Origin of the sequence: Streptomyces sp. NPDC052396 (assembly GCF_044593195.1) — a bacterium.
In the GTDB taxonomy this organism is placed as follows: Bacteria; Actinomycetota; Actinomycetes; order Streptomycetales; family Streptomycetaceae; genus Streptomyces.
Map to the genome: position 1 here is coordinate 276019 of NZ_JBIUAW010000006.1, position 220173 is coordinate 496191.

Annotated in this window: 232 protein-coding genes and 1 tRNA gene (2 of these 233 cut by a window edge); 139 read left to right on the forward strand and 94 right to left on the reverse strand. The window is 70.1% G+C overall.

What is annotated here, in order from left to right; all coding sequences use genetic code 11:
• The 3 genes in view from ACIHFE_RS17840 to ACIHFE_RS17850 are tightly spaced (at most 34 nt apart) and all read right to left on the reverse strand, a layout consistent with a single transcriptional unit that may run on beyond the window.
• A protein-coding gene (locus tag ACIHFE_RS17840) for a VOC family protein (protein ID WP_400107514.1) crosses the window boundary here: on the reverse strand, window positions 1-305 show its 5' portion. The gene continues 106 nt to the left of window position 1, outside the view; only the first 305 of its 411 coding nucleotides appear in the window; the start codon lies at window positions 303-305; its stop codon lies off the left edge, out of view.
• A gap of 34 nt (window positions 306-339) precedes the next feature.
• A complete protein-coding gene (locus ACIHFE_RS17845) occupies window positions 340-756 on the reverse strand; it encodes a helix-turn-helix domain-containing protein (RefSeq protein ID WP_400107516.1) in 417 nt (138 codons plus the stop codon).
• Window positions 757-768: 12 nt separating this feature from the next.
• A complete protein-coding gene (locus tag ACIHFE_RS17850; RefSeq protein ID WP_400107518.1) occupies window positions 769-1581 on the reverse strand; it encodes an NAD(P)H-binding protein in 813 nt (270 codons plus the stop codon).
• Window positions 1582-1757: 176 nt separating this feature from the next.
• On the opposite strand from ACIHFE_RS17850, the gene ACIHFE_RS17855 reads away from it, so the two are divergent.
• Together ACIHFE_RS17855 and ACIHFE_RS17860 are read left to right on the forward strand one after the other, a co-directional pair.
• Window positions 1758-2501, forward strand: a complete 744-nt coding sequence (locus ACIHFE_RS17855) for an ABC transporter ATP-binding protein (protein ID WP_400107520.1) — start codon at window positions 1758-1760, stop codon at window positions 2499-2501.
• Window positions 2495-5050, forward strand: coding sequence for an FtsX-like permease family protein (locus ACIHFE_RS17860; RefSeq protein WP_400107522.1), 2556 nt, complete (start codon window positions 2495-2497; stop codon window positions 5048-5050). The genes ACIHFE_RS17855 and ACIHFE_RS17860 overlap by 7 nt, the downstream gene beginning before the upstream one ends.
• Before the next feature lie 40 nt (window positions 5051-5090).
• On the opposite strand, the gene ACIHFE_RS17865 is transcribed toward ACIHFE_RS17860, so the two are convergent.
• Window positions 5091-6293 (reverse strand): MFS transporter, encoded by a 1203-nt coding sequence (locus ACIHFE_RS17865; RefSeq protein WP_400107524.1) that lies wholly within the window; start codon window positions 6291-6293, stop codon window positions 5091-5093.
• 231 nt (window positions 6294-6524) lie between these two features.
• On the opposite strand from ACIHFE_RS17865, the gene ACIHFE_RS17870 reads away from it, so the two are divergent.
• The 6 genes from ACIHFE_RS17870 (at window position 6525) to ACIHFE_RS17895 (ending at window position 13939) form a co-directional block, all read left to right on the forward strand.
• A complete protein-coding gene (locus ACIHFE_RS17870) occupies window positions 6525-8030 on the forward strand; it encodes an aldehyde dehydrogenase family protein (protein WP_400107526.1) in 1506 nt (501 codons plus the stop codon).
• An 85-nt stretch (window positions 8031-8115) separates the two neighbouring features.
• Window positions 8116-9690 carry a GMC family oxidoreductase gene (locus ACIHFE_RS17875; RefSeq protein ID WP_400107528.1) on the forward strand — a complete coding sequence of 525 codons (1575 nt, stop codon included), beginning with the start codon at window positions 8116-8118 and terminating at the stop codon, window positions 9688-9690.
• Window positions 9687-10745, forward strand: coding sequence for a glycine betaine/L-proline ABC transporter ATP-binding protein (locus ACIHFE_RS17880; protein WP_400107530.1), 1059 nt, complete (start codon window positions 9687-9689; stop codon window positions 10743-10745). The genes ACIHFE_RS17875 and ACIHFE_RS17880 overlap by 4 nt, the downstream gene beginning before the upstream one ends.
• Window positions 10742-12703 (forward strand): ABC transporter permease subunit, encoded by a 1962-nt coding sequence (locus ACIHFE_RS17885; RefSeq protein ID WP_400107532.1) that lies wholly within the window; start codon window positions 10742-10744, stop codon window positions 12701-12703. The genes ACIHFE_RS17880 and ACIHFE_RS17885 overlap by 4 nt, the downstream gene beginning before the upstream one ends.
• Window positions 12696-13661, forward strand: a complete 966-nt coding sequence (locus tag ACIHFE_RS17890; protein WP_400107534.1) for an ABC transporter substrate-binding protein — start codon at window positions 12696-12698, stop codon at window positions 13659-13661. The genes ACIHFE_RS17885 and ACIHFE_RS17890 overlap by 8 nt, the downstream gene beginning before the upstream one ends.
• Window positions 13652-13939 (forward strand): hypothetical protein, encoded by a 288-nt coding sequence (locus ACIHFE_RS17895; RefSeq protein ID WP_400107536.1) that lies wholly within the window; start codon window positions 13652-13654, stop codon window positions 13937-13939. Before ACIHFE_RS17890 ends, ACIHFE_RS17895 begins: the two co-directional genes overlap by 10 nt.
• 106 nt (window positions 13940-14045) lie before the next feature.
• On the opposite strand, the gene ACIHFE_RS17900 is transcribed toward ACIHFE_RS17895, so the two are convergent.
• Genes ACIHFE_RS17900 through ACIHFE_RS17915 form a run of 4 tightly spaced genes read right to left on the reverse strand, consistent with a single transcriptional unit; the run spans window position 14046 to window position 16632 of the window.
• On the reverse strand, window positions 14046-14948 hold the full coding sequence (locus tag ACIHFE_RS17900) for an aminoglycoside phosphotransferase family protein (RefSeq protein WP_400107538.1): 903 nt from the start codon (window positions 14946-14948) through the stop codon (window positions 14046-14048).
• Window positions 14949-14957: 9 nt separating this feature from the next.
• A complete protein-coding gene (locus tag ACIHFE_RS17905; RefSeq protein ID WP_400107540.1) occupies window positions 14958-15686 on the reverse strand; it encodes an isocitrate lyase/phosphoenolpyruvate mutase family protein in 729 nt (242 codons plus the stop codon).
• Complete coding sequence (locus ACIHFE_RS17910; RefSeq protein WP_400107541.1) at window positions 15683-16123, reverse strand: carboxymuconolactone decarboxylase family protein; 441 nt, start codon at window positions 16121-16123, stop codon at window positions 15683-15685. Before ACIHFE_RS17910 ends, ACIHFE_RS17905 begins: the two co-directional genes overlap by 4 nt.
• Before the next feature lie 32 nt (window positions 16124-16155).
• A complete protein-coding gene (locus ACIHFE_RS17915; protein WP_400107543.1) occupies window positions 16156-16632 on the reverse strand; it encodes a carboxymuconolactone decarboxylase family protein in 477 nt (158 codons plus the stop codon).
• 47 nt (window positions 16633-16679) lie between these two features.
• Here ACIHFE_RS17915 and ACIHFE_RS17920 point away from each other — a divergent pair, with 47 nt between their 5' ends.
• A complete protein-coding gene (locus tag ACIHFE_RS17920) occupies window positions 16680-18140 on the forward strand; it encodes a PLP-dependent aminotransferase family protein (RefSeq protein WP_400107545.1) in 1461 nt (486 codons plus the stop codon).
• 158 nt (window positions 18141-18298) lie between these two features.
• Here ACIHFE_RS17920 and ACIHFE_RS17925 read toward each other — a convergent pair whose 3' ends face one another.
• Window positions 18299-19153, reverse strand: coding sequence for a hypothetical protein (locus tag ACIHFE_RS17925; protein ID WP_400108025.1), 855 nt, complete (start codon window positions 19151-19153; stop codon window positions 18299-18301).
• Between the two features lie 45 nt (window positions 19154-19198).
• Complete coding sequence (locus tag ACIHFE_RS17930; RefSeq protein WP_400107547.1) at window positions 19199-19990, reverse strand: SAM-dependent methyltransferase; 792 nt, start codon at window positions 19988-19990, stop codon at window positions 19199-19201.
• Window positions 19991-20103: 113 nt separating this feature from the next.
• Here ACIHFE_RS17930 and ACIHFE_RS17935 point away from each other — a divergent pair, with 113 nt between their 5' ends.
• On the forward strand, window positions 20104-21144 hold the full coding sequence (locus ACIHFE_RS17935) for an Lrp/AsnC family transcriptional regulator (protein WP_400107549.1): 1041 nt from the start codon (window positions 20104-20106) through the stop codon (window positions 21142-21144).
• Here the strand turns inward: ACIHFE_RS17935 and rocD are convergent.
• On the reverse strand, window positions 21086-22306 hold the full coding sequence (gene rocD, locus ACIHFE_RS17940) for an ornithine--oxo-acid transaminase (protein ID WP_400107551.1): 1221 nt from the start codon (window positions 22304-22306) through the stop codon (window positions 21086-21088). The genes ACIHFE_RS17935 and rocD overlap by 59 nt on opposite strands.
• Window positions 22307-22421: 115 nt before the next feature.
• Here rocD and trpS point away from each other — a divergent pair, with 115 nt between their 5' ends.
• From trpS to ACIHFE_RS17955, 3 genes are all read left to right on the forward strand, one after another.
• A complete protein-coding gene (trpS, locus tag ACIHFE_RS17945; RefSeq protein WP_400107553.1) occupies window positions 22422-23435 on the forward strand; it encodes a tryptophan--tRNA ligase in 1014 nt (337 codons plus the stop codon).
• Window positions 23436-23535: 100 nt separating this feature from the next.
• The gene (locus ACIHFE_RS17950) at window positions 23536-24126 is read left to right on the forward strand and encodes a 2'-5' RNA ligase family protein (RefSeq protein WP_400107555.1); all 591 of its coding nucleotides are present in this window, start codon (window positions 23536-23538) and stop codon (window positions 24124-24126) included.
• 32 nt (window positions 24127-24158) lie between these two features.
• Complete coding sequence (locus ACIHFE_RS17955) at window positions 24159-25046, forward strand: YihY/virulence factor BrkB family protein (RefSeq protein ID WP_400107557.1); 888 nt, start codon at window positions 24159-24161, stop codon at window positions 25044-25046.
• Here the strand turns inward: ACIHFE_RS17955 and ACIHFE_RS17960 are convergent.
• On the reverse strand, window positions 25043-26314 hold the full coding sequence (locus ACIHFE_RS17960; RefSeq protein ID WP_400107559.1) for a D-alanyl-D-alanine carboxypeptidase family protein: 1272 nt from the start codon (window positions 26312-26314) through the stop codon (window positions 25043-25045). The genes ACIHFE_RS17955 and ACIHFE_RS17960 overlap by 4 nt on opposite strands.
• 239 nt (window positions 26315-26553) lie before the next feature.
• Between ACIHFE_RS17960 and ACIHFE_RS17965 the strand changes: the two genes are divergently transcribed.
• The 42 genes from ACIHFE_RS17965 (at window position 26554) to ACIHFE_RS18170 (ending at window position 62894) form a co-directional block, all read left to right on the forward strand.
• Window positions 26554-28377 carry a recombinase family protein gene (locus ACIHFE_RS17965; protein ID WP_400107561.1) on the forward strand — a complete coding sequence of 608 codons (1824 nt, stop codon included), beginning with the start codon at window positions 26554-26556 and terminating at the stop codon, window positions 28375-28377.
• Window positions 28378-28528: 151 nt separating this feature from the next.
• Window positions 28529-28867 (forward strand): hypothetical protein, encoded by a 339-nt coding sequence (locus tag ACIHFE_RS17970; protein ID WP_400107563.1) that lies wholly within the window; start codon window positions 28529-28531, stop codon window positions 28865-28867.
• Between the two features lie 485 nt (window positions 28868-29352).
• Window positions 29353-29432, forward strand: a tRNA-Leu gene (locus tag ACIHFE_RS17975).
• A gap of 40 nt (window positions 29433-29472) precedes the next feature.
• A complete protein-coding gene (locus ACIHFE_RS17980) occupies window positions 29473-29883 on the forward strand; it encodes a hypothetical protein (RefSeq protein ID WP_400107565.1) in 411 nt (136 codons plus the stop codon).
• Between the two features lie 210 nt (window positions 29884-30093).
• Window positions 30094-30297 carry an HNH endonuclease gene (locus ACIHFE_RS17985; protein ID WP_400107567.1) on the forward strand — a complete coding sequence of 68 codons (204 nt, stop codon included), beginning with the start codon at window positions 30094-30096 and terminating at the stop codon, window positions 30295-30297.
• Window positions 30298-30442: 145 nt separating this feature from the next.
• The gene (locus ACIHFE_RS17990; protein ID WP_400107569.1) at window positions 30443-30706 is read left to right on the forward strand and encodes an HNH endonuclease signature motif containing protein; all 264 of its coding nucleotides are present in this window, start codon (window positions 30443-30445) and stop codon (window positions 30704-30706) included.
• A gap of 100 nt (window positions 30707-30806) precedes the next feature.
• The gene (locus tag ACIHFE_RS17995) at window positions 30807-31757 is read left to right on the forward strand and encodes a class I SAM-dependent methyltransferase (RefSeq protein ID WP_400107571.1); all 951 of its coding nucleotides are present in this window, start codon (window positions 30807-30809) and stop codon (window positions 31755-31757) included.
• A 15-nt stretch (window positions 31758-31772) separates the two neighbouring features.
• Window positions 31773-32246 (forward strand): hypothetical protein, encoded by a 474-nt coding sequence (locus ACIHFE_RS18000; protein WP_400107573.1) that lies wholly within the window; start codon window positions 31773-31775, stop codon window positions 32244-32246.
• A gap of 277 nt (window positions 32247-32523) precedes the next feature.
• The gene (locus ACIHFE_RS18005) at window positions 32524-33864 is read left to right on the forward strand and encodes a terminase (RefSeq protein WP_400107575.1); all 1341 of its coding nucleotides are present in this window, start codon (window positions 32524-32526) and stop codon (window positions 33862-33864) included.
• A gap of 79 nt (window positions 33865-33943) precedes the next feature.
• Window positions 33944-35332, forward strand: coding sequence for a phage portal protein (locus tag ACIHFE_RS18010; RefSeq protein ID WP_400107577.1), 1389 nt, complete (start codon window positions 33944-33946; stop codon window positions 35330-35332).
• Window positions 35333-35408: 76 nt separating this feature from the next.
• Window positions 35409-36098, forward strand: a complete 690-nt coding sequence (locus tag ACIHFE_RS18015) for a hypothetical protein (protein ID WP_400107579.1) — start codon at window positions 35409-35411, stop codon at window positions 36096-36098.
• Between the two features lie 48 nt (window positions 36099-36146).
• Window positions 36147-36650 carry a hypothetical protein gene (locus ACIHFE_RS18020; RefSeq protein WP_400107581.1) on the forward strand — a complete coding sequence of 168 codons (504 nt, stop codon included), beginning with the start codon at window positions 36147-36149 and terminating at the stop codon, window positions 36648-36650.
• A 20-nt stretch (window positions 36651-36670) separates the two neighbouring features.
• The gene (locus tag ACIHFE_RS18025) at window positions 36671-37648 is read left to right on the forward strand and encodes a P22 phage major capsid protein family protein (protein WP_400107583.1); all 978 of its coding nucleotides are present in this window, start codon (window positions 36671-36673) and stop codon (window positions 37646-37648) included.
• A gap of 3 nt (window positions 37649-37651) precedes the next feature.
• Window positions 37652-38086, forward strand: coding sequence for a hypothetical protein (locus tag ACIHFE_RS18030; RefSeq protein ID WP_400107585.1), 435 nt, complete (start codon window positions 37652-37654; stop codon window positions 38084-38086).
• Between the two features lies 1 nt (window position 38087).
• The gene (locus ACIHFE_RS18035; RefSeq protein WP_400107587.1) at window positions 38088-38462 is read left to right on the forward strand and encodes a hypothetical protein; all 375 of its coding nucleotides are present in this window, start codon (window positions 38088-38090) and stop codon (window positions 38460-38462) included.
• Window positions 38434-38772 carry a hypothetical protein gene (locus ACIHFE_RS18040; RefSeq protein WP_400107589.1) on the forward strand — a complete coding sequence of 113 codons (339 nt, stop codon included), beginning with the start codon at window positions 38434-38436 and terminating at the stop codon, window positions 38770-38772. Before ACIHFE_RS18035 ends, ACIHFE_RS18040 begins: the two co-directional genes overlap by 29 nt.
• Window position 38773: 1 nt before the next feature.
• A complete protein-coding gene (locus ACIHFE_RS18045; protein ID WP_400107590.1) occupies window positions 38774-39172 on the forward strand; it encodes a hypothetical protein in 399 nt (132 codons plus the stop codon).
• Window positions 39162-39761 (forward strand): hypothetical protein, encoded by a 600-nt coding sequence (locus tag ACIHFE_RS18050; protein WP_400107592.1) that lies wholly within the window; start codon window positions 39162-39164, stop codon window positions 39759-39761. Before ACIHFE_RS18045 ends, ACIHFE_RS18050 begins: the two co-directional genes overlap by 11 nt.
• A gap of 134 nt (window positions 39762-39895) precedes the next feature.
• On the forward strand, window positions 39896-40195 hold the full coding sequence (locus tag ACIHFE_RS18055) for a hypothetical protein (RefSeq protein WP_392758498.1): 300 nt from the start codon (window positions 39896-39898) through the stop codon (window positions 40193-40195).
• 137 nt (window positions 40196-40332) lie between these two features.
• On the forward strand, window positions 40333-40611 hold the full coding sequence (locus ACIHFE_RS18060; protein ID WP_400107594.1) for a hypothetical protein: 279 nt from the start codon (window positions 40333-40335) through the stop codon (window positions 40609-40611).
• A 19-nt stretch (window positions 40612-40630) separates the two neighbouring features.
• Complete coding sequence (locus tag ACIHFE_RS18065) at window positions 40631-43267, forward strand: phage tail tape measure protein (protein ID WP_400107596.1); 2637 nt, start codon at window positions 40631-40633, stop codon at window positions 43265-43267.
• Window positions 43268-43410: 143 nt separating this feature from the next.
• Window positions 43411-44145: a hypothetical protein gene (locus tag ACIHFE_RS18070; protein WP_400107597.1), complete on the forward strand. Its 735-nt coding sequence runs from the start codon at window positions 43411-43413 to the stop codon at window positions 44143-44145.
• Between the two features lie 34 nt (window positions 44146-44179).
• A complete protein-coding gene (locus ACIHFE_RS18075) occupies window positions 44180-45223 on the forward strand; it encodes a hypothetical protein (RefSeq protein ID WP_400107599.1) in 1044 nt (347 codons plus the stop codon).
• Entirely contained in the window at window positions 45210-46001 is a 792-nt protein-coding gene (locus tag ACIHFE_RS18080) for a hypothetical protein (protein WP_400107601.1), read from the forward strand. Before ACIHFE_RS18075 ends, ACIHFE_RS18080 begins: the two co-directional genes overlap by 14 nt.
• A gap of 8 nt (window positions 46002-46009) precedes the next feature.
• The gene (locus tag ACIHFE_RS18085) at window positions 46010-46294 is read left to right on the forward strand and encodes a hypothetical protein (RefSeq protein WP_400107603.1); all 285 of its coding nucleotides are present in this window, start codon (window positions 46010-46012) and stop codon (window positions 46292-46294) included.
• 60 nt (window positions 46295-46354) lie between these two features.
• Window positions 46355-47680, forward strand: coding sequence for a hypothetical protein (locus ACIHFE_RS18090; protein ID WP_400107605.1), 1326 nt, complete (start codon window positions 46355-46357; stop codon window positions 47678-47680).
• Window positions 47681-47752: 72 nt separating this feature from the next.
• Complete coding sequence (locus ACIHFE_RS18095; RefSeq protein ID WP_400107607.1) at window positions 47753-48556, forward strand: peptidoglycan-binding protein; 804 nt, start codon at window positions 47753-47755, stop codon at window positions 48554-48556.
• Window positions 48557-48661: 105 nt separating this feature from the next.
• Window positions 48662-48874 (forward strand): hypothetical protein, encoded by a 213-nt coding sequence (locus ACIHFE_RS18100; RefSeq protein WP_400107609.1) that lies wholly within the window; start codon window positions 48662-48664, stop codon window positions 48872-48874.
• Between the two features lie 51 nt (window positions 48875-48925).
• Window positions 48926-49489: a hypothetical protein gene (locus ACIHFE_RS18105; protein WP_400107611.1), complete on the forward strand. Its 564-nt coding sequence runs from the start codon at window positions 48926-48928 to the stop codon at window positions 49487-49489.
• A 180-nt stretch (window positions 49490-49669) separates the two neighbouring features.
• Window positions 49670-51748 carry a hypothetical protein gene (locus ACIHFE_RS18110; protein WP_400107613.1) on the forward strand — a complete coding sequence of 693 codons (2079 nt, stop codon included), beginning with the start codon at window positions 49670-49672 and terminating at the stop codon, window positions 51746-51748.
• 254 nt (window positions 51749-52002) lie between these two features.
• A complete protein-coding gene (locus ACIHFE_RS18115) occupies window positions 52003-52842 on the forward strand; it encodes a hypothetical protein (protein WP_400107615.1) in 840 nt (279 codons plus the stop codon).
• Between the two features lie 136 nt (window positions 52843-52978).
• Window positions 52979-53695: a hypothetical protein gene (locus ACIHFE_RS18120; protein ID WP_400107617.1), complete on the forward strand. Its 717-nt coding sequence runs from the start codon at window positions 52979-52981 to the stop codon at window positions 53693-53695.
• 2 nt (window positions 53696-53697) lie between these two features.
• The gene (locus ACIHFE_RS18125; protein WP_400107619.1) at window positions 53698-53880 is read left to right on the forward strand and encodes a hypothetical protein; all 183 of its coding nucleotides are present in this window, start codon (window positions 53698-53700) and stop codon (window positions 53878-53880) included.
• Between the two features lie 7 nt (window positions 53881-53887).
• Entirely contained in the window at window positions 53888-54148 is a 261-nt protein-coding gene (locus ACIHFE_RS18130) for a hypothetical protein (RefSeq protein WP_400107621.1), read from the forward strand.
• A 474-nt stretch (window positions 54149-54622) separates the two neighbouring features.
• Window positions 54623-55090 carry a hypothetical protein gene (locus tag ACIHFE_RS18135; RefSeq protein WP_400107623.1) on the forward strand — a complete coding sequence of 156 codons (468 nt, stop codon included), beginning with the start codon at window positions 54623-54625 and terminating at the stop codon, window positions 55088-55090.
• A gap of 135 nt (window positions 55091-55225) precedes the next feature.
• Window positions 55226-57658 (forward strand): phage/plasmid primase, P4 family, encoded by a 2433-nt coding sequence (locus ACIHFE_RS18140; protein WP_400107624.1) that lies wholly within the window; start codon window positions 55226-55228, stop codon window positions 57656-57658.
• Between the two features lie 72 nt (window positions 57659-57730).
• Window positions 57731-59587, forward strand: a complete 1857-nt coding sequence (locus ACIHFE_RS18145) for a DNA polymerase (RefSeq protein ID WP_400107626.1) — start codon at window positions 57731-57733, stop codon at window positions 59585-59587.
• Window positions 59588-59970: 383 nt separating this feature from the next.
• On the forward strand, window positions 59971-60774 hold the full coding sequence (locus ACIHFE_RS18150; protein WP_400107628.1) for a sigma factor: 804 nt from the start codon (window positions 59971-59973) through the stop codon (window positions 60772-60774).
• A gap of 99 nt (window positions 60775-60873) precedes the next feature.
• Window positions 60874-61071 carry a hypothetical protein gene (locus ACIHFE_RS18155; RefSeq protein WP_400107630.1) on the forward strand — a complete coding sequence of 66 codons (198 nt, stop codon included), beginning with the start codon at window positions 60874-60876 and terminating at the stop codon, window positions 61069-61071.
• 113 nt (window positions 61072-61184) lie between these two features.
• On the forward strand, window positions 61185-61706 hold the full coding sequence (locus ACIHFE_RS18160) for a hypothetical protein (RefSeq protein ID WP_400107632.1): 522 nt from the start codon (window positions 61185-61187) through the stop codon (window positions 61704-61706).
• Between the two features lie 489 nt (window positions 61707-62195).
• On the forward strand, window positions 62196-62333 hold the full coding sequence (locus tag ACIHFE_RS18165) for a hypothetical protein (protein WP_400107634.1): 138 nt from the start codon (window positions 62196-62198) through the stop codon (window positions 62331-62333).
• A gap of 129 nt (window positions 62334-62462) precedes the next feature.
• Window positions 62463-62894 carry a hypothetical protein gene (locus ACIHFE_RS18170; protein ID WP_400107635.1) on the forward strand — a complete coding sequence of 144 codons (432 nt, stop codon included), beginning with the start codon at window positions 62463-62465 and terminating at the stop codon, window positions 62892-62894.
• 170 nt (window positions 62895-63064) lie between these two features.
• On the opposite strand, the gene ACIHFE_RS18175 is transcribed toward ACIHFE_RS18170, so the two are convergent.
• Both ACIHFE_RS18175 and ACIHFE_RS18180 read right to left on the reverse strand, forming a co-directional pair.
• Window positions 63065-63274, reverse strand: coding sequence for a DUF397 domain-containing protein (locus ACIHFE_RS18175; protein ID WP_400107637.1), 210 nt, complete (start codon window positions 63272-63274; stop codon window positions 63065-63067).
• Window positions 63261-64154, reverse strand: coding sequence for a helix-turn-helix domain-containing protein (locus ACIHFE_RS18180; RefSeq protein WP_400107639.1), 894 nt, complete (start codon window positions 64152-64154; stop codon window positions 63261-63263). The genes ACIHFE_RS18175 and ACIHFE_RS18180 overlap by 14 nt, the downstream gene beginning before the upstream one ends.
• A 237-nt stretch (window positions 64155-64391) precedes the next feature.
• On the opposite strand from ACIHFE_RS18180, the gene ACIHFE_RS18185 reads away from it, so the two are divergent.
• The 6 genes from ACIHFE_RS18185 (at window position 64392) to ACIHFE_RS18210 (ending at window position 67126) form a co-directional block, all read left to right on the forward strand.
• Complete coding sequence (locus ACIHFE_RS18185; protein ID WP_400107641.1) at window positions 64392-64646, forward strand: hypothetical protein; 255 nt, start codon at window positions 64392-64394, stop codon at window positions 64644-64646.
• On the forward strand, window positions 64639-64899 hold the full coding sequence (locus tag ACIHFE_RS18190; protein ID WP_400107643.1) for a hypothetical protein: 261 nt from the start codon (window positions 64639-64641) through the stop codon (window positions 64897-64899). The genes ACIHFE_RS18185 and ACIHFE_RS18190 overlap by 8 nt, the downstream gene beginning before the upstream one ends.
• Window positions 64899-65204: a hypothetical protein gene (locus ACIHFE_RS18195; protein ID WP_400107645.1), complete on the forward strand. Its 306-nt coding sequence runs from the start codon at window positions 64899-64901 to the stop codon at window positions 65202-65204. The genes ACIHFE_RS18190 and ACIHFE_RS18195 overlap by 1 nt, the downstream gene beginning before the upstream one ends.
• On the forward strand, window positions 65201-65353 hold the full coding sequence (locus ACIHFE_RS18200) for a hypothetical protein (RefSeq protein ID WP_400107647.1): 153 nt from the start codon (window positions 65201-65203) through the stop codon (window positions 65351-65353). The genes ACIHFE_RS18195 and ACIHFE_RS18200 overlap by 4 nt, the downstream gene beginning before the upstream one ends.
• Window positions 65354-65654: 301 nt before the next feature.
• Window positions 65655-66629, forward strand: a complete 975-nt coding sequence (locus tag ACIHFE_RS18205; RefSeq protein ID WP_400107649.1) for a radical SAM/SPASM domain-containing protein — start codon at window positions 65655-65657, stop codon at window positions 66627-66629.
• Between the two features lie 137 nt (window positions 66630-66766).
• On the forward strand, window positions 66767-67126 hold the full coding sequence (locus tag ACIHFE_RS18210) for a hypothetical protein (protein ID WP_400107651.1): 360 nt from the start codon (window positions 66767-66769) through the stop codon (window positions 67124-67126).
• 61 nt (window positions 67127-67187) lie between these two features.
• On the opposite strand, the gene ACIHFE_RS18215 is transcribed toward ACIHFE_RS18210, so the two are convergent.
• Window positions 67188-67430, reverse strand: a complete 243-nt coding sequence (locus tag ACIHFE_RS18215; RefSeq protein ID WP_400107652.1) for an SCO4848 family membrane protein — start codon at window positions 67428-67430, stop codon at window positions 67188-67190.
• Window positions 67431-67472: 42 nt separating this feature from the next.
• On the opposite strand from ACIHFE_RS18215, the gene ACIHFE_RS18220 reads away from it, so the two are divergent.
• On the forward strand, window positions 67473-67712 hold the full coding sequence (locus tag ACIHFE_RS18220) for an SCO4848 family membrane protein (RefSeq protein ID WP_400107654.1): 240 nt from the start codon (window positions 67473-67475) through the stop codon (window positions 67710-67712).
• Between the two features lie 188 nt (window positions 67713-67900).
• Window positions 67901-69418, forward strand: a complete 1518-nt coding sequence (locus ACIHFE_RS18225; protein ID WP_400108027.1) for an ABC transporter substrate-binding protein — start codon at window positions 67901-67903, stop codon at window positions 69416-69418.
• 113 nt (window positions 69419-69531) lie between these two features.
• Here the strand turns inward: ACIHFE_RS18225 and ACIHFE_RS18230 are convergent, their stop codons facing one another.
• Window positions 69532-70119, reverse strand: a complete 588-nt coding sequence (locus ACIHFE_RS18230) for a dihydrofolate reductase family protein (protein ID WP_400108029.1) — start codon at window positions 70117-70119, stop codon at window positions 69532-69534.
• 98 nt (window positions 70120-70217) lie between these two features.
• On the opposite strand from ACIHFE_RS18230, the gene ACIHFE_RS18235 reads away from it, so the two are divergent.
• Entirely contained in the window at window positions 70218-70799 is a 582-nt protein-coding gene (locus tag ACIHFE_RS18235) for a TetR/AcrR family transcriptional regulator (RefSeq protein WP_400107656.1), read from the forward strand.
• Between the two features lie 162 nt (window positions 70800-70961).
• Here ACIHFE_RS18235 and ACIHFE_RS18240 read toward each other — a convergent pair whose 3' ends face one another.
• On the reverse strand, window positions 70962-71741 hold the full coding sequence (locus tag ACIHFE_RS18240; RefSeq protein ID WP_400107658.1) for an alpha/beta fold hydrolase: 780 nt from the start codon (window positions 71739-71741) through the stop codon (window positions 70962-70964).
• 60 nt (window positions 71742-71801) lie between these two features.
• Between ACIHFE_RS18240 and ACIHFE_RS18245 the strand changes: the two genes are divergently transcribed.
• A complete protein-coding gene (locus ACIHFE_RS18245; protein WP_400107660.1) occupies window positions 71802-72197 on the forward strand; it encodes a MerR family transcriptional regulator in 396 nt (131 codons plus the stop codon).
• Here the strand turns inward: ACIHFE_RS18245 and ACIHFE_RS18250 are convergent.
• A complete protein-coding gene (locus ACIHFE_RS18250; protein ID WP_400107662.1) occupies window positions 72192-72971 on the reverse strand; it encodes an alpha/beta fold hydrolase in 780 nt (259 codons plus the stop codon). The two genes, ACIHFE_RS18245 and ACIHFE_RS18250, sit on opposite strands and share 6 nt — an antisense overlap.
• Window positions 72972-73418: 447 nt before the next feature.
• Here ACIHFE_RS18250 and ACIHFE_RS18255 point away from each other — a divergent pair, with 447 nt between their 5' ends.
• The 4 genes from ACIHFE_RS18255 to ACIHFE_RS18270 all read left to right on the forward strand — a co-directional run bounded on the left by ACIHFE_RS18255 (window position 73419) and on the right by ACIHFE_RS18270 (window position 75545).
• The gene (locus tag ACIHFE_RS18255) at window positions 73419-73664 is read left to right on the forward strand and encodes a hypothetical protein (RefSeq protein ID WP_400107664.1); all 246 of its coding nucleotides are present in this window, start codon (window positions 73419-73421) and stop codon (window positions 73662-73664) included.
• Window positions 73633-74157, forward strand: coding sequence for a DUF6879 family protein (locus ACIHFE_RS18260; protein ID WP_400107666.1), 525 nt, complete (start codon window positions 73633-73635; stop codon window positions 74155-74157). Before ACIHFE_RS18255 ends, ACIHFE_RS18260 begins: the two co-directional genes overlap by 32 nt.
• Window positions 74158-74183: 26 nt before the next feature.
• Window positions 74184-75035: a helix-turn-helix domain-containing protein gene (locus tag ACIHFE_RS18265; RefSeq protein WP_400107668.1), complete on the forward strand. Its 852-nt coding sequence runs from the start codon at window positions 74184-74186 to the stop codon at window positions 75033-75035.
• Window positions 75036-75110: 75 nt separating this feature from the next.
• On the forward strand, window positions 75111-75545 hold the full coding sequence (locus ACIHFE_RS18270) for a hypothetical protein (protein WP_400107670.1): 435 nt from the start codon (window positions 75111-75113) through the stop codon (window positions 75543-75545).
• A 192-nt stretch (window positions 75546-75737) separates the two neighbouring features.
• Here the strand turns inward: ACIHFE_RS18270 and ACIHFE_RS18275 are convergent, their stop codons facing one another.
• Both ACIHFE_RS18275 and ACIHFE_RS18280 read right to left on the reverse strand, forming a co-directional pair.
• Window positions 75738-75947, reverse strand: coding sequence for a DUF397 domain-containing protein (locus tag ACIHFE_RS18275; protein ID WP_400107672.1), 210 nt, complete (start codon window positions 75945-75947; stop codon window positions 75738-75740).
• Window positions 75935-76762, reverse strand: a complete 828-nt coding sequence (locus tag ACIHFE_RS18280) for a helix-turn-helix domain-containing protein (protein ID WP_400107674.1) — start codon at window positions 76760-76762, stop codon at window positions 75935-75937. Before ACIHFE_RS18280 ends, ACIHFE_RS18275 begins: the two co-directional genes overlap by 13 nt.
• A gap of 113 nt (window positions 76763-76875) precedes the next feature.
• On the opposite strand from ACIHFE_RS18280, the gene ACIHFE_RS18285 reads away from it, so the two are divergent.
• From ACIHFE_RS18285 to ACIHFE_RS18295, 3 genes are all read left to right on the forward strand, one after another.
• Window positions 76876-77163, forward strand: a complete 288-nt coding sequence (locus ACIHFE_RS18285) for a hypothetical protein (RefSeq protein ID WP_400107676.1) — start codon at window positions 76876-76878, stop codon at window positions 77161-77163.
• Window positions 77160-77303, forward strand: coding sequence for a hypothetical protein (locus ACIHFE_RS18290; protein WP_400107678.1), 144 nt, complete (start codon window positions 77160-77162; stop codon window positions 77301-77303). The genes ACIHFE_RS18285 and ACIHFE_RS18290 overlap by 4 nt, the downstream gene beginning before the upstream one ends.
• Before the next feature lie 324 nt (window positions 77304-77627).
• Complete coding sequence (locus ACIHFE_RS18295; protein ID WP_400107680.1) at window positions 77628-79196, forward strand: protein kinase; 1569 nt, start codon at window positions 77628-77630, stop codon at window positions 79194-79196.
• A gap of 191 nt (window positions 79197-79387) precedes the next feature.
• Here the strand turns inward: ACIHFE_RS18295 and ACIHFE_RS18300 are convergent, their stop codons facing one another.
• The 3 genes from ACIHFE_RS18300 to ACIHFE_RS18310 form a co-directional block, all read right to left on the reverse strand.
• Window positions 79388-79588, reverse strand: a complete 201-nt coding sequence (locus tag ACIHFE_RS18300) for a DUF4287 domain-containing protein (RefSeq protein WP_400107682.1) — start codon at window positions 79586-79588, stop codon at window positions 79388-79390.
• Window positions 79585-80112: a GNAT family N-acetyltransferase gene (locus tag ACIHFE_RS18305; protein ID WP_400107684.1), complete on the reverse strand. Its 528-nt coding sequence runs from the start codon at window positions 80110-80112 to the stop codon at window positions 79585-79587. Before ACIHFE_RS18305 ends, ACIHFE_RS18300 begins: the two co-directional genes overlap by 4 nt.
• A gap of 91 nt (window positions 80113-80203) precedes the next feature.
• Window positions 80204-80380 carry a hypothetical protein gene (locus ACIHFE_RS18310; RefSeq protein WP_400107686.1) on the reverse strand — a complete coding sequence of 59 codons (177 nt, stop codon included), beginning with the start codon at window positions 80378-80380 and terminating at the stop codon, window positions 80204-80206.
• 208 nt (window positions 80381-80588) lie between these two features.
• Here ACIHFE_RS18310 and ACIHFE_RS18315 point away from each other — a divergent pair, with 208 nt between their 5' ends.
• The gene (locus ACIHFE_RS18315; RefSeq protein WP_400107688.1) at window positions 80589-80984 is read left to right on the forward strand and encodes a hypothetical protein; all 396 of its coding nucleotides are present in this window, start codon (window positions 80589-80591) and stop codon (window positions 80982-80984) included.
• 68 nt (window positions 80985-81052) lie between these two features.
• On the opposite strand, the gene ACIHFE_RS18320 is transcribed toward ACIHFE_RS18315, so the two are convergent.
• From ACIHFE_RS18320 to sdhC, 4 genes are read right to left on the reverse strand one after another with little or no spacing between them, the layout of a single operon-like run.
• On the reverse strand, window positions 81053-81811 hold the full coding sequence (locus tag ACIHFE_RS18320) for a succinate dehydrogenase iron-sulfur subunit (protein WP_400107690.1): 759 nt from the start codon (window positions 81809-81811) through the stop codon (window positions 81053-81055).
• Window positions 81811-83565 (reverse strand): succinate dehydrogenase flavoprotein subunit, encoded by a 1755-nt coding sequence (gene sdhA, locus ACIHFE_RS18325; protein ID WP_400107692.1) that lies wholly within the window; start codon window positions 83563-83565, stop codon window positions 81811-81813. The genes ACIHFE_RS18320 and sdhA overlap by 1 nt, the downstream gene beginning before the upstream one ends.
• 19 nt (window positions 83566-83584) lie before the next feature.
• On the reverse strand, window positions 83585-84055 hold the full coding sequence (locus tag ACIHFE_RS18330; RefSeq protein WP_400107694.1) for a succinate dehydrogenase hydrophobic membrane anchor subunit: 471 nt from the start codon (window positions 84053-84055) through the stop codon (window positions 83585-83587).
• Window positions 84056-84063: 8 nt separating this feature from the next.
• Window positions 84064-84444, reverse strand: a complete 381-nt coding sequence (gene sdhC / locus ACIHFE_RS18335; protein WP_400107696.1) for a succinate dehydrogenase, cytochrome b556 subunit — start codon at window positions 84442-84444, stop codon at window positions 84064-84066.
• Window positions 84445-84726: 282 nt separating this feature from the next.
• Between sdhC and ACIHFE_RS18340 the strand changes: the two genes are divergently transcribed.
• The 9 genes from ACIHFE_RS18340 to ACIHFE_RS18380 all read left to right on the forward strand — a co-directional run bounded on the left by ACIHFE_RS18340 (window position 84727) and on the right by ACIHFE_RS18380 (window position 94499).
• Window positions 84727-86349: a glycoside hydrolase family 20 protein gene (locus tag ACIHFE_RS18340; RefSeq protein WP_400107698.1), complete on the forward strand. Its 1623-nt coding sequence runs from the start codon at window positions 84727-84729 to the stop codon at window positions 86347-86349.
• 202 nt (window positions 86350-86551) lie between these two features.
• Window positions 86552-88609 carry a glycosyltransferase gene (locus tag ACIHFE_RS18345; protein ID WP_400107700.1) on the forward strand — a complete coding sequence of 686 codons (2058 nt, stop codon included), beginning with the start codon at window positions 86552-86554 and terminating at the stop codon, window positions 88607-88609.
• A 232-nt stretch (window positions 88610-88841) separates the two neighbouring features.
• Window positions 88842-89885 carry a DUF4328 domain-containing protein gene (locus tag ACIHFE_RS18350; RefSeq protein WP_400107702.1) on the forward strand — a complete coding sequence of 348 codons (1044 nt, stop codon included), beginning with the start codon at window positions 88842-88844 and terminating at the stop codon, window positions 89883-89885.
• A 34-nt stretch (window positions 89886-89919) separates the two neighbouring features.
• Window positions 89920-90582: an RNA polymerase sigma factor gene (locus ACIHFE_RS18355; protein WP_400108030.1), complete on the forward strand. Its 663-nt coding sequence runs from the start codon at window positions 89920-89922 to the stop codon at window positions 90580-90582.
• Window positions 90582-91487 (forward strand): hypothetical protein, encoded by a 906-nt coding sequence (locus ACIHFE_RS18360; RefSeq protein ID WP_400107704.1) that lies wholly within the window; start codon window positions 90582-90584, stop codon window positions 91485-91487. The genes ACIHFE_RS18355 and ACIHFE_RS18360 overlap by 1 nt, the downstream gene beginning before the upstream one ends.
• Before the next feature lie 24 nt (window positions 91488-91511).
• Entirely contained in the window at window positions 91512-91715 is a 204-nt protein-coding gene (locus tag ACIHFE_RS18365) for a hypothetical protein (RefSeq protein WP_400107706.1), read from the forward strand.
• Between the two features lie 208 nt (window positions 91716-91923).
• A complete protein-coding gene (locus tag ACIHFE_RS18370; RefSeq protein ID WP_400107708.1) occupies window positions 91924-93534 on the forward strand; it encodes a methylmalonyl-CoA mutase in 1611 nt (536 codons plus the stop codon).
• A gap of 85 nt (window positions 93535-93619) precedes the next feature.
• Window positions 93620-93841, forward strand: a complete 222-nt coding sequence (locus ACIHFE_RS18375) for a hypothetical protein (RefSeq protein ID WP_400107710.1) — start codon at window positions 93620-93622, stop codon at window positions 93839-93841.
• 103 nt (window positions 93842-93944) lie between these two features.
• A complete protein-coding gene (locus ACIHFE_RS18380) occupies window positions 93945-94499 on the forward strand; it encodes a hypothetical protein (RefSeq protein ID WP_400107712.1) in 555 nt (184 codons plus the stop codon).
• 22 nt (window positions 94500-94521) lie between these two features.
• Here the strand turns inward: ACIHFE_RS18380 and ACIHFE_RS18385 are convergent, their stop codons facing one another.
• Together ACIHFE_RS18385 and ACIHFE_RS18390 are read right to left on the reverse strand one after the other, a co-directional pair.
• Window positions 94522-95979 carry an alpha/beta hydrolase gene (locus tag ACIHFE_RS18385; protein ID WP_400107714.1) on the reverse strand — a complete coding sequence of 486 codons (1458 nt, stop codon included), beginning with the start codon at window positions 95977-95979 and terminating at the stop codon, window positions 94522-94524.
• A gap of 124 nt (window positions 95980-96103) precedes the next feature.
• A complete protein-coding gene (locus tag ACIHFE_RS18390) occupies window positions 96104-97339 on the reverse strand; it encodes a DUF1266 domain-containing protein (RefSeq protein ID WP_400107716.1) in 1236 nt (411 codons plus the stop codon).
• A gap of 71 nt (window positions 97340-97410) precedes the next feature.
• Between ACIHFE_RS18390 and ACIHFE_RS18395 the strand changes: the two genes are divergently transcribed.
• Complete coding sequence (locus ACIHFE_RS18395; RefSeq protein ID WP_400107718.1) at window positions 97411-98829, forward strand: amidase; 1419 nt, start codon at window positions 97411-97413, stop codon at window positions 98827-98829.
• Between the two features lie 27 nt (window positions 98830-98856).
• On the opposite strand, the gene ACIHFE_RS18400 is transcribed toward ACIHFE_RS18395, so the two are convergent.
• Window positions 98857-99558: a FadR/GntR family transcriptional regulator gene (locus ACIHFE_RS18400; protein ID WP_400107720.1), complete on the reverse strand. Its 702-nt coding sequence runs from the start codon at window positions 99556-99558 to the stop codon at window positions 98857-98859.
• Window positions 99559-99703: 145 nt separating this feature from the next.
• On the opposite strand from ACIHFE_RS18400, the gene ACIHFE_RS18405 reads away from it, so the two are divergent.
• The gene (locus tag ACIHFE_RS18405) at window positions 99704-100207 is read left to right on the forward strand and encodes a gluconokinase (RefSeq protein WP_400107722.1); all 504 of its coding nucleotides are present in this window, start codon (window positions 99704-99706) and stop codon (window positions 100205-100207) included.
• 40 nt (window positions 100208-100247) lie between these two features.
• Complete coding sequence (locus ACIHFE_RS18410) at window positions 100248-101645, forward strand: gluconate:H+ symporter (RefSeq protein WP_400107724.1); 1398 nt, start codon at window positions 100248-100250, stop codon at window positions 101643-101645.
• A 96-nt stretch (window positions 101646-101741) separates the two neighbouring features.
• Here the strand turns inward: ACIHFE_RS18410 and ACIHFE_RS18415 are convergent, their stop codons facing one another.
• Window positions 101742-103229, reverse strand: a complete 1488-nt coding sequence (locus ACIHFE_RS18415) for an FAD-dependent monooxygenase (RefSeq protein WP_400107726.1) — start codon at window positions 103227-103229, stop codon at window positions 101742-101744.
• A 74-nt stretch (window positions 103230-103303) separates the two neighbouring features.
• Here ACIHFE_RS18415 and ACIHFE_RS18420 point away from each other — a divergent pair, with 74 nt between their 5' ends.
• Window positions 103304-103951 carry a TetR/AcrR family transcriptional regulator C-terminal domain-containing protein gene (locus tag ACIHFE_RS18420; protein WP_400107728.1) on the forward strand — a complete coding sequence of 216 codons (648 nt, stop codon included), beginning with the start codon at window positions 103304-103306 and terminating at the stop codon, window positions 103949-103951.
• A gap of 27 nt (window positions 103952-103978) precedes the next feature.
• Here the strand turns inward: ACIHFE_RS18420 and ACIHFE_RS18425 are convergent, their stop codons facing one another.
• From ACIHFE_RS18425 to ACIHFE_RS18435, 3 genes are read right to left on the reverse strand one after another with little or no spacing between them, the layout of a single operon-like run.
• Entirely contained in the window at window positions 103979-105118 is a 1140-nt protein-coding gene (locus ACIHFE_RS18425; protein WP_400107730.1) for an acyltransferase family protein, read from the reverse strand.
• The gene (locus tag ACIHFE_RS18430; RefSeq protein ID WP_400107732.1) at window positions 105115-106464 is read right to left on the reverse strand and encodes a polysialyltransferase family glycosyltransferase; all 1350 of its coding nucleotides are present in this window, start codon (window positions 106462-106464) and stop codon (window positions 105115-105117) included. Before ACIHFE_RS18430 ends, ACIHFE_RS18425 begins: the two co-directional genes overlap by 4 nt.
• Complete coding sequence (locus ACIHFE_RS18435) at window positions 106461-107438, reverse strand: glycosyltransferase family 2 protein (RefSeq protein ID WP_400107734.1); 978 nt, start codon at window positions 107436-107438, stop codon at window positions 106461-106463. The genes ACIHFE_RS18430 and ACIHFE_RS18435 overlap by 4 nt, the downstream gene beginning before the upstream one ends.
• 181 nt (window positions 107439-107619) lie before the next feature.
• Here ACIHFE_RS18435 and ACIHFE_RS18440 point away from each other — a divergent pair, with 181 nt between their 5' ends.
• The 11 genes from ACIHFE_RS18440 to ACIHFE_RS18490 all read left to right on the forward strand — a co-directional run bounded on the left by ACIHFE_RS18440 (window position 107620) and on the right by ACIHFE_RS18490 (window position 120826).
• Entirely contained in the window at window positions 107620-108960 is a 1341-nt protein-coding gene (locus tag ACIHFE_RS18440) for a DUF6716 putative glycosyltransferase (protein ID WP_400107736.1), read from the forward strand.
• Window positions 108957-110210, forward strand: coding sequence for a cytidylyltransferase domain-containing protein (locus ACIHFE_RS18445; RefSeq protein WP_400107738.1), 1254 nt, complete (start codon window positions 108957-108959; stop codon window positions 110208-110210). The genes ACIHFE_RS18440 and ACIHFE_RS18445 overlap by 4 nt, the downstream gene beginning before the upstream one ends.
• Before the next feature lie 59 nt (window positions 110211-110269).
• Window positions 110270-111199, forward strand: coding sequence for an N-acetylneuraminate synthase family protein (locus ACIHFE_RS18450; protein ID WP_400107740.1), 930 nt, complete (start codon window positions 110270-110272; stop codon window positions 111197-111199).
• A gap of 13 nt (window positions 111200-111212) precedes the next feature.
• Window positions 111213-112349, forward strand: a complete 1137-nt coding sequence (locus ACIHFE_RS18455; RefSeq protein WP_400107741.1) for a hypothetical protein — start codon at window positions 111213-111215, stop codon at window positions 112347-112349.
• A 120-nt stretch (window positions 112350-112469) separates the two neighbouring features.
• Window positions 112470-113726, forward strand: coding sequence for an amidohydrolase (locus ACIHFE_RS18460; RefSeq protein ID WP_400107743.1), 1257 nt, complete (start codon window positions 112470-112472; stop codon window positions 113724-113726).
• Between the two features lie 138 nt (window positions 113727-113864).
• Window positions 113865-114902 (forward strand): BMP family protein, encoded by a 1038-nt coding sequence (locus ACIHFE_RS18465; RefSeq protein ID WP_400107745.1) that lies wholly within the window; start codon window positions 113865-113867, stop codon window positions 114900-114902.
• A gap of 188 nt (window positions 114903-115090) precedes the next feature.
• Window positions 115091-116665: an ABC transporter ATP-binding protein gene (locus tag ACIHFE_RS18470; RefSeq protein ID WP_400108032.1), complete on the forward strand. Its 1575-nt coding sequence runs from the start codon at window positions 115091-115093 to the stop codon at window positions 116663-116665.
• Complete coding sequence (locus ACIHFE_RS18475; RefSeq protein ID WP_400107747.1) at window positions 116662-117768, forward strand: ABC transporter permease; 1107 nt, start codon at window positions 116662-116664, stop codon at window positions 117766-117768. Before ACIHFE_RS18470 ends, ACIHFE_RS18475 begins: the two co-directional genes overlap by 4 nt.
• Window positions 117765-119054: an ABC transporter permease gene (locus tag ACIHFE_RS18480; RefSeq protein WP_400107749.1), complete on the forward strand. Its 1290-nt coding sequence runs from the start codon at window positions 117765-117767 to the stop codon at window positions 119052-119054. Before ACIHFE_RS18475 ends, ACIHFE_RS18480 begins: the two co-directional genes overlap by 4 nt.
• Complete coding sequence (locus tag ACIHFE_RS18485) at window positions 119051-119446, forward strand: cytidine deaminase (RefSeq protein WP_400107751.1); 396 nt, start codon at window positions 119051-119053, stop codon at window positions 119444-119446. The genes ACIHFE_RS18480 and ACIHFE_RS18485 overlap by 4 nt, the downstream gene beginning before the upstream one ends.
• Before the next feature lie 96 nt (window positions 119447-119542).
• Complete coding sequence (locus ACIHFE_RS18490) at window positions 119543-120826, forward strand: thymidine phosphorylase (protein ID WP_400107753.1); 1284 nt, start codon at window positions 119543-119545, stop codon at window positions 120824-120826.
• A gap of 90 nt (window positions 120827-120916) precedes the next feature.
• Here ACIHFE_RS18490 and ACIHFE_RS18495 read toward each other — a convergent pair whose 3' ends face one another.
• The gene (locus ACIHFE_RS18495) at window positions 120917-121324 is read right to left on the reverse strand and encodes a hypothetical protein (RefSeq protein WP_400107755.1); all 408 of its coding nucleotides are present in this window, start codon (window positions 121322-121324) and stop codon (window positions 120917-120919) included.
• A 99-nt stretch (window positions 121325-121423) separates the two neighbouring features.
• On the opposite strand from ACIHFE_RS18495, the gene ACIHFE_RS18500 reads away from it, so the two are divergent.
• Entirely contained in the window at window positions 121424-121636 is a 213-nt protein-coding gene (locus tag ACIHFE_RS18500) for a type II toxin-antitoxin system HicB family antitoxin (RefSeq protein ID WP_400107757.1), read from the forward strand.
• On the forward strand, window positions 121633-121854 hold the full coding sequence (locus ACIHFE_RS18505) for a type II toxin-antitoxin system HicA family toxin (RefSeq protein WP_400107759.1): 222 nt from the start codon (window positions 121633-121635) through the stop codon (window positions 121852-121854). The genes ACIHFE_RS18500 and ACIHFE_RS18505 overlap by 4 nt, the downstream gene beginning before the upstream one ends.
• A gap of 320 nt (window positions 121855-122174) precedes the next feature.
• Here the strand turns inward: ACIHFE_RS18505 and ACIHFE_RS18510 are convergent, their stop codons facing one another.
• Complete coding sequence (locus ACIHFE_RS18510) at window positions 122175-122390, reverse strand: DUF397 domain-containing protein (protein ID WP_400107761.1); 216 nt, start codon at window positions 122388-122390, stop codon at window positions 122175-122177.
• The gene (locus ACIHFE_RS18515) at window positions 122363-123184 is read right to left on the reverse strand and encodes a Scr1 family TA system antitoxin-like transcriptional regulator (protein WP_400107763.1); all 822 of its coding nucleotides are present in this window, start codon (window positions 123182-123184) and stop codon (window positions 122363-122365) included. Before ACIHFE_RS18515 ends, ACIHFE_RS18510 begins: the two co-directional genes overlap by 28 nt.
• A gap of 508 nt (window positions 123185-123692) precedes the next feature.
• Between ACIHFE_RS18515 and ACIHFE_RS18520 the strand changes: the two genes are divergently transcribed.
• On the forward strand, window positions 123693-123965 hold the full coding sequence (locus ACIHFE_RS18520) for a hypothetical protein (RefSeq protein ID WP_400107765.1): 273 nt from the start codon (window positions 123693-123695) through the stop codon (window positions 123963-123965).
• A 230-nt stretch (window positions 123966-124195) separates the two neighbouring features.
• On the opposite strand, the gene ACIHFE_RS18525 is transcribed toward ACIHFE_RS18520, so the two are convergent.
• Window positions 124196-125488, reverse strand: a complete 1293-nt coding sequence (locus ACIHFE_RS18525) for an MFS transporter (RefSeq protein WP_400107767.1) — start codon at window positions 125486-125488, stop codon at window positions 124196-124198.
• Window positions 125489-125626: 138 nt separating this feature from the next.
• Here ACIHFE_RS18525 and ACIHFE_RS18530 point away from each other — a divergent pair, with 138 nt between their 5' ends.
• Window positions 125627-126589 carry a LysR substrate-binding domain-containing protein gene (locus tag ACIHFE_RS18530; RefSeq protein ID WP_400108034.1) on the forward strand — a complete coding sequence of 321 codons (963 nt, stop codon included), beginning with the start codon at window positions 125627-125629 and terminating at the stop codon, window positions 126587-126589.
• A 24-nt stretch (window positions 126590-126613) separates the two neighbouring features.
• On the opposite strand, the gene ACIHFE_RS18535 is transcribed toward ACIHFE_RS18530, so the two are convergent.
• Window positions 126614-127381: an alpha/beta hydrolase family protein gene (locus ACIHFE_RS18535; protein WP_400107769.1), complete on the reverse strand. Its 768-nt coding sequence runs from the start codon at window positions 127379-127381 to the stop codon at window positions 126614-126616.
• A 104-nt stretch (window positions 127382-127485) separates the two neighbouring features.
• Between ACIHFE_RS18535 and ACIHFE_RS18540 the strand changes: the two genes are divergently transcribed.
• Together ACIHFE_RS18540 and ACIHFE_RS18545 are read left to right on the forward strand one after the other, a co-directional pair.
• A complete protein-coding gene (locus ACIHFE_RS18540; protein ID WP_400107771.1) occupies window positions 127486-128652 on the forward strand; it encodes an adenosine deaminase in 1167 nt (388 codons plus the stop codon).
• A 149-nt stretch (window positions 128653-128801) separates the two neighbouring features.
• Complete coding sequence (locus tag ACIHFE_RS18545) at window positions 128802-129332, forward strand: hypothetical protein (RefSeq protein WP_400107773.1); 531 nt, start codon at window positions 128802-128804, stop codon at window positions 129330-129332.
• 29 nt (window positions 129333-129361) lie between these two features.
• On the opposite strand, the gene ACIHFE_RS18550 is transcribed toward ACIHFE_RS18545, so the two are convergent.
• From ACIHFE_RS18550 to afsQ1, 4 genes are all read right to left on the reverse strand, one after another.
• On the reverse strand, window positions 129362-129922 hold the full coding sequence (locus ACIHFE_RS18550; protein WP_400107775.1) for a VanZ family protein: 561 nt from the start codon (window positions 129920-129922) through the stop codon (window positions 129362-129364).
• A 65-nt stretch (window positions 129923-129987) separates the two neighbouring features.
• The gene (locus ACIHFE_RS18555; protein ID WP_400107777.1) at window positions 129988-130590 is read right to left on the reverse strand and encodes a hypothetical protein; all 603 of its coding nucleotides are present in this window, start codon (window positions 130588-130590) and stop codon (window positions 129988-129990) included.
• Window positions 130587-132116 carry an ATP-binding protein gene (locus ACIHFE_RS18560; RefSeq protein WP_400108036.1) on the reverse strand — a complete coding sequence of 510 codons (1530 nt, stop codon included), beginning with the start codon at window positions 132114-132116 and terminating at the stop codon, window positions 130587-130589. The genes ACIHFE_RS18555 and ACIHFE_RS18560 overlap by 4 nt, the downstream gene beginning before the upstream one ends.
• A 78-nt stretch (window positions 132117-132194) precedes the next feature.
• Entirely contained in the window at window positions 132195-132872 is a 678-nt protein-coding gene (gene afsQ1, locus ACIHFE_RS18565; protein ID WP_400108038.1) for a two-component system response regulator AfsQ1, read from the reverse strand.
• A gap of 194 nt (window positions 132873-133066) precedes the next feature.
• On the opposite strand from afsQ1, the gene ACIHFE_RS18570 reads away from it, so the two are divergent.
• A complete protein-coding gene (locus ACIHFE_RS18570; RefSeq protein WP_400107779.1) occupies window positions 133067-133804 on the forward strand; it encodes a SigE family RNA polymerase sigma factor in 738 nt (245 codons plus the stop codon).
• A 132-nt stretch (window positions 133805-133936) separates the two neighbouring features.
• Here the strand turns inward: ACIHFE_RS18570 and ACIHFE_RS18575 are convergent, their stop codons facing one another.
• Window positions 133937-134638 (reverse strand): ATP-binding protein, encoded by a 702-nt coding sequence (locus ACIHFE_RS18575; protein WP_400107781.1) that lies wholly within the window; start codon window positions 134636-134638, stop codon window positions 133937-133939.
• Between the two features lie 117 nt (window positions 134639-134755).
• On the opposite strand from ACIHFE_RS18575, the gene ACIHFE_RS18580 reads away from it, so the two are divergent.
• Window positions 134756-135169 carry a hypothetical protein gene (locus tag ACIHFE_RS18580; RefSeq protein ID WP_400107783.1) on the forward strand — a complete coding sequence of 138 codons (414 nt, stop codon included), beginning with the start codon at window positions 134756-134758 and terminating at the stop codon, window positions 135167-135169.
• A 55-nt stretch (window positions 135170-135224) separates the two neighbouring features.
• On the opposite strand, the gene ACIHFE_RS18585 is transcribed toward ACIHFE_RS18580, so the two are convergent.
• Genes ACIHFE_RS18585 through deoC form a run of 3 tightly spaced genes read right to left on the reverse strand, consistent with a single transcriptional unit; the run spans window position 135225 to window position 138464 of the window.
• Window positions 135225-136109, reverse strand: coding sequence for an aldehyde dehydrogenase family protein (locus ACIHFE_RS18585; RefSeq protein ID WP_400107785.1), 885 nt, complete (start codon window positions 136107-136109; stop codon window positions 135225-135227).
• Window positions 136102-137532, reverse strand: coding sequence for an aldehyde dehydrogenase family protein (locus ACIHFE_RS18590; protein WP_400107787.1), 1431 nt, complete (start codon window positions 137530-137532; stop codon window positions 136102-136104). The genes ACIHFE_RS18585 and ACIHFE_RS18590 overlap by 8 nt, the downstream gene beginning before the upstream one ends.
• 2 nt (window positions 137533-137534) lie before the next feature.
• Entirely contained in the window at window positions 137535-138464 is a 930-nt protein-coding gene (deoC, locus tag ACIHFE_RS18595; RefSeq protein ID WP_400108040.1) for a deoxyribose-phosphate aldolase, read from the reverse strand.
• Between the two features lie 221 nt (window positions 138465-138685).
• Between deoC and ACIHFE_RS18600 the strand changes: the two genes are divergently transcribed.
• Complete coding sequence (locus tag ACIHFE_RS18600; RefSeq protein ID WP_400107789.1) at window positions 138686-139294, forward strand: PH domain-containing protein; 609 nt, start codon at window positions 138686-138688, stop codon at window positions 139292-139294.
• A gap of 249 nt (window positions 139295-139543) precedes the next feature.
• Here ACIHFE_RS18600 and ACIHFE_RS18605 read toward each other — a convergent pair whose 3' ends face one another.
• The 3 genes from ACIHFE_RS18605 to ACIHFE_RS18615 form a co-directional block, all read right to left on the reverse strand.
• Window positions 139544-141232 carry a phospho-sugar mutase gene (locus ACIHFE_RS18605; RefSeq protein ID WP_400107791.1) on the reverse strand — a complete coding sequence of 563 codons (1689 nt, stop codon included), beginning with the start codon at window positions 141230-141232 and terminating at the stop codon, window positions 139544-139546.
• A 111-nt stretch (window positions 141233-141343) separates the two neighbouring features.
• On the reverse strand, window positions 141344-142165 hold the full coding sequence (locus ACIHFE_RS18610) for a purine-nucleoside phosphorylase (RefSeq protein WP_400107793.1): 822 nt from the start codon (window positions 142163-142165) through the stop codon (window positions 141344-141346).
• A 128-nt stretch (window positions 142166-142293) separates the two neighbouring features.
• Window positions 142294-142731, reverse strand: coding sequence for a gamma-glutamylcyclotransferase (locus ACIHFE_RS18615; RefSeq protein ID WP_400107794.1), 438 nt, complete (start codon window positions 142729-142731; stop codon window positions 142294-142296).
• Window positions 142732-142826: 95 nt separating this feature from the next.
• Here ACIHFE_RS18615 and ACIHFE_RS18620 point away from each other — a divergent pair, with 95 nt between their 5' ends.
• Together ACIHFE_RS18620 and ACIHFE_RS18625 are read left to right on the forward strand one after the other, a co-directional pair.
• Window positions 142827-144260, forward strand: a complete 1434-nt coding sequence (locus ACIHFE_RS18620) for an NAD(P)H-quinone dehydrogenase (protein WP_400107796.1) — start codon at window positions 142827-142829, stop codon at window positions 144258-144260.
• Window positions 144261-144366: 106 nt separating this feature from the next.
• On the forward strand, window positions 144367-145407 hold the full coding sequence (locus ACIHFE_RS18625) for a DeoR/GlpR family DNA-binding transcription regulator (protein ID WP_400107798.1): 1041 nt from the start codon (window positions 144367-144369) through the stop codon (window positions 145405-145407).
• 192 nt (window positions 145408-145599) lie between these two features.
• On the opposite strand, the gene ACIHFE_RS18630 is transcribed toward ACIHFE_RS18625, so the two are convergent.
• From ACIHFE_RS18630 to ACIHFE_RS18640, 3 genes are all read right to left on the reverse strand, one after another.
• Window positions 145600-146145 carry a TetR/AcrR family transcriptional regulator gene (locus ACIHFE_RS18630; protein ID WP_400107800.1) on the reverse strand — a complete coding sequence of 182 codons (546 nt, stop codon included), beginning with the start codon at window positions 146143-146145 and terminating at the stop codon, window positions 145600-145602.
• A gap of 151 nt (window positions 146146-146296) precedes the next feature.
• A complete protein-coding gene (locus tag ACIHFE_RS18635) occupies window positions 146297-148051 on the reverse strand; it encodes an acetyl/propionyl/methylcrotonyl-CoA carboxylase subunit alpha (protein WP_400107802.1) in 1755 nt (584 codons plus the stop codon).
• Window positions 148052-148384: 333 nt separating this feature from the next.
• A complete protein-coding gene (locus ACIHFE_RS18640) occupies window positions 148385-149140 on the reverse strand; it encodes an IclR family transcriptional regulator (RefSeq protein ID WP_400107804.1) in 756 nt (251 codons plus the stop codon).
• Between the two features lie 157 nt (window positions 149141-149297).
• Here ACIHFE_RS18640 and ACIHFE_RS18645 point away from each other — a divergent pair, with 157 nt between their 5' ends.
• Window positions 149298-149624: a hypothetical protein gene (locus tag ACIHFE_RS18645; protein ID WP_400107806.1), complete on the forward strand. Its 327-nt coding sequence runs from the start codon at window positions 149298-149300 to the stop codon at window positions 149622-149624.
• Between the two features lie 13 nt (window positions 149625-149637).
• On the opposite strand, the gene ACIHFE_RS18650 is transcribed toward ACIHFE_RS18645, so the two are convergent.
• The 4 genes from ACIHFE_RS18650 to ACIHFE_RS18665 all read right to left on the reverse strand — a co-directional run bounded on the left by ACIHFE_RS18650 (window position 149638) and on the right by ACIHFE_RS18665 (window position 153785).
• Window positions 149638-150240: a Maf family protein gene (locus ACIHFE_RS18650; RefSeq protein WP_400107808.1), complete on the reverse strand. Its 603-nt coding sequence runs from the start codon at window positions 150238-150240 to the stop codon at window positions 149638-149640.
• 23 nt (window positions 150241-150263) lie between these two features.
• Window positions 150264-151727 (reverse strand): peptidoglycan D,D-transpeptidase FtsI family protein, encoded by a 1464-nt coding sequence (locus ACIHFE_RS18655; RefSeq protein ID WP_400107811.1) that lies wholly within the window; start codon window positions 151725-151727, stop codon window positions 150264-150266.
• A gap of 225 nt (window positions 151728-151952) precedes the next feature.
• Window positions 151953-152159: an acyl-CoA carboxylase subunit epsilon gene (locus tag ACIHFE_RS18660; protein ID WP_400107813.1), complete on the reverse strand. Its 207-nt coding sequence runs from the start codon at window positions 152157-152159 to the stop codon at window positions 151953-151955.
• Between the two features lie 27 nt (window positions 152160-152186).
• On the reverse strand, window positions 152187-153785 hold the full coding sequence (locus ACIHFE_RS18665; protein WP_400107815.1) for an acyl-CoA carboxylase subunit beta: 1599 nt from the start codon (window positions 153783-153785) through the stop codon (window positions 152187-152189).
• A gap of 144 nt (window positions 153786-153929) precedes the next feature.
• Between ACIHFE_RS18665 and ACIHFE_RS18670 the strand changes: the two genes are divergently transcribed.
• The 5 genes from ACIHFE_RS18670 to hutH all read left to right on the forward strand — a co-directional run bounded on the left by ACIHFE_RS18670 (window position 153930) and on the right by hutH (window position 160015).
• On the forward strand, window positions 153930-154829 hold the full coding sequence (locus ACIHFE_RS18670) for a biotin--[acetyl-CoA-carboxylase] ligase (RefSeq protein WP_400107817.1): 900 nt from the start codon (window positions 153930-153932) through the stop codon (window positions 154827-154829).
• 139 nt (window positions 154830-154968) lie between these two features.
• Window positions 154969-156072 carry an adenylate/guanylate cyclase domain-containing protein gene (locus ACIHFE_RS18675; RefSeq protein WP_400108042.1) on the forward strand — a complete coding sequence of 368 codons (1104 nt, stop codon included), beginning with the start codon at window positions 154969-154971 and terminating at the stop codon, window positions 156070-156072.
• 83 nt (window positions 156073-156155) lie between these two features.
• The gene (locus ACIHFE_RS18680) at window positions 156156-156950 is read left to right on the forward strand and encodes an enoyl-CoA hydratase/isomerase family protein (protein WP_400107819.1); all 795 of its coding nucleotides are present in this window, start codon (window positions 156156-156158) and stop codon (window positions 156948-156950) included.
• A gap of 175 nt (window positions 156951-157125) precedes the next feature.
• Window positions 157126-158214: a diguanylate cyclase domain-containing protein gene (locus ACIHFE_RS18685; RefSeq protein WP_400108044.1), complete on the forward strand. Its 1089-nt coding sequence runs from the start codon at window positions 157126-157128 to the stop codon at window positions 158212-158214.
• A gap of 259 nt (window positions 158215-158473) precedes the next feature.
• The gene (gene hutH / locus ACIHFE_RS18690; RefSeq protein ID WP_400107821.1) at window positions 158474-160015 is read left to right on the forward strand and encodes a histidine ammonia-lyase; all 1542 of its coding nucleotides are present in this window, start codon (window positions 158474-158476) and stop codon (window positions 160013-160015) included.
• A 31-nt stretch (window positions 160016-160046) separates the two neighbouring features.
• Here the strand turns inward: hutH and ACIHFE_RS18695 are convergent, their stop codons facing one another.
• Window positions 160047-160379 (reverse strand): hypothetical protein, encoded by a 333-nt coding sequence (locus ACIHFE_RS18695; RefSeq protein ID WP_400107823.1) that lies wholly within the window; start codon window positions 160377-160379, stop codon window positions 160047-160049.
• A 296-nt stretch (window positions 160380-160675) separates the two neighbouring features.
• Between ACIHFE_RS18695 and ACIHFE_RS18700 the strand changes: the two genes are divergently transcribed.
• Window positions 160676-161941 (forward strand): Ig-like domain-containing protein, encoded by a 1266-nt coding sequence (locus ACIHFE_RS18700; RefSeq protein ID WP_400107825.1) that lies wholly within the window; start codon window positions 160676-160678, stop codon window positions 161939-161941.
• Between the two features lie 57 nt (window positions 161942-161998).
• Here the strand turns inward: ACIHFE_RS18700 and ACIHFE_RS18705 are convergent, their stop codons facing one another.
• Window positions 161999-162583, reverse strand: a complete 585-nt coding sequence (locus ACIHFE_RS18705; RefSeq protein ID WP_400107826.1) for a GNAT family N-acetyltransferase — start codon at window positions 162581-162583, stop codon at window positions 161999-162001.
• A 130-nt stretch (window positions 162584-162713) separates the two neighbouring features.
• Between ACIHFE_RS18705 and ACIHFE_RS18710 the strand changes: the two genes are divergently transcribed.
• A complete protein-coding gene (locus ACIHFE_RS18710; RefSeq protein WP_400107828.1) occupies window positions 162714-163943 on the forward strand; it encodes a DUF2786 domain-containing protein in 1230 nt (409 codons plus the stop codon).
• Window positions 163944-163949: 6 nt separating this feature from the next.
• On the opposite strand, the gene ACIHFE_RS18715 is transcribed toward ACIHFE_RS18710, so the two are convergent.
• The 5 genes from ACIHFE_RS18715 to ACIHFE_RS18735 form a co-directional block, all read right to left on the reverse strand.
• Complete coding sequence (locus ACIHFE_RS18715) at window positions 163950-164795, reverse strand: hypothetical protein (protein WP_400107830.1); 846 nt, start codon at window positions 164793-164795, stop codon at window positions 163950-163952.
• Between the two features lie 121 nt (window positions 164796-164916).
• Window positions 164917-165342 carry an acyl-CoA thioesterase gene (locus ACIHFE_RS18720; protein ID WP_400107832.1) on the reverse strand — a complete coding sequence of 142 codons (426 nt, stop codon included), beginning with the start codon at window positions 165340-165342 and terminating at the stop codon, window positions 164917-164919.
• A 46-nt stretch (window positions 165343-165388) separates the two neighbouring features.
• Complete coding sequence (locus ACIHFE_RS18725; protein ID WP_400107834.1) at window positions 165389-165715, reverse strand: cupin domain-containing protein; 327 nt, start codon at window positions 165713-165715, stop codon at window positions 165389-165391.
• Window positions 165716-165849: 134 nt separating this feature from the next.
• Window positions 165850-166440: a helix-turn-helix domain-containing protein gene (locus tag ACIHFE_RS18730; RefSeq protein ID WP_400107835.1), complete on the reverse strand. Its 591-nt coding sequence runs from the start codon at window positions 166438-166440 to the stop codon at window positions 165850-165852.
• 251 nt (window positions 166441-166691) lie between these two features.
• Window positions 166692-167624, reverse strand: coding sequence for an NADP-dependent oxidoreductase (locus ACIHFE_RS18735; protein WP_400108047.1), 933 nt, complete (start codon window positions 167622-167624; stop codon window positions 166692-166694).
• A gap of 89 nt (window positions 167625-167713) precedes the next feature.
• On the opposite strand from ACIHFE_RS18735, the gene ACIHFE_RS18740 reads away from it, so the two are divergent.
• Entirely contained in the window at window positions 167714-168712 is a 999-nt protein-coding gene (locus ACIHFE_RS18740) for a GlxA family transcriptional regulator (protein WP_400108049.1), read from the forward strand.
• Between the two features lie 227 nt (window positions 168713-168939).
• Here the strand turns inward: ACIHFE_RS18740 and ACIHFE_RS18745 are convergent, their stop codons facing one another.
• Window positions 168940-169374 (reverse strand): RICIN domain-containing protein, encoded by a 435-nt coding sequence (locus ACIHFE_RS18745; protein ID WP_400107838.1) that lies wholly within the window; start codon window positions 169372-169374, stop codon window positions 168940-168942.
• Window positions 169375-169810: 436 nt separating this feature from the next.
• Window positions 169811-170140 carry an ArsR/SmtB family transcription factor gene (locus tag ACIHFE_RS18750; protein ID WP_400107840.1) on the reverse strand — a complete coding sequence of 110 codons (330 nt, stop codon included), beginning with the start codon at window positions 170138-170140 and terminating at the stop codon, window positions 169811-169813.
• A 22-nt stretch (window positions 170141-170162) separates the two neighbouring features.
• Here ACIHFE_RS18750 and ACIHFE_RS18755 point away from each other — a divergent pair, with 22 nt between their 5' ends.
• A complete protein-coding gene (locus ACIHFE_RS18755) occupies window positions 170163-170519 on the forward strand; it encodes a nuclear transport factor 2 family protein (RefSeq protein WP_400107842.1) in 357 nt (118 codons plus the stop codon).
• A 322-nt stretch (window positions 170520-170841) separates the two neighbouring features.
• Window positions 170842-171039, forward strand: coding sequence for a 4-oxalocrotonate tautomerase family protein (locus ACIHFE_RS18760; protein WP_400107844.1), 198 nt, complete (start codon window positions 170842-170844; stop codon window positions 171037-171039).
• Window positions 171040-171116: 77 nt separating this feature from the next.
• Here the strand turns inward: ACIHFE_RS18760 and ACIHFE_RS18765 are convergent, their stop codons facing one another.
• The 3 genes from ACIHFE_RS18765 to ACIHFE_RS18775 form a co-directional block, all read right to left on the reverse strand.
• Window positions 171117-171464 carry a hypothetical protein gene (locus ACIHFE_RS18765; RefSeq protein WP_400108051.1) on the reverse strand — a complete coding sequence of 116 codons (348 nt, stop codon included), beginning with the start codon at window positions 171462-171464 and terminating at the stop codon, window positions 171117-171119.
• Complete coding sequence (locus ACIHFE_RS18770; protein WP_400107846.1) at window positions 171416-172450, reverse strand: DUF6461 domain-containing protein; 1035 nt, start codon at window positions 172448-172450, stop codon at window positions 171416-171418. The genes ACIHFE_RS18765 and ACIHFE_RS18770 overlap by 49 nt, the downstream gene beginning before the upstream one ends.
• Before the next feature lie 426 nt (window positions 172451-172876).
• Window positions 172877-173059, reverse strand: coding sequence for a hypothetical protein (locus ACIHFE_RS18775; RefSeq protein ID WP_400107848.1), 183 nt, complete (start codon window positions 173057-173059; stop codon window positions 172877-172879).
• A gap of 618 nt (window positions 173060-173677) precedes the next feature.
• Here ACIHFE_RS18775 and ACIHFE_RS18780 point away from each other — a divergent pair.
• From ACIHFE_RS18780 to ACIHFE_RS18800, 5 genes are all read left to right on the forward strand, one after another.
• On the forward strand, window positions 173678-174055 hold the full coding sequence (locus ACIHFE_RS18780) for a hypothetical protein (protein WP_400107850.1): 378 nt from the start codon (window positions 173678-173680) through the stop codon (window positions 174053-174055).
• Between the two features lie 40 nt (window positions 174056-174095).
• Complete coding sequence (locus tag ACIHFE_RS18785; protein ID WP_400107852.1) at window positions 174096-175421, forward strand: hypothetical protein; 1326 nt, start codon at window positions 174096-174098, stop codon at window positions 175419-175421.
• Between the two features lie 31 nt (window positions 175422-175452).
• Complete coding sequence (locus tag ACIHFE_RS18790) at window positions 175453-175950, forward strand: hypothetical protein (RefSeq protein ID WP_400107854.1); 498 nt, start codon at window positions 175453-175455, stop codon at window positions 175948-175950.
• Window positions 175951-175968: 18 nt separating this feature from the next.
• Window positions 175969-176481: a hypothetical protein gene (locus ACIHFE_RS18795; RefSeq protein WP_400107856.1), complete on the forward strand. Its 513-nt coding sequence runs from the start codon at window positions 175969-175971 to the stop codon at window positions 176479-176481.
• 332 nt (window positions 176482-176813) lie between these two features.
• Window positions 176814-178259, forward strand: coding sequence for a recombinase family protein (locus ACIHFE_RS18800; RefSeq protein ID WP_400107857.1), 1446 nt, complete (start codon window positions 176814-176816; stop codon window positions 178257-178259).
• A gap of 161 nt (window positions 178260-178420) precedes the next feature.
• Here the strand turns inward: ACIHFE_RS18800 and ACIHFE_RS18805 are convergent, their stop codons facing one another.
• The 5 genes from ACIHFE_RS18805 to ACIHFE_RS18825 form a co-directional block, all read right to left on the reverse strand.
• The gene (locus ACIHFE_RS18805; protein WP_400107859.1) at window positions 178421-179800 is read right to left on the reverse strand and encodes a replication initiator; all 1380 of its coding nucleotides are present in this window, start codon (window positions 179798-179800) and stop codon (window positions 178421-178423) included.
• A 308-nt stretch (window positions 179801-180108) separates the two neighbouring features.
• A complete protein-coding gene (locus ACIHFE_RS18810; protein WP_400107861.1) occupies window positions 180109-180306 on the reverse strand; it encodes a hypothetical protein in 198 nt (65 codons plus the stop codon).
• On the reverse strand, window positions 180300-181607 hold the full coding sequence (locus ACIHFE_RS18815; RefSeq protein WP_400107863.1) for an FtsK/SpoIIIE domain-containing protein: 1308 nt from the start codon (window positions 181605-181607) through the stop codon (window positions 180300-180302). The genes ACIHFE_RS18810 and ACIHFE_RS18815 overlap by 7 nt, the downstream gene beginning before the upstream one ends.
• Window positions 181607-181969, reverse strand: a complete 363-nt coding sequence (locus tag ACIHFE_RS18820) for a hypothetical protein (protein WP_400107864.1) — start codon at window positions 181967-181969, stop codon at window positions 181607-181609. The genes ACIHFE_RS18815 and ACIHFE_RS18820 overlap by 1 nt, the downstream gene beginning before the upstream one ends.
• Window positions 181970-182000: 31 nt before the next feature.
• A complete protein-coding gene (locus ACIHFE_RS18825; RefSeq protein ID WP_400107866.1) occupies window positions 182001-182213 on the reverse strand; it encodes a hypothetical protein in 213 nt (70 codons plus the stop codon).
• 139 nt (window positions 182214-182352) lie between these two features.
• Between ACIHFE_RS18825 and ACIHFE_RS18830 the strand changes: the two genes are divergently transcribed.
• Complete coding sequence (locus ACIHFE_RS18830) at window positions 182353-183114, forward strand: GntR family transcriptional regulator (RefSeq protein WP_400108053.1); 762 nt, start codon at window positions 182353-182355, stop codon at window positions 183112-183114.
• 1028 nt (window positions 183115-184142) lie between these two features.
• Here ACIHFE_RS18830 and ACIHFE_RS18835 read toward each other — a convergent pair.
• Entirely contained in the window at window positions 184143-184418 is a 276-nt protein-coding gene (locus ACIHFE_RS18835; RefSeq protein WP_400107868.1) for a hypothetical protein, read from the reverse strand.
• A 1120-nt stretch (window positions 184419-185538) separates the two neighbouring features.
• Entirely contained in the window at window positions 185539-186024 is a 486-nt protein-coding gene (locus ACIHFE_RS18840) for an ATP-binding protein (protein WP_400107870.1), read from the reverse strand.
• A gap of 271 nt (window positions 186025-186295) precedes the next feature.
• On the opposite strand from ACIHFE_RS18840, the gene ACIHFE_RS18845 reads away from it, so the two are divergent.
• Window positions 186296-187663, forward strand: coding sequence for a sporulation protein (locus tag ACIHFE_RS18845; RefSeq protein WP_400107872.1), 1368 nt, complete (start codon window positions 186296-186298; stop codon window positions 187661-187663).
• A 3-nt stretch (window positions 187664-187666) separates the two neighbouring features.
• On the opposite strand, the gene ACIHFE_RS18850 is transcribed toward ACIHFE_RS18845, so the two are convergent.
• The 3 genes from ACIHFE_RS18850 to ACIHFE_RS18860 form a co-directional block, all read right to left on the reverse strand.
• Window positions 187667-188587: a phosphotransferase enzyme family protein gene (locus ACIHFE_RS18850; protein ID WP_400107874.1), complete on the reverse strand. Its 921-nt coding sequence runs from the start codon at window positions 188585-188587 to the stop codon at window positions 187667-187669.
• Window positions 188588-188741: 154 nt separating this feature from the next.
• Complete coding sequence (gene msrA / locus ACIHFE_RS18855) at window positions 188742-189434, reverse strand: peptide-methionine (S)-S-oxide reductase MsrA (protein ID WP_400107876.1); 693 nt, start codon at window positions 189432-189434, stop codon at window positions 188742-188744.
• A 95-nt stretch (window positions 189435-189529) separates the two neighbouring features.
• Window positions 189530-190609 carry a hypothetical protein gene (locus ACIHFE_RS18860; protein ID WP_400107878.1) on the reverse strand — a complete coding sequence of 360 codons (1080 nt, stop codon included), beginning with the start codon at window positions 190607-190609 and terminating at the stop codon, window positions 189530-189532.
• A 190-nt stretch (window positions 190610-190799) separates the two neighbouring features.
• Between ACIHFE_RS18860 and ACIHFE_RS18865 the strand changes: the two genes are divergently transcribed.
• On the forward strand, window positions 190800-191945 hold the full coding sequence (locus tag ACIHFE_RS18865; protein WP_400107880.1) for a cystathionine gamma-synthase: 1146 nt from the start codon (window positions 190800-190802) through the stop codon (window positions 191943-191945).
• Window positions 191946-191966: 21 nt separating this feature from the next.
• Here the strand turns inward: ACIHFE_RS18865 and ACIHFE_RS18870 are convergent, their stop codons facing one another.
• The 3 genes from ACIHFE_RS18870 to ACIHFE_RS18880 are packed head-to-tail and all read right to left on the reverse strand — an operon-like array spanning window position 191967 to window position 193188.
• Entirely contained in the window at window positions 191967-192218 is a 252-nt protein-coding gene (locus ACIHFE_RS18870) for a hypothetical protein (RefSeq protein ID WP_400107882.1), read from the reverse strand.
• Window positions 192215-192655 (reverse strand): sigma factor-like helix-turn-helix DNA-binding protein, encoded by a 441-nt coding sequence (locus ACIHFE_RS18875; RefSeq protein ID WP_400107884.1) that lies wholly within the window; start codon window positions 192653-192655, stop codon window positions 192215-192217. The genes ACIHFE_RS18870 and ACIHFE_RS18875 overlap by 4 nt, the downstream gene beginning before the upstream one ends.
• Window positions 192656-192687: 32 nt before the next feature.
• Window positions 192688-193188 (reverse strand): MarR family winged helix-turn-helix transcriptional regulator, encoded by a 501-nt coding sequence (locus ACIHFE_RS18880; RefSeq protein WP_400107886.1) that lies wholly within the window; start codon window positions 193186-193188, stop codon window positions 192688-192690.
• 152 nt (window positions 193189-193340) lie between these two features.
• Here ACIHFE_RS18880 and ilvA point away from each other — a divergent pair, with 152 nt between their 5' ends.
• The 3 genes from ilvA to ACIHFE_RS18895 all read left to right on the forward strand — a co-directional run bounded on the left by ilvA (window position 193341) and on the right by ACIHFE_RS18895 (window position 196528).
• Entirely contained in the window at window positions 193341-194594 is a 1254-nt protein-coding gene (ilvA, locus tag ACIHFE_RS18885) for a threonine ammonia-lyase (protein ID WP_400107888.1), read from the forward strand.
• A gap of 78 nt (window positions 194595-194672) precedes the next feature.
• A complete protein-coding gene (locus ACIHFE_RS18890; RefSeq protein WP_400107890.1) occupies window positions 194673-195689 on the forward strand; it encodes an ATP-binding cassette domain-containing protein in 1017 nt (338 codons plus the stop codon).
• Window positions 195686-196528 carry an ABC transporter permease gene (locus ACIHFE_RS18895; RefSeq protein ID WP_400107892.1) on the forward strand — a complete coding sequence of 281 codons (843 nt, stop codon included), beginning with the start codon at window positions 195686-195688 and terminating at the stop codon, window positions 196526-196528. The genes ACIHFE_RS18890 and ACIHFE_RS18895 overlap by 4 nt, the downstream gene beginning before the upstream one ends.
• A gap of 73 nt (window positions 196529-196601) precedes the next feature.
• On the opposite strand, the gene greA is transcribed toward ACIHFE_RS18895, so the two are convergent.
• The gene (greA, locus tag ACIHFE_RS18900; RefSeq protein WP_400107895.1) at window positions 196602-197099 is read right to left on the reverse strand and encodes a transcription elongation factor GreA; all 498 of its coding nucleotides are present in this window, start codon (window positions 197097-197099) and stop codon (window positions 196602-196604) included.
• A 184-nt stretch (window positions 197100-197283) separates the two neighbouring features.
• A complete protein-coding gene (locus tag ACIHFE_RS18905; RefSeq protein WP_400107897.1) occupies window positions 197284-197694 on the reverse strand; it encodes a DUF4307 domain-containing protein in 411 nt (136 codons plus the stop codon).
• Between the two features lie 103 nt (window positions 197695-197797).
• On the opposite strand from ACIHFE_RS18905, the gene mca reads away from it, so the two are divergent.
• Window positions 197798-198667, forward strand: coding sequence for a mycothiol conjugate amidase Mca (gene mca, locus ACIHFE_RS18910; protein WP_400107899.1), 870 nt, complete (start codon window positions 197798-197800; stop codon window positions 198665-198667).
• 7 nt (window positions 198668-198674) lie between these two features.
• Window positions 198675-198908, forward strand: coding sequence for a hypothetical protein (locus ACIHFE_RS18915; RefSeq protein ID WP_400108055.1), 234 nt, complete (start codon window positions 198675-198677; stop codon window positions 198906-198908).
• A gap of 28 nt (window positions 198909-198936) precedes the next feature.
• Here the strand turns inward: ACIHFE_RS18915 and ACIHFE_RS18920 are convergent, their stop codons facing one another.
• Entirely contained in the window at window positions 198937-202209 is a 3273-nt protein-coding gene (locus tag ACIHFE_RS18920) for a tetratricopeptide repeat protein (RefSeq protein WP_400107901.1), read from the reverse strand.
• Between the two features lie 116 nt (window positions 202210-202325).
• Between ACIHFE_RS18920 and ACIHFE_RS18925 the strand changes: the two genes are divergently transcribed.
• The 3 genes from ACIHFE_RS18925 (at window position 202326) to ACIHFE_RS18935 (ending at window position 205909) form a co-directional block, all read left to right on the forward strand.
• Window positions 202326-204362, forward strand: coding sequence for a thioredoxin domain-containing protein (locus ACIHFE_RS18925; protein WP_400107903.1), 2037 nt, complete (start codon window positions 202326-202328; stop codon window positions 204360-204362).
• Between the two features lie 87 nt (window positions 204363-204449).
• On the forward strand, window positions 204450-205460 hold the full coding sequence (locus tag ACIHFE_RS18930) for an MDR family NADP-dependent oxidoreductase (RefSeq protein WP_400107905.1): 1011 nt from the start codon (window positions 204450-204452) through the stop codon (window positions 205458-205460).
• Window positions 205461-205507: 47 nt separating this feature from the next.
• The gene (locus ACIHFE_RS18935) at window positions 205508-205909 is read left to right on the forward strand and encodes a MerR family transcriptional regulator (protein WP_400107907.1); all 402 of its coding nucleotides are present in this window, start codon (window positions 205508-205510) and stop codon (window positions 205907-205909) included.
• Between the two features lie 17 nt (window positions 205910-205926).
• Here ACIHFE_RS18935 and ACIHFE_RS18940 read toward each other — a convergent pair whose 3' ends face one another.
• The 3 genes from ACIHFE_RS18940 to ACIHFE_RS18950 all read right to left on the reverse strand — a co-directional run bounded on the left by ACIHFE_RS18940 (window position 205927) and on the right by ACIHFE_RS18950 (window position 209197).
• The gene (locus ACIHFE_RS18940) at window positions 205927-206550 is read right to left on the reverse strand and encodes a TetR/AcrR family transcriptional regulator (protein WP_400107909.1); all 624 of its coding nucleotides are present in this window, start codon (window positions 206548-206550) and stop codon (window positions 205927-205929) included.
• Between the two features lie 10 nt (window positions 206551-206560).
• Window positions 206561-208099 (reverse strand): DHA2 family efflux MFS transporter permease subunit, encoded by a 1539-nt coding sequence (locus ACIHFE_RS18945; protein ID WP_400107911.1) that lies wholly within the window; start codon window positions 208097-208099, stop codon window positions 206561-206563.
• 393 nt (window positions 208100-208492) lie between these two features.
• Entirely contained in the window at window positions 208493-209197 is a 705-nt protein-coding gene (locus ACIHFE_RS18950; protein ID WP_400107913.1) for a hemolysin III family protein, read from the reverse strand.
• A 276-nt stretch (window positions 209198-209473) separates the two neighbouring features.
• Here ACIHFE_RS18950 and ACIHFE_RS18955 point away from each other — a divergent pair, with 276 nt between their 5' ends.
• Complete coding sequence (locus ACIHFE_RS18955) at window positions 209474-211294, forward strand: phosphoenolpyruvate carboxykinase (GTP) (RefSeq protein WP_400107915.1); 1821 nt, start codon at window positions 209474-209476, stop codon at window positions 211292-211294.
• A 22-nt stretch (window positions 211295-211316) separates the two neighbouring features.
• On the opposite strand, the gene ACIHFE_RS18960 is transcribed toward ACIHFE_RS18955, so the two are convergent.
• From ACIHFE_RS18960 to ACIHFE_RS18980, 5 genes are all read right to left on the reverse strand, one after another.
• Entirely contained in the window at window positions 211317-211721 is a 405-nt protein-coding gene (locus tag ACIHFE_RS18960) for a hypothetical protein (RefSeq protein WP_400107917.1), read from the reverse strand.
• 48 nt (window positions 211722-211769) lie between these two features.
• Window positions 211770-212984 (reverse strand): pyridoxal phosphate-dependent aminotransferase, encoded by a 1215-nt coding sequence (locus ACIHFE_RS18965; RefSeq protein ID WP_400107919.1) that lies wholly within the window; start codon window positions 212982-212984, stop codon window positions 211770-211772.
• 76 nt (window positions 212985-213060) lie between these two features.
• Entirely contained in the window at window positions 213061-214659 is a 1599-nt protein-coding gene (locus tag ACIHFE_RS18970) for an amidohydrolase family protein (protein WP_400107920.1), read from the reverse strand.
• A 43-nt stretch (window positions 214660-214702) separates the two neighbouring features.
• The gene (locus tag ACIHFE_RS18975) at window positions 214703-214921 is read right to left on the reverse strand and encodes a hypothetical protein (protein ID WP_400107922.1); all 219 of its coding nucleotides are present in this window, start codon (window positions 214919-214921) and stop codon (window positions 214703-214705) included.
• 30 nt (window positions 214922-214951) lie between these two features.
• Window positions 214952-216238: an amino acid deaminase gene (locus ACIHFE_RS18980; protein ID WP_400107924.1), complete on the reverse strand. Its 1287-nt coding sequence runs from the start codon at window positions 216236-216238 to the stop codon at window positions 214952-214954.
• Window positions 216239-216526: 288 nt separating this feature from the next.
• Between ACIHFE_RS18980 and ACIHFE_RS18985 the strand changes: the two genes are divergently transcribed.
• Window positions 216527-217399, forward strand: a complete 873-nt coding sequence (locus ACIHFE_RS18985; protein WP_400107926.1) for a trypsin-like serine peptidase — start codon at window positions 216527-216529, stop codon at window positions 217397-217399.
• Window positions 217400-217447: 48 nt separating this feature from the next.
• On the opposite strand, the gene ACIHFE_RS18990 is transcribed toward ACIHFE_RS18985, so the two are convergent.
• Window positions 217448-219160 carry a chitinase gene (locus ACIHFE_RS18990; protein WP_400107928.1) on the reverse strand — a complete coding sequence of 571 codons (1713 nt, stop codon included), beginning with the start codon at window positions 219158-219160 and terminating at the stop codon, window positions 217448-217450.
• 221 nt (window positions 219161-219381) lie between these two features.
• Between ACIHFE_RS18990 and ACIHFE_RS18995 the strand changes: the two genes are divergently transcribed.
• Both ACIHFE_RS18995 and ACIHFE_RS19000 read left to right on the forward strand, forming a co-directional pair.
• A complete protein-coding gene (locus ACIHFE_RS18995; RefSeq protein WP_400107930.1) occupies window positions 219382-219672 on the forward strand; it encodes a pilus assembly protein in 291 nt (96 codons plus the stop codon).
• 179 nt (window positions 219673-219851) lie between these two features.
• A protein-coding gene (locus ACIHFE_RS19000) for a hypothetical protein (protein WP_400107932.1) crosses the window boundary here: on the forward strand, window positions 219852-220173 show its 5' end (the start). 548 nt of this gene lie beyond the right edge of the window; the window shows 322 of its 870 coding nt (coding positions 1-322); the start codon lies at window positions 219852-219854; its stop codon lies beyond the right edge, outside the window.

Sequence of the window (220173 nt, forward strand, 5' to 3'; positions counted from 1 at the left end):
TGGGCCAGCAGCGTCTCGTAGGTCTTGCGGCAGTCGTCGGTGTTGAGGATGAGCCAGCCGCCCATGGCGCCCTTGGTCACCAACTCGCGTACCTGCTCGGCCGTTTCCTCCGACATCGCCGGAGCGCCCGGCTTCTCCAGCAGGATCTGGCGCTCCGGGTGGCCGGGGACGCAGACGGTCAGCCAGCGCATAAAGCCCAGGTTGACATCGGCGGCGACCTCCAGGCCGAGCTTGCCGACATAGAAGTCGAGGGCCTCGTCCTGGTCGAGGACGTATATCTGGGACTGGGTGATGGCGTTGAACATGGGGACAACGCTAGTGGCCGGGGCGGCGGAAAACTTATCCAGAACTGCTCGACCCGGTCTGGCCACTGGGCCGGGTCCACGCCATGGCGAAGCAGGCCGGTACTGCGATGGCCGCCGTCTCCTTGCGGTACGTCCGCGGCGACCGGCCGACGATCTCGCGGAAGGTGCGGCTGAAGGTGCCCGGGCTGCCGAAGCCGACCTCGAAGCAGATGTCGGTGATGCTGCGGTCGGTCTCCCGCAGCAGGAACATCGCCCGCTCCACCCGGCGCCGTTGCAGATAACGGTGCGGCGTCTCACCGAAGGTGGCCCGGAAGACACGGATGAAATGCGCCTCGGAGACAAGGGCGATCCGGGCCAGCGCCGGGACGTCCAGGGGCTGCGCATAGGCGCGGTCCATCGCGTCCCGGGCCCGCAGCATGCGGCGGTTGGTCTCTTCCACGGCGCGGCTCACGGTGTCATCCCATCATGACGACCAGACGCCCGCCGCCGCGGCCTCCTTGGCGAAGTCCGCGAAGTCTCGTGGCGGGCGGCCCAGTGCACGGCTCACTCCGTCCACAAGCTGTGCGTTACGGCCGTCGGTGATCAGGGTGAGCAGGTCGGCGAATTCCAGGGGGAGTTGGTTCTCGGCGAGGAAGGCGCGGAAGGCATCGTCCGGGATGGGGAGATAACGGATGTCGCGATCGGTGGCCTTGGACAGTTCGGCCGTCACCTCATGGAAGCTCAGCAGGCGGGGGCCGGAGAGCTCATAGATCTCGCCGGTGTGACGGTCGTCGGTGAGGGCGGCCACCGCCACATCCGCGATGTCGTCGGTGTCCACAAAGGGTTCCACGGCGTCACCGGTGGACAGGGCCAGCTCTCCGGCGCGTATCGCGTCCAGGAAGAAGCCCTCGCTGAAGTTCTGGTTGAACCAGCTGGCCCGCAGCACCGTCCAGTCCGCGCCGGACGCCTGGAGGGCGCGTTCGGCGGCCTGGGCGCCCTCCTCGCCGCGCCCGGAGAGCAGGACCAGGCGTCGGGCGCCGGAGGCGACGGCGGCCTCGGCGAAGGCCGCGATGGTCTCCCGGGCGCCGGGAAAGCCCAGGTCGGGCTGGTAGGCGACATAGACGGCACGGACGCCGTCCAGGGCGGCCGGCCAGCCGGCCGGGGACTGCCAGTCGAAGGCGGGGGTGGCGGCACGCGAACCGATGCGGACGGCCAGACCACGGGCGGCCAGCCGCCGGGCCACCTTCCGGCCGGTCTTGCCGGTGCCGCCGAGGACGAGGATGGGGTGTGGAGTCATGACTCAAGCCAAGCGCAGGGGAGTTGGATGGACCATGGCCGTCGCGCTCCTTCGCATAAGCGAGCGTCTCGGGTCCAGGCCGGCGCACCGCGCTCCGGGGGGTGTAGCCAGCTATACCTTCAAGACTGCATCGCCTGTCATTGAGCCACCCCCGCCCGGACTGATGTGCTGTGATCATGAACGTCGCGGACTTTGCTGTGGAACTCCGATCGGTTCGCCGGACCTACCGGCGTGGGCCCGAACCGGTCATCGGCCTGGACGAGGTGAGTGTCGGGTTCCCCTTCGGTACCTTCACCGCCGTCATGGGCCCCTCCGGTTCCGGCAAGTCGACCCTGCTGCGGTCCGCCGCCGGCCTGGAGCCGATCGACCAGGGTGAGGTGAGGGTCGACGGCACCGTCCTGGGCGGCCTGCGCGACAACGAGCTGACGGTGCTGCGCCGGGAGAGGATCGGCTTTGTCTTCCAGTCCTTCAACCTGCTCCCCGCCCTGACCGCGGCGCAGAATGTGGCACTTCCGGCCAAGCTGGCGGGCCGTCACCCCGCGGCGTCCGAGGTGAGCGCCGCCCTGGCCGCGGTCGGCCTCGCCGGCCGGGCCGGACACCGGCCGGGCGAGCTCTCCGGCGGTCAGCAGCAGCGCGTCGCCATCGCCCGTGCGCTGATCACCCGCCCGGCGGTGCTGCTGGCCGACGAACCGACCGGCGCGCTGGACACCAAGAGCGGGCGCGAGGTCCTCGCCCTGCTGCGCACCATGGCCGACGACCCCAGCCGGGCCGTGGTCATGGTCACCCACGACCCGGTCGCCGCCTCCTATGCCGACCGCGTGATCTTCCTCCGGGACGGCAGGCAGGCCGGCTCGCTGAAGCGGCCCACCGCCGAGCAGATCGCCGCCCGGATGACCGCGCTGGAGGCCGTGGCATGCTGAGCCTCGCCCTCGCCGGCATCAGGCTGCGCCGGGCCTCGTTCGTCGGCAGTTTTATCGCGCTGGCCTGCGGCGTCGCCCTGATGGCCACCTCCATCCTGGTCATCGGTGCCACCTCCGGCGTGCCCGATCAGGGCCGCCAGCGCTTCTCGCGGGCCCCGGTCCTGGTGACCGCGAACCGGACCATCGACGCCAACGCCGCCGGCGGCGGCACCGGGCCGACCCCGGTCGCCATCCAGCAGGGCCTGCCGGCCGCGCTGATCGCCGCCGTGGCCAGGACCGGCCGGACGGTCGAGGACCGCACCTTCTACGCCCAGCTCGCGGACGGCCCGAGTGAGCAGGTCGGACGCGCCTGGTCCAGCGCGGCCCTGGGCGGATACCGGCTGGCCGCCGGCTCGGCGCCGTCCGCCGACGACCAGATCGTCATCGGCGGGGGCCGCCCGGACCAGATCGGTCAGCGGGTCCGGTTCGTCACCGCCGACGGCCCGCACACCGCGACGGTCTCCGGCGTCACCGAGGCGGCGCCGTTCGAGCACGCCGTCTTCTTCACCGACGCACAGGCCGCCCGGTACTGCCCCGCCGTCGGCGTGCTGGCCGCCTTCGGCCCCGCCGACTCGGTGCGCCGGGCCGTGGACGCCGCCGGCGGCGCGCGAGTCGCCCGGGTGCTCACCGGCTCCGGGCGCAGCCAGGCGGACCCGCACTACGCCGAGGTCAGCAGCCGGCTGAACGATGTGCAGACCCCGCTCGGCCTCGCCGCCGCGGTCTCCGGCGGCACCGCCGTATTCGTGGTGGCCGGCACCTTCGCGCTGTCGATCGCCCAGCGCCGCCGCGAACTCGCGCTGCTGCGGCTGATCGGCGCCACCCGCAAGCAGCTGCGCACCCTGGTCAACCGGGAGGCCCTGGTGGTCGGCGTACTGGCCTCCGTCACCGGGTGCGTGCTCGGCGCGGCCGGGGCGCCGCTGGCCGGCCGGTGGCTGATCAACCACCACATGGTCCCGGCCGGCTTCACCGTCCCGGTCTCCTGGTGGGGGCTGCTTGCCGCGGCCCTGATCGGGCTGCTGACCGCGATGAGCGGCGTGGTGCTCTCCTCGCTGAAGGCCGGCCTGATCAACCCGGTTGAGGCACTGATGGAGGCGGACGCCGAACGGCGCTCGCGGGGCGCGCTGGCCTTCCGCTGGCTGAGCGGCCTGCTGGTGCTCGGCGGCGGGATCGCGGCCCTGGTGATCACGGCCCGGAACTGGCCGGACGCCGCGGCCAACGCCGCGGACTCGCTCGGTCTGCTGCTGGCCGTCGTCGCCGGCTGTGTGCTGCTGGCGGGCGTGCTGGCCGGCCCGGTGATCCGGACGCTGACGGCGCTGCCCGCCCTCTCGGCCCGGCTGCGCGGGCGCCCGGCCGGGGACGGGGGCGGCATCGTCTGGGCCACCGCCCGGCAGAGCTCGCTGACCGCCTTCCGGCGCACCGCCGCCACCACCACGCCGGTGGTGCTGGTCATCGCCTTCGCCGGCTGCCTGCTCGGCAGCATCGACACCATCAACCGCTCGCAGGTCACCGAGGTCCGCAACCAGCTGTCCGCCGCCGACTTCGTGGTCACGCCGGCCGGCACGCCCGGGCTGAGCCGGGCCGTGGTGGACCGTGTCCGCGCCGTACCCGGTGCGCGGGCCCTGGTGATCACCCCGACCTCCGTGATGGCCGACCAGGACGGCGAGGCCGTGCCTTTCCGCGCCGCGACGGCGGACGCCACCGCGCTGGCCGCGGTCGACCGCCTGCCGGTCGTCGCGGGCTCGCTCACCGGCCTCGGCCCCGACTCGATCGTGCTCAGCCGCACCTGGCCCGGCTCGCCCCGGGCCGGGCAGCGGGTGCCGGTCCGGCTGGCCGACGGCACCCCCCGCACCCTGCGGGTCGCCGCCGTCCTCGGCACCGGCGCCGAAGCCACCCAGGCCTGGGTGACCGGACCCAACGCCGTCACCGGCGGCGTCGGCGGCCCGGCCCTGGCGAGCCAGATCCACCTGCGGCTGCTGCCCGGCGCCGACCGGCAGCAGACCGCCACCGCCCTGCGGACGGCCGTGCACGGGCTGGGTGCCCGGCTCGCCACCCCCGAGGAGATCTGGTCGACGGCCACCGACAGCAATGAGAAGGCGTCCTGGGACGCTCTGCTGATGATCCTCGGCCTGGCGATCTGCTACGCGGCCATCGCCCTGGCCAACTCGCTGGTCATGACGGTCACCGACCGCAAGCGGGAGCTGGCCCTGCTGCGCCTGGCCGGCGCCACCAAGGCCCAGGTGCTGCGCACCGTCGCTGTAGAGACGCTGATGTGTGTGGCGGCCGGCACCGTCCTCGGCGTGCTCGGCACGGCCATCAGCATCGGCGGCTCCTGGGCGGCCCTGACCCACCTGGTCGGCCCGACGCCCGCGGTCGTGCCCTGGGAGGTGATGGGCGTGCTCGCCGCCTGCTGCGCGGCCATCGCGCTCACCGCGGCCGTGCTGCCGGCCGCGCTCGCCCTGCGCGGCCGGGACGGCCGGAACATCCTGAGCGGGGCCGCCGGCGCGGCCTGACCGTCGAACGCGACCCCAAGTGCCGGTGATTCCACGGGAGTCACCGGCACTTCGCCTGCCCCGTGGGGCGGCGGGCCAGGGCAGCGGCCGGTACGGCGGCGAGTGCGGTCATCCCGCCCACTGCCATCACCGCCGATGGGGACAGCCGGTCCACGACCACACCACCGGCCAGCGCGCCCAGCGACATGGTGGCCTGGAAGGAGGCCGTGAACAGGACCGAGGCCGTCTCCGGGGCGTCCGGGGCCGCCGCCCGGGCGAAGCAGGTCTGGGAGGCGACCGGTACGCCGCCGTAGGCGAACCCCCAGAGGGCCAGGGACACCAGCGCCCCCGGGGTCCGCCGGCCGAGCAGCGGGAGGGACAGGGCCGACAGGGCGATCAGGGCGCCCGCCAGCGCCAGCACGGTGCGTGGGTGGCAGCGGGACAGTGCTGAACTCGCGGCGAAATTACCGGCGATGCCCGCCGCGCCGTAGACCAGGAGGACAGCGGTCACGGCCTCGGGGGAGAGCCTGGGCACCTGCTCCAGGAAGGGCGTCACATAGGTGTACGCGCCGAAGTGGGCGAGCACCACCAGGAGGGTCAGTGCGAGTGCCCACCGGGTGCCACCGCCCCGGCAGCCGTCGCGCAGCGAGCTCAGCCGGGTGACCCGCACCGGCGGCAGCGGCGGCAGGACCAGGACGGCCGCGATGAGTACGGCGGTGGTGAGAACTCCCATGGCCGCGAAGGCGGTTCGCCAGCCGGCCACATGGCCGACAAAGGTGCCCAGCGGTACGCCGAGCACGGAGCCCAGCGGAACGGCGGAGAACATCAAGGCCGTTGCCCGGCCGGCCGATCCGGCGGGCACCAGTCGTTCGGCCAGGCCGGCGGCGATGGACCAGAAACCGCCGATGGTGATGCCCAGGAGCGCCCGGGAAACCAGCACCACCCGGTAGTCGGGTGCGGCCGCGGCGAGAAAGTCGCCGATGGCCAGCAGAAGGATGAAGGCACACAGCATCCGACGGCGGTCGACCCGGGCGGTGACCACGGTCACCATGGGCGCGGCGACCGCGGCGAGGATGCCGGGCATGGTCATCGTCAGGCCCGCCATTCCGTCCGAGACGGTGAAGTCGGCGCCGATCGAGGTGAGCAGGCCGATCGGCAGGATTTCGACGGTGACGATGGAGAAGAGCCCGGTGGTCACGGTGAGGACGGCCGGCAGGCCGGTCAGCCGGGTCCGGGCGGGCGGGGCGGCGCCGGTGATGGGCATGGATTCCCTTCCGGGGTGGGGGGGCGGGGGCGCGCACCAGTCCAGCAAGGAGCCTCGGTCCCGGTCTGGCGGGAAAGCGACGGAGCGGTGGCCCGTCCACACCCGCTTCAAGTGATTCAGCTCACGCTTTGCGAGAAAAAGGGCATACGTTCCGCGGTTCGGGTTAGGCGCCGCCCGTTGTCGACCCTCGTTTGTCGGCGACGGCACAGCTCACGACCGGAGGACAGAGGAATGACACGCCACGTCGAGACGATCCATGTCGACGGTGTCTGGCGCGCCGCCGCGGCCGGTACGCGGCGGGAGGTGCTGGACCCCGCCGACGGCACGACCCTCGCCGTGGTCTCCGAAGGCGGCGCCGAGGACACGGACGCGGCGGTCGCCGCCGCGCGGCGGGCCTTTGATCACGGGCCCTGGCCGCACACTCCGGTCGCCGAACGCGCCGCCCTGCTGCGCCGGGTGGCGGAGCTGCTGCAGCGCGACCGGGAGACCATCGCGCTCACCGAGAGCCAGGACACCGGAAAGACCCTGGAGGAAGGGCGGGTTGACGTCGACGATGTCACCAACGCCTTCCGGTACTTCGCCGACCTGGTGGTCAACGAGGGCGGCGGCCGCGTGGTGGACGCCGGCAGCGCTCAGGTGCACAGCGTGGTGGTGCATGAGCCGGTGGGCGTCTGCGCCCTGATCACCCCCTGGAACTACCCGCTGCTCCAGGCCAGTTGGAAGATCGCCCCGGCGCTGGCGGCCGGCAACACCTTTGTGGTCAAGCCCAGTGAGATCACCCCGCTGTCCACCGCCCATCTGATCCGGCTGCTGGTGGAGGCCGGACTCCCGGCCGGTGTGGCCAATATCGTCACCGGCGCCGGCGACCCGGTGGGCGCCCGGCTCGCCGAGCACCCCCAGGTCGACCTGGTCTCCTTCACCGGCGGACTGGCCAGCGGCACCCGGGTGATGCAGGCCGCCGCCCCCTCGGTGAAGAAGGTGGCCCTGGAACTCGGCGGCAAGAACCCCAATGTGGTCTTCGCCGACGCCTGCGCCACCGACGAGGACTTCGACACCGCCGTGGACCAGGCGCTCAACGCCGCCTTCATCCACAGCGGCCAGGTCTGCTCGGCCGGCTCCCGCCTGATCATCGAGGCATCGGTACGTGAGCGCTTTGTCGCCGAACTCGCCCGCCGCGCCCAGAAGATCCGGCTGGGCCGGGGCACCGCCAAGGACGTGGAGTGCGGGCCGCTGGTATCGGCCGCCCAACTGGCCAAGGTGGAGGGGTATGTCGCCGCCGCCCTGCGCGAGGGCGCCGTACTGCGCTGCGGCGGCGCCCGCCCCGAACCGGCCGAGGACCGGCCCGCCACCGGCTACTTCTACGAGCCCACCGTGCTGGACCGCTGCAACCGCGGCATGAAGGTGATCCGCGAGGAGACCTTCGGCCCCATCCTCACCGTGGAGACCTTCCGCACCGAGGACGAGGCCATCGCCCTCGCCAATGACACCGAGTACGGGCTGGCGGGCGCCGTCTGGACCAAGGACGCGGGCCGCGCCCGCCGGGTCGCCGGGCGGCTGCGCCACGGCACGGTGTGGATCAACGACTACCACCCCTACCTGCCCCAGGCGGAGTGGGGCGGCTTCGGCAAGTCCGGCATCGGACGTGAGCTGGGCCCCTCCGGTCTCGCCGAGTACCGGGAGGCCAAGCACATCTACCAGAACCTCGCACCCCGCCCGGTGCGCTGGTTCGCCGGCTGAGCAACCGGGCGCGCAGCCAGGCCAGTTACCACGTCCGACCGACTTCAGGAGTACCCCCATGCCCCCCGCAGTGGAGAAGCCCGCAATGGAGCCCGCAGTGGAGCCCGCAGTGGAGAAGATCGAGGCCGACTATGTCGTGGTCGGCGGTGGCACCGCGGGATCGGTGATCGCCTCCCGGCTCGCCGAGGACCCGGGGACCACCGTTGTGGTCATCGAGGGCGGCCCCTCCGACATCGACCGCCCCGATGTACTGACGCTGCGCCGCTGGCTCGGCCTGCTCGGCGGCGACCTGGACTATGACTACCCCACCACGCCCCAGCCGCGAGGCAATTCGCATATCCGGCACAGCCGGGCCCGGGTGCTCGGCGGGTGCTCCTCGCACAACACCCTGATCTCCTTCAAGCCGCTGCCCGGCGACTGGGACGAGTGGGCGACCGCGGGCGCCGAGGGCTGGGACGCCGCATCCATGGACCCCTACTTCGACCGGCTGCGCAACAACATCGTCCCGGTGGACGAGAAGGACCGCAACGCCATCGCCCGCGACTTTGTGGCGGCCGCGCAGCGGGCCGCCGATGTGCCCCGGGTGGAGGGCTTCAACAAGAGGCCCTTCCATGAGGGCGCCGGCTTCTTCGACCTGGCCTACCACCCGGAGAACAACAAGCGCTCCTCCGCCTCCGTCGCCTACCTCCACCCGCATATCGAGGCCGGTGACCGCCCCAACCTCCGCATCCTGCTGGAGACCTGGGTGCACCGGCTGGAACTGGACGGCGACCGGGCGACGGGGGTGCGCGCCCGCACCCAGGACGGCACCGAGCTGCTGGTCCGGGCGCGCCGCGAAGTGGTGCTCTGCGCGGGCGCGGTGGACACCCCCCGGCTGCTGCTGCACTCCGGCATCGGCCCCAAGGGCGACCTGGCGGCGCTGGGCATCGAGGTGGTGCACGACCTGCCGGGTGTCGGCGAGAACCTGCTGGACCATCCGGAGTCGGTGATCGTCTGGGAGACCGACGGCCCCATTCCGGAGAACTCCGCGATGGACTCCGACGCCGGCCTGTTCGTCCAGCGCGACCCGGCCGCCAACGGTCCGGACCTGATGTTCCACTTCTACCAGATCCCCTTCACCGACAACCCGGAGCGGCTGGGCTATCAACGGCCCGCGCACGGGGTGTCGATGACCCCCAACATCCCCAAGCCGCACAGCCGTGGCCGGCTCTTCCTCACCAGCGCCGACCCCGCCGTCAAACCCGCCCTGGACTTCCGGTACTTCACCGACGAGGACGACTACGACGCCCGGACCCTGGTCGACGGAATCCGCCTGGCCCGGGAGATAGCCGCCACCGAGCCGCTGGCCGGCTGGCTCAAGCGCGAGGTGTGCCCCGGCCCGGAGATCACCGGCGACGAGGAGCTCAGCGAGTACGCGCGCAAGGTGGCGCACACCGTCTACCACCCGGCCGGAACCTGCCGGATGGGCGCCGCGGACGATGAACTGGCGGTGGTCGACCCGCAGTTGCGGGTACGCGGACTGAAGGGACTGCGGATAGCCGACGCCTCGGTGTTCCCGACCATGCCCGCGGTCAACCCGATGATCGGAGTGCTGATGGTGGGAGAGAAGTGTGCCGAGCTGCTTGTCCAGGGTCCCCAGGCGGGAGGTGACGGCCGGTGAACGGAAACCAGCCCGTCTTCGCCGTCCGCAACCTCTGGAAGGTCTTCGGCCCCAAGGCCGGGCGTGTCCCCGGCGGTGAACTGGCCGACCTCGACCCGGAGGAGCTCCGCCGCCGCACCGGCTGCACCGCCGCCGTCCGCGACATCTCCTTCGATGTCCGCCCCGGCGAGGTCTTTGTCGTCATGGGCCTGTCCGGCTCCGGCAAGTCCACCCTGGTGCGCTGCCTCACCCGGCTGATAGAGCCCACCAGCGGCACCATCGCCATCGACGGCGAGGATGTGTGCGCCATGGACAAGAACGCGCTGCGCGAACTGCGCCGGCACCGCGCGGCCATGGTCTTCCAGCACTTCGGGCTGCTGCCGCACCGCACCGTACTGGACAATGTGGCCTACGGCCTGGAGATCCAGGGCATGGCCAAGGCCGAACGCCGCGCCAAGGCCGCCGAGATGGTGGAGAAGGTGGGCCTGGCCGGCCTGGAACTGCGCCGCCCCACCCAGCTCTCCGGCGGCCAGCAGCAGCGGGTCGGCCTGGCCCGGGCACTGGCCGCCGACCCCGAAGTGCTGCTGTTCGACGAGCCGTTCAGCGCCCTGGACCCGCTGATCCGCCGCGATATGCAGGACGAGGTGGTCCGGCTGCACCGGGACGAGGGCCGCACCATGGTCTTCATCACCCATGACCTCTCCGAGGCGCTGCGCGTCGGCGACCGCATCGCGCTGCTGCGCGACGGCCGCCTGGTGCAGTGCGGCACCCCGGAGGAGATCGTCGGCTCCCCGGCCGACGACTATGTCCGCGACTTCGTCCGGGACGTCCCCCGCGAGCAGGTGATCACCGTGCGCCGGGCCATGCGCCCGGTCGCCCTCGGCGAGGCGGACAGCGGCCCCGCGGTCAGCCCCGGCACCACCGTCGCCGACGCCATCGACCTGGTCGCCCGGGACGGCGGCTCGGCCCGGGTGGTGGACAAGGGGCGCTGTGTGGGGGTGGTCGACTCCGCCTGCCTGCTCCGTGTGGTCGCGGGCCTGGACGGCCGGAACCGGATCGAGAAAGCCGCGGCATGAGCATCACCAGTACCACCACCCGTACCACCACTCCGGTGTCCGATCTCCCCGCCGCCGCGGGCCGGCTGCTGCGCCGGCCCGGCGCCCGCAAGGTGCTGGCCCTGCTGGTGGCCGGGGCGCTGCTCGGCCCGGTCGCCAACGCCCTCTGGGGCAGCGGCAGCTGGCCCCATGAGCTGACCGTCTCGCTGACCGGCCCGCTGGGCCGGGCCAATGACTGGATCGTCAACAACCGCGACAGCCACTGGGTCTTCCTGTACTTCTTCGGGTACATCAGCCAGGCCATCATCGGCTCGGTCCGGGCCGTCTACCTGCTGCTGCTGGCCCTCGGCTGGGCCGGGGTCACCGCGGCCGCCGGGCTGATCGCCTGGCGCGCCGCCGGGACCCGGGCCGCCGTCACGGCAGTGCTCTCCTTCGCGGTGTGCGGCCTGCTGGGCATGTGGGTGCCGACCATGCGGACGCTGGCCCTGATGGTCGTCGCGGTCGCCGCGTCCATCGCGGTGGGCGCGCTGCTGGGCCTGGCCGCCGGGCTCTCCGAGCGGGTGTTCCGCCTGCTGCGGCCCGTCCTGGACACCATGCAGGCGCTGCCCGCCTTCGCCTATCTGCTGCCCGTGGTGCTGGTCTTCGGCATCGGCGTGGCCCCCGCGGTGCTGGCCACCGTGGTCTATGCCGCCCCGCCGATGGCCCGGCTCACCGCGCTCGGCCTGCGCTCCACGGACCGGGGCGTGCTGGAGGCGGTGGAATCCCTGGGCGCCACCGGTTGGCAGCGCCTGCGCACCGCCCGACTCCCGCTGGCCCGGCGGCAGTTGCTGCTGGGCGTCAACCAGACCATCATGATGGCCCTGTCCATGGCCGTGATCGCCTCCGTGATCGGCGCCGACGGCCTGGGCGACCGGGTCTACCAGGCCCTGTCCACGGTGGACGTGGGCGCGGCCCTCGCGGCCGGCGTCCCGATCGTGCTGCTGGCGATCACCCTGGACCGGATGACGGCGGGCCGCGCCGCCGCGGACGCCCGCCGCGCACCGGGCCGCACCCGGACCGCGGCGGTGTGGGCCACCGGCCTGCTCGCCGTGGCGGCGGCCGCCGTCGCCGGAACCCAGTCCTGGCCCGACGGCTGGACCGTCACCATCGCCGCCCCGGTCAACCGGGCCAAGGACTGGATGGTCGACCACCTCTACAGCGGCATCCCCGGCATCGGCGGCACCGCCGACTGGGCCGCCCACTACACCGGCTGGGTGCTGGACCCGCTCCGGGACGGCCTCCAGGCCCTCCCCTGGTGGGCCGCCCTCCTCCTGGTCGCCCTGCTCGCCTGGCCCATCGGCACCTGGCGCACCACCCTCACCGCCGTGCTCTCACTCGCCGCCATCGGTGTGCTGGGCCGCTGGGACGCCGCCATGGACACCCTCTCCCAGGTGCTGGCCGCCGTGGCCGTCACCCTCCTGATCGGCTTCGCGGCCGCCATCGCGGTGGCCCGCAGCACCCGCGTCGAGCGGCTGCTGCGCCCCGTCCTGGACGTCTTCCAGACCATGCCGCAGTTTGTCTATCTGATCCCGGTGGTCGCCCTGTTCGGTGTGGGCCGCGCCCCGGCCGCCGCCGCGGCCGTGGTCTATGCCTTGCCCGCCGTGATCCGCATCGCGGGCCAGGGCCTGCGCCGCGCCGACCCCTCCGCCATGGAGTCCGCCCGCTCCCTGGGCGCCACCAGCGGCCAGCAACTGCTGCATGTCCAATTCCCCCTGGCCCGCGCCGAGTTGCTGCTGGCCGTCAACCAGGCCGTGGTCCTCGTCCTGTCCGTCGTCATCATCGGCGGCCTGGTCGGCGGCGGTGCCCTCGGCTACGACGTGGTCTTCGGCCTCGCCCAGGGCGACCTGGCCACCGGGCTGGTCGCGGGCGTCTCCATCGCCTGCCTGGGACTGATGCTGGACCGGGTCACCCAGCCGACGAAGGGAGCGCGCGATGCGTAGCCGCACTCTGCTCACCGCCGCCGCCGCGTTCGGCCTGCTGGCCGTCACCGGCTGCGGTGCCGCCGACATGACCAAGCAGGGCTCGCCCTACGCCAACGCGGCGGGCGCCAAGAGCGTCACCCTGTCCGTACAGTCCTGGGTGGGCGCCCGTGCCAACGAGGCGGTGGCGCAATACCTGCTGGAGCACGAACTGGGCTACCGGGTGGACACCGTCCAGGTGGACGAGGTCCCCGCCTGGGACGCACTCAGCCAGGGCCGGGTGGACGCCATCCTGGAGGACTGGGGCCACCCCGACCAGGAGAAGCGCTATGTGACCGACAAGAAGACGGTGGTGGACGGCGGACAGCTGGGCGTCACCGGCCATATCGGCTGGTGGGTGCCCAAGTACTTCGCCGACGCCCACCCCGATGTCACCGACTGGAAGAACCTCGACAAGTACGCGGACCAGCTGCGCACCCCCGAGAGCGGCGGCAAGGGCCAGCTGCTGGACGGCTCGCCGTCCTATGTCACCCACGACAAGGCCCTGGTGAACAACCTCAAGCTGAACTACCAGGTGGTGTTCGCCGGTTCGGAGGCGGCGCAGATCACCCAGCTCAAGCAGTTCGCCAAGGAGAAGCGGCCGTTCCTGACCTACTGGTACGAGCCGCAGTGGCTGTTCAACGAAGTGCCCATGACCGAGGTCAGGCTGCCGCCCTACAACGCGGCCTGCGACGCCAAGGGCACCAAGGATCCGGCGTCGGTGGACTGCGCGTACCCCACCACCCCCCTGAAGAAGTTCCTCAACGCCGACTTCGCCCGCAAGGGCGGGGCGGCGGCCCGGTTCCTGAAGAAGTTCCACTGGACCAAGCAGGACCAGAACGAGGTCTCCCAGCTGATGGCCGAGGACAAGCTGTCCGCGGAGGAGGCGGCCAAGCGGTGGGTTCACACACATCCGGAGGAGTGGAAGACATGGTTGTGACGACGCCCGGTCGTCAGGACGCGAGTGATCCCTACGACCGCGTCGGCACCGAGGTGGTGCACGACATCTTCACCGAAACGGCGACCCGCCTGGCCGGCCAGTACCTGGCCCTGGCGGACGCCTCCCCCGACGACTCCGAGGGCGACCGCCTGCGCGAGCGCGCCATGCGGCTGCTCACCCTCAAGCGGGCCGTTCCGGCGGACGACCGCGCCCAGTTGACCGCGTATATCCGGCTGTGGCGGGGGGAGTTGGAGGCGTTGAAGGGGGTGGCGCGGTAGGCGGTGCCCGACGGGACGCGGCTCCTGATGAGCAGGCCCGCGAGGCTGCCATCGACCTGGCGGACATCGCCATCGCATTGCGGGCCAAGGCCGACCCCGGCCCGCCCTACGCCAGCAACCCCGCCATCGTCTCGTAAGCCGCCACCATCCACTCCGGCTCGCCGTTGTCCCGTCCCCAGTGCGCGGCCATGGTGGCGCGGAACTGGGCCCAGCGCACGGCTCGTTCGGGGGCGCAGTCGGCCGCTTCGGCGAAGATGGTCAGACGGCGCAGCAGGGCGGTGCGTACATCGGTGGCGGTGAGCAGGTCGTGGGCGCGGCTGCGCAGGGTGGTGTAGGCGTCATAAGCCGGGTCGCCGGCCCAGCCCTTGGGGTCGACGGCCAGCCAGGGTTCGCGGTCGGCCCGCAGGACGTTGTTGGCGTGCAGGTCGCCGTGGAGCAGGGTGTCCGGCTGGTCGGGGCCCAGTTCGCGGAGGGTGGCCAGGGCCGCGTCCAGGGTGCGGGCGGGCAGCGGGTGGCCCAGCCGGGCGGCGTCCTTGGGGAGTTGTTCCTGCCACTCGGGGATGCGGTCGCGCAGGCGCGGCAGGGCGGGCGGCGCGGGGACGGCCAGGCGCCGGGCCAGCTGCCCGGCGACGGCCATCGCCTCGTCGGCGGAGGGGAGTTGGGCGAGGGTGGACTCGCCCGCCCGCTCCAGGAGCATGGCGAACCGGGGGTCGTCCCGTTCCAGGAGCCGTACCGCGCCCCGCCCCCGCCAGGCCGCGAAGGCGTCCGGCTCATGGACGTTCCCATGGTGCGGGAAGGAGATCTTGAGCATGGCCGGGGTGCCGTCGGCCCGGTGGACCGGGAGGACCAGGCCCACCATGCCGTGCACCACGGGATCGGTGGTGCGCACGCACTGCCAGCGGTGCAGCAGTTCGTCCGCCAGGTCCGGCAGCGAGGCGAGCCAGGCGCGTCCCGGCTCGCCCTCGCGGTCGATGGTGTGCTGGGCAAATCCCTCTGGTATCAGGAGCATTGGGGGAACCTAGCAGCAGGCGGCGCGCAGCTCCCGGGCGCTGTCCGCGAGGGCCGTCATGGCCTTGCGGTGCAGGCCGCCGCCGAAGGTGATCCGGGCGGCGCCCAGTTCGCCCAGCTCCCGGGGGGTGGGGCCGGTGGGCAGGGCGATGGCGTTGACCGGCAGGGTGACCGCCGTGGCGAACTCGGCCAGCTGCCCGGGGGAGGCGAGGATCGGGTAGAGGCAGTCGGCGCCGGCCTCCGTATAGCGGCGGGCCCGGTCCAGGGCCTGGTCCAGGCCGGTGACACCGCGCAGATAGGTGTCCACCCGGGCGTTGATGAACAGGGCGTCGCCCGCCTCGGCCCGTACCACCGCCAGATAGTCGGCCTGCTCCCCGGGGTCCCTGAGCTGCCCGGTGGCGGGGTCGCTGTCCTCCAGGTTGCAGCCGGCCGCGCCGGCCTCCAGCAGCCGTACCACCAGTTCCGCGGGCGGCAGGCCATAGCCGGCCTCCACATCCGCGGTGACCGGCACCTCGACGGCGCGGGTGATCCGGGCGAGGGCGGCGAACATCTCGGCGGGCGGCGCCTGGCCGTCCGCGTACCCCAGCGCCGCCGAGACCCCCGCGCTAGGCGTGGCCAGGGCCGGGAAGCCGGCCTCGGCGAAGACCCGGGCGCTGGCCGCGTCCCAGGGCCCGGGCAGCACCAGCGGATCACCGGCGGCCCGGCCGTGGTGCAGGGCGCGCAGCGTGGCGGCGGTCACCGGAAGTTGCCCGGGGAAGTGCGGAAGGCGACGTTGTAGCGGTTCCAGAAGTTGATGACGCCGATCAGCGAGACCAGGTGGGACAGCTGGGTGGTGTCGAAGTGCTCGGCGGCGCGGTCATAGACCTCGTCCGGGACAAAGCCGTCGGTGAGGACGGTGACCGCCTCGGTGAGGGCGAGCGCGGCCCGTTCCCGCTCGGTGTAGAGGCCGGTGGCCTCCTCCCAGGCGGCCAGCAGATGAATGCGCTCCGCGCGTTCGCCGCCCGCCAGCGCGTCCTTGACATGCATGTCGATACAGAAGGCGCAGTGGTTGACCTGCGAGGCGCGGATCAGGACCAGTTCGACCAGGGTGGGGTCGAGGCCCTTCTTGGCGGCGCCGGTCGCGGCATGGATCGCCTGGTAGACCTCGGCGGGCAGCTTGCCCTGACGGGACGACATGACGGAGTTCTCGCTTTCCTCGGCGTAGGAGGTCAGTGCTTGACGGGGGCGGCCCGGTAGGTGCCGGGGGTCATCCGGGTGGTGACACCGATCCGGTTCCAGGCGTTGATGGCGACGATCACGCCGATGACATGGGCCAGTTCGGTCTCGTCGAAGTGCTCGGCGGCGCGGTCGTAGACCTCGTCCGGGACAAAGCCGTCGGTGAGGACGGTGACCGCCTCGGTGAGGGCGAGCGCGGCCCGTTCCCGCTCGGTGTAGTAACCGGCCGCCTCCTCCCAGGCGTTGAGCAGATGGATCCGCTCCGGGCGCTCACCGTCCGCCAGCGCGTCGGTGGTGTGCATATCGATGCAGAAGGCGCAGTGGTTGAGCTGGGAGGCACGGATCTTGATCAGCTCGATCAGGGTGGGGTCCAGGTCCTTCTTGGCGGCGGTCTCGACGCCGGCCAGCGCCCGGTAGACCTCGGGTGCGAGCCGCGAGAAGTGCATCCGCGGGCTGGGTGCGTTCGTCATGGCAGCGACGCTACGCCCCGGAAGGCCCATGGGTATGGTCCATTCCCATGAGGAATTCCTGGGCCATTTCGGAGGCCGTGGCGGATGTGGCGGGCGTCGACCTGCATCTGGACCTGTCCGGTCCGGGCGGGGTACGGGCCGCGCTGATCCGCGCGCTGCGGGAGGCGGTGCGCTCCGGGCGGCTGGTGGCCGGCACTCGGCTGCCGTCCTCCCGCTCGCTCGCCACCGACCTGGGGCTGGCCCGCAACACCGTCGCCGACGCCTATGGCGAGCTGGTCGCGGAGGGCTGGCTGACCGCCCGGCAGGGCTCCGGCACCCGGGTCGCCCCGCGCCCGGCACCCCGTCCGGCGGCCCGGCGGGCCCGTCCGGTGCCGGCCGTCGCCCGTCCCGCGTACGACCTGCGGCCCGGCTCCCCGGATGTGTCCGCCTTCCCGCGCACGGCCTGGCTGGCGGCCGCGCGCCGGGCGCTGAGCGCCGCCCCGCACACCGCCTTCGGCTATGGCGACGGCCGGGGACGCCCGGAGCTGCGCGCTGCCCTGGCCGACTACCTGGCACGGGCCCGCGGGGTGCGCACCGACCCGGAGCGGATCGTGGTCTGTGCCGGGTTTATGCAGGGACTGGCCCTGCTGGGGCGGGTACTGCGGCGGCGCGGGATAGCGGCGGCCGGCATCGAGCGCTACGGGCTGTGGTACCACCACCAGGCCCTGGAGCGGGCGGGTCTGCGGCTGTCCCCGCTGCCGCTGGACGAACACGGCGCACAGGTAGCGGAGTTGGACGACCGTACGGACCTGCGGGCGGTGCTGCTCAGCCCCGCCCACCAGTTCCCGACCGGGGTGCCGCTGCACCCGGGCCGGCGGGCGGCGGTGGTGCGGTGGGCGTCCCGGGTGGACGGACTGATCCTGGAGGACGACTACGACGGGGAGTTCCGCTACGACCGCCAGCCGGTCGGCGCCCTGCAGGGCCTGGCGCCGGAGCAGGTCGTCTACTGCGGTACGGCCAGCAAGTCCCTGGCCCCCGGGCTGCGGCTGGGGTGGCTGGTGCTGCCGGAGCATCTGGTGGACGAGGTACTGGCGGTCAAGAGCACGGGGGAGTGGGGGAACAGCGCACTGGACCAGCTGACCCTGGCGGAGTTCATCAACTCCGGTGCGTACGACCGCCATGTGCGGTCGATGCGGCTGCGCTACCGCCGCCGGCGGGACGAACTGGTGGCGGCACTGGCCGGGCGGGCCCCGCATATCGGGGTGACCGGCATCGCGGCCGGGCTGCATGTGGTGCTCCGGCTGCCGCCCGGGACGGAACAGGACGTACTGCGGGCGGCGGCGTGGGACGGCCTGGCAATGGACGGGCTGAGCCGGTTCCGCTACAGCGAGGGGGAGGACGAGGCGGAGGACCGGGGGGAGCGCGCCTTCGACGGGCTGATCGTGGCCTATGGCACGCCGCCGGACCATGCGTTCCCGGGGGCGCTGGAGGCATTGCTGCGGGTGTTGCCGGGGCCCGCCGGGGGGTGAGCGAGGAGTCGGGCCGCGTTTCCTGCGCGGACCTAGGTGTCTGATGGCCCTTGACCAACCGCCCCGGACGCAGCGCCTCGGCGCCTTCCGGGGCGCCCCGGAAGGGGCGCGGGGAACTGCGCGACCAGCCACAAACGGCCCGCACCTGAAGACGCACCTCAGCGAGGCCCGCCCCCCGAACCCTCAACTCCGCCGGAGGCGTTCGCCTCTCCGAAGCGGGCCAGGGCCAGCGCCCCCAGGACCGCGAGGACAAACCCGGCGATGGCCAGCGGAGCCAGGCCGGGCCGGGTGCGGTCGTCCAGCCAGGCGACCCCCACCAGCGCCGGCCCCACCGTCTCCCCGATCACCATCCCGGCCGTGGCGGCCGTCACCGATCCGCGCTGCAACGCCGAGGTGAGCAGCAGGAACGCCGCGCCGCCGCCCAGCAGGAGGGCATAGAGGGCCGGGTTGGTGAGCAGGCCGGCCGGGGAGAGGTCATCGATCAGGCGGACGGCGACCTCCACCACCCCGAAGCCCAGGCCCGCGCCCAGGCCCAGCACCGCGGCCCGGGCCCGTCCGGGCAGGCGGCCGCCCAGGGCGCCGATGGCCAGGACCCCGGCGGCCACCGCCAGCACCCCCAGGCGCAGGCCGGTGGAGCCGGTGCGGTGGCCCTCGGCGCCGGCGGCCAGGCCCAGCATGGCCAGGCCGCCGCAGACCACGGCCACGGCCGCCCACTCCACCCCGCTCAGCCGCACCTTCAGCACCTCGGCGGCCACCACCGCGGTCACCGCCAGGCTGGCGGCGAGCGCGGCACCCACCGCGTAGATCGGCAGGGTGCGCAGGGCCACCAGCTCCAGCAGGAAGCCCAGACCGTCCAGGCCCAGTCCGGCCAGATAGCGCCACTGTCGCGCCGCCCGTACCAGCAGCACCGGGTCGACGCCGGAGCCGCTGCCGGGGGCGGCGGCCCGGGCCGCCACGGCCTGGAGGACGGAGGCGGTGCCGAAGCAGACCGCGGAGCCGAGGGCGCAGAGCATGCCGAGGATCACAGGGGCGACTGTAGGCCCGGCGCGGTCCGGTTCTCAGCGGAACGCGTGCACCAGATGACCGCCCGGCCTGGGCTCGTCCGGCCAGCGGCCCAGGCTCCGGCCGAACTCGGCGAAGTCGGTCAGCTCCACCTCCCAGCCGCGCTCGGTGAGCAGCGGCCGCGGATCGTCCGTCCCGTAGTGCCAGGCGGCTCCCCGCGCCGCCATCCCGTCCAGCATCGGGCGGGACGCGGGGTCGGCCAGCAGGCTCGCGGAGACAAAGTCGGTGAGCAGGTGGCTGCCCGGGGCCGAGAGCTCGGCGATCCGGTCGAACAGCCGGAGGACATCGGGTTCCTGGAGGTACTGGGTGAGGCCCTCGACCAGCCAGCAGGTGGGCTCCTCCGGCGAGAAGCCGGCCGCGGCCAGCGCGGCCGGCCAGTCGGCGGCCAGGTCCGCGGGGACGGTGACCCGCCGGCAGGTGGCGGCCGGCGCCTGGGCCAGCAGGGAGTTCTTCAGCTCCAGCAGCTCCGGCCGGTCCGCCTCGTAGCAGGTGCTGCCGGCGGGGAAGGGCAGCCGGTGGGCGCGGGTGTCCATGCCCGCGGCCGGCAGCACCAGTTGCCGGGGTCCGTCCCCGGCGCCGGTGATCCGGGCGAGCCGCTCGTCGAAGTAGCGGGTGCGCACCGCGATGGCGGGCTGCTCGCCGAAGGCTTCGGCCTGCGCCCGGCCGGCCTCCCCGGCCAGCAGCCCGGCCAGCGGGTCGTCGAAGAGCCGGTCGGGCCGCCGGGATTCGCGGTCGCGCAGGGCGGCGGTCAGCAAGGCGGTGCCGGCCACCGGGTCGAGTCCGGACATCGGTGTTCCTTTCGTTTGGTGAAGGTGCGGACGCCAGGCTGCCCCAACTCGGCCCGAGCCGAAGGGAATCCCCGGCCTGCCGCGCGAATGCGACACTCGGATACCGTTGGGCGGTGGAATCAGTCGTACTCGACGCGCTGGACAGGCAGTTGATACATGCCCTGCAACTGGACGGCCGGGCCTCGTTCAGCCGGATCGCCGCCGTGCTCGGCAGCTCCGACCGCACGGTGGCCCGCCGCTACCAACGGCTGCGCGGCGCCGGGGTGTTGCGGGTGGTGGGGCTGCCGGACGCGCGCCGGGTGGGCATGGTGGAGTGGTTCGTCCGCATCCAGTGCGCGCCACAGGCGGCCATGCCGGTGGCCGCGGCGCTGGTGCGGCGGGCGGACACCGCATGGGTGGGGCTGTCCTCCGGCGGCACCGAGATCACCTGTGTGATCCAGGCCCGCGAGGGCTCGCTCAACGGCAGCCTGCTGCTGCCGAAACTGCCCCGGACCGCTTCGCTGACCTCGGTGACCGCCCAGTGCGAGCTGCGCAAGGTGGCCGGGGCGGCGGGCTGGTCCGGCCGTACCTCGGCGCTGGAGCCGGAGCAGGCGGCGGCGCTGGCCCGGCCGGTGGACCCGTCCCGCACCGTGCGGCTCACCGAGGGGGACGAGCGGCTGTTCGGGGTGCTGGCCGGGGACGGCCGGGCCGTGGTGCCCGATCTGGCCGCCGCCACCGGCTGGTCGCAGTCCTCGGTCCGGCGCCGGCTGGAGGAGCTGCGGCGGGCGGGGGCGCTGTACTTCGACATCGAGATCGACCCGGCGCTCTACGGCCGGGGCTTCGGGGCGATGCTCTGGCTCACCGTGCTGCCCGCCGAGCTGGACCGGGTGACCAAGGCCCTGGCCGCCCACCCCGAGGTGGCCTATGCGGCCGTCACCACCGGCCGGAGCAATGTGGTGGCCGTGGTCGCCTGCCGGGACGCCGATGACCTCTACGGCTATCTGGCCACCCGGATCGGCGCCCTGCCCGGCGTCCTGGGCGCCGAGACCACCCCGGTCACCCGGTACATCAAGCAGGCGGGCACGGTACTGGTGCCCGCCCGCCGGCCCGGCGGACTCAGCCGGTCAGCACCGCCCGCAGCTGGTCCAGCCCCCAGTCCAGGTCCTCCTTGCTGATCACCAGCGGGGGAGCGATCCGGATGGTGGAGCCATGGGTGTCCTTGACCAGGACGCCGCGGTCCATCAGCCGCTCGGAGATCTCCCGGCCGGTGCCCAGGGACGGGGCGATGTCCACCCCCGCCCACAGGCCGCGGCCGCGCACCGCCTCCACCGCGCCCGCGGTGGCCAGCTGGCCCAGTTCGCGGTGCAGGTGTTCGCCCAGCTCGGTGGCGCGCTCCTGGAACTCGCCGGTCCGCAGAAGGGCGAGCACCTCCAGGGCCACCGCGCAGGCCAGCGGGTTGCCGCCGAAGGTCGAGCCATGCTCGCCGGGGCGGAACACGCCCAGCACCTCGCGGGAGGCGACCACCGCGGACACCGGCACCACCCCGCCGCCCAGCGCCTTGCCCAGGACATACACATCCGGCTCCACGCCCTCGTGCTCACAGGCGAAGGTCTTCCCGGTGCGCCCCAGGCCGGACTGGATCTCATCCGCGATGAACAGCACGTTCCGCTCGGCGGTCAGCCGCCGCACCCCCGCCAGATAGCCGGGCGGCGGCACCAGCACCCCCGCCTCGCCCTGGATCGGCTCCAGCAGCACGGCCACCGTGTGCTCGTCGACCGCCGCCGCCAGGGCGGCCAGGTCGCCATAGGGAACGATCTCGAAGCCGGGGGTGTAGGGGCCGTAGTCGGCCCGGGCCTCCGGATCCGTGGAGAAGCTGATGATGGTGGTGGTGCGGCCATGGAAGTTGTCGCCGGCGACGATGATCTTCGCCTTGCCGTCCGGTACGCCCTTGACCCGGTAGCCCCACTTGCGCGCGGTCTTCACCGCCGTTTCCACGGCCTCCGCGCCGGTGTTCATCGGCAGCACCATCTCCTTGCCGCAGAGCGCGGCCAGTTCACTGCAGAACTGGGCGAAACGGTCGTGGTGGAAGGCGCGCGAGGTGAGCGTGACCCGGTCCAGCTGGGCCTTGGCGGCGTTGATCAAACGGGAGTTGCCATGGCCGAAGTTGAGCGCCGAGTACCCGGCGAGCATGTCGAGGTAGCGGCGCCCCTCGACATCGGTCATCCACGCCCCCTGGGCGCTGGCCACCACCACCGGCAGCGGATGGTAGTTGTGCGCACTATGAGCCTCGGCGGCGGCGATGCTGCGTTCCGTGGACGCGGGTGGCTTAGCGGTCAACGTGCTCTCCGTTCAAGGTCGGCGCATGCTGTCTGACGCCTTTCTAACACCGGGAACCGGCCACGTGACCGGGCCGTCGGCAAGGAAGCGCCGCCGCACCTGAGAGAATGAGGGCATGGCTCTTGATCGTCCGCGCGCTCTCTCCGGTATCCAGCCCACGGCCGGCTCGTTCCACCTCGGCAACTACCTCGGTGCCGTACGCCAGTACGTGGCGCTGCAGGAGAGCCATGACGCGTTCTACATGGTCGTCGACCTGCACGCGATCACCGTTCCGCAGGACCCGGCCGAGCTGCGGTCCAACACCCGCGTCGCCGCCGCCCAGCTGCTGGCGGCGGGCCTGGACCCGGACCGCTGCACCCTGTTCGTCCAGAGCCATGTACCCGAGCACGCGCAGCTCGCCTGGGTGATGAACTGCCTCACCGGCTTCGGCGAGGCGTCCCGGATGACCCAGTTCAAGGACAAGTCCGCCCGGCACGGCGCCGACCGCACCACGGTCGGCCTGTTCACCTACCCGGTCCTCCAGGTCGCCGACATCCTGCTGTACCAGGCGAACGCGGTTCCGGTGGGTGAGGACCAGCGTCAGCACGTCGAACTCACCCGGGACCTGGCCGAGCGCTTCAACAGCCGCTTCGGCGAGACCTTCACCCTGCCCGCCGCGCATATCGTCCGCGAGACCGCCAAGATCTACGACCTGCAGGACCCGACGGCCAAGATGAGCAAGTCGGCCGCCACGCCCAAGGGCCTGGTCAACCTGCTGGACGAGCCCAAGGTCTCCGCCAAGAAGATCAAGAGCGCGGTCACCGACACCGACACCGTGATCCGCTTCGACCGCGAGCACAAGCCGGGCGTCAGCAACCTGCTGACCATTTACTCCACCCTCACCGGCACCACAATCGCGGAACTGGAGCGGAACTACGAGGGCAAGGGCTACGGTGCGCTCAAGACCGACCTCGCCGAGGTCATGGTGGAGTGGGTGACCCCGTTCCGCGCCCGCACCCAGGAGTACCTGGACGACCCGGAGACCCTGGACTCGATCCTGGCCAAGGGTGCCGAGAAGGCCCGCGCCGTGGCGGCCGAGACCCTGGCCCAGGCGTACGAGAAGGTGGGCTTCCTGCCCGCCAAGCACTGACGGACCGGTCCGGGCCGGGACCGGCCCGGACATCTGGCAGCGGCCTGGCGCAGCCGCCACACTGACCACGGGGACTACAGGCGCACTGGAGGGAGAACTGATGGGGACGGTGACGCTCGGCGTTTCGATCGCCGTCCCGGAGCCGTACGGCAGCTTCCTCCAGAAGCGCCGTGAGGGCTTCGGCGACCCGCACGCGCACGGCATCCCCACGCATGTCACCCTGCTGCCGCCCACCGAGGTGGACGCCGAGGCGCTGCCCGGGGTGGAGGCACATCTGGCGGAGGTGGCGGCGCGCGGACGGCCGTTCCGGATGCGGCTGTCCGGCACGGGCACCTTCCGGCCGCTGTCCCCGGTGGTCTTCGTCAAGGTCGCCGAGGGCTCGGCCGACTGCGCCTGGCTGCAGAAGCGGGTACGGGACGCGGCCGGGCCGCTGGCCCGGGAGCTGCAGTTCCCCTACCACCCGCATGTCACCGTGGCGCATGGCATCCCCGAGGAGGCCATGGACCGGGCCTACGCGGAGCTGGCGGACTACGAGGCGGCCTGGACCATCGAGGGCTTTGCGCTCTATGAGCAGGGAGAGGACGGTATCTGGCGCCTTGAGCGCGACTTTCCCTTTGGGGCCGGGGTGAGCCCGGCGCCGCCGGTGGTACCGCGCCAGGCCGGAGCCTTCCCCGAGCCCCGCCGGGTGTGAGCAGCGGGCCGGAACCGGGGTAGGCGTGGATCATGGACCGGCTCACCCGCCTGCCGCTGATCGGCCCCCCGCTCGCCCGCCTGATGGGCACCCACGCCTGGCACTCCTATGAGACCCTCGCCCGGGTCAAATGGAACCGGCTGGCCGCCACCATCACCTTCACCAGCTTCCTCGCCCTGTTCCCGCTGCTCACCGTGGGCGCGGCCATCGCCGCCGCGCTGCTCAGCCAGGACCGGGTGCGCTCCCTGGAACACGACCTCGCCCAGCAGGTCCCCGGCCTGTCCAGCAGCCTGGACCTGGGCTCCTTTGTGGACAACGCGGGCACGGTCGGCCTGGTGGCCGGGGCGCTGCTGCTGTTCACCGGCGTCGGCTGGGTGAGCTCGCTGCGGGAGTGCCTGCGCGCGGTCTGGGAGCTGGAGGAGGACCCCGGCAACCCGGTGCTGCTCAAGCTCAAGGACGCCGCCGTGCTGATCGGCCTGGGCTGTGTGCTGCTGGTCTCACTGGGCTGCTCGGCCTTTGCCTCGGCCGGGGTGAGCTGGGCCGCGCACCGGGCCGGGCTGCCCTCCCCGGTGCTCTCCGTGGCCGGAATCGCCGTGGCCGCGCTGGCCGACTTCCTGGTGATGCTGTTCGTACTGTCCCGGCTGCCGGGGGTGCGGCCGCACCGCCGCCCGCTGATCGGTGGTGCGCTGATCGGCGCCATCGGCCTGGAGGTGCTCAAGCTGGTGCTCAGCGGCTATCTGGGCCATGTGGCGGGCCGGAGCATGTACGGCGCCTTCGGCACCCCCGTCGCCCTGCTGCTGTGGATCAACTTCATGGCCAAGCTGACCCTCTACTGCGCGGCCTGGACGGCCACGCCCGCGCCGACCGGGGCGCGGGCGCGACCAGCCACGGACGAGCCGCAGCCGAACCGCGAACGCTAGGACCGCGGACGCCGCCGCACCAGATCCGGCAGCGGCCACTTCCGGTGCACCACAAACGCCGCCGCGCCCAGAGCCACCAGCGCACCCGCGCCGACCCCGACCGCCGTCCACATCCCGCCACCGCCGCCGGAGGACGCCGAGGCCGCCTGGGCGGCACCCTGCCCCTTGCTGCCGTCGGCCCCCTTGGGGCCCTCGTTCAGCGGCGGCACCAGCAGGCCCACCGGCTTGACGTGCCCGGCCGCCTCAAAGCCCCAGTCGAAGAGCCGCGCGGTCTCCTTGTAGACCTCGTTCGGCTCCTTGGTCTCCGGGTTCATCACGGTCACCAGCAGCTTCTTGCCGTCATGCTGGGCGACACCGGTGAAGGTGTTGCCGGCATTGGTGGTGGAGCCGTTCTTCACCCCGGCGATGCCCTTGTAGACCGGCACCCCGTTGCCGGTCAGCAGCCGGTTGGTGTTCTGGATGCCGAAACTCTCCCGCTTCTTGCCCTTCTTCTCCTCGCCGGGGAACTGGGCGGTGGCGGTGGCGCAGTACTCGCGGAAGTCCGCCTTCTGCAGGCCGGAGCGGGCGAACAGGGTCAGGTCATAGGCGCTGGAGACCTGGCCGTCGGCGTCATAGCCGTCCGGGGTGATCACATGGGTGTCATTGGCCTGCAACTGCTCGGCGTGGGCCTGCATGTCCTTCACCGTCTGCGCCACCCCTCCGTTCATCGCGGCCAGCACATGCACCGCGTCATTGCCCGAGCGCAGGAAGACGCCCAGCCACAGGTCGTGCACCGTGTAGGTGGACTCCTCCTTGATGCCCACCTGGCTGCTGCCCTCGCCCATGCCCTCCAGGTCGGCGGAGACCACCTTGTGCTCCTGGGTCCGGGGGAACTTGGGCAGCACGGTGTCGGCGAAGAGCATCTTCAGGGTGGAGGCCGGCGGCAGCTTCCAGTGCGCGTTCTTGGCCGCCAGCACCTCCCCTGACTCCGCGTCCGCCACCAGCCAGGAGTCCCCGCTCAGCTCCTTGGGCAGTTCCGGTGCCCCCGGCTGCAGTTGCACCTGCGGGCCCGGCTTGCCGAGCAGTTCGCCGCCCACCGTGGACATCCGGGCGGGCGGTTGCTTCGCCGGATGGCCCTTGGCGTCGGCCGGGGGGTGCGGCTGGTGCGTGGCCCTGGGGTGCGGCGTCGCCAGGGCGGGGGCGGCCGTGGCCAGCGGAAGCAGCAGCATGGCCGCCGCGGCCGCCAGCGCGGCGGTCCGCCGCGCGGGAAGTGATGTGGGGTTCGGCACGCTGGTGAACGTACCTTCCCCCGGCAGCCCGGGCGCCTTGTCAGTGGCAGGTGAGTGACCCGAGGACCCGATAGGACCAGTCGTCGATCCGGATCGCATACTGAAACCCATGGTGAATTCTTCCGGGGACGCCGTCCCCCGAACCCCCGCGACCCTCTCGCGCCCCGTGTCCTGGTTCCTGCTCGCCTTCGGAGTGTGGAGCTGGTTCATCTGGATCACCTTTCATAGGAAACTAACCTGTGCTGATCACCGACAACCGAAAGCGCAGGTCAGACCGCGTGTACGAAGATGTGATGACAGGGGCGTTGGTTGCTCCGGGCATACCCACTCATGGGCTTGATGTTGTCCGCGTAGGCATCTATGCCCGGCAATCGTCAGCTCGTCCTGACGCGTCGGAAGCATCACCCGAGGCGCAGATAGCGGCAGGCGAAGCCCTTGCAGTGGCACGTACCAAGAGTGGCGGAGTCCCCTGGACGGTTACACACAGGCTCAAGGACGTTGGTCGGTCCGGATGGGACCCCAAGGTCGTCCGCCCCGGTTTTGACGACCTGATGGCCGCCGTCCGTGCCGGTGAGCTTGACGTGGTCATAGTCAACGAGCTGTCACGGCTCACCCGTCAAGGCGCACATGACGCCCTTGAAATCGACAAGGAATTCAAGAAGTACGGCGTTCGCTTCGTTTCCGTCCTCGAACCGTTCCTTGACACCAACAGCGCTATCGGTGTCGCAATCTTCGCGCTTATTGCGGCTCTCGCTAAGCAGGATTCCGACATCAAGGCTGCAAGGCTGAAGGGCGCAAAGAACGAGATTCAGGCCGTCGGCGGACGGCACTCCAGCTCTCCCCCCTTCGGAATGCGCGCCGTCCGGGAGAAGATCGGCAATCTCGTTGTCTCAATACTTGAGCCCGACGAGGATAATCCGGACCACGTTGCCGCTGTAGAGCGAATGATTGAGCTGTCTTTCGACGGAAAGGCGGACACCAAGATAGCCAAAATCCTTGCGGAGGAGAAAAGGCCGATCCCTGGCAACGCGAAAAGCCGGGCGACACCGAAGCGCATGGAGGCAATCAAGAAGCGTCGTCTAACCGGCAAGGACGGCCCGATCGTGTGGAGAGATCAAACCGTCCGCTGGATTTTGAATCACCCGGCGATTGGCGGATTCGCGACTGAGCGTGTAAAGCGCGGCAAGTCATACGTCAATGTCGTTGCGCGAGACGAGACCGGGGCGCCCCTTACGCCGCACCGAGGAATTATCAGCGGAGATAAATGGCTGGAGCTTCAGGAGAAGCGCAAGTCACGCGCAAAGGCCCATAGGCAGCCCGGCGGAGAGGCTAGCCCTACTCTCCTGAGCGGGTGGCGCTTCTCGACCTGCGGGCGGTGTACCGGATCGATGGGGCAGAGCCATAACAATGGCGGGCAGGACTATTACATGTGCTCCAACCCCAAGGGCCACGGCGGACTTGCCATCAAGCGCAAGGACGCCGACGGATACGTTGCCGGGCGGGTGTGGGCGCGGCTCATCAACGCCGACATGGGTAACGAAGAGGACCGCAATTGGATGGCGGCAGCCGCTTTGCGATTCGCCCGCCAAAAGGACTTGGCCGGAGTCGAGAAAGAGCGCCGCGAAACTCAGGCGCACCTCGACCATGTGCGCGAGTCCATCCGGGAACTTCAAGCGGACCGAAAGGCCGGGGTCTACCGAGGCGCCCAGGAGCTTGCCGTCTGGCGCGCAACTATGGAGCAGTACCACGCGTATGAAGACCGGTGCAACGCGCGTATTGCGGAACTGGACGAAAAGACAGCGACATCGGTGCGTATCCCGCCGGAGTGGCTGACCATGGGCGACGACCCCATTGGGGATAACTCCCTGTGGGCGGCGTGGGACGTCTACAAGCGCCGCGAGTTCCTGAGCTTCTTCCTTGACGGGGTGTCAGTCGGGCGCGGGCGTGACGACGACAACCGGTTCATTCCGGTAGAGCAGCGAATCACGTTCGAGTGGTGCAAGCTCCCCGACGATGACGAAGAGGCCGACGAAACGGCGGAACCTGCACTGACGGCTGTCTAGGCGTCCCGGCGGGTCGGTACCCCGCCGGGACTGCCCACAGCATCCCAGAAGGCCGGAGACGGCCACACAGAGCCCCCGTGAGCCCCAAGTGGCCTGCGGGGGCTCTCTCGTGCCCGCAGACGGCCGGGATGGCGGCCCCTACGCTGGCCCTATGGAACGTGACTACACCATCAAGGACACAGCTTTCACGCGCTGGTTGCTCGATCAGGCCCGGTCGGCCGGATGGGACGTGGACGACGACCAGGAGACGCGGAAGACCATCCGACTCACGGCGGCGCTGATCCGTACGAGCGGCGTGGCCGTGGTGGATGCGCCCCGGCTCGCGGCGGCGCTCGGGGTGACCGTCGAGGAGATTCAAGAGGCAGTGCGGCCGGAGCTGACGGCGAACGAAGCGGCGGCGCGACTGTTCGACCAGCCGGGCATGGGGGAGCTGGACGCCCGCCTTGATGCGGTCGCGTGGCCGGACGGCCCCGGCAAGAAATCGTCCTGACGCGCACTCCTCGTGCCCCTACGCTGGTCATCGTGTAGGCCGGATACAAACCCTCCGGGGTGAGCGCGGGCCCTTCGGCAGTCGCGAATGCCAGGGCTCTCATCCTCAAGTGCCGGTCTCGCACCCCCGCTCGGGACGCCGGGCGGGGGCTTCTTTTTGAGCATTGAACGAGACGATACGTCTTGTCTCGCATGGACGCCGGGAGCGCTGCCGGTCGGCGGGCGGAGTGCGGTGGAACGGTGGTTCTTGGCGTTTTCTGGAATGCCATAAGAAACCTATAGAGAAAACCAGAATGACCCTCGAATCACCGTTTCACCGCACTATGGCGGGCGTCACCCGGCAGGATGCGGAAAGCACCGGAAACGGCACCGCTCCAGGTAACCCTCACGCTCTAGTAAGGGTAGAGAGCGGGGCGATTACCGCGCACCCTCACAATGCGGCGCATAGCCACGGATACGGCGGACTGAGTCCGCCCCGCTCTTCAGGCCCGCCTAGCCCAACTGGCAAGGAGGCGCCGCCCTTAAGAAGGCGGACAGTCCCGGTTCGAATCCGGGGGCGGGCACCATGCAACCGGCCGCACGGGTCGGTGATTCAAAGGAGTGTGCATGCCCACCTGGACTCCCCGGCTGACGAACGTCAAGGGCGCCGACGGCACCGCCGGTTCCGGCGCGTTCAGCAAGAGCGGCGACGTGGTCACCTTCACCGCCGACATTGTCGCCAAGCGTGAGACCGTTTCCGCCGATACGGGCGGCTTCGGCCTCACCCTGCCGGTTCCGGCTAAGCCCGGCGCCCGCTACGTGTTCGCACTGAGCCTCGACGGCCGGGACGCTGACCATGGCGTCTGGGCGGGCCAGGCGCAGATTTACGCGGGCTCGGACGGCGCGCAGATTGACCGTCTGCGCGTTGTCGGCATTGAGAACGGCTCTGCCCTGCGGAACGTTACAGCGTTCTATGGCGGCGACGGCGCGACCAAGGGCGAGATTCTGACTGTGACCGGTTCCTACGTCGCCGCCTAACGGACTGACCACCGCATCACGTGATGCGGTGCCCCTCCGGGGACGAGTGATGGGGGTTCCATGCGTGCGCGGTGTCTTGACTGTCGGGAGTGGGCGACCCTCAAGGGGCGCTGCCCCGCCCACCATAAGGCGTATGAGGGCACCCCTTCACGCCGTTCGCGCCGCAAGCGCCGTGAGGCTCTAGCTCATGGCCGTAACGCGGCAGTGCTCATGCGGAAGGCGGCACGCAGGGCGGGATATGTGCGGTGCGCTAAGTGCCGCCTATCCTTCCTCGCCTCCGCCGTCGACGTCGACCATATAACGCCCCTGTCTCTAGGGGGTGAGGACGTGCCGGAGAATACGCAGTTCCTTTGCCGTCCGTGCCACAAGATGAAGACCCGGGCCGACTTTGGAGCAGGGGTACCCCCGTTCTAGCCCCGGGCAGCCGGGGGTGTGTGGGGGCATGGGGGCTAGTGGCAGGTGGGCGGGCAGTACCCGCCGTGACAGGCTGCCCGCCGACTGGCCGATGCGTCGCGCGCACGTCTTGCAGCGTGACCGCTGGCTCTGTCAGTGGGTGCGCGTGGATACCGGCACGCTGTGCGGACTCCTCGCCACCGACGTTGACCACATCGAGCCGGGCGACAACCACGACGCTGGCAACCTTCAGGCTCTTTGCCGCTTCCATCACGCGAAGAAGAGCGCGACAGAAGGCGCGAACGCTGCGAACGCCAAGCGTGAAAGACGCGAACGAAAGCGTGAAAGTCAAGGTTCAGCGCGAACTCAAATGCTGAAATCTCTTCGCGATTCACGCGACGTCACAAACGACGCTGACAACGGTCCGTGAAATCTGATCACGCAGGGTGGGGGGTGACCCCCCTGCGGCTCCGACCCGAGCCGGGGGCCAATAGCGCGCCCGTCCGTGTACGGGTCTGAGGGTTTTTCTGATGCCTCCCCTCGCGGGCGGCGGGGCGGGGGTGCCTGTGCTTTTTGGTAGTGCTGACGGACTGTTGTCCGCCGGGTCCGGGGCCATTCCCGGAATCCATCCGTTCTCTGTCCTGCGCAGCGACCTCGGGCCGTGGACGCAGCGCCGTCGGGTGTGGGAAGACCTCGGCCTGAACAGCCGCGCAGGGCGCGAGCATGTGACGACGTGGGAGACCGACGGGAAGTTCGGCGCGCGCATGGGCGCCCTGAGTGGCGGACTCTCCACCTTTGACCCGGTCCTGGCTGAGGCTTGTTACACCTGGTACTGCCCGGAAGGCGGCAAGGTTCTCGACCCCTTCGCGGGCGGCTCCGTTCGCGGCCTGGTCGCCGGAAACGGCGGCTACCGGTACACGGGCATTGACCTGTCGCCGGTCCAGGTGGACGCGAACGAGGAGACGGCGGCGGACTGGCGGGCACGTGGCCTGCTCGCCGCTGATCCGGAATGGCTTGTTGGCGACTCCGGCGAGATCCTGCCGACCCTTCCTGGTGGCGGCTTTGACTACGTGTTCACGTGCCCGCCGTACCACAACCTTGAGCGCTACAGCGACCATCCGGCAGACCTCTCCGCTATGCGGTGGTCTGCGTTTGAGGACGCGTACCGGCACGTTATCGCCGAGTCGGTGCGCTGCCTCGCCGACGACGCGTTCTGTACGTGGGTAGTTGGCGAAGTGCGGGACACAAAGGGCCTGATGCGCGGGCTCGTTCCTCTGACGATCGCCGCCCATGAGGACGCGGGCGCACGGTTTTACAACGACGGCATCCTGTTGAACGTCATCGGCACCACCGCTATGCGGCTGGGCAATCAGTGGCGCCCCTCGCGGAAGGTCGGCCGTCATCATCAGTACGTGCTGACGTTCGTCAAGGGAGACCCGAAGCGGGCAACGGCGAAACTCCCCGTCCCTGCTAGGTATTAGCGCGAAGGGGGAGGCATGGCAGGCTTCGGGCCTCCCCCTAAAGAGAACCGGCGCCGCCGGAATGCCGACACCTTCGGCGTTGGCCCCGGCGAGACCACCGCATCACGTGATGCGGTGCCCGCCCCGCCCCTGCCCACCCCTAAGCGCTGGCTCAAGGCCACGCGTGAATGGTGGCAGACGTGGGCGGAAGGCGGGCAGGCGGCGCACTTCGCGCCTACGGACTGGCAACGCCTGCTCGCCCTGCTGCCCCTCGTGGACAGCTACCACCGCCTTACCGTCCCGGCGCACGCCGAGGACACGCGCAAGGTGCGCGCCGCGCTGGAGGTCATGAAGGAAATCAGGCAGAACGAAAGCCTGTTGGGCGCCACGCACGTTGACCGCCTGCGGGGCCGTATGGCCAACACGGCCAGCCCCGGGGCGCCTTCCGCTGAACCTGCCGCCGTCCTCGACCTGAGCGCCTACAAGGGCATGTTCGCCGAAGGGGGGTAGTCATGCAGACCGGCAATCTCCCCGACGGGTGGCCTAAGCGCACTCTCGGCTGGTCGATTTGGGCTTGGGCAATCAAGTACATCCGGCAGCCTGACGGCCCCCGTGCCGGGGAACCCTTTGTGTGGACGCGGGAGCAACTCCGCTTCCTGCTTTGGTTCTACGCCCTGGATGACTCCAACCGCTTCATCTACCGCATGGGAGTGCTGCGGAGGTCGAAAGGCTGGGGAAAAGCCCCCTGCTCGGCGCGTTCGCGCTCATCGAATTCGTCGGCCCGTGCGTGGTCGACGAGGACGGGCCGGGCATCCTTGACCCCTTCGGGGACTGGCACCCGTCGGGGAGGCGGCGCAATGCCGCGTGGGTGCAGATGGCGGCTGTCTCGTACCAACAGGTGATGAACACGCTTGACCCGGTGCGCGGCATGCTGGCCGAGGGCCCGTGCGTTGCCGACTACGGCATTGACCCGGGCAAGACTCTCATCCAATTCGTGCACGGTATCGGGAAGATCGAGCCGGTTACGGCGTCGTCCGCGTCGTTGGAGGGCTCCCGGCCGAACATGGTCGTGGGGGACGAGATCCATCATTGGCGGTACAGCCAGGGTGGGGAGAAGATGGCCCAGGTCATCAAGCGGAACCTTGCCAAGGTCGGCGGCCGTGCCATCTTCACGACTAACGCCCATGACCCGTCCGAAGAGACGGTAGGGCGTGCGGAGTACGAGGCACACCTAACCCGGAAGGCAGACGGGGGCGTTGATGACGTCCTGTACGACTGTGTAGAGGCCCCGCCGGAGGCATGGGACCCTGCGGACCCCGGGCGCGTGAAAGACGGCCTCAGAGCTGCTTACGGCGATTCCACGTGGGTGGACCTTGACCGGCTGCTGGCCGAGATCTACGACCCCACTGCGGATGCGCAGGAAAAACGGCGCTTCTACATGAACCAGGTCGTTGCGTCCGCCGATGCGTGGTTGGAACCGCTGGACGTGGACACCGCCGCTGTGAACGCCCCGCCGTCGGATGATGGGGCACTGATAACGCTTGGTTTCGACGGAAGCCGGGGACACGACGCAACGGCCCTCATGGCCTGTGACGTGGGCACCGGCCATTCGTGGCCCCTGGGTATCTGGCAGAAGCCCGACGGCCCCGAGGGGCGCGGGTGGGAAGTCGACCGCGCGGCCGTGGACGAGGCCGTCAGAACCGCCTTTGAGCGGTGGGACGTTGTGGCCTTCTATGCGGACCTGGCCTTTTTCGAGGGCTACGTCGACCGGTGGGCCGAGGACTACCGGGAGAGCCTGTTCATCAAGGCTTCGCCGGGCCATTCGGTCGCCTTCGACATGCGGCGCAGAACGAAGGACTTCACGCTTGCCGCCGAGTCGACAGAGGCTGCTTTCGGGGACCGGACGATCACGGTTGCCGATGACACACGCCTGTTGACTCACCTCAAGAACGCGCGTCGGAGGCCGAACGCCTTCGGCGTGGGATTCGGCAAGGAGTCGCGCGAGTCGGAACGGAAGGTCGACGCCGCCGCCGCCCTCGTGCTTGCGCGCGAGGCACGCCGGAAGGCGATCGAAGCGGGTGTCCTGGAGAAGCGCGCCAAGGGTGACGCGACCGTGTACGGATTCTGAGTTGGGCGCCTAGTCACGCATGGGGGACCACCGCATCACGTGATGCGGTGGTCTGCGCGCGGGCGCTGCGGGGGGATATATGGATACGCGTGAACTGCTCGGCATAGGTCTGGCGCAGCGCAAGCGGGAGATGCCGGAACTTGTCCGCGTCGACCAGTACATGCGCGGGGTTCAGGACGCGCCTTACCTGCCGAAGAAGGCTGAGGCGGAGTTTCGGCGGCTGGTGGCTCGGTCCGTCGAAAACTGGCTCCCGCTGATCGTGGCCGTGATTGCCCAGAACCTTCGGGTGGAGGGGTATCGGAGTACCGACAATCCGGAGGACCTTGAGCCGTGGCGGTACTGGTCGGCCAACCAGCTCGACAGCCGACAAAACGCGGTGCACCGCTCGGCGCTCGTGTTCGGGCGCGGGTACGTGGCCGTGACGCCGGGGGACGCGGGCCCGGCTATCCGGCCGGTCTCCCCCCTGTCGGTGACCGGGGTTGCCGAGGACCCTGACGCCGAATGGCTTGACGGCGCGGTGCGCTTCCTGGGGCGAACCCGGCGCGACGGCAAGACCTTTGAGCGCTGGCAGGTCTGGGATGATCACGCCATTACGGAAGCGCTGACGCCGGAAGGCGAGCACGAGCGCGCCGATAAGTGGATTGTGGGCGCCCGGGAGCCGCACGGGCTTTCCCGCTGTCCGGTCGTGGCGTTCCGCAACCGGTGGGCGGATGCGCCGGACACGCTTCCGCACGAACTCGGCGAGGTGGCGCCGCTGATACCGATTCAGGACCGGCTGAATGAGACGATCCTGAACACGAAAATCGCTGAATCCTACTCGGCGTTCCGGCAGCGCTGGGCGTCCGGCATCAGCATTCCGCGCGACCCGGAAACGGGTCAGCCGGTCGAGACTTTCCGCGCTGCTGTTGACCGTCTGTGGATGGTCGAGAACAAGGACGTTCGCTTCGGCGAGTTCCAACAGACCGACTTGGGCGGGTACTTGGCCTCGCGGGAGGCGGCCGTCAAGGCCATGTCCGCTATCGCGCAGGTGCCGCCGCATTACCTTCTCGGCGGCATGGTCAATATCAGCGCGGATGCTCTGACAGCCGCCATGTCCGGCCTTTCGAACCGTGTGGGCGAGCGCCAGACGATGTACGGCGAATCGTGGGAGCAGGTGCTACGGCTCGCCGCCGAGGCTGACGGCCAGGAGACGGCGGCCGGTGACCTGTCCGCCCGCATCATCTGGCATGACGCGGAGGCCCGGTCCCTGTCCGCGACCGTTGACGCCCTGGGCAAGCTCGCGCAGACGCTCGGCGTTCCGGCCGAGGCCCTGTGGGAGCGGGTGCCGGGCGTGACCGCCTTCGACGTCGAGGCGTGGCGCAAGGTGCGTGCGCAGAGCCAAACCGCCGACCTGGCGGCGCAGTTGCTCACCGGCCAGCACACGTCCGACGCGACCCTGATGGAGGCAAGCGCCGTTGGCAGTGAGTGAGCTAGGGGAACGGCTGACGGCCGCCCACCAGAGAGCGCAACGAGCCCTTACGGGCCGTGCGTTGAAGGAGCTGTCCATGGCGTGGGCGGCTGTTGATCCGGCCGACGAGGCGTCGTGGCTGCGATACATTGCGCAGGCCGAAGAGCTGTGCCAGACGGCGCGCACGAAGTCGGCCGACACGGCGTTCCGCTACCTGGAACGCTTCCGTGACGCCGAGTTGAAAGCCCTCGGCGTCACGGCCGAGCCCCTGGCCGTCGGCGCCCCGGGCCTCTCCGTGCCGGGCGAACTCGAAGGCGCCCTATCGTCCTACGGCCCCGGCTACGTGAACCGCCTGGTGGCCAACGGCGTTCCCCTCGAAGAGGCCAAACGCCTCGCCATGTCCGGGCAGATAGGAGACGCAACCGGCTACGTCCTCCGGTCCGGCCGGAAGGTCGTGGCCGACGGAATCAACCGTGACCGGCGCTGCATCGGCTGGCGCCGCGTCTGCTCCGGCGCCGCATGCAGCTTCTGCGCGATGCTCGCCAGCAGGGGAGCAATCTACAAAACGGAGGCGACGGCGCGCGGCAGCCGGGGCGCGAGCCTGTCGGTACACGGCAAGGGCACCGCCAAAGGGGGCGAAGTGCACCGCGCGTGCCAATGCCACATGGAGCCGGTCTATTCACACCGGTCACGCCCCACGCCCCAGGAACGGCACTACGACGCCGTATGGCGCGAAGCGGGCGGCGACCCCATCCAGTTCCGGCGGCTCATCGAGGGGCGCGCCTAACACCTGCCCGTGCGAGCAGGCAACCACCCCGATCCAGAGGGATATGTGATGAACGACGAGACGCAGAACGAGACGGCACCCGAGGTGCAGGAGACCACCGCATCACGTGATGCGGTGCCTCAGGACCCCACGGGGGATGACGGCGCGAACGCCGAACTTGAGCGCCTGCGCGCCCAGTTGGCCGAATATGCGCCTATCGTGCAGGCGCATCAGGAGGCCGAAGAGGCGCGCAAGACAGATGAGCAGAAGCTCAGGGATGAGCTGGAGTCGATCCAGCGGGAGCGTGATGAGGCCCGGCGCGGCCTGCTGCTACGAGAAGTCGCCGACGAGACCGGCCTGCCCGCCGACGTGGTCGCCCTGGTCCAGGGGGCCACGCGGGATGAGCTCCTGTCTGCCGCATCCGTGATCGCGGAGCGCGCCAAGCCTGCCGTTGCGGCGCCGAAGCGGCCGTCCCCCACGGTCGGCGCCGGTACCGACGCGCCGCCTGCCGATTCCGACGATATCGACCCGATCAAGCTCGCTCGGGCCATTGCTAAGCGCGCCCGCTTCTAAGGGCGTTGAGAGAGGTGCGCATGTCTACCAACGTTTTCATCAAGGCCGACAAGCTGGCAGCCGCAACCCTGGGCCTGCTCCAGCGGCAGGCGGTTCTAGCGGGACTCGTCGCGCGGGATTCCGGCGCCGACTTCACGGGCGCCGAGGGCGATGTGGTCAACATCAAGCGGCCGTCCCGCCTGACCGGCGCGGAGCAGGATCTACGGGCCGACAACTCCGGCGGCATCGAGTCCGAGAAGCTGAATGAGTGGAAGATCCCTGTCCGACTCGACCGACACATCTACTCTGCGGTTGACCTGACGGACGCCGAACTCACCCTCGATGTCACGGACTTCGGCGCGCAGGTACTTTCCCCGCAGGCGAACATCGTCATTGAGCGCGTGGAAAAGAAGCTCGCCGCCGCGCTGGCCACCGCACCGGCTATCGGCACCGTGGACGTGGACAAGGGCACGGGGGATGAGATCACGCCCGGCAGTGTCCGCCGGATGATCGCCAGGGCGCGAACTGCGCTGAACAAGCAGGACGTTCCGGCCGTCGGCCGGGTCCTGGTCGTGGGCGCCGACATTGACCAGGCGCTCCAGATGGATGACCGGCTTGCCCGCGTCGACACGTCCGGTACGGACAGCCTCCTGCGCGAGGCCACGGTGGGCCGACTGTCCGGCTTCACGATCATTACCACGAACTATGTGCCCGCCGACATGGCCATTGCACTCCATCCGTCCGCGTACATCCTGGTGAACCGGGCGCCGGTCGTGCCGAGTTCGGCACAGGGCTCGTCGTCCTCCTTCGAGGGCCTGTCCGTCCGCGTCATGCGGGACTATAACTCCCGCACGGCCAGCGACCGTTCTTTCCTCAGCACGTACGTTGGTATTGGTGAGGTCCTGGACGCGCCGGAGGGCACGCCGAAGGGCCAGGAGGCGACGGCCGCGAAGCAGATGCGCGCCGTGTCGTTCAAGCTCAAGCCGGTGACCCCGCCGAAGCCCGTCGAGAGCAAGTAACGCATGGGTGAGTCTCTGGTAACCCTCGCGGACTTCGAGGCTCGTCTACCCGAAGCGCTGACGGCCGAAGAGCGGCGCCGCTGCGAGCTGTTGCTACAGGACGCGTCAGACCTCGTGCGTGAGGAGGTGGCCCCGGTCGCCATGCCGGAGCCGCCTCCGTTCACGGTCCGCCAGCTCGTCATGGACCTCGCCGCACGGGTCCTGAACAACCCCCGGGGGATCACGACCGAGAACATCGGCGATTACTCGTACAGCCTCGCGCGCAGCGCCATCAACGGCATGGCGCTCATGTCGTCGGAACGGGAGGCGCTGTACCGGTGTCTAGGGCTGTCCTACGCGGCGTCCGTGCCGATGCGGTCGGGCCCCACGGGCGGGACCGTGCGCCGGGCCACGCCGACCGGATGGGCGGACGGCGAACGGATCACGTGGGGGTGGTGACATGCGCGCCGAGCTACTGCCCGATGCGGTGACCATCGTCCGCCCCGGGCGCTCTGTGGACCGCTACGGCAACGAGACGGCCGATTGGTCCAGGACGATGCGAACGGCCGTCTACGGGCGCCTGGTGGCCCGTGCCGTGGGTCGTCTGGGCAACGGCGAGGTTCACACGGCCGTGCGCGTGGCCATTGAGCAGGACTGGGCGCTGATCCTCCCCGCCGGAACGGACATCGGGGCGCGTGACCAGGTCGAGACGGAACACGGCCTGTTCACGGTCGAGGGCAAGCCGCTCTTGCGGCGCACGCTCCGGCGGGCCCACCACATCACGGCAACACTCAAGGCGGTGACCGATGGCACGGCCGGTCAAGGTCGTCATTGACGAGGCGGCAATCCGGCAGCTCGCGCAGGGCGACGGCACACGGGGCCTCCTGACGGACGCCGCACACGCGGCCCTGAGCGTCGCACGTGCGGGCGCCCCGGCGGAGGGCGGTTTCCGTAACTCCTTCTCCATCAAGGAAGGCGTGAGGGGCCGGGGTTCCGGCTCCTACGTCTGGGTGCGCGTGTGGAACAGCAGCCCGATAGCGAACCTCATTGAGTTCGGCGCCCCGAAGCGACGGGGACCGCGAAAGCGCATGCGGGTCCTCGGCCGTGCCCTGGACGCCGCCGTCGGCAAGCTGATCGGGGGGTGACGTGGCACCGGTCTTCCCGGACGCGGAGGCACTGACACTCGGCTTCCTCCGCGCGCAGCTGCCCGCCGGAACGCAGTACGGCACGTACGTGCCCGGCTCGTACGACGGCGCCCGGCCCCTCGTCATCGTCCGCCGTATCGGCGGACACATGCGCTGGCCCGCTCTGGACATTGCCACGGTCGACGTGGAGACCTGGGCGGCCTCGCGGGAGACGGCGCACGACGTGGCCCAGGAGGTGACGGCCGCCCTCATGGCCACGCGCATCACTGGCGGGCCGTTCGCGCGCGTCAACGTCATTGCGGGGCTCACGTTCATGGCGGACGACCTTACGGAGCTGAGCCGTTGGGTCATGACCTTTCAGATATCGATTCGACCCAGGGGGGCCGACCATGGCGCGTGACGCCGACGGGTTCAACACTGATCTAGTCCGGGTTCCGGTAACCGGGACCATCTTTATGGCGGACGAGGGGACAAGCATTCCGGCCGCTGGCACCAAGCCCGAGCCCAAGCAGTGGAAGCCGCTCGGCACGTTCAATGACGACGGCGTCGAACACGGCTTCAAAGAGGACACCCAAGAGGTGAAGTCCTGGCAGCGTGGCGTAGTCCGCGTGATTGTTACCGGCCGTGTTCTGACTCTCAAGCTCTCCGCGCTGGAGTCGTCGCCCACTGTCCTAGGAACTTTCTACGGGGCCGCGCCCACCGTCGACAAGCTCGCAAAGTCCGTGACTTTTCACATCAAGCCGAATGTGGCACGCCCGAAGGCGTCTTTCCTCTTTGAGTGGAAGGACGGCGACGAGAAGACGTGGCGCATGCACATTCCGACCGGCCAGGTTTCGGAAGTCGAGAGCCCCAAGTTTTCGGGCGGTGACGCCGTCGTGTGGGGCATGACCCTTCAGGCGCTCGGCGGTGGCGAGGCCCTGGCCGAGTGGCAGATCACTGACCCGGCGTTCTACGCCGAGGCGGCACCGGACACCGGCAAGCAGGACTAGCGGGCCCCGCCCCGAGATCACCCCACGTGACCAGGCTGCCCGAGCCGGCATGGGCTGGCTCGGGCTGGCCGGGTAAAAACGGACATCTATCCGCCCCGCGGGATACACGCTGGGTGACAGGAGCACAGAACAGCATGAGCAAGCCCAACAAGTCCCGCTACCGCCTCGCCGAGCTGCGCCAGGCGCACGCAGAGAAGAACGGCGGCGACACCATCACCTTTGAGTTCATGGGCGAGGACTACGCCATTGCCGCCCCCGGATTCTGGGACGACGCCGTCAAGGTCGCGCTGAAGGAGGGCAACGACATTGACGCCGCCCGCGCGCTCATGGGTGAGCGGTACGCCGATTTCACGGCGCGGGGCGGGCGCGCCGATGACGTGATGCTCGTGGTCGGCGCCTACGCGGATGACCAGGGCGTGACGCCGGGGGAATAGCAGCGCTCGCGGAGTTCGCGGACGAGCACGCGGCCGATCTGGAATCGGACCTCCTTCGGTTCTGGGGACTTGACCTCGTAACCGATCTGGGAACCCCCCGGCTGACCTGGCGGCGCCTGGGGGTTCTCATCGAGCGCATGCCGGAAGACGCGGCACTCACCCGCTCACTCGTCGGCACCGATGCGGCGCTGTGGACTCCGGAGCGCCATCTACTCGCGGGCGTAGTCGACAGCCTGGGCGTGGTCGCCTATCTGCTCGGCGGAACCATCGTCACCCTCGGAGGTGCGAAAGAGAATCCCGTCCCGCAGCCGAAACCCATTCAACGCCCCGGCGTCGCCACAGAGAAACCGGCGACGGAGAACCGGGGCTTTCTGTCGCTCGCACGCAAGATGGGTCAGCCCGTGAAGCTGACATGACGCAGTACCGGGGGGCGTTATGGCAGGCACGGCGAATGCGATGCGCGCGGGGGCCGCCTATATCGAGCTACAGGCGCGCGCCGACCGGCTGTTGAGCGATGTGCAGCGCCATGCGCGCGAGGCCGGTATGGCGGCCGGTACGACGCTGACGACGACCATGAGCCAGCGCATGCAGTCGGCCGGGTCGAAGATGCAGGCGGCGGGCAGCACCATGAGCCGCAACCTGACCTTGCCGCTCGCCGGAGTGGGCGTGGCCGTCATCAAAATGGGCGCTGACTTTCAGTACCAGATGGCCCGGGTCAAGAACATCAGCCAGGCCACCGGCGGCGACTTCGAGGCCATGAGGGCCAAGGCCAAGGAACTCGGCGCTACGACGCAGTACAGCGCCACTCAGGCGGCACAGGGCATGGAATACCTGGCTATGGCCGGGTTCAAGCCCAAGGAGATTCTTGAGGCCATGCCCGCCGTCCTGAACGGCGCCGCCGCCGCGAACATGGACCTAGGCCGGACCGCCGACATCGTCTCGAACATCATGACCGGCTATCAGATGAAGGCCAGCGAGGCGAGCACGGCAACCGACATCCTGACCAAGGCCGCACAGTCGGCAAACGTCGACGTCGACATGTTGGGCGAGAGCTTCAAATACGGCGGAAGCATGGCCAAGGCATCGGGCCTTTCCGTTACCGAAGCGGCCTCGGCCTTCGCCCTCCTCGGTAACGCCGGTCTCCAGGGGAGCATGGGCGGTACCGCCGTCGGCGCCATGCTCCGCGCCATTCAGAAGCCTTCACGGAAAGCGGCCAATCTCCAGAAGGAATTGGGCCTGAGCTTCATGGACGCCAAGGGCAACATGCTGCCCTTCGTGCAAGTCCTGGAAATGCTGCAAAACAAGACCCTCACGGCCGCGCAGGCGAACGTCTTGTTCGGTACCGAGGGCGCCCGCGCGTACTCGGCGCTGAAGGACCAGGGCGTTGACGCGTTCAAGAAGCTGGACCAGTCCCTACGGGATTCCAAGGGCACCACCGACCGGTTCGCCGAGGACATGGGCAAGACCGCCCAGGCGGGCATGTGGGGCTTCACATCCGCCCTTGAGGGCCTGGCAATCGCCATCTCCGAAAGCGGCGTCCTGGACGCCTTCACGCTGATCCTCGGCAAGGTCACGCTGTTCGTCCGCAAGCTGACGGAGACCAACCCTGAAGTCTTCAAGTGGGGTTTCGCGATCGGCGTTCTCGCCGCCGCAATCGGCCCCGCCGTCAAGGTGGTTGGGCTCCTCTTCGGCTGGATGGGCAAAGTCGGCCCCGCCATCAAGACAGTGACCACGTTCATGCGGGGCCTGAACCTCGCCTTCCTCACGTCCCCGGTCGGGCTCGTCGTGGCCGCCCTGGCCCTGCTCGCCGTCGGCCTCTACCTCGCGTACCAGAAGTGCGCGCCCTTCCGCGAGGCCGTGGACCGGCTCTGGGAAGCACTCAAGAGCGGGTTCCAGACCCTCATGACGGCGCTACAGCCCGTCTTTGACGCCCTCATGCGTCTCTTCGGCCAGATCGTCTCATCGGCCTCTCAGATGTGGACGATGGTTCAGCCGTATCTGTCTCAACTCGGCGCGTTCTTCGCCTCGGTGCTGGACGGAATCATGACGGTCGTGTCCGGCTTCGTTGAGCTGGTACAGGCCGTCTGGAGCCGCTGGGGCGACAACATCCTGGGCATGGTGCGCGGCATCTGGCAGATGATCAGTAGCGAGATCATCGGCGTCCTCGGCATCATCCAGGGCGTTATCCAGGTGGTGACCGGCCTCATCTCCGGTGACTGGCAACAGGTTTGGGACGGCATCAAGCAAATCGTCTCGTCCGCCTGGGACATGATCAAGGGCGTCATATCCGGCGCCCTTGAGTACCTGTCCAACCTCATGGCCATTGCCTGGGACGGCATCTCATCCGTAACTAGCGCCGCCTGGAACGGGATTGTGGACTTCGTCCGCAGCATCCCCGGCCGCATCGTCTCGTTCTTCCTTAACTGGACGCTCGTCGGACTGGTCATCTCCCATTGGGACAGCATCAAGAGCGGCACAGTCCGCGTCGCCTCATCCATGCTCGACTGGGTAAGTGGCCTGCCGGGGCGAATAGTTGGGTACTTCGGCAACTTCGGCGACATGCTGTACGGCAAGGGCATGGACCTGATCCGGGGCCTGTGGCGCGGCATTCAGTCCATGGGGTCATGGCTCCGATCCACGCTCATGAGCTGGGCGGCCGACATGATCCCGGGGCCGATCGCCAAGGCCCTCGGCATCCGCTCGCCGTCCCGCCTCATGCGCGACCGCATCGGCCGCTTCATCCCGGCCGGTGTGGTCGAGGGCGTGAAGCTCGGCGCGTCCGCCATTGAGAAGGTCATGCGGACACTCGTCCCCGCGCCCGCCATGCCGGGCATGCCGGAGTTCGCCGCAGACTGGGCGGCGCCGGTAGTCGACGCCGCGAACCGCACCGGGGGGCCGGTGCTCACGGCGCCCGCTGTGCGCCCACTGGACTCCCGTACGCCGGACTCCCCGGCCCCGTGGGGTGCTGGCGCACGGGGAGGCGCCGGAATCACGGTCTACGCGCAGACAAGCGCGGACCCGCATGCAATCGGGCGCGAGGTCGCCTGGGCCGTACGCACGGCCGGACGGTAAGCACCCGCCCGCAGACCACCGCATCACGTGATGCGGTGCCCCCTGCGCGCGGTGCCTGAAACAGCACAGGGGGAAGCGTGGCAAGACTTCAGCGCTGGACGTGCGAATACAACGGGCTCGCCATCGGCGGCGCCGGGTCGGGGGTGCAGCTCAGTGAGGTCGACGGGCTGCTGTCCCTGCCGGACGTACGCACCGGGGACCTGGAACTAGTCCAGCGTCACGGACTATGGCCCGGGGACGACTACATGGGCGGACGTACGGTCACACTGACCCTGCCTGTCTACGGCGAGACGCCCCGGGACTTCTCAAGGGTGCTGACGGCCATTCAGGCCGCTTTCGCGGCCGGGGAGGAGGAGAAGCCTTTCCGGTTCCTCTTCCCCGGCCTGGCAGGCGACAAGGCCGCCTACGTCAAGGCGCGCCCGCGTAAGCGGTCCGGCCCACTGGGGGCCGACTTCGCCGCCGGGGTCTGCACCATCGTCGTTGAGCTGTTCGCCACCGACCCGCACATCTACGGCGACGCCGGGCGAACGGTCAAGGCTGTCAGCGGGATTGCGCCGGGCGCGTCCCCCGTGGTCCGCCTCACGCAAGAGGGCTCCGTGCCCGCACGGCCAACCGTCAAGATCTCGGGCGCCGTGACACCCCGCCTCGAAAATCTCACCACCGGGGAATTCCTCGCCGTCAACTACACCGGCGCATTCACGGTGGACAGCATGCGGGAAAAGGTCATCGCGTCCGGCGGGGCGGATATCACCGGGCTCGTTGACCCGGCGTCGGCGTGGCCGGAATACCGGCACGGCGCCCACTCCATCCGGCTCATCAACGGCGACACATCCAAGAAGGCAACCGCCGAACTCTCCTGGGTGGACACGTGGATATAGAAACGGGGGCGTCATGTGGGCGCGGTATGAGGTAGTGAGTTTCCATCTCAAGACGCAGGAAATCTACGACGCACTTCCCGTGACGGCAATCGCTTACACCGACACCCTGAACGCGTCGGGAACCATGTCGTGCACCGTGCCGCTATCGGCGCCCGCCGCGACGCCGGACAAGCTCTATCCCGGCGGAACCGGCCTCGCCGTACTGCGGGACGGGGAACCGATATGGGGCGGCATTCTGTGGACGCTGAACGCCGACCTGGAGGCGGGCACGCTGACCCTGAACGCGTCCGGCTTCCACTCGCACCTAAAAGGAAAGCATTTCGTCGCGGGCGAGACCGCCCGGGACGTGGACCAAAACGCCATGGTCCGCAACTGGGTCAGCCGGTCGAACGCCAACAGCGGCATTGCAACCGACGTAAGCCGGATCAAGGACTCAGGCCGTAAACGTACCCGGGTATGGACCCGGTACGAATGCAAGAACCTCGGCGACGCCATCGAAGAACTCGCCGAAGTGATCGATGGCTTCAATTTCCGGTACGCGCCCTATTGGATTGAGCGGCGCAAGCGCATGGGAAACCGTCTCCTGATATCGCCCCGCAGTGGGACGCCTGGCACGGGCCTTCTTGAGCACCGGATCAATTGCAACGTGACGTCTGTGAGCTACGACAGTACGGCGCTGGCCACAAACGCGTACGCCATCGGCGCCGACAACGGGGCGGGCGAAAAGCTGATGGGCTCGGCACGGAATGCCGAACTTGGCGAGCGCATTCCGGCGCGGGACAGCGTCACCACGTACACGGACATCAAGGAGACGGAAACGCTCCTGTCCAAAGCGCAGGCCGCAATCGACGCGGGGCGCGAGCCCGTGGCCATTCCCACACTCACCCTGTACCCCGGCATGAGCCCTGCCGGGTTCACCGTGGGGGACGCGGTGACCGTGCGCGTTGATTCCGGCTATGTCGCCGTCCTTGATGACTTCATCATCACGGAACGCAAAGTCGATATCGAAACGACCGGACGGGAAGGCGTGTCCCTTTCTCTAGCGAATAGGAAGCTGTTCACCAATGGCGATTCATGACAGTGCCCTCCCCCCGAGCCTCGTTCAGGAAATCGCCGGTCTGCAACGACGGCTGACAGCCCTTGAGCGCAAGCCCGAGACCATGACGAAATTCGACCGGTACCCCGTTATTGACGGCGGCGCGCTATCTCGTGAACCCGTGGAGGGCAATCTATGGACGACATGCAGCATCGCCAATGTGACCGGCATGGTATTCGACCGGGTGGAGTGCAAGTTCATCACTGACTGGCTACTCAAAGGCAGGCGTGAGGCAGAAGTGCGCCTAGCCGCTTTCCGTCACAGCGGCAACAACAGCCGCGAAATCGTGTCCGCGTCCAGAGTGCTGGAACTCAATGGCCTTAAAGACCGGACGGTTGCCAGCGTCGTCATGCGCTGGGTGCACGGAATTCCCTTCGGGTGGGACTACGGCGACGACACCACCGTGTATACCATCGAGCTACAGCACCGGTACAAGAAGGGCCCCGAGAAAATCAAGGGCCAGACCGTCTATGCGATAGCGGCCCCGGAGGGCACGAGCATGGACGGCATTCTGAATTGGGGCTACAAAGACGACTGGTGGATTTCGACGTACCGCGCGGGAAGCCCGTGGGAACCCGACTTCGTGACCGTGCCCTCATGGGATCAGGGAACCTACAGTATTTCGCCCATGTTCTACTGCGTCGGCCTGCCGAAGGAACGCATTCCCGATGCCACCTCCAAGGGGTCGGCGTGGGTCAAGTGGAGCGATTCCAAGTGGACTCGTGACCCCAGCATTTCCGAACCGTATTTCAACATCTAAGGGCCGACATGGATTACACCCGCCTGTTCGGGGCGGCTGAGACGGCCGTGCCGATCCTCGTATTCCTGGCCTACTCGCTCCAGCGCTGGAAGACGGGCATGCGTGAAGCGTGGCGCGAGGAGGCCGACGAGCAGCGCGCCCGCGCGGACCGCTTCGCCGAGGACGTCAACGAACAGCGTGCCCGCGCGGACCGCCTCGCCGAGGACGTCAAGAGCCTGCTGGTGGAAGTCACCAAGCTCCGCGCCGAAAACGCAGAACTCCGCGCGCAGGTCGCCGAATTGCTGAACCGCTAACCACATCCGACGGACCACCGCATCACGTGATGCGGTGGTTTTTCATGCCTGGGAGACCCCATGCCTTCTGACGACACTTTCCCCCTCCCATCCGCCATCCCCACCGTGCGCGTGCACGGCCGCTACGTAGGCCCGGACGGACACCCGCTCGGCGGGCGCGTCACCTTCGCCGCGCCCGCGCTGCTCACCTTCCCGGACGCCGACCTCTTCATTGCCGGGCCGCTCGTCGCCGAACTGGACGAGACCGGCCGCTTTGAAATCCGTCTCCCCGCGACCGATGCCCCCGGCATGAGCCCGAAGGACTGGTCTTACACGGTCAAGGAAGACCTGGAAGGCATCCAGCGCAACCGCGCCTATGCCGCCATCTTCCCGAAGTCGGTGCCCGAGGTGGACCTCGCCGACGTCGCCCCGTCCGACCCACTCACCCCCAACTATGTGCCGGTCATCGGCCCCAGAGGGCCCCAGGGCGCCACAGGGGGCACCGGCCCCGCAGGCCCCCAGGGGGCGACGGGCGCCACGGGAACTACCGGGGCCACCGGGCCGCAGGGGAAGACGGGCCCGGCAGGGGAGCGCGGACCTGCGGGCCCCACGGGCGACCCGGGACCACAGGGACCCAAGGGTGACCCCGGTGCCGGTTCCGTGAGCACGGTCAACGGCAGCCCCGGGCCGGACATCACCCTGCGCGCCTCAGACGTCGGCGCCATCCCGTCAGCCAGCCGGGGCGCCGCCAACGGCGTTGCGTCGCTGGACAGTACGGGCAAGGTGCCGCCGGGCCAGCTCCCCACCGTGAGCGGCGCTGGCGTCCGCAACACCTGGACCCCTCAGGCCCTCGGCCTCGAAGCGTGGACCTGTGACCCGTACGCGGTGACGAACCCTGCGCTGAAGGCGGCAAAGCCGAAGCGCGTCTACCTCGGCGGCATCTGCATCAGCGAGCCGACAACGGTCAATTCGGTGGTCATGTTCGCCCGTGGCTGGGCAGGCTCCTCCGCTGTCCCCGGCGCCCGCTTCGCCGTCGGCATCTACGACGAGAGCGGCAAGCGGCTCACGGAAAGCGGCCTCGTGTCCAGCGTGCCCGAGGCGGGCATCGGCTCCCCGCCGGGGTCCCGGAACAACCACATCGGCGCCGTTCCGATCAAGCTCAAGGACGCCGTCACGCTCCCGCCCGGTCGCTACTGGGCGTCGTTCTGGATGAACGGGGGAACGACGGACTTCTATTACATGCACGTGGCGAACGAAAGCCCGTCCGCACCCGCCAACTTCTACCTCGGGGCACCCTTCCCCCGGGCATGGGCGGTCGACGGCTACAACGGCATGCCGCCCTCCCTCGACCCGGCGGCCGGTGAAGTCGGCATCGACCCGGCAGTCATGGCGCTCGCCAACGTCTAGCGGCAACCGCCCCGCTCATCACCCACCACCGCATCACGTGATGCGGTGCCCTCGATCAAAGGAGAATCCCGAATGGCCTGGTACCCCAACGCCAAGAAGATGGAACTTCAGCCCGAGTCCGACGCGCAGCCCGCCATCCGGCCGACACAGGTCATCTTCCACAGTATTGCCGCCCCGTGGACCCCTGAGCGCACTTACGAATACTGGCGTGACAGCACGAATTTGGAGTCCCATTTCGGTGTGGGTTTCGACGGCCGGATTGCCCAGTACATCGGCACCGAGACGCGCGCGGACAGCAACATGCACGCCAACCGCCGGTCCGACGGGAGCGGCGCCGTGAGCGTCGAGACGGCCAGCAACATGGACGCTACGGACGAGTGGACGCCGGAGCAGGTGAACACGCTCATCAAGCTCGGCGTGTGGATGCATGAGCGCCACGGCGTCCCGCTCCGCATCTGCCGATGGGCGAGTGACCCGGGCTTTGGTGTGCACCGGATGTTCTCCGACTGGAGCGATGGCGGCACCGAATGCCCGGGGGACGCGCGGGCCGCGCAGTTCCGCAACGAGGTCTTCCCCGGCATCGTCAAGGCTGCGGGCGGCAAGGCCCCCGACCCTGCCCCCACCGGCTATCAGCCGTTTCCGGGGGAGGGCTTTTTCAAGGACGAGCCGGACTCTCCGATCATCACGGCCATGGGCCGTCGTCTGGTCGCCGAGGGATGTGGCGCCTACGAGTACGGCCCGGGTGACCAGTGGACAGACGCAGACCGCGAGTCCTTCCGGCTGTGGCAGAAGAAGCTCGGCGACGCGCCCCAGTACCGCGACGGCTGGCCGGGCCCCCGCCAGTGGGCGGCGCTCAAGGTCCCCCGCGTCTCGTAACCCTCTGTACAAACCGCGGGAAGCGGCATGTCCGTTTTCACCCGAGCCAGCCCGAGCCGGCTCGGGCTCATAGATCACCAAGCGTAATGAAAGGGAGCAAGGTAAATGGAGCTCATCAAGGAGCATGCAACCCGGCTGTATGCCGTCCTGGTGGCCGTCCTCGCCCTGGTCGCCCACTACGTGCCGACGCTGCCGACCGCGCTGATTCTCGGCGTAGCTGCGGCCGTCCTAGGCACCGGTGAGGCGGTGCAGCGCGTTGAGAACGGCAAGACGCTCGCCGCGCTTGAGGGCACCGGGCGGCACCGAATAACCGCGTAACCCCCGCGCTCCCGTGGTTGGGGACAGCCCCTAGCCACAGGAGACACCCCCATGGGACACCCGCACCTTGCCCTGATAGGCCGGAAGCGATCCGGCAAGGACACCGTTGCCGCGCGGCTTACGGCGCGCTATTTCTACACGCGCGTCGCGTTCGCCGACCCGCTTAAGGACATGGCCCTACAGGTCGACCCCGTCATCACCTACGAGCCCGCCGGATACGGCCCGCTCCCTGTCCGCCTGAGTGACGTGGTGCGGCGCCTCGGCTGGGAGGACGCCAAGGACGCGTTCCCGGAGGTCCGGCGCACGCTTCAACGCATGGGGGAGGGCGTCCGCCAGCACAGCCCCGACTACTGGCTCGACGTAGCCCTGTCCAAGGTCGACGTGGCCGACACGTGGCGCCTGCCCGTAGTGGTGACCGACTGCCGCTATCCCAATGAGGCGGTGGCACTGAAAGCGCGCGGCTTCATGCTGGTCCGCATCGTCCGGCCGGACGCCGCCGACCCGTCCCCCCAGCATGAGAGCGAGACGGCGCTAGACGCGTTCCCGGCCGACGTGGCCATTGCCAACGTCGGCACCCTCGCAGACCTCAACGCCCAGGCGGACGCGCTGATTTGATACCGGCGCACCTCTGGCGACCAAGCCCTCTACCTGCCATCCGGCGGGTAGGGGGCTTCTTTGCGTTCCACCACCGCATCACGTGATGCGGTGCCCCTTGCAGCTCGTTCCGAGCCTGTGCCAAGCTCGGGTCCGCAAGGCGCCGCACGGGGCGGCGCCAGAAGCAAAAAGGGGCGGGCCGTGAGTGACATTCAGCGCTGGTTGGATGAGAGCCGGTCTCGCACCTTCTGTGTGATCGGCAAGGGCAAGTGTGTGCACCTGAGCCGGGGCAATGACGAGTCCCTTTGCGGGAAGCTCATGATGGACGGGAGCCGGTACGTCGGCTCGCAAGACGTACTGGACTACGCCCCTTGCCGCACTTGCTGGAAGATCATGGAGCGCGAAAGCGCGGAACTTGAAAAGGGCGGGGACGCGGTGGCAGGCAAGGGACGTTACAAGGTGTCGCTCACGCGGCCCGTCATGGAATTCCTTGACGGCACGTCGTGCATGCAGGGCGACGAGGAGCCGGAGATCAGGGCGGAAATCCTGGCCCTGTCGCGCCGCTCCAACGGCACCGAAGTCGGCTGGGTGTCCTTCGAAACCCTGGAATGGCTTTACGACTACATCAGGACCTGGGCCGAGGGCACGGAGGACAACGCCGAGCCCGGGGAACAGCGGGCGGCGTTCGCCGCACACAAGAAGATCGGCGCCATCTATGCGCAGGCCAAGGAAGAGGGGGCGACGGCCGTGGCTGAGACTCAGGGGAAGCTCAAGCTGAGCGAGGTCCGGGGTGACATCCGGGTTGGCAGTGTGAACGGTAGCGGCGGAACTATCCACGCCATCAAGGAAATTGACGCCAACGGCCGGAACGTCCCTTACTGCTCCATCAAGAGCAAGAACATGCTTCGCTCGTGGGGTCCGGCGCATGAGCAGAAGGCAACCCTTGAGCTGTGCGCGCAGTGCAGTAAGCACGTGCCGACCGGCGCCGTTGAGTTCACCGAAGAGACGGTTGCAATTCCCGGACTCGACCGGACCGTTACCCGCCGGGTTGCGAAGCCCGTGACCGGCGACGACAACACCAACAATGCAAATGGGGAGGACCCTGCCATGGCAGCAAAGACCAGCGGGACAATGACCAAGGCAACTCAGAATGAGGTGGCTGAGGCAATCCGGGCGAACATTGCCCGCCTGGCCTCCATGGACGGCGAAGGCACCGCCGAGGGCATCGAGGCTCTGCGCGAGGAGATCCGGAAGGCAACGGAGGAGATCACGGGCCGGGGGGCTGCTGGCATCAAGGCCACGCTTCGCGCTGAGGCTGACAAGGCCATGGAGACGGCTACTGCGGCCACGAAGTCGGACGCGGAGGCGGAGCCGGACGCCGAGGAGAAGCCGGACGCCGAGGTGGTCAGCCTCGCCACGAAGTCCGTGGAAGACATCGTCGACTTCGCCAAGCTGGTGGAAATCGGTGCTCAGCGGGTCCGAGAAGCCGCCACGGAGTCCTTTGAAAAGGGGCGCGCCGTCGGTGATGTTCAGCACGCGATGCGACTCGGCAGCACCGATAAGGATGGCGACCCGGACCTGAACGCCCGGCAGGACATCACGAAGAAGGGGGCGGGCCGGATCTACGAACTGGTCCTCGCCAACCTGCCTGAAGAGGGAGCCGATCCGGACGCGGACGTAATCCGCGAGAGGATCGGCACCATTCAGACGGACGCACGTCGGGCCATGCAGACCATCCAGCCCGAATACATCCGCTCTCTCGACGTTGAGCCTGACCCGCAGGCCGAAGACTACGAAGAGCAGAAGGCCACTCTGGAAGCTCACCGGGCGCGCTTCCACAATGCGCTGAAGATGTTCCCCGCCGACTTCATGGTTGACGACGAGGAGGACGGCAAGCCCATCAAGCGTCCGATCAAGTGGTCGGAGAGGGTCTTCGACTACTACGAGAAGAAGGGCAAGCCGCTCCGCCGCTACACCCGCGCCGAAGAGGCAGCGCAGAAGCGCGCTATCAAGAGGTCGCAGAAGGCGCAGCTTGAGGCGGCCGTGGAGGCCGGGGAGCTCACCCAGGAGGAGGCGGACGCCACGCTGAACCCCGAGGCGACGCCGGAAGAGGTCAAGGAGAAGGCCGACAAGCGCGCGAAGAGCGCGGTTCTGAGGCTGATTGACGACGCGAAGAAGCTTGAGAGTGAAGAGGAGAAGACGGCGCGGCTCGACGAGATCGCGAGCATGCTGACTGCGCTTCGCAAGGAAATCAAGAAGGCAGAAACGGCCGCGAGCTGACGGCCCGACACCAGGACGGCCCCCGACTCTTCGCCAGTAAGAGCGGGGGCCGTCCCCGTGCAGGCAGACCACCGCATCACGTGATGCGGTGCCGCATCCCAAGAACGGGTCGAGCGTCCACCTGAGCGCCTGCTAGCCCCGTCTGGCCCCCGAGGTCAGGCGGGGCTCTCTCGTGCCCGCAGGTGGGCGCCTAGAGCCTTGCAACCCCCGCGCTCCCCACACGGTGTCACATCACCTAGCCCGAGGGGGCGTCAGTGGGAAGCGTTCGCACCATCCATCGCGGCGGAAGCCGCTTCTACATCCACCCGGACCGGCCGGAGATCAAGCACCCCGGCGTGACCAGTGTTATCGGGATGCTCCCGAAGCCGTTCCTGATGTACTGGTCCGCGAAGCTCACGGCCGAACTCGCCGTCGACTCCTTGCCGTTCGTGGCGCAGATGGCGGAGAGGGACCGACAGGGCGCCGTCGACTACCTCAAGGGTGCAAGCCGCCGCTACACGAAGCTGCGGGCGGACGTGGGCAGTCAGGCGCATGACCTCTTCGAGCGCATGATCCGGGGCGAACATGTCGGCCGGGTCCACCCCGACCTTGAGCCGTACCGGGCGCACTTCGCCGACTTCCTTGAGGCCGTCAACCCCCGCCTTGAGCGCGCGGAAGACGTGGCCTGGAGCGACACCCACGCGTACGCCGGTTCCTTCGACGCCGTCCTCACCGTGTGGCTCGACGCCGACGGCAAGCCGACCCCGGACCGGTCCGGGGTGCCGCACCTGCTGATGGTCGACTGGAAGACCAGCAAGGACACCTACGCCGACGTGGCGTTGCAGATGAGCGCCTATGCGCACGCCGACCGGATCATTGCGCCGGACGGCACGGCGGAGCCCATGCCGGAATTCGACGGCGCCGCCGTCCTCCACATCACCCCGGATCAGTGGGCTCTTAAGCCCGTCCGCATTGACGCGGACGTATTCGCGTTCTTCCTGGCCCTGCGGAAGACGTTCACATGGGACCGCGAAGTCTCCAAGGCGGTTATCGGCCGCGCCATCGCGAAGAGCGCAGCACGGCTCGTCACCGGCACTCAGCGCCGCGCCATGTAGCCGGGCAACCCCCGCGCTCTAGGCCACCCAGAAGGGGCGGACGGAAGACGGAAGACCACCGCATCACGTGATGCGGTGCCCCGCGTCTCTCCCGTTCGCCCCTCTTCAGTACCTGACTTGAGGAGACCCGCCCCGCATGGCGAACCGCATGACCATCTTCGACACCGACCCCGACGCCCGCCCGAAGGAGCGCGTGACCTTCTCCGATGACACGGTCGGCCGCTTCCACTCCGGCCGTGCCGTTGACGGCGTCCCCGAGGCGCTGACGGAATGGCGCATCAGTACCGGCGACAAGGTCGTTGCCGACTCGGTGGCCCAGCTCTACGGCGGCGAGCCGATCGAGACCGACAGCCCCAGTGAGAACTTCATTGACGTCTTCACGGACCGGGACAGCGTTCCCGTGGTGCTGGAAGGTCCGGATGCCATCTACGCAGACATGAAGCTCTGGAACCGCAACAAGCTCGTCCATCACTGCGACGGCAGCGTGTTCCTATCCCCGGAAGACCGGGCGGGCAAGCCGTGCCACTGCCCCGAACTCTTCGCGGAGCGCAGGCAGGCCGCGAAGGACTTCATGGGCCCTGCCCCGTCCATCACCCTCACGTTCCGGCTGGCCGATGACCCTGAGCTGGGCAAGTTCAAGTTCCAGTCCGGAAGTTGGACGCTCGCCAGCGTGCTTCACGAGTACGAGAACGACCTGACGGCAATCGACGGCCCGGCCCTCGCCGAACTCACCCTGGAAGCCGTCGAGTACACCGTCAAGAAGGGGCCGAACAAGGGCCGGAACGTGTCCTACGTGAAGCCCGTCGTGAAGGTGCTCAAGTCCTACAACGACGCCATTGCAGACGGGCGCTGACCATGCCTGGCAGCGAAAAGCCGGAAGCGCAGGGCGCATCCCCCCGGGCACGGCTCCGCGCCGTGCCGGACGAGGTGATTCGCGCGCCGCTCTGGGAGTGGGCGCCGCATGAGCGCAAGGCGGTAATCAGCGAACGACGGCGCCGCTTCGGCGTTGATGACGAAGAGGGGGCCGACATTGGCTAAGAGGGGCGTGATCACGGATTACGCGGGCGAGGAACTGTACCCGGGTGACCTCATCAACTACGCGGCCAGGCAGGGAAACCGGGTGCGTGTCTCCGATGCCCTCGTGGTCAAGGTGACGGCGGTACTTGAGGGCGGACGCCTGCGCCCCATGCTCAAGGTCCAGCCGACCGGCACCGAGTCCGGTTTCACGAAGCGCCGGACGCTGCGCGCGGAGTGGATCAGTGCCGAACACGCGCGGCTCATCATGGCCGACGCGACCGGCGACTAGCAGCACATATCAGGGCCGGACGGCACCCCAACGGGCCGTCCGGCCCTTTCGCGTACACCCACCGCATCACGTGATGCGGTGACACGGAGGGAGCGGGATGGAAAGAACAATCACGGCCGACAGCGCCCCGGCGCTGGGGGACGTGCGGCGCCTGGGGTGTGGGGACACGCTATGGGTCACCCGTGGGGCGGAGCGGCGCGCCGACTGGGGGCGGTGCGTGGATGCCGCAGCCGTAGCGCTCACGCGGGGCGCCGACGTGCGGTGGAAGGGTGGCCGTCGTGGGTGAACTCCCCGTGCCCGTGCTGCTGTTCATCGGTGCCGTCATGAGCGGTGACCCTTTCGTCGTAACCCTGGTTTGTCTGATGGCGGTTGCGTCGCTGGCGTTCACAATCCTCTTGGCTTTCGCTGTCGTTGGGTGGTGGCGCGGGCGTGGTTAATCGGAACAAGGCCAAGGGCACCCAGTGGGAATCGGATGTGCGCGACTACCTGAACGAGGCGCTAGGGCAGGTCGACGCGCGCGGGGTGTTCCTGGACCCGTTCGACGCTCACAATGTCCGGCGCCCGGCACAGGAGGGCGCGGCGGACGTGGGCGACGTGCACGCCGTCCCCTTCGTTCTTGAGTGCAAGAACGTGAAGAGGCCGAGCGTGCCAACCTTCCTGCGGCAAGCCCAGGTTGAAGCCTGTCACGCGGGATTCCCCTACGGGGTAGCGGTCGTGAAGGTGCCCCGGTCGAACGCGCGGCGCGGCAGGGTGCATTTCGCGATCGGTACATGGACCCGCGTGCGGCTCGCGCTGGGCCTGTCGTCGCGTGCGTTCGCGGACCGGTACGCCTTCGGGGCCTCGCTGCGGGGGCTGGACTCCGGCAAGTGGTACATGACCACCGAGCTTGAGAGCTTCCGGCACCTGCTGGCCGACATGCGGGCCGCTCGTTACGCACCGTAAGTTCCGCGGAAATGCCGGCATCGGGCTGGCTCGGGTGAAAACGGACATGCCGGGCTCGCGCTCGCCACACACCGTGATCAACGAATCAGGCAACCACCGCGCTCAAGGGAGGGGTGACAGAAGGAGCGGTTGCCCATGCAGTTCACTGAAATTCTCTCCCGATTCGCGGACGTCACCGAAGAGACGGACGGCGGATACCTCGCCCTGTGCCCCGCCCACGGGGACAGCCGCCCGTCTCTCCGCATCTGGCGGGGGGACAACCACAAGGTCCGCCTCGCCTGCCGGGCTGGTTGCCGCAATGAGGAAGTGGTCAAGGCTGCTGGCCTTGTCTGGTCCGACCTGTTCGACGTGACCGGCCCCGGGGCTACTGTCCCGAGCGGGCGCCCGGCGCTGGTCGGTCCGGGGCCAACGGCCTCACTGGCCGTGTACGTTGACGCCACCACGGGGCGTCTCTTCGACTACGACCACGCCTATGCCACAAAGGCGCGTGAGTACATCGCAGACCGCTTCGGCCTGGACGAGGACGGCGCGGCAGACCTCATGCTCGGCGTCGACAGCGGAGACATCGAAGCCAACTTCCCCTACCGGTCGCGGGCGTTCACGCGCTACCCCCGGCTGACTGTCCCCCTGGTCGACTTCCGGGGCGTGGCCCGGGGCTTGCAGGGCCGAGACCTGAGCGGGAAGTGTCCCGGGCGCTGGGTCTCCCTCCGCAACCCCGACGGGCAGCGCTGGGGCGCCTACGGCGTTCTGCGGGGCCAAGGGGGCTACGGGGTCACCATCGTCTCTGAAGGGCCGGGAGACGGCCTTACAGCGGTCGCCGTGGGCTATGACGCCGTCGTCATCCGGGGCGCCGCCCTCGCGGGCAGCCCCGAGCTCCTGGCAGAGCTGGCCGAAGGTCTCAAGGGGCACCAGGTCATCGCGGCCGGGGACAACGACACGGCGGGGCAGCGCTTCAACGCCCGCCTCGCCGAAGGGCTCAAGCCGTACGGAATCACGGTCTACGCACTCCCGATCCCGCACGACGGCGACGACCTCACCGACTGGCGGGGACGCAACCCGCACGGGTTCCCCGCCGCACTGCATGACGCCGTACACGCCGCCCGTCCCGTACAGGACGCGGACACAGCGACGGCCGAGGCCGTCTCGGCAGAACTGACGGACCGCACTGGGGCGGACACCGTGAGCCGGGCCCAGGGCACGGAGGCCGCCCGCATCCTCGCCGGACTCATCCACCGGTACGGCGAGAGCGACGCGATGAACGCTCACGCCCTGCTGGCGTGGTCGGACGGCCGGATCAAGTACGCGCCGGGACTGGGCTACTACGTGTGGAACGGGACCGTGTGGGAGCGCTCAGAGGTCAAGGTGCGGCAGGAGATCCACCGCATGGGCGCCGCCCTGGTCCTCGTCGGCGAGACGCAGAAGGCGCGCGGCTTCACGATGACTTCGAGGATTGACGCGCTGCTGACGGAACTTCGATCCGTGCCCCATGTCCACGTCGACGCGGCGGAGTTCGACGCCCGGCCGGACCTGCTGACCTTCCGCAACGGCACGGTCAACCTGCGCACCGGATTCCTCCGCCCGCACGACAAGGGCGACATGATCACGTACGCACTCGATCTCGACTACGACCCACAGGCGAAGTGCCCGCGCTGGGAACAGTTCCTAGGCGAGATCTTCCCCGGCCACCCGGAGCTGGTGGCCTACGTGCAACGGCTCATCGGATACGGCATCACCGGCAGCACGGCGGAACAGTCGTTTTGTGTTCTGTGGGGAAAGGGGGCGAACGGCAAGAGCGTGCTGACGGATGTCCTCACGGGCGTCTTCCGGTCCATATCGAAGACCACGCCGTTCGCGACGTTCGAAGAGAAACCGTCCGGCGGAATCCCCAACGACGTTGCGGCGCTGCGTGGTTCGAGGCTGGTCATGGCGTCCGAAGGCGAGTCCGGCAAGCCGATGAGTGAGGCCGTCCTCAAGCGCGTCACGGGCAAAGACATGATCAGCGCCCGGTTCCTGCGACAGGAATTCTTCGAGTACAAGCCCACCTTTCTCCTGCTCCTGGCCACCAACCACAAGCCACGATTCAGGGGCCAGGACGAAGGGCTGTGGAGGCGCGTAAAGCTGCTCCCTTTCAGTCGCTGGTTCGCCCCGGAAGAGCGCGACCCGGACCTAGACCGGAAGCTGCTCGCCGAGGCGCAGGGCATTGCCGCATGGGCCGTACGCGGGGCGGTCGACTGGTACCGGGGCGGCTTGCAGGACCCGCCCATCATCACGCGGGCAAGCAGCGAATACAGGGCCACCAGTGACGCCCTCGCCGGGTTCTTCCCCGGCGTGCTTGAACGGTGCAGCGAAGAGCACGTGATGCCCGGTAACGACGTGTTTGCAAGCTACCTGGACTGGTGCGAGGCCGAGAACCTTCCCGCAAAGGAACGGTGGACCCGGCGCACGTTCTACAACGCCCTTGAGGAGCGGGGCGTTACCCGCGTCATCAAGCGCTCCGGCGTCGCCCTCGCCGGTATCCGGCTCGCCGCCGCCACCCGCGCCGACGCACCCGGAATCTTCGCCAAGTAGGGCTGCACGCCCGCTCATTGGGGCCACCGCATCACGTGATGCGGTGGCCCTTTTTCTTTAGGAGAACCCGCCTTGCTCACCTACCGGCACCGCATCGCAGACGACGCGGTACGCGTGCACGTACCGGCCACACCCGCAGAACTGGACGCCTTCCTCGCCTGGGCGCAGCGCGCCGACGAGCGCGGGCCCATAGCGCTGGACACAGAGACCTCCGGCCTCGCGATATTCGTCGACGGCTACGCCCTGCGTACCGTCCAGTTCGGCGACGCGCACGACGCATGGGTCATCCACTGGGAACGGGGCGGCGCCTTCCGGCATGCCGCCCTGCAAGTCCTGCGCCAGGCACGCCGGTTCGTCATCCACAACGCTGCCTTTGACTGGCTCGTCCTCGACCAGTGCGCCGGGGTGCCCGTAGAGGATCTGGCACCTCGCACCCGGGATACCCGCGTGATGGCGGCGCTTGTCGACCCGCGCCAGCCCCAGGAGGGCGGCATCGGGACGGCCCTCAAGCCCCTGTCCGCGCACTACCTGGACCCGGCGGCGCCGGACACCCAGGGGGACCTTACGGCGGTCTTCCGCTCGCTCGGGCTCACGAAGGACACCGGCTTCGCGCACATCGACCTAGACCACCCAACCTACAATCTTTATGCGGGACTTGACGTTCTGCTGACGGCGCGGCTGTACCCCGTTCTCCGTGACCAGCTCGGCCGCCTGGGCGTGCGTGACCGGCTGGTCGACTACGAGCACGAGATAGCGCGTGTCTGTGCGCTCATGCAGCGCCGGGGGCTGCTGGTTGATCAGGAGTACACGGCGCCCCTCGCCGACCGGTTGGCGGCCGAAGCGGAGAGGTTCCGGGCGGTTGCCGCCGTCTACGGCGTCGATAAGATCGGGAGTTCTGCCCAGATCGCCGAAGCCCTTGCGGCCATGGGGGAGACGCTGACCGACCGGACGAAGGGCGGAGCGCTCTCGACGGACAAGAACGTCTTGATGCCGCTCGCCGACCTCGACCGGGACTGGCAGCGCATCGGTGCCCGCACCCCAAACCCGTTGGCGGACGCGGTACTTAGGTCGAAGCGTGCCGCGAAGTGGGGCGGCGACTATGCAACACCCTTCATGACGCAGCTCAGTTCGGCCGGGCGCATCCATAGCAGCCTGAATCCCCTCCAGGCCCGAACAGGGCGGATGAGTGTATCGGGCCCGCCGCTCCAGCAGCTCCCCTCCGGCGATCACGTGATCCGGCGTTCGATCCTCGCCGACCCCGGGCACGTGATGGTGTCCACGGACTTCCAGGCCGTAGAGATGCGGGTCCTGGCGGCGCTCGCCGACGTACGCCGGATGCGGGAGGGATTCCAGTCCGGCGGCGCGGACTTCGACATTCACATGTACACGGCGCAGCTCATCAAGGGGCCCGCCGCGACGAGCAAGGACCGGAAGCTTTTCAAGGGGGCAGGCTTCGGCAAGGTCTACGGGGGAGGGGTCGGCACGCTCGCGCGCCAGACCGGCGCCAGCGAGGAGGAGATCCGGCGGGCGGTTACGGCGTACGACCAGGCGTTCCCGGAGATCAAGCGCGCGTCCGTGCGCTGGCAGCGCGAGGCACGGGCCACGGGCATGGTCACCGTGTCGGCAACCGGGCGGCGCATGCCGCTGGACCGTGACCGGACGTACGCCGTCGTCAACTACCAATGCCAGTCCGCAGCACGGGACCTGTTGGGGCAGGCGCTGTTGAATGCCGAGGCCGCCGGGCTGGGCGACCTGATGTGTTTGCCCATTCATGACGAGATCCTCGCGTCGGTACCGGCCGGGGACGCGCGGGAGGTTGCCCGCGAGTTCGAAAAGGCAATGACCATGAATCTCTTCGGCGTGCCCATCGTCGCTACCGCCGACATCGGGCGCCGCTCCTGGGGCTCCCTCTACGGCGCCGACTACTAGCACCGCATCACGTGATGCGGTGCCCCGTTACCCGCCCGTGACCGCCTACGACCAAAGGAGGATCTATAGCCCATCCCGTGGAGGCAGCGTGATCCCGTCTTGGGAACGCCTCACAACCTTCCAAAAGACAAGCGGTCTTACCCCACGTCAACGCCGTTGCTGACCTGCGCAGTTCGCGATTTGAGTGAACGTCAGCAACGACGAAGGCCGATGCGCAAGCCCCGTCCGAGCGATCCCGGACGGGGCCTTTTTGTGCCCTGCATGTCCTGACGCTTCAGGGGGCTTAGTCCCCCCTTCGGTCTTGCGCGCGCTCCGCCCCGTTCCGGGCAACCCTTGCGCTCCCCACGGGAGTGCAACCGACCCAGGAACACGCGGAGCACTCCTTGATTTCCCTCACCGAAGCCCAGATTTGTGCTGCCCAAAACCACGACCTTGAGGCCGTTACGGCAGTCGTTGAGGCCACTGAGGAACGCATACAGCAGCTCGCCCGGAAGTACGCCACGGGCGGCGGGCGCACCGACCAGACCCTTGCCGAGGACCTCGCACAGACCGGCCGAATAGCCGTCTGGGAATGCCTCAGCCGGTTCTCTGGAACGACCGTCGCTGAGTTCTTCACCTACGTTGACCGGACGCTGAAGGGCGTCATGAGTGACACCCGCAAGGAAGAGACCCGGCAGGGGGTTTCCCGGTCCGTAGCGGCATCCTTCGAAACCGCCCTGTCCATGGCCGACGGCGACCCGTACAGGGCCGAACGCGTGGCCACCGACCCGGACGCCCTCGGCGACCGGCGCCTTAGCCCGGAAATGGCCTACGCCGCCCGCCTGAGCTACCAGGGCGCCGAATGCCTCGACGCCCCCATGGGGCAGAGCGAGACCGGCGACGCCCTCACCCTGGCCGACACGCTTGCCGCAGAGAACGAGGTGCCCGCCGACCTCCTTGAGCCCAGCGACTACGAGCGGGAGCGCCGCAAGCAGACCGGCATACGGGTCCGCCGCACCCTCGCCCGCATGAGCTGGGATCAGAGCACGGTCCTTATGGCGCTTACCGGCATCGTCCCCGTGAGCTACTACGGGACGGAGCGGGACGGCGACCTGGCGGCCGACTACGGCTTGCGGCGGGACCAGGTCCGCATCATCCGGAACAAGGCCAAAGAGCGCTTCGCGGAGCTCTGGGAAGGCGGCGCGTAAGGCACCGCATCACGTGATGCGGTGGCCCTTGCAGGCCGATCCGAGCGCGTGCCAAGCTCGGGCCCGCAAACGCACGGTTCGACACCGAAGGGTGGGGCAATGACCAAGTACCACGTGTGGGTTCCGGTTCTCCTTGACGGCATGGTGCGCGAGCACAAGACCGATGTGGCATACGAGGGGGAAATTGACCGCAAGGCCATTGAGGAGATGCGGCGCGTAGCCGTCGAGCATGTGGCGGGCAAGAAGCTCGAAGTGGTGGAGGGGCGCGAAATCAGGATCACCCGCCCCAAGCAGTAGGGCGCCGCCGGGTCCGGACCACCGCATCACGTGATGCGGTGGTCCCTCTCTTCCGCCCGCCTGGGCGGGGGTGCCGTAGCTTGTTCGCAGCGACCAGAGGGGAAGGGTGGGACATGGCCGTCATGACGGACGCACAGTTCCAGTGTGTGAGGTACATGCACCGCAACGGCGGGAGCGTGGCGCAGGGGGACGGGTACAGCCTCAGCACCGTACGCAAACTGGAAGAGGCGGGGTTCGTCACCCTCGACGAGTACACGACCGCCGCTCTTTACGAAGGGCACAAGAGGACGTGGATTGCATCCCTCACGAAAGCCCGCCTTGAGGCGGCCAAGATGTTTTCCGTTGAGGTTCCCTACGGCGTGCTGCGGTGGTTCGAGGCAACCCGCCTCATGAATCCGACTGAACGCGACATGGACTTTGAAAGCGACGTGACCCGCGCCGTTCGCGACACGTGGCGGAAGTCGCGCGGAGACAGCGAAGCCCGCGACGGGGACATGGTCTTCACGGCTCCGCTCGCCGTCCTGACGGCCGTCTCCATGCTCGTAAAGGGGGCGCTCGGCGCCCCGTCACCGTTCAACCCGCTGCCCAAGGAGGAGGCCCAGGCGTTCATTGACGCCGTGTCGGCTCTCACGTAAGGCCACCGCATCACGTGATGCGGTGGCCAGCCCCCACCTGTGCCGGTGGGGGCTTTTCCGTGTCCCCGTAAATGGCATGTGCATGTTGTGTACCACTTTGGGTTGTCGGTGGGTCCGGCTAGGGTCGTAGTCGTGGGGGTGCGTACTACTCAGGTAGGACGAAAAGCCCGCAAGATTACCCATGAGTAGGGTTTCCGGTATATTTGCTTCCGCTTGGGGGATTATTTGTTCTATTGTCACGTCATGGCTACACACAGTACGGGGGCGGTCCGCGTGACCGTGTGGGTGCCGACGTTGGGGGACAACCGCCTGACGTGGCGCCCGTGCAACACCCTTCCCTCTCCAATGGGGGAAGAGATCGTGACGACGTGCGGGGGCACAACAGCGCTGCTCCGCGCTCAAGGGCTGCTTGCCGCCCGCCTGTTGGCGGCCGGGGGCACTCAATACCCAGGATTCCGACTCCTGGCGCGTGACCACCACAGGAACCTCGTGGGGTCCGGCGAGTGGTACGCGAGCCCCGAGACGGGCGCCTACCTGCCCTATCCGGGCGGAATCTGGGACGCCTGCGACTACGGCCAGCACTGCCACCAGGACGCCGTAGAACCCGCCCTAGCGGCCGTCGCGTAACACCGCCAACGCCCCATCCATAAGCAGGAGATACAGACGCTGAGCGCTGCTCACGCCCGTGCCCGGAAGGGCGCGCATCACACAGGGGGAACCATGCCTGTCCGTCACCATGTCCGCCGCCATGCCCGCATGCTCGCCGGGCTTCTGTCGGCCCTCGTTTTCGTGCTCCTCACCTGGGCTGTGCACGCCGACACAGAAGCCCTAACCGCACGCGCCCCAGTACCGAGCTCGGGCGCCCCCGTCGACGGCGACGGGCAGGGGGAGGACGCGCCCGCCGAACAGCGCATGCCCCGCCGGGCGAACAGCGCCAGGAGCAACGGCAAGCGCGGCAAGGATGAGCGCGAACGCGGCGGCCTCCTCGGCAAGTACGGCATAGGACGGGTTCTTGACCGGGTCGCGCCCGGCACGCGGAAGTGGGCGGAGAGGGTGCCCGGCGTCGGGCACGTCGACCAATCAGGGGAGGCCGACCGGTTCCTTGAGGCACCCGCCGCCCGGCCGGTCGAAGTCGGCAGGCTGACGGGGGACGCCCGTACGCAGGCTGATTACGCCCCCGCCGCGTGATCACGCTGGGTCAGAGCCCGAGTCCGAGGATGTCCGTTTCACGCCTTCCAGCCCGAGCCGGCTCGGGCTCGGAGGTCAACGGAGAGTCATGAAAAGAGCCCCGGCCTGCTAGCGGGCAGGTCGGGGCTCCCGCCCCGATCCGTTATCGCCGGACCGGGGACGACCAGAGGCTACACGCCCGGCTCCGGCGCGTCCTTGACGCTGGACACGAACGAGGACCAGGCGCCGGAAGGGATGAGCAGCGCGGGCCCGCTGGGGTCCTTGCTGTCCCTGACGGGGACTATGCCAGGGAAGTCATCGGAGACTTCGACACAGTTGGAGCTTGAGTTGCTGCGGGTGGACTTTCGCCAAGTCGCTTGGGTCAGGTCAGGCTTGGTCATGATGTTCCGCCATTTCGAGAATCAGGCGCCGTGACGCCTCTTCGCCTAGCGCCATACTTGAGATGTCTTGGAACGCCGCGTCATAGCGCTCCACTTCGTTCGGCCGGTCTAGATATAGGTCTCCTGTGTATCCGTCCGCGTAGACAGTTGGGGGCTCCGTCTCCTTACCGCTCCTCGTCAGCGGGAAGCGGAGAATTTGGAATTGACCGGCTGTGAGGCCCTGGTGGAACCCCACGTTGGCGGGTACAACCTGGATCGTGACATTGGGCAGATTGGCCACGTCTGCCAGGTGGGCAAGCTGACGCGCCATCACGGTAGTGCCCCCGATGAGGTGCCGTAGAACCGGTTCCCCCAGGATCACGGCCAGCGCTGGCGGGTTGATCACCCTGGTGAGGGAGATGCGCCGATTGACCCGGAGCTGCACGCGCCTTTCGATCTCTTCCGGATCTTTGCCTTGGTGTCCGGCGCGGATGATCTCGCGGGCGTAGTCCTCGGTCTGTAGCAGGCCAGGGACCAACTCGGGTTCGTACCAGTCGATACGCAAGGCGGCTTCCTCTAGTCCGATGTAGAGGTCAAAGCCTTCCGGCATTACGTCATCGTATGAGTGCCACCAGCCTTTTGCCTTTGTCTCAAGTGCGAGCTTTACCAGTCCTTCAGTGAGCTCTCTTGGCGCGTCGTACAGGTCGCACATTGCGCGCACTTCAACGCCTCGGGAGGAGACGTGTCCCTTTTCTACGCGCCAAATCGTAGTGGGCGACCGCTCAAGCGCTTTCGACGCTGCCTGTGCGGTGATACCTGCCTTTTGGCGCAACTCGGTTAGATATCGGCCAAGTTGTCGCCTTGGGACCGTTGATCCGGTAGGTCCGTCCGGTGTCGTCATGTCCCCACCCTTTCACCGCAGATGAAAAGCTTTGGCGAGTCTAGATGAAAGCACCACCGGGTGTGATGTGCAATGCACGTCAACTAGGCGGAATTTCGCTGGATGGAAGGTTGCACGGCGGGCGCGGAGGGAGCATTCTGAGGGCTCCCAACCCCGCCCATGTGGCCTACATGGCGCGGGAGATGAGGAGGCGCGACTATGAACTCCCCACCCGATAGGGGGATTCAGGGTCAGTCTGTGCGGCTAGCGGACGCGCAGACCGGACCCGCAACCGAGGGCCTACTGGTCTCGCTACCCCACACGTCCGGCGGCGCGGGTGTCGCCGTCGGCGGGGTCACGGACCGGTGCCCCCGCTGTATCGAACTGCGTAAGCGCCGCCACGAGGCGTGGATTGTCCTCGACTTCGGCGCCGAACTGAGCGTGAGGCGCTCGTGGTTCGCCCACTACGACCAGGAGCACGCCGGACGCTGGGAGGAGGTGAACCATGAGTGAACCCCGGTTCGTGGTGGGCTGCTCCGGTCCCGCTCAGTGGGTTCCCAACCCGCACGAGTTGGTGACCGACACGGCCCATGGTCGCGTCGGCAAGATGGTCTCGTGGGACGGCGACTTGGGACGTCTGACGCTCCGTTCGCTGGCTGACGGCACGCAGTGGGAGACCACCGAGTACCGCCAGCCGAACGACGCCGACAAGGCCCGCGCACGCGCGATCGTGTTCAACCGAGACCGGCGAAAGGGGGTGCACTGATGGGCACGTCCTACCGCTTCGTTGACTTCCTGGTCCGGCGCTGCGAAACCGAGGATCGAAAGGCGGTTTGCGTGACGAGCCTCCCGGGCGCTTGCGCATCGGCGGGGTTCCTGCCGTCGGACTGCGGGGCCGCTTCGCCGTGGCTCACGACCGGTGAGCAGGTGACGGACTGGATGCGCCACCACACGCGCGACACGGGCCACCTGCGCTTCGAGCGGACCACGCGGGACCAGGTGCTCATGGAGCCGCCCGGCGGCATCCCGGAGGGCTGCACGGACACCTTGCCGAAGGGGTGGACGCCGTGAAGCGACGACGGCACAGGGCGCGTCGCTGGCGTCCCTCGTTCGACTGGGCCGACATCGGCGAAGGACTGATCATCGGCGCGGGGCTCGTCCTCGCGTGCGGCACGGTCGTCTGGCTCGCCATCCACGGCGCCCCCAGCGGGCGCTACTAGACCGCCTGCCCCTCTGCCGGTGACTTCCCTCCCCACACCCCTTCCCGGCACAGGGGCAGGCCCTAGACGCCCGCCCGGTCGCACGCCCCGTGAAGCGGAGACGGCCGGGCGGGTGCACCACCGCCCTGGGTGGGAGTCGCGTTCTTCTCGTCGCGTGGCTCCTTGATCGAGCCCAAGGTGGGAACCACTCCCGTCCGGTCGTCCTCGTGGCCGTCGATGGCCGGACGGGTGCACCATCAACGAGCAAGCAAATCATGCACGTTGGCAAGGGCAACATACGATCTCTCATCCTGGAGGATCTATGCGCGCTCTACCCCTCCGGCCTACATTCGCATGGCTGGAGATCACAGGTGTCTGCAACCTCAAGTGCTGGCACTGCTACGCAGGTTCTTCGCCCAACGGAACCCACGGGAACATGACCCCGGCCGACTGGATCAGGGTCATAAACGAACTCGCCTCAACCGGAGTTCGCGACGTGCAATTCATCGGCGGAGAGCCGACGATGCACCCCGAACTCCCGGCTTTCATTCGGCACGCCCTGAGTAAGGGAATGCGAGTGGAAGTCTTCTCCAACCTCACCCACATCAGGAACGAGGTGTGGGAAGCCTTCCAGCTCCCCAACGTCCGACTGGCATTCAGCTACTACTCGGACTGGGATCAAGACCACGACGACGTGACCCAAACCAAGGGATCGCACAAACTGACCCGGGCCAATGTCGAAAAGGCGGAACAGCTCGGCATCCCCGTGCGCGGCAGCATCATCCGAGTCCTCCAGGACCAACACAGCAAGGAAGCCGAGACCGATCTCCTACAGATCGGTATCCGCGACGTACGCACAGACAGGCTCCGTCCCTTCGGCCGGGGCGCAAACGGTAAGGCGCCCGACATCAAGAAACTCTGCGGGAAGTGCGGGCGAGGCAAGATCGCCATCAGTCCCAACGGTGACGTGTGGCCCTGCGTTTTCGCTCGATGGATGCCCATCGGGAACGTGCACGAGCAAGGCGTCGAAGCCATCTACTACGGCGAGGCTAACCGGCAGGTGCGCGCCGAACTGGAAGCCGTGTTCCCGCACACGATCGTGGACGACAAGCCGAAGTGCCTGCCGGACTGTAATCCGGCCTTCGAGACCTGCTCGCCGCAAACCGTCTGCGCACCTGACGCGGCCTGCGGGCCGACTCAGCCACCGCCGCCGCCACCCCCCAAGAAGGAAGTTCGCCTCTCGCCGAACAGGTCCGTTCGGTACGCGAACCCCGGCATATCCGGAACCGACTGCTAGCGGTCGCACGCGCGCACTGAGCATCGCGAACGGAGGAACAACCTCCATACACCGGCGATCAAGGAGGGGAGGACGGTAACGTGGCGGCGCCCGAGCCAGACGGGCTCAAAGAGGCTCACCGAGTACGGAGTAACCGCATGCTCGAAGCACCACTCGTCACGCTCTACCTCGCACGTCGTGACGCATACGCTGAATTCCTCTCCGCCGCCGACGCTGAATCTCAAGTCGCTTGGTTCCGTAGTGACGGCCGGTACAAGGAAGACGCGGAAGCCATCGCGGCAGTGGACACGGCGTATGCAGCAACCCGCGCCAAATTCAACGTCATCGACGTTGAAAGCGTCGGCCCCATCAAAGAGGCCCGCGCCGTTCTCGAACAACTGCAAGCCATGCACAAGGACGGCGGAAAGTCCCCGGACTGGCACGACTTCAAGCAGGCACGCGAAGAGTTCGTGAAGTCGGCCGGGGACTTCCTCCGGGGGATGGTGGGGGAGAAGTAGCCTTCCCGTCAGGCCCCGCCCGTGCGCTTCCCTAAGCCGCCGGGCGGGGCCTTCTGGCGTCCTACTGGGCGTTGCGGCGGGACGCGCGAATACCCCGCACGCCGATCACGCCGATGATCGTTCCCAGGGCAAACGAGACGACGGCAAGAGTCAGGTGGACCCAGAAATACGCCGTGGGGTGGCCGTCGTCGAAGGCGAGCCCGCTGGCGTCCTTCCATAGGTTCTTGACGAAGGTCACCCAGACCACCCACGACCACGCGCCGAACGCTGCGAGGAACCAGGAGACACGGGGGCTGAGCTTCATTGGGCGCTTCCTTCGGGGCGGGCGGGGGCGTTCGCTCCAAGTATGGTCGGCCGTCCTGTCGGGCCCGCTGTGGGGGCACCGAGGGAGGTGGGTACTTGCATCTGGATCACTTTCGCAAAGAATCTCTGGCAGGACGGTAGTGGGCTGGCCTTCGACCACGCGGGCAACCCGACCGCCTACTTCTGGGTCCACCTGGCGCTCGCGATCACCTCGTTTCTTCTGGGGACGGCTGTCGGAGTGATCGGGTTGCGTGGGGTACGGGCCTTGCGGCGTACCTCATAGCGGCACCCCGGCGCCCAACGCCCCGACCACGCCGCCCCGGCAGCGAAGCCGATCACTTGGCCGATTCCCAAGACGTACGCCCGTTCGCCTGTTTACCGTGAGGCGCATCGATGGGCGGAGGGGGCACGGCGATGCACGGGGTCCGGAAGCGGGGCCGGGTAAGAACGGGCGTGACGGGAGCGGTCCTGATGGGGCTGCTGGGAGCGGGTACCGGGGGGTGCTCGCTGGTCTCGTCCGACGACAAGAACGACAAGCCGGTGACGGTCGGCACCACCGACTCGATCACCAGCCTGGATCCCGCGGGCGCCTATGACGCCGGATCCTGGGCCCTGTTCAGCAATCTGTACCAGTCATTGATGACCTATACACCGGGCGGGGCCACTCCGGTCCCGGATGCCGCGGAGGACTGCCGGTTCACCGACTCCGGCCTGCGCACCTATACCTGCCGGCTGCGCTCCGGCCTGAAGTTCGGCAATGGTGACCCGCTGACCGCCAAGGATGTGAAGTTCTCCTTCGACCGGGTCAAGCGCATCAACTGGCGTACCGGGCCCGCCTCCATGCTGTCCACCCTGCAGTCGGTGGACACCGAGGGCCAGGACCGGGTGGTGTTCCATCTGCGCACCCCGGACGCCACCTTCCCGTTCAAGGTGGCCTCCAACGCCGGGGCCATCGTGGACAGTTCCGACTATCCGGCGGACCGGCTGCGCACCGGCGGCGAGGCGGATGGCTCCGGCCCGTACACCCTCAAGCACTACCGCTCCGGCTCGCTGGCCGAGCTGACGCCCAATGGGAAGTACCACGGGGCGATCAAGAGCGTGGGCGGGCCGGTGACCGTCAAGTACTTCGCGGAGGCCGCCAAGTTGAGCGATGCCTGGCGGCACGGTGACATCGATGTGGCCTACCGGGATCTGCCGCCCGCCGAGATGGCCAAGCTGGCGCAGTCCACCAGCGACCAGCATGTGACGGAGAGCGCGGCACCGCACACCCGGAACCTGATCCTCAATGTGCGCAAGGGCGCCCCGTTCGCCAATGGCGCGGTGCGGCAGGCCGTGGCCTCGGTGGTCGACCGGTCGGCCCTGGCCCGGGACGTCCACTACCGCACCGTGGAACCGCTCTACTCGCTGATCCCGCAGGGCATCACCGGTCACACCACCGCCTTCTACGACCTGTATCCGCAGCCCGACCCGGAGCGGGCCCGGCAGTTGCTCAGACGGGCCGGGGTGAGCACGCCGGTCCACTTCGTCCTGGCCTACTCCCAGGGCGGTGCCAACCGCGAGGAAGCGGCCCTGCTGAAGAAGCAGTTGGAGGCCACCGGTCTGTTCACGGTGGAGACCCGCTTTGCCAACTGGAATGACTTCCAGGACGGCCTGAGCCGGGGGGGTTTCGACTCCTACCTGGTGAGCTGGCTGGGCGACTACCCGGACCCGGACACCTTCACCAGCCTGGTGAGCACCGACAGCGCCATGCACTCCGGCTACTCCAGCCCCAAGGTGGACCGGCTGATCCGGGCCGCCCAGCAGAACCAGCACCGGGAGCAGAGCGCGGAGGAGTTCCGCACCATCCAGAAGATCATTGCGGAGGATGTACCGCTGGTGCCGCTATGGCAGAAGAAGCAGTATGTGGTGACCAAGCAGTCGATCTCCGGCAGTCAGTATCTGACGGACGGTACGGGGCTATGGCGGCTGTGGCGTCTGGGGCGGATCTAAGCGGTCTTGCCGAAGTCCGGTGCGGTGTGGCCGTGCCCCGTAGGGGCGCGGGGAACTGCGCGACCAGCCACGACGCGTCCGCAGGTGAGGTGCCCGGAATTGCCGCGGAGCGCTTAGCGCGCGGCGGGGCGGGAGTAGGTGCTGACCACCGCGCCATTGGGGAAGGAACGCACCGATTCCAGCGTGAAGTCGGTGATCCGGAAGCCGGCCTGGAACATCGGCATCCCGGCGCCCAGGACCACCGGATAGGTCTTGATCACCAACTGGTCGACCTCGTCCTGGAGTTCGCCGGCCAGCTGGGCGCCGCCGCAGAGGTAGATGCCCAGCCCCTCCTCCCGCTTCAGCTCCCGCACCCGCTCGGTGAGCCCGGCGCTGATGATCTCCACCGCCGGGTCGGGGGACTCGGTGAGGGTGCGGGAGGCCACATACTGCCGCAGATGGGCGTAAGGGCTGGTGATGCCCAGCTTGAGGGCCACCTCATAGCTGCCCCGGCCCTGGATGACGGTGTCGAAGTGCCGGTTGGGCAGCTGGTCCAGGCCGAGCGCCCGGCGCCCATGGGAGGCCAGGGTCTCCGGGTAGTCCGAGGTCAGCCAGTGGAGGAACTCCTCGTCCGCGTGGCGCAGAAAGAACTCCGCGTCGCCGCTGGGGTCCCCGATGAAGCCGTCGATGGAGGCGGCGACCAAATAGGTGAGCTTGCGCAAAACGGTCCTCTCGTCGGCGAGTGCGGCCGGATCGACCACGACAGTTATAGTGCTTCACCTGTAGTGGTTGCGCAAGACCTTTTTCCGAGAGGTGGATCATGGCCAGAAACCCGGAGCGCAGAACGGCGCTTGTGGACGCCGCCATCGAGGTGCTGGCGCGGGAAGGGGCGCGCGGGCTTACCTTCCGCGCCGTGGATGCGCAGGCCGGTGTCCCGGCCGGTACCGCCTCCAACTACTTCGCCAGCCGGGACGAGTTGTTCACCCAGGCGGGCAGCCGGATCCATGTCCGGATGGCCCCCGACCCGGACCTGGTGGCCGAGGTAATGAGCCCCGAGCCCTCCCGCGAGCTGGTCACCGGGCTGATGCACTGGCTGGTGCGCCGGATGACCGAGGAGCGCACCGGCTATCTGGCCTTCCTGGAACTCCGCCTGGAGGCCACCCGCCGCTCCGCGCTCCAGGCCGAACTCAACCGCGCCGTGCGCGCGGAGCTCGACGCGACCGTGGACTTCCACCTGAACGCGGGGCTGCCGGGGGATGCCGACACCGTCAAGGTGCTCTATCTGGCCATGACCGGGCTGCTGTTGGAGCACTTCACCCTGCCGGAGGTGCTGTCCGAGACCGAGCTGGGCGATCTGGTGGCGACGGTGGTCGAACGGATCGTGCCGGCGGCGCCCCGTTAGGGGCGCGGGGCGGCTGTTCCATGCGGCTCCGCCGCGTGGGCGCGATCACCCACCGCCGGCCCGCACCCGAAACGCCGCAGGTGACCCATCGCGGCGGGGAAACCCTCGCACGCAAGGTCCCGCAGGGACGGAAACCGGGCCGCGCCCCTTACCGGAGCAGCCCTAAAGCCCCTTCCGGGCAAGGAAGTCGAGGATCAGCTTCCGCCACTCCTCCGGCTGCTCCAGCATCGGCAGGTGCCCGCTGGCGATCTCGGCGTACTCGGCCCCCGGGATGCCATCCGCCAGCACCCGGGAGTTGTCCGGCGCCACCAGGGTGTCCCCGGTGGTGGCGATGACCAGGCTGGGCACCGAGATCCCCGGGAGATCGGCCGTGGTGTCCCCGTTGAGGATCGCCCCGGCCTGACCGAAGGTCCCGGCCGGCACCTTGGCGGCCATCTGGGCCAGCAGATCGGCCACCTCCTCGGCCGGAAGCGCGTTGACATACTCCTCGCTGAACGCGCTCAGCAGGTTGAACCGGGCGAAGGTGGCCAGATCGCCCTGGCTCAGCAGGGCGCGCCAGATGCCCAGCGCGGTGGTCACCCGGTTGTCCGGCCGGGGCAGCCCGGCGGTGAGCACCAGGCCGCGCACCCGCTCGGGGTACCGGGTCGCGGTCCGTACCGACACCAGGGTGCCCAGCGAGAAGCCGACCAGGGTGAAAGTCTCCAGCCCGGCCTCGTCCGCCGCACCCACGATCGAGTCGGCCAGGTCGTCGATGGTGAACCCGTCCTCGGCGACCGGGGTTTCGCCGGAGCCCGGGTAGTCGGGGGCGACCACGGTGTGCTGCTCGGCCAGCGCCGGAATGAGGGAGCCGTAGTTGGACTCGATGCTGCCGCCCCCGCCATGCGCCAGGAGGATGCCGGGACCGGAGCCATGGACGGTGTGGGAAAGGGGAATTCGCGTCATGTGCAGCAGGTTGACATCTGACACCAGTGTGAAGGTCAAGCCGGCTGGAAGGGATCGCGGATGCGTATCGGTGAACTGTCCCGACGGACGGGGGTCAGCACCCGTCTGCTGCGCTACTACGAGGAGCAGGGGCTGCTGGCGGCCGAACGCGACGCCAATGGCTACCGCCGCTACTGCGCCCAGGCGCCCGAAAAGGTGACCAGGATCCGGGAACTCCTGTCCGGCGGACTGACCACCGAGGCCATCCGGGACCTGCTGCCCTGCACCCAGGGCGGCCCAGGGCTGCTGGGCTGCAGCCACTCCGAGAGCATTCTCCAGCAGCAACTGGACCGGCTGGAAGCCGAGATGGAGCAGCTCCGGCGCCGCCGGGACGCCCTGCTGAAGGTGCGTGAGGCCTCCGAGGCCCGGCGCCGCGCGGACGAGTCCCTGGCCCGGCTGGCGCTCCGGGCGTCATAGCCCGTGCCGGGCCAGGAAGTCCAGGGTCAGCTTCTGCCACTCCTCCGGCCGCTCCATCATCACCACATGGCCCGCGTCGACCTCGGCGTACTCCGCACCAGGGATCCCGGCGGCCAGGAAACGGGAGTTGTCCGGGGCGACCAGGTTGTCCAGGGTGGCGCCGATGACCAGGGTGGGCACCGAGATGCCGGCCAGATCACCGGTCGTATCGGCCTCGGCCACCGCGGCGGACTGCTCGGCGGCACCGGCCGGGATGGCCCGGCTGATCAGGCCGTAGAAGGTCTTCAGCTGGGAGCGGGGTATGGAGTCGAAGAACTGCCGGCTGAAGTAGGTCATCGCGACAAAGCGGGCATAGGTCTTACGGTCCCCCTCGGCCAGCAGCTTCTTTGAGATGTCCAGGGCCGCCAGCACCCGGTTGTCGGGCCGGGCCAGCCCGGCGGTGAGCACAAGTCCCCGCACCCGGTTCGGGTGCCGGGCCGCGGCCCGGATGGCGACCAGGGTGCCCATGGAGTAGCCCAGCACGGCGAACCGGCCGACCCCGGCGGCGACCGCCGACTCGACGAGGGCATCCGCCAGCCCGTCGATGGTCAGCGGCTCCTCGGACCGTGGAGTGGCCCCGGATCCCGGGTAGTTGGGGGCGACCACGGTGTGCTGCTGGGCAAGCGTGGGGATCAGGGTGAGGAAGTTGCTCTCGATACTGGCACCGGCACCATGCGCCAGCAGCAGCCCGGGGCCGGAGCCGGTGACGGTGGTGGACAGAGGGATCCGTGTCATATCCGCAGATTCCCATGGCGGGTTGGGGTACGGGTGGTGGCTGAGTGGTACCTCACAGAGGCAACTCGGCTGAAGCCTTGTCCATACCCGGTGCGCGGGCGGGCCACCGGCTCCTGGCAGGTCCTGGCCGCGTACGCCCGCTCCAGCCGCTGGTCCGGTTCCGAGACCTCCTGGACGGCAGTTCGATGGACTCGTTCATGCCGGTAATGCAGACGACGGTCCCGGTGATCCGCCGTGGCCGAATTAACGGACCCCTCCCATTCGAACGGCGCCTCGTATTATGCCGTGATCCCTCTCCATAGCGGCAACGGCGATTCCGGCAAAGGGGATTACCCGCGTCAGGGGGAGTGAACGAAAGTCACGCACGCCCTTGACGCCGCCTCCGCCGAACCGCCACGCTCATGCAACCTGAGGCAACCCGCGCAAACTTCGACAGAGGAGTCGGTCATGGCGCTACGGTTCTTCGGCAAGGACCCCTTCACCAACGGCGATGACTGCCCCACCGTTTGGGTGGACGAGGCCAATGCCGATCTGGTGTTCCAGGGATGGAAGGCCGATCGGGAGACCGAGACCGAGTGCCTGGCGTCCGGCCATATCCCGGACAGCGAAGCGGTGATCCGCATTCCGGCTCGCATGGTGGCGCTGGTCAGGAGGGCATGTGATGCCGCAGAAGAACGTGCCCAGCTTCACTGAACTGATATCCGGCTGTCATGGCTCGGCAGTTCACCTGGAAATGCGGGACACCTATGCTGTCAGCGGCGAGGCCGAGGACTTCCGGGAATGGCGCCGGCATGGGCTCATCACTCCCGGGTCCCTCGGCCGCCGCCGGCCATGGCTGGACCTGGTGCGGCGGACCGTCGGCCGGGGCGTGGTCATGCGCCGCGCCCGCATAGTCTCCGAACCGGTCAGCGAGTACATACGGTACGAGCACGCCGGCACCCATCTGAATGTGGCAGCCGGTGAGCAGGTGCGCTGGCTGCCGCGCCGCCTCACCAATGATCTCGTCCTCCCGGGAAACGATTTGTGGCTCTTCGACAACAGCCTTATCCGCTTTGGCCACTTCACCGGCGACGGCGCCTCCGCCGGGCATGAACTCTGTGACGACCCGGTGGTCGTCAAACAGTGCCTCGCCTCCTTCGAGGCGATATGGGCGCGGGCCACGCCCCACGAGATATTCACGGTCTGATCGCGCGCTCACCGGGAATCTCAGCCATGCCCAGCTATCAGTCGTTGACCGTTCAGACCGCACGGCAGGCCGTGGCGGACCGGCTGCGAGAAGTCCGGCTCGACGCCGGGCTCACCGGCCAGGAACTCGCCGCCCGCTGCGGATGGAACAAGTCGAAATCCTCTCGCATCGAGAACGCCCGGACCCCGCCGTCCGACGCCGACATCCACAAGTGGTGTGCGGCCTGCGACGCTCCGGCCCAGGCCGCCGACATCATCGCCGCCTCGCGTTCCGCGGAATCGATGTACGTCGAGTGGCGGCGCCTGCAGCGCACCGGGCTGCGCCGGCTCCAGGAGAGCCGGTTGCCGCTCTATGAACGGACCAGGAATTTCCGGGGATATGGCTCACATGTCATCCCCGGCATGTTCCAGACCCTGGCCTACGCCCGTGCCCTGCTGACCTCGATCGGCCGTTTCCATGGCGCACCCGATGACACGGAGCGGGCCGCCGAGGCACGGATCGCCCGCTCCCGGCTGCTCTGCGAAGGCGGGCGCCGGTTCGCGCTGCTGATCGAGGAATCCGTTCTCCGGTACCAGATCGGTGACTCGGCCACCATGGCCGGGCAGTTGGGCCATCTGCTGTCGGTGATGTCCCTGCCCGCGGTGTCCCTGGGCGTCATCCCCTTCGGCAGCGGACAGCGGGGCATCTGGACGCTGGAGTCGTTCAGTATCTTTGACGAGCAGCGAGTCCATGTCGAACTGCTCACCGCACAGGTCACGGTGACCGCACCAGGGGAAATCGCCCTCTACGCAAAGGCGTTCGCCGAACTGAAGGGACTGGCCGTCTATGGGCCGGAGGCGCGCGGCCTGATCACTGCGGCGATCGAATCGCTCACCTGAACCCGCACCTGAAGCGGCATGCAACTCGGTAGAACTTCCTTGAGTAGCGGAGCCGTTGGTTCCTAGCGTCGGGTCATGGAGCGCTCCCGGGGGATGGCCACGGCCCGCCACCATGTGGGGCTGGCCGCCTTGCAGCGGTCGGCCGCCGGCCTGGCGGAGGAACTGCGCGATGCGTTGCGGGCCCATGGGCTCACGGTTCAGGTGATCCCGGAGCCGCCGATATGCGGCCGAGCGTATGTGTCCATTCTGGAACCGCTCCATGAGGAAGAGGTACGGGTCATCGCGGACGCGTTGCGGGAATACCGGGGAAGTGCGCGGCGCAGCCTGAGCGTTGGGGTGGCGGAGGCCAATGCGCGCAGCCGGCACTGGCTGGATTCCACCGAACAGGGCGGCTGCGCGGAGTGCCGCCGGATCAAGGAGCGGTTCTCCGCGGCGGCGGAGGAGGGTGAGGCCGAGGCGGTGGACGCATGGTGGCTCACCATGGCTCGGCATCTGCGCGAAGCGCACTGAGGAAAGGGGTTGGGGGTTCTGGGCGGCTCAGGGCGGTTCAGGGCTCGGATGGGCCGAACTCCGTTCCGGGGGCCGGTGACGGCTCGGCGCGGGTGGGTGCGGTGCGGTGCGCTATGCGGTTCCGGGTGTGCCCTTGGGGGGTTTGTGGTTCGCCCCTGAGGGCGCCCGGTGTTCCTTATGAGGGCGCCGGCCCTACGCGGTGAGGTGCCCCTCGCTGAGGGCGGTCAGGAAGGCGGCCCAGGCGGGGCGGGGTGGGTTAACGGTTCGCTCCCAAGGGCGCTTGCTGTCTCTCATGGTGACGATATGGGGTATGTCGTGTGATATCTCAACGCAATCCGCTCCATTGCCGCCTCCATCGCTGTGACTGGATTTACGCCAACTCATCGTGTTTAGGTCTTGCATGTGCGGAATTCCTCAATAATCCGTTCGATCGAGGCGACTGAAGCGGCCGGTGGCTGAGCAGCGGCCTGGACAAGGCCGTACTTGTGAGTCAGCTGCACTACGGACTTGCGATCCCTCATTAGCTTCCCGAAGGCGCCCCCTTCGAGGTAGGCAACATCCGGGTCATTCTCGAACGACAGGAGCGTCACGGATCCGCCCATGGCAGCGTGGCACCCCGTCTTAAACGGTATAAGTTGCACTTCGATATGCGGCGACATGGCCGACTCCACGACGTGGAGCAGTTGCTCGCGCATGACCGCAGGGCCACCGACCGTTCGTCGAACGACGGCCTCGTCCAGCACGACCCACAGCAGAGGCGGTTCCTCTCGCTTCAGGAGGGCTTGACGACTCATCCTGGCTGCCACCTGCTTCTCGACTTCTTCCTCTGAGCACCAGGGCTGGCCGGTTTGGAAGAGTTCCCGGGCGTACGCCTCGGTTTGCAGCAGCCCAGGGATGCAGTGGGCCAAGTACTGGCGCAAAGCGACGGCTTTGGGCTCGTAATCGAGGAACCCCAGCCGCTGGTCCCGTTCGACGTGACACCACAGGTCGATCAAATCGCCATCTGCGCCGAGCACCTCGTCCAGCAGGACACAGACATCCTCCGGCGGCACCTCCTTGCCCAGCTCGAACTGGGCAATCCGGCTATGGGAGATATGCACCCGCCCACCCAGCTCCCGCTGGGTCCACCCGGCTCGCAACCGCAGCTTGCGGAGCTTGACGCCGAACAGGGCGGCCAGCGAGATGCTCGGATCGAGTTCCTTGGGTGCAGGCACCATCGCCCCCGTTTTCGCTTGACGCAGCGCAAACCGTTACCCCTGGTGAGCTTAGCCACACACCCCGATGCTGGATGGTGAAACCGGAGCGATCCAACCACCCGAGGTACCCACCCATGAGCCGACCCCAACCCGTGTCCACCACCAGTGAATTGAGGCGCGCCGCCGCCCGCCTGGCCGTCGAACTCCACGACGCGCTCCGCGCGCACGGGTTCGCCATCCAGGTCGTACCGGAACCGCCCATGCAAGGCCATGCCTACGTCTCCCTCCTCGACCCGCTCCGCGAGGACGAGGCCCGCGTGCTCACCGACGCACTGCGCGCCTACCGGGGCAGCCGCCGGGAAACCCTGAGCATCGGAGTGGCCCAGGCCAACGCCCGTAGCAAGAAGGCGGGCCTGACGTGAACGCGCGGCCACCGGCCCCCTGCCCGGAGTGCCGGCGCATCAAGGCCCGTTACTACGCCGCCGACAAGTCCGGCGACCGCGCCGCCGCCGACACCTGGACGGCGGCCATGGGCCGCCACCTGCGCGAGGCGCACCCATAGCGGAACCGGCCGCCGGCAGAAGCGTCAGCCCCGGAGGGGCTGTCACTCGCCGGTGAGCTCCGCGCATAAAGGGGCTACGGCTGTGCCATCCTTCGCGTCACCAACATCGTTGAGCGCGGACGCAACTGCGCCTCGACCAAGGAGACTTCATGCTGCTTCCCCTTACCGGATCCCTCCTCGGCCTCGCGGTGCACGGCCTGCACAGCCTTGTCGTCGGCATCCTGTCCCACCTCCCCCTGTCCCTCCCGCACTGAGCCGAGAAACGGACGACCCGCCCGCCACCACCCTGGCCCCGCAGGGCAGTTGCTGACAGCATCTGGGGGCATGAAACCGCTGCTGCCCACTGATCCGCGTGAGGTCGGGACATACCGCCTGCTGGCCCGCCTGGGCGGTGGCGGAATGGGGCAGGTCTACCTGGGGCGGTCGCGCGGTGGGCGGACGGTCGCGGTGAAGCTGGTGCGGCCGGAGCTCGCCGAGGACGCGGACTTCCGGGTGCGGTTCGCCAGGGAGGTGGACGCCGCCCGGCGGGTCGGCGGTTTCTACACCGCGCAGGTGGTGGACGCGGACACCCGGGCCGACCCGCCATGGCTGGTCACCTCCTACATACCGGGACCGTCCCTGGGCGAGGCGGTGGGCCGGTTCGGCCCGCTGCCCGCCGAGACGGTCACCGTGCTCGCGGCGGGACTCGCCGAGGGGCTGGCCGCCATCCACGCCTGCGGGCTGGTGCACCGGGATTTCAAACCGGGGAATGTGATCCTCGCCGAGGACGGGCCGCGCGTCATCGACTTCGGCATCGCCCGGGCGCTGGACGCCACCCACCTCACCCGGGGCGGCGTGATCGGTACTCCGGCCTTTATGTCCCCGGAGCAGATCCGGGGGCAGGAGGCCGGTCCGGCCAGCGATGTGTTCTGTCTGTGCGCGGTGCTGGCCTACGCGGCCACGGGGCGCGGCCCGTTCGGGGAGGGGCCGACCGAGGCCGTGATGTACCGGGTCGTCCATGACGAGCCCGATCTGTCCGGCGTGCCGATGGAGATCGCCCCACTGGTGAAGGCGGGACTGGCCAAGAACCCGGCCGACCGGCCCGGCCTGGCCGAGATCCTGGACCGTTGCGCGGAGCGGGCCGGCGGCCTGGGGCACTGGTTGCCGGCCGAGGTCACCACGCTGGTGGTCAACTCCTTACCCAGGGAGGTGCCCGCCTCGCCGACGCAAGCCGACTACGTTCCCGCGCAGTTGAGCGCGCATGCCGGTAATTACGCTTTGTCCGTACCCGAGTTCGCGGGCGGCCGGGCGATGACCCTGCGCCGCTGGTGCAAGCAGGTGGGGCAGGCGGTCAACGGGGGCGAGCCGCTGGCCGAGGTGGTCGTGGGACAGGCGGCGACCGTGATCACCGCACCGGTGGGCGGTGTGCTGGGGACGGTGAGCCGTAACGCGGGCGATCCGGTGACCCCGGGTTCTCCGATCGCCGTGCTCCATCCGCCGCCCGGGAGGGTGATCCCGGCGGTGCCGGTGACCACCGTTCGGCGCCGGCGGCGCCGGCGGGCGCGGCTCGTGCTGCTGATGTCGCTGTTGCTGGCGTTGCTGGCCGTGGGCCCGGTGAGCGTATGGACGCCCGTTTTCGAGGACGAGGTGGACGGAGCCCGGCCCGGCGACTGCGTTGGCCTGGAGTCCGGCATCCCGGAGCGCTGGTACACCATGCCCTGCACGCTGATGCGGGCCCGCAAGGCCACCGACGGGGACGGCGGCCACCATTTCTTCAAAGTCGTCTACCGGGTTCCGGACGGGTGGGAACGCGAACAGTGCGCCGAGCACGTCAAGGGCTGGGATCGGCATGATGTCGCACGCTATCGCGAAAGCCCCTTCGCGGACATGGTGTTGTGCCTGCGGTCGCTGTGACCGGATCGCCTCGTCGATAACCCGGCCCCGGACCCGGGTCATCTCCGGGTTATTGACCTGTATGTGGGGCGGCGTCAGACGGGGGAGCAGCAGCGGGTGGGTATGGGGCAGCTCCAACCGGGCCCCGATGGCCCGCCCCAGGCGGGCGGCCAGTTGGCGGTGGGGGGAAGGTGGTGTGTCAACTCATGGCCTCACTCCGCCAGGGTGTGCGCGACCAGGGCGTTGGCATGGCCGTGGCCCAGGCCGTGCTCGGACTTGAGCCAGGAGACCAGCTCCATGTGCTTGGTGAGCGGGGAGGCGCGGATGAGGTCCTTCCACTCGGCTATCGGACGGCCGTATTTGCGCTCGATGGAGGGGAAGTAGCTGGCGGGACCCTTCACGGTTTCAGTCATACGGGCAGTGTGCCACCACCCACTGACAATGCCGTCGGCCAGACGATCTCGAAGTACTTCACCCGCTCGTCCTCGCCGACCAGCCGCATGCCGGCCGCCGCCATCACCCGCTGGGAGGCGATGTTGTCGTGGTCCGCATCGCCCTTGACACGGGAGATGCCGTACTCCCGGGCCAGGCGCAGCAGTTCGCGTAGCGCCTCGGTGGCGTACCCCTGGCCCCGGGCGGCGGCCACCAGGCCGTAGCCGATGGTCACCGTACGGTCCGCGGACGGCGGGCCGTGGAAGCCGAGGCCGCCGATCACGGTGCCGTCGGCACGGCGGCGGATCTCGTAGGCGCCGAAGGGCTGTGGATTGCCGGTGACCGCACAGTGGTTGAGGAAGTCGGTGGCCGACTCCACATCCCCGTCGGTGGGGTAGCCGGGCGCCCACCGGTCGCCGTCCCCTTCCGCGCGGGCCACTACGCGCCTGGCCTCGTCGGCGGTCATGGGGTGGAGTATCAGCCGGTCGGTTATGAGGTCGCTCATGGCTGCGATCAATAGCACGAGCGGAAGGTGATGGCCATGGGGTTGCCGGCAGTTGGCGATGATGAACCGGTGGCCGTCCGGGGCGCGGCGGTCAGTGCCCCCGGACGTCCGGCTGCTGCGGCTGGATCACCCGGACGTGGACGGTGGGTCCGGACGCCGGGTGGTCCGCACCGGCGGCGATGGCGCTGGCCGCCGGTGCGAGCAGGGCGCCGGCCAGGGCCGCGGTGGCGGCGATGCGGAGAGCGGTGCGGCGACGGTGGTTGCGCATGCGGGGGCTCCTGGACGTACTCGGTCGGCTCCCGGACCACAGTAGGCGCTGTGTTTGTGCGAGCCGTTCGTTCCATGTCACGAGCGTGTGACAAGGGGCTGTGACATGAAGCGCGTTTAGCGTCCCTTGAGCGTCTGTCTGCCGCGCCTGGGCAGGCTTGGTCTCGAACATCCAGAACCACCCATCACAGTTGAAAGGAACCGGAGTTATGCGATTCGCTCGAACCGGACTCGCCGCAGTGGTGACAGCAGGCGCCCTGGCGCTGGCCGTTGTGCCGGCCTCGGCCGCGGTGGTCAGCACGCATCAGGCGGCCGGTGCGCACGCCGTGGCGGCAAACCCCAAGACCATCAAGGCGGCCGCCTACAACCAGGCGCGCTCCATCCTGGCCAACGCCGGCAGCCAGACGGCGGCCAAGTCGCATCCCGTGCATGGGAAGCCCGATGTGCCGGTCAGCTATGGCACCAGCCTGCTGGCCGCGGCGCGCGACGAGTTCCGCCACAACGACCAGCACCTGCCGGCCAAGGACAAGAAGTCCGGAATGTCGATCCCGCACTACAACGCGATTCATGACGCGGCGCGGACGATGGGCATCGACCGCTGGTGAGGTGACGCATGGCGAACGGCCCGGCCGGGAGAACCCGGCCGGGCCGTTCGCTGCGTCCGCGAGGTCCGTCAGAAGCGCCGGGTGATCAGCGCTCGCTTGACCTCCTGGATCGCCTTGGTGACCTCGATGCCACGCGGGCAGGCGTCCGTGCAGTTGAAGGTGGTGCGGCAGCGCCAGACACCGTCCTTGTCGTTGAGGATCTCCAGCCGCTGCTCACCCGCCTCGTCACGCGAGTCGAAGATGAAGCGGTGCGCGTTGACGATCGCCGCCGGGCCGAAGTACTGGCCGTCGTTCCAGAACACCGGGCACGAGGAGGTGCACGCGGCGCACAGGATGCACTTGGTGGTGTCGTCGAAGCGCTCGCGGTCCTCGGCGGACTGCAGGCGCTCGCGCGTCGGCTCGTTGCCCTTGGTGATCAGGAAGGGCATCACATCCCGGTACGCCTGGAAGAAGGGCTCCATGTCGACCACGAGGTCCTTGAGGACCGTCAGGCCCTTGATGGGCTCGACCGTGATCGGCTTGTCCGGGTTGATGTCCTTGATCAGCGTCTTGCAGGCAAGGCGGTTACGGCCGTTGATGCGCATGGCGTCCGAGCCGCAGATGCCGTGGGCGCAGGAACGGCGGAAGGTGAGCGAGCCGTCCAGGTCCCACTTGATCTTGTGCAGGCCGTCGAGCACGCGCTCCTTCGGGTCGATCTCGACCTCGAAGTCCTGCCAGGTCGCCTCGGCCGAGACCTCCGGGTTGAAACGGCGGACCCGGAAGGTGACCTTGATGTAGGGGGAGGCCTTGGACTGCGCCTCGACCTTGTCCTCGATCGCGGTGCTCATTAGTACTTACGCTCCATGGGCTGGTAGCGGGTCTGCACGACCGGCTTGTAGTCGAGGCGGATGGAGTCCTTGCCGTCCGTGTCGACCTCGCGGTACGCCATGGTGTGGCGCATGAAGTTGACGTCGTCGCGGTTGGGGTAGTCCTCGCGGTAGTGACCACCGCGGGACTCCTTGCGCGCCAGCGCGGACACGGCCATCACCTCGGCCAGGTCGAGCAGGTTGCCCAGCTCGATGGCCTCCAGCAGGTCGGTGTTGAAGCGCTTGCCCTTGTCCTGGATGGACACGTTCTTGTAGCGCTCGCGCAGTTCGGCGATCTTCTCGACGGCCGTCTTGATGGTCTGCTCGGTGCGGAAGACCATGACGTTGGCGTCCATGGTCTCCTGCAGCTCGCGGCGCAGCTCGGCGACCCGCTCGGTGCCGGTGGAGTTGCGCAGCTTCTCGACCTGGTCGACGACGAGCTGGGCCGGGTTCTCCGGCAGCTCGACGTAGTCCGCCTTCTGCGAGTAGTCCGCGGCGGCGATGCCGGCGCGGCGGCCGAAGACATTGATGTCGAGCAGGGAGTTGGTGCCCAGGCGGTTGGCGCCGTGCACCGAGACACAGGCGACCTCGCCGGCGGCGTAGAGGCCGGGGACGACGGTGTCGTTGTCGGCCAGCACCTCGCCCTCGACATTGGTCGGGATGCCGCCCATGGCGTAGTGCGCGGTGGGCTGGATCGGGATCGGGTCCGTGTAGGGCTCGATACCGAGGTAGGTGCGCGCGAACTCGGTGATGTCCGGCAGCTTGGCGTCCAGCTGCTCCGGCGGCAGGTGGGTGAGGTCCAGGTAGACGTGGTCGCCCTCGGGACCGCAGCCACGGCCCTCGCGGATCTCGGTGTAGATGGAGCGGGAGACCACGTCGCGGGAGGCGAGGTCCTTCATGACGGGCGCGTACTTCTCCATGAAGCGCTCGCCGTCCTTGTTGCGCAGGATGCCGCCCTCACCGCGGGCGCCCTCGGTGAGCAGGATGCCCATGCGCCAGATGCCCGTCGGGTGGAACTGGAAGAACTCCATGTCCTCCAGCGGCAGGCCACGCCGGTAGCAGGCCGCCTGGCCGTCACCGGTGAGGGTGTGCGCGTTGGAGGTCACCTTGAAGAACTTGCCGGTGCCGCCGGAGGCGTAGATGACCGCCTTGGCCTGGAAGATGTGGATCTCACCGGTGGCCAGCTCATAGGCGACCACACCGGCGGACTTCTTGACGCCGTCCACCTCGGTGATCAGCTGGTCGAGGACGTAGAACTCGTTGAAGAACTCCACACCCTCCTTGACGCAGTTCTGGTACAGCGTCTGCAGGATCATGTGGCCGGTGCGGTCCGCGGCGTAGCAGGACCGGCGGACCGGGGCCTCGCCGTGGTTGCGCGAGTGGCCGCCGAAGCGGCGCTGGTCGATGGTGCCGTCCGGGGTGCGGTTGAACGGCAGGCCCATCTTCTCGAGGTCCAGGACCGCGTCGATGGCCTCCTTCGCCAGGATCTCGGCGGCGTCCTGGTCGACCAGGTAGTCACCGCCCTTGACCGTGTCGAAGGTGTGCCACTCCCAGTTGTCCTCCTCGACGTTGGCCAGGGCGGCGGCCATGCCGCCCTGCGCCGCGCCGGTGTGGGAGCGGGTCGGGTAGAGCTTGGTGAGAACCGCCGTGCGGCTGCGCTTGGTCGACTCGATGGCCGCGCGCATGCCGGCGCCGCCGGCGCCGACGATGACGGTGTCGTACTTGTGGATCTTCATGTCGCGTCAGCCCCGGGCCTTAGGAAATGTTCGGGTCGAAGGTGAAGATGACCAGCGAGCCCAGCAGGACGGTGAACACCGTGGCCGTGTACAGCAGCATCTTCAGCCAGAAGCGGGTGTTGGCGCGCTCGGCGTAGTCGTTGATGACCGTGCGCAGGCCATTGGCGCCGTGCAGCATGGCCAGCCACAGCATGATCAGGTCCCACGCCTGCCAGAACGGCGAGGCCCAGCGGCCGGCCACGAAGGCGAAGCCGATCTTGCTGACGCCGCCGTCCAGGACCAGCTGGATCAGCAGGTGGCCGAGGACCAGGACGACCAGCACGATGCCGGACAGCCGCATGAACAGCCAGCCGTACAGCTCGAAGTTGGTGCGGGTGGACTTGGGCGTCTTCTTGGTGCGCTTGCGCGGCGCCTCGATGACCGGGGCCGGGTTGTCGGCGTCGTAGAGATCGACGTCGGCCGCGGCTGCGGGGGTGGCTTCAGTGGACATGTCTCGCGTCAGCTCCCGAACAGCGTGCGCAGCGTGTGGCTGAGCACGGGGTAGAAGGCGCCGGCCATCAGCACGACCCAGATGCCGACAACGGACCACAGCATCTGCTTCTGGTAGCGCGGGCCCTTGGACCAGAAGTCCACGGCGATGACACGCAGGCCGTTGAGCGCGTGGAAGAGGATGGCGGCGACGAGGCCGTACTCCATCACATTGACGACGGGTGTCTTGTACGTCGCCACGACCTTGTCGTACGCGTCGGGGGAGACGCGGACGAGAGCGGTGTCGAGGACATGCACGAACAGGAAGAAGAAAATGAGGACGCCGGTGACTCGGTGAGCCACCCAGGACCACATGCCTTCCCGGCCGCGGTACAGCGTTCCAGCCGGCACGGAAAACCCTCCGGGAGCGGATTTGGGGCCTGCCGGCTTCTCTGTCGGTCGGCCCGGCCGGGTACGGTCCACCGGCCCTGGCCATCGTAGCGACGCCTTGTCGGTTCGGTCGCGCGGGGTGTGGCAGCTGTGATCAAACTGGCATGTACGGGTCGCTGACGGTCCGGCGGGTGCCATGCCAGATTCATCCCCTCGGGTTAGGTGACGGGCGGGCGTTCGAGCTAACGCCCGGGGGGTGGCACTACCTTGCCCAGAAATGGGAGGTTTTGTCCGATGGGATTCATGGGATTCACCCGCACCTCGGCCATTCGGGGAACCGTGGCCACCGCCGCCCTGATCACCACCCTGTCCCTGATGGGCTGTCCCGGCGATCAGCACGCCGGTCAGCAGATGCGAGCCGACGGGCGGTCCGCCCCGGCCTCGTCCCCCTCCTCGGCCGCCGCGTCCCCCTCACCGGCGGTGCCCGCGGTGCCGGCCGGGCCGCCGCGTGTCGTCCCCTCGGTACGTTCCTTCGCCGCGCACACCGGGCCGGGCTGGCGGCCCGCGCGCACCGCCCGGGTGGTGGCCGACCCGGGCGGGCCGCTGGCCGCCGAGGCCCGGACCCTGGCCGGCGAGCTGGGACTGACCGCGGCCGCCCCGCCGGCCCGTCCCGGCGACCTGGAGCTGCTGGACCGTCAGGGCCAGCCCACCGAGGGATATGAGCTGTCGGTGCGCGGCGGCCGGGCGGCGATCACCGCCTCCGATCCGGCGGGCGCCTTCTACGGCGGGCGCACCGTGCTGCAGGCGGTGCGCGGTGCGGGCGGGGTGCCGGAGGGAGTGCTGCGGGACGCCCCGGACCGGCCGCAGCGCGGGCTCAACCTGGATATCGCCCGCAAGTTCTTCAGCGCCGACTGGATCGAGGCGCGGCTGCACGAGATGGCCGACCTCAAACTCAACCAGCTGGGTCTGCACTTCTCCGACGACCAGGGCTTCCGCATCGAGAGCCAGAGCCACCCGGAGATCGTCTCCCCACAGCACCTGACCAAGGCCGAGGTACGCCGAATCGTTTCCCTGGCCGGGGAGCTGCACATCACCGTGGTGCCGGAGATCGACTCGCCCGGGCACCTGGGGGCGGTCATCAACGCCCACCCCGACCTTCAGCTGAAGGACGCGCAGGGGGTGGCGTTCCGCGGCGCGGTGGACATCAGCCGGCCGGAGGCGGCGCGCCTGGTGGACGACCTGATGCGGGAGTACGCGCCGCTGTTCCCCGGCCCCTACTGGCACCTGGGCGGCGATGAGTACCGGGCGCTGACCGTTCCCGACCCGGAGGCGTCCTTCCCGGTCCTGGCCGCGGCGGCCCGCCGGCGCTACGGGCCGCAGGCGCGGGTGCAGGACCTGGCCACCGGCTGGCTGTCGGACCGGGCGGCGGTGGCGCGCAGCCTGGGCAAACGGCCCAAGGCATGGAACGACGGCTTCTTCCGGGACGGGGTGGCACCGGTCGACAAGGGCATCGAGGTCGAGTACTGGACCGGCAAGGAGCTGGGGGCCCGGGACCCGGGCGAGTACCTGGCCGGGGGACAGACCGTCGTCAACCTCAATGACGAGTACCTCTATTACGTACTGGGCGAGCCCAATGACTTCCGCTACCCGACCGGGGAGCGGATCTACCGGGAGTGGTCGCCGGCCGTGCTGCGCGGTGACCGGGCGGTGGCCGCCGCCGCCTCCGTCACCGGTCCGGACCGGCTGCCGGGCGGGCGGCTGGCGGTGTGGTGCGACCGGCCCGACGCCCAGACACCGGAGCAGGTCGCCGCGGGCATCCGGCTGCCGCTGGCGGCGGTCGCCCAGCGGCTGTGGGACCCGCGCCCGCCGGAGCTGGGCTGGGCTGACTTCACGGTGCTGGTGGGGCAGGTGGTGCGGCGGGGGTAGGGCGGCCCGTTGTCTTTTCGGGGGCGGGCTGTCGGTGGCTGGTCGCGCCCGCGCGGCGGAGCCGCATGGTGTAGCCGCCCCGCGCCCCTGATGGGGCGCCCCCGAAAGCGCGAAACCGCAGGCCAGCCGGCCGAAGCCGCACGGACGGGCGACAGCCGCTAGCCTCACCGCTGGAAAACCCGTCCCGCGAACGAGGGCCCCGATGAAGATCGAATTCCTGCTGCACAACGCGTACGGAATCGGCGGCACCATCCGCTCGACCGTCAACCTCGCCTCCGCCCTCGCCGACCGGCACGATGTACGCATCGTCAGCGTCAACCGGCCCGTCGACGAGCCGGAGCTGGCCATCGACCCGCGGGTCACCCTGACCCCGCTGGTCGACATGCGCGAGGGCACGGAGGGGGACGAGTTCCAGGCCCCCCTCAACCAGAAGCCCAGCGCGCTCTTCCGCGACGAGCGCATCGACAACGGGCGGATGGCCGCCACCGCCCTCACCGACGAACGGGTCGCCGCCCACCTCGCCGCCACCGACGCCGATGTGGTGATCGCCACCCGGCCCAAGCTCATCGGCTACCTCACCGCCTATGGCAGCGACCGCTATCTGCGCCTGGGGCAGGAGCACCTCACCCATGAGGCCCATGTGGCCGAGCTGCACCAGGTGATGGACCCGGCGATCGCCGCCCTGGACGCCTTCACCACCGTCTCGGAGGCGGACGCCGGGCACTACCGGCAGGCCCTGCCGGACGCCCGGGCCCGCATCCTGGCCATCCCCAACGCCGTGCCGGCACCGGCCGCCGAGCCCTCCGACGGGACGTCGAAGACCATTGTCTCGGCCGGCCGCCTGGTCGGGGTCAAGCGCTACGACCGGCTGATCGCCGCCTTCGCCAAGGTCGCCGCCGAGCGCCCGGACTGGAACCTGCGCATCTACGGCCGCGGCCCGGCCAAGGCCAAGCTGCGCAAGCAGATCGAGAACCTCGGCCTCTATGAGCGGATCACCCTGATGGGCGCCCGCTCGCCGATCGAGACAGAGTGGTCCAAGGGCGCCGTCGCCGCGGTCGCCTCGGACGCCGAGTCCTTTGGGATGACCATCGTGGAGGCCATGCACGCGGGCCTGCCGGTGATCGCCACCGACTGCCCGCACGGCCCCCGCGAGATCATCACCGATGGCACCGACGGCGTCCTGGTGCCGCTGGACGGCGGGGACGCGGTGGACGCCTACGCCCAGGCCCTGCTGAAGCTCACCGGCGACGCCGAGCTGCGGGCCCGCTTGGGCGCCGCCGCCCGTACCGCCGCCCGCCGCTATGAGCCGGACGCCATCGCCCGTGCCTATGAGCGGCTCTTCGAGGAGCTGCGCCCCGGCTGCACCACCGCCAAGCCGGCCAAGGGCGGGCTGCTGCGCGGCCTGTTCGGCGGCCGCCGGCAGCAGTCCGCGGTGCCCGCTCCGCGCAAGCCCGCCGAGGCGGCCCACCCCGAGGCCCGCTGCGCCGTGACGGCCGACGGCTCACTGCTGGTGCGGCTGCGCGCCGAGCAGCTCAGCGCCGCCGACACCCATCTGCTGCTGCGTCACCGGGGCAGCAAGGGCCAGGAGGAGGTCCGGGTTCCGCTGCCGGCCCAGCGCCGGGACGCCTGGGTCGAGGTCCGCCTGGACCGGGCCGCGCACGTCCTGGCCGAGGGGCGCTGGGACAGCTACACCGAGCGCTCCGGCGACAAGACCCGCCGCCGGCTGACCGCCGGCCTGGTGGAGCAGAAGGCGCTGCTGGGGCTGGCGCTGCCGGCCGCCGCCGAGCTCACCGCCTGGGTGCCGTACGAGACCAGCGACGGCTACCTCGCGGTGCGCACCTGGCGCCGCGCGCAGCACGCCGAGGCCACCGGGGTACGGGTCGGTGAGCACGGGCTGACGGTCACCGTCACCGCCCATGGCACCGCGCTGGGCGACGGCGCCGAGCTGATCGCCCGGCTGCGCGGCGCCGATGGCGCGGTGGCCGATGTCCGGGCCGCGCTGGAGGACGGCACCGGCACCCTGCCGTACCCGCCGATGAGCACCCGGCGCGGCGAGGAGCAGGATCTGTGGGACCTGTACATCCGGCCGGCGGCCGGGGCGGCGCTGGTCCGGGTGGGCCGGCTGGGCGGCGACTTCGCCGACCGCAAGGGCATCGACACCTTCCCGGCCGCCACCCGGGGCGAGGTCCGGCTGCGCCCCTACTTCACCGTCACCAACGACCTGACCGTCTCGGTCAAGGACGTCGCCGCGGAGTCCTGACCGGGGCGGATGCCGCAGGACGGAGCCGGACGACAGCCGTGGCCGCCACCCCCCACAGGAGAGGCCACGGCCGCCGTCCGCTGCGTGCCCTGGTGGGGCACACACTTCGTACAGCGCCGGGCGGCCCGGATCCGTCACACCGGACCGGCGGCCAAGGGACCCGTCTGGACGCGGCGGGGGGCGGGCACGTAACGTGCGGGTCCGCACCAGGCTCTCCGGGGGTTTCCAGACGATGAATCCGTGCGGCACCTGCCGCGCCGCCGCCGTCGGTCCGGACGGGCGCTGTGCGGCGTGTGGCGCCCAGCAACAGCGGGCGGCGGTCGCCGCCGCGCCGCCCATGCCGGCCGCCCCGCCCCCGATGCCCGCCGCTCCGCCGATGGGCATGCCGCCGGCCGCGCCGATGGCTGTGCCCATGGGCGGGGCGTATCCGGACGGGATGCCGCTGCCCGGCGTGGACCAGCGGCGGGGCGTACGCACCGCGCTGGATGTGCTGCTGATCGTCAGTGTGCTGGGGCTGCTGCTGCTGGCCGTCGCCCGCTTCCGGCAGTACGGCGTCATCGGCGAGGTCCTGGACCAGTCCCCGGACGTGGGCGATGCCACGGTCAGGCGGGCCCAGGACGCGGACACCTTCTTCGGGACCACCAGCCTGGTCTATGACCTGGCCGGTCTGGCCACCGTGGTGCTGTGGGTCATCTGGTTCCGCCGCACCCGGCTCAACGCGGAGATCTTCGCGCCCGGTTCGCACCGTTTCGGCAGTGGCTGGGCGGTGGGTGCCTGGTTCACCCCGGTGGTCAACCTCTGGTTTCCCAAGCAGCTGGCCAATGACATCTACCGGGCCAGTGCCCCCGGCGGCCCGCAGCGTGCCCCCAAGGGGCTGCTCAACTCCTGGTGGACGGTGTTCCTCTGTGCCTCCCTGAGCAGGACCGCGCTCGCCGCGGTCTACGGTGCGCTGGACGCCAGGATGCGTTACGCCCACGACCGCCACAGCCTGGAGGACTGGGAGCGCGACCTGCGGCTGATGAAGATCTTCAGCGTGCTGGACGCCTTCGCCCTGCTGCTCTACGCGGTCGCCGGGGTGCTGGCGCTGCTGGTGGTACGGCAGTTGACCGCCCTCCAGGAGCAGCGTGCCCAACTCCCGCCCGCCCTGCCGCCGATGGGGGTTCCGCCCTACCCGGCGGGCCCGTACGGTGCCCCGTACGGCAGCCCCTACGGCATGCCGTACGGGCCGGGCGGCGGGCCCGGATCCAACCCCTATGGCCCTGGCCGTGGTTACTGAGGCAAGAGTTCAGCAAGTGGTGCGGTATGTGGACGTGCAGGGGGATGACGCCGAGCTGACGGCTGCCATACAGGCGGCGCAGGACGGGGACGAGACGGCATTCCGTACCGTCTACCGGTCGGTACAGCCCCGGCTGCTCGGCTATGTGCGGACCCTGGTCGGTGACGCCGACGCGGAGGACGTGGCTTCGGAGGCATGGCTGCAGATAGCCCGTGACCTGGAGCGGTTCACCGGGGACGCGGACCGGTTCCGTGGCTGGGCGGCGCGGATCGCCCGCAACCGGGCGCTGGACCATATCCGGATGCGCGGCCGCCGCCCCGCCATCGGCGGTGACGACAGCGAACTCGCCGCCCGCCCGGCCGAGTCCGACACCGCCGACCAGGCCCTGGAGTCGCTGGGCACCGGACGCACGATGGAGCTGATCGCCCGGCTGCCGCAGGACCAGGCGGAGGCGGTGGTGCTGCGGGTGGTGGTCGGGCTGGACGCGGGCAGCGCCGCCGAGATGCTGGGCAAACGCCCGGGCGCGGTGCGCACGGCCGCCCACCGCGGCCTGCGCAGACTGGCCGAACTGATGACCAAGGGAAGTGGGAAGGCCGCGGTGAGCACCGACACCCTCCCCACCCAGGGGATCACCCGGGGCGAGGAAGCCCCGACGGGTGTGACGCGATTGCCTGCGCGGACGCAGAAGGACATGTGATGGCGCACGACCACGAGCACGGCTGGCTGGACGAGGGCAGCGCCGAACGGCTGCTCGCCGGAGACCCCTTGGCCCCCTGCCCGGTGTGCGGCGACTCGGCCCATGGCCAAGGGCGTTGTACGGCGGGCGAATTGGAGGCCGCCCTGAACGCGCTGCGGCCGCCGGCCGTTCTCCCGGACGGCCCGCTGCCCGGCGAGGAGGCCGCGCTGGCCGCGTTCCGCACGGCGCGTGCCGAGCGGTCGGCGCGCTCCGAAGTGCCGGAGCTGTCCGACCAGTTGGGGCATTCCGAACACTTGGCTCGTTCCGAGCGTTCGGATCGTTCCGGACGGGACAAGCACCCGGTATCCGATGAACCTCCCATACCGGGTGAACATCCCCGGCCGGCCGGGCGTGCCGCCGAGGTGGCCGTCCTCCCGGCCCGCCGGCCACGGCTGCGCCGCCCCGCCCGGGTGGCGATGGTGGTGGCGGTGGCGGGCTGTGCGCTCAGCGGAGTGGCGGTGGCCGCGGGCCTGGTCGACCTGCCCGCCGCGCTCGGCGGCTCCGGGCACAAGCCCAGCGCGGGCGTGGCCGTGGAGGATCCCGACCAGGCCTCCGGCAGCCCCGTCCCGCAGGCATCCGGTGCCGTCCCCGGGGACACCCCCTACGGGACCGCCCGCCCGTCGGACCGTCCGTCCCCCGGCCATGGCCGGCCGGGCACCGGCTCCTCCGCCACCCCCGGCGACCGGCCGGCCGGTCCGTCCGCCGGCCCCTCGGCGTCCCCGCGCCGCGAGGACGGCCGGGACACCCCGGCGCCGGAGCCCCGGCCCACCGGGGTCCAGCGGGACTGGCTGGTCCGGATATGCCGCGACTACCTGGGCGCCAACAGCCTGCTCGGCAAGGACGACCAGGCGGTACGGACCCTGTAGCGCACCGCGGGCGGCGCGGACCAGGTGCGCGGCTACTGCCAGGACCTGCTGCGCGGCGAACCCGGCACCCAGGGTTCCCAGGGCTCTCAGGGTTCCCAGGGCGAGGACTCCCAAGGGCAGAACGGCCTGCCCCTGCCGGGAGACCAGGACACCCGGCCCCGCGCCGGACGCCTGCCGGGGCTGCCCGCTGACCAGGGTGTGACACTTTCCGGCGGTGTGGCGCTGTAGTACATGAGGCCGACTGGTCATCGGCCGAGCGTGAGCCGCTGCTCCCCCCCCTGCGAGCGGCTCCGCCCCACGGCGCGGGCAGGACTACATCCCCCAGTCCTGCCCGCGCCCGTATCTCCCGCACCCTCCGGCCCGTCCCCTGACAGCCCCGAGCGGCCGCCGCTACAGTCCGGTGGCCTGGACTGCGGCAGGCGGGAGGCATAAACCCATGACGCACGACACGACGGATGACCCTGACACCACCCGGATCACAGAGTCGGGGTTCCCGGTGAAGCCCGTCTACGGGCCCGAGGACCTGGCCGGCTGGGACCCCGGGGAACGGCTGGGCGAGCCCGGCGGCTACCCCTTCACCCGTGGCGTCCACCCCACCATGTACACCGGGCGGCCCTGGACCATGCGCCAGTACGCGGGCTTCGGAACCGCCGCCGAGTCCAACGCCCGCTACCGGCAGCTGATCGCGCACGGCTCGCACGGCCTGTCGGTGGCCTTCGACCTGCCCACCCAGATGGGATACGACTCCGACGCCCCGCAGGCCCAGGGCGAGGTCGGCAAGGTGGGTGTGGCCATCGACTCCCTGGACGACATGCGGGTGCTCTTCCGGGACATCCCCCTGGACCGGGTGTCCACCTCGATGACCATCAACTCCCCGGCCGCGGTCCTGCTGCTGCTCTACCAGCTGGTCGCCGAGCAACAGGGCGTCGACGCGGCCCAGTTGACCGGCACCGTCCAGAACGATGTACTCAAGGAGTACATCGCACGGGGCACTTATATCTTCCCGCCCGGCCCCACCCTGCGGCTGACCGCCGACATCCTCCGCTACTGCCGCACCGGGATGCCCCGCTGGAACACCATCTCCATCTCCGGCTACCACATGGCCGAGGCCGGCGCCTCGCCCGCCCAGGAGATCGCCTTCACCCTGTCCAATGGGATCGCCTACGTCCGTACCGCGCTGGCCGCCGGGATGGCGGTGGACGAACTGGCGCCCAGGCTCTCCTTCTTCTTCGTCTCCCGCACCACCCTCCTGGAGGAGGTCGCCAAGTTCCGTGCCGCGCGCCGGATCTGGGCCCGGGTGATGCGGGAGGAGTTCGGCGCCCGCGACCCCAAGTCGCAGATGCTGCGCTTCCACACCCAGACCGCGGGCGTCCAGCTCACCGCCCAGCAGCCCGAGGTCAACCTGGTGCGGGTGGCCGTGCAGGGCCTGGCCGCGGTGCTCGGCGGCACCCAGTCGCTGCACACCAACTCCTATGACGAGGCCATCGCGCTGCCCACCGACAAGGCCGCCCGGCTGGCCCTCCGCACCCAGCAGGTGCTCGCCCATGAGACCGATGTCACCGCCACCGTGGACCCCTTCGCCGGCTCCTACGCGGTGGAGTCGCTCACCGACACCGTGGAGGCCGCGGCGCTGGAGCTGATGAACCGGGTCGAGGAACTGGGCGGCGCGGTCGCGGCGATCGAACGCGGCTTCCAGAAGGGCGAGATCGAACGCAACGCATACCGCATCGCCCAGGAGACGGAGAGCGGGGAGCGGGTGGTGGTGGGCGTCAACCGCTACCGGCTGGACGAGGAGGAGCCCTACCAGCCGCTGCGGGTGGACCCCGCCATCGAGTCCCGCCAGCGGCAGCGGCTGGCCGCGCTGCGCGCCGAACGCGACGGCCGGGTGGTGACGGCGGCGCTGGGCGCCCTGCGCGAGGCGGCCTCCGGAACGGACAACGTCCTGCCCCCCATGAAGGAGGCGCTGCGCGCCCGGGCCACGGTGGGCGAGGTATGCGGGGCGCTGCGCGAGGTGTGGGGTTCCTATGAACCCACCGAGACCCTTTGAACCCACCGAGACCTTATGAACCGACCGAGACTCTTTGACACGAGACCCTGTGACGGCGGTCTGCCCCGTTTGCGAAAATGACCGGATGTCGTCTTCGCCGCGCCGCACCTGCCCCGTCTGCTCCCGGGAGATCGCCGTCGTCGGCGGCCGCTACGCCCGTCATGACCCGCCCGGCCGCCGCACCGCCTTCTCCTACGAGCTGATCTCCTGCCCCGGTTCGCGGCGCTCGGCGCCGCTCCTGGCGACGGCTCCCCGGCTCTTCGACCCCGAGGAGCCGCCGATGGACGGCCAGGGCCAGCTGTTCTGACACAGGTCGGCCGACCGATTGGATCTCCACCCCGCCGCTGGTGTAGAACACACCGTCGATCAAACATGATCACGACAATGTTTTTGGCAACGGGGGATTCGACATGCGCTCGACTCGACGATTTGTGAGCACCCTGGTGCTCGTGGCCGCGCTCGGTGGCGGCCTCGCGGCCTGCAATGACGGCAAGAAGGACACTTCGGACTCGGCCTCCTCGTCGAAGCCGGCCGACCACACGGACAAGACGGACAAGAGCGACAAGGGCAAGGACGGCAACGACCCCGACTGCGGAGGTAAGCCGCCGGTCATGCCCGCCGGGCACACCATGATCGCGGTGACGCTGGAGCGGGACGCCTCCAAGGGCTTCGACGCCCAGGTGGCCAAGCCGGTCTGCACGCCCAACGACTGGGCCTACCACGGCGAGGGTGAGGCGAAGCACTACACGCTCGCCGCCGACGTCAAGGCCGAACTCGCCCTGATGGACGGTCCGAACAAGACCAAGCCGGTGAGCAAGGACGACCTGACCTACCACATCGACCAGTGCCACAGTGACGACCACTCGCGGGTGAAGGCGCCCTTCGGCTGCTTCGGCAATGTCTATGACATCACCATGAACGGCAAGGGCGAGATCAAGACGATCAAGGAACTCTGGCACGTCTGACCGGACGGGCGGCGTCCCGGCCCTAGCGGCCCTGGCCCTCGCAGGTCAGGTCATGGGCCGGGCGCGTCCCGCCGATCAGGAACTCGCTGACCGCCCGGTCGCCGCAGGCATTGCCGTTGCCCAGGTAGGCGCCATGGCCGCCGGAGTCCACGGTGACCAGCCGGGCCCGCTTGCCCAAGGCCGCCCGCATCTTCAGCCCGGCGCTGTAAGGGGTCGAGGGATCCCGCAGGTTCTGGATCATCAGCACGTTGGCCGGGCCCCGGCCGTTGATGCGGACGGGCCGGTCGGCGGGCCGGTCCTTCCAGAACGCGCAGGGCGTGATGTTCACCGGCATGCCATGGGTCAGCGGATACCGGACCCGGTCGGCGGCCACGGCCCGGGCGTAGCCGGACACCTCACGCGGCCAGCTGATGTCATTGCAGATGGTCGCGACCATCACGGCCGCCTGGGCGTCCGATGCGGCGACATCCGGGAGCGGCTTGCCCGCCCGCGCGGCCCGGATCAGCTCGCCCAGCCCCTTGAACGACCCGTCCGAGTCCAGGCTCATCTGCAGGGCGTTGCGCAGCTTGTTGCCCTCATTGCCCGGCCGGCGGTCCAGCCGGGCCGCCAGGCCCAGGAACATCGGCCGGACGTCCCGCTCCCGCTGGGCCAGCCCATCGCGCACCGCCCACCGGGCGAAGTCGGGGAAACGGTCCTCCGCCCCCCGCGCCATATTGGCCAGCCAGCCGCGCTCCACCCGGGCGGGATCGGGGTCATTGCTGCTGTCCAGCACCCAGCGGTCGGTGTGCCGCGGGTACTGCTGCGCATACCAGGCCCCTACATACGTCCCGTAGGAGCGCGCCCAGGCAGAGAGCTTGCGCTCGCCCAGCGCCTGCCGCAGCCGCTCGATGTCCCGCACCTCGTTGGCCGTGGACAGCGACCGCAGCAGCGGGCCGCCGTTGCGGGCACAGGCGTCGGCGACGCGCTTGGCCCGGACGACGTTCTCCCCGATCTCCCCGCCCGGCCCCGGCCACCCGCGCAGCACGCTGAGCCGCCGGTCCGCCGGGTCCAGCCGGCAGCTCGCCGGGGCGCTCCCGCCCATGCCGCGTGGATCGAAGGCGACGATGTCATACGCCCCCTTGGTCGCCGCCCGCACCCGCTCGCCCTGCTTGACCAGCATGTCCTTCCCCGCCGACCCCGGCCCGCCGTTGATCATCAGCAGCGTGCCGCGTCTGGCCGCGGGGTGGTCGCTGCGCAGCCGGTAGACGGCGAGGGTGGTGTGCGGCCCCTTCGATGCGCGGTAGTCCAGCGGCACGGACAACTGCCCACACTCCCGCTCCGGCGCGTCCGCACATGCCCGCCAATTCAGCGCGGCCCCGTCCCCCTGCCCCCGGTACTCCGCCCGCGCCGGCCCGGCGACGGTGGTGACGGCCACGGCGGCGGTGGCCAGGGCGAGGAGTGCGGCGCGGCTGTTCCGGCGGCTCTGGTTGCCAAGTGTCATGCGGTACAGGATTGTTGGCGTGGGGTGCCCGTGCCCATCCGGTCAGCTGGTGGGCGGGGGTGGGGCTAACCCCCCGGGGTGTCAGAGGCCGTACGGGTACACCTCGACGCTCGATCCGCATGGCCTACTGCCAGGGAATCGTGAGCCAAGGGCTCTGCGGATCGCTCATCAGCAACCGGTGCGCCTCCAGTACGTCTTGGTACCAGTTGCCGAACTCCTCGTCGTCGAAGTGCAGGCAGCGGCCCAGGATGTAGCCCGCCGAGAAGTCCGCCCAGGAGTGGTAGTCCCGCTGGGCGGCCCGGCCGGCCTCGATGACCGCGTGTTCTGCCTCCGGCAGGTCGCAGAAGCGGGCGCCGAGGCCCCAGCGGGCCATGGCGGAGGCGCGGCCGTAGTCCCAGGACAGGACGGAACGCACCTGTTTGTGCTCGCCGAGCAGGCCGTCGGCGCGGAATCTGGCCTCGTAGCGGGTGATGCGGCCGATGAGCTGGCCCACCCGGCGGATCTCCGCCTCCAGGGCGGCCTCCGACCGGTTCTCCGCGGCTTCGGCCTGGCGCCGCATCACCCGGCCGGTCACCTCGCGCCAGTGCGCGGGTTCGATGGGCCCGCCGTACTCGCGGGACAGCGCCTGTCTGATCTCCAGCACAAACTCCCAGATGCCGCCCGCCATATCGGCGTTGAGGAGCCGGGTCAGGGTGCTCTTCCAGTCGGCGCGGGAAGTGACGCCCCACCATTTCTCCAGCAACCGGCGTTCGCCGGTGAAGCCGCTCCCGTGGTAACCCATGGAGTTCCAGAGGAGGTTGTTGTTGACGAGCAGCAGGGCGCCGCAGGCCAGGCCGCGTGCCACCGGGCCCTGCAGCGGCCCGCCCACCCACAGCGTCCGCAGGGAGCGCGGCGGTTCCTCGGGGGCGCGGCGGGCATGCTCGGCCCACTGCGCCCGGTGGCCGGGCGTCGCGGGGAAGAGGGCCTCGCAGGGAGTGCCCGGGTTGATGGCAAGCCAGGGGACGGACTCCGTCCAGTGGCCGGCGAGCGAGCCCAGTGAGGTGCGGTAGAAGACGGGGTCGGGTGCCGGGGCCGGCAGCATGCCATGGGTCAGGTACACATGACCGGTGGCCCGTACCTGGGGGAGCAGGGAGACGGTGTCGACGACCCGGCCCGGATTGGCTTCGGCGAAGGCCCGGGACATGGGGTGGAAGAGGTCGGCGCTCGCCAGAATGCGCCAGTAGGCGTCCCAGTCCCCCCGCCACTTCGCCTCGTACAGCCCCCGCTCCACCTCGGTCGGCGCCTGCCAGGCCGGCGGCTCGGTCGGCGGGGGCGGTGCCGGTGCTGCTGCGGCGGGTGCGGGCCGGTTCCAGATAGCCATGAGCGTGCACTGTACAGACAGCTGCCGAGGGGCAAGAGTCGAAGGGCGACGGGTCGGCAGAGGAGGAGCGCATGACGGGGTTCGCGGCCCAGGGCCAGGGAGTCGGCGGGGCGGCCCAGTTGGTGGCGGAGCTGGCCGAAGGCCGGGTCACCGCCCGGGAGCTGACGGAGCGTTCGCTGCGGCGGATCGAGGAGACCCAGGGCACGCTCAACGCCTTCCGCCGGATGCGGGCCGAGGCCGCGCTGCGGGAGGCGGCGGAGGCCGACCGGCGGCTGGCGGCGGGGGAGCGGGCAGCGCTGCTGGGCGTGCCGGTGGCGGTGAAGGACGACATGGACGTGGCCGGGGAGCCCACCGGGTTCGGGTGCCCCGGGGAGTTCCCGCCCAAGCGGGCCGACAGCGAGGTGGTGCGCCGGCTGCGGGCCGCCGGAGCTGTGATCGTCGGGAAGACCAATACCCCGGAGGCCGGCCAGTGGCCGGTCACCGAGGGGGCCGCCTTCGGGATCACCCGCAACCCATGGAATCCGGCGCACTCGCCGGGCGGCTCCTCGGGCGGGGCCGCCACGGCGGTCGCGGCAGGGCTGGTGCCGCTGGCGCTGGGCTCGGACGGGGCGGGATCGGTGCGCATACCGGCCGCCTGGACCCATCTGGTGGGGATCAAGCCACAGCGGGGGCGGATCTCCTGCCGGCCGGAGGCGGAGACCTTCCGGGGCCTGGTCTGCTACGGGCCGCTGGCCCGTACCGTCGCGGACGCGGCGCTGCTGCTGGAGGCGGTGAGCGGCGCACACCCCGGCGACCGGCACCGGCCGCCCGCCATCAGACCGGTGGACGCCGCCCGGCAGGAGCCCCGGCGGCTGCGCATCGCGCTGTCCTTCCGGCCGGCCTTCGCCGCGGTGCGGCACTGGCTGGACCCGGAGGTGCGCGCGGCCACCGTGCGCACCGCGGAGCGGCTGGCGGCGCTGGGCCATGAGGTGATCGAGGAGGACCCGCGCTACGGGCAGGTCGGACTGGCCTTTCTGCCGCGCTCGATGGCGGGCATCCGCGTCTGGTCCCGGCGGGTCCCCGACCGGGCCGCGCTGGATCCGCGCACCCGGCGGAACGCCCTGGCCGGACTGGTGCTGGGCGGCGGGGCGCTGGCCGCCTCGCGGGCCGCCGAGGGGCCGCTGCGGCAGCGGGTGGGGGAACTGTTCGGCCGGTTCGATGTGGTGCTCACCCCCACCACCGCGGTGCCCCCGCTGCGCACCGGGGCGCTGGACGGACTGTCCGGACGGGCCACCAACTCCCTGACCACCGCCTCCTGTCCATACGCCTGGCCGTGGAATGTGCTGGGCTGGCCGGCCATGAGCGTGCCCGCCGGGTTTGTGGACGGGCTGCCGGTGGGCGCCCAGCTGCTGGGCCCGGCCAACAGTGAGCCACTGCTGATCTCGCTGGCCGCCCAACTGGAGGCGGACCAGCGCTGGTTCGAGCGGTGGCCGGCGAACGTGCCGGAGTGAAGGCGCCGTTATGGACCATGCGGAGCTCTACGGGGCCAGGATGTCCAGCTCCGCCATCGCCCCGGTGGCGATCCGCCGGGTCAACTCCTCGGCCCGCGCGGCATCGTGTTCACGCACCGCCTCCGCGACCCGGACATGCAGGGTGACGGCGGCCGGGTCCGGGTCGGTGAACATCACCTGGTGCCGGGTGCGCCCGGTGAGCACGGCCTCCACCACATCGCTGAGCCGGGCGAACATCTCATTGCCGGAGGCGCGCAGCACCGTGCGGTGAAAGGCGATGTCGTGCTGGAGGTACGCCTCCAGCTGCTGGCCGCGTGAGGTGGCCACCATGCCCAGCGCATGCTCGGTGAGCTCGGCGCACTGCCCGGGAGTGGCCTGCCGGGCGGCCAGGCCGGCCGCCACCGGCTCCACGGCCAGCCGCAGCACGGTCAGCGAACGCAGCTGGCGGGGCCGGTCCGCACCGGCCAGCCGCCAGCGGATGACCCGGGGGTCATAGACGTTCCACTCCTCGGTGGGCAGCACGGTCACCCCCACCCGGCGGCGCGAGGCGACCAGGTGCATGGACTCCAGGACACGTATCACCTCGCGCACCACGGTGCGGGACACCTCGAAGCGCTGCTCCAGCTCCTCGGTGCGCAGCACGCTGCCCGGCGGGTGCTCCCCACTGGTGATCGCGGGTCCGAGGGACTCCAGCACGCGGGTGTGCGACCCCTGCCCCTGGTTTTCCATGCACTCAGCGTAAGGGGCGACCGGCCACGCCATTAAGTATGACGTTTCCATCACGAGGGCTTGAATAAGTCATACCCAATGGGTTTCAGTGGGGCGGCGGGTTCGGCGTCGAGGGCGACGCCGTCGTCAGACAGCGAGGTACCTGATGAACAGCCGTCCGGTCGTGGTGGTCATGGGCGTCGCCGGTACGGGCAAGACCACGGTCGGCCCGCTGGTGGCCCAGGCCCTGGGCGTGCCCTATGCCGAGGGCGACGACTTCCACCCCCCGGCCAATATCGCCAAGATGTCGGCCGGGGTGCCGCTGGACGATGCCGACCGGGCCCCCTGGCTGGACGCGGTGGGCGCCTGGGCCGCCGCCCGCTCGGGCCGGGGTGGTGTGGTCAGCTGCTCCGCGCTCAAGCGCGCCTACCGCGACCGGCTGCGCGCCGCCGCACCCGGCGTTGTCTTCCTCCACCTCACCGGCGACCGCGAGTTGATCGCCGGCCGGATGGCGGCCCGCACCGGCCACTTCATGACCACCCGGCTGCTGGATTCCCAGTTCGCCACCCTGGAACCGCTCCAGGCCGACGAGGCCGGCGTCGTGGTGGACATCACGCCCGCGGCGGCCGTCATCGCCGAGCGGGCGACCGCCGCACTGCGGCGGTTGTAGACCGCACTTCCTCCCCCAACTCCCTTCCCTAGGAAGCCCCGTGAGCACTCTCAGCGTCGAGATGCCGGCCGCGGCCCCCGCCGGACCGATCACTTCGGCGGGTCACGCACAGCTGGGCATCGCCGTACTCGTCGGCATCGCCGTCATCGTTCTCCTCATCACCCGCCTCAAACTGCATGCCTTCCTGTCGCTGACCATCGGGTCGCTGGTGCTCGGCGCCGTCGCCGGGGCGCCGATGGACAAGGTGATCACCAGCTTCAGCAGCGGTCTGGGCGCCACCGTGGCCGGCGTGGGCGTGCTGATCGCCCTTGGCTCGATCCTGGGCAAGCTGCTGGCCGACTCCGGCGGTGCCGATCAGATCGTGGACACCACCCTGGCCAGGGCCGGCGGCCGGGCCATGCCCTGGGCCATGGTGCTGATCGCGGGTGTGATCGGTCTGCCGCTGTTCTTCGAGGTCGGGATCGTGCTGCTGATCCCGGTGGTGCTGCTGGTGGCCAAGCGCGGCAACCACTCGCTGATGCGCATCGGCATTCCGGCGCTGGCCGGACTGTCGGTGATGCACGGCCTGGTGCCCCCGCACCCCGGCCCGCTGGCGGCCATCGACGCCATTGGCGCCAACCTCGGGGTGACGCTGGCGCTGGGCGTGCTGATCGCGGTGCCCACCGCGGTGATCGCCGGACCGCTGTTCTCCAGGGTGGCCGCCCGCTGGGTGGAGGTGGCCCCGCCCGAGCGGCTCACCCCACAGCGCCCCTCCGAAGAGCTCCGGCGCCGCCCCGGCTTCGCCGCCACGGTGGGCACGGTCCTGCTGCCGGTGCTGCTGATGCTGGTCAAGGCGCTGGTGGAGGTGGTGGTGGACAACCCCAAGGACCACCTCCAGCGGATCGCCGATGTCATCGGCTCACCGCTGATCGCCCTGCTGGCCGCCGTGCTGGTGGGCATGTTCACCCTGGGCCGGGCGGCCGGCTTCGGCCGGGAACGGCTGACCGCCACGGTGGAGAAGGCCCTGATACCCATCGCCGGGATCCTGCTGATCGTCGGCGCGGGCGGCGGCTTCAAGCAGACTCTGATCGACGTCGGCGTGGGGCAGATGATCCTGGAGGTCTCCAAGGACTGGTCGGTCTCCGCACTGCTGCTGGGCTGGCTGATCGCGGTGACCATCCGGCTGGCCACCGGCTCGGCCACGGTGGCCACCATCTCCGCCGCCGGCCTGGTCGCGCCGCTGGCGGCGGGGATGAGCACCACCCACACCGCACTCCTGGTCCTGGCCGTGGGCGCCGGGTCGCTGTTCTTCAGCCATGTCAACGACGCCGGCTTCTGGATGGTGAAGGAATATTTCGGGATGGATGTGGGGCAGACGCTGCGGACCTGGTCGCTGATGGAGACGGTGATCTCGGTGACCGGGCTGGGGTTTGTGATGCTGCTGTCGCTGGTGTTGTAGGGCGGCGTCCGCCAGGGGCGCGGGGCCGCTGTTTTCAGCGGCTCCGCCGCGCGGGCGCGACCGGCCAAGAACAGCCCGCACCGGGGCAACTGCCCGTCAGAGGACGGCGTACACCTCGGCAAGGTAAGCCCGGACCTCGGCCGGATCGTGGGTGGCCAGCCCCACATAGCCGTCCGGCCGGACCAGGAACAGCCCGCTGCCGTACGCCCGTTGGGCATGACCGCCCGCATCGTGCAGCTCACCGCACGAGCCGCCGATGTGGTGGACGTGCACCAGGTCGCCGCCCGGCCAGTCGCCCTCCAGCGCCCCGGCCCCGATGGACAGCAGGGTGAAGTGGGTCCCCCGGAACAGGTCGAACAGCCTGACCTGTGTCCCATCGGCACCCTTGAGCGGTGCGTCCGGGGCGCGGTCGCCCGCGCGGAGTGCGTCCTCGGTGAGTTCCGGGCGGGTCTCCCGGGTCAGCGGGCTGTCCGGGTAGGCGATGCCCAGCTGGTGGGCGTCCGGCCCGCGCCGTGCGGTGAACCCGACCTGCGGGCCGCCGTCGCCCCGGTGCAGCCGGGTGCTCAGGCCCAGCACCCCGGCGGCCACCGGCAGCCGCTCCGCCTGGTACGAGTCCAGGAGCGCGTCCGGGGCGCCCCGCCGCAGCACCAGGCCCAGCTTCCAGCCGAGGTTGTAGGCGTCCTGAATGCTGGAGTTGAGGCCCTGCGCCCCGGCGGGGGAGTGGATATGCGCCGAGTCGCCGGCCAGGAAGACCCGGCCCGTGCGGAACCGCTCGGCCATCGCCGCCCGGGCCCGGAACACCGAGGACCAGTGCACCTCCCGCACCTGGAGCCCCGTCCAGGAGGCCACCAGCTCCCGCACCGCCCCGGGATCGGGGTCCAGCTCCCTGGCGCCGGGGGCGGCGATCAGCTGGAAGGTCGTTCCGGGCAGCGGGCAGAGGGACAGGGCTCCCTTCTCGCGGTTCCAGACATGCCAGTGGTCCCGGTCCAGGCCCGCCACCTCCAGGTCGGCCACGATCAGCGGGTCCGGGTCCACCGTCTCCCCGGTGAACACCGTGCCCAGGGCGGCCCGTACCGTGCTGCGCCCGCCGTCCGACCCCACCAGATACCCGGCGCGCACCGTTTCCATGGAGCCGTCCGCCGCCAGCAGTCCGGCCGTCACCCCGTCCCCGTCCTGGGTGAAGCCGGTCAGCCGGACGCCGAACTCCACCGCACCGCCCAGCTCCCGCAGCCGCTGGTGGAGGATCTCCTGGGTGCGCCACTGGGGCAGCAGCCAGGGCTCGGCATAGGGCATGCCGGGGGTGGGCTCGGCGCGGGTGAACATGTCCCACTCCCTGACCTTCCGGCCGCCCTCCCAGCCCGCCATCATGGGCGGCCGCAGGCCGGCCTCGTAGATCTCCTCGACGATCCCCAGGTCGTCGAAGAGCTCCAGGGTCCGGGGCTGGATGCCCTTGCCCCGTGAGCCCATGAACAGCTGCTCGCCCGCCTCCACCAGCCTGAAGTCCACGCCCCGGCGGGCCAGTTCACAGCCCAGCACCAGCCCGGTCGGGCCGGCACCGATGATCAGCACCTCGCATGAGGACATGAAAAACCCCCCCTTAACGCCGTTCAATTTAATGCCGTTAAGGAGAGTCTCCTGAACGTCGTTAAACTGTCAAGGTGGGAAACCGACTGGACCGTGATCAGGTGGTACGCACCGCACTGCTGGTGCTGAACGAGGAGGGCCTGGAGGGGCTGACCCTGCGGCGCATCGCCAAGGACCTCAATGTCCAGGCGCCCGCGCTCTACTGGCACTTCAAGCACAAGCGGGACCTGCTGGACGCGATGGCCACCGAGATGATGCGCCGGATGTCCGAGGGCTTCGTCAATGAGCCGGCCGACTGGCGCGAGGTGCTGACCGAGACCCAGCGGGCCTTCCGCGGGGCCCTGCTGCGCTACCGCGACGGCGGCAAGGTCTTCAGCGGCACCCGGTTCACCGACACCAGCTATGCACCGCCCATGGAGGCGCACCTGCGCCGGCTGGTCGGCCTGGGGCTCACGCCGAGGGCGGCGACCCGGGCCACCTTCACCGCCAACTGCTACACCGTGGGCTATGTCATCGAGGAACAGGCGATGGGACCCGATCCGGGCCGGGGCGAGAGCGATGGCCATGGGTACGACCTGGAGGCCCGGGCCCGGCGGCTGGCGGACTACCCGCTGACCGCCGAGGCCGGTTTCGAGCTCTTCGGCGACCCCGACGCGGGGTACGAGGCCGGGCTGCGCGCGATTGTGGCCGGCATCGAGGCCACGCTGACAACGGTCGGGTGACGGGTTTGCGTGCGGCCCGCCCAGCGGTCAGGTGGCCGGCCTGCGTCGGCCCTCCTGGCGGTCAAGTGACCTTCGTAGCAAGGGAGTCAGCCGTCGCTCCACGGCGGCATGGATCGTCCAGGCCAGGGCCAGCATCAGGGCCAGGGTGAGCGCGAAGGTCCCATAGGCGGGGATGCCCAGGCGCCGGTGCAGCATCCCGATCATCACCCAGCCCAGGTGTTCGTGCACCAGGTAGAAGGGGTAGGTCAGGGCGCCCGCCAGCGGCAGCCAACTCCAGTCGGCCCAGCGGGCCTTGCCCAGGGCGATGGCCGCGACCGCCGCGTAACCGGCGGCCAGCACCGCGATGATGGCGTACTGAGAACGGTAGGAGAAGTAGTGCGGGCCCGGCGGATGCCACAGGCCCGCCACCGCGTAGTGCTGCCCCACCAGGAAGCTCATCAGCACGATGCCCCAGGACAGCGCGGAGTGGCCGAAGCGGTGCAGCAGATACAGGCCGATGCCGCCGATGAAGAAGGCCGAGTACTCCGGCATCACCACCACCCGCAGCAGTTCGAGATGCGAGGCGGTGGTGATCACCGAGGCCAGTGTCCACACCGAGCAGAACAGCACCACCCGGGCCCGGGTGGCCCCCGGCAGTACCACGAACAGCGCGAACAGCGCATAGAACCGCAGCTCCGCCCAGAGCGTCCAGCACACCCCCAGCACCCGCTGGGCGCCCACCGGCTGTTGCAGCATGGTCAGGTTGACCAGGGTGTCGCTGGCCGAGACGGTCCGGTAGGTCACCCAGGGCAGCGCGAAGACCACGGTCACCAGGACGATGGCCACCCAGTAGGCGGGGTAGAGCCGGGCGGCCCGGGAGGCGAAGAAGGACCGCAGTGAACGCCCCCAGCCGCTCATGCAGATGACAAAGCCGCTGATGACGAAGAAGATCTCCACGCCCAGGCAGCCATAGGCGAACGCCGGGGAGAGGTGCGGGAATTCATGACGGGGCGAGGCGCCCCAGGCCCGGCTGACCTCGCCGTCCCGTCCTCCGTAGTGGTAGAGCGCCACCATCAGCGCGGCGATCAGCCGCAGTCCGTCCAGGGCCCGGAGCCGGCCGCCGGATCCATGGGCGCGGACGGGCTGTTCAGGGGCGGGGGCCTGGCGGGGCAGGGTGGGGGCGGTCAACGGGTCACCGTGGCCTTCCTGGTCAGCCGTCGCCGCAGCGCCCGCGCCCGGCGGGCCATCCGGCGCACGGCGGGATTGCGGGGCAGAAAGGCGAGCTGGGACGGGATGGCGCCGGGCAGCCCCAGTGAGGTGAGCCGGCGGCGCTTGAAGTAGCGCCGGGTACGGGCGTTCAGGTGCCCGGCGAGATAGCGCTCGGCGGCCGGCCGGAGGGCCGGGTGGAGCTGTGGCTGCATGGCATAACCGACCGCCGCGAGCAGGCCGTTGAGATCTTCCTCCGGCTCCGGTGGTGCCGCGTCCGTCACCTCCGGCAGCAGGGCGTCCACCAGCGTCACCGGGACCCGGTTGCTGTTCTGGTACGGGGTGAGCCGCTCCAGCAGCAGCCCGGTGCCGGTACGGGCCGCCGGCAGGCCGTAGCAGGTTCCGGCGGTGATCAGCGCGGTGGAGAAGCAGCCCACCACCAGCGCGGGCCGCAGCCGCTGGCAGACCACCTCGGCCAGGGCCGCCGTCTCCAGCACGGTCAGCTCCGCCCCCAGCCGCTCCGCTTCCTCCTCCAGCCGGCGCGACCAGCGGGCCGGGGCGGTGGGATGCGGCTTGAAGACGACCTGGCGATGGCCCCGGCCCACGGCCCCGCGCAGCATCCGCAGATGGAGTTCTTCCTCCTCCTCGGGGGTGAGGATCTCCAGCGCGGAGAGGTACTGGCCGAGCAGCAGCGCCGGCTCCGCGGGGGCCGGGGGCAGTTCGGTGGCGTCGGCCAGCTCGGCCAGCACCTTGCCGAACACCTCGCCCGGGATCACCTGGGCGGGCACGCCGAACTCGGTGAGCAGCAGCGGCCGCAGGCCCGGCACCAGATCCAGGTGGAGCAGCCGGCGGATCCGGGTGCCGATCAGCGGGTCCAGCTTGTTGCGGGTGGGGCCGTAGCTCATCAGCCCGTCCGCATAGACCTCCAGCGGGGCCTCGGGGAACAGCTGGGCCACCGCCAGCGCCGGGTTGACCTGGATGGACTCCACGACCAGCGTCACCCGGTCGGTGCCCAGCCCCCACAGCAGCCGCAGCTGGCGCTCCCACAGCGGGACGTCGTCCGGGCGCGGGGACCAGCCGCCGGGGTGGAAGGGGCTGATGGTCTCGTTCCAGGACAGCACCCCGTCGAAGCGGGTGCGCAGCCGGTCGAAGCCGGGGGCCCGGTCCAGGGCGGGGGTGGTCTCCGGGACGGCCGCGTTGTTGGCGACCAGCAGCAGCCGCCGCCCGGCGGGGGCGAACAGCCCGGCGTCCAGGGCGGCGGTCAGGGTGGCGGCCCCGTAGAGGGTGGAGGCCAGGAAGATCTGGGTCTCCACGGGTTCGGCGGTCATGAGGCGGCCCCCGCCGGGACCGGGCGGCGGCGCAGCCGGCGCAGCCGGGCCGCGCGGTCGTCGTCCATGGAATTCAACGCGTCCTTGAGCAATTGCTGCGGCATCCGTTTCATGGCGGCCGCACTCATCGAACGGAGTGTTCGGGCCACGGCCGGTTCGAATCGTTCGATGGTGCCCAGGTGATGGGAAATGATGGCGCAATAGGTGCGCACGGCCTTGGGCAGGAGTTGCCGGGCGTCGGGATCCTGTGCGGTCTCGTCGATTACCTGGTCGAATGCGCGGATGAAATCGAGTTGGCGTACGTCGCCGATCTGGGTCAGTGACGAGGCCACACCGCGCCGGTAGAAGACCCCGAGCAATCCGGCCACCGCGAAGGAACGCGCCTCACGGTGCAGCCGCCAGATCCAGGGCCGGTCCTCCGCGGTGCGCAGCCCGTCCCGGAAATGCAGCAGTCCGTCGTCGAGCAGCCGCCGGTGGTAGATCCCGGCCCAGGCGTAGGGATAGTCCACGGAGGTGGAGCGGTCGGCGGGCAGTATGGCGCCGCGCGGGTCGAGCGCCGTCCAGCGGCGGCCCTGCGGCACCCGGTGCACGGTGCGGGTGCGCCCGGTGCACTGGATGTGGTCGGTGCGGACGAAATCGACGGCCAAGTCCTCGATGGCGGAGAGCAGTTGGGGGTAGTAGCCGGGGGCCAGCCAGTCGTCCCCGTCCAGGAAGGCCAGGTACTCGCCGCGGGCCGCGTCCAGGCCGGTGTTCCGGGCGGTGGCCAGGCCGCCGTTCCGCTCATGCCGTATCAGCACGGCACCGGGCAGTTCCCGTTCCGCGTGCCGCAGGATCCCCGGCGTACCATCGGTCGAACAATCGTCGACGAGAATGAATTCGAAGTCTCCACGGGCGTTCGCCTGCAGGCTCCTCAGAGTGTCCGGTGCATAGGTCTGCACATTGAAGAACGGCACGATGACGGAGAGCTTGACCACTCGGGTGACGTTAGGTGACCGCCCGGCATTCGTTCTGACTACTGCCAAAAGCGAAGGTGAACGAAGCGCGGCGGAATGATGAACCCGCCCTGCGCGTCAACCACTTCGCCGATCGTCGATGTGCTGTTTACCGGCTGTTGCGCTCGCGTTGGCCGGTGAAGCGGAATCAATTCCTATGGTCATGGATGTGCCATCACGTACCGAATCCCCGCCGGTGGTCGCGGTGCTCGCCGACTCCGATACGCGGTGGAAATGGGGAGCGCTCACCGCACGCCGGCTGGTGCCGGATGCCCGGCTGGATGGATTCCTGCTGCGTGGCCGGGCCACCCCGACCGGGCGCCAGCTGTCCGAAGTGGGGGTGCGCGCCGAGGAGTTGCGCGAGGTGACCGGGGTGGAGTTCGTCCGCACCGTGGACCCGGCCCGGCATCGGGTGGTGGTGCTGGCCTGTGTGGGCGGCGCGGTGCAGGCCATGCTGCACGGGCTGGCGCACCAGTGGGCAACGGCCGGGTCCCGGCCGGTGGTTGTCACCGGCTATGTGGGTGTGGTCTATGAAAAGCTGGCGGACGGACTGCTGTTGCGTCATGGGGCCGATGTGGTGCTGGCCAACTCCCGTTATGACGCGGAGCGGTTCCGGGCGGTCTACGCCGGAGCGGGTGCCCCGGACGGCTGTGTGACCGAGTGTGCCCTGCCCTTCCTGGACGGCGGGCCCCGCGCCATGGACGGGTCCCGCGCCGCGGACCGGACCGGGCCGTTCACCGTGGTGTTCGCCGCCCAGCCCTCGGTGCCGGAGAAGCGCGCCGACCGCCGCTATCTGCTGGAACGCGCGGTACGGCACGCCCGGCTGCACCCGCAGCGGCAGGTGCTGGTCAAGCTGCGCAGCAAACCCGGCGAGCACACCACTCACCTGGAGGAACTTCCCTACCAGCGGCTGGCCGCCCGGCTGCCGGGCGGGCTGCCCGCCAACTGCCGCCTGGTCTATGGGCACATGGGCGAGGTGCTGGACCGTACCGACCTGCTGGTCACGGTCAGCTCCACGGCCGCCCTGGAGGCGCTGCACCGCTCGGTGCCCACCGCCGTCCTCACCGACCTGGGCATCCGCGAGCAGCTGGGCAACCACCACTTCCTGGGCTCGGGCTGCCTGGCCTCCTGGGACCAGCTGGACGCCGGACACCTGCCCAAGGCGGAACCCGCCTGGACCGCCCGCCAGGGCGTGGCGGCCGACCGGCCGTACGAGCGGTCCTTCGAGCAGGCCCGGGAGCGGGTCGCGGAACTGGCGGCCGTTCACCGGCTGCCGCCCCTCGCGCCCTACTACACCCCGCACACCGCCCCCGGCTATCTGCCGGCCCTCCTGGCCCGCCATGGCTTCGGGCCCGCCGGGCAGCCGCTGCCCGGGCGGGAGCCCCGGCCGCGGAGTGCCCTGCGGCGGGCCGCCCGCGAGGCCCTGCGGGAGGCGGCCCGGGGCGCCTACCGGCAGGGAGTGCAGCGGGTGGCCCCGGTCATCCGGCGGCTGGGGGAGCTATGACCGTCCAACTCGCCGGGAAATCCGGCCCCTTCGAGGAGCGTGCCATGCCCGCCGTTCTGGCCGTCATCCCCGCCCGCGGCGGATCCAAGGGCGTACCCGCCAAGAACCTCGCCTCGGTCGGCGGTGCACCGCTGGTCACCCGCGCGGTGCGGGAGTGCCGGGCCGCCCGGCTGGTCAGCGAGGTGGTGGTGTCCACCGACGACCCGGCGGTGGCCGAGGCGGCCCGCGCGGCCGGCGCCCTGGTGGTGCACCGGCCGGCCGCCCTGGCCGGGGACACCGCCACCAGCGAGGCCGCGGTGCTGCACGCCATGGACGCCTACCAGGCCATGCGCGGCGGCCCGTTGGACGCGGTGCTGCTGGTCCAGTGCACCAGCCCGTTCCTCACCGGCGAGGATGTGGACGCGGTCGCCGCCGCCGTGGTCGAGGGGGGTGCCGACAGCGCTCTGACCGTGGCCCCCTTCCATGGCTTCCTATGGCGCGCGGGGCCCTCGGTGCCGGCCCAGGGCGGCGGCGGGCAGGCCGGCGGCGCCCAGGGCGTCAACCACGACCGCGCGCACCGCCCGCGCCGCCAGGACCGGCCCGAGGACCTGCTGGAGACCGGCGCCGCCTATGCCATGCGGGCGGACGGCTTCCGGGCCGCCGGACACCGGTTCTTCGGCCGTACCGAGCTGGTGCGCACCGATCCGGCCCGGGTGCTGGAGATCGACGACCCGCATGACCTGGCCCGCGCCCGGGCCCTGGCCCCGCTGCTGGACACCCGGCGCCCGCTGCCCACCCGGGACCAAGTCGACGCGGTGGTACTGGACTTCGACGGCACCCAGACCGACGACCGGGTGCTGATCGACGCCGACGGCCGGGAACTGGTGGCCGTGCACCGGGGCGATGGGCTGGGTGTGGCCGCACTGCGCCGGGCGGGCCTGGCGGTGCTGATCCTGTCCACCGAGACCAACCCGGTGGTCGCCGCCCGCGCCCGCAAGCTGCGGGTGCCGGTGGTGCATGGCACCGGCCGCAAGGACCTGGCGCTCAAGCAGTGGTGCGACGAGCAGCGGATCGAGGCGCAGCGGGTGCTCTACCTCGGCAATGACGTCAATGACCTGCCCTGCCTGGACCTGGTGGGCTGGCCGGTGGCGGTGGCCGACGCCCACCCCCCGGTGCGCGAGGCCGCCCGCCTGGTCACCCGTGCCCCCGGCGGCAGCGGCGCGGTGCGTGAGATCGCGGGCTGGCTGCTGGGCCCGTCCCTGAACCCCTGACCCCCCGACCCGAGCCCCACACCCCACCAAGCCCGGCCCGACCCAGCGAAGGAATCCCGATGCTCTCTGCACTTTCCGCCCGGCGCACCCGTCACCTCGGCGACCGGCCGGTGGGCCCCGGCCACCCCGTCTATGTCACCGGTGAGATCGGCATCAACCACAACGGCGACCTGGACACCGCCCTCGCCCTTGTCGACGCCGCGGTGGACGCCGGATGCGACGCGGTGAAGTTCCAGAAGCGGACCCCCGAGGTCTGCACCCCGAGGGACCAGTGGGGCCTGGAACGGGAGACGCCCTGGGGACGGATGACGTATATCGATTACCGCCACCGGGTGGAGTTCGGCGAGGACGAATACCGCAGGATCGACGCACACTGCCGGGAGCGCGGGATCGCCTGGTTCGCCTCGCCCTGGGATGTGGAATCGGTGGCGTTCCTGGAGAAGTTCGAGGTACCCGCGCACAAGGTGGCCTCCGCCTCGCTCACCGACGACGAACTGCTGCGCGCGCTGCGGGCCACCGGCCGCACCGTGGTGCTCTCCACCGGGATGTCCACCCCGCAGCAGATCCGGCACGCGGTGGAGGTGCTGGGCAGCGAGAACATCCTGCTGTGCCATGCCACTTCCACCTATCCGGCCAAGGCCGCCGAGCTCAATCTGCGGGTCATCCACACCCTCCAGGCCGAGTACCCCAATGTCCCCATCGGCTACTCCGGGCATGAGACCGGACTGCAGACCACCCTGGCTGCGGTGGCGCTGGGTGCCTGCTTTGTGGAGCGGCACATCACCCTGGACCGGGCGATGTGGGGCTCCGACCAGGCCGCGTCCGTCGAACCGGGCGGCCTGCAGCGGCTGGTGCGCGACATCCGGGTGGTGGAGGAGTCGCTGGGGGACGGCATCAAGCGGGTCTACGAGAGCGAACTGGCCCCGATGCGCAAACTGCGCCGGGTGACCGGTGTGGTGGCCGGCGACCGCGAACCCGCCGCGGTGTGACGGGCGACCGGCGGTGACCGACACCCTGGCCTTTGTGGAGAGTCCGGTCCAGCTCCTCAACGTCCTTGAATGGGCGCACTCCGGGGCGCTCGCGCGACCGGCGGGCGGCGGGGCCCCGCTGTGTGACGGGGTGCCCCGCCAGAAGGACGGGTGCGATCCGGCGGCTGGTGAGCTGCTGGTGGTGGTGCTCGCCCCGCATGACGCCATGACCCGCGGCCAGCTGCGGCGAATGGCCGAACTGGCCCGCGACCAGGGGCACCGGCTGCGCTGGGAGGAGGCCCGCGGCGGGCCCGGGGCGCCGGTGCACACGGTGGGGACGCTGGCCGGACCGCTGCGCGCCGCCCGGCGGGTGGTGATCGGCGATCCCTTCTCCCGCTATGTACAACTGCTGTTGACCATCACCCGGGCCCGGGAACTGGTGGTGGTGGACGATGGCACCGCCACCATGGAGTTCGTCTCCCAACTGGTGCGCGGGGAACGGCTGATGCGCTGGCATCGCACCGGCGTCCCCTTCGACTGGAAAGTAGGGGCGCGAGACATGGTCTTCGCGCCGGTGTCTGCTTCCGCGCGCCGGATACTCACTCCAAATGGCCGCCGGGACATCCGGCTGTTCACCTCGATGCCGGTGGCGGCCCCGCCCGGAGTCACCGTGGACGCCAATGACTTCACCTGGCTCCGGGCCACCTTCGGGCCGCCCCGGCTCACCGGCGGCACCGACCTGGTGGGCACCTCACTGGTGGAGACCGGCGTGGTGGACGGCGAGCGCTATCTGGACGCGGTGGCGGCCCTGGCCGCCGAGCACGGCGCCACCCGTTACTTCGCGCACCGCCGGGAGCGCACCGACAAGCTGCACCGGATAGCCTCCCGGATCGGGCTGGAGGTGGTACGGCCCGAACTGCCCCTGGAAATCGTCGCCCGGCGCGGCCCCATCGGCCGTACCGTGCTGAGCTTTCCGTCCACCGTGGTGCACACCCTGCCGCTGGCCCTGGCCGGCACCCCGGTCACCGTCGCGGTCTGCGACATCGACCCCTCCTGGCTCACGGCTCATGCCTCGCCCCGCGCCGGGGACTTCCTCTCCGGCGTCACCACCAGCGCGGGGCGCGAAGTGCGCCGCCTGCCCTATGTGCCCGCGCCGGCGCGCGGTTTGTGAGTGTGTTCCGCAAAGGTACGCCGTAAATACGGGTCATACCCTCTGGGCGACCCATCCATGCGGCTGAACTTTTCTTGATCTGGAGGCAGTTGCCCTTCACATGGCTCTACTCTTCGCAGGGTGAACCAATTGATGCCCTGTGATACCGCGCCCGGCGCATCGGCCGGCCGACCCGGAAGTGACCACGCCCGCGAGCTCACCGGACTGCTCCCGGCCGACCTGGAGGCCGAACTGATCGACTTCCGGCGGGACTTGCATATGCATCCGGAGTTGGGGAACCACGAGTTCCGTACCACCGCGGCGATCAGGGCGAGACTGGAGAAGGCGGGGCTGCGGCCGCGCACCCTCGCCTCCGGCACCGGGCTGATCTGTGACATCGGACGGACCCGGGCCAGCGCCACCCGCCGGCCGGTGCTGGCCTTCCGCGCGGACATCGACGCGCTGCCCATCCCCGACACCAAGACGGTTCCCTACCGCTCCACCATCCCCAGGATGGCGCACGCCTGTGGCCATGACGTCCACACCACCGTGGTGCTGGGCACCGGCCTGGTGCTGGCCGCCCTCGCCGAGCAGGGCCGGCTGCCGCACCCGGTGCGGCTGATCTTCCAGCCCGCCGAGGAGGTGCTGCCCGGCGGCGCGCTGGGCGCCATCGACAGCGGGGCGCTGGAGGGCGTGGCGCGGATCGTGGCGGTGCACTGCGACCCCAAGGTCGAGGTGGGCCGGCTGGGCCTGCGCACCGGGGCCATCACCTCCGCCTGCGACAAGATCGAAGTGCTGCTGGACGGCCCCGGCGGGCACACCGCGCGCCCGCATCTGAGCACCGACCTGGTGACCGCCGCGGCCCGGGTGGCGGTGGACGTTCCGGCGCTGCTGGCCCGGCGGGTGGACACCCGCGCCGGACTGGCCGTCACCTGGGGGCGGCTGGAGGCCGGGCACGCGGCCAATGTCATCCCCCAGCACGCCGAACTCTCCGGCACCGTACGGTGCCTGGACCTGGCCGCCTGGCGGGACGCCCCCGACCTGGTGCACGCCGCGGTGGACGAGGTGGCCACGCTGCACCGCGCCAAGTCGCAGATCAACTACCTGCGCGGGGTGCCGCCGGTGGTCAACCACCCGGAGATCGCCGGGCTGCTGGAGCGCGCCATGACCGCCCGGCGGGGTGCCCAGTCGGTGGAGGACACCGAGCAGAGCCTGGGCGGCGAGGACTTCTCCTGGTACCTGGAGCACGTCCCCGGCGCCATGGCGCGGCTGGGCGTCCGGCCGGTGGGCGACACCACCCGGCGGGATCTGCACTGCGGGGATTTCGATGTGGACGAGGGAGCGATCAAGGTCGGAGTGGAGCTGTTCACCGCGGCCGCGCTGCTGGATTGTCCGTAAATGTAGCTTTCTACAAAGCAAGCGCCGCTTGCGACGATCCGATAACGGCTTCGAAGCTCCCCTTTTCATCCCATCTACGCGCGTTACGATTCCCGGCGAACCAGCGCCAATGGAGGCGCTTCGAGTGAAGGGGCCCTCGTGCGCCGGGTATCCACGATCACCGTTGCGGCAGTTTCCACCGCCGCTCTCGCATTCTCCCTGACCGCCTGTGGTTCGTCCTCGACCGAGTCGAGCGGCGGCAAGAACAAGGGCGTTGGACTCGCCTATGACGTCGGCGGCCGGGACGACCACTCCTTCAATGAGTCCGCCGCCCGCGGTATGGACAAGGCCAAGAAGGAGCTCGGCGTCGACGGCCGGGACATGACCGCCAAGAACGGCGAGACCGAGGCGGAGCGCGAGCAGCGCCTGACCTCCCTCGCCGACGCCGGTTACAACCCGGTCATCGGCGTTGGATTTAACTACCAAAAGTCCATTGAGAAGGTGGCCAAGGACTACCCGAAGACCACCTTCGCGGTGGTCGACTCGGTCGTCGCCGGCTCCAATGTCGACAGCATCACCTTCGGTGAGAACGAGGGCTCCTACCTGGCCGGTGTCGCGGCCGCGCTGAAGTCCAAGAACCACAAGGTCGGCTTCATCGGTGGCGTGAACAACGCGCTGATCCAGAAGTTCCAGGCGGGCTTCGAGCAGGGCGTCAAGGACACCGACTCCAAGGCTCAGATCACTTCGCAGTACCTGTACCCGAACAACGACAAGGGCTTCAACGACCCGGCGGCCGCCAAGGACAAGGCCAACGGCATGCTCGACTCGGGTGTCGACGTGATCTACACGGCGGCGGGCCTGTCCGGCAACGGTTCCATCGAGGCCGTCGCCGGCCGCAAGGACTGCTGGGCCATCGGCGTGGACTCCGACCAGTACCAGCAGTCGGGCCTGGACAAGTACAAGGACCACATCCTCACCTCCGTGGTGAAGAACGTGGACGTGGCGGTCTTCGACGTGATCAAGAGCGTCAAGGACGGCAAGCCGCTGACCGGGCAGCACCAGTACCTGGTCAAGGACGGCGGTGTCTCGCTGGCCACCTCGGGTGGTTTCATCGACGACATCAAGAGCCAGCTCGACGCCGCGAAGAAGAAGATCGTGGACGGGCAGGTCAAGGTGCGGACCAGCCCGCAGGGCTGATCCTCCGCTGAACCGAGTGCGGGCCCGGCGGGAACACTCCCGCCGGGCCCGCACATAGGTACCAACGCTACGCGCGTAGCGTTGAGTTGAGGCATGTAGCGTCAACCAGCTCAGCCGAACGACCGGTCCCCGCCCGGGCGGGCCCGGGCTCCACCACCCACCGCTCCCTTCCCCGAGGAGAGTGCGCCATCAAAGCGTCCACCAGTACCGCTCCCGCCGTCGAGCTCGCCGGCATCACCAAGCGGTTCCCCGGTGTCGTGGCCAACCACGACATCCACCTCACGGTCCGCAAAGGCACCGTCCACGCCCTGTGCGGCGAGAACGGCGCCGGCAAGTCGACCCTGATGAAGATCCTTTACGGGATGCAGAAGCCCGACGAAGGAACGATCAAGCTCGACGGCGAGCAGGTCAGCCTGCACTCGCCCGCCGACGCGATCACCCGCGGCATCGGCATGGTGCACCAGCACTTCATGCTCGCCGACAACCTCACCGTCCTGGAGAACGTCGTCCTCGGTGCCGAGAAGCTGCACGGCATCGGCAACAAGGCCCGCGCCAAGATCAAGGAGATCTCGGACGCCTATGGCCTGGGCGTGCGCCCGGACGTCCTGGTGGAGGACCTCGGCGTCGCCGACCGCCAGCGCGTGGAGATCCTCAAGGTCCTCTACCGGGGCGCCCGTACGCTGATCCTGGACGAGCCGACCGCCGTCCTGGTGCCGCAGGAGGTCGACGCGCTCTTCGACAACCTGCGCGAGCTCAAGTCCGAGGGCCTGACGGTCATCTTCATCTCCCACAAGCTGGGCGAGGTGCTCTCGGTCGCCGATGACATCACCGTCATCCGCCGCGGCACCACGGTGGGCACCGCGGTGCCCAGCGAGACCACCCCCAAGCAGCTGGCCGAGCTGATGGTGGGCGAGGAACTGCCCTCGCCGGAGACCCGCGAGTCCACCGTCACCGATGTCGAGATGCTCACCGTCGAGGGGCTGCATCTGTCGGCCACCGACTCCGACGGTGTGGTGCGCACCGTGCTGGACGGCATCGAGTTCACCATCCACAAGGGCGAGGTCCTGGGCCTGGCCGGTGTGGAGGGCAACGGCCAGGCGGAACTGGTCGAGGCGATCATGGGCATGCGTGACCCGGACGCCGGCACCGTCACCCTGGACGGCACCGAGATCACCCACCTCGCCACCCGCAAGCGGCGCGAGGGCGGCATCGGCTACATCCCCGAGGACCGCCACCGGCACGGCCTGCTGCTGGAGGCCCCGCTGTGGGAGAACCGCATCCTGGGCCATGTCACCGAGAAGCCCAACAGCAAGGGCGGGCTGCTCGACAACAAGGCCGCCCGGGCCGACACCGAGCGCATCGTGCGCGAGTACGACGTGCGCACCCCCGGCATCGAGGTCACCGCGGCCTCGCTCTCCGGCGGCAACCAGCAGAAGCTGATCGTCGGCCGGGAGATGAGCCACCACCCCAAGCTGCTGATCGCCGCGCACCCCACCCGGGGCGTGGACGTCGGCGCGCAGGCGCAGATCTGGGACCAGATCCGCGAGGCGCGCCGGGAGGGCCTGGCGGTGCTGCTGATCTCCGCTGACCTGGACGAGCTGATCGGGCTCTCCGACACCCTGCGGGTGATGTTCCGCGGCCGCCTGGTCGCCGACGCCGACCCCGCCACCATCACCCCGGAGGAGTTGGGCTCGGCCATGACCGGCGCCGCTACCGGCCACCTTGAGCACACCGAGGAGACCGAAGGGGGCGACACGGAGTGAAGAAGTTCGACAAGGACAAGCTGATCCTCGGCCTCGCCGCACCCGCCCTGGCCATCGTGGCCGCCCTGGCCATCACCTCGGCCATCATCGGGGCCACCGGCAAGGACCCGTTCCACGCCTACCAGGTGATGATCGACTTCGGCTCCAAGGCCGACAGCCAGGTGTGGATCATCAACCAGGCCACCCCGTACTACCTCTCCGCGCTGGCGGTCGCCGTCGGCTTCCGGATGAACCTGTTCAACATCGGTGTGGACGGCCAGTACCGCATCGCGGCGTTCTTCGCCGCGGTGGTGGGCGCCAAGCTGACCATGCCGGGCTTTATCACCATCCCGCTGATCATCATCGTGGCGATGCTGGTCGGCGCGGTCTGGGCGGGCATCGCCGGTCTGCTGAAGACCACCCGCGGCGTCAGCGAGGTGATCAGCACCATCATGCTGAACTCCATCGGCGCCTCGCTGATCGGTTACTTCCTCCAGGACGGCCGGCTGGCCAAGAAGGAGGGCAACCTGATCCACACGCCCTACCTGCCGGACTCCGCGCACTTCTTCGAGTTCGCCACCCAGACCAAGCCGGTCTATGGCTTTGTGCTGATCGCGGTGCTGGTGGGCGTGGCCTACTGGTTCCTGCTGGGCCGCACCCGCTTCGGCTTCGACCTGCGCACCGTGGGCCAGTCCGAGTCCGCGGCGCAGGCCAGCGGCGTCAGCGTCAAGCGCATGGTGATCACCTCGATGCTGATCTCCGGCGCGATGGCGGGTCTGGTCGGCATGCCGACCCTGCTCGGCGTCTCCTACAACTACGGCACCGACTTCCCGGTCGGCATCGGCTTCACCGGCATCGCCATCGCGCTGCTGGGCCGTAACCACCCCATCGGCATGGCGCTGGGCGCCCTGCTCTGGGGCTTCCTGGACCGCACCGGCACCCAGCTCGAGTTCGAGGGCTATGCCCAGGAGGTCGTCGGCGTGATCCAGGGTGTGATCATCCTGTGCGTCGTCATCGCCTATGAGCTGGTGCGCCGCTACGGCCTCAAGACCCAGCAGCGCAAGGTCGGCGAGGAGCTCGCCGCCCAGGCCCGCAAGAGCGACAAGGCGGAGGTATCCGCGTGAGTACGACGACCTTCACCTCCTCGCTGGCCGAACGGCTGCGCGGCGGCGACAAGTCCGGCGGACGGCGGCTGACCTACCCCGTCGTGATGCTGATCCTGGCGGGCGCGCTGATCCTGCTGTCCGCCCTGCGCGCGCTCACCGGCGCCAACGACCTGACCTCCTCGGGCCAGTACGGCTCGGCGCTGGCGGCCGCGGTGCCGATCGGACTGGCCGGTCTGGGCGGTCTGTGGGCCGAGCGCTCCGGCGTGGTCAACATCGGCCTCGAGGGCATGATGATGCTCGGCTCCTTCGGCGCCGGGTGGATGGGCTGGCAGCACGGCCCCTGGGTGGCCGCGCTGGCCGGTGTCGTCGGCGGTGCGCTGGGCGGCCTGGTGCACGCCATCGCCACCGTCACCTTCGGCGTGGACCACATCATCTCCGGTGTGGCCATGAACATCCTGGCCCTGGGCGTCACCCAGTACGCGGCCAAGATGCTCTTCGGCGCCCAGGGCAGTGCGGCCCTGGCGGCGGGCGGCAATGACAAGCAGTCCCCGCCGATGGCCGACATGTCCAACTTCTCCATCCCGGGGCTGGCCGACTGGCTGCAGTCCCTGGAGAAGCACCACTGGTTCCTGGTCTCCGACGCGGCGGGCATGCTGCGGGGCTTTGTCTCCCAGGTGTCCTGGCTGACGATCGTGGCCGGCGCGCTGTTCGTGGTCACCTTCTTCGTGCTCTGGCGCACCTCCTTCGGTCTGCGCCTGCGCTCCTGCGGTGAGAGCCCGGTGGCGGCCGAGTCCCTGGGTGTGAACGTCTACACCTACAAGTACGCGGCCGTGGTGGTCTCCGGCGCGATGGCCGGCCTGGGCGGCGCCTTCCTGGCCATCGGTACCCATATGTACTCCGACGGCCAGACCGGCGGTCGTGGCTACATCGGTCTCGCCACCATGATCTCCGGCAACTGGCGGCCGGGCGGCGTGGCCATGAGCGCCGGCCTGTTCGGCTTCATGGACAGCCTCCAGCTGCGCTCCGGCGGTCCGACCGTGCACGCGCTGCTGCTGCTGGTCGCGGTGCTGCTGCTGGGCATGGCCCTGTGGCGGTTCCGGGGCGGCAAGCTCAAGCCGGCCGTGGTCAGCGCGGTGATCGCCGCGGTGCTGGTCGTCTGGTACGTGGCCAGCAAGACCGTGCCGCTGGAGCTGGTGGAGGCCACGCCGTACCTGGTCACCCTGCTGGTGCTGGCGCTGTTCTCGCAACGGCTGCGGATGCCCAAGGCGGACGGCAAGCCCTACCGGAAGGGACAGGGCAAGTGACCTCTCCCGAACTCTGGGAGGACCTGCGTGCGCAGGCCCGGGACGCCATGTCCCGGGCCTACGCCCCGTACTCCGGCTTCCCCGTCGGTGCCGCGGCCGTCGTCGACGACGGCCGGGTGGTCACCGGCTGCAATGTGGAGAACGCGGCATACGGCGTCGCCCTGTGCGCCGAATGCGGTCTGATCTCCGCCCTGTTCTCCTCCGGCGGCGGCCGGCTCACCGCCTTCACCTGCTGCGACCGCAACGGCAACATCCTGATGCCGTGCGGCCGCTGCCGTCAGCTGCTCTGGGAGCACGGCGGACCGGAGCTGGCGGTCGACACGACCTCGGGCATCCGCCCGCTGGCGGAGTTGCTGCCGGATGCGTTTGGGCCCGCTGACCTGAATCGTTGAAGATGTCCTTAAGCGCCGGACGGGCCGATGCTTCGGCCCGTCCGGGTCACTTTCCGACCCCGGGAAGCTCTGAGGACGCACGAACTTAAGGAAAATGTGCTGATGGACGCCATTTCCGTCATCCGCGCCAAGCGCGACCGCGGCCGTCTGACCGACGAGCAGATCGACTGGGTGATCGACGCCTACACCAAGGGTGTCGTCGCCGACGAGCAGATGTCCGCCCTCGCGATGGCGATCCTGCTCAACGGCATGGACCGCGCGGAGATCGCCCGCTGGACGGCGGCGATGATCAAGTCCGGCGAGCGCATGGACTTCTCGTCCCTGCCCGTCCCGACCGCGGACAAGCACTCCACCGGTGGCGTCGGCGACAAGATCACCCTGCCGCTGGCGCCGCTGGTCGCCGCCTGCGGCGCGGCCGTTCCGCAGCTCTCCGGCCGCGGCCTGGGCCACACCGGCGGCACGCTCGACAAGCTGGAGTCCATCCCCGGCTGGCGCGCGCTGCTCTCCAACGACGAGATGATGGACGTCCTGCGCAACGTCGGCTCCGTCATCTGCGCCGCGGGTGACGGCCTGGCCCCGGCCGACAAGAAGCTCTACGCCCTGCGCGATGTGACCGGCACGGTGGAGGCCATCCCGCTGATCGCCTCCTCCATCATGTCCAAGAAGATCGCCGAGGGCACCGGCTCGCTGGTGCTGGACGTCAAGGTCGGCTCCGGCGCGTTTATGAAGAACATCGAGGACGCGCGTGAGCTCGCCTCGACGATGGTCGGCCTGGGCACCGACCATGGCGTCAAGACCGTCGCCCTGCTCACCGACATGTCCACCCCGCTGGGCCTGACGGCGGGCAACGCCCTTGAGGTCCGCGAGTCCGTCGAGGTCCTCGCGGGCGGCGGCCCGGCCGATGTGGTCGAGCTGACCATCGCCCTGGCCCGCGAGATGCTGGCCGCGGCCGGCCTGCCGGACGCCGACCCGGCCAAGGCGCTCGCCGACGGTTCCGCCATGGACCACTGGCGCCGCATGATCGCCGCGCAGGGCGGCGACCCGGACGCAACCCTCCCGGTCGCCCGCGAGCAGCATGTCGTCACGGCCGCTGCCTCCGGCGTGCTCACCAAGCTGGACGCCTACGCCGTGGGCGTCTCCGCCTGGCGCCTGGGCGCCGGCCGGGCCCGCAAGGAGGACCCGGTGCAGGCCGGCGCCGGCATCGAGATGCACGCCAAGCCGGGTGACTCGGTGGTGGCCGGCCAGCCGCTGCTGACCCTGCACACCGACACCCCCGAGAAGTTCGACTACGCGCTGGCCGCGCTGGAGGGCGGCGTGGAGATCTCGGCGGCGGGTACGGACTTCAAGCCGAACCCGATCGTGCTGGACCGGATCGCATAGCGTTCCGAGCGCGCACGGGGCCGGGGCCGGTGGTTCGCCACCGGCCCCGTTGGCATATGCCGCCGGGTGCGGGCTGTTCGCAGCCGGCCGCTACGGTGCGTCCTCCTCTCCTGCCGGCGCGAACGCCGGTTCCAGCGACCGCAGAAGGCCGATGAGGTCATCCAGGCCGAGGCCGCAGTAGGTGGCGCGGTGCGCGGCCATCAGCAGCAGATGCGCGGTGATCTGCTGGTTCCATTCGCCATGGATCCACTCATGGACCTTCTCGACGCCCGTGTCATTGAGCAACACACCGTGTTTCCGGGCCACTTCGCCCGCCACTTCGGCGATGGCATGGAAGACGGTGGGTGCCTCGCGGGTGCCGGTGATGCCCGGGTAGTGGTCCCAGGTCCGGAACGAGAACTCGAAGCCGTCAGGTGGGTCGGCCGCCAGCGAGGCGAAGTAACTCGGCTCGCGCTTGGGCCACTTGTCGTGGATCAGTTCCACGGTGTATTCGGTCATGCGCTGATGGTGACAGGGGGTCTGACAGCGGGCGCTCGATAGGGTGAGTGGGGGACGGTGGAGCGGCGGTCTCTCGTGCTTCGTGCCAGACTCGGCGTTATGACCCGACAGGTTCGCTTTACCGCCGCCGTTACGCATGAGGACCAGTGGTACGTGGCACGCTGCCTCGAAGTCGACGTGGCCAGCCAAGGGGCCACGATCGAAGAGGCTCTGGCCAACCTCCGCGAGGCGCTGGAGCTCTATTTCGAGGACGAACCGGTGCCTGCCGTCCATGACGTCATCACGGCGCCGGTCCAGGTTCAGGTCGCGTGAGCCCGGCACTGCCCAGGGGGCTCTCCGGGGCGCAAGTGGCCAAGGCCCTTGATCGTGACGGGTTCAAGCACATTTCCACTCGGGGTAGCCACGCCAAGTATCGCAAAGGTGAGCGGACGGTGATCGTCCCCTTGCACCCGGAACTGGCTCCTGGCATCCTGCGGGCCATTCTGCGTCAGGCCGAGTGGGACGTTGACGCCCTTTTGGGCAACCTGTGACGGCGAGTGGTACGGCCGGGTGCGGCTGCAAGTAGCAGTCACACGTGCGCCCTTGACGCCCGGTGGGTCGGCAATGTCTGCCGGATCGCGTAGAGAGTGACCGGAGCCGGACATCGCCGCACGTGAGCGCGCCGTGAGCCGGGTTGGGTCCGGGCTGGCGGTGGCCTATTGATGCCGTCGCCCGCACCCAGGCCGCGACTTGGGCATGCAAGAGCTGTTGGCGTGCTCATCGGGGCGTGAACGATGAACGGGCAACCGTGTCAAGGCCGAAGGAGTTGGCAAGCATCGCCTCGCGGCTTTGACCCTGCCCTGTTGATGGCTCAGGCGGACAGGCGGCCGTTGGTGCCGGCCACCGCGGTCACGAATGAGGACCAGGCCGCTCGCGGGACAACGATCGGAGCACGGTTGGGGTCTTTGGAATCCCGGACCGGCATCACGCCGGGGTACTGTTCCGCGATCTCAAGGCATTGGTTGCCCTGAGTGCTGCGAAGGCTTTTGCGCCATTGCGCTATAGACAGGTCGAGACTGTGCGACATGGGTAATATTCCTCAACTACCTTGTGGATAAGGTCTCTTGTCGCGACTGCACTCAGCGCAACCAAGTGCAGTTGATCATAGAGGTGATTGAGACGCGCAGTTTCGGACTCCTTCCTGATGAACATCCCGGTGCTGTCACTGGTGGGCCGCCAGCCCGTGTACCGCCCATCGGGGCCCTCCCATAGTGAGACGAATCCGATATCTGGGACGCAAGAGTGTGAGCTCAGCGGGACCACGCGCACATCAACAGCCGCTTCGCGGGAACGGTCGATCAGGTGAAGTAGCTGCCGACGCATGACTTGCTTGTCTCCACCGATGTTGACGTGCAGGACCGGTTCCCAAATGACAGCTTGAAACGCAGGAGCGTTGGGGCCCTCCAGGACGCCGCGCAGTTGACGTCGGTACTCGAGCTTGTCGTTCAGGTCGCCGCCGTAGTAGGCAAGTCCGTCTTCCAGTGCCAAGCGCGTGTGCTCTTCGGTCTCCAGCATCGCGGGAATCGAGGAGAAGCAGATCTGGCGGATTCTTACGGCACGTGAGTGCTGTGCCAGATACCTCTTGACGCGTTCCGCGTCAGGGTTGTCGTCCAGAGCGTCTCGCAGCTCCCAGATCTCTTCGCCGGCCTCCAGGGCCTGGTCGATGCGCATGGCGACATCACGACGTGGCACGCGGGCGCCGCTCTCGAAGTGCGCGATCGCGGTATTCGACAGCGCGACCTTTCTGGCGAGCCTGTCCTGGGTCCACCCCTTGGCCTGCCGGTGCTTCTTGATGGTCGCCCCGAGCTCGGCCGCTCGCATCCTGTATGGATCAAGTGGCCCCGGTGCAGCCATAGTTGTATACCCCACTTGACATTGATGGTTAGGCAAGTCCTGGTGGTGGTTGAGCATAGGGGCCCGGGCAGATACTGGACACCGGAACCGGGACGCACGGAACCGGGCGCCTGACGTGCGTTCGATTCCCGCTGTCGTGATGCCCGCCGTACCGCGCCGCACGCGTCGGCCGACGGCAGGGTTCCGGCCAACTTGGTTGCCTGCCAAGGCATAAGACCCCGGCGGCCGCGCAACCGGCCCCGGGGCGAGGCCAACGCCGAAGAGGAGCGCTGACAATGCTGGACCATATCCGCCGCTGGTTCACCGGGGCCAGGCGGCCCCGGCAAGCCGTCGATACATCCGCACCCGCAGCCGCCACGCCCCAGACGCCGAACCGGCGCCGCTGCGGATGCGCTCAACCGCCGCTGACGCCCCGCAACGGTATCTACGTCACCATCGGCGCCCATGGGATCAACCTGCGCACGGTGGACGGCCGATGAGGCCGGACAAGCAGGAGCATCCCGCGGGTTCCCGCTCTGTGATGCGGTACGCCCGTTGGGTGATCTGCTCCGACAAGGTGCCCGGGAACCCGCTCGTCACCCACGAGTTGCAGTGCGTCGCCTGCGATGAGCTGTCCGGTCCGTGCTCCGAACTGCAGACGGCGCAGGCGTGGGCGCTACGGCACTCCGGCGCCAACCCCAAGCACACCGGCTATGCCGAGACGGCACGTCGCTACTGGACCACCAGCCTGGTGGAGATGCTGGACTGACCGCACCCCGGAGGGTCAGCGCAGAAGATGCCGATCATCTCGCGCAGCAGGGCCATGCGTTCGTTGTCCACCCGGCGCAGGCGCGCGGTGGCAGCCTCGTCGCGCCGGGCCGGACGACTTCCCCGTGATGCTCGCCGCGCTGCGGGCGTCCGGCGGGTGTGCGCCCAGCCGCAGTAGCGGGGCCGCCCTCCCGGAGAAGGGCGGCCGCCACGGCGGACGCCAACCGCCGCCTACGCGTGGGCGGTTGCCCGCCCCGCGCGCCGCTCACGGAGCGCCTGCCGGGTCGCGTACAGGGTGATGGACGCGGCGGCGACCATGGCCGTCAGACCCAGCACGACCGTGCCGGACCAGCCCCCCGCCCGGAAGGCGAGCGCGCCCGCCATGCCGCCCACCGAACTGCCCGTGTAGTAGGCGGTCTGGTACAGCGCCGAAGCCTGCGCCCGCCCCGTCTGGGCCGTGCGGCTCACCGAGGACGAGGCCACCGCGTGGCCGGCGAAGAAGCCGGCCGTGATCAGGACCAGGCCGAGCAGAACGGAGAGCAGGGAGTCCGCCAGGGAGAGCAGCAGACCGGCGGTTGTGGTGCCCATCGCCAGATAGAGCGCCCCGCGCCGGCCCAGGCGGCCCACCAGTTTTCCGGCGGTGGCCGAGGAGGCCGTCCCCACCAGGTAGACCAGGAAGACGGAGCCGACCACGCCCTGCGGGAGGGAGAACGGCTGCCCGGCCAGGCGGTAGCCGATCACCGTGTAGACCGCGCCGAAGACGGTCATGAACAGCGCGCCGATCGCGTACAGCCGCACCAGCAGCGGGTCCGCGAGGTGCCCGCCCAGGGTGCGGGCCAGAGCGCGCGGGGCGAGCGAACCGGGCGTGAAATGGCGAGCCTTGGGGATGAGGAGGCGGAAGGCGACGGCGCAGACCACCGCCAGCGCGCCCACCGCGGCCAGACCGGCCCGCCAGCCCCAGGCCTGGGCGACCCAGCCGGCCAGGATCCGGCCCGACATGCCGCCGATGGCGTTGCCCGCGACAAACAGCCCGACCGCGCCGACCAGCGCCTTGGGCCGTACCTCCTCGGCCAGGTAGGCCATCGCCGAGGCGGGCACGCCGGCCAGCGCGGCGCCCTGGACCGCGCGCAGCGCGACCAGCCAGCCCAGGCCGGGGGCGAAGGGCACCAGCAGGCCGATCAGCGCGGCCACACAGAGCGCGCCGGTCATGGTGGCCCGCCTGCCGAAGCGCTCCGAGAGCGCGCTCACCGGGACCACCGCCAGGGCCAGTCCGCCGGTGGCGGCGGAGACCGTCCAGGACGCCTGGTCCGGGCTGACGCCCAGGCCGCCGGAGATCGCGGGGAGCAGGGCCTGGGTGGAGTAGAGCAGTGCGAAGGTGGCGACACCCGCGGCGAACAGCGCCAGGCTCATCCTGCGGAAACCGGGATCGCCGGGCCGCAGGCGGGAGTTGGAGTCGGGGGACGGCGAGAGGGAGGCATCCGCACGCATGGTGGTGGCGGATGCCCCGGTATCGACGGGAGGCATACCCAAACCGTATGGACACTGCATCTGATGCGTCCAATGCACAGAATGGCCATAATCCATTCCCTGGTGCATGAGTAGAGGTCAGGAGCGGCTGTGTCACCGGTCGGCAATGAAAAAGACATCGCGGTTACATACGACATCCTGGCGGCGACCGCCGAAATCGACCCGGACTCCTGGGCGGTGACCCTGACGCCGCGGCTGGCCCAGTTTGTCGCGGTCGCCCGGCACGAGCATGTCACCCGGGCCGCGCAGCAGCTGGGCATGCCGCAGTCCACCCTGAGCCGCTCGATGGCCCGGCTGGAAAAGGACCTGGGCGTCGCGCTGTTCGCCCGGCACGGGCGGACCGTCTCGCTCACCGCGGCGGGACGGGCCTTCCTGGGGACCGTCGAACGGGCGCTGGCCGAGGTCGACCGGGCGGCGGAGTCGGTACGGGCGGACGCGGACCCGGCGGGCGGCAAGGTGGCGTTCGGCTTTCTGCACACGCTGGGCCCGGAGACGGTGCCGGAGCTCATCAGGGCGTTCCGGGCCGACCATCCCCGGGTGCGGTTCCAGTTGGTGCAGAACTATGGCGAGGCGATGCTGGAGCGGCTGCGCGCGGGGGAGTTGGACCTGTGCCTGACCTCACCGGTGCCGGACGCGCCCGACCTGGTGGCGCGGCGCCTGGACGAGCAGAAGCTGCGGCTGGTGGTGCCGGAGGACCACCGGCTGGCGTCCCGGAAGCGGGTCCGGCTGGTGGAGGCGGCCGCGGAATGGTTTGTCACCCTGGAGCCGGGTTACGGGCTGCGGCGGATCACCGACGCGGTGTGCGCCGCGGCCGGGTTCACCCCGAAGGTGGCCTTTGAGGGGGAGGAGGCGGAGACGCTGCGCGGGCTGGTGGCGGCGGGGCTGGGGGTCGCCCTGCTGCCACCGCCGGCCGTGCCCCGGCCGGGGGTGGTGGAGCTGACGGTCACCGCGCCGCGGGCGGTGCGGGAGATTGGTGTCGCCTGGCTGGACGGGCATCCGGATACGGCTCCGGTTGCCGCGTTCAAGCGGTTTCTGCTTTCTCGGCGGGGGCAGTTGCTGGCTCGGGGCGCCAACTCGGTGGGGGCGGACGGGGGTTGAGCGCCGTGGCCCGCCGCAGGCGGATCAGTAACCCAGTGACGACCCGAAGCCGGAGGCGAGCGGCATGCGCAAGCCCAGCGGCGGCGGCGCCGCCAGCGCGTCCGCCAGTGGGCGCGCGTAGGGGTGCCCGAACAGCGAACCCCGGACGAAGTCCACGGCCAGCGCCAGGACTTCCCCCCGGTGCTGGCGCAGCGCATGCCCGTCCGAGTGCACCTCGAACCGGCACACCTCCCGGTTCCCCTTCTTCGCCCGCTCCGCCAGCCGGTACGACAGATCCGGATCCGTACGCTCGTCATTGGTGCCGTGCACCAGCAGCACCCGCCGCCCGGCCAGATGGCGCACCGGATCCGGATCCAGCACCGCCTCCGGCTCCGGCAGCCAGGGCGCGACGGCCAGCACGCTGCCCACCGCGGGATGCCCCGCGGCCCGCAGCGCCGCCCGGCCCCCCAGGCCGGTGCCGACCAGGCACACCGGGACGTCGCCATAGCGCCGCACCAGTTCGTCCACCGCCCAGGCGGTGTCCCCCACCGGGTGCGCGGACGGGCCGTTCCAGCCCCGGAAGCGGTAGCGCAGCACATGGACGACCAGCCCCTCGCCGGCGCCGGCCCGGGCCAGCCGGCGGGCCAGCGGCCGCTGGGCGGCCAGCGAACGGGCGGTGGGACGGCGGATACCGGTGGCCCGGCCCTCGGGCAGGAGCAGGGCCACTCCATGCACCCGGGCGCCGGCACCCAGCGGCTTGCCGAGGCGTGGTGACCGTTCCGGAACCGGCGGCGCGAACGCTTGCTGAGCCATGGCAGACAACGATGGCAGAAGGAGGCCTGGAGTCCACCTAAGCGAAGGGTCACCGTTCCGTATCGTTCGGCGATATCTACGCGCGTAGGGCTTAGAGTGCCGAAATGACGAGCGAGAGCATCACTCAACCCACCCCCGAACAGATCCGCCGCGCCCCCAAGGTGCTGCTCCACGACCACCTCGACGGCGGCCTGCGCCCCGCCACCATCGTCGAGCTGGCCGGGCAGACCGGCTACGACAAGCTCCCGGAGACCGACCCGGACCGGCTGGGCGTCTGGTTCCGCGAGGCCGCGGACTCCGGCTCGCTGGAGCGCTACCTGGAGACCTTCGCCCACACCTGCGCCGTCATGCAGACCCGCGACGCCCTGGTGCGGGTGGCCGCCGAGTGCGCCGAGGACCTGGCCGAGGACGGCGTGGTCTACGCCGAGGTGCGCTACGCCCCCGAGCAGCACCTGGAGGCCGGGCTCACCCTGGAAGAGGTCGTGGAGGCGGTGAACGAGGGCTTCCGCGAGGGCGAGCGCCGGGCCCGCGCCAACGGTCACCGGATCCGGGTCGGCGCCCTGCTCACCGCGATGCGGCACGCCGCCCGTGCCCTGGAGATCGCCGAACTGGCCAACCGCTACCGGGACTCGGGCGTGGTCGGCTTCGACATCGCCGGCGCCGAGGCGGGCTTCCCTCCCACCCGCCACCTGGACGCCTTCGAGTACCTCAAGCGCGAGAACAACCACTTCACCATTCACGCCGGTGAGGCATTCGGCCTGCCGTCCATCTGGCAGGCCCTGCAGTGGTGCGGCGCCGACCGGCTCGGCCACGGTGTGCGCATCAGCGACGACATCGAGACCGCCGAGGACGGCACGGTGCGGCTCGGCCGGCTCGCCTCCTATGTGCGCGACAAGCGCATTCCGCTGGAGATGTGCCCGACCTCCAACCTCCAGACCGGCGCCGCGACTTCCTACGAGGAGCACCCGATCGGGCTGCTGCGCAAGCTGCATTTCCGGCTCACGGTGAACACCGATAATCGGCTGATGAGCGGCACCAGCATGAGCCGTGAATTCGAGCACCTGGTCAAGGCGTTCGGCTACACGCTGGATGACATGCAGTGGTTCACCGTCAATGCGATGAAGTCCTCCTTCATCCCATTCGACGAACGGCTGGCCATGATCAACGACGTGATCAAGCCGGGATATGCGGAGTTGAAGTCCCAGTGGCTTTTCCGCCAGACGGCCACCACTCCGGCGGCGGGCAGCTCCGCCGACAAGGAGCAGGGCTGACGGCGACACCGCGGTGAATACCGTGAACACGGCCGGGACTCAAGAGAGTCCCGGCCGTGTCGTTGTCCCGGGCCCGTCGTTCTCGTGACTAGGTTGCAAAGTCGCGCGCAATTCGCAGACATTCCCCCGTCACTGAGGACAGATTCCAAATGAAGCAGGGAACCATCAAGTCATTCGGTATCGCCGCTCTCGGGGCCGTGATCGCCACCGGCGCGGCCGGCACCGCGGCGGCCGCGGGCCCGTTCGAGACGGCGGCCACCACGGCCCAGTCCGTGACGCGCTCCCTTCCCATCGAGGACGTCGCCCCCATGGTCCCGGGCGGGCCGGTGCTCTCCGCCGCCAACCACGCCATCGGCTCGGCGGCCTTCACCCAGGCAACCAAGGCCCTGGACAAGGCGACCAGCAGCCAGGGCCGCAAGGTGAGCCGGACCAGCAGCGTGCGCCATGGCGTCAAGGACACCGCGCCCGCCACCGCCCCCGACAAGGCCGCTCCCGCCACCCCGGACCAGGCCGCGCCCGCCGCCACCCCGGACAAGGCCGCCCCCTCCGCCGCCCCCGGCAAGGCCGCCCCGGCGGACAGCAAGGGCAACGGCGGACTGCTGAGCGCGCTGGGCAAGCTGCCGGTCGGCCTGCCCAGCCACGGCATCTCCGCCCCCATCGGCACCGGCGGGGGCCACTGACCGGCCCCGAGGCCGTTGGCCGAAAGCCGTTAAACGCCGGACGGACTGACCTCAGCCCGTCCGGCGTTTGACGACCTCCGCAGCGTGCTCCCGGGCGGCAGTTCGGTGGCGCGGGCGCCGGGCAGGCCACGGCGCAGCCGGTTGCGCACCGCGGGGACCACCGCCAGATGCGCCAGCGCCACACCGGTCACATTCAGCAACAGGGCGTCCAGGTCCAGCACTTGACCCACCACCCCGCTGCGCACCGCCTGCAGCACCAGCGACAGCATGGCGCTGGTGAAGACCGTACGGGCCAGCGAACCCAGCGGGGAGACCGCCACCCGGCCGCCCGCCCAGGGCAGCAGCACGCCCAGCGGCGCGAAGGGCAGCAGCCCCTCGCCGATGGCGCGGGCCGCCCGCCAGGGGCCCAGCGCCAGGTCGGCACGGAGCGTGGCGAACGGCTCCATATGCGCGGCGGTCACCCAGGGTGCGGTGAGCGGCCGCAGGGCCAGCCAGCCCACCACGATCAGATGCGCCGCGAGAAGTACGCAGCCCACGACGCGGTAGCGGTATCGAAGGGCGGGCGTACCGCCATAACCATGACGCTGCACGCACCACAGGACGCGGCGCGCGGGGCGCGCGGTTCCGCCTGTGGGCACGCAGCGTCAGCGCCGGTTCAACGGCCGGTTCCGGGCACCGGAGTTCCGCCGCCCTGCAGGGTCTCCGGGTGGGCCCGGGTCTCGTCGGTGCACGGGTAGTCGCGGGGCGGCTCCTGGCCCGGACCGCCCAGCACCACCGTCCGGTTGCCGCCGGTGGCGGCCGTGCCGGCGAAGGTGCACACCACCTGGGCCAGCGCCAGCGGCGACAGCTCGTCCGGCGGGGTGTTCAGCCGCAGGGTGCCGGCCGGGTCGCCCTGGCGCGGGCCGCCCACGGTCAGCCGCTGCGGCACATCGGTGGAGAACCCGGCCTCGTCCTCGGCCGGCGAGGGCTGCCGGCGCAGCTCGTCCAGCAGCGCCTGGGCCAGCCCCGGTGCGTCCTGGCGGCCGGGGGACGAGACCACCCGGCTCACCGGCAACAGCTGGGAGGTGCACACCAGTTGGACGGGCATGCTGACGCTGCCCGCCGGCGGGGTGGCGGGCGCCTGGGGACGTACCTGGCAGGTGGCCCGGGACGGCGCGCCGCCGGCGTCCACCGGTACCGCCGTGCCCCGGATCCCGCAGCCGGCCAGGGCGCCGGCCAGCGTCACCGCCGCCAGCACCGTGTGCGCTGTGCGTCTCATCGTGCTCCCCCTTCCGGGGAGCCGGGCCCGGTGCCCTGCTCCCCGGGGCGCGCCGCGCCTTCCTCCGGCGGGTCGGCCTCGCTGTCCCGGGGCAGGATGAGGGTGAACACCGCACCGCCCTCGGGGGAGTTGGCCGCGGTGATCTCACCACCGTGGATATGGGCGTTCTCCAGCGCGATGGACAGGCCCAGGCCGCTGCCCTCGGAGCGCGGCCGGGAGGCGCTCGCCTTGTAGAACCGGTCGAAGACATGCGGCAGCACATCCTCGGGGATGCCGGGGCCATGGTCGCGCACCTCGATGACCAGCCGGTCACCTTCATCGCCGCGGGCCTCCGGGCGCACCGACACCCGCACCGGGGAGCCGCCGTGCTTGAGGGCGTTGCCGATCAGGTTGGCCAGGATCACATCCAGGCGGCGCGGGTCCAGGCGGGCCATGATGCCGCGCTCGGCGTCCAGTTCCACCGCGTCCAGCCAGGCGCGGGCGTCGATGCAGGCGGTCACCTGGTCGGCCACGTCCACATCGTCCAGCACCAGGCGGGCGGTGCCCGCGTCGAAGCGGGTGACCTCCATCAGGTTCTCCACCAGGTCGTTCAGCCGCCGGGTCTCGCTGACCACCAGCTGGACGGCGGGCGCGATCATCGGGTCCAGCGAGTCGGCCTCGTCCTCCAGCACCTCAGTCACCGCGGTGATCGCGGTCAGCGGGGTCCGCAGCTCATGCGACATATCCGCGACAAAGCGGCGGCTGGCCGCCTCCCGGGCGCTGAGGTCCTCCACCCGCTGCTGCAGCGACTCGGCGGTCTTGTTGAACGTCCGGGACAGCTCGGCGAGTTCATCGGTGCCGGACACCTGCAGCCGGGTGTCCAGCTTCCCCTCGCCCAGCCGCCGGGCCGCCTCGCCCAGCCGCTGCACCGGCCGCAGCACGGTGGAGGCGGCCGCCTGGGCCAGCAGCGCGGAACCGATCAGGGCCAAGCCGGTGGCGATCCCCAGCGACCAGGCCAGCGAGTTGAGATCGGCCCGCTCGTTGTCCAGCGACTTCAGCAGATAGCCGGTGGGGCCGCCGCCGATCACCTTGGCGCCGCCCACCAGATAGGGCTTGCCGTCCAGGGTGATCCGCTGCCAGTAGAGGTGGTACTGGTACGGATTGGCATCGTCCACCCGGCGCTGCCGGTTGACCGCGGTGACCAGGGTCTGCGGCACCACCTTCAGGGTGAACAGGTCCCGGTCGGAGGGCGCGGCGCAGTCGCCGCCGCCCTTGACCTTGCCGATCAGCAGCACCTCGTACTTCTGCGAGGTGGCCGCCATCCGGTCGGCCGCCTCCTGGAGTTCGGGGCAGGTCGGCGTCACGGGCAGTGAACCGGTGTTGTCCTGGAGGGACTTGCGGAAGTCGTCCAGGGCCGCGTTCTGGGTGCGGGTGAGCACCGCGTCCCGGTTGAGCCAGTAGGCGATCGCCGAGGCCGAGACCGCGGCGGCCAGCGCCACCAGCGCGAAGACCAGCATCAGGCGCAGCCGCAGGCTGATCCACCGCATGCTCAGCCGCATGACGTTCCTGGGCACCCAGGCCCGTGCCCGACCGGGCTCTGCCATGTGTTCCGTACCAATCGCTCGCTACTGCGGGGTGTCCAGGCGGTATCCGACCCCGCGGACCGTGCGGATCAGAGTAGGGGAGGACGGTACGTCCTCCACCTTCGCCCGCAGCCGCTGCACACAGGCGTCCACCAGGCGGGAGTCGCCGAGGTAGTCGTGCTCCCAGACCAGCCGCAGCAACTGCTGGCGGGAGAGCGCCTGTCCGGGCCGGCGGCTCAGCTCCAGCAGCAGCCGCAGCTCGGTGGGGGTGAGCTGAAGGTCCTCGCCGTTCTTGGTGACCGTCATCGCCGAGCGGTCGATCACCAGCGAGCCAAAGGTCGCCGAGTCATTGGACTCCCGCTCGCCGCGGCGCAGCACGGCCCGGATCCGGGCGTCCAGCACCCGGCCCTGCACCGGCTTGACCACATAGTCGTCGGCCCCGGACTCCAGGCCCACCACCACATCGATGTCATCGCTGCGGGCGGTGAGCAGGATGATCGGCAACTGGTCGGTGCGGCGGATGCGGCGGCACACCTCGAAGCCGTCGATGCCCGGCAGCATCACATCCAGCACGACCAGGTCCGGCCGCTGCTCGCGCAGCATCTTCAGGCCGTCCTCACCCGTCGCCGCGGTCGCCACACGGTGGCCCTGGCGGGACAGGGAGAACTCGAGGGCCGTGCGGATGGCGTCGTCGTCCTCGATCAGCAACAGGAAAGGCACGGTGGTCATTCTGGCCTACGTCAGGCCGGTAGTTCGACTCGCCCGGCTCGGCCAGGTCCGTCACAGGCCCTGTTGCACAGCTGTGACAGTCGGCGGACAGCGCCATGAAACTGGCCCGGCAGGCTTTGGTTCACCGGGCAGCACGAAGGTCCGGAACACCAGGATCCGACTGGCTCCATGACGGGGGGCGCAAGATGAACACGCTGCACAGCATCAACACCGCCGCGGTGCGCACGCGCCTGCATGACACCACCGCCGGCCGGAGCCTGAGTCTTGAGAAGTCCGGTACCTCGGGTGGGCGGGGGTGCGCTCGTGGTACCGGACGCGGCCGGTCGCCGTATCTGACGGCGATCGACGCGGAGGTGTACGAGTTCCCGGCGCCCGCCGCGAAGGAGCAGGCCGAGTCCCGCCGGGAAGCCGAGTTCACGGCCTACGTCCAGGAGCGCCGCGCCGCCCTCTACGCCACTGCCTACCACCTGACCGGTGACCGCTACGAGGCCGAGGACCTGCTGCAGAGCGCGCTGTTCTCCACCTACCGTGCCTGGGACCGGATCACCGACAAGGCGGCCGTCGGCGGCTATCTGCGCCGCACCATGACTAATCTGCACATCAGCGCCTGGCGCCGGCGCAAGCTCAACGAGTACCCGACCGAGGAACTGCCGGAGACGCCGGGCGAGCAGGACGCCATGCGCGGCACCGAACTGCGCGCGGTGCTCTGGCAGGCGCTGGCCCGGCTGCCCGAACTGCAGCGCACCATGCTGGTGCTGCGCTACTACGAGGGCCGTACCGACCCGGAGATCGCGGAGATCCTGGACATCAGCGTGGGCACGGTCAAGAGCAGCATCTGGCGCTCGCTGCGCCGGCTGCGCGAGGACGAGGCCATCGGCTGCGGCCGGGGCGTCGAGGAGTCGTTCGGCGAGCTGGTGGCCTGAACGATCCCCGTAACCGGGGGGATACGGGGGAGCAGGGGGGAACGGGGGAAAAACGGGGGGAACACACGGGGGAGAACACCGGGGGGAAAGAGAGAGCGGGCGGACGGCCGGGGGGCCGTCCGCCCGCTCTCGTCATGCGCGGGCTTCCTCGGGCTGCCGGGGCCGCGTACCCGCCCCGGAGCGGCGGCCGGCCGCGGCGGCCGCGGCGATCCGGCCCATGGCGCTCTCCCGGCCGCAGGCGTAGGCGCCCAGCGCCACCTGGCGGGCCACAATGCCCCGTTCCTCGCGCATCAGCCGCAGACCGCGGCGCAGCAGATAGCCCACCGGCTTGCGGCCCTCGCGCACATCGCGCAGAAAGCGGCGGCGGAAGGTGGTCGCCGGGCGGCCGCGCAGGCACAGCGCGTCGGCCAGCAGGTCCAGCTCCCGGCAGCGGCCTATGACATCGGCGGCGAAGATGCCCTCCGCGATGAACAGCCGGGTGCGGCCGATGTCCAGGCTGCTGTGACCGGTGATGGAGCTGGTGCCGATGTCATAGCGGGGCACCTCGGTGCGCGCGGTGCGGCACAGCTCCTCGATGGCACCCACCGCCGCGTCGGCGTCCCAGGACAGCGGGGAGTCCCAGTCGGCGCCGCCGCCGTCCGGGAGTTGGGGCAGCGTGGGGTCGGTGCCCTCCTTGTAGAAGTCGTCCAGGTTGAGAACCGGGAGTCCGGTGCGGGCGGCCAGGGACGACTTGCCGGAACCGGACGGACCGGTCAGCAGGATCACGCGGGCGGGCGCGGAGGCGGAGGGCAGGAGGGAGGTCACGGAACACCAGTGTGACGCATTGACCCGCATGAGGGATCCCTCCGGGTTGGGATGTGCGCGAGGTGTCACTGCTCAACTACGCTGCGTCGCTGAACGCTTCAGTCCTTATCGGGAAATCCCCGTATCTCTCACCCTCGGCAGGTTGTCATGGCTCGTCACGCACGCTCCCGTCGTTCCCCCCTGCGGCTGCCACGCTCCGTGGTACGCGCGGGGCTGACCGCCTCCGCGGGGGCGACCCTGGTCGCCGCGGCCGCCGCCCAGGCCAGCGCCACCTCGCCGGCCCACGCGTCGTTCGGGCGGACGGATGTGATGGCGGCGGTGGACGGCATGCACACCGCGCTGCAGAAGTCGGTGGCCGGACTGTCACCCGTGATCAAGACGCTGCCGGTCAACCCGCTGGCAAAGACGCCGGTCGACCCGCTGAACAACCAGGCCCGCACCCAGGTCGCGGACTTCAAACCGGTGAGCACCTCCATGGTCACCGGCCCGCTGTCGGTGGAGGGCGGCAAGGTGCAGAACGTGCCGGTGGCGGGCGGCGCGCTGAGCAAGCTGCTGCCGTAACACAAGAGGGTGGCCGGGCCGTTGGGCCCCGCCACCCTCTTCCGCGTCCGGACCCCTAGTAGGACGAACCGCCGGCGCCCAGCGAACCCGTGGGGTGCCAGACGGTCTTGGTCTCCAGGAAGGCCATCAGCCGCTCGGTGCCCGGCTCGGCGGACCAGTCCGCGGACCGCGGACGGAACACCCGCTTGAGGTTGTCCGCGGCGCCGATCTCCAGCTCCCGCGCCAGCACCGCGCCGGCACCGGCCAGATCGACCGCGTTGACGTCCTGGTGCGCCGCCAGCGGCACCGCCAGCTCCGCGGTCCTGCCGGAGAGCACATTGACCACACCGCCCGGCAGGTCGGAGGTGGCCAGCACCTCGCCCAGCGACAGCGCGGGCAGCGGAGCGTTCTCGGCGGCGATCACCACGGCGGTGTTACCGGTGGCGATCACCGGGGCGACCACCGAGACCAGGCCGAGGAAGGACGACTCCTGCGGGGCCAGCACGGCCACCACACCGGTGGGTTCGGGGGCGGAGACATTGAAGAACGGCCCGGCCACCGGGTTGGCACCACCGGCGATCTGGGCGATCTTGTCGGTCCAGCCCGCGTACCAGACCCAGCGGTCGATGGCCGCGTCCACCTGGGCGGCGGCCTTGGCCTTGGACAGGCCCTCGGCGTCGGCCACCTCCGCGATGAACTGGTCGCGGCGGCCCTCCAGCATCTCGGCGATGCGGTAGAGGATCTGGCCCCGGTTGTAGGCCGTGGCCCCGGACCAGGCGCCGAACGCCTTGCGCGCGGCGACCACCGCGTCCCGGGCGTCCTTGCGGGAGGACAGCGGGGCGTTGGCCAGCCAGTTGCCCTTGGAGTCGGTCACCTCGTACACCCGCCCGCTCTCGGACCGGGGGAACTTGCCCCCGACGAACAGCTTGTAGGTCTTAAGGACACTGAGACGCTCAGACATCGAGGTAAGCCTCCAGACCGTGACGGCCGCCCTCGCGGCCGAAGCCCGACTCCTTGTAGCCGCCGAACGGCGAGGTCGGGTCGAACTTGTTGAACGTGTTGGCCCAGACGACGCCGGCGCGCAGCTTGTCCGCGACGGCCAGCATCCGCGAGCCCTTCTCGGTCCAGATGCCCGCCGACAGGCCGTACTGCGAGTTGTTGGCCTTGGCCACGGCCTCGGCCGGGGTGCGGAAGGTCAGCACGGACAGGACGGGGCCGAAGATCTCCTCACGGGCGATCCGGTGCGCCTGGGTGACGCCGGTGAACAGCGTCGGGGCGAACCAGTAGCCGTTGGCGGGGAGTTCGCAGGCCGGGGCCCAGCGCTCGGCGCCCTCGGCCTCGCCGCTGTCGGCGAGGGCGGTGATCCGGGCCAACTGCTCCGCGGAGTTGATGGCGCCGATATCGGTGTTCTTGTCCAGCGGGTCGCCCACCCGCAGGGTGGACATCCGGCGCTTGAGGGCGTCCAGCAGCTCGTCCTGGATGGACTCCTGGACCAGCAGGCGGGAGCCCGCGCAGCAGACCTGGCCCTGGTTGAAGAAGATGCCGTTGACGATGCCCTCAACGGCCTGGTCGATGGGGGCGTCGTCGAAGACGATGTTGGCGCCCTTGCCGCCCAGTTCGAGGGTGAGCTTCTTGTCCGTACCGGCGACGGTCCGGGCGATCGCCTTGCCGACGGCGGTGGAGCCGGTGAAGGCCACCTTGTCGATGCCCTCGTGCGCGACCAGCGCGGCACCCGTGGAGCCATCACCGGTAAGGATGTTGACCACACCCTTGGGCAGGCCCGCCTGGCGGCAGATGTCCGCGAAAAACAGCGCGGACAGCGGGGTGGTCTCGGCGGGCTTGAGGACCACCGTGTTGCCCGCGGCCAGCGCCGGGGCGATCTTCCAGGCCAGCATCAGCAGCGGGAAGTTCCACGGGATGACCTGGCCGGCCACGCCCAGCGGACGGGGGTCGGTGCCGAAACCGGCGTGCGAGAGCTTGTCGGCCCAGCCCGCGTAGTAGAAGAAGTGCGCGGCGACCAGGGGGAGATCGGCGTCGCGGGTCTCCCGGATCGGCTTGCCGTTGTCCAGGGTCTCCAGGACGGCCAGCTCGCGCGAGCGCTCCTGGATGATGCGGGCGATACGGAAGAGGTACTTGGCGCGCTCCGAGCCGGGCAGCGCGGACCACTTCTCAAATGCCTTGCGGGCGGCCTTGACCGCCGCGTCCACATCCTCGGCGCTCGCCTGGGCGACCTCGGAGAGCACCTCCTCGGTGGAGGGCGAGATCGACTTGAAGACCTTGCCGTCGGAAGCCTCGCGGAACTCGCCGTCGATGAACAGCCCGTAGGACGGGGCGATGTCGACGACCGCGCGGGACTCGGGGGCCGGTGCGTATTCAAAGGCCATGGTCAGTCCACCGTCACATAGTCGGGACCGGAGTAGCGCCCGGTGCTCAGCTTCTGGCGCTGCATCAGCAGGTCGTTGAGAAGGCTGGAGGCACCGAAGCGGAACCAGTGGTTATCCAGCCAGTCCTCGCCCACGGTCTCATTGACCAGCACCAGGAACTTGAGGGCGTCCTTGGTGGTGCGGATGCCGCCGGCCGGCTTCACACCGACCTGGATGCCGGTCAGTTCGCGGAAGTCGCGGACCGCCTCCAGCATCAGCAGGGTGTTGGCCGGGGTGGCGTTGACCGCGACCTTGCCGGTGGAGGTCTTGATGAAGTCCGCGCCGGCCAGCATGCCGATCCAGGAGGCACGGCGGATGTTGTCGTAGGTGGACAGCTCGCCGGTCTCGAAGATGACCTTGAGGCGGGCGTTGCCGCAGACCGCCTTGACGGCCTTGATCTCCTCGAAGACCTCGAGGTAGCGGCCGGCCAGGAAGGCGCCCCGGTCGATCACCATGTCGATCTCATGGGCGCCCGCGGCCACCGCGTCCTTGGTGTCGGCCAGCTTGACCGGCAGCGCGGCACGGCCCGCGGGGAAGGCGGTGGCGACGGAGGCGACCTTGACCTCGGAGCCCCGCATGGCTTCGACGGCGGTGGCCACCATGTCGGGGTAGACGCAGACCGCGGCCGTGCGGGGGGTCTCGCGGTCCGTCGGGTCCGGGTTGAGGGCCTTGCCGCACAGGGCCCGGACCTTGCCCGGGGTGTCCGCACCCTCCAGGGTGGTGAGGTCGATCATCGAGATGGCCAGATCGATGGCGTACGCCTTGGCCGTGGTCTTGATCGAACGGGTACCGAGCGTGGCTGCGCGGGCTTCGAGCCCGACCGGATCGACCCCGGGCAGACCGTGCAGGAAGCGGCGCAGCGTGCCCTCGGAGGCGGTCAGGTCCGCCGCCATCGAGGCCAGTCGCTCCGCGGCGTCATTGCCGGAGGAGGGGACTTCCGTACGAGGGTGAATAGTCACCGGATGAGCATATCTACGCGCGTAGCGACTGTCATCAGCCGGAAAGCGGTTGTGACCGTTCCGTTTTGCTGGCGAACTGCCGTGACTCTCCTGCGACCTTGGGTGTTGCCGTACCGCAACCTCCGGTGCGGGAGTGGTCCGGCAGAATCGGGCGTATGACCACTCCCGAGGCGCCGCAGTACGCCGACCGCTGCTATCGCTCCTCCGCCGGCATCGGCAGCGGTGTGCTGCTGCTGGCGCTGATCGCCTGGCTGGGCGGCGACGCACTGGTGCGCGGTACCGGGCGCACGCCCTGGCTGGCGCTGGCCGGTGCGCTGCTGGTGGTGCCGGTGGTGATCGCGTTCACCCTGCGGCCCGCGGTGTGGGCCAGTGAGGACCGGCTGCTGGTGCGCAACCCCTTCCGCACCATCACCCTGCCCTGGGCCTCGGTGGAGGCGGTACGGGCCGGATACTCCAGCGAGGTGCTGGCCGGCGGGCGCAAGTACCAGCTGTGGGCGATTCCGGTGTCGCTGCGGCAGCGCAAGCGGGCTGCCCGGCGGGTGACCCGGGATGTGGCCCAGGGGACGCCGGTGATGCCCGGGGCGGGCGAGGAGCCGCTGCGGGCCGCCGCGGACCAGGCCATCGTGGACCTGCGTGACCTGGCCGAGCGGTGCGCCGGGCGGGACGCCGCGCAGGGTGCGCCGGTGGTGCGCTGGGCGTACGAACTGCTTGCCCCTGCCGGGGCGGGGGCGGTGCTGCTGGGGGCCTTGCTGGCGTTTGCGTAGGGTGCGCCCCCTTGGGGGCGCGGGGACTGCTCGGGTGCCCCGTAAGGGGCGCGGGGAACTGCGCGACCAGCCAGGGGCGGCCCGCACCGGGAACGCAACGAGGCCCAGCCGGGTCCGGATTTCTTTCGGGTCCGGGCCGTCGACGGCTGATCGCGCAGTTCCCCGCGCCCCTGAGGGGCGCCCCCGGCGCCGGAAGAACGACGCGGCCCCGCCGGAAGGAATCCGGCGGGGCCCACGTAGGTCAGCCGGTCAGATGCCCGCTGCCTGCGAGAGATCGGCCTTGATCGCCGCGAGGACCTCCGCGGCCCGGACGCGCGCGTCCGCCAGACCGCTCGCCGAGGCGACCGGGACCACAACCTCCAGGTAGCACTTGAGCTTGGGCTCGGTGCCGCTGGGCCGGACGATGACCCGGGCGCGGGAGACCGTGCCCGCCTCGTCCCCGGCCAGGTGGTAGCGCAGGCCGTCGGTCGGCGGCAGCGCCTCGGTGCCCTTGGCCAGGTCCTCGGCCGAGTCGATGTGCAGCCCGGCCAGCACCGCCGGCGGCTGCTCGCGCAGGCGCCGCATGGCGTCCGCGATCAGCGACAGGTCCTGCACCCGCACCGACAGCTGGTCGGTGGCGTGCAGGCCGTGCTCCACCGCCAGGTCGTCCAGCAGGTCGGAGAGCGTGCGGCCGGACTCCTTGAGTTCGGCGGTCAGCTCGGCGACCAGCAGGGCGGCGGTGATGCCGTCCTTGTCCCGGACGCCCTCGGGGTCCACGCAGTAGCCCAGCGCCTCCTCGTAGGCGTAGCGCAGGCCGTCCACCCGGGCCAGCCACTTGAAGCCGGTCAGGGTCTCGGTGTACGGCGTGCCCGTGGAGGCCGCCGCGATCCGGGACAGCAGCGAGGAGGAGACGATGGTGGTGGTGAAGGTGCCGCTGGCCTTCTTGTGCACCAGGTGGGTGGCGAGCAGCGCGCCCACCTCGTCGCCGCGCAGCATCCGCCAGCCCTCGGCGGTGTCCGGGGCGGGCACCGCGACCGCGCAGCGGTCCGCGTCCGGGTCGTTGGCGATGATGATGTCCACCGCCTCGCCCCGGGCGAGGGCGGCCCGGGCCGTGGCGAAGGCCAGGTCCATCGCGCCCGGCTCCTCCGGGTTGGGGAAGGCGACGGTCGGGAATTCGGGGTCCGGGTCGGCCTGTTCGGCGACCACCGTCGGCGCCGGGAAGCCGGCCCGCTCGAAGGCGGCGGTCAGCACGGTGCGGCCGACGCCGTGCATGGGCGTGTAGACCACGCGCGCGTCGCGGGCCGAGCCATTGGTGAGGACCGCGTCGGTGCGCTCCAGGTAGGCCTCGAGCACGGAGTCGCCCAGGGTCTCCCAGCCGGCGTCCGGCCGGGGCACGTCATGGAGGCTGCCGATGGCCGCGATCTCGGCGGCGATGTCCGCGTCCGCGGGCGGCACGATCTGGGAGCCGTCGCCCAGGTAGACCTTGTAGCCGTTGTCCCGCGGCGGGTTGTGGCTGGCGGTGACCTCGACACCGGCCACCGCGCCCAGGTGGCGGATGGCGAAGGCGAGCACCGGGGTGGGCAGCGGGCGGGGCAGCAGCGCGGCCTTCAGGCCGGCGCCCACCATCACGGCCGCGGTGTCCCGGGCGAAGTCGGCGCTCTTGTGCCGGGCGTCGTAGCCGATGACGACCGTGCCGCCGGTGTGCCCCTGCTTCTTGAGGTAGGCGGCCAGGCCGGCCGCGGCCCGGATGACCACGGTGCGGTTCATCCGCATCGGGCCGGCACCGAGCTCGCCGCGAAGGCCGGCGGTGCCGAACTGCAGGGTCCCGGCGAAACGGCCGGCCAGCTCGGGCAGGTCGCCGGCCTTGATGAGCTCGGCGAGCTCGGCGCGGGTCTCGGCGTCGGGGTCCTCGGCGAGCCATGCCTCGGCCCGGGCGATGAGCTCTCGCTCCTGCTCCACGGTTCTCCTCCGGAGGTGGATGTGGGGATGCGGGGGTCGTTGGGGACGGGGGAAGGGGGCGGGGTTTCCACCCCGCCCCCTTCTACCCATCGGCGGCAGCCTGTGCTGCCGTCAGAGCTTCGGCAGCACCTGCGCCAGCAGCGCACCCATCTGCGCCGCGGAGTCGCGGCCGGCCTGGAGCACCTCTTCGTGGTTGAGCGGCTCACCCGTCATGCCCGCGGCCAGGTTGGTGACCAGGGAGATGCCCAGCACCTCGGCGCCCGCCTCGCGGGCCGCGATGGCCTCCAGCGTGGTGGACATGCCGACCAGGTCCGCGCCCAGGGTGCGGGCCATCCGCACCTCGGCCGGGGTCTCGTAGTGCGGGCCGGGGAACTGCGCGTAGACGCCCTCTTCGAGGGTGGGGTCGACCTCCTGGCACAGCGTGCGGAGCCGCTGCGAGTACAGGTCGGTGAGGTCGACGAAGTTGGCGCCGACGATCGGGGAGGTGGCGGTGAGGTTGAGGTGGTCGCTGATCAGCACCGGCTGGCCGGGGCGCATGCCGTCACGGAGACCGCCGCAGCCGTTGGTCAGCACCACGGTCTTGCAGCCGGCGGCGACGGAGGTGCGCACACCGTGCACCACGGCGGCCACGCCGCGGCCCTCGTAGTAGTGCGTACGGCCGAGGAAGACGAGCGCGCGCTTGTCGTTGACCTTGTACGAGCGGATGGTGCCCGCGTGGCCCGCGACGGCGGCCTTGGTGAAGCCCGGCAGCTCGGTGACCGGGAACTCGGCCTCGGGAGCGCCGAGCGCTTCGGTGGCGGGGACCCAGCCCGAGCCCATGACCAGGGCGACGTCGTGGGTCTCGGCGCCGGTCAGTTCGCGCAGGCGGGCGGCGGCCTGGTCGGCGGCGGCGTACGGGTCGGCCTGGATGTCCGGAGTAACTGATGCGTTCACGCGGACGAGGGTAACCGGTCATCGCCTACGCGCGTAGATATCGCAGGTTACGGTCCTGCGACGGTCGCCCCGCGGATTGCGCCGAACGGCCCGGACCAAAGACCCGCCGGATCGCGGCCAATGGGGGCCTAACAGGGCCGCTTGCGCAGTTCCATCACATAGTCGTGCGGCGCCCCGGCCGACTCCGCGGCGTCCGCGAGCTCGCCCAGGTAGCGGGCGGAGGGCAGACCGCCCTCATAGCCGTTGAGCACATAGATCCAGGCCGGCTCCTCGCCGTCCAGGGTGTGCACCCGGACCTTCAGCCGGCGGTAGATGCCCAGGCCGACGCCCTCCCAACGGTCCATCGACTCCTCGTCCATCGGGGCGATGTCGTACAGCGCCACGAAGACCTGGGCGCCGGGCTCCTCGACGACCGTGGCCAGCGCTCCCTCCCAGCCCATCTGCTCCCCGCCGAAGGTGAGCCGCCAGCCGGTGAGCCAGCCGGTGCCGCGCAGCGGCGAGTGGGGTGCGCGGCGGGTCATCAGCCGCGCGTCGAGGTTGCCGGCGTACGCGGCGTAGAGCGACATGGTTCTGAGGGTACGGGAGTGAGGCGGGACCGCATTTGGGATGGCAGGCTCAAGAGGAGGGCCCCGGAGGGAGTCGCTTTGATGGGTGCGGGACAATGGAGTACGTGACTCGGATCGTGATCATCGGTGGCGGACCCGGCGGCTATGAGGCGGCGCTGGTCGCCGCTCAGCTCGGCGCGGAGGTGACCGTCGTCGACTGCGACGGTCTGGGCGGGGCATCGGTGCTCACCGACTGCGTGCCCTCGAAGACTCTTATCGCCACCGCCGAGGTGAAGACCAACTTCGACTCCTCGTATGAAGAGCTGGGGATCACGGTTGACGACGGCGAGGACGGCACCGTGGTCGGCGTGGACCTGGGCAAGGTCAACCGGCGGGTGAAGCGGCTGGCGCTGGCCCAGTCGCATGACATCACCGCCTCGGTGACCCGGGCCGGCGGCCGGGTGCTGCGCGGGCGCGGGCGGCTGGAGCCGCAGCAGGCCACCGACGGTTCCCGGCGGGTGGTGGTACGGGCCGCGGACGGCACCGAGGAGACGCTGGTCGCGGACGCGGTGCTGATCGCCACCGGCGCCCACCCCCGGGAGATCCCGGACGCGCTGCCGGACGGCGAGCGCATCCTCAACTGGACCCAGGTCTATGACCTGGAGGAGCTCCCCGAGGAGCTGATCGTGGTGGGCTCCGGTGTCACCGGCGCCGAGTTCGCCGGCGCCTACCAGGCACTGGGCTCCGAGGTGACCCTGGTCTCCTCCCGGGACCGGGTGCTGCCGGGCGAGGACCCGGACGCCGCCGCCGTGCTGGAGGACGTCTTCCGCCGGCGCGGGATGAATGTGATGGCGCGCTCCCGGGCGCAGTCGGCCAAGCGGGTGGGCGAGCGGGTGGAGGTCACCTTGGCCGACGGCCGGGTCATCTCCGGTACGCACTGTCTGATGGCCGTCGGCTCCATTCCCAACACGGCCGGCATCGGCCTGGAGGAGTCCGGCGTCCGGCTGACCGAGTCCGGGCACATCTGGACCGACAAGGTCTCGCGCACCAGTGCGCCGGGCGTGTACGCGGCCGGTGACTGCACCGGTGTGCTCGCACTGGCGTCGGTGGCCGCGATGCAGGGCCGGATCGCCATGTACCACTTCCTGGGTGACGCGGTGACCCCGCTCAATCTCAAGGCGGTATCCGCGAACGTGTTTACGGATCCGGAGATTGCCACGGTCGGTTATTCGCAGGCGGACGTCGACAACGGTCTGATTGACGCCCGGGTGGTCAAGCTCCCGCTGCTGCGCAATCCGCGGGCCAAGATGCAGGGCATTCGCGATGGATTCGTGAAGATGTTCTGCCGTCCCGGCACCGGCATCGTGGTGGGCGGCGTGGTGGTGGCGCCGCGGGCCAGTGAGCTGATTCATCCGATCTCGATCGCGGTCGACAACAATCTGACAGTGGAACAGATCGCGAACGCGTTCACCGTGTACCCGTCCCTGTCCGGCTCGATCGCCGAAGTGGCACGGCAGTTGCACACCAGGAAGACCCAGCGGGAGTCCTGAGTTGCCGGGGAGCCGGATGAGGTGATCAACCTCCCGGCTCCCTATATCACTTACCGGCGGGCGCGGCGGAAGACTTCCGTTAATTGCTGCAACCTGCTGAAAGCAGATGCTCGTTGGCGTTACTGTCGGTTTCGTGTTCGCTGCAGAACGTCGTCAATTGATCCTCGAAATGGTGCGGGCCAACGGGGCGGTATCGCTCCGGGAGCTCGCCCGCGTTGTCCAGACCTCCGAAGTGACCGTGCGGCGTGACGTACGGGCGCTGGAAGCCGAAGGGCTGCTGGACCGCCGGCACGGCGGCGCGGTGCTCCCGGGCGGCTTCACCCGGGAGTCGGGCTTCCCGCAGAAATCCCACCTAGCGACCGCCGAGAAGACGGCCATCGCCGATCTCGCGGCGAGCTTCGTCGAAGAGGGCGAGGCCGTCGTGGTCGGCGCCGGCACCACCACCCAGGAGCTGGCCCGCCGCCTGGCGCGGGTCCCGGGTCTGACCGTGGTCACCAACTCCCTGCTCGTGGCCCAGGCGTTGGCGCACGCCAACCGGGTCGAGGTCGTGATGACCGGCGGCACTCTGCGGGGATCCAACTACGCGCTGGTCGGCAGCGGGGCCGAGCAGTCCCTGCAGGGGCTGCGGGTCTCCCGGGCCTTCCTCTCCGGCAGCGGCCTGACCGCCGAACGCGGCCTGTCCACCTCCAATATGCTCTCCGCCAGCGTGGACCGGGCGCTGGTGCAGGCCGCCGCGGAGGTGGTGGTGCTGGCCGACCACACCAAGCTGGGCACCGACACCATGTTCCAGACCGTGCCCACCGATGTCATCACCAGACTGGTGACCGATGAGCCCCCCGCCCACGACGACCGCGCGGCGACCGAACTCCAGGCCCTCGCCGACCAGGGCGTGCATATCTCGGTGGCCGGCTCCGGCGCGGGCTCCGGGCCGGGTGCGCCCGGTGGATCCGGGGACGCCGGCCGCCGCCGTGAGATGCCGCCGTTGCCAGGGCAGCGGCGCACTCATCCGCTGGCGGACGGGCGGCACGGTCCGCAGTACCCGGGGCCTGGCCAGGGCGGCGCCCCGGGGCCGCAGCTGCGCAGTGCCGTACCGCTCGGCGACCAGGCGCCGGTACGGGTCGCCGACTTGGCCCCGCGACGGAGATAAGGGTGCCCCCTCGGGGGCGCGGGGAACTGCGCGACCAGCCGATGACGGCCCGCACCCAAACCCTGCCTGACGGCCCACGGACCGCTCAATCGCCGGGCGCCGATGTCCGCCGCGTCATATTTCACGTGCGGGCCGTCGCGGGCTGATCGCGCAGTTCCCCGCGCCCCCGAGGGGGTGCCCCAAGAGTGACCGCTAGCCCTGAATGCCGCGCAGCGTGAGCTTCAGCAGGCGATCGGCCAACTCCGGGTCCTCCGGGGACTGTTCGACCGCCAGCGAGATGGCGTTGGTCAGCTGCATCAGGTCGGCGATGCCCACATCCGGGCGCACCACGCCGGCCTGCTGCGCCCGCGCCAGCAGGGTGCTGCCCGCCGCGCGCATGGGCGTGCTGCACCGCGACAGCGCGCTGGCCTCGTCGCTCTGTGCGGCCATCAGCGCGCGGGACAGCCCCCGGTAGGTGCTGGCATGGGTGACGATGGCCCGCAGCCAGTCCACCAGCGCCCGGCAGGGCTCGGGCGCGGCCAGCAGCTCCCGGGAGCGGGCCAGCAGCTTGTCGACCTCGTCCTGGAAGACGGCGCTCATCAGCGCGGTGCGGTTGGGGAAGTGCCGGTACAGCGTGCCGATGCCGACCTCGGCCCGGCGGGCGATGTCCTCCAGGGAGGCATCGGTGCCGTGTTCGGTGAAGGCCGTGCGCGCCTCGGTGAGCAGCCGCTCGTAGTTGCGTCGTGCGTCTGCGCGCATGGGCCTTGCTGACGTCCGCGCCGTATCGGTCGTCATATCCGTCCGTCCTCCCGTCGCTCCCCCGCGACCCAAGGATGCCATCAACGCGACGGGGCCCCTGGCCGTTGCCGGACAGGGACCCCTGGGGACTCGGCGCGCTGCCGCGCGGGCGTCAGTCCTTGATCTCGCAGATGACGGCGCCGGAGGAGACCGAGCCGCCGACCTCGGCGGTGATGCCCTTGATGGTGCCCGCCCGGTGGGCGTTGATGGGCTGCTCCATCTTCATGGCCTCCAGGACCACGATCAGGTCGCCCGCGGCCACCTGCTGGCCCTCCTCGACGGCGACCTTGACGATGGTGCCCTGCATCGGGGAGGTCAGCGAGTCACCGGAGGCCGCGGCCCCGGCCTTCTTGGCGGCGCGGCGCTTGGGCTTGGCGCCCCCGGCGGCCGCGGTACGGGCGATGGTCATGCCCAGCGAGGAGGGCAGCGAGACCTCCAGGCGCTTGCCGCCGACCTCCACCACGACCGTCTCCCGGCCGGGCAGTTCCTCGTCCTCTTCGGCGGCGGCGCCGGCGAACGGCTCGATGGTGTTGTTGAACTCGGTCTCGATCCACCGGGTGTGGACCCGGAAGGGGTCCGCGGTGAAGTCGGGGTCGGCGACCACGGCGCGGTGGAACGGGATGGCGGTGGCCATGCCCTCCACCTCGAACTCGGCCAGGGCGCGGGCGGCACGCTGCAGGGCCTGCTCACGGGTGGCGCCGGTGACGATCAGCTTGGCCAGCAGGGAGTCCCAGGCCGGGCCGATGACCGAGCCGGACTCCACGCCCGCGTCCAGGCGGACGCCCGGGCCGGTGGGCGGGCTGAACTTGGTGACGGTGCCGGGGGCGGGCAGGAAGTTGCGGCCCGGGTCCTCGCCGTTGATGCGGAACTCGAAGGAGTGGCCGCGCAGCGGCGGGTCGTCGTAGCCCAGCTCCTCGCCGTCGGCGATGCGGAACATCTCCCGCACCAGGTCGATGCCGGTGACCTCCTCGGTGACCGGGTGCTCCACCTGCAGACGGGTGTTGACCTCCAGGAAGGAGATGGTGCCGTCCTGGCCGACCAGGAACTCACAGGTGCCGGCGCCCTCGTAGCCCGCCTCGCGCAGGATGGCCTTGGAGGCGTTGTAGAGCTCGGCGTTCTGCTCCTCGGACAGGAACGGGGCCGGGGCCTCCTCCACCAGCTTCTGGTGGCGGCGCTGCAGGGAGCAGTCACGGGTGGAGACGACCACCACATTGCCGTGCTTGTCGGCCAGGCACTGGGTCTCCACATGGCGCGGCCGGTCCAGGTAGCGCTCCACGAAGCACTCGCCGCGGCCGAAGGCGGCCACCGCCTCGCGCACCGCGGACTCGTAGAGCTCGGGGACCTCTTCCAGGGTGCGGGCGACCTTCAGGCCGCGGCCGCCGCCGCCGAAGGCGGCCTTGATGGCGATCGGCAGCCCGTGCTCCTCGGCGAAGGCCACGACCTCCTCGGCGCCGGATACCGGCTCGGGGGTGCCGGCCACCAGGGGGGCACCCGCGCGCTGGGCGATATGACGGGCCGCCACCTTGTCGCCGAGGTCGCGGATGGCGTGCGGCGGGGGACCGATCCAGGTCAGCCCGGCGTCCAGAACGGCCTGGGCGAACTCGGCGTTCTCGGACAGGAAGCCATATCCGGGGTGGATCGCGTCCGCACCGGACTCGGCCGCCGCCGCGAGCACCTTGGAGATGTCGAGGTAGCTGGTCGCGGGGGTGTCACCGCCCAGCGCGTACGCCTCGTCTGCCACCCGGACATGCAACGCATCCCGGTCCGGGTCGGCGTAGACCGCCACACTGCCGATTCCGGCGTCCCGGCACGCACGAGCGACGCGGACTGCGATTTCGCCTCGGTTGGCGATGAGCACCTTGCGCACGATGGCTCCCTCCTTGAAACAAGGTGAGTTTAGGTACTGGCGACACCTTGTGCCGACCCGACTTCCGGCGTGACCTTGCCCACACGCTGCGTTAACCGGGGTCCGAGGGACGTCCCCCGGATGGATGACTTCCTCGATCTCCCACGGTACGCCGGGTTTCCTGGTGTCCGGCTGGAGCGCCGATGTGGTGTGGATCTCGGGCGCTTCGCGTGGGTGGTGATGACATGGATTTGTGGAGTCCCTACGAATGGGTGACGCAAAGTTTGCGTCTCGACCGGTCTTCGAACGGCCCTTGAGGATGGGTTACCCGTCGGTAGGGCCGGTCATCCGGCCTCAGCGGGCCGGCCGCCCGGCGCCACCCGGCCCGTCCGGCGTCAACTTCCCGGCCTCGGCCGCCACTTGGCGCAGCGCCGTCAGTACCTCGTCCCGGCGCCGGCCCAGCTCCCCGGCCGGCAGGGCGACCGAGACCGCGGTGGCCGGGGAGCCGGCGGCGGCCGGTACCGGGACGGCCAGGCAGGCCACCCCCGCCGCGCACTCCTCGACCTCCATGGCCATCCCCTCCCGTCGCACCCGGCGCAGCTGGGCCTCCAGGTACTCCGGGGAGGTGATGGTGCGCGGGGTGATGGCGGGCATCCCGGCGGCGGCCAGATAGCGGTGCCGGGCGGCCCGGGGCAGTGTGGCCAGCAGCACCTTGCCGTGGGCGGTGGCATGGGCGGCGTCGTCCCGGCCCAGGGTGAAGCCGCCGGGCTCGGCGGCGGTGGCCAGCACCGCCACGGTGCCGTCCCGGTAGCCGCTGAAGTAGACATCCGTGCCCATCGCCCCGCGCAGCCGGAGCAGCAGCTCCTGCACCCCCTCGCCGATGCGCATCTGCCGCTGGAAGGCGCGGTGCAGTGCCGGCACCCGGTAGCCCAGCACATAGCCGGCCGGAGTGCGGGCCAGATGGCCGCGCGCGGTCAGGGCGCCCAGCAGCTCATAGGCGGTGGACAGCCCGCAGCCCAGCCGCCGGGCCAGGGCCTTGGCGGGCACTGGGCCCTCGGCCTCGGCGAGGACGTCCAGCACGTCCAGAGCCCGGTCGACGGACTGGGGCATGGCGGGTTCCTTCCTGCTGTGGGGGAGGGGCGGGATGGTTCGCACGCTTGCCTTTGCTGCCCCAAGCCTGTGCGAATTCCTGGGAAATATGGGGGAGTTAGGGCGGGTAGCGGTCGGGGTGGGGTGACCGATATGCCATGACATCGTTGAAGATGTCATGATCAAGCGCATTGCAGCGGCCGCCGCTCTGGCCTCGGCCGCTCTCTCCGTGACCTCCGCCGCCACCGCCTCCGCGGCCCCCCTGCCGCAGCCCTCGGCGTCGACGGCGGCCCCGGCTCCCGCCCCGGGCACCGGCCAGGCCGCGCCGAGCGCGCCGGCCGGCCCGACGGCCTCCGCGGGGCACACCAGCGCCCCGCCCAAGGGCATGCCGGCCAAGGGCCCGGCCACCAGCCTCTACCCGGGCGCGGTGGATGAGCTGGGCAAACTGCGCGACCTCGACCAGCTGAAGAAGGTCGGCCAGGTGACCAGCGCCCTGCCGCTGTAACCGGCCCGGGGGCTCAGACCCACAGATCGGTGATGGCCACATCCAGGGCGGCGAGCAGCTCGCGCAGCAGCGGCAGCGACAGCCCGATCACATTTCCCGGGTCGCCGTCGATGCCCTTGATGAAGGGCGCCGAACGGCCGTCCAGGGTGAAGGCTCCGGCGACGTACAAGGGTTCGCCGGTGGCCACATAGGCGGCGATCTCGGCGTCGGTCGGCTCACCGAAGCGGACCGTCGTCGAGGCGGTGGCCGAGCCGCGGCGGCCGGTCTCGGTGTCGATCACACAGTGACCGGTCCGCAGCACCCCCGAGCGGCCGCGCATGGACTTCCAGCGCGCGATGGCGTCCTCGGCACCGTCCGGCTTGCCCAGTGCCTGGCCGTCCAGCTCCAGCACCGAGTCACAGCCGACCACCAGCGCCCCCGCCGTCCGCGGCAGCGCCGCCACCGCGGCGGCCTTGGCCTCGGCCAGGACCAGCGCCAGCTCGCCCGGAGTGGGCGCGGTGAGCGCGTCCTCGTCCACCCCGCTCACGATCACCTCGGGCGCGAGCCCGGCCTGGCGTAGCAGGCCGAGCCGGGCGGGGGACTGGGAGGCGAGGACGAGGCGGCGCTTGGCATTCATGACAGCCAGCCTACGGAAGGCCGCTATTTCTCGAGGACCGCCTGCATCACCCGCTTGGCGATGGGGCCGGCCAGCCCGCCGCCGGAGACGTCCTCGCGGTTCACTCCGGAGCCCTCCGGGTCGATGAACACCGCGACCGCCACCGGGGAGCCGTGGTCCTGCTGGGCGTAGGAGACAAACCAGGCGTAGGGGATCTTCTCCAGGTTGGCGCCGTGCTGGGCGGTGCCGGTCTTGCCGCCCACCGTCACCCCGTCGATCAGCGCCGCCTTGCCGGTGCCCTCCTTGGCGGTGAACTCCATCATCTGCCGGACCTTGCGCGCGGTGTCCGGGGAGACGGGCCGGGACATCTCCTCCGGCTTGAACTCCTGCACCGTGGACAGGTCCGGTCCGCGCAGCTTGTCCACCAGGTGCGGCTTCATCAGCGTGCCGTCGTTGGCCAGCGCCGCGGTCATCATGGCCACCTGGAACGGGGTGGCCGCCAGGCTGCCCTGGCCGATGCCGGTGAGCGCGGTCTGCGGGCGGTTGATGTCCTTGGGGTAGACGCTCTTGGTCACCCGTACCGGCATGTCCACCTGCTGGTTGAAGCCGAACTTCTCGGCCGTCTCGCGCATCTTGTCCTTGCCCAGCTCGGCGGCGATCTTGGCGAAGACGTTGTTGCAGCTGTACTGCATGGCGACCTTGAGCGAGGCATTGCGGCAGGGCGCGCTCTCGTTCTCGTTCTTCATCGGCGTCACCGTGTCCGGCAGGTTCCATGGATACGGGGAGTCGGTGGCGGCGTCGATGTCGGTGTAGAGCCCATGGTCCAGCGCGGCCGCGGCGGTGAGGATCTTGAAGGTGGAGCCGGCCGGATAGAGCTCCTTGATCGCCTTGTTGGACAGCGGCTTGTTGTCCTTGTCCCGCTCCAGCCGCACCCAGGCCTTCCCGTCCTTCTTGCTCTCCCCGGCGAACACCGAGGGGTCGTAGGAGGGGGTGGAGGCAAGCGCCAGGATCCGGCCGGTGCCCGGCTCGATGGCCACCGCCGCGCCCTTGTAGTTGCCCAGCCCCTTGACCGCGGCCTGCTGGGCCTTGGGGTCGATGGTGGTGACCACATCGCCGCCGCGCCGCTTGCGGCCGGTGAACAGATCGGTGGCGTGCTCCATGGGGAGACGGTCGTCGTCGCCGCTGAGGAACTTGTCGTAGACATACTCAAGCTGGCTGGCGCCCAAGGACTGCGAGGAGAAGCCGGTGACCGGGGTGTAGACCGGACCGTCGGTGTAGGTGCGCTGGTACTTCAGATCGCCCTCGGTCTCCCGGGATCCGGTGACCGCCTTGCCGCCGACGATGATGTTGCCGCGCGGCTGTGCGTAGGCCCTGATGTCGACCCGTCTGTTCTTCTTGTGCTCCGCCAGCTCGCCGGCCTGGACGAGCTGCAGCCAGGTGACCTGGGCGAGCAGGGCGAGGGCCAGTATTCCGGCGAATATCGCGATGTGGCGCACGGGCTTGTTCATGGCGTGACAGACTCCCCGGTTCGCGTCATTTGACAGGCAATGACGCGAAAAGAGGTGCTTCTGGTTGCACTTTGGTAAAGCCCGGGCAAACCGGGTGTGCTCGTTGAGCACCGGGGCGCGCCCGTAAGGGGCGCGGGGAGCTGCGCGAACGGGGCCGGGCTCGTCGCCGGGTGCGGCTCGTTGGTGGCCGGTCGCGCAGTTCCTCGCGCCCCTGAGGGGGCCCGCCTATGCGGGCCAGTAGCTCGTGCGCCAGGCGTGCGGGCCCGGCCGGGGTACCCGGCGGGTCCCGGTCAGCCGGGCCGGGTCGGCCCACTGGGCGCGCACCTCGGAACCCGGCGCGGCGGCGGCGCGGGCCGCCGCGCGGGCCTGGACCACCGCCAGTGCGGCGGCCAGCTCCTCGGGGGTCGGGTTGCCCCGTACGACCTTGATCACGTCAGCGTCCCTTCCGACGGCGGTCTGTTAGAGCGGAATGTTCCCGTGCTTCTTCGGCGGCAAGGACTCCCGCTTCTCCCGCAGCGCCCGCAGCCCCCGCACAATGTGCCGCCGGGTGTCCGAGGGCATGATCACCGCGTCCACATAGCCGCGGTCGGCGGCCGCGTACGGGTTGAGCAGCGCGTCCTCGTAGTCGGTGATCAGCTGGGCGCGCAACTCCTCGCGCTCCTGGTCGGTTTCCGCCGCCGCCAGGGAGCGGCGGTGCAGGATGTTGACCGCGCCCTGGGCGCCCATCACCGCGATCTGGGCGGTGGGCCAGGCCAGGTTGAGATCCGCGCCCAGGTGCTTGGAGCCCATCACGTCATAGGCACCGCCGAAGGCCTTGCGGGTGATCACGGTGATCAGCGGCACGGTCGCCTCGGCATAGGCGTAGATCAGCTTGGCGCCGCGCCGGATGATGCCGCTGTACTCCTGGTCGGTGCCGGGCAGGAAGCCCGGAACGTCCACAAAGGTGAGCACCGGAATATTGAAGGCATCGCAGGTACGGACGAAACGGGCGGCCTTCTCCGAGGCGTTGATGTCCAGACAACCGGCGAACTGCATCGGCTGGTTGGCCACCACGCCCACCGGGTGGCCCTCCACCCGGCCGAAGCCGGTGATGATGTTGGGCGCGAACAGGGCCTGGGTCTCCAGGAATTCACCGTCGTCCAGCACATGCTCGATGGCGGTGTGCATGTCGTAGGGCTGGTTGGCGGAGTCCGGGATCAGCGTGTCCAGCTCCCGGTCGGCCTCCGTCACCTCCAGGTCCGCCTCCTCCGGGAAGGCCGGCGGCTCGGAGAGGTTGTTGGACGGCAGATAGGAGAGCAGCGCCTTGACGTAGTCGAAGGCGTCCTTCTCGTCCGCCGCCATGTGATGGGCCACGCCCGAGGTGGTGTTGTGGGTCCGGGCCCCGCCCAGCTCCTCGAAGCCCACGTCCTCACCGGTGACCGTCTTGATCACATCCGGGCCGGTGATAAACATATGCGAGGTCTGGTCCACCATCACCGTGAAGTCGGTGATCGCCGGCGAGTAGACCGCGCCGCCCGCGCAGGGCCCGACGATCAGCGAGATCTGCGGGATCACCCCGGAGCCGTGCACATTGCGGCGGAAGATCTCGGCGAACAGGCCCAGGGCGACCACGCCCTCCTGGATCCGGGCGCCGCCACCGTCATTGATGCCGATCACCGGGCAGCCGGTCTTCAGCGCGAAGTCCATCACCTTGACGATCTTCTCGCCGTAGACCTCGCCCAACGAGCCGCCGAAGATGGTGAAGTCCTGCGAGTAGACGCAGACCGTACGGCCGTCCACGGTGCCGTAACCGGTCACCACCCCGTCCCCGTAAGGGCGGTTGTGCTCGATGCCGAAGTTGGTGGAACGGTGCCGGGCAAACTCGTCCAGTTCCACGAAGGAACCCTCGTCCAGCAGCAGCTCGATCCGCTCGCGCGCCGTCAACTTCCCCTTGGCGTGCTGCTTTTCCACCGCCCGGGCGGAACCGGCGTGGGTGGCCTCCTCGATCCGGCGCTGAAGATCCGCGAGCTTGCCCGCGGTGGTGTGGATATCGGTTCCGTCCGGGTTTCGCTCAGGCATCGGGCTGCGGCTCCTGCTCGTTCCTGGGGACGACATGGCAAGACGATCTGACACAACGGTGGCTACCGGTCCGTAGCGTATCGGCGCCACTGCGTTCCGGCAGTGCGTCGTTGGCCACATCCGCACCGCTCCTAAGGTGGGTGTATGACGCCCTCCGACAGTTCCGGAAGCCGCTGGTCCGACCTGGACCGGCCACCCCTCAACACCCCGGCGCTGCGCCGCGCGCTGCTGCGCCCCGGCGGGCTGTGGACCTCCCTGGACGTGGTGGCCAACACCGGCTCCACCAACACCGATCTGGCCGCCGCCGAGGGAGCCGAGGGCGCGGTGCTCATTGCCGAGGAGCAGTCGGCCGGCCGCGGCCGGCTGGACCGCAGCTGGACCGCACCGGCCCGCTCCGGACTGTTCTTCTCCGTCCGCCTCACCCCGGGCCCCGCCGTGCCCATGGAGCGCTGGGGATGGCTGCCGCTGCTCGCCGGAGTGGCCACCGCCACCGCGCTGTCCCGGGCCGCCGGGGTGGACACCGCCCTGAAGTGGCCCAACGACCTGCTGGTCCGGGTCGGCGGCGAGGAACGCAAGGCAGGCGGCATCCTCGCCGAGAGCAGCGGCGACTCGGTGATCGTCGGCATTGGCCTCAATGTCTCGCTGCGCGCCGCCGAACTGCCCGTCCCCACCGCGGGCTCGCTGGCGCTGGCCGGGGCGGCCGTGCTGGACCGGGACATCCTGCTGCGGGCGGTGCTCCGCTCGCTGGCCGAGTGGTACCAGCAGTGGCGCGCGGCCGGCGGCGACCCCGCCGGCTGCCGCCTCCAGGAGGCGTACGCGGCCGGCTGCGCCACCCTGGGCCGGACGGTACGGGCCGAACTGCCGGGCGGGCGCGAACTGACCGGGGAGGCGGTGGCCGTGGACGGGGACGGCCGGCTGGTGCTGGCCACCGCGGAGGGGGTGCAGCGGCCGGTGGGCGCGGGCGACATCGTCCATCTGCGCCCGGCGGCGGAACCGCCGCGGCCGTCCGCGTCGTCGGACCCGTCGGAGTCGCCGGAAGAGTGAGCTAGGGCACACCTGCCGTATCGTTGTCCGCGGAAACTTCGCTAGCGGCGATCGGCAGGGCAGTGCGCACGGATCGGACAGGGGGCGGGCGGTGACCGCCGACGATGGAGGTGCCTTCCGCGCCGTTCAGGCCGAGGGGATCAAGGGCGCCGAGGACCGGGACGCGGACGCGTCCCTCCGCGCGTACGGCGACGAGGCCGCCGAGGAAGGCGCCGACCCCCTGGCGCTGCGGCTGGAGTCGCTGATCCTGGGCGCCGAGCGGCGCTACACACCCTTTCAGGCCGCCCGCGCGGCAGGGGTGTCCATGGATCTGGCCGCCCGCTTCTGGCGGGCCATGGGCTTCGCCGACATCGGCCAGGCCAAGGCGCTCACCGAGGCGGATGTGCTGGCGCTGCGGCGGCTGGCGGGCCTGGTGGAGGCGGGGCTGCTGAGCGAGCCGATGGCGGTGCAGGTGGCCCGCTCCACCGGCCAGACCACCGCCCGGCTGGCCGACTGGCAGATCGACTCCTTCCTGGAGGGGCTGACCGAGCCTCAGGAACCGGGCATGACCCGGACCGAGATCACCTACCCGCTGGTCGAGCTGCTGCTGCCGGAGCTGGAGGAGTTCCTCATCTATGTCTGGCGGCGGCAGCTGGCCGCCGCCACCGGCCGGGTGGTCCAGGCCCAGGACGACGCCGAGATGGTCGACCGGCGCCTGGCCGTGGGCTTCGCCGACCTGGTCGGCTTCACCCGGCTCACCCGGCGCCTGGAGGAGGAGGAACTCGGCGAGCTGGTCGAGGCCTTCGAGACCACCGCCGCCGACCTGGTGGCCGCGCACGGCGGCCGGCTGATCAAGACGCTGGGCGATGAGGTGCTGTTCGCCGCGGACGACGGGGGCACCGCCGCGGAGATCGGGCTGCGGCTGATCGAGACGCTCAGCCATGACGAGACCATGCCCGAACTGCGGGTGGGCATCGCCTTCGGTACCGTCACCACCCGCATGGGAGATGTCTTCGGCACCACCGTCAACCTGGCCAGCCGGCTGACCTCGATAGCGCCCAAGGACGCCGTGCTGGTGGACGGCGCCTTCGCCGAGGAACTGGCCCGGGCCGGGGACGCGCCCAAGTCGGAGGCGGAGGCCGCGGAAGAGGGCGAGCACCAGCCGCCCTACCGGTTCGCCCTCCAGCCGATGTGGCAGCGGCCGGTGCGCGGACTGGGCATGGTCGAACCCTGGCTGCTCACCCGCCGCGACGGCGGGGCGTAGACCGGGGCCCGCCCCTTGGCCCCGGCGGAGCGAGGCGGCATGATCGCCGCACCGAACACCGCCGTGGGAAAGGGTGCACCGTCATGAGCGAACAGCACTTTGGTGACCAGGTCGCCGTCTACTGGCACGACTATGTGGCCGAACTCGTCCTGGACCGGCCCAAGGCCATGAACGCCGTCTCCACCGAGATGGCCCGCCACATCACCGAGGCCACCACCGCCATCGCCCGGGACCCCGGGGTGCGCGCGGTGGTCCTCACCTCCACCCACCCCCGTGCCTTCTGCGTGGGCGCCGACCTCAAGGAGCGCAACTCCTTCACCGAGGCCGACCTCGCCCGGCAGCGCCCGCACACCCGCGCCGCCTACACCGGGGTGCTGGAACTGCCCGTCCCGGCCATCGCGGCGGTGCATGGCTTCGCCCTGGGCGGCGGCTTCGAACTCGCGCTGTCCTGCGATGTGATCGTGGCGGACCGCACGGCCGTGGTGGGCCTGCCCGAGGTCTCGGTGGGGGTGATCCCCGGCGGCGGCGGCACCCAGCTGCTGCCGCGCCGGGTGGGCGCCGCCCGCGCGGCCGAGCTGATCTTCACCGCCCGGCGGGTGGAGGCCGCCGAGGCCCGGGAGCTGGGCCTGGTGGACCTCCTGGTGCCGGAGGGCGAGGACCGTACCGAGGCGCTGGCCCTGGCGCAGCGGATCGCCGCCAACTCCCCGGTCGGGCTGCGGGTGGCCAAGCGCGCCCTGCGCCTGGGCCATGGCCTGGACCTGCGCACCGGCCTGGATGTGGAGGACGCCGCCTGGCGCACGGTGGCCTTCTCCGGCGACCGCTCGGAGGGTGTTGCCGCCTTCAACGAAAAGCGCAAGCCCGACTGGCCGGGCGAGTGAACGGTCGCCCACGGGCCCGGGCCGGGGGCGCCCGGCACCTCGTACGGCGGAACGGGCGGGACGTTCTTACGCTGGAGTGCGGGAGCTGCGCTCAGTGACGGGATGTGAGGCTGGGGTGTCCGAGGACAAGCGGCGCGACGACCGCCTGTGCGCGGTGGTGGGCGTGACCCAGGCGATGGCCGCCGCCCCCGCCGCGCTGGACGGCGTGGCCGCGGCGGCCGAGGGGGCGCTGCGCGCGCTGGACGGCAGCTTCGCCGCGATCTCGGTGTGGGAGCGCGAGCACGGCCGGCTGCGGGTGCTGGTCAATGTCGGTGAACTCGACGGTGACGAGGAGCGGTTCCCGGCCGGGGAGTCCTACCCGGTGCATGACTTTCCCGAGGTGGCGGAGTTCCTGCACGAGGAGTGGGTGGGCGGCCGGCCGCACGCCTGGGTGGAGAGCGCCGGGGAGCCGGGCACGGGCGCGTACTCCGGGCACCGGGTGGCGGCGCTGCGGCGGCGCGGCCGCGGCAGCTGTGTGATCGCGCCCATCGTGCTGCACGGCCGGGCCTGGGGCGAGCTGTATGTGGCCCGCCCGCCCGGCCGGCCGGTGTTCGACCGCACCGACGCGGACTTCGCCACCGTGCTGGCCGCCGTCACCGCGGCCGGGATAGCGCAGACCGAGCGGCTGGAGGAGGTGCGCAGGCTGGCCTACACCGACCCGCTCACCGGCCTGGCCAACCGGCGCGCGGTGGACGCCCGGCTGGACGAGGCGGTGGAGCGGCACCTGGCGGACGGCACCGTGGTCGGGCTGGTGGTGTGCGACCTCAACGGGCTCAAGCGGGTCAATGACACCCTGGGGCACGCGGTGGGCGACCGGCTGCTGGAACGCTTTGGCTCGGTGCTCTCGCTGTGCGGGGCACGGCTGGCGGACGCGCTGGCCGCGCGGCTGGGCGGGGACGAGTTCTGCCTGGTGAGCGTGGGGCCGTCGGCGGACGAGCTGGTGCGGGTGGCGGAGGAACTGTGCCGGCGGGCCGGGGAGTTGGAGCTGGGGGAGGGGGTGGCCTGTGGGGTGGCCTCCACGGGGGATCCCATCGGGCCGGTGCGTACCGCCCGGCGGCTGTTCCGCCTGGCCGACGCGGCGCAGTACCGCGCGAAGGCGGCGGGCTCCGTCAAGCCGGTCGTCGCCGGCCGCGAGGGCGGCCGTGCCGACCCGGTGGTCCGCCTCGCCGACCGCCCCCCGGCCCCGCCACGCCCCGAACGCCGCCGCTTCCGGGGCCGCCACTAGCGCCGGGCGCCCCCTCAGGGGCGCGGGGCGGTTGCCTCATGCGGCTTCGCCGCGCGGGCGCGACCAGCCACCCACGACCCGCGGCCGGACGACAAGGGGCATCGGCACCTGCCGTTGCATCGCCGGCCGCACCCCCGGCGGGCACCACACGCCCGTGAACAACTCCGGCAAACCCGGCATGCGGGCGGAACCCCCCGCGTTGAAACGGACACCAGCCAGGTGGTGACAGACGCCAATTCAGTATCTAGGGTGCCTGAATATGGATATGCAGGTAATCGTCGGCCCCGCCGGCACGACCGCCGAAGACGTGCTCGCCGTATCCCGCGGCAACGCCCGAGTCGTGGTGTCCCAGGACGCCCTTGACGCCGTCGCCTCCGCCCGCCGCATCATCGACGACCTGGCCGCCAAGCCCGACCCGGTCTACGGCGTCTCCACCGGCTTCGGCGCCCTGGCCGTCCGGCACATCAGCCCCGACCTGCGCACCCAGCTGCAGCGCAACATCGTCCGCTCGCACGCGGCCGGCATGGGCCCCCGGGTGGAGCGCGAGGTGGTCCGGGCGCTGATGTTCCTGCGCCTGAAGACCCTGGCCTCCGGTCACACCGGAGTCCGCCCGGTCGTGGTGGAGACCATGGCCGCCCTGCTGAACGCGGGCATCACCCCGGTTGTCCACGAGTACGGCTCGCTCGGCTGCTCCGGGGACCTCGCCCCGCTGTCCCACTGCGCCCTGACGCTGATGGGCGAGGGCGAGGCCGAGGGGCCGGACGGCACCCTGCGGCCCGCCGCCGAGCTGCTCGCCGAGCATGGCATCGAGCCGGTCGAGCTCCGCGAGAAGGAAGGGCTCGCGCTACTCAACGGCACCGACGGCATGCTCGGCATGCTGGTGATGGCCTGCGCCGACCTGGCCCGGCTGATCACCTCCGCGGACATCACCGCGGCCCTCTCCCTGGAGGCCCTGCTGGGCTCGGAGAAGGTGCTGGCCCCCGAGCTGCACGCCATCCGCCCGCACCCCGGCCAGGGCGCCAGCGCCGCCAATATGCTGCGGGTGCTGGCCGGTTCCGGGCTCACCGGACACCACCAGGACGACGCACCGCGGGTCCAGGACGCCTACTCCATCCGCTGCGCCCCGCAGGTGGCCGGCGCCGGCCGGGACACCCTGGCGCACGCCCGGCTGGTCGCCGACCGGGAGCTGGCCTCGGCCGTGGACAACCCGGTGGTGCTGCCGGACGGCCGGGTGGAGTCCAATGGCAACTTCCATGGCGCCCCGGTCGCCTATGTCCTGGACTTCCTGGCCATCGCCGCCGCCGACCTGGCCTCCATCGCCGAGCGCCGTACCGACCGGCTGCTGGACAAGAACCGCTCGCACGGCCTGCCCGCCTTCCTGGCCGGTGACCCGGGCGTGGACTCCGGCCTGATGATCGCTCAGTACACCCAGGCCGCCCTGGTCAGCGAGATGAAGCGGCTGGCCGTCCCGGCCTCGGTGGACTCCATCCCGTCCTCGGCCATGCAGGAGGACCATGTCTCCATGGGCTGGTCCGCGGCGCGCAAGCTGCGTACCGCGCTGGCCGCGCTGACCAGGGTCGTCGCGGTGGAACTGGTCGCCGCCACCCGCGCCGTGGAGCTGCGCGCCGGCCGTACCCCCGCGCCCGCCACCCAGGCGGTGCTGGCGGCGGTCCGGGCGGCCGGTGTGCAGGGGCCGGGCGAGGACCGGTTCCTCGCCCCCGACCTGGCGGCCGCCGAGGAGTTCGTCCGCGCGGGCGGGCTGATCGCGGCCGTGGAGCCGGTGACCGGCCCGCTGGGCTGAGCCCCGTATCCGGCGGAGCGCCCGCGGAGCGCTAACGCGCCGTACGCGACCTGCGTACGGCGCCGGTGACCAGCACCCCGCCCGCCGCGACAAAGGCGACCCCGCCCACCAGATAGGGGGTGGTGTCCACACTGCCGGTGTTGGCCAGGTTCAACTTGGCGCCGCCGGTGGCGCTCTGCCGGGCCGTCGGCGCGGAATGCGGCAGGGCGGCCGGGCGGGCCGGCGCGGGATGCGCGGTGGCCGTGGGCCCGGCGGCGGGCCGGGTGTGCCGGGCCGGGGTCGCATGGGCGCTCGGCACCAGCCACACCGCGCACAGCACCGAGGCCGCGGCGGCGGCGGTGAGCAGCGGACGGCGTGCGGTCACAGGACGAATCCCCTTCGCGACGGCGGAGATTGGGGCCATGGATCACTCATGGATCCCGGCCGTCCCGATGGTAATGACAGGTGCGCGCCGCTGGGAAGTCGCGGTCGCCGGCGGTCCGGCAACCGTCCATCACCCACCCCGGCTTGGGCCCGGACACCCCAAGGGGCTTTACTGGGTGGTCTTCCCCACACTTTCGGCAGGGGTGGAACGGGCGAAACGGCCCAGGCGTTCCTTGAGTCATAACCGGGATGCGTGGGCCCGACGGCTCGGTTCGGGGATATCGGGGTCCAGAAGCAATGGAGAAGCGTGTGATGACGGACGGCAAGCGCCGCAAGGGCCTGGTGGCCGCGGCCGCCGTGCTCGGTGGTGTGCTCACCCTCGCCGCCTGCAACGGGGGCGGCGACAGCAAGAGCGACGGCAAGGACAAGTCGCAGAGCAGTGTGGACGCCGCTGCCGCCAAGGACGCCTCCCAGGCGCAGATCAAGATCGATCCCAAGAGCGGTACCGCCAACGCCGGCATCACGGCCGATGCCACTCAGGTCACGGTCGCTGACGGCGAGCTGACGTCCGTCAAGATGACGACGGACAAGGGCACCCCGGTCGAGGGTTCGATCTCGGCGGACAAGAAGTCCTGGAAGCCCAAGGCGAACCTGGACCGCTCCGCCAAGTACAAGATCGCCGCGGAGGCGCAGGACGCCAAGGGCCGCAAGGCCTTCGCCAACTCCTCCTTCTCCACCGTCTCGCCGGACAACAGCTTTATCGGCTCCTTCACCCCCGAGGACGGCTCGACCGTCGGCGTGGGCATGCCGGTGTCCATCAACTTCGATAAGCCGATCAAGGACCACAAGGCCGTCCAGTCGCACCTGACGGTCACCTCCAGCAGCGGGCAGCAGGTGGTCGGCCACTGGTTCGACGACCAGCGCCTGGACTTCCGTCCCAAGGACTACTGGAAGGCCGGCTCCGAGGTCACCATGAAGATGGACCTCGACGGGGTGGAGGGCGCCCCGGGCATCAAGGGCGTCCAGAAGAAGACGGTCAACTTCAAGATCGGCTACTCCCAGGTCTCCACGGTCGACGCCAAGACCCACGAGATGACGGTGATGCGCGACGGCAAGCTGCTGAAGACCATCCCGATCTCGGCGGGCAGCCCCGAACACCCCACCTACAACGGGCAGATGGTGATCTCGGAGAAGTTCACCGAGACCCGGATGGACGGCACCACCGTCGGCTTCACCAACTCCAGCGGCAAGGGTGAGTACGACATCCCGGATGTGCCGCACGCCATGCGCCTGTCCACCTCCGGCACCTTCATCCACGGCAACTACTGGGGCAGCGGCGTCTTCGGCAACACCAACACCAGCCATGGCTGTGTGGGTCTGCAGGATGTGCGCGGCGCGGGTGACCCCGACATGCCCGCCGCCTGGTTCTTCAAGAACTCCCAGATCGGTGACGTGGTCATCGTGCAGAACTCCGACGACAAGACCATCGCCCCGGACAACGGCCTCAACGGCTGGAACATGGACTGGAACACCTGGGTCCAGGGCAGCGCCACCGGCTCCTGAACACGGTGACCCCCTTCGCCGGGCGGCGGCCCCCCCGGGCCGCCGCCCGGCGGCGTTTCAGCTCTCCTTGCTCCCCGGGCGCCACATCGGCCACAACCTGGGCCCGTTCCCCGGCAGTTGGAGCTCCCTCAGCACCTCAAAGCCGAAGTGCCGGTAGAAGCCGAGGTTGGACTCCTTGGAGGACTCCAGATAGGCGGGCATCCCGGCCGCGTCCGCCTTGGCCAGCCCCGAGCGCAGCAACGCGGCGCCGTGCCCCTGCCCCTGGGCGGCCGGATCGGCGCCCAGCGTCCCCAGGTACCAGTGCGGTTCCGCCGGGGTGTGCTTCCCGATCAGCCCGATCAGCTCTTCGAGCAGCACGGCCCGTTCGCCCAGCAGCGGTTCGGTCCACTCCCTGGGCGGCAGGCCGGTGTCATGCGCCCCCGGCGGGGCCCAGAGCGCGGCCGCCGACTCGGTGAACTCGCAGTGGCCATGCGGTCCATAGAGCCAGTCCACCTGGCCGCCGAAGAACTGTCCGAGCCGGTCCGGGCGGGAGGCGTCGTCCGGGAAGAGCCGGCGCATGATCGGATCGTCGTCGAAGGCCCTGGCCAGGATGGTGCTGACCTGTGTGGTGTCGCCGGTGCCCACCGGCTTCGCTATCGGCATGCGGCCAGCGTAGGTGCTCCCCTGACGCGGGGGGCGTACGGCCGGTGGCCGGTTGTGGCCACTCCTCCCGCGCCCCGGGAGGCGCCGCCGGTGGCGGAGAATGGGAGCGTATGCCGAGGAGGGAAGGACCGTGACCCAGCCCAGTGACGCCGCCGTGCGGGCCGCCGTACGCGACCTGCGCGCCGCTGCCCCGAACGCCCTGGAGGACGCGGTCTACGCCGCCGCCTCCACCCTGGCCGCCGACTGGTCCGCCGCCGCCCCGGCACTGTCCCGGGCCTTTGACGCGGTACTGCGCCACGCCTGGGAGGGCGGCTGGCAGCCGGCCGATGTGGCCCGGCTGGCCCGGCGCCGGCTCACCACCGCGGCGGCCGAGTGCTGCACCGCGGCCATCGTCGCCGAGGCACGGAACTACCCGGCCGCCACCCTGCCGCCGCGCTGGGCCGCCCAGCTGGGCGAACTGCGCCGACCGGGCGGCGAGGAGCGGCCGGCGGGCCCGGCCGCCGTGACCCCGGCTGCCATGGACGTGGCCGCCATGGACCTGGACGCCTTCGCCCGCCGTCACCGGCTGACCCGCTTCGACACGGCGGCCCATGCCCTGACCGCCCTGCACCTGGTCGACGCGCTGCCGCGCATCGGGGCCATCGGACCGCTGCCCGGCGCGGCGGTTGCCCCCGCCCGGCCGGTGGCCGTACCGCCCAAGACCCTGGCCCGGATCCGGGCCCTGCTGGCCAAGGCCGAGTCCACCGACTACGCCGAGGAGGCCGAGGCGCTGTCCGCCAAGGCCCAGGAGCTGATGGCCCGTCACTGCCTGGACGAGGCCCTGCTGGCCGCCACCGCCGACGGACCGGCGCCGGACGGGCCGGCCGCCTGCCGCATCGGCGTGGAGGGCCCCTATGAAGGGGCCAAGGCGCTGCTGCTGGACGCGGTGGCCACCGCCAACCACTGCCAGTCCGTCTGGTCCGGCGAGTATGGCTTCGCCACCCTGGTCGGCTTTGAATCCGACCTGGAACTCACCGAGTTGATGTACACCTCGCTGCTGGTCCAGGCCACCGCCGCGATGCGCGGCGCGGCCGACGAGCACCATGCCCGCGGCCGCTCCCGCCGTACCCGGGACTTCCGGGAGTCCTTCCTGATCGCCTACGCCGGGCGGATCGGCGACCGGCTGGCCGCCGCCGTCCGCGAGGTCACCGCCCGGGAGCCGCGCCCCGAGGCGCTGCCGGTGCTGGCCGCCCGCGAGGTGGCGGTCGGCGAGGCCACCGGCCGGCTCTTCCCCCGGACCACCGCCCACCGGCTCAAGGGCCGCGACGCGGACGGCTGGGCCAGCGGGGTACGGGCGGCGGACCGGGCCCGGCTGCGCTGACCGCTGCTACCGCCCTGCGGCGACAGGCCGCTGCTCACGCGGAGTGTCCCGGCGGCTGACCGCCAGATAGCCGATCAGGACCAGGATCGGCACCAGCAGGGCCGCGGTGACCGGGCCCGTCCCCCAGCCCCGGCCGCCATGGGCGACCGGGGCGCCCATCCAGTCGGCGAACGAGGCGCCCAGCGGACGGGTGAGGATATAGGCGGCCCAGAAGGCGAACACCTCATTGAGCCGGCCCAGCCCGCCGGCCAGCGCCGGCACCGCGATGGCGGCCGCGAACAGCAGGCCGGACGCCAGATAGCCCAGGTGCAGCGTGCCCGCGGTGAGGTCGCCGACCGCGGTGCCCAGGGCGAAGGTGGCCAGCACCGTCGCCCAGTAGAAGGTCTCCCGGCGGCGGGTGCGGATGCTGTGGATGGACAGCGTCCGCTCCGAGGCGTTCCAGGCGAACAGCACGGCGGCCAGCACGGCGGAGAAGGCCACGGCGGAGACGGCGTAGGGGATACCGGCCACCACATGGAAGACATCGGCGGCCATGGTGCCGAACACACTGACCATCACAATGGCCGACCAGTAGATCCAGGGCCGGTAGCGCGTGGCCCGGAACTGCATCGTCAACAGGACCAGGAATCCGGTGAGTCCGACGCATCCGGCGGGGATCGGGCCCAGGGCGCGGCCCAGGTAGTCCGAGGCGGTCTCGCCCATGCCGGTGGTGAGGATCTTCACGATCCAGAACAGGGCGGTGACTTCGGGTACCTTGCTCCAGCCCGTCTCCGGCAGGCGCCGGTGCGCGCTCCGCCGCCCCGGCGCGTCCCGCACCTCCACGGTGACCGTCCCGTCACCCGATATCCCCATGCTCGCTCCGCTCTCCCGGCGCGCGATCCCGCGCCGTGGCCAATGACTACAGAACTGTAGACAGTGGCATGTAGGCAGAAGATCAAGGGGTCGCCGTGGCCGGCCTGCCGGGGCGCCGGCCTCAGAGCCCGAGCACACTCCCGTCCGCCGCCAGTGCCCGGAAGTGCCCGGCCGGATCGCCCACCAGCCGCCGCTCCTTCAGATCCAACAGGCCGCCCACGCTGTTGACTTCCGCCGCCGGCGTCCCGTCCGCCGCCCTGGTGATCCGCTGCTCGATCCGGATGGTCTTCCCCTCGCCCCAGAGGAACGCACAGCTCACCGTCACCTCGTCCCCGGCCCGTAGCTCCCGGTGGAACCGCAGCGTGGTCTCCAGATTCACCGGGCCCACACCCTTCTCCAGCATGGCGCTCTGCCGGATCCCGGCGGCCTCCAGCGCACACCAGCGGGCATGCTCGGCGTACTGCATATACACGCTGGTGTTGAGGTGGCCCTGGGAGTCGGTCTCATAGCCGCGAACGGTGAGGGTCACCGTGAAGGGATTCGTCATGCGGTGATCAACGCCGGGGCGGGGGCGGGGAGTTCCCGGCCGTGGGTCACCGAGGAGGGCCGGCCGGCTCCTCCGGCGCCGGAGCGAGGATCACCAGGATCCCCTCGCTGCCCGGCCGTACCGCATGCACCGTCCCCGCCGGAACCGTGTAGACCTCGCCCGCCCGGACGGTCACCGGCCGCCCCGCGACGGAGAGTTCCAGCCGGCCCTCCAGCACCAGCAGTGCCTCCGGCGTGGGGTGGCTCTCCTCGGGCAGCGGGAGCCCGCTCATCCGCTCCACTTTGAGCTGGGCGTTGGCTATCCGGGTGACGGGGACCGAGCGCCAGACCTCGGGGAGGGTGCGGGCGGTTTCCGGCAGATTGACCAGCGTCATGGCATGCCGCTTTCCGGCGACGGGTGAGCGTCACCTGGTGGTGGGGCTGGGATGCGAGTGACGTTAGCCGGGGCGGGAATGATGTGGGTCGACCGTTTGGCAAAGCCTGACGGGCGGCGGCCGGTGCCCCCAACTCACCCCCGGGGCTGGGCCCTTACATGCATCCGCTCCCCCTGCCGCCCGAACAGGCTCAGCACCTCGACCGGGCCGGCGCCCGTGGAGCCGAACCAGTGCGGCAGGCGGGTGTCGAACTCGGCGACCTCGCCGGGGCCGAGGATCAGATCGTGGTCGGCCAGGACCAGCCGCAGGCGGCCGGAGAGGACGTACAGCCACTCATAGCCCTCATGGGTACGGGGTTCCGGCGTCGACCGGGCGGCCGGGATGACCATCTTGTAGCTCTGCAGGGGGCCGGGCTGGCGGGTCAGCGGCAGGATGGTGCTGCCGTTGACCGTCCGGGGTGTCAGACGGACCCGGGGATCGCCGACCTCCGGCGCGCCGACCAGCTCGTCCAGTGGCACCTGGTGCGCCTGCGAAATGGGCAGCAGCAGCTCCAGGCTGGGGCGGCGCAGGCCCGATTCCAGCCGGGAGAGGGTGCTCTTGGAAATGCCGGTGGCCTCGGAGAGGGCCGCCAGCGTCACCCCGTGCTGGGCGCGCAGCCGCTTGAGGCGGGGGCCGACCTCGTTGAGGGTGCGGGTGACGGCGTCGGCGCGGTCCTGTTCGTCCATGCGGCCAGAGAACCGCGCCGTCCCGGAAACGGCAACCGGGATTGCCGCCCGCAGCGGCCCGGCCGGCCGTGGGGCCGCGATGCGCGGCGCGGAACCGGACGGCGGCCAAGTGGACCCGCGCGACGGGCTGTTCGCCCGGCCGAGGACGGTGCCCCGGAACGACCTGCCGACCGCCCCGGGCCGCGCCCGCACCGCCGGGGGCCGGCCATGCCGCCGGCCCTCGGGCCCAAGTGATCGCCGTGGCCGGCCCGTTAGCCGACGGTGAGGACGATCTTCCCGGTCACCCGGCCCGTGTCACCCAGCGCATGCCCCTTGGCCGCCTCCGCCAGCGGGAACACCGCCTCGATCACCGGCTTGAGCCGGCCCGAGGCCATCAGGTCGGCAATGGCCCGCATGCCCTGCTGGTCGGCCTCGACGATCAGCGGGTAGGCCCGCACACCCCGGGCGGCGGCCCGCTCCGCCACCCCCTCGGGGAAGTCGAGCGCCGCGATCGAGATCAACTGGCCACCCGGCTTGAGGACTTCCAGCGAACGCTCCGCCGTCTCGCCGCCCAGCGCGTCCAGCACCACATCGACCGGCTCGATCCAGGTGAAGTCCTCGGTGCGGTAGTCGACCAGCTCATCGGCCCCCAGCTCACGCAGCACCGCGTGCTTGGGCGCGCTGGCCGTACCGATCACATGCGCCCCGCGCGTCTTGGCGATCTGCACCGCGAAGTGGCCCACCCCGCCCGCCGCGGCATGGATCAGCACCCGCTGCCCGGGCTGGACGCCGGCCGCGTCCACCAGCACCTGCCAGGCGGTCAGTGCCGCCAGCGGAGCCGCCCCCGCCTGGATGTGGTCGACATTCTCCGGCTTGCGTACCAGCGCGCGGGCCGGGGCCACCACATACTCGGCGAACGCACCGTGCCCATGCGGGTACGGCAGCATGCCGAACACCTCGTCACCGGGCCGGTGCAGGGCCACGCCCACGCCCACGCTCTCCACCACGCCGGAGACGTCCCAGCCCAGCACCCTGGGGAGGTGATCGATAAAGCCGCGGAAGGTGCGGTGCTTCCAGTCCGTCGGGTTCATGCCCGCCGCCCGGACCCGTACCAGCACCTCGGTGGGGCCGGGCACCGGCCGGTCGGTCTCCACCTCCCGCAGTACTTCCGGGCCGCCGTAGGTGTCCTGGCTGATTGCCTTCATCTTGCTCATGGACCCAAGGATTCTTCAGGCCGACCTGCACCGACAGTGGCCCGAAGGCCATCACATGTAAGAATCGGGCCATGCATCGGATCCATCGGACCGTGGTCCTGGCCGTCGACGGCGTCATCCCCTTCGAGCTCAGCCTGGCCTCCCGGCTCTTCGGAACCGCCACCGACCCGGATGGACGGCCGCTGTACGAGGTGGTCACCTGCTCCATGGACGGCGGGCCGGTGCGCACCGCCGCCGACTACTCGATCACCGTGGCGCATGACGCCTCGGCGCTGGCCGGGGCGGACACGGTGGTGATCCCGGCCGCCGAGAGCTTCGCCGAGATCGGCGACCGCGAGGCGCTGCCCCGTCCGCTGGCCCGGGCCCTGGCCCTGATCCGGCCCGAGGCCAGGATCGTCGGGATCTGTGTGGCCACCTTCCCGCTGGCGGCCGCCGGCCTGCTGGACGGCAGGCCGGCCGCCACCCATTGGTTCCACGCGTCCGACTTCCAGCGGTTCTACCCCCAGGTCAAGCTGGAGCCCGAGGTGCTGTTCACGGACGCGGGCCGGGTACTGACCTCGGCGGGCGCCGCCTCCGGCATCGACCTGCTGCTGCATCTGATCCGGCTGGACCATGGCAGTCAGGTCGCCAACCAGGTGGCCCGCCGCTGTGTGGTGCCGCCCCAGCGGGAGGGCGGCCAGGCGCAGTATGTGGAACGTCCGGTGCCGCCGAGCACCGACACCGGCACCTCCGCCACCCGCGCCTGGGCACTGGAACACCTGGACCGGCCCCTGCAGTTGGCCGACCTGGCCCGGCACGCCGGAATGAGCCGGCGCACCTTCACCCGGCGCTTCCGGGCCGAGACGGGCCTGAGCCCCGGCGAGTGGCTCACCGGTCAACGGGTCGATCTGGCCCGGCAGTTGCTGGAGACCACCGATCTGCCGGTGGCCAGGATCGCCGAACGGGCGGGCTTCGGTACCGACGCCACCCTGCGGCAGCGCCTGCACGCCGCGATCGGCGTCTCGCCAGGCGCCTACCGGCGCACTTTCCGGGCCGTCAGTCCGTCCTCCGATCCATCACCCGAAGAGCGGGAGGCGTAGCAAGTCCGCACCCAGCAGGGCTCGTTCGGCAGCCGAGGGCTCGGCCCGCCCGGAGGATGCTGGGGGAGGGGCCCGGCGTCCCGCCTGGATCAGAACGGTGCCCCCGGACCGCTGCCGGACGTACGGAAGCCGGCACAACAACTCCTCCCGCCCCGGCGAACCGGGAGGGGAGGAGTGCTTCGGGCACTGCCGAGGCGTCCGTCAGGCCGTCGTCGGCATGGTGTGCGTTACTTCCAGATCTGGTACTGGCCGCCGTTGCACGCAAGCGTGTACACGTCTCCATGGCGGTTGCTGTCCAGGCACTGCCCGGTCTCGCGGTTCACCAGGTTCCAGCCGCCGCTGACCCGCTTCTCGTACCACTGCTCGTAGTAGTCCGCCGGGCTGGTGCACCGCTCGGTGTAGACCTCACCACGGTGGTTGGCCGCGAGGCACTCACCGTTGTCCGCCTTCTCGGTCCAGGCGCCATTGGGGTTGGCCACATGGTCGTGGCTGTCGGACCAGTCGCTCTTGAGGTGGCCGATGGGGTCAAAGCAGTGGACCATGCCCGGAGCGTCCGTGCTGACACGGTGCTCCGCGCCGACAGTGGTCTCGGTTACCAGGCAGCCGCCCGTCTTCGCGTCCCGCCAGTGCACGTCGCCGTCGGCGAAGGCATTTCCCGACACCGAAAGAATCAGAGCCGGCGCGGCAGCGGCAGCGGCCAGAAACGTAGCAATGCGCTTGTTCATGAAGGCGCAATCCCCCTATTGGTTATCTGATGGCAAGGGTCGCGTCGGGAGCGAAAGGGGGCAGGGGGTGGTCGATCCACTGTCCGTTAACGCCGCGTCAATACCCAGGAAAACTGGTGCACTTGACGAAACGCGACCGGCGGGAAGCCTATGCGTAGATGATCTTGGAGTCGATGTGATCTCCGTAACCCGGGGGCGAATCCCTCGCCGGTCCAGGGTCATCGTGACCTTGGGCGGCGGCCGGTCGGCTCAACGCCGGCCGTGAACGCGCTCTGCCCACCCCCCCGCGATGCAGTCAAACTCCGTACGGCCACCGCCTCGCCCCGATGTCACCTCTGCCGGGGCGGACGCCCCCTCTCGGCTGTGGATGACCCTACGGCCGCGTTGCGGTGGCCGCCGCGGCCAGCAGCGGGCCGAGTACTCCGGGGAAGCGGTGTTCGAGGTCGGCTTGCCGCAAGGAGATCAGACGCTGCCGGCCCTCAGGGCGGGTCGTGGTGACGCCACACTCGCGCAGGACGCGGAAGTGGTGGGACAGGCTGGCGCCGGTGATGCCGAAGTCGAAGCTGCCGCAGGCGTGTTCCGCCCCGTCGGCAAGGGCCACCGCGACTGCCAGGCGCACCGGGTCGGCGAGCGCATGCAGTACGGCGACCAGGTCGATCTCATCGGTTCGTGGATGGTGGAGCGCTCGCAAACGCTTAGCCAAGCATCTAAATGATTGGGTGCACATGCCCACCGTTCTCGACCGCTACTTCGAACTCTCCGATGTCGCCGGCACCGACGAAGGAGCCTTTGCCGGACTCATGGCGCTCTTCGCCGACGACGCGACGCTCCACCCCAACGGCGTGGCCGCGGTGCACGGCCCGAGCGGCATCGCCGAGTTCTTCAGCGGCTTCCTGTCCCGCAACGCCGAACTTCGCCACGTCTGGACAGTCACCCCCGGCGAGGGCGGGCTCATCGCCCAGTGGGCCGTGGCTGGACGCCGCAACACCGGCGAGGTCTTCGCACTGGCTGGTGTGGACGTCGCAGAGCTGGACCCGGCCGGCAAGATCAAGCGGCTTGAAGTGAAGGCCAACCAGTCGTAACCCGGTGAACCCTCCCGGTCAGAGCACTGGGCCAGGCGGGCAACGGTCCGGGTTCTTTACGCGGGCGTCTTATGGGCGCACCTGATTGCTGCCGGACGCCGGGCATGGCCGGCTGCACAAGGAACGGCCGGACGCGGTGCTGCGGGCGGTTACGGATCTGCCGGCCCAGGCGGGAGGCGGCCACCCCTGATCGCCGCCTCTGATCTCCATTCCCGATCACTGTCAGCTCGATCCGCTTCTCGGTCGGCCGGCCGCGCGGTGCTGAGATGAACACATCCAACCCGGGCGCCCCGCCCGGTACTTCAGGGACGGGAGTACTCCCATGCCGCTCATCCAGGTCAAGCAGACGCCCGGCAAGACGGCCGAGCAGAAGGCCGAGCTGGTCCGTGAGCTCACGGACGCCTATGTCCGGGCCACGGGCGCCAAGCCGGAAAGTGTCTGGGTCACGGTCCAGGAGATCGCCGCCGACAGCTGGTCGGTCGGCGGCGACACGCTCGCCGCTCGCGCGGCGCAGCGCTGACGGCGATGGTGTGGGCCCCGGTCTCTTCAGGGTAGAGGCCGGGTGCCACCGTTCGCTCCGCGCCGGCCAGGTTTCGTTCACCGCTGGAAGATCCCCAGTGCGGTATGTGCCTCGTCGAGGATGCGGCCGATTCCTGAAGCGGCTTGCCGGACCTGACTGAGATCACCGGTTGCGATGAGTTCCTCCAACGCCCACAAGCGGGCGGCGGTTTGCGGCTGACGCTGGATGTAGACGTAGGTCGACCACTGAGCGATAAAGCGCCAGAGCGGACCGATGTCGGAGCTCTGCCAAAACTGGTCGGCGGCTTGGTCGAGTTCGCGGGCGAAGGCGGGCAGGGCGGCCGGAGCGATCTGCCCGATCGCTTGCCGGAGCGCTGTTAGTGTGGCGGCCGGCTGCGGGATGCAAGGCTGCCCGGCAGCGGGAATCCCGGGCAGGCGAATGTTGCTTGGTCGATGGAGAACCTCGCCGACCACTGGGGTGGTACGGCAAAGGCAAGCCGTTGACCCGTGAGGCCAACGACAAGACTGCTGATGGAAACCGGGCATGACTGCGGCGACTGCCGAACCCTCCTTGCAGCAATCTTCTTCGGCTCTGGGAGCGCTCCCACTTTTTTCGCTATTACTGCTCCACCGGGCACAGCCCCGGCGCTGCCTTCTGGAATCCCTTCGGGTCCACAGTGGAGTGCGGGAATCCTGCCGGTGAGAGCGAGCATGGTCTCGGTCTCAGTCAGGGCCACGCTTGTGATCTCATGCAGAAGGGCCAAGCCCTTGTGGCGGTGTGAGACACCGCCGTCGCGGGAGAAGCCAACGCGTCGCATCTCTTCGAGGAATCGGTCCGGATCCGTTCCGCCTTCCTCCGCCCGCCGCTCTGGTGCGAGTGTGTCGAGCCGCAGCACAAAGGTCCCGTCCTGCCAGTACTCCACGTAGCTCAACGGGCCGGAGGCGAAGGCGCAGATCACCTCGGTGCCGGTTGATGCCGCTTCCAGGCGCTCCGAGATGCTGCTCCATGTACTGGCCGGCTCAAGGGCAAATGCCCACCCGCCCGCCTGGCCGGCATGCACGGCGCCCCACGAGTCGTAGTGTTCCAGCGCTTCCCCCAGGAACTCGTGCACCAACTCCTCGTCCGTCGGTGTGAACATCCCGGCTTCGTCGCAGGACAACCGCAAGAGGAGATCGCGGCCGAGTAGCCCCTTGGCCAGGGTCAGGCAGTACACGTCGTAGTGGTCAGCGATCCATTGCAGTGGGCAATTCACTGTCGAGCCGCCTCCTATGATTCCCAAACCGGCCTTCAAGCTATGGCACCAGGGTCTGTCCAGTGAACGACCGTACAGACCCGGCGTAGGGGTGGTCCGGTTCTGCGAGGTCCGGACCGCTTCAGCGGCCAGGGAGAACTGACCGCCGTTCTTCCTCATCCCCAGCCAGCAGGGGACTGCCGTGCAGTGGCGGAACGTGGATGGGCCTTCCCGCCGGAAGCCCCCACCCGGCCTATTGAGGCGGGCAGCCGCCTTCACAAGTACGGCCATGCGCAGCGATGTGCGGGCACATCCAGGCCGAGTCCTCTGTTGCGGGCACTGGTTGGGTCCGGAGCCGCGCCCGGTCCAGGAGTTGAGTCCACGCCGCGGGTACTCAGCCGTCCTCTGCTTGGCCACGACCATCACCTGTCTGGTGAGTTTCCACCTGTTTTCAGGGAGTTGACGGACGCAGCCCCGGGCTGGAGGGGATCCGGGCCGAGGGGCCGCGTCCTGCCGGGCGAGGCGGGTCAAACCCCACCCGGAAGCCGGGCCGCCGCACGCCTGCCGATCGCGTAGGCAGTTGCGCGTCCAAGACGGCCCGGGGCCTCAAGGCGCCAACCGGTCGGAGTCGAGGTCGAACCGGCAATAGATGGCCTTGCCGCCGATTTCTACCGGCTCCCACCAGAACGCGTCAGCGTGACACTGGACGAGCAGCAGGCCCCGCCCTCTGTCAGGCAGCAGCACTTCAGGCAAATCCGCCGCCAAATCCGGGGAGAAGACGTCTCCCATCGCCCGCTACCGGACCAGCCCCTACCCGGTTCCGTCGGACGGGTCCTGACGGCAACCCTGGGCACCCTGTGGTTTATGGGCCGCGGGCCCGGGCCGCGGCCCCGTCGTGTGGGCCAATGGCGGCTGCCGGGCGGACCCCGCAAGGCCGTGGAGGCGGCCCCTCGGCGAAGCCGGCCCGCCCGCACGGGCTTTATGCCCAACTCGCCGAGGTCTGTGCCATGTCCGCCGGTTCCGCCAACTGATCGGCGAGACCACCTCCTACTTCGGCCACCCGCCGGACAACGCTCAACTCATCCGTCTGAAACGGCCACTTGTTGGCCGTTGTTGGGCGCTGGAAATACGGATTCCAGGCAAATCGACGTGTATATGCGCACACTCTTGGCAGATCGGCTCAACATGCCGGGCCATCAAGTCCGTTCTGTTGTGTTCTGCCGTTCGGCCGGGCTACCGGCCGTAGACACCGGCGACGTTAAGGAGTTGCTAAAGTTGAACAATTGATCGATAGAGTGTGCCTGAGGCGCCTGTGGCGCGCCTGCTTGGCGCCGAGCAGTGCGGAGGCGTAAGCGCGACGGGGGGTTGTGCGTGGGTACCGGTGGGCCGGGCGGCGATCAGGGGAAGTTGGCGAGCTCTGCAAGCGACAAGCAGAGCGCCGCGACGTATATGGAGCAGCACTTGCTGCCGGACACCGCCGCCGCCGGCCGGCTGGCGGACGGCGGGGGTGTGCCTTTTGTCGGTCCCAGGGCCCCGTCGGCCCTGCTGAAGCCGGATACCGGGCTGAAGGGGCTGTCCGGCTGGGCCATGGACAAGGGGCTGTCGGAGGCGATGACCACCTGGCAGGGCCAGGTGGGGCGTCTGATGGGCGTGCTGAACGGGGAGTTGGGCGCACTGCGCAGCACAAACTCTCTCTTCCAGGGCCAGGACCGTGCCTTCGGGACGCAGTTGAACGCGGTGCGTCCAGGACAGGGGCCATACCGCAGCCGTCTCGACGACATGTGATCCGGGGGGACCGACTGTGTCACTGAGCTACCACGATGTCATGACCGCTGACCTCTCGCCGCTGTTGGAAGTGGCCAAGGCGTGGCAGAAGATGGGCGAGCGCTTCGGTGAGTTGAAGACCAACTACGCGACGAATGTGCAAAACGCTCTGGCCAACGGCAACTGGCAGGGGCAGGCCTTCGGCGCACATCAGGACAGTGCCAAGGCCACCGCATCGGAATTCGAGGCGGCCAAGGCGGAGGCCGAGGCGCTGGCCGGCCTGCTGACGCAGGCGCACACCGAGTTGACCGGGTTGCAGAAGGCCGTGCGGGACCTGGTCACCGATGCCGAGTCGAAGGACTTCAAGGTCGACAGCTCGGGCAAGGCGACGTATGTCGGCTTCGACAAGCTCTCCCCGAAAGACCAGCAGGCCCTCCATCACGACCCTGACTACTCCAAGTTGGTCGCCGACGCCGCGCACAAGGCCCAGGAGTGGACCGACGCGATCGCCAAGGCGGTGCACGCCGTGGACGAGGCCGACCAGGGCGTTCAGCGGGCATTGAGCCGGGCGTCGGCTCCCTCGATGGACCCCGCCAACTTCGGCGGGTTCAACGCGCACGCCCAGACCGACTTGGCCAAGGCCGGGGCGCCGGACCCGGTGGTCGCGACGAAGACCGACGCATGGAAGGTGACCGGACCCGATGTCGGCGTCTCCGTCTCCGGTCCAGGTTCCGGCAAGGAAGGCTCGGCCAAGGCGTATGCCGACCTCTTCCATGTGACCGGGACGGGGCAGACGGACTACGGGTGGACGCAGCTCGACGGGAAGGCCGATTTCTACGGGGGAGCAAGAGCCTCCGCGAACTACGGATTTACCAACAAGGGCGCCAGTGCCCAGGCCGAGGTGTCCGCGGGTCTGCGGGCACAGCTTGACGGGAGTGCCGAGTCCGGGCCCGCAGGTGTTTATGGGCGGGCGAATGGATTCGCCGGTGCTGAGGCCTCGGTCAGCGCCAAAGCGGGCCGGGAAGGCGTCAGCGTCGGCGCCAAGGCGTTCGCGGGGGCGAAGGGCAGTGTTACCGGGGGCGTGGACATCGGCGGGATCAGAATCGGCGGGACAGCCGAGGGATGGGCCGGCCCTGGCGCGGAGGCCAAGTGGGGTTATGAGAAGCAAGAGGACGGCACATGGGACTTCGGTAGCAAGATAGGTCTCTCCCCCGTGGTCGGTGGTGCCCTTGGCATTGAGATCACCGTCGATCCGAAAAAGGTGTCCAAGACCGCGCACGAAGTGGCCGACGTATTGGGGGACGCGGCCCATGAGGTCGGCGATGCCGCCAGTTCGGCCAAGCACGCGGCCGGCAAGGCTGTGCATGCGCTCACCGACCTGTTCTGATGCGCTACCCCCCACGGAAGGAGAGCCCGATATGCCCATGACACTGCCGGTGCCGATCGAATTCAGTCTCCCGGAGGGCTGGCTCCCGCTCTCTCCGGAGGGGGTCGAAGCCCAGGAAGTGGCCTTCGCCGCGGTGTATCCGCACCCGGACGCCGGGTTCACCCCCAATATCTGCATCGACGGCGCATACCGCCCGGACGCGACGACGTTGGCCGACATCGCCGATGAGTCGGTGCGGCAACTACGGGAAGCCGTCGAGTCGGTGGAAGTGAACGTCCGCCGTGAGACTGGTTCCGCCGATGCTCCCGGCCTGATGCAGCGCCTGGCCATTTCGGACGTCTCCGGTGATGTGCGTCGCGACCTCGTCCAGTCCCAGGCCTACCTGACCATGGCGGACGTCACGGATCCGCGGAAGCGCGTGGTGATCCGGCTGGCTCTCACGGCCACCAAGGCCCAGCACGACAGCGTTCTGGGAGACTTCCAGGACTTTGTGCGCACAGTACGCCCGCACACCGGGGCGCGGCCCTAGGGGAAGGAGCTGGATCCGATGGGCCTTTTCGACAAGCTGACCGGCACCAGATACCCCGACGACGGAGTACCACCGCGCCCCGTCCAGGAGCTCCGGGCCGCGCTGCTCGCGCTCAACGGGCCCGATGTGCCATGGGTCGTACACACCGCCACCGCCAAGGAGCGTGCCGACCTGGTGGCGGAATGGCGGGTCATGGAGCCCGCCTGGCATGGGTTCTTCCAGCGCAACCAGCTGGACCGGACCGTCAAGACACATATGCGCCTGGACACGCGGAACCACGAAGTCCGCACCATCGATCACCAGCGCGAGGTCACCTGGGTCGGCAACCCGCCCCGGCCGGCCTTCGGCGGGGAGTGGTCCCGTGGGCAGGTGACGGCGGTATCCCGGCGATGGGTGGTCAAGCGGGGTCCCGATGGCAGCCTCCACAAGGAGGAGGTCTTTCGCTTCGATCCCGCCGAGATGAAGATCCCCCTGCGGCAGACGGTCCTTGACGCGGGCTGGACCTGGCGCGGAATGCTGTTCAGAGTCTGACCGGCCGAGGCACGGGCCTTCCCCACCGCTGGTCGGCGTTGCCGGGCTGCGAGGCCGCCACCCGTGCCCTGGCCGGATGCCGCGATGACCAGTTCCTGGAGGCGGTCCGCAATGGCTATGGGGACGACCTGGCCCACGACGACTGCATGGGGTGAGTGCACGGCCCATCGGACACGGCCCATCGGACACGGCCCATCGGACATGCATCCGGCAGCTGAGGCTCCTCAGCCCTTGATCCCCGCGCGGCAGTTGGCAGCGGCTCAGTCGCCCAGCTTCGCCACGCCGATGGGGCACGCCACGCCCGTCCCTACGAGGGTGTAGCTATGTGACCCATGACGACACGAGCTGCGATCTATGTTCGGATCAGTCAGGACCGGGGTGGCGCCGGCTTGGGCGTCGCGCGCCAGGAGGAGGACTGCCGGGCGCTGTGCGCGCGCAAGGGGTGGGAAGTCGTCGAGGTCTACCCGGACAACGACGTCAGCGCTTACTCCGGAGCCCCCAGGCCGAACTGGCAGAAAATGCTGGCCGACTTCCACGAGGGGCTTATCGATGCGGTGGTGTGCTGGCACGTAGACCGTCTTACCCGATCCCCTCGCGAGCTGGAAGACGTGATCGACCTGGCCGACCGGAGCGGTCTGGAGCTGGCCACCGTCACCGGCGAAATCGATCTCGCCACCCCGACCGGCCGCATGATCGCTCGAATGCTCGGGGCTGCGGCCCGCCACGAAGCCGAGCACAAGGCCGAGCGCCAGAAGCGACAGCGGCGCCAAGCCGCCGAGGCTGGAAAGGTGGCGGGGGGAGGGAAGCGTCCCTTTGGCTATGAGGACGACCGAGTGACCATCCGCGACAGTGAAGCCGAGGTCATCCGTGACGGCGTGCGCCGCGTACTGGCGAACGAGAGCCTGGCGAGCATCTGCCGTGACTGGCAGGCCAAAGGGGTCGTCAGCCCGGCGGGTAAGCCGTGGAAGACTCACGGACTGCGCCGCCTGCTGGCTTCGGCCCGGATCAGCGGCCGTCGTGAGCACACGCCCCGCAGCTCATGGGAGGGCACACGCCCGCTGCTGGGTGAGATCGTCGCCGATGCTGTCTGGCCGGGCATCGTGAGTCATGAGCACTCGGACCGCGTGCGCAAGATCCTCAGCGACCCGACGCGACGGCGTGACGTGGAGGGCACGACCAGGCGCAGTTACCTGCTTTCAGGTGTTCTGCGATGCGGGAAGCCGAAGGAAGACGGGAAGCCGTGCGGGTGGGGCATGATCGGGCGTCCCCGCAGCGGGGTCCCTCGCTATGTCTGCCCCAACACTCCAGGGACGGATGCGTGCGCGGGTACGGCTACCAATACAGAGCGGACCGACGATCACGTACGGGACATGGTCCTGGCTGCACTTGAGTCGCCTGTCTTCATGGAACGGCTGCGTGGCCAGGACGACACGGGCAAGGAACTGTACGAAGAGGTTCGGGAAGACGAACAGGCGCTTGAGACCCTTGCCCAGGACATGGGGGAGCGACGGATCAGCCACAAGGAGTGGATGATCGCCCGCAAGCCGATCGAGGAGCGGCTGGCCAAGAACCGGGCCAGGCTCGCCAAGGTCTCTCGGATCGCTGTTCTCAGCGGGTTCGTCGGCAGCTTTGAGGACATGCAGGCGCGCTGGAAGCGGATGAACAATTCCCAGCGCAGGGCCGTGATCACGGCATGCGTGAGGTCGATAGAGGTGCGTCCGGCGAATCCCCGGAAGCGGTGGGATCCGGATCGATTCGTGTTCGACTGGATCGCCTAGACCTCTGGGGCCGGGGCACACTCGGGGCACCGGCCCTTTCCTCGGGTGTGCCTGGACTGACGAGGTGGAACGCAAGCGCTACGCGTTCGATCACTGCCAGGTCTTCGATAACCGGCGGCAGCCCCTGCCGGGCCCGGGACTCGGTCACTCGATGTCGCAGCTCATTGGGCACCAAAGGCGCCTCCATCGGTAGAGGAGACAGCCTCGCGGGCCATTTCTCGGCCGACCGCCAGGTCCTCAGCGATGCCGGCCGAGATGAGTGCAGCACCAGGGGTGTGCCCCGAGCCCGTGTAGCGCCAGTGCGAGTCCGTGACCGCGTTGACGTCCCGGCGGAGTTGAAGGGGCGCGTTCCGGTGTCTGGCGCGTTCGGCGCGCAGGGCTTGGTAAGTGGTGGAGTAGGCACGGGACTTGGTGAGGATGTGGCCGCGGTAGCCGAGGGTGTGGGCCCAGGAACGCAGCCGCAGGTCTTCGAACTCCGGCAGGCTGCCGAGCTGCCAGCAGGTGCGCATGAGGGTGCGGATGTGCGAGGAGACGGGAGCACGGTTGATCTCGGCAGGGTCTGTGATGCGGTGGTCGAGACCGGAGGACGTCTCGGCTGACCCTTTGGTGACGTATTTGGCGACGTAGGCCGCCACCGCATCGTCAGTCAGGCCGTCGGGCCCGCCTGTGGTGTGGAGGGGGCGGGCGTCGAACTGGGGACCCCAGCGGAGTGCCAGCTCCCCTATGGCAGAGCTGTAGGGGGTGTGGACGACGACCCGGCGGATTGCGGCGCGTATGGCGCCGGTGAGGAGTTGGTGAGTGCCCCAGGCAGGTGGAGGCTCAGTCGGGCCCTTGGGCCCGTCCAGGCGCACGACGGCGTGGACGTGTACGGCTCCGCGCTGCTGGTACTCGGCGACCTTGGCGAAGGAGAGGCGGGCGTGGTGGGGGAAGTGGGTTTGGGGGATGCCGGCGGTGGTGGCGAGGTGGCGGCGGACGGTTCTGGCGAAGCGGGCCCATACTTCCCCGGCGTGGGCGTGCCATAGGACGTGTGCCGGGTAGTCGTAGCAGTCGGGGCACAGCGGCTGGCCGATAAGCGGGTCGCCCGGGGCGTGTACGCGGTGGCAGCCGAGTGGACGGCCGTGTTCGCAGTGGGCGCGTTCGCGGCGGGGGCGACACCGTTGGCCGCTGTCAGTGGTGTGGTGGACGGGGCCGAAGCTGGGGGCGGTGAGGGTGACGAAGAGGCGAGGGTGATCGCGGACGATGGTGGGGACTGTCTTGCCGCCGATCAGCCCGGCTCGTACCAGGTGGTAGGTGTCTCCGGCGTGGAGGTGGGAGCAGGAGGGGCAGACGCTGGTGCGGCGGTTGCGGCAGCGCAGAAGCAGGCGTTCGCCCGGTTCGTTGGCGGTGGAGTAGTGGTGAAGGATCTCGCCGGTGGCAGCGTCGCGGGTGGTGGTGTGCCCGCTGATATGGATCGGGTGGGCGCAGCCGCCGGTCGCGGTCACTTGCTCGACCCAGCGAGGGAACTGCGGGTCGTTGGCTAGCTCGATGATCTCCCGGTCCATCGCGGGGAGTTGGCGCAGGCGCGCCTGCCGGTCGAGGATGGCGCGCCTGTTGGCCGAGGTGGGGTGCTGGTCGGTGATGGTGGTGGCCTTCCGGGGTGGGCCGCCGGGGTGGCGGCGGGGTGGGTGGTGGGGCGAAGTCGTCCATGGGGTGCTCCTTCGTGTGGGGGTTTGCGCTGGTTAGCGGGTGGTGCCTTTGCCTCGGCAGCAGCGGCAGCGGCGCCAGTGGCCGGTACGGGTCTTCAGACGTCGTTCGCCTTTGCAGAGGGGGCAGCGCACGGGGCGCATAGGCATGCGGGTGCCTTCCTGGACTAGGTGTGGCTGAAGCCGGAGAGGAACCAGTTCACGAAGCTGTTGACCGTGAACAGGACCGGGGTTTGGCCGAGGTAGACGCCGAAGATGGTGATCAGTAGGGCTTCCCACCAGCGCACTTCGCGGGAGCGGACCAGGAGTGCCGTCATGGCGGCGAAGACCAGGACCAGCGGAAGAGCGGAGCTTTCCTTCACCACGTACCCCCGTCCTCGATGCACTGGAGCAGGGCCCGGTAGATGCCGGGGAGTTCGGGGGTGAGTCCTGCGTATTTCAGGGCGATCTGGCGGGCTTCCTCGGTGGAGGTCAGGTGGGAGCGGGCCCGGTCCCAGCCGCCGTCCGGTCCGGCGACGACGGCGGTGCCTTGTTCGGTGGTGGTGATGGACTGAGCGACGGTCACCGCGTCCTTGTTCAGATCGCCCAAGGCCATCTCGGCCGTTCCGGGGTCGTTGACCCGGTGGCAGATCCGGCCGGAGAGCTGGGCCCGCAGGGCGGTGACGCCGCTGCCCAGTTCGGACCCGAAGCGCTGGGCGGCCACGACCAGGTGGATGCCGAGGGCCGCGCCGAGCTGGGCGATGCGCAGCAGGTAGGCGGAGCATTGTTCGGCGTCGGCTTTGCCGGTGCGGGTGCCGTCCGTGAGGTACAGCTCGGCCAGTTCGTCCACGATCACGACCATGGGCACGGGCCGCAGGTCTTCGGGCAGGTCCCAGATCGAGCGCACTCCCGCACCCCGGCAGGCCCTCATCCGTCGGCCCAGGTCGTCCACCACCTCGCCGAGCACGGCCACGGCTTCGCGCCTGTTGGTGGCCAGCGCGGACAGGCGGGGTTCGAAGAGGCCGAGTTCGATGCCGCCTTTGCAGTCGATGCCGATCAACGCCACATTCTGCTGGGCGAGTTGGGTGATCAGGCGGGCGAGGAGGGTGGACTTGCCGGACTGCGTGGCCCCGGCGATCAGCCAGTGCGGCACCCGCCGCAGGTTGATCACCCATGCCCCGCCGGACTCCAGGATCCCGACCAGGGCGGAGAGGAGGGCGGCGGGCGCCGTGACCAGGTTTGGGCGCTGGAGCGGATCGGTGGCGATGGCCGCCAGGTGGACGGTGCCGCGTTCGGGCGAGGTGACCCGGACCGCGTGGACGCGCCAGGCATGAGCCAAGGCGTCGGCCGCGGCGATGAACGGTGCCGGCGTCTGCCCCGGATGTAACCGCACTTCGGCGCTGAGGCCGGTTGGGGTGGCTTTCGGGAACGAGATCCGGGGTGGCACCAGCCGCAGTGGATCGCCCTTGACCACCAGGTCCCCGACCAGGCCCCGTCGGGGCCGGGGGGAGACGGCAAGGTCGGTGTGGATGGCGACCTTGCGCCAGGTCCGCACGACCCGCCACGCGGTGACCGGGTAGCCGGTCAGGTACCACAGCAGCACCGGTTTGCGCTCCCGCAGCCCGACCCCGGCCACCACGGCCCAGGCCACGGCGGCGAGGAAGAACGCGAGCCAGATCGCTCCCATCACGCCCCACCACCCTTGCCACCAGTCGTGGTTGCGCGGGTATCGGCGGGCGGAACGGGGGTGATGGCGGCGGCGCGGAAGCTGATCCCGTGCCGGTCCCCCATGGCCCAGGAGAAGGCTTCCAGGCCGGTCACCCGCACCTCCATGCCCTCGGCCACTCCGACCGGTTCACCGGTGATGGAGACCTCGATCACCGAGGCGCGGCGGCCGTCCTGCCGTACCACCAGGCCCACCGTGTAGACGGTGTTGCCCTCTCTGTCCTTCTTGACCTCCTGCTTCTCGAAATCCGCGATCTTCGGCTCCGGCGCGACGACGCACCGCAGAACACCGAGCCGACTCGTGTCCACCGGTATGGATTGCATGGGGTGTTGGCCTCCCTGGCCAGATAAGGGATCAGTGCTCTTTCAGGGCCTGGGCCCGGTACCAGACGGCAATCGCGTGATCCCCACGCACACCCTCCAGCGGATGCACCAGAGCGTTGCCCGTGGCGGCCAGCAGCGCGGCACCGTGCACCTCGCACGCAGGCGTGTTGTCGCGGAACGGGATGAGGATCTTGACGATGGCCGGGGCGGAGCAGCTCTCCGCCGCTGTGCATCGGGTGGTCATGGCAACTCCAATCAGACTTGCCGGACGTCACTCGTGCTTACGAGTAGAGAGTGTGGACCCCTGGCTCACCGCCACGCAAGTACTTATGCTGACGAGTGATGTGAAACGATCGGACCACGCAGGACGTGAGGAGAAGACCGTGGGAGAGATCCAGCGACCGGGTGCGCTGTACCAGCAGGTGGCAACCGAGATCCGAAACGCCATCGCCGCAGGCGAGTTCCCGCCCGGCGCACCGCTCCCCTCCGAAGCGCAACTGATCGAGCGCTACGGGGTTTCCCGCCCCACCGTCCGCAACGCCATCTCCGCCCTACGCTCGGAGGGTCTGATCGAGGTCATCCACGGCAAGGGCAGCTTCGTCCGCGCCCTCCCCGCCCCCACGCTGACCGTGGACCGGGGCGTGATCCGGAAGGGCAGCGCATACGTGCTTGGCCACGACTGGAAGGCAGCCGAGGAGCCCACCGTCTACCGCACCCAGGCCAGCGCCACCACGGCCGCCTTGCTGGAGATGGAGGAAGGGGGAGCGCTGTTCGGGGTGGATCGGTTGCTTGCGGATCCGGTGACAGGGACCCGGGCACTGCACCGGGTGCTGATCCCGTTCGCCGTCGCCGACGGCACGCCGCTGGCCGAAACACCGGACACCGAACCCGCGGCGATCTACACACAGTTGACCGCAGCCGGACACAAGCTCACCTGGCAAGAGACCGTGGGTGCCCGGATGCCGCAGCCCGACGAGCGCCAGGCCCTCGGCATCCCGGAAGCGACGCCGGTCATCGTCTCCACCCGTATCACCTACGGCACCGGCCAGCGCCCGCTCATCGTGGAAGAACTCCGAATCAGCGCCAGCCAGGGCCAGTTCGCCTACCGCATCACCACCAGCCCCGCCCGGGCCGTCCGCAACTGAGCAGGCATCCGGTCCAATTGCGCTTTACTTCCTCAAGGGCGCGCCGTTGGCGCGCCGGGCGGTCCGGGCGCCCCGGCGGGCTGCGGCCTGCCGGCCGGTCCCGCCGGACGCCCACCGCCCAGCACCCCTACAGTCCAGAGCGGCAAGTCGAAGGCCAACAGGCGAGTGCCACGTGGTATGCGGGACGCCATCGGCGGCCGAGCTGGCTGCGCCAACGTCAACGATGGTTGCTCGCGCCTGCACCGCTCCACGGTGCCGCTCCGGCCCTGCGGCCCTTCATGCGACCTAAGTTGATGACGTTCCAGGTTTTCCGCCACAGATCGCTTGTATGCTTGGCGCTGTTCTTCTGCGCTCCTCCTCACCGACCTTCGCAAACAGGCGAAGGCCCTGTCCTCCAGGGCTAGTTGGAGGGGTTCGGAAGGATCGGTGAGTGATCTGGACACGGAGAAGCCAAAGCGTCAGTGGACCGGCCCTGAGAAGTGGCAAGTCGCACTTGGTTTGCTTGGGCTGATCATGGCGATCATCGCCTGTGTGGGGCAGTTCGCTCAGTAACAGCTGGGCGCCGCACGTGGGACCGGGAGCGGCCTGAGGTTCGCTAAGACAGCGAGCCCGGCCTCCGACTAAGCGACCGGGCTCACCGACTGCGTTGAGAGGGCCTGGCTCCGTGCTACCGGAGTCAGGCTCCTCACATGGAACTACCGGGTACCCGATGGTTCCAGCGCGTAAAACTCTACTAGCTTTGCCCCGGATCGACGGCCCCGTCGCGCGAAGCGTGTAGCTATAGAAACGCGAAATATGTAGGTACACGGAGTTCGCAACTCTGCAGGCCCGGCGGCTTGGACCGAAGTTGCGGCCGTCAGTCCGCGACACCCTGGCGGGCAGCTGCGGTTCAGGCCCCAGAAGCGTGGCTGATGCCGGAGGGCGGCTGATGGAGACACACGTGGCGGACGACCGTTCGCCTGCCCCGCCATCGTGGCTGACTTTCCGTGGCTGAGGTCCGAACAGGCCATGAGCGAACCAGCCGACCGTTAGCCAGCCTCGCGGAGCAGTCGCGCCACAGCCCGCGCGGTGCCGGCCGTCCACACCACACGCACCAAACCTGACCCGTCCACCTGAGTCTGCGCCGTCATCCGCATGCCATTGGTGTCCATTCCCGCATCGCTGAGCGCCGCCGCCAACTCGGCCGCCGCGTCCCGGGCATCTCGCCAGCCGCCCAGGTAGTCCACGCCGCGCACCCAGACCACGTCGTCCGGATCGAACCCGGCACCCGTAGCCTCGAACGCCCCCTCCTCCGGTCCGAACATGAATGCCCCACCCCTTCCAAGAACTTGACTGATCTTGACCATTGAGGGGCGCATCGCACGAACGCACGACGAGGACCCCGGTACCATTCGGCACCGGGGTTCCTCGCGGATCCCTGCCGGACCACCCCGGCCTGCCAGGGTTTGAGGGGTGGTCCGGTTCTTTTGATGTCTGGCGCGGTCCAGACCTCCCGACAAGGTCCGGACCGCTTCAGCGGCCAGGGGGAACTGACCACCGTTCTTCCTCATCCCCGGCCAGTAGGGGTGCTGCCGCAGAGTGGTCGAACATGGACGACCCGACCGCAGCGCGGCGCGAGGAAGTTGAAGGGCGGGAGCAACCGGCTCTCCCCCCGGAAGCCCCCACCCGGTCTATTGAGGCGGGGAGCCGCCTTCACGACCACCGCCACGCGCGGCGAGGTGCTGGCACATCCAGGCCGAGTCCTCCGCTGCGGCCACAGGTTGGGTTCGGAGCCGCGCCCGGTCCAGGAGCTGGGTCAACTCACGTTGGGAGACGTGCCGCCACCACCACTTGCGGACCGGGTAGACCATGGAGGCCACGAGCTCACGGACACCCGTATTGGCCTGACTGGCCCATACCGGCTGTCGCACAGCCTGCCGCGACGCATGCCGCCGCCACCACGCCCGAGTCGATAGCACGGCCAACGCGGTCCATTCGCGCGCACTATCTGCCGTCACCCGTATCACCCCATCACCGATGCGACGAGGATTTCAGCGGCGGCATCGCGCAAGCGCCTCCAGAAGGCGGCCCGTTGGCATGGCCGGGCCGTCACCTCCCCCTCCGCATGGGCGTGATCAGCAGCTCGGCCTCACTGCGGCGCCGGTCTAAACGGATTCCTTTGACCTTGAACTGGCCGTCCTTCCGACGTAGCACGTCTCCACGCTGCGGGTATTCAGCCGTCCTCTGTTTGGCCACGTCCATCACCTCTCTGGTGGATTTCCAATTGCATTGAGGGAGTTGATGGACGCGGCCCCGGGCTGGAGGGGATCCGGGCCGAAGGGCCGCGTCCTGTCGGGCGAGGTGGGTCAAACCCCACCCGGAAGCCGGGCCGCCGCACGCCTGCCGATCGCGTAGGCAGTTGCGCGCCCAAGACGGCCCGGGGCCTCAAGGCGCCAACCGGTCGGAGTCGAGGTCGAACCGGCAATAGATGGCCTTGCCGCCGATTTCTACCGGCTCCCACCAAAACGCATCAGCGTGACACTGGACGAGCAGCAGGCCCCGCCCTCTGTCAGGCAGCAGCGCTTCAGGCAAATCCGCCGCCAAATCCGGGGAGAAGACGTCTCCCATCGGGAAGGCCGGCGGGCGGGAGTCCTCATCGCGCACACCGAGGAACAGCCAGCCCGGCCAGACCCGGAGGATAAGATCAAGGCGCCTCGGCGCTCCCGGTTTGGCCAAGGCCGGATCGGGTGACGCGTGATGAAACACATTGCCGATCAGCTCCGAAACGACCAGGATCGCGTCCTCCACGCGGTCCTGGACCCCCCAGTCCTCAAGGGTGGTCCGCACCGTTCTGCGAGCCACTACTCCCGTGTCCGGCGACTCCACATTCAGAGTCAGCACACGGAACTTCTCCTCCAGCGTTGAGCGCATGCTCCCCCGTAGCGGCGCCTCTCCCTCAGCTCTTTGGAGTGGATCGCCGTCCTGGGTTCGGGTCATCATCTCCCCTCCCGTCTGCCGGTGGCGTCCGGCCGTCCGACATCGCGTGCGGCCAGTCAACGGCGCGAGAAGGTTCACCGGCAGTGTTCACCGGGGGGTTCACATGAACACCAGTGACAGCGGAGGGGGTTCACGAATGAACCCCCTTAAGGTGACCTGCCGTGCCACCATGTACACCAGCTGTCAGCGGAGATAGCGGGGGGCCATGGAGCGCACGCCGAACCAACAGCTGATCTCGCTCATGGAAGAAGCCAAGGTCTCGAACAAGGGCCTGGCCAAGCGCATGCGTGACCTGGCAGATCAGCGAGGAGAACGCCTCGGCACCACGCACGTCTCCGTCCAACGGTGGCGTGATGGATCAAGCATCCATCCCAAGACGGCCGTTGTTCTCGCCGACGCGCTGAGCGCCAAGTTGGAGCGCCGGGTCACCCCGGCCGATCTGGGGTTCTTCACAGCCCCACAGCCCGCACCCGTGGACGTGAGTTACCCCCGCACCGCCGCCGACGCACTCGCCAGACTCGACAGCGTCAGTTCCGAGCGTCCAGAACCACCCGCCAACACCGGGCTGATCGTCGCCGATGGCGAGCTGCACGCTGCCGTGCTGTCCTGGATCACCGCCCGACCTGATGGAGTTGTGACCGACCGGCCCGATCGCGAACGCGTCGGGATGCGCGACGTACGGGCCATCCGCACCGCAGGCAAGATGTTCATGGAGCTGGACTTCCAGTTCGGCGGGGGACACGGGCACAAAGCACTGCGCGTCTACTTCCGACACGAAGTGCTGCCACTGCTCCATGCCAGCTACAGCGAAAAGGTGGGCACCGCCCTCTTCGGAGCCGCCTCCGAAATCGCCCAGTTACTTGGGTGGACCGCCTACGACTCCGGAAGCCATCGCACGGCCCACCGGTACCTGACTTCCACACTGCGCTTAACCCAGTTCACCGATGACCGCATGTTCGGCGGACGCATCCTGGCCAACCTCAGCCACCAGGCCAACTACCTCGGAAACTACGCCCAGTCGGCCCAACTCGCGCGTGCCGCCCTCGAAGGAGCCAGAGGGCGAGCCACACCACGCGCCATGGCGATGTTCGCTTCCATGGAAGCCCGGGCTCTGTCGAACGCCGGAGATGTCACAGGCGCCGGACGGGCCATGAACGAGGCGGAAAGCTATCTGGAGCGGGCCGACAGCGCCGAGGACCCCGAGTGGCTTTCCTACTTCACTCCCTCGGAACTCATGGGCGAGTTCTGCCACTGCTTCCGCGACCTCAAGCTGCGCAAGGAAGCCGTACGCCACGCGCAACGCGCCGTGGACGTCACCGACCCCAAGTACGCCCGGAGTCTCGGGTTCTGCCGAATGGTCCTCGCCCAGAGCCAGTTGTTGGACGGCGAGTTGGAAAGCGCCCTGGCTACGGCCACGCTTGCCGTGGAAGCGGGTGACTCCCTGCAATCCGCCCGCTTCCAACGCTACGTTGCCGACTTCCAGGCCGACGTCAGCCGCCACTCCGGCAACCGCGCCGTGGCCGAGTTCAACGACCAGGTGCGGGAAGCCCTCGCGCGCATCGAAGACGAGTGAGCGCTACCTGGGGTGCCAATCCCTCGGGGCGTCCTCGTCCCGCAAAGACGCGATGCGACGCGCATACTCCTGCGCCACCTGCTCTCCCTCGTTGACGTTCTGCATCAGCCACGTGGTCATATGGAACTCCTGTATCCCGCGCAGCGTTTCGTAGCCCGGCCACTCGCGCAGGTCCCGCCCGTAGGCCGCCACGAAATCCGCGTACTGCTCCCGCGTCTGCCACCCCAGGCTGTGATGCTCCACAGCCGTCACCATCAGATCCCACTCCGGGTGATCGAAGCTGAAACCCTCGAAGTCAATGAGCACCACCTGGCCCCGGTGGTCCACCATGAGGTTCTGTACGTGGGCATCACCGTGCAGGGGCCCGCGAGCCGACTCGAAACGCAGCTCCGCCCACTGCTGGCGCAGCTCCTTGTCCCGCTGCCGCAGGAACTCCCGGTCGGCTTCGGGCACTCCCCTCGACCCTTCGATGCGCAGATCTGTCCGGCCGAACACGTCGTACGACGGCAATTCCAGCCAGGACGGGACACTCAGCGAATGCAGATCGCGGAGCATGGCCCCCAGCTCACCGTAAGTCGCCTTGCGGGCACCCTCATTGATCAGATGCCAGAAGGTGACGGGATGACCATCAACCAGAAGCGGTTGCTCCAAGTCCCCCACAACTTGGCCGGCAGGGAAGCCCTCCTGCTGTAGCCACTGGGATACAGCCACTTCCTTGCGTACCGACTCCAGAAAGTCCACCGAGCGAGCGACCCGGACGACCACCGGTACGGAAGCCAGCCGGAACAGCGCGTTCTCACCGAGGCGGATCAACTCCGCGTCCCGGTCGTCCAGACCGGCTGCCCGACAGGCCGCAGACATGGCCTGCGCAGCCCGTGCTGCGGTGAACCCTTCCTTCGATGCCCGAGCAGCGTGCGACGGCATGCCGGTACCAGCTCCCCTAGTCGTGCGCGATCCTCCGACGCACGCGACTACTGGTGACCAACCAGCGCACGCCGGACACGACAATGACCGTACCCAGCAGCTGGGTTACAGGGCGAGGGCAGGCTGGGAAACATCCAGGCGCCGTCAGGGGCGGTCAGTCGCCAGTGGGCGCAACCCCAGTCGGGCAAGAGCCGCCGTTACCCCAAGTGGAAGGGTCACTTAGGTTGACGCCCGTCCCCCCGATCCCGCAGTACCCCGCCGGGTTCTTCGCCAAGTACTGCTGGTGGTATGCCTCGGCGTAATAGAACGGACCCGCCGGAGCGATCTCCGTGGTGATGTCGCCGTAGCCGGAGGCGCGCAGGACCGGCTGGTAGGAGTCGCGGGAGGCCAGGGCGGCGGACTGCTGGGCGGGGGAGTGGGTGTGGATCGCCGAACGGTACTGGGTGCCGTGGTCGTTGCCCTGGCGGAAGCCCTGGGTGGGGTTGTGGGACTCCCAGAAGAGGCGGAGCAGGGTCTCGTAGGAGACCTTGGCGGGGTCGAAGACCACGCGGACCACCTCGGTGTGGCCGGTCAGGCCGCTGCAGACCTCTTCGTAGGTGGGATGGGGGGTGTGACCGCCCTGGTAGCCCACGGCGGTGGTCCAGACGCCGGGGGTCTGCCAGAAGATGCGCTCGGCGCCCCAGAAGCAGCCCAGGCCGAAGTCGGCGACGGCCAGGCCGTCGGGGTAGGGGCCGGTCAGCGGGTTGCCGAGGACGGCATGGCGGCCGGGGAGGGCGAAGGCCGGCTCCGGGCGGCCGGGGAGGGCCTCGGCGGAGGTGGGCAGGGCCGGGTGGGGGCGGTAGGTCATGGTGGCGGCTCCAAGGACTCCAAGGGGTGACCGGTTCAACCCGGGCGACGGGGGAGGGAATTCCCCGGCGGCGCGGGGCCACCGGGTTCCCGGGCTCAGGCGCGGGTGCGTTCCCAGCCGGCCACGGCCTGGGCGCGGCAGAGCGTGTAGGCGGTGACCGGCTCCGGGGTGCAGGTCCACGGCAGGGCGCCGACATGGCCGTCCACCGCGCGGAAGTGCTCCAGGGCCTCGCCGTAGCGGCCGGCGTTCACCAGGAACCAGGCCAGCAGATGGCGGACCTGGGGCAGCTCGGGATGGTCGGCGGGGGCGTGGTTCACGGCGAACTGGGCCGCCTCGACGGCCTCGCGGATCACCACGCTCTGGAAGAGCGTCCGCACCAGATTGACGTCCGGAAGGTGGTCGAAGACCGCGAACAGCGGCAGCGCGGGCAGCAGACTGCCCGGGGCGGCACCGGCGGCGGCCCGCTGGGCGAAGGCGTCGGCCTGCTCCTGGGAGCCGTGCCAGGAGGCACTCCAGTAGCGCAGCGCCACCAGGTGGGCGCCCATGTGCTGGGGCGCGCGGGCCAGGACCGTCTCCCAGCGGGACTGGAACTCCGCCTCGCTCACCCCCAGGCCACGGGCGATGCCCAGCTCGATGATGGCGGGGACCGGGTCGCCGGGGGCCAGCAGGGACGCCTCGGCGCAGACCTCGCGGGCCTCCTCCAGGATCATGCGGTAGTCCTGGGAGGAGGGGTCGTGCAGGGCGCGCAGCAGCAGGAACTGGGCCTGGACGGCGGCGCCGCCGGCGTCCTTGGGGGCCACCACCCGCCAGTGGCGCAGCCACAGACCGCCGGTGCCGGGGGACTCCATCAGCTCACGGGCGGCCGCGCCGGCCAGGGTCAGCACCCGGTGCCAGCGCAGCTCACTGCCGGCCGGGGTGCGGGAGAGCAGCTCGGCGGCCGGCTTCCAGTCCTGGGTACGGCGGGCCTCCGCGACCGCGGCCAGCAGCTCCGGATCGGGACCGGGCAGCCGCTCGTCCAGCCGCTCCGGCGGCAGGAAGCCATGTGCCCCCGCCGGGTCGACGGCCGCTCCGGCGCCCCGCAGCGCGTCCTGCCCGGCACGCCGGCGGCGCATCGCGGGCGTGGCCACAAACCCGCAGATGATCACGATCGCGAGCAGGATGAGCAGAAACTCCATGAGCTGTCCTGAGAGGAGAAGGGGAGAAGGGAGCGGATGTGTAGAGGACGAGGGGGCGGGAGCAATCGTTCCTGGGGATCAGCGGGAGCGGCGGGGACCGGCGGGAAGCGGACGGGCGGCGGCCGATCGTTCATGTCCCGGTAACAAGTGAACAGCCTCGTTCCGGGAAACCGGGACTACCCTCGGGACAATGAGCGACCAGCACTCCTTCGAAACCCTCGCCATCCACGCCGGGCAGGAACCGGACCCGCTGACCGGGGCCGTCGTTCCGCCCATCTACCAGGTCTCCACCTACAAGCAGGACGGCGTGGGCGGCCTGCGCGGCGGCTATGAGTACAGCCGTAGCGCCAACCCCACGCGCACCGCCCTGGAGGAGAACCTGGCCGCCCTGGAGGGCGGGCGCCGGGGCCTGGCCTTCGCCTCCGGGCTGGCGGCCGAGGACACCCTGCTGCGCACCCTGCTGGCGCCGGGCGACCATGTGGTCATCCCGGACGATGCCTACGGCGGCACCTTCCGCCTGTTCGCCAAGGTGATCTCGCGCTGGGGCGTGGAGTGGTCGGTGGCCGACACCTCCGACCCGGCGGCGGTCCGTGCCGCGCTGCGGCCGAGCACCAAGGCCGTCTGGGTGGAGACCCCCTCCAACCCGCTGCTGGGCATCACCGACATCACCGCCGTGGCCGAGGTCGCGCACCAGGCGGGCGCCCGGCTGGTGGTGGACAACACCTTCGCCAGCCCCTACCTCCAGCAGCCGCTGGCGCTGGGTGCCGATGTGGTGGTGCACTCGACCACCAAGTACATGGGCGGGCACTCCGATGTGGTGGGCGGCGCCCTGATCACCGCGGACGAGGCGCTGGGCGAGGAGCTGGCCTACCACCAGAACGCGATGGGCGCGGTGGCCGGTCCGTTCGACGCCTGGCTGACGCTGCGCGGCATCAAGACGCTGGCGGTGCGCATGGACCGGCACTGCGCCAACGCCGAGCGGGTGGCCGAGCTGCTGGTGGCCCACCCCAAGGTCACCGAGGTGTACTACCCGGGCCTGGAGAGCCACCCGCTGCACGAGGTCGCGGCCAAGCAGATGCGCGCCTTCGGCGGCATGGTCTCCTTCCGGGTCGCGGGTGGCGAGGAGGCGGCGGTGGAGGTCTGCAACCGCGCCGAGCTGTTCACCCTGGGCGAGTCACTGGGCGGCGTGGAGTCGCTGATCGAGCACCCGGGCCGGATGACGCACGCCTCCACGGCCGGCTCCCCGCTGGAGGTCCCGGCGGACCTGGTGCGTCTGTCGGTGGGCATCGAGTCGGCGGACGACCTGCTGGCCGACATCAAGCAGGCGCTGGGCTGACAGCGGGCCCGGGGGCCGGAGTCAGCGGTCCCAGATCAGGGGTGGTGTCTCCGCCGGAGGCGCCACCCAGGGACGCACCAGCGCGGCCCAGATACAGAACGCGGTGACCGCCAGCGCCAGCAGCGTCCAGCCGGCCGTGCGCAGCCGCCGGCGCCGGCGCAGGATCCGGCGGCCGCGCACCGCCGCCCGGGCGGTCAGGCCGGGCGGCAGGGCCGGCCGCGAGGCGGCCAGCAGCCGGCGTACCTCGTCCTGTTTGCGGTCGTAGGAGTTCATGACACGGCCGCCGGCGGCCGGCTGCGCACGGTGGCCACCGCCCGGGCACAGATGGCCCGTACCCGCTCCACCGGCAGCCCCAGGGCGGCCGCGGCCTGCTCCTCGGCGACTCCCTCATGCAGTCGCAACACCAGCACCAGGCGTTCCTGGGGGCTCAGCCGCTCCAGGACGCCGCCGGGACAGCGGCGGTAGCGCCGCGCCGAGTGAACAAAGCGGACGGTGAGCTCCTGGCGGGCGCATTCATAGGGATCCTCGCCGCGCAGCCGGTCCCACCGGGCGTAGGTATGGGCCAGGGCCTCGACCAGCAGCCGCTCGGCCGCGGCCGGCTCCCCGGTCAGCAGCAGGGCGGTGTGCAGCAGCCGCCCGCCCGCGCCCCCGGCGAAGACCTCGAACTCCCGGGCGCGACGGCGCTCCCGGGCCGCCTGCCGCTGTTTCATCCCTCAAGGACAAAGGCAGCGGCCCGGCAGGGTCAAGAGGTCGGCGGCACCTGCGGCACGGTGCTGTGCACCTCGGAGAGCGCGGAGTTGAAGCGGGAGAGCAGGGTGGTGAACGCGGCCCGCTCGTCCTCGGTCCAGCCGTCGGTGCACAGCGCCATCAGCTCCCGGCGGGAGGCGCGCACCTCCTCCAGACGGGCCTTGCCGCGCGGCGAGAGCTGGAGCACCACCGCGCGCCCGTCCTCGGGGTGCGAGGTGCGCTTCACCAGGCCGGTGTCCACCAGCGGCGCCACCTGCCGGGTGACCGTGGACGAGTCGATGCCCATCCCCGCGGCGAGCGCCTTGACGCCCATCGGGCCTTCCTGGTCAAGCCGGTTGAGCAGCAGGTAGGCGGCGCGGTCCATGGAGTTGGCGACCCGGCCGACACCGCCGAGGCGGGTTTGCTCGGCGCGGCGGGCGAAGACGGCGACCTGGTGCTGGAGCGTGTCGAGGACACCTGGTGCGACGTCGGCCGTCATGTCCGGAGGGGTGGGCATGGCTGGGGACTCACTTCGTACGCGGGCTGGAAAAGCTCGGGATTGGGGGACAGAGTACGCGGCCCGGGCCATGCCCGTACCGTTGCTCGGTAAACCCTCGGTATGCGGTGGTCACGGCGGTCACGGCCGGTGCGAACTGCGAGACTGGGCCTATGGCTGCACGAGTTGGCGGTGGCGCCGCCTCCGGAACGCCGGAGGGTGCTGTTCCGGTGACCCTCGACGAGGTGCGCACGGCCCAGAAGACGCTCTGCGGAGTGGCCCGCACCACCGCCCTGGAGAGCAGCCGCCAGCTGTCCGCGCTGGTCGGTGCCCCGGTCCACCTCAAATGCGAGAACCTGCAGCGCACCGGCTCGTTCAAGGTGCGCGGCGCCTATGTGCGCATCTCCCGGCTGTCCGCCGCCGAGCGGGCGGCCGGCGTGGTCGCCGCCAGCGCGGGCAACCACGCCCAGGGAGTGGCGCTGGCCGCCTCGCTGCTGGGGGTGCGCTCCACCGTCTTTATGCCGGAGGGGGCACCGCTGCCCAAGGTCGCCGCCACCCGGGAGTACGGAGCCGAAGTGCGGTTGCACGGACAGGTGGTGGATGCATCACTGCGCGCCGCGCAGGAGTACGCCCGGCGCACCGGAGCGGTGTTCATCCACCCCTTTGACCACCCCGACATCATCGCCGGACAGGGCACGGTGGGCCTGGAGATCCTGGAGCAGTGCCCCGAGGTGCGCACCGTGGTGGTGGCCGTCGGCGGCGGCGGACTGGTGGCCGGGATCGCGGTGGCGGTCAAGGCGCTGCGGCCGGATGTGCGGATCGTGGGCGTCCAGGCGGCGGGCGCCGCGGCCTACCCGCCCTCGCTGACCGCCGGACACCCGGTGTCCCTGCCGTCCCCGGTGACCATGGCGGATGGCATCCGGGTGGGACGGCCCGGCGAGGTGCCGTTCGCCCTGGTGCGGCAGCTGGTGGACGAGGTGCGCACGGTCTCCGAGGACCAGCTCGCCAGTGCCCTGCTGCGCTGCCTGGAGCGGGCCAAGCTGGTGGTGGAGCCGGCCGGGGCCGCCCCGGTGGCGGCGCTGCTGGCCGCGCCCGGCTCCTTCGAAGGGCCGGTGGTGGCGGTGCTCTCCGGCGGCAATGTGGACCCGCTGCTGCTGCAGCGCGTGCTGCGGCACGGCATGGCCGCGGCCGGCCGGTACCTCTCGCTGCGGCTGCGCCTGACCGACCGGCCGGGGGCGCTGGCCGCGCTGCTGGAGGTGGTGTCCGGGTGCGATGTCAATGTGCTGGACATCAGCCATGTACGGACCGATCCCCGGCTGGGGCTGTCCGAGGCGGAGGTCGAACTCCACTTGGAAACCAAGGGACATGAGCACTGCGCGGCGGTGGGCACCGCGCTGCGCGCGGCGGGCTACGCGGTGATCTCCTGACGGTGCCCGCTTCCCGGGGCGGGATCGGCGCGGCGAACGTAGACTGCTGTATCACCTCATCCAACGGGGAGAAGCTCCATGCCAGGCGCTATATACGCCGAGGGCCTGGAAAAGGCCTTCGGCGAGGTAAGGGCTCTGGACGGCGTCGATCTCGATGTGCCGGAAGGGACCGTCCTGGGGCTGCTGGGCCCCAACGGGGCCGGCAAGACCACCGCCGTGCGTGTGCTCACCACTCTGATCAAACCCGACCGCGGCAGTGCCGTGGTGGCGGGCGTCGATGTACTCAAGGAACCCGACGAGGTGCGGCGCCGCATCGGGCTCTCCGGTCAATTCGCCGCCGTGGACGAGTATCTGACGGGCCGTGAGAACCTGGCCATGGTGGGCCGGCTCTACCAGATCGGCGGGCGCAGGGCCCGGGCCAGGGCCGAAGAGCTGCTGGAACGTTTCCACTTGACGGACGCGGCCGACCGCCCGGCCAAGACCTACTCCGGCGGCATGCGCCGCCGGCTGGACCTGGCGGCGGCCCTGGTGGTCAGCCCGCCGGTGATGTTCATGGACGAGCCCACCACCGGCCTGGACCCGCGCAACCGGCAGCAGCTGTGGGAGGTCATCCAGGAACTGGTGGCCGGCGGAACGACCCTGCTGCTCACCACCCAGTACCTGGAGGAGGCCGACCACCTGGCGCATGACATCGCGGTGGTCGACCACGGCCGGGTGATCGCCCGTGGCACCTCCGACCAGCTCAAGGCGCGCACCGGCGGTGAGCGGGTGGAGGTGGTGGTGCACCGGCGCGAGCACATCGGCATCGCCGACGAGGTGCTGCGCGGCCTCGGCGAGGGAGGCTCCACGGTGGAGCCGCACACCCGCCGGATCACCGTCCCGGTCTCCGGCGGCGCCCGGCTGCTGGCCGAGGTCATCCGCGAACTGGACGCCCGGGACATCGAGATCGACGACATCGGGCTGCGCCGCCCCACCCTGGACGATGTGTTCATCTCGCTGACCGGGCACACGGCCGAGGGCGCCGAGGGTGCGGAAGGCACGAAGGGCGCGGAGCGCGGGGCGGGCCGGCGGCCCCGGGAAGGAGCGGCGTCATGAGCGCCGTCGGCGGCGAGGTGCCCAGGAGGAGCGCCCTGGCCCGCTCCGTCCATGACTCCCTGGTGGTCGCCCAGCGCAACCTGATCCGGATGCTGCGGATACCCGAGGTGGTGGTGTTCGGGCTGGTCCAGCCGATCATGTTCGTGGTGCTGTTCAGCTATGTCTTCGGCGGATCCATCGCGGTGGGCGGCAGCACCGACCCCTCGGCCTACCGCCAGTACCTGATGGCGGGCATCTTCGCGCAGACCGTCACCTTCGCCACCGCGGGCGCCGGCGCGGGCATCGCCGATGACATGCACAAGGGGCTGATCGACCGCTTCCGGTCGCTGCCGATGGCCCGGGGCGCGGTGCTCACCGGCCGCACCTTGGCCGACCTGGTGCAGACGGCGCTGACCCTGGTGGTGCTGGCGGTCGTGGCGGCCATCGTGGGCTGGCGCATCCACCACGGTGTGCTCCGGGCGCTGGCGGGCTTCGCCCTGCTGCTTCTGCTGGGCTACGCCTTCTCCTGGATCGGGGCGCTGATCGGGCTGTCGGTACGGACTCCGGAGGCGGCCACCTCGGGCGGGCTGATCTGGCTGTTCCCGCTGACCTTCATCTCCAATGCCTTTGTCCCCTCCAGCAATATGCCCACCGTGCTGCGGGTGATCGCGGAGTGGAATCCCTTCAGCGCCACCGTGCAGGCGGCCCGGGAGCTGTTCGGCAACCTGCCGCCCGGCTATCCGGTGCCCTCGGCCTGGCCGATGCAGCACCCGGCCTGGGCCTCGCTGATCTGGTCGGTGCTGATCATCGTGGTCTTCCGGGGACTGGCGGTGCGCAAGTTCCGCTCGGCGGCGGCCTGAGCCGCCGGGCACCGGACATGACAAAGCCCCCGGGCTCGCGAGGAGCTCCGGGGGCCGTCGGCCGGCGGGCGGCTCAGCCGTTGTACGGCTTGGCCTCCAGGATGCGGACCATGGCCTTGCGGCCGTTGGGCAGCTCGTACTGGGCGTCCTCACCGATCTTCTTGCCGTTGACGCCGGAGCCCAGCGGCGACTGCGGGGAGTAGGTCTCGATGTCCGAGCTCGCGTACTCCCGCGAGGCGAGCAGGAAGCTGAGGGTGTCGTCCGGATCGCCGTCGAAGGCGATGGTGACGACCATGCCGGGAGCGACCACGCCGGACTCGGTGGGGGCCTCACCGACCTTCGCGTGCTCCAGCAGCTGGGTCAGCTGGCGCACACGGAGCTCCTGCTTGCCCTGCTCCTCCTTGGCCGCGTGGTACCCGCCGTTCTCGCGCAGGTCACCTTCCTCGCGGGCCGCCGCGATCTTGGCCGCGATCTCGGTGCGAGCGGGACCAGACAGGTAGTCCAGCTCGGCCTTGAGCTGGTCGTACGCCTCCTGAGTCAGCCAGGTGACGTTGTCGCTGGTCTGGGTCACAGGTGCTCCTCGTCGGTGCTGGGGGAAAAACTTGGGGTCACGGATACAAATGAACGCCCTACTCAGAAGGGTGCACCTCCATCGGCGGGCGAAACCACGAGCCTAACAATTGCGTCCGGAATGGGGGAAGAAGTCGCCGGGAGGAACTGCGCAAGAATTACGTCAACGCAGGTCAGAGCGTTGATCAATGGCTGCCGACGGTGCGGCAGCCCTCCAGCTCGGTGGCCGCGGCCCAGGCCGTGGTGCGCAGGGTGACCAGCTGGGTGAAGTGGCTCCCGGCACGGTCCAGGGTGACGTCCTTGCGGGCCACCTCATTGCCGTCGGAGCCCAGTGAGCGCAGGGTGCACACGCCCGTGACGCCCTTGTCCTTGCGGATCTCCAGGACCGCCTGGACGGTGTTGTCGGACATCGACTTGGAGCGCAGCAGCAGACCGCTGACCTCCGACTTGGTGAGATAGTGCACACCCGCCCAGCCGACGAAGCCAAGCAGCGCGACGCCCAGCACCATGGCGACGATCTTCAGCTTGCGGTCGGCGCGCTGGTCCGCCGTGCGGCCGTAGCGGCCATCGGGCAGCGCCGGCGACTCCGCAGCCATGATCGTTCCTCCTGTGGGCCGATTTGTGAACGCGGAATGAATCGGGTCCCGCTTCGGTCACTATAGGAGCCCTCTGAAGACCCCAGTGACTGAGGATCGAGCCTTGACTGAGCAGTTGCGAATGATGGCCGTTCACGCCCACCCCGACGATGAGTCGAGCAAGGGCGCGGCCACGATGGCGAAGTACGTGTCCGAAGGGGTGGACGTACTGGTCGCCACCTGCACCGGAGGGGAGCGCGGCTCCATCCTCAACCCCAAGCTGCAGGGTGACCCCTACATCGAGGAGCACATCCACGAGGTCCGGGCCAAGGAGATGGACGAGGCCCGGGACATCCTGGGCGTCAAGCAGGAGTGGCTGGGATTCGTGGACTCCGGGCTGCCCGAGGGTGACCCGCTGCCCCCGCTGCCCGAGGGCTGCTTCGCGCTGCAGGACGTGGACGAGGCGGCCGGCCGGCTGGTGAAGCTGATCCGCGCGTTCCGCCCGCAGGTGATCACCACCTATGACGAGAACGGCGGCTACCCGCACCCCGACCACATCATGACCCACAAGATCACCATGGTGGCCTTCGAGGCCGCCGGTGACCCGGAGCGCTACCCCGAGGCGGGCGAGCCCTGGCAGCCGCTGAAGCTCTACTACAACCAGGGCTTCAACCGGCCGCGCACCCAGGCGCTGCACGAGGCGCTGCTGGAGCGCGGCATGGAGTCGCCCTACGGGGAGTGGCTGGAGCGCTGGGACAAGATGGGCCGCGAGCGCACCCTGACCACCTTCGTACCCTGCGGTGACTTCTTCGAGATCCGCGACAAGGCACTGATCGCGCACGCCACCCAGATCGACCCGGACGGCGGCTGGTTCCGGGTGCCGATGGACGTCCAGCGCGAGGTCTGGCCCACCGAGGAGTACGAGCTGGCCAAGTCTCTGGTCGGCACGTCCCTCCCCGAGGACGACCTCTTCGCGGGCATCCGCAACAATTGACCCCATGATGAGCGCGACTGCCACCCTCGCCGCCGGCCACCTGGTGCCGCTCGCCAAGGACCTGGACCAGAACAAGGTCACCCCTGGCGTGCTCGGCTTCCTGGTGTTCGCCGTGATCGGCGGGGCGGTCTGGCTGCTGATGAAGAGCATGAACAAGCACATGAAGCGGGTGGACTTCGAGGAGGCGGCGGAGCCGGCGTCCGCGGAGCCGGGCACCGCCGCCGAGGGCGGCAAGTCCTAACCACCCTCGGGGGCCCTTAAAGCCCTGCTCAGCGCGGGAGCGCCGCCAGCACATCCCGCGCCCGGCGGCCCGGCACCATGCCGAGCCGCCATGCCTGCCAGCCCTCCTCCGGCTCCGCACCGCGCTCCAGCACCAGCGAGTAGGCCTCCGCGCACTGCTCCAGCGAGGGGTCCACCGCCCAGTCGGCGGCCGCCAGCTCCCGCCGCAGCGCGGCCAGCTCCTCCCCGGCCACCGCCGTGCCCACCTCGGAACCGCCCGGCGAGGCGAACGGCAGCAGGGTGCAGCGCAGGAACCGTGCCCAGGCGTCGCCGCGCCGGTCACCCACCTCGGCGAACAGCCGCCCGGCCTCCGCCACCAGCTCCAGCGCCTGGGCCGCCCGGCCATTGCCGGCGTCGATCACCGCCAGCTCCACACACGACCAGCCCTCGCCGTGCGCCACCCCCACCCGCTGGAAGTCCAGCCGGGCGTCCTGCAGCAGCTGCCGGGCGAAACCGCTGTTGCGCAGGCTCCCGGTCTGCGCCGCCCGCTGGTCACGGGTCACCCGGGCCGAGTGGTGCCGGGCGCAGGCCAGACCGTAGACATCGCGCATCCGGCTGAACATATTGCGGGCCCGCTCCAGCTCCCGCAGCGCCGCGGCGAGATCGCCCTGGTCCTCCAGGGCCTGGCCCAGGTAGTACAGCGACCATGCCTCACCGCGCGCGTCCTCGTGCTCCCGGTGCCGGGCGGCGGCCGTCCGCAGCCCGTCTGCGGCCGCCGCGGGCTCCCCGGACAGCAGCCGCACCCGGGCCAGCATGGTCAGCGCCCAGGCCGCGCCCCGGCTGTCCTGGGTGCGGCCGTAGAGCTCCAGCGCCTCGGACAGCTCCTCCTCGGCCGGGCCCGCCTGCCCCATCCGCAGCCGCACCTGGCCCAGTTGGAAGTGCGCCCAGGCGTGGCCGTGCACGCTCTCGCTCTCCAGATGCAGCTCCAGCGCCACCGTCAGCAGCTCCAGTGCCTCCGCCAGCCGGCCCCGGTCCCGTTCCACCGCCGCCAGGGCGTGCATCGTCCACGCCCGGTCGCCGCCCAGCTCCGGCGCCGACTGCAACTCCAGTGCCTCGCGCAGCTTTTGGGACGCCTCCGGCAACTGCCCCTGATGGTGCAGGGTGATGCCCAGATCGCGCAGCGCCCGCGCGGCCCCCGCGGTGTTCTGCGCGCTGAAGTAGAGATCCACCACCGAGGACAGCGTGGTCCGGGACTTGTCCAGCTCGCCCAACTGCCGTGCCGCCACACCGGTTCGCCACTGCACCGAGCGCATCAGCAGCCCCTTGTCGGTGTCCTGCGTCAACTCACTGAGCTCACCCAGCCGGTAGAGGTCCCCGCGCAGCAGGCAGTAGTCGCACAGCGCCCCCAGCAGATGCAGCACCGCCGACTGGTCCACGCCCTCGGCATGCCGCAGCGCCGCCGTGATGAAGCTGGACTCGTCGTCCAGCCAGCGCAGCGCCGCGTCCAGCGAGGGGAAGCCATGGGCGCCGCCCGCCCCCTTGGCGAACATATCGGCCCGGGTGGAGGTCTTGCCGTCCACCATGCGGATCACCGAGTCGGCCAGTTCCGCATAGCTGCGGATCAGCCGCTCATGGGCCGCGCCGCGCTCCCCGGCCTCCTCCTCTTCGTGCAGCCGCTCATGGGCGAAGTCACGCACCAGATCGTGCATCCGGTAGCGGCCGGTGCGCACCGGCTCGATCAGCCCGGCCCGGGCCAGCGCCGTCAACTGCCGGGTCGCCTCCTTCTCCTGGGCCCCCAGCAGGGCCGCCGCCGCGGCCGCGCCCAGCGAGGCCCGGCCGGCCAGCGCCAGCCGCCGCAGCAGCCGGCGCGCCTCATCGCCCTGGTCCACATAGCGCAGCCACAGGGCGCGCTGCACCGGATCGGACTGCCCGGCCGCCCGCAGCTCGGCGGCCAGCCCGCGGGCGCTGCGCGCCCCCAGCGAGGAGCCCGCCACCCGCAGCGCCAGCGGCAGCCCGCCGCACAACTCCGTCACCGTGGCCACCGACTGCTCGTCAAAGGGCGCCGGATCCGGCTCCTCGGCCACCGTCCGCAGCAGTTCCTCCGCGCCCGCCGCATCCAGCGGGCCCACCTCCAACTGGTGCACCCAGCCCGCCAGATCGGCCGGCAGCGTCAGCGGGGCACGCGAGGTGACCAGCACCAGGGACTCGGAGCGGTCCGGGACCAGGGCGCGCACCTGCTCGGCGTCCGAGGCGTCGTCCAGCACGATCACCACCGGCAGCCCGGTCAGATGCTGGTGGTAGATCTCCGACAGCCGCTTGAGGTGCTGGTCCTGAGTGGAACGCTCCCGGAAGAGCAACTGGTCCCGGGGCGCGCCCAGCCGGTTGAGCAGATGCAGCAGCGCGTCCCGCACCGGCAGCGGCGGCTCGCCCCGGCTCTCGCCGCGCAGATCCACCAGACAGGCGGCCCGGAACTGATCGCGCAGGGCCTGCGCCGCGCGCAGCGCCAGCGCGGAGCGCCCCGCCCCCGGCGGACCGTGCAGCACCACCACCACCGGCCGGGTCTCGGTGCTGGCCCGGGCCTGCTGCACCCACTGGGCGATCCGGGCCAGCTCCACCCGGCGGCCCGGGAACGCGCCCCGCTCCTCGGGCAGTTCATCGAAGGAACGGGCCAGCACACTGCGCTGCCGGGCCGCCGCACTGCGATCCCCGCCCCGCAGCTGGACGCTCCGGGCGGCGCCGTCCTTGGCCTGCCCCGCGGCGCCGCTCTTGACCCGGGTGGCACCCCGCAGCATCCGCTGCCGGTCCAGGAACGGCCGTACCCCGCGCACCTCCAGCGCGGTCAGCCACTCCAGCCGCAACTGCTCCGAGCCGCCCGGCTGGCCGCGCAGGCCCGCCCGCCGCTGCCCCGCCGACCAGGAGCCGGCCGTCAGCCGGAGCACCGCCGCCAGCGAACCGGCCACCGCGGCCGCCGCCCCCGCGGCCACCGCCGTGCCCGCCGAGGTGCCCGAGCCCAGGTCCACCCCCAGCGCGGCCACCGCCGCCACCGCCGCGGCCAGCGCCGGAGTGCCCAGCGTCCCCCGGGAGAGCACCGAGCCCAGCGGGCGGGCCGTGGCCGCCTCCTCGTCCAGCGCGCGCAGATAGGCGGCGTACTCCTCGGCGGCCGGCGCCACCAGCGTGTCGAGCTCGTCCCGCGCCCGGCGCAGCAGGGCGGCGGTGTCCGTACGGCCGCCGCTGCGCCGTTCCTCCTCCTCGACCGCCCGCCTCAACAGGCTTTCCACGTCCGCACGATGACCCTGCCGCAGTGCGGGCAGCGAGCTCTGCATGCCGTTCCCCCTAGACCAGCCGTTGCCACGGACATACCAGTGTTCCGTGTCGAGGGCTTTTGCGGCAGCCCTGTGGATAACTCATCCCGGCGTCCGGTTGCGCAAGGATGGGCCCCATGCCGAACCGCCTGGCGCATGAGACGTCCCCGTACCTGCTGCAGCACGCCGACAACCCGGTCGACTGGTGGCCCTGGTCTCCCGAGGCCTTCGCCGAGGCCCGGCGCCGCGCGGTGCCCGTGCTGCTGAGCGTGGGCTATTCCAGCTGTCACTGGTGTCATGTGATGGCCCATGAGAGCTTTGCGGACGAGGCCATCGCCGCCTACCTCAATGAGCACTTCGTCCCGGTGAAGGTGGACCGCGAGGAGCGGCCGGACGTCGACGCCGTCTATATGGAGGCCGTCCAGGCCGCCACCGGGCAGGGCGGCTGGCCGATGACCGTCTTCCTGACCCCCGAGGCGGAGCCCTTCTACTTCGGGACCTACTTCCCGCCCGAGTCCCGGCACGGCATGCCCGGCTTCCGGGATGTGCTGGAGGGGGTGACGGCCGCCTGGGCCGACCGGCGCGAAGAAGTGGGCGAGGTCGCGCGGCGCATTGTGCGCGACCTCGCCGGGCGCTCGCTGACGATGGGGGACGCCGGCCCGCCCTCCGCCGAGGAGCTGCACCCGGCCCTGCTGGAGCTCACCCGGGAGTTCGACCCGGCCCACGGCGGCTTCGGCGGGGCGCCCAAGTTCCCGCCGTCCATGGTGCTGGAGTTCCTGCTGCGCCACCAGGTGCGCACCGGTTCGGAAGCGGCCCTGGACATGGTGCGGGCGACCGCGGAGGCGATGGCCCGCGGCGGCATCTACGACCAGCTGGGCGGCGGCTTCGCCCGCTACTCGGTGGACTCGGAATGGGTCGTTCCGCACTTTGAGAAGATGCTCTACGACAACGCCCTGCTGTGCCGGGTCTACGCCCATCTGTGGCGGGCCACCGGCTCCGCCCTGGCCCGGCGGGTGGCGCTGGAGACGGCCGACTTCATGGTCCGCGAACTGGGCACCGCCCAGGGCGGGTTCGCCTCGGCGCTGGACGCCGACAGCGACGACGGCACCGGTCACCACGCCGAGGGCGCCTACTACGTATGGACCCCCGCCCAGTTGCGCGAGGTGCTGGGCGAGACGGATGCCCGGGACGCCGCGGAGTGGTTCGGGGTCACCGAGGCGGGCACCTTCGAGGAAGGCGCCTCGGTGCTGCAACTCCCCGACACCGAGCGGCTGATGGACGCCACCAAGCTGGCCTCGGTGCGGGCGCGGCTGCTGCAGGCCCGTGACCGGCGGCCCCGTCCCGGGCGGGACGACAAGGTGGTCGCCGCCTGGAACGGGCTGGCCATCGCGGCACTGGCGGAGACCGGTGCCTACTTCGACCGCCCGGACCTGCTGCAGGCCGCGGTGGACGCCGCCGACCTGCTGGTCCGCGTCCATATGGGCTTTGACGCACGGCTGTTGCGCACCTCGCTGGACGGCACCGCCGGCGCCCACGCCGGGGTGCTGGAGGACTACGCGGATGTGGCCGAGGGCTTCCTCACCCTGTCCCAGGTCACCGGCGAGGGCGTCTGGGTGGACTTCGCGGGGCTGCTGCTGGACACCGTGCTGGCCCGCTTCACCGATGAGAACGGGGCGTTGTACGACACCGCCGATGACGCGGAGACCCTGATCCGCCGCCCGCAGGACCCCACCGACAGCGCCACCCCCTCCGGCTGGACCGCGGCGGCCGGCGCGCTGCTGTCCTATGCCGCGCTCACCGGCAGCGACCGGCACCGCCGGGCGGCCGAGCGGGCCCTGGGCCTGGTGCGCCAACTGGCCGGACGGGCCCCGCGGTTCGCCGGCTGGGGGCTGGCGGTGGCCGAGGCGCTGCTGGACGGACCGCGTGAGGTGGCGGTGGTGGGACCGCCGGAGGACGCGGCCACCCGGGAATTGCACCGCACCGCCCTGCTGTCCACCGCGCCCGGACTGGTGGTGGCGGTGGGGGAACCGGCCTCCGCCGAGGACGCCGAGGTGCCGCTGCTGGCCGGCCGCCCGCTGCTGGACGGCCGTCCGGCCGCGTATGTCTGCCGCCGCTTCACCTGTGAAGCGCCGACGGCCGACGCCAAGACCCTGGGGGACCGGCTGGGCGGCTGACCCGGCGGATGGCTGGTCCGCTTGAACTTGACGTGCCTGTCAGGTTTTAGCCTGCTGATCGTCCGTCCGACCGGAGGAGGCTGTCCCATGAGCACCAGCACTATTCCCACGACACATCGCGAGGTCCATCTGATCGCGCGGCCCCAAGGGTCGCTGACCACCGAGGTGTTCGAGGTGGCGGAGGTCCCGGTGCCGCAGCCGGGGCCCGGTCAGCTGCTGATCCGCAACCGCGTCATGGGTGTCGCCGCCGTGATGCGCACCCTGCTGGACGAGGACAGCGGCCTGCCCATGCCGTCCTATGCGCTGCGGCAGCCGATGTGGGGCGAGGCGGTGGGCGAGGTGGTGGCCGCCCGGGGCGCGGCCGGCTTCGCCCCCGGTGACCTGGTGTACACCCACGCCGGCTGGCGGGAGTACGCGGTGGTGGACGCCGCCGAGGCCACCCGCCTGGAGCCCGGGGTGCTGCCGGACCCGGCGGCCTATCTCTCCCAGGGGCCCACCGCCTATATGGGAGTGGTCCGGGGCGCCGAAGTACGGGCCGGCGACACGGTGTTCATCAGCGGCGCGGCCGGCGGGGTGGGCTCGCTGGCCGGGCAGATCGCCAGGGAACGCGGGGCGGCCCGGGTGATCGGCAGCACCAGCTCCCCGGCCAAGGCCGAGGTGCTGGTCAAGGAGCTGGGCTATGACGCGGTGGTGCTGCGGGGCACCGGCTCCTTCGAGGAGCAGCTGCGCGCGGCGGCGCCGGACGGCATCGACGCGGTCTTCGACAATGTCGGCGGCGAGCAGCTGCAGGCCGCGCTGGAGCTGGCCAACCGCCGGGCCCGGGTGGCCCTGATCGGCGCGCTGGCCTCCCAGTTGGGCGTCTCGGAGACCCGGCTGGACACCCTCTCGCTGGTCTCCCGCAGCATCCAGATCAAGGCCCTGGCGCTCTTCGACCACCTGGACCTCATCCCCGAGTGGTACGAGTTCTTCGGCCGCGGCCTGCGCGAGGGGACGTTGCGCTTCCCGCACACCCGGCTGCCGGGAATCGCCCAAGCCCCGCGCGCGTTGTGCGAGTTGATCGAGGGGCGTCACATCGGCGCGGTACTGGTGGATCTGTAACCGACTGGACCGGTAACCGACCGGACCTTTGACCGACGGAGGACGGGGTGCGCATCGGCGAGGCGGCGGCGCAGGTGGGTGTCTCGCCCAGAACCCTGCGCTACTACGAGCAGGAGGGGCTGATCGAGGCCCGGCGCACCCCGTCCGGACACCGGGTGTACGGGCCCGAGGAGGTGCGGCGGATCAGGACGGTGTGCGAGCTGCTGGCGACCGGGCTGACCATCGGGGACATCCGGGCCTTCGGCAAGGTGCTGGGCCCGGACCCGGACTGCCCGTTGCGCAGCTCCGCCACCAAGGCGGTGGTCCGCCGCCGCATGGACGACCTGGACGCCCGTATCGAGCGCCTCACCGCGCTGCGGGAGCGGCTCGCCCGGTTGGTGGGCGAGCCGCCGCGGGTGCCGGGCCGGGTCAAGCCCTACGCCCTGCCGCTGCGGGAGAAGACCCCATGAGCCGTCTCACGCGGACCTCATAGCGTCAGACCGCGCTCCAGCAAGTCCAGGGCCTGGCCGATCAGCGCCAGCGGGTCATCGGTCTGCCCGCGGTCCACCCAGACCATCAGCGCCTCCTGCATCGCGTTGAGCACCGCGGCGACCAGGACCCGCACCTGGAGGTCGTCGGCGCCGCGGCCGGTGCGTTCCGCGATGATCTCGCACAGGATCCGGCTGGACTCGCCCATGCCCTCGCCGGCGCGGGCGCGCAGCGCGGGCACCTCGCGGATCAGCCGCATCCGCACCCGCATCTCCGGGCTGTTGCTGCCGATCATCTGCTCCAGACCGCCCAGCACCACGTTCCGGATGGCGGTCAGCGGGGGTTCCCCGGCCGGGCGGTCCCGGAGCATGGCCTCCATCAGCGGGTCGTACTCGTCGGTGAGCACGATGTCTTCCTTGGTGGGGAAGTAGCGGAAGACCGTGCTGGGGGAGACATCGGCGGCCTCGGCGATCTGGTCGACCGGGGTCGCGTCGTACCCCTGCCGTTCGAACAGCCGGTAGGCCGCGTCGCGGATCGCCTGCCGGGTCTGGATTTTCTTCCGCTCGCGCAGGCCCAGCCGGGGACCGGGCTGCGCGGCGGGGGAGGGATGTGCTGAGGCCATGACCGAATTCTCAGGCATGGGCGGAATCGGTGACCACCTCATGGGTGGCGGCGGGCCGCTCGGGCCGCGGGTTGGGCAGGAAGGCCGCGACCAGGCCCAGGGCCAGCAGGGCGGTGACCCCGCTGATGGCCAGGGCCAGGTCCATACCGTGCAGATAGGCGCTGTCCGCCGAGTGTGCCAGGGCCCGGTCGCCCAGCTTGGCGGCCACCGCGTGGGCGCCGATCACCGAGTCCTGGGCGGCCGAGGCGGCCGGGCCGGGCAGGTGGCCGGTGTCCAGGTGGCTGGTGTAGCTGCCCGCGATCACACTGCCCAGGATCGCCAGCCCAATGGCGCCCGCGACTTGGCGCAGCGTCATCAGCAGGCCGGAGCCGCTGCCCGCCCGGTCGCGGGGCAGTGCGCCCAGCGCGTTGGTCATGGCCGGCACGATGGCCATGCCGAAGCCCAGGCCGACCAGGGCGAGCCAGACGGCGGTGAAGCCATAGCCGTCATGGACACCGGTGGTGGCACCGGTCAGCGCGGCGGCCGCCATGATGGCCAGCCCGGCGCAGATCACCGGGCGCGGGCCCATCCGGCTCAGCAGGTGGCTGGTGGCGCGGGAGGCGACCAGCATGCCCAGTGGCATGGGCATCATGCGCACCCCGGTGCCCAGGGCGTCATTGCCGAGCACGGTCTGCAGATAGGCGGGCAGCACAAACATCAGGCCGGTCAGGGTGAACATCACCAGGGCGGCGGCCACCGTGTTCCACAGGAAGCCGCGCCGGCGCAGCAGGGAGAGGTCGAGCATCGGCCGGTCCTGCCGGCGTTCCCGCAGCACCAGCGCGGTGATCAGCACCACGCCGGCGGCGAGCATGCCCAGGACCAGCGGTGAGCTCCAGCCGCGCCCGGGGCCCTCGTTGACGCCATAGACCAGGGTGCCCAGTCCGGTGACGGTGAGCACGGTGGTGAGGATGTCGACCTTGGGGGAGGAGGGGTCGGAGGTCTCCGGGAGCAGGGTGAGGCAGGCGACGATGGCGATGCCGATCAGCGGGATGTTGATCAGGAAGATCGAGCCCCACCAGAAGTGGTCGAGCAGCAGGCCGCCGAGGATGGGGCCCAGCGGCAGGCCCAGCGCCGAGGCGGCGGAGACCAGGCCCATCGCCTTGGCCCGCTCCTCGGGGGCGAACAGGGTGGGGACGACCGACATGGTGAGCGGGAAGATCAGTCCGGCGCCCACGCCCATCACCGAGCGGGCGGCGACCACGGCCGAGGAGTTGTCGGCCAGGGTGCCCAGCAGGGAGCCGGCCAGGAACACGGCCAGGCCGAGGACCAGCATCCGGCGGCGTCCGAAGCGGTCGCCGAGGAAGCCGGCGGGGAGCATCAGGGCGGCGAGGACGACCAGGTAGGAGTCGCCTATCAGCTGCAAGGTGCTGTTGTCCGCGCCGAGTTGGGCGGCCATGGTCGGCAGCGCGACATTGAGGATGGTGCCGTCGAAGCCGAGGGTGAGCATGCAGGCGACGATCGCGCCCAGGGCCCACCAGCGACGGGGGTGGGTGCTCGGGGTGGTGGTCATGGGTTCTCCGGTGGCAGGAGTCGAAGTCTTATGACAGTAACTCGCAAAAGATGAGCACTGTCAAACGACTTTGCCTTGCGCCAACCTTCTTGATGCCGCGCTGACTGTCAGTGGGGTGTGTAACGCTCTGTGTAGGGGCAGGGGATCGGCCAGTGAACCAAATCGGTCGGTGAACCAAGGGGAGGATGTCCGATGCCGATGGGTGCCGCAGCGCTGAAGGTGCTGGCCATGCTGGTCGCGGCGCTGTGTGTGGGGAGTTACCTGCTGGCCGGCGAGGTGGCCGTGCTGGCCGTGGTGCTGGCCGCGGTCGGCGGCATGACATGGAAAGTGGCCGCGGCCTCACGGCCACGGCCACTGCGTGCACGGGGGCGGGCGCGCCGGGCGCCCGTTGGCTCAGCTGTGCGAATACGCCACCAGGGAGATGCCGACGTAGTGCACCGCGAAGGCGGCCAGCGTCAGCGAGTGGAAGACCTCATGGAAACCGAACCACCGAGGTGAGGGATTGGGGCGCTTGATCCCGTAGATCACGCCGCCCGCGCTGTAGAGCAGGCCGCCGACGATCACCAGGACCAGGACGGCGATGCCGCCCTTGCGCAGGAAGTCGGGCAGGAAGAACACGGCGGCCCAGCCCATGGCGATGTAGCAGGGGGTGTAGAGCCATCGTGGCGCACCGACCCAGAACACCCGGAAGGCTATGCCGGCCGCCGCCGCGGCCCATACCGCCCACAGCAGCAACTGCCCACGTCCGCCCGGGATCAGGAGCATGGTCAGCGGGGTGTAGGTACCGGCGATGATCAGGAAGATATTGGCGTGGTCCAGCCTTCGGAGTACCGCGGTGGCTCTCGGGCTCCAGTTGCCCCGGTGGTACAGGGCGCTGACGCCGAACAGCAGACAGGCGCTCAGCACATAGACCGCGCAGGCGATCCGGCCTCGGGTGCTGTCGGCGAGGGCGGTCAGGAAGACGCCGGATACCAGGACGGCCGGGAACATCCCGGCGTGCAGCCAGCCGCGCAGCCGCGGCTTGAGCGGCGGTGCCTCACTCGCGGCACCGGCGGGAGTCGGGGGCGCGACGGGCGCTGCGTCGGGCGCGGAAGTCATGGGCTCATGCTACCTACGCCACCGTAGGTTACGGAGCGGTATCACGTGGCGATGGTCACGGGGGTGCCCTCTGGACAGAAGCCGGGGGGAGTCGGATGATCAAATGAGTGCGGGCGGCACCGGATGAGCGGAAACGGGAAGCGTCTGGGTCGCAGCCCCCAAGGGGCGAATGTGCAGTAGCGGACTTCGGCCGTCGGTACCGGCGGCCGATGAGCCGTTCCACCCTCAATATGCGACGCCGGGACGGACTTGGGTGCCCGGCGGGACGGAGCGATCGTGGCGCGCGCAATTGCGGCTCCCACCACCCTCACCAACCACCAGGGGCTGATCTCCTGGGTCGAAGAGATCGCCGCCCTCACTCAGCCGGACCGCGTGGTCTGGTGCGACGGCTCCGAGACCGAGTACGAGCGCCTGTGCGAAGAACTGGTCGCCAAGGGCACGTTCAGAAAGCTCGACCCGGTCAAGCGCCCCAACTCCTACTACGCCGCCTCCGACCCCAGCGATGTGGCGCGCGTGGAGGACCGGACCTTCATCTGCTCCGAGCGGGAGGAGGACGCCGGGCCGACCAACCACTGGAAAGCGCCGGCCGAGATGCGCGAGATCTTCGCGGGAGAGAACGGCATCTTCCGCGGCTCGATGCGGGGCCGCACCATGTATGTGGTGCCGTTCTGCATGGGGCCGCTGGGCTCGCCGCTGTCCGCGATCGGCGTGGAGATCACCGACTCCGCCTATGTCGCCGTCTCCATGCGCACCATGACCCGCATGGGCGCGGCAGTCCTCGAAGAGCTGGGCTCCGACGGCTTCTTCGTCAAGGCCGTGCACACGCTCGGCGCCCCGCTGGCCGAGGGCCAGGCCGACGTCCCCTGGCCCTGCAACTCCACCAAGTACATCTCGCACTTCCCCGAGGACCGGGAGATCTGGTCCTATGGCTCCGGCTACGGCGGCAACGCCCTGCTGGGCAAGAAGTGTTACGCGCTGCGCATCGCCTCGGTGATGGCCCGGGACGAGGGCTGGCTCGCCGAGCACATGCTCATCCTCAAGCTCACCCCGCCGCAGGGCGAGCCCAAGTACGTCGCCGCCGCCTTCCCCTCGGCCTGTGGCAAGACCAACCTGGCCATGCTGGAGCCCTCCGTCTCCGGCTGGACGGTGGAGACCATCGGCGACGACATCGCCTGGATGCGCTTCGGCGAGGACGGCCGGCTCTACGCGATCAACCCCGAGGCCGGCTTCTTCGGGGTGGCCCCCGGCACCGGTGAGCACACCAACGCCAACGCCATGAAGACCCTCTGGGGCAACGCGGTCTTCACCAATGTCGCCCTCACCGATGACAACGACGTCTGGTGGGAGGGCATGACCGAGGAGCAGCCCGCCCATCTGACCGACTGGAAGGGCAACGACTGGACTCCCGCCAGCGGTTCGCCCGCCGCGCACCCCAACGCCCGCTTCACGGTGCCCGCTTCGCAGTGCCCGATCATCGCGCCCGAGTGGGAGGACCCCAAGGGCGTGCCGATCTCCGCCATCCTCTTCGGCGGCCGCCGGGCCTCCGCGGTGCCGCTGGTCACCGAGTCCTTCAGCTGGCAGCACGGAGTCTTCATCGGTGCCAATGTCGCCTCCGAGAAGACCGCCGCCGCCGAGGGCAAGGTGGGCGAGCTGCGCCGGGACCCCTTCGCCATGCTGCCGTTCTGCGGCTACAACATGGGCGACTACATGGGCCACTGGATCAAGATCGGCCAGGGCCGGGACCAGGACAAGCTGCCCAAGATCTACTACGTCAACTGGTTCCGCAAGGACGCGGACGGCCGGTTCGTCTGGCCCGGCTTCGGTGAGAACAGCCGGGTGCTGAAGTGGATCGTGGAGCGGCTGGAGGGCACGGCGGAGGGCGTCGAGACGCCCATCGGTGTGCTGCCGACGCGCTCCGCGCTGGACCTGGCGGGGCTGGACATCCCCGAGGCCGATGTGGAGCTGCTGCTCACGGTGGACCGGGAGGTGTGGCGCGAGGAGGCGGCACTGGTGCCGGAGCACCTGAACTCCTTTGGGGACCACACGCCGAAGGAGCTGTGGGACGAGTACCGGGCGCTGGTCCAGCGCCTGGGCTGAGTTCCCCGCGGGGGGCTGGGGCTCAGTCCGTGAGCCCCAGCGCCGCCGCGTGCGCGGCGAGTCGTCGCGCCGCCAGGGCGGCGCCCGGCTGGTCCCCGCGCTGGGTGGCGACCACCAGGGCCTGTCCGGCGAGCATATGGGCCCGCTGGTGCAGCCGAAGGGCCTCGCCCGCCCATGACGGGGCGGCCCGCAACGGAGTGTCGCCGCCCCGGAGCCGGGCCACGCATACGGCCAACTCGCCGGCGGCGGCGTCCAGTTCCGGCGAAGCCGTCAGCGCCCGCAGCTCGTCCGTCACGGTCAGCAGTGCCGTCAGATGTCCGGCCAGCCGGATGTCCAGTTCCTCGGCGCGGGAGCGGTGCAGCCCTCGCATGGCGCCGCACTGGGCGGCCGCCGCGTGCGGCGAGGGCGTGCGGATCGGCTCGTACATGGATGGCCTCCTGAATACCTCAGAAGGCCATCCTAACTTAGACACTGTCTAAACTTGCACGTAATCCGCGAGGAAGGTGCCGATCCGGGTGATCGCGTCCGCCAGGTCCTTGGTGCTCGGCAGGGTCACCAGCCGGAAGTGGTCCGGCTCCGGCCAGTTGAAGCCGGTCCCGTGCACCACCATGATCTTCTCGGCCCGCAGCAGGTCCAGCACCAGCTGACGGTCGTCCTTGACCGGATAGACCTTGGGGTCCAGCCGCGGGAAGGCGTAGAGCGCCCCCTTGGGCTTGACGCAGCTCACGCCCGGGATCTGGGTCAGCAGCTCATGGGCCACATCGCGCTGCTCCAGCAGCCGGCCGCCCGGCAGCACCAGCTCGTTGATCGACTGCTTGCCGCCCAGGGCCGTGGCGATCGCGTGCTGCGCCGGCATATTGGCGCACAGCCGCATATTGGCGAGGATGGTCAGACCCTCGATATAGCTGTCGGCGTGCGCCTTGGGGCCGCAGACGGCCAGCCAGCCGCTGCGGTAGCCGGCCACCCGGTACGACTTGGACAGGCCGTTGAAGGTCAGGGTCAGCAGGTCCGGCGCGATGGCGGCGGTCGGGGTGTGGGTCACCCCGTCATAGAGGATCTTGTCGTAGATCTCATCGGAGCAGACGATCAGGTTGTGCCGGCGGGCGATCTCGGTCAGCCCGCGCAGCATCTCCTCGTCGTAGACCGCGCCCGTGGGGTTGTTGGGGTTGATGATGACGAGCGCCTTGGTCCGGTCGGTGACCTTGGCCTCGATGTCCGCGAGGTCCGGCATCCAGTCCGACTGCTCATCACAGCGGTAGTGCACGGCCGTGCCGCCCGCCAGTGCGACCGAGGCGGTCCACAGCGGATAGTCCGGCGCCGGGACCAGCACCTCGTCACCGTCGTCGAGCAGCGCCTGCATCGACATCTGGATCAGCTCCGAGACGCCATTGCCCAGGTAGACGTCCTCCACCGAGAGCTCGTCGATGCCCTTGGTCTCGTAGTACTGCACCACCGCGCGCCGACCCGCGAGCAGACCCTTGGCGTCGCCATAGCCGTGCGCGGAGCCGACATTGCGCAGCATGTCCTCGAGGATCTCCGGCGGGCACTCGAAACCGAAGGCTGCCGGGTTGCCGGTGTTCAGCTTGAGGATGCGGTGTCCCGCCGCCTCCAGCCGCATGGCCTCCTCCAGCACCGGGCCACGGATCTCGTAGCAGACGTTGGCGAGTTTCGTTGACTGGATCACCTGCATGACGGCCACCATACGGGGGCGTGGATCAGCGTGCTCGCGGATTGACGACCGTCCGGCGGGCGCGATCCGGGGCGGCTCAGCCCGCCGACGCCCGCCGCACGCTCCGGCCGGCCAGTACGCCGGTTCGGCGGCTGTCTTCCATCACAAAGCGTCCGTCAATCAGGACATAAGGAATGCCGGTCGGAACCTGCTTCGGATCTTGGAATGTTGAGCCGGCGGCCACTGTCGCCGGATCGAAGAGCACCAGGTCGGCCCGCCATCCCTCGCGGATCAGACCCCGGTCGGGGAGCCCGAGCCGGGCGGCCGGACGGGACGTGAGATGCGCCACGCACTCCTCCAGCGACAGCACGCCCAGCTCACGTACATAGTGACCGAGGTAGTGCGGAAAGGTGCCGTACGCCCTGGGGTGCGGCTTGGCGCCGTGCAGGATGCCGTCGCTGCCGCCGGTGTGCACCCGGTGCCGCATGATCGTCCGGACGTTCTCCTCATGTCCCACGTGCTGCAGCACGGTGGTGGCCAGCCGGTCCTCGGTCAGCAGGCGCCGCGCGCACTCCCAGGGCCGTTCACCGCGCTCGCGGGCCGCGCCGCCGACCGTGCGGCCCACCCAGCCGGACAGGACCGGGCTGCCCACCCCCGAGATCTCCACGGTCTCCCAGTCGACCGGCACCCCATGACAGCCGTCCGCCCCCGTCACCTCCAGCGCATGGCGGATCCGCTCCGCCGTCCCCGCCTCGCGCAGCCGCGCCAGCATCGCCCGGGGCCCGCCCTCGGCGGCCCAGCTCGGCAGCAGCGCGGCCAGGGTGGTGCAGCCCGGGGTGTAGGGATAGCTGTCCAGCGACAGATCGACGCCCGCCGCCAGCGCCCGGTCCAGCAGCGCCAGCAGCTCCGGGGCGCGCCCCCGGTTCTCCCCGAAGTTGAGCGTGGCATGCGCGAGATGGAGCGCACAGCCCGCCTTGCGCGCCAGCGTGAGCATCTCCCGGTACGCGCGCAGGGCGCCCGCGCCATAGGAGCGGTGGTGCGGACAGTAGTAACCGCCGTAGCGGGCCACCACCCGGCACAGCTCGGTCAGTTCGCCGTCAGCGGCGTACATACCGGGTGGATAGGTCAGCCCCGAGGACATGCCCACCGCGCCCTGCCGCAGCCCCTCGGCCAACAGTGCGCGCATACGGCCGAGTTCGGCCGGGGAGGCCGGGCGGTCCGCCCAGCCGGCCACCAGCATCCGCAGGGTGCCCTGGGGCACCAGATAGGCGGCATTGACCGCGATGCCCTCGTCCAGCCGGTCCAGATACCCGCCGACGGACCGCCAGTTGAAGCGGATGTCCCCGCCGTCGCCGTTCCACCCGGCGATCTGGGTGCGCACCTCGGCCAGGGTGCGCTCGTCCACCGGCGCGTAGGACAGCCCGTCCTGCCCGAGGACCTCTAGGGTCACCCCCTGGGCGGCCTTGGCCAGATGCTCCGGGTCGCGCAGCAGGGCCAGGTCGCTGTGCGCGTGCATATCGATAAAACCGGGCGCGACCGCCAGCCCCTGGGCGTCGATGTTCCGCCGCCCGGACGGCCGGGGCTCCCCCTCCCGCGCGATCCGGGCGATCCGGCCCCGCGCCAGCGCGAGGTCGGCGCGGTAGGAGGGGCCGCCGCTGCCGTCGATGACACGGACGTCGCGGAACACGGTGTCCATGAGGGCCTCCCCTGAGCGGTGAACGGCTCACCGGCCCGCCCGCTCAGTCCCAGGAGTTGAACAGCACCTCACCCAGGGTGCTGACTCCGAAGAAGCGGATCTGCCGCCATTCGCCTTCGGACAGCACCGAAGTGTCCACCTCGGACAGCGGCATGGCCAGCTGCCCGTCACCGAGGACGGTCAGTCCCGCCCAGGAGGCGGAAGGCCCGGAGGCCGGTGTGCGGAAGCGGGCCCTCCGTGGGGTGGAAGAAGCCGGTCGCACCGCGTGGCAGTACAAAGCCCGCGCCGCTCATCAGAAGAAGGTGCGCACAAAATCCGTCACCAGGCCGTCCTCCGTCACCACCGGAATCAGCTGCCACTTCTCAAATGCCGTACAGGGATGGGAAATCCCCAGCCCCACCCAGTCGCCGACCTCCAGTTCCGAGGCGTCCCCGGCCACCTCGACAAAGGCGTGCTGGTCGGCCAGCCTGGAGACGGTCAGGCCGTGGGCCGGGCGGAGTGAGCCGTCGCGGGCGGAGCGGATCACCTGGACCGAGGGCAGGCCGAGGTCGTACGGAGCATCCCGCTTGCCCGCGTTGAGGAAGGCCTGGCCGGGCTCGGGGCGGGAGACCACCTGGGTCCACAGCCGGAACGCGGGGTGCAGCTCGCCCTGCTCCGGGTGGCGGTTAAAGGGGGTCTTATTGCGGTACTGCCCGTCGTCATGTGTCACATACGCCCCGGAGCGCAGCAGCTTCAGCACGGGCACCGATAGCTCGGGCAGTTCGCCGAAGACTTCGGCGACCGTGTCGAACCAGGCACTGCCGCCCGCGCTCACCACGATCTCGTCCAGGCCCCGGAACCGGCCCTCGCGGTCGAAGGAGACGGCGACGGAGACCAGCCGGTCCAGCCACCGCCGCACCGACTCCTGGTCCGCGTCCGGGATTTCGGCCTCGTACCCGGCCACACCCACCAGCCGCAGGGTGGACACCTCACGCACCGCGTCTGCCACCAGCGCGCACTGGGCCTCGGTACGCACCCCGGTACGGGCGCCCGCCGAGCCCAGCTCCACCACCACATCCAGTGGGCGCACCGCCCCGGCGCCGCGCAGGGCCGCGTCCATCAGCTCCACACCGCGCACCGAGTCCACATAGGTGATGACCCGCAGCCCGGGGTCGGCGTCCAGTTCCCCGGCCAGCCAGCGCAGCGCCGCCTCGTCCACCACCTCATTGGCGAGGAAGATCCGCTGGATGCCGAACGCCCGGCAGACACGCGCCTGGGCGGGCGTGGCCGCAGTGATCCCCCAGGCCCCGTGGGCCAGTTGGCGCTCGAAGAGCTGCGGAGCCATCGAGGTCTTGCCATGCGGGGCGAAGGCCAGATCGCGTTCGGCCGTCCAGCGCTCCAGCTGCGCCAGATTGTGCTCCAGCTCCGGGGCGGACAGGGTCAGTACCGGGGTGGCGAAGCCGCCGGTGAACAGCGAGCGCCGCTCGGCCGCCAGCGCGCCGACGGTCAGACCCTCCGCGTCCGGCGGCAGCCCCTTGAACCGGTGGTCGACCGGTTCCAGGGCAAGGCGGGCCACGGGGTTGTCGGCGGCGATGGACATATACCCTCCGGAGCTGTTCCGTTGCATGATCTGCAACATCCGATGCGCACAGCGCTCCGGGCTGTCTAACATCCCGCCGAGTATCGGGTCAAAGCCGACACCGCGGCCCCGGGCCGGCAGGCCATGGCGGGCCGGCCCGCCCGAAGGCCGCTGTCGCGCCATGGGATGTATCGCTTATCCGGCCAACTTCCGGTCAGGAATGACTCGTTCATTGCGTCCGGCCCCAGCAACCCCAACAATGTGCACGTCAAAACGGCAGCTCTTCCGTCCGGAGAGGACACACCCCCCATGAAGAGACCGCTCGTCGGCGTGCTCACCACCCTGCTGCTGGGCGGGGCGACCATCGCCGGTACCACCACCACCGCGACCGCCGCCCCGCAGGCCGGCAGCCAGGCCCAGGCCCGGACCAAGGCAGTCGACTTCGCCGGCACCGTGGCGCTCAGCAACTGTTCCGGATCGCTGATCCGGATGCCCAACTCCACGGACGACGACCCGGCGTTGGTGATGACCAACGGCCACTGCCTGGAGACCGGCATGCCCGCCCCCGGTGATGTCATCACCGACCAGCCCTCCTCGCGCAGCTTCACCCTGCTCAACTCCAGCGGGGGAAGCGCCGGAACGCTGCGGGCCACCAAGGTGGCGTACTCCACCATGACCGACACCGATGTCACCCTGTACCAACTCGGCACCAGCTACGCCCAGATCAAGCAGCGCTACCACATCGACGCGCTGAACCTGTCCGGTGACCACCCCACGGCCGGGACGGCCATCAAGGTGGTCTCCGGCTACTGGAAGAAGATCTACACCTGCAATGTGGACGGGTTTGTCTACCAGTTGCACGAGGGCGACTGGGTCTGGAAGGACTCGCTGCGCTACACCCCGTCCTGCGATGTGATCGGGGGAACCTCCGGTTCACCGGTGGTGGACGCCACCACCGGCAAGGTGGTCGCGATCAACAACACCGGGAACGAGAACGGTGAGCAGTGCACCGAGAACAACCCCTGTGAGGTGGACGAGAACGGCAATGTCACGGTCCGCCAGGGCATCAACTACGCCGAGGAGACCTATGGGATCACCCAGTGCGTGGCGCCCGGCAACCGGATCGACTTGAGCCTGCCGGACTGCACGCTGCCGAAGCCGGCCGGCTCCGACGGGGCCTGAGGCGGTGGTGTGCCGGGCCGCCATGCCGATGGCGGCCCGGCGCACCCGCTACGGCAACCCGTGCACATGCGCCCCCACCGCCGAGGACCAGGCGTTGCCCGCCGCCGCGTCCCAGTTGGTGGACCAGGTCATGGCGCCCCGGATGCCCGGATAGGTGTGCGGCGGGGTGAAGGAGCCGCAGCCCGTTCCGGTGGCCAGGCAGTCCAGTGCCCGGTTGACCACCGAGGGGTCCACATAGCCGCTGCCCGCCGCCCGGGGTGAGGCCGGGACGCCCAGGCCCACCTGCGAGGGGTCCAGGCCGCCCTCCAGCTGGACGCAGGCCAGCGCGGTGAGGAAGTCCACCGAGCCCTGGGCGTAGACCTTGCCGTCGCAGCCGTTCATCGAACCACTGTTGTAGTACTGGGTGTTGACTACGGTCAGGATGTCCTTGATGTTGAGCGCGGTCTGGAAGTAGCCCGCCGAGGGTGACTGCATATCGATGGTCTGCGGGGCCATGGTGATCACCAGCCCGCTGCCCGCCTTGGCCGAGAGGGAGCGCAGCGCCCGGGTCATATAGGTGGGGTTGATGCCGTTCTCCAGATCGATGTCCACCCCGTTGAAGCCATAGCGCCGCATCAGCCCATAGACGCTGTCGGCGAAGTTCTCCGCCGAGGTCGCGTCGCTGACGCTCACCGAGCCCCGTTCGCCGCCCACCGAGAGGATCACCGACTTGCCCGCCGCCCGCTTGACCGCGATATCCGCCTTGAACCGGTCCTCGCTATAGTGCAGTGCGGGATCGAGGGTGAAGTCCACCGCGCCCGGGGTGGTGGTGGCATCGGCGAAGGCGACCGCCACGATGTCATAGGAGTCGGGCAGATCGCTGATCGTCTGCACCTTGGCGCCATTGTCGAAGTTCTGCCAGTACCCGGTCACCGCGTGCCTGGGCACCGACGGACCGCTGCTGCCGCCGGAGGCGGTGGTCGCGGTGACGGCGGCGGAACGGGCGGACTCACCGGCCGCGTTGACGGCCGTCACCTCGAACCGGTAGGCGGTGGCGGGGGACAGGCCGGTCACGGTGGCCGAAGTGCCGTTGGCCGACAGGGCCTTGGTGCCGTCGCGGTAGACGGTGTAGCCGGTCGCGCCGGGCACCGGGTTCCAGGAGAGGGCGACGGAGGAGGGGGTCACCGCTCCCGCCGACAGTCCGCCCGGGGCGTCCGGCACCTGGCCGCCGGGGGGCGGGCCGGGGTCTCCGCCGGGGCCGGTCAGGACGGCGTCGTCCGCGAAGTAGGCCGGCTGCCCGTACCAGCCATGCAGAAAGACAGTGACCGAGGTGGTGTTGGCGCCGGTGGTGAAGGAGGTGTTCAGCTGTTGCCAGTCCCCACCGCTGCCCGGGGTCCAGGCGGAGACGTCCGTGGTGCCCGTGCCGGCGGCGCCCAGATAGACATAGGAGCCGCGCACCCAGGCGCTCAGCTGATACGCGGAGTTGGGCTTGACGGACACGGTCTGGGTGCACTGGGCGTCGTCCTGGGCGCCCGGCGTCGCCTTCAGGGCACCCTGGCCGCCGTGTACGGGTGAACTCACCGTACTGCCGCTGTCGCCCGAACAGGTCCAATTGGCGAGCCCGTTCTCAAAGCCCGGATTGGCCAGCAGGTTGGGCGGGTTGCCCTCGGCGGCCCGGGCGGGGCCGGTGCCGAGGGCGCCGATGCCGCCGGCGGTGAGCAGCAGCGCCGTCAGGGTGCTGCCCAGGCGGCGTCTGATGCGTATGAGGCGTGGGGGATGCATGGACTACCTCCGCTGAAGGGGGAGTTGGTGGGGGGTGAACGCGATCTCCCGTGGCGGTGAGGGTGGTCCAGACCAATTCATCTGTCAAGGGGTGCGGCGGGTCCGGTTGCGGAGGCGTTCACGCTGGGCAGGATGGGCCCACGGCCGGCTCAGGGCCGGCAGCCGAATCGAACGGGAGTGATTCCGAGGTGCCGATGGTGCGGCCAAAGGGCGTGATCCCCATGGTCCTTGTGGCGCTGGCGGTGGTCTGGCAGTGCGTGCTGGTGGGTTACACCTACTCCCTGGCCGGACATGCCGCGGACCGGGGAGCGAGGGCGCAGGCCACCGGGCGCGACTGCCGCGCCGCGGTACGGGCCGACCTGCCCGCCGACTGGCCCGGCCGGCCCCGGTGTGAACAGGACGGGGCGAGCTATAAGACGGTTGTGGTGCTGAAGGTGCCCCTGATGCTGCCGGGGCATATCAACTGGCCGTGGCCGGTGCGCAGTTCATACACCGTGACGCGTGATGACTGAGTGACGACGCGGCCGGTCGTACTTCTGTGGCATATGCGGGCGTGGCGCCCCCTGGGACGGTCAGGGACTGTTCTCAGCCGCCGTATTCGTGGCTAAAGTGCTCAGGCGCCGGGGTCTCGCGGTGCCCATCCGTGGCTGCCCCGGCCGCCCGCGGCCGGAGTGAAATTGGGGAAGCCGACGTGCCGATTGCGATAGCCGTCACCAGCCCGGACCTGGTTCTTCCGCCGGGTGACGGTCCGACCCCGGCCGCCGCCGTGCTCCAGGGGCCGGACCGGCAGCCGCTGGACACCGCGGTCACCCAGACGGCCATCCTGCTCGACCAGTGCGGATACCTGGTGGTGCTCTATCCCGACGCGCTGCCCGCCCCCTATGTCCGCCGGCTGCACACCGTGCGGACGGTGCTGGAGAGCGAGCGGATCGCCCTGCTGCCGGTCGCCCTGCCACCGCTGGCGGTCGCCGTACTGGCCCGCCAGTTACGGCAGTTGTCGGTCTCCGACCTCA

Coding starts and splice junctions, on each gene's coding strand:
- ACIHFE_RS18645 (WP_400107806.1), top strand. CDS start 149,298: ATGATCAAGCGCATTGCAGCGGCCGCCGCTCTGGCCTCGGCCGCTCTC.
- ACIHFE_RS18100 (WP_400107609.1), top strand. CDS start 48,662: ATGGAGCTCATCAAGGAGCATGCAACCCGGCTGTATGCCGTCCTGGTG.
- ACIHFE_RS18875 (WP_400107884.1), bottom strand. CDS start 192,655: ATGAAACAGCGGCAGGCGGCCCGGGAGCGCCGTCGCGCCCGGGAGTTC.
- ACIHFE_RS18340 (WP_400107698.1), top strand. CDS start 84,727: ATGGGATTCACCCGCACCTCGGCCATTCGGGGAACCGTGGCCACCGCC.
- ACIHFE_RS18540 (WP_400107771.1), top strand. CDS start 127,486: ATGACGAGCGAGAGCATCACTCAACCCACCCCCGAACAGATCCGCCGC.
- ACIHFE_RS18925 (WP_400107903.1), top strand. CDS start 202,326: ATGCCGAACCGCCTGGCGCATGAGACGTCCCCGTACCTGCTGCAGCAC.
- ACIHFE_RS17895 (WP_400107536.1), top strand. CDS start 13,652: ATGGTTGTGACGACGCCCGGTCGTCAGGACGCGAGTGATCCCTACGAC.
- ACIHFE_RS18060 (WP_400107594.1), top strand. CDS start 40,333: ATGCCGGAAGACGCGGCACTCACCCGCTCACTCGTCGGCACCGATGCG.
- ACIHFE_RS18240 (WP_400107658.1), bottom strand. CDS start 71,741: ATGACGCGAATTCCCCTTTCCCACACCGTCCATGGCTCCGGTCCCGGC.
- ACIHFE_RS18775 (WP_400107848.1), bottom strand. CDS start 173,059: ATGGGAGACGTCTTCTCCCCGGATTTGGCGGCGGATTTGCCTGAAGTG.
- ACIHFE_RS18865 (WP_400107880.1), top strand. CDS start 190,800: ATGAGCGACCAGCACTCCTTCGAAACCCTCGCCATCCACGCCGGGCAG.
- ACIHFE_RS18090 (WP_400107605.1), top strand. CDS start 46,355: ATGCCTTCTGACGACACTTTCCCCCTCCCATCCGCCATCCCCACCGTG.
- ACIHFE_RS18880 (WP_400107886.1), bottom strand. CDS start 193,188: ATGCCCACCCCTCCGGACATGACGGCCGACGTCGCACCAGGTGTCCTC.
- ACIHFE_RS18390 (WP_400107716.1), bottom strand. CDS start 97,339: ATGGCTATCTGGAACCGGCCCGCACCCGCCGCAGCAGCACCGGCACCG.
- msrA (WP_400107876.1), bottom strand. CDS start 189,434: ATGACCTACCGCCCCCACCCGGCCCTGCCCACCTCCGCCGAGGCCCTC.
- ACIHFE_RS17870 (WP_400107526.1), top strand. CDS start 6,525: ATGACACGCCACGTCGAGACGATCCATGTCGACGGTGTCTGGCGCGCC.
- ACIHFE_RS18220 (WP_400107654.1), top strand. CDS start 67,473: ATGGTCGGCCGTCCTGTCGGGCCCGCTGTGGGGGCACCGAGGGAGGTG.
- ACIHFE_RS18790 (WP_400107854.1), top strand. CDS start 175,453: ATGCCCATGACACTGCCGGTGCCGATCGAATTCAGTCTCCCGGAGGGC.
- ACIHFE_RS18415 (WP_400107726.1), bottom strand. CDS start 103,229: ATGTCCTCATGCGAGGTGCTGATCATCGGTGCCGGCCCGACCGGGCTG.
- ACIHFE_RS18620 (WP_400107796.1), top strand. CDS start 142,827: ATGGAGTACGTGACTCGGATCGTGATCATCGGTGGCGGACCCGGCGGC.
- ACIHFE_RS18050 (WP_400107592.1), top strand. CDS start 39,162: ATGGCGCGTGACGCCGACGGGTTCAACACTGATCTAGTCCGGGTTCCG.
- ACIHFE_RS18360 (WP_400107704.1), top strand. CDS start 90,582: ATGGCGCACGACCACGAGCACGGCTGGCTGGACGAGGGCAGCGCCGAA.
- trpS (WP_400107553.1), top strand. CDS start 22,422: ATGGCTCTTGATCGTCCGCGCGCTCTCTCCGGTATCCAGCCCACGGCC.
- ACIHFE_RS18585 (WP_400107785.1), bottom strand. CDS start 136,109: ATGTCTGAGCGTCTCAGTGTCCTTAAGACCTACAAGCTGTTCGTCGGG.
- ACIHFE_RS18055 (WP_392758498.1), top strand. CDS start 39,896: ATGAGCAAGCCCAACAAGTCCCGCTACCGCCTCGCCGAGCTGCGCCAG.
- ACIHFE_RS18760 (WP_400107844.1), top strand. CDS start 170,842: ATGCCGCTCATCCAGGTCAAGCAGACGCCCGGCAAGACGGCCGAGCAG.
- ACIHFE_RS18170 (WP_400107635.1), top strand. CDS start 62,463: ATGCTCGCCGGGCTTCTGTCGGCCCTCGTTTTCGTGCTCCTCACCTGG.
- ACIHFE_RS18950 (WP_400107913.1), bottom strand. CDS start 209,197: ATGACTTCCGCGCCCGACGCAGCGCCCGTCGCGCCCCCGACTCCCGCC.
- ACIHFE_RS18665 (WP_400107815.1), bottom strand. CDS start 153,785: ATGCCTGAGCGAAACCCGGACGGAACCGATATCCACACCACCGCGGGC.
- ACIHFE_RS18270 (WP_400107670.1), top strand. CDS start 75,111: ATGGAGCGCTCCCGGGGGATGGCCACGGCCCGCCACCATGTGGGGCTG.
- ACIHFE_RS18125 (WP_400107619.1), top strand. CDS start 53,698: ATGCCTGGCAGCGAAAAGCCGGAAGCGCAGGGCGCATCCCCCCGGGCA.
- ACIHFE_RS18845 (WP_400107872.1), top strand. CDS start 186,296: ATGGAGCGCACGCCGAACCAACAGCTGATCTCGCTCATGGAAGAAGCC.
- ACIHFE_RS18245 (WP_400107660.1), top strand. CDS start 71,802: ATGCGTATCGGTGAACTGTCCCGACGGACGGGGGTCAGCACCCGTCTG.
- ACIHFE_RS18085 (WP_400107603.1), top strand. CDS start 46,010: ATGGATTACACCCGCCTGTTCGGGGCGGCTGAGACGGCCGTGCCGATC.
- ACIHFE_RS18945 (WP_400107911.1), bottom strand. CDS start 208,099: ATGACCACCACCCCGAGCACCCACCCCCGTCGCTGGTGGGCCCTGGGC.
- ACIHFE_RS18815 (WP_400107863.1), bottom strand. CDS start 181,607: ATGGGAGCGATCTGGCTCGCGTTCTTCCTCGCCGCCGTGGCCTGGGCC.
- ACIHFE_RS17885 (WP_400107532.1), top strand. CDS start 10,742: ATGAGCATCACCAGTACCACCACCCGTACCACCACTCCGGTGTCCGAT.
- ACIHFE_RS18670 (WP_400107817.1), top strand. CDS start 153,930: ATGACGCCCTCCGACAGTTCCGGAAGCCGCTGGTCCGACCTGGACCGG.
- ACIHFE_RS18700 (WP_400107825.1), top strand. CDS start 160,676: ATGGAGAAGCGTGTGATGACGGACGGCAAGCGCCGCAAGGGCCTGGTG.
- ACIHFE_RS18625 (WP_400107798.1), top strand. CDS start 144,367: ATGCTCGTTGGCGTTACTGTCGGTTTCGTGTTCGCTGCAGAACGTCGT.
- ACIHFE_RS18680 (WP_400107819.1), top strand. CDS start 156,156: ATGAGCGAACAGCACTTTGGTGACCAGGTCGCCGTCTACTGGCACGAC.
- ACIHFE_RS18915 (WP_400108055.1), top strand. CDS start 198,675: ATGAGCGCGACTGCCACCCTCGCCGCCGGCCACCTGGTGCCGCTCGCC.
- ACIHFE_RS18940 (WP_400107909.1), bottom strand. CDS start 206,550: ATGGCCTCAGCACATCCCTCCCCCGCCGCGCAGCCCGGTCCCCGGCTG.
- ACIHFE_RS18175 (WP_400107637.1), bottom strand. CDS start 63,274: ATGACCAAGCCTGACCTGACCCAAGCGACTTGGCGAAAGTCCACCCGC.
- ACIHFE_RS18155 (WP_400107630.1), top strand. CDS start 60,874: ATGACCAAGTACCACGTGTGGGTTCCGGTTCTCCTTGACGGCATGGTG.
- ACIHFE_RS18640 (WP_400107804.1), bottom strand. CDS start 149,140: ATGCCCCAGTCCGTCGACCGGGCTCTGGACGTGCTGGACGTCCTCGCC.
- ACIHFE_RS18630 (WP_400107800.1), bottom strand. CDS start 146,145: ATGCGCGCAGACGCACGACGCAACTACGAGCGGCTGCTCACCGAGGCG.
- ACIHFE_RS18970 (WP_400107920.1), bottom strand. CDS start 214,659: ATGGACACCGTGTTCCGCGACGTCCGTGTCATCGACGGCAGCGGCGGC.
- ACIHFE_RS18405 (WP_400107722.1), top strand. CDS start 99,704: ATGAACAGCCGTCCGGTCGTGGTGGTCATGGGCGTCGCCGGTACGGGC.
- ACIHFE_RS17955 (WP_400107557.1), top strand. CDS start 24,159: ATGGACCGGCTCACCCGCCTGCCGCTGATCGGCCCCCCGCTCGCCCGC.
- ACIHFE_RS18260 (WP_400107666.1), top strand. CDS start 73,633: ATGCCGCAGAAGAACGTGCCCAGCTTCACTGAACTGATATCCGGCTGT.
- ACIHFE_RS18450 (WP_400107740.1), top strand. CDS start 110,270: ATGCTCTCTGCACTTTCCGCCCGGCGCACCCGTCACCTCGGCGACCGG.
- ACIHFE_RS18300 (WP_400107682.1), bottom strand. CDS start 79,588: ATGACTGAAACCGTGAAGGGTCCCGCCAGCTACTTCCCCTCCATCGAG.
- ACIHFE_RS18080 (WP_400107601.1), top strand. CDS start 45,210: ATGGCGATTCATGACAGTGCCCTCCCCCCGAGCCTCGTTCAGGAAATC.
- ACIHFE_RS18120 (WP_400107617.1), top strand. CDS start 52,979: ATGGCGAACCGCATGACCATCTTCGACACCGACCCCGACGCCCGCCCG.
- ACIHFE_RS18295 (WP_400107680.1), top strand. CDS start 77,628: ATGAAACCGCTGCTGCCCACTGATCCGCGTGAGGTCGGGACATACCGC.
- ACIHFE_RS18010 (WP_400107577.1), top strand. CDS start 33,944: ATGGATACGCGTGAACTGCTCGGCATAGGTCTGGCGCAGCGCAAGCGG.
- deoC (WP_400108040.1), bottom strand. CDS start 138,464: ATGGCGGCGGACCTGACCGCCTCCGAGGGCACGCTGCGCCGCTTCCTG.
- ACIHFE_RS18650 (WP_400107808.1), bottom strand. CDS start 150,240: ATGAATGCCAAGCGCCGCCTCGTCCTCGCCTCCCAGTCCCCCGCCCGG.
- ACIHFE_RS18555 (WP_400107777.1), bottom strand. CDS start 130,590: ATGAGACGCACAGCGCACACGGTGCTGGCGGCGGTGACGCTGGCCGGC.
- ACIHFE_RS18395 (WP_400107718.1), top strand. CDS start 97,411: ATGACGGGGTTCGCGGCCCAGGGCCAGGGAGTCGGCGGGGCGGCCCAG.
- ACIHFE_RS18215 (WP_400107652.1), bottom strand. CDS start 67,430: ATGAAGCTCAGCCCCCGTGTCTCCTGGTTCCTCGCAGCGTTCGGCGCG.
- ACIHFE_RS18160 (WP_400107632.1), top strand. CDS start 61,185: ATGGCCGTCATGACGGACGCACAGTTCCAGTGTGTGAGGTACATGCAC.
- ACIHFE_RS17860 (WP_400107522.1), top strand. CDS start 2,495: ATGCTGAGCCTCGCCCTCGCCGGCATCAGGCTGCGCCGGGCCTCGTTC.
- ACIHFE_RS18515 (WP_400107763.1), bottom strand. CDS start 123,184: ATGCGAGCGGCCGAGCTCGGGGCGACCATCAAGAAGCACCGGCAGGCC.
- ACIHFE_RS18825 (WP_400107866.1), bottom strand. CDS start 182,213: ATGACCACCCGATGCACAGCGGCGGAGAGCTGCTCCGCCCCGGCCATC.
- hutH (WP_400107821.1), top strand. CDS start 158,474: ATGGATATGCAGGTAATCGTCGGCCCCGCCGGCACGACCGCCGAAGAC.
- ACIHFE_RS18495 (WP_400107755.1), bottom strand. CDS start 121,324: ATGACCGAATACACCGTGGAACTGATCCACGACAAGTGGCCCAAGCGC.
- ACIHFE_RS18580 (WP_400107783.1), top strand. CDS start 134,756: ATGGCTCGTCACGCACGCTCCCGTCGTTCCCCCCTGCGGCTGCCACGC.
- ACIHFE_RS18795 (WP_400107856.1), top strand. CDS start 175,969: ATGGGCCTTTTCGACAAGCTGACCGGCACCAGATACCCCGACGACGGA.
- ACIHFE_RS18930 (WP_400107905.1), top strand. CDS start 204,450: ATGAGCACCAGCACTATTCCCACGACACATCGCGAGGTCCATCTGATC.
- ACIHFE_RS18545 (WP_400107773.1), top strand. CDS start 128,802: ATGAAGCAGGGAACCATCAAGTCATTCGGTATCGCCGCTCTCGGGGCC.
- ACIHFE_RS18235 (WP_400107656.1), top strand. CDS start 70,218: ATGGCCAGAAACCCGGAGCGCAGAACGGCGCTTGTGGACGCCGCCATC.
- ACIHFE_RS18040 (WP_400107589.1), top strand. CDS start 38,434: ATGGCACGGCCGGTCAAGGTCGTCATTGACGAGGCGGCAATCCGGCAG.
- ACIHFE_RS18385 (WP_400107714.1), bottom strand. CDS start 95,979: ATGACACTTGGCAACCAGAGCCGCCGGAACAGCCGCGCCGCACTCCTC.
- sdhA (WP_400107692.1), bottom strand. CDS start 83,565: ATGAAGATCCACAAGTACGACACCGTCATCGTCGGCGCCGGCGGCGCC.
- ACIHFE_RS18685 (WP_400108044.1), top strand. CDS start 157,126: ATGGCCGCCGCCCCCGCCGCGCTGGACGGCGTGGCCGCGGCGGCCGAG.
- ACIHFE_RS17995 (WP_400107571.1), top strand. CDS start 30,807: ATGCCTCCCCTCGCGGGCGGCGGGGCGGGGGTGCCTGTGCTTTTTGGT.
- ACIHFE_RS18575 (WP_400107781.1), bottom strand. CDS start 134,638: ATGCGGGTCAATGCGTCACACTGGTGTTCCGTGACCTCCCTCCTGCCC.
- ACIHFE_RS18095 (WP_400107607.1), top strand. CDS start 47,753: ATGGCCTGGTACCCCAACGCCAAGAAGATGGAACTTCAGCCCGAGTCC.
- ACIHFE_RS18980 (WP_400107924.1), bottom strand. CDS start 216,238: ATGTCCATCGCCGCCGACAACCCCGTGGCCCGCCTTGCCCTGGAACCG.
- ACIHFE_RS18380 (WP_400107712.1), top strand. CDS start 93,945: ATGCGCTCGACTCGACGATTTGTGAGCACCCTGGTGCTCGTGGCCGCG.
- ACIHFE_RS18735 (WP_400108047.1), bottom strand. CDS start 167,624: ATGAAGGCAATCAGCCAGGACACCTACGGCGGCCCGGAAGTACTGCGG.
- ACIHFE_RS18205 (WP_400107649.1), top strand. CDS start 65,655: ATGCGCGCTCTACCCCTCCGGCCTACATTCGCATGGCTGGAGATCACA.
- ACIHFE_RS18370 (WP_400107708.1), top strand. CDS start 91,924: ATGACGCACGACACGACGGATGACCCTGACACCACCCGGATCACAGAG.
- ACIHFE_RS17920 (WP_400107545.1), top strand. CDS start 16,680: ATGAGGAATTCCTGGGCCATTTCGGAGGCCGTGGCGGATGTGGCGGGC.
- ACIHFE_RS18320 (WP_400107690.1), bottom strand. CDS start 81,811: ATGAGCACCGCGATCGAGGACAAGGTCGAGGCGCAGTCCAAGGCCTCC.
- ACIHFE_RS18105 (WP_400107611.1), top strand. CDS start 48,926: ATGGGACACCCGCACCTTGCCCTGATAGGCCGGAAGCGATCCGGCAAG.
- ACIHFE_RS18520 (WP_400107765.1), top strand. CDS start 123,693: ATGAGGCCGGACAAGCAGGAGCATCCCGCGGGTTCCCGCTCTGTGATG.
- ACIHFE_RS18655 (WP_400107811.1), bottom strand. CDS start 151,727: ATGAACAAGCCCGTGCGCCACATCGCGATATTCGCCGGAATACTGGCC.
- ACIHFE_RS18195 (WP_400107645.1), top strand. CDS start 64,899: ATGGGCACGTCCTACCGCTTCGTTGACTTCCTGGTCCGGCGCTGCGAA.
- ACIHFE_RS18570 (WP_400107779.1), top strand. CDS start 133,067: ATGAACACGCTGCACAGCATCAACACCGCCGCGGTGCGCACGCGCCTG.
- ACIHFE_RS18535 (WP_400107769.1), bottom strand. CDS start 127,381: ATGGCTCAGCAAGCGTTCGCGCCGCCGGTTCCGGAACGGTCACCACGC.
- ACIHFE_RS18310 (WP_400107686.1), bottom strand. CDS start 80,380: ATGCGCAACCACCGTCGCCGCACCGCTCTCCGCATCGCCGCCACCGCG.
- ACIHFE_RS17930 (WP_400107547.1), bottom strand. CDS start 19,990: ATGTCCGGACTCGACCCGGTGGCCGGCACCGCCTTGCTGACCGCCGCC.
- ACIHFE_RS18835 (WP_400107868.1), bottom strand. CDS start 184,418: ATGTTCGGACCGGAGGAGGGGGCGTTCGAGGCTACGGGTGCCGGGTTC.
- ACIHFE_RS18850 (WP_400107874.1), bottom strand. CDS start 188,587: ATGCCGTCGCACGCTGCTCGGGCATCGAAGGAAGGGTTCACCGCAGCA.
- ACIHFE_RS18895 (WP_400107892.1), top strand. CDS start 195,686: ATGAGCGCCGTCGGCGGCGAGGTGCCCAGGAGGAGCGCCCTGGCCCGC.
- ACIHFE_RS17875 (WP_400107528.1), top strand. CDS start 8,116: ATGGAGCCCGCAGTGGAGCCCGCAGTGGAGAAGATCGAGGCCGACTAT.
- ACIHFE_RS18730 (WP_400107835.1), bottom strand. CDS start 166,440: ATGGACGAACAGGACCGCGCCGACGCCGTCACCCGCACCCTCAACGAG.
- ACIHFE_RS18770 (WP_400107846.1), bottom strand. CDS start 172,450: ATGAGGAAGAACGGCGGTCAGTTCTCCCTGGCCGCTGAAGCGGTCCGG.
- ACIHFE_RS18445 (WP_400107738.1), top strand. CDS start 108,957: ATGACCGTCCAACTCGCCGGGAAATCCGGCCCCTTCGAGGAGCGTGCC.
- ilvA (WP_400107888.1), top strand. CDS start 193,341: ATGGCTGCACGAGTTGGCGGTGGCGCCGCCTCCGGAACGCCGGAGGGT.
- ACIHFE_RS18035 (WP_400107587.1), top strand. CDS start 38,088: ATGCGCGCCGAGCTACTGCCCGATGCGGTGACCATCGTCCGCCCCGGG.
- ACIHFE_RS18965 (WP_400107919.1), bottom strand. CDS start 212,984: ATGCAGGTGATCCAGTCAACGAAACTCGCCAACGTCTGCTACGAGATC.
- ACIHFE_RS17970 (WP_400107563.1), top strand. CDS start 28,529: ATGGAACGTGACTACACCATCAAGGACACAGCTTTCACGCGCTGGTTG.
- ACIHFE_RS18785 (WP_400107852.1), top strand. CDS start 174,096: ATGACCGCTGACCTCTCGCCGCTGTTGGAAGTGGCCAAGGCGTGGCAG.
- ACIHFE_RS18000 (WP_400107573.1), top strand. CDS start 31,773: ATGGCAGGCTTCGGGCCTCCCCCTAAAGAGAACCGGCGCCGCCGGAAT.
- ACIHFE_RS18560 (WP_400108036.1), bottom strand. CDS start 132,116: ATGCGGTGGATCAGCCTGCGGCTGCGCCTGATGCTGGTCTTCGCGCTG.
- ACIHFE_RS17865 (WP_400107524.1), bottom strand. CDS start 6,293: ATGCCCATCACCGGCGCCGCCCCGCCCGCCCGGACCCGGCTGACCGGC.
- ACIHFE_RS18800 (WP_400107857.1), top strand. CDS start 176,814: ATGACGACACGAGCTGCGATCTATGTTCGGATCAGTCAGGACCGGGGT.
- ACIHFE_RS18905 (WP_400107897.1), bottom strand. CDS start 197,694: ATGGCTGCGGAGTCGCCGGCGCTGCCCGATGGCCGCTACGGCCGCACG.
- ACIHFE_RS18860 (WP_400107878.1), bottom strand. CDS start 190,609: ATGGAGTTTCTGCTCATCCTGCTCGCGATCGTGATCATCTGCGGGTTT.
- ACIHFE_RS18225 (WP_400108027.1), top strand. CDS start 67,901: ATGGGGCTGCTGGGAGCGGGTACCGGGGGGTGCTCGCTGGTCTCGTCC.
- ACIHFE_RS18510 (WP_400107761.1), bottom strand. CDS start 122,390: ATGTCGCACAGTCTCGACCTGTCTATAGCGCAATGGCGCAAAAGCCTT.
- ACIHFE_RS18250 (WP_400107662.1), bottom strand. CDS start 72,971: ATGACACGGATCCCTCTGTCCACCACCGTCACCGGCTCCGGCCCCGGG.
- ACIHFE_RS18720 (WP_400107832.1), bottom strand. CDS start 165,342: ATGACGAATCCCTTCACGGTGACCCTCACCGTTCGCGGCTATGAGACC.
- ACIHFE_RS18805 (WP_400107859.1), bottom strand. CDS start 179,800: ATGGACCGGGAGATCATCGAGCTAGCCAACGACCCGCAGTTCCCTCGC.
- ACIHFE_RS18590 (WP_400107787.1), bottom strand. CDS start 137,532: ATGGCCTTTGAATACGCACCGGCCCCCGAGTCCCGCGCGGTCGTCGAC.
- ACIHFE_RS18375 (WP_400107710.1), top strand. CDS start 93,620: ATGTCGTCTTCGCCGCGCCGCACCTGCCCCGTCTGCTCCCGGGAGATC.
- ACIHFE_RS18440 (WP_400107736.1), top strand. CDS start 107,620: ATGGATGTGCCATCACGTACCGAATCCCCGCCGGTGGTCGCGGTGCTC.
- ACIHFE_RS18030 (WP_400107585.1), top strand. CDS start 37,652: ATGGGTGAGTCTCTGGTAACCCTCGCGGACTTCGAGGCTCGTCTACCC.
- ACIHFE_RS18065 (WP_400107596.1), top strand. CDS start 40,631: ATGGCAGGCACGGCGAATGCGATGCGCGCGGGGGCCGCCTATATCGAG.
- ACIHFE_RS18210 (WP_400107651.1), top strand. CDS start 66,767: ATGCTCGAAGCACCACTCGTCACGCTCTACCTCGCACGTCGTGACGCA.
- ACIHFE_RS17910 (WP_400107541.1), bottom strand. CDS start 16,123: ATGTCGTCCCGTCAGGGCAAGCTGCCCGCCGAGGTCTACCAGGCGATC.
- ACIHFE_RS18890 (WP_400107890.1), top strand. CDS start 194,673: ATGCCAGGCGCTATATACGCCGAGGGCCTGGAAAAGGCCTTCGGCGAG.
- ACIHFE_RS18180 (WP_400107639.1), bottom strand. CDS start 64,154: ATGACGACACCGGACGGACCTACCGGATCAACGGTCCCAAGGCGACAA.
- ACIHFE_RS18345 (WP_400107700.1), top strand. CDS start 86,552: ATGAAGATCGAATTCCTGCTGCACAACGCGTACGGAATCGGCGGCACC.
- ACIHFE_RS18990 (WP_400107928.1), bottom strand. CDS start 219,160: ATGCATCCCCCACGCCTCATACGCATCAGACGCCGCCTGGGCAGCACC.
- ACIHFE_RS18400 (WP_400107720.1), bottom strand. CDS start 99,558: ATGGAAAACCAGGGGCAGGGGTCGCACACCCGCGTGCTGGAGTCCCTC.
- ACIHFE_RS18525 (WP_400107767.1), bottom strand. CDS start 125,488: ATGCCTCCCGTCGATACCGGGGCATCCGCCACCACCATGCGTGCGGAT.
- ACIHFE_RS18275 (WP_400107672.1), bottom strand. CDS start 75,947: ATGCAAGACCTAAACACGATGAGTTGGCGTAAATCCAGTCACAGCGAT.
- ACIHFE_RS18840 (WP_400107870.1), bottom strand. CDS start 186,024: ATGCGCTCAACGCTGGAGGAGAAGTTCCGTGTGCTGACTCTGAATGTG.
- ACIHFE_RS18500 (WP_400107757.1), top strand. CDS start 121,424: ATGACCCGACAGGTTCGCTTTACCGCCGCCGTTACGCATGAGGACCAG.
- ACIHFE_RS18715 (WP_400107830.1), bottom strand. CDS start 164,795: ATGGGGATATCGGGTGACGGGACGGTCACCGTGGAGGTGCGGGACGCG.
- ACIHFE_RS18305 (WP_400107684.1), bottom strand. CDS start 80,112: ATGAGCGACCTCATAACCGACCGGCTGATACTCCACCCCATGACCGCC.
- ACIHFE_RS17950 (WP_400107555.1), top strand. CDS start 23,536: ATGGGGACGGTGACGCTCGGCGTTTCGATCGCCGTCCCGGAGCCGTAC.
- ACIHFE_RS18995 (WP_400107930.1), top strand. CDS start 219,382: ATGGTCCTTGTGGCGCTGGCGGTGGTCTGGCAGTGCGTGCTGGTGGGT.
- ACIHFE_RS18265 (WP_400107668.1), top strand. CDS start 74,184: ATGCCCAGCTATCAGTCGTTGACCGTTCAGACCGCACGGCAGGCCGTG.
- ACIHFE_RS18285 (WP_400107676.1), top strand. CDS start 76,876: ATGAGCCGACCCCAACCCGTGTCCACCACCAGTGAATTGAGGCGCGCC.
- ACIHFE_RS18960 (WP_400107917.1), bottom strand. CDS start 211,721: ATGTACGAGCCGATCCGCACGCCCTCGCCGCACGCGGCGGCCGCCCAG.
- ACIHFE_RS17890 (WP_400107534.1), top strand. CDS start 12,696: ATGCGTAGCCGCACTCTGCTCACCGCCGCCGCCGCGTTCGGCCTGCTG.
- ACIHFE_RS17985 (WP_400107567.1), top strand. CDS start 30,094: ATGCGGAAGGCGGCACGCAGGGCGGGATATGTGCGGTGCGCTAAGTGC.
- ACIHFE_RS18820 (WP_400107864.1), bottom strand. CDS start 181,969: ATGCAATCCATACCGGTGGACACGAGTCGGCTCGGTGTTCTGCGGTGC.
- ACIHFE_RS17980 (WP_400107565.1), top strand. CDS start 29,473: ATGCCCACCTGGACTCCCCGGCTGACGAACGTCAAGGGCGCCGACGGC.
- ACIHFE_RS18255 (WP_400107664.1), top strand. CDS start 73,419: ATGGCGCTACGGTTCTTCGGCAAGGACCCCTTCACCAACGGCGATGAC.
- ACIHFE_RS17925 (WP_400108025.1), bottom strand. CDS start 19,153: ATGCTCTGCGCCCTCGGCTCCGCGGTCTGCTTCGGCACCGCCTCCGTC.
- ACIHFE_RS18870 (WP_400107882.1), bottom strand. CDS start 192,218: ATGAACTCCTACGACCGCAAACAGGACGAGGTACGCCGGCTGCTGGCC.
- ACIHFE_RS17855 (WP_400107520.1), top strand. CDS start 1,758: ATGAACGTCGCGGACTTTGCTGTGGAACTCCGATCGGTTCGCCGGACC.
- ACIHFE_RS18330 (WP_400107694.1), bottom strand. CDS start 84,055: ATGTCCACTGAAGCCACCCCCGCAGCCGCGGCCGACGTCGATCTCTAC.
- ACIHFE_RS17915 (WP_400107543.1), bottom strand. CDS start 16,632: ATGACGAACGCACCCAGCCCGCGGATGCACTTCTCGCGGCTCGCACCC.
- ACIHFE_RS18985 (WP_400107926.1), top strand. CDS start 216,527: ATGAAGAGACCGCTCGTCGGCGTGCTCACCACCCTGCTGCTGGGCGGG.
- ACIHFE_RS17900 (WP_400107538.1), bottom strand. CDS start 14,948: ATGCTCCTGATACCAGAGGGATTTGCCCAGCACACCATCGACCGCGAG.
- ACIHFE_RS18350 (WP_400107702.1), top strand. CDS start 88,842: ATGAATCCGTGCGGCACCTGCCGCGCCGCCGCCGTCGGTCCGGACGGG.
- ACIHFE_RS18600 (WP_400107789.1), top strand. CDS start 138,686: ATGACCACTCCCGAGGCGCCGCAGTACGCCGACCGCTGCTATCGCTCC.
- ACIHFE_RS18025 (WP_400107583.1), top strand. CDS start 36,671: ATGTCTACCAACGTTTTCATCAAGGCCGACAAGCTGGCAGCCGCAACC.
- ACIHFE_RS18615 (WP_400107794.1), bottom strand. CDS start 142,731: ATGTCGCTCTACGCCGCGTACGCCGGCAACCTCGACGCGCGGCTGATG.
- ACIHFE_RS18190 (WP_400107643.1), top strand. CDS start 64,639: ATGAGTGAACCCCGGTTCGTGGTGGGCTGCTCCGGTCCCGCTCAGTGG.
- ACIHFE_RS18020 (WP_400107581.1), top strand. CDS start 36,147: ATGAACGACGAGACGCAGAACGAGACGGCACCCGAGGTGCAGGAGACC.
- ACIHFE_RS18140 (WP_400107624.1), top strand. CDS start 55,226: ATGCAGTTCACTGAAATTCTCTCCCGATTCGCGGACGTCACCGAAGAG.
- ACIHFE_RS18725 (WP_400107834.1), bottom strand. CDS start 165,715: ATGACGCTGGTCAATCTGCCGGAAACCGCCCGCACCCTCCCCGAGGTC.
- ACIHFE_RS18430 (WP_400107732.1), bottom strand. CDS start 106,464: ATGACCGCCGAACCCGTGGAGACCCAGATCTTCCTGGCCTCCACCCTC.
- ACIHFE_RS18315 (WP_400107688.1), top strand. CDS start 80,589: ATGCGATTCGCTCGAACCGGACTCGCCGCAGTGGTGACAGCAGGCGCC.
- ACIHFE_RS18705 (WP_400107826.1), bottom strand. CDS start 162,583: ATGCCGATAGCGAAGCCGGTGGGCACCGGCGACACCACACAGGTCAGC.
- ACIHFE_RS17850 (WP_400107518.1), bottom strand. CDS start 1,581: ATGACTCCACACCCCATCCTCGTCCTCGGCGGCACCGGCAAGACCGGC.
- ACIHFE_RS18280 (WP_400107674.1), bottom strand. CDS start 76,762: ATGGTGCCTGCACCCAAGGAACTCGATCCGAGCATCTCGCTGGCCGCC.
- ACIHFE_RS18015 (WP_400107579.1), top strand. CDS start 35,409: ATGGCGTGGGCGGCTGTTGATCCGGCCGACGAGGCGTCGTGGCTGCGA.
- ACIHFE_RS18755 (WP_400107842.1), top strand. CDS start 170,163: ATGCCCACCGTTCTCGACCGCTACTTCGAACTCTCCGATGTCGCCGGC.
- ACIHFE_RS18920 (WP_400107901.1), bottom strand. CDS start 202,209: ATGCAGAGCTCGCTGCCCGCACTGCGGCAGGGTCATCGTGCGGACGTG.